Annotated in this window: 196 protein-coding genes, 1 tRNA gene, 1 rRNA gene, 2 pseudogenes and 2 riboswitches (1 of these 202 cut by a window edge); of the genes and pseudogenes, 135 read left to right on the top strand and 65 right to left on the bottom strand. The window is 46.1% G+C overall.

Going from position 1 to position 230686, the window contains the following annotated elements; genetic code table 11:
• The 12 genes from BVG16_RS18730 to BVG16_RS18675 all read left to right on the top strand — a co-directional run.
• Nucleotides 1-492, top strand: the 3' portion of a protein-coding gene (locus BVG16_RS18730; protein WP_078500485.1) for a class I SAM-dependent methyltransferase. The gene continues 327 nt to the left of window position 1, outside the view; 492 of the gene's 819 nt are visible here — the last part of the coding sequence; its start codon lies beyond the left edge, outside the window; it ends in the stop codon at nt 490-492.
• Nucleotides 493-614: 122 nt separating this feature from the next.
• Nucleotides 615-4121, top strand: a complete 3507-nt coding sequence (locus BVG16_RS18725) for a copper amine oxidase N-terminal domain-containing protein (RefSeq protein WP_233147091.1) — start codon at nt 615-617, stop codon at nt 4119-4121.
• Nucleotides 4122-4392: 271 nt separating this feature from the next.
• The gene (locus BVG16_RS18720) at nt 4393-5538 is read left to right on the top strand and encodes a GntR family transcriptional regulator (protein ID WP_233147090.1); all 1146 of its coding nucleotides are present in this window, start codon (nt 4393-4395) and stop codon (nt 5536-5538) included.
• A gap of 457 nt (nt 5539-5995) precedes the next feature.
• A complete protein-coding gene (locus BVG16_RS18715) occupies nt 5996-7402 on the top strand; it encodes an ABC transporter substrate-binding protein (protein WP_078500483.1) in 1407 nt (468 codons plus the stop codon).
• A 111-nt stretch (nt 7403-7513) separates the two neighbouring features.
• Nucleotides 7514-10465, top strand: coding sequence for an extracellular solute-binding protein (locus BVG16_RS18710; RefSeq protein WP_078500481.1), 2952 nt, complete (start codon nt 7514-7516; stop codon nt 10463-10465).
• Between the two features lie 10 nt (nt 10466-10475).
• Nucleotides 10476-11456: a carbohydrate ABC transporter permease gene (locus BVG16_RS18705; protein ID WP_233147089.1), complete on the top strand. Its 981-nt coding sequence runs from the start codon at nt 10476-10478 to the stop codon at nt 11454-11456.
• A 4-nt stretch (nt 11457-11460) separates the two neighbouring features.
• The gene (locus tag BVG16_RS18700) at nt 11461-12339 is read left to right on the top strand and encodes a carbohydrate ABC transporter permease (RefSeq protein ID WP_078500479.1); all 879 of its coding nucleotides are present in this window, start codon (nt 11461-11463) and stop codon (nt 12337-12339) included.
• Between the two features lie 15 nt (nt 12340-12354).
• On the top strand, nt 12355-14415 hold the full coding sequence (locus tag BVG16_RS18695; RefSeq protein WP_078500477.1) for a YIP1 family protein: 2061 nt from the start codon (nt 12355-12357) through the stop codon (nt 14413-14415).
• Nucleotides 14416-14451: 36 nt separating this feature from the next.
• Nucleotides 14452-17064 carry a DUF5696 domain-containing protein gene (locus tag BVG16_RS18690; protein ID WP_078500475.1) on the top strand — a complete coding sequence of 871 codons (2613 nt, stop codon included), beginning with the start codon at nt 14452-14454 and terminating at the stop codon, nt 17062-17064.
• Nucleotide 17065: 1 nt separating this feature from the next.
• Nucleotides 17066-17959 carry a carbohydrate ABC transporter permease gene (locus BVG16_RS18685; protein WP_078500473.1) on the top strand — a complete coding sequence of 298 codons (894 nt, stop codon included), beginning with the start codon at nt 17066-17068 and terminating at the stop codon, nt 17957-17959.
• 16 nt (nt 17960-17975) lie between these two features.
• On the top strand, nt 17976-18929 hold the full coding sequence (locus BVG16_RS18680; protein ID WP_078500471.1) for a carbohydrate ABC transporter permease: 954 nt from the start codon (nt 17976-17978) through the stop codon (nt 18927-18929).
• Between the two features lie 34 nt (nt 18930-18963).
• Nucleotides 18964-21753 carry an alpha-mannosidase gene (locus tag BVG16_RS18675; RefSeq protein ID WP_078500469.1) on the top strand — a complete coding sequence of 930 codons (2790 nt, stop codon included), beginning with the start codon at nt 18964-18966 and terminating at the stop codon, nt 21751-21753.
• A gap of 138 nt (nt 21754-21891) precedes the next feature.
• Here the strand turns inward: BVG16_RS18675 and BVG16_RS18670 are convergent, their stop codons facing one another.
• Nucleotides 21892-23016, bottom strand: coding sequence for a cytochrome P450 (locus BVG16_RS18670; protein ID WP_078500467.1), 1125 nt, complete (start codon nt 23014-23016; stop codon nt 21892-21894).
• Between the two features lie 66 nt (nt 23017-23082).
• Entirely contained in the window at nt 23083-23640 is a 558-nt protein-coding gene (locus tag BVG16_RS18665; protein ID WP_269845608.1) for a TetR/AcrR family transcriptional regulator, read from the bottom strand.
• A gap of 374 nt (nt 23641-24014) precedes the next feature.
• Between BVG16_RS18665 and BVG16_RS18660 the strand changes: the two genes are divergently transcribed.
• Nucleotides 24015-25124 (top strand): hemolysin family protein, encoded by a 1110-nt coding sequence (locus BVG16_RS18660; protein ID WP_078500464.1) that lies wholly within the window; start codon nt 24015-24017, stop codon nt 25122-25124.
• 250 nt (nt 25125-25374) lie between these two features.
• The gene (locus tag BVG16_RS18655) at nt 25375-26298 is read left to right on the top strand and encodes a DMT family transporter (protein ID WP_078500462.1); all 924 of its coding nucleotides are present in this window, start codon (nt 25375-25377) and stop codon (nt 26296-26298) included.
• A gap of 44 nt (nt 26299-26342) precedes the next feature.
• Here BVG16_RS18655 and BVG16_RS33740 read toward each other — a convergent pair whose 3' ends face one another.
• Nucleotides 26343-26465, bottom strand: coding sequence for a hypothetical protein (locus BVG16_RS33740; protein WP_269845606.1), 123 nt, complete (start codon nt 26463-26465; stop codon nt 26343-26345).
• A complete protein-coding gene (locus BVG16_RS18650; protein ID WP_078500460.1) occupies nt 26462-27271 on the bottom strand; it encodes a helix-turn-helix domain-containing protein in 810 nt (269 codons plus the stop codon). The genes BVG16_RS33740 and BVG16_RS18650 overlap by 4 nt, the downstream gene beginning before the upstream one ends.
• Before the next feature lie 130 nt (nt 27272-27401).
• On the opposite strand from BVG16_RS18650, the gene BVG16_RS18645 reads away from it, so the two are divergent.
• The 8 genes from BVG16_RS18645 (at nt 27402) to BVG16_RS18610 (ending at nt 40520) form a co-directional block, all read left to right on the top strand.
• On the top strand, nt 27402-27851 hold the full coding sequence (locus BVG16_RS18645; RefSeq protein ID WP_078500458.1) for an SRPBCC domain-containing protein: 450 nt from the start codon (nt 27402-27404) through the stop codon (nt 27849-27851).
• Between the two features lie 164 nt (nt 27852-28015).
• Nucleotides 28016-28453 carry an SRPBCC family protein gene (locus BVG16_RS18640; RefSeq protein ID WP_078500456.1) on the top strand — a complete coding sequence of 146 codons (438 nt, stop codon included), beginning with the start codon at nt 28016-28018 and terminating at the stop codon, nt 28451-28453.
• 651 nt (nt 28454-29104) lie between these two features.
• On the top strand, nt 29105-35089 hold the full coding sequence (locus BVG16_RS18635) for an S-layer homology domain-containing protein (protein ID WP_233147101.1): 5985 nt from the start codon (nt 29105-29107) through the stop codon (nt 35087-35089).
• Nucleotides 35090-35216: 127 nt separating this feature from the next.
• Entirely contained in the window at nt 35217-35915 is a 699-nt protein-coding gene (locus tag BVG16_RS18630; RefSeq protein WP_078500452.1) for a response regulator transcription factor, read from the top strand.
• Nucleotides 35912-37420: a HAMP domain-containing sensor histidine kinase gene (locus BVG16_RS18625; RefSeq protein ID WP_078500450.1), complete on the top strand. Its 1509-nt coding sequence runs from the start codon at nt 35912-35914 to the stop codon at nt 37418-37420. The genes BVG16_RS18630 and BVG16_RS18625 overlap by 4 nt, the downstream gene beginning before the upstream one ends.
• Nucleotides 37421-37498: 78 nt before the next feature.
• Nucleotides 37499-38590, top strand: coding sequence for a TolB family protein (locus tag BVG16_RS18620; RefSeq protein WP_078500448.1), 1092 nt, complete (start codon nt 37499-37501; stop codon nt 38588-38590).
• A 25-nt stretch (nt 38591-38615) separates the two neighbouring features.
• Nucleotides 38616-39611 carry a hypothetical protein gene (locus tag BVG16_RS18615; protein ID WP_078500445.1) on the top strand — a complete coding sequence of 332 codons (996 nt, stop codon included), beginning with the start codon at nt 38616-38618 and terminating at the stop codon, nt 39609-39611.
• A 120-nt stretch (nt 39612-39731) separates the two neighbouring features.
• The gene (locus BVG16_RS18610; protein ID WP_078500443.1) at nt 39732-40520 is read left to right on the top strand and encodes a protein-glutamine gamma-glutamyltransferase; all 789 of its coding nucleotides are present in this window, start codon (nt 39732-39734) and stop codon (nt 40518-40520) included.
• 150 nt (nt 40521-40670) lie between these two features.
• Here the strand turns inward: BVG16_RS18610 and BVG16_RS18605 are convergent, their stop codons facing one another.
• The 7 genes from BVG16_RS18605 to BVG16_RS18575 all read right to left on the bottom strand — a co-directional run bounded on the left by BVG16_RS18605 (nt 40671) and on the right by BVG16_RS18575 (nt 46092).
• Nucleotides 40671-41144, bottom strand: a complete 474-nt coding sequence (locus tag BVG16_RS18605) for a DinB family protein (protein ID WP_078500441.1) — start codon at nt 41142-41144, stop codon at nt 40671-40673.
• Between the two features lie 21 nt (nt 41145-41165).
• Nucleotides 41166-41666, bottom strand: coding sequence for a HugZ family pyridoxamine 5'-phosphate oxidase (locus BVG16_RS18600; RefSeq protein ID WP_078500438.1), 501 nt, complete (start codon nt 41664-41666; stop codon nt 41166-41168).
• Between the two features lie 14 nt (nt 41667-41680).
• A complete protein-coding gene (locus BVG16_RS18595; RefSeq protein WP_078500435.1) occupies nt 41681-42484 on the bottom strand; it encodes an ABC transporter ATP-binding protein in 804 nt (267 codons plus the stop codon).
• Between the two features lies 1 nt (nt 42485).
• Entirely contained in the window at nt 42486-43493 is a 1008-nt protein-coding gene (locus BVG16_RS18590) for a FecCD family ABC transporter permease (RefSeq protein ID WP_078500682.1), read from the bottom strand.
• A 5-nt stretch (nt 43494-43498) separates the two neighbouring features.
• Nucleotides 43499-44494 (bottom strand): ABC transporter substrate-binding protein, encoded by a 996-nt coding sequence (locus tag BVG16_RS18585; protein ID WP_078500432.1) that lies wholly within the window; start codon nt 44492-44494, stop codon nt 43499-43501.
• Nucleotides 44495-44720: 226 nt separating this feature from the next.
• On the bottom strand, nt 44721-45560 hold the full coding sequence (locus BVG16_RS18580; protein WP_078500430.1) for an SDR family oxidoreductase: 840 nt from the start codon (nt 45558-45560) through the stop codon (nt 44721-44723).
• A 121-nt stretch (nt 45561-45681) separates the two neighbouring features.
• Entirely contained in the window at nt 45682-46092 is a 411-nt protein-coding gene (locus BVG16_RS18575) for a MarR family winged helix-turn-helix transcriptional regulator (RefSeq protein WP_078500428.1), read from the bottom strand.
• 174 nt (nt 46093-46266) lie between these two features.
• Here BVG16_RS18575 and BVG16_RS18570 point away from each other — a divergent pair, with 174 nt between their 5' ends.
• Entirely contained in the window at nt 46267-46746 is a 480-nt protein-coding gene (locus BVG16_RS18570) for a hypothetical protein (protein ID WP_078500427.1), read from the top strand.
• 39 nt (nt 46747-46785) lie between these two features.
• Nucleotides 46786-47022, top strand: a complete 237-nt coding sequence (locus BVG16_RS18565) for a DUF6953 family protein (protein WP_078500425.1) — start codon at nt 46786-46788, stop codon at nt 47020-47022.
• Nucleotides 47023-47091: 69 nt separating this feature from the next.
• Here BVG16_RS18565 and BVG16_RS18560 read toward each other — a convergent pair whose 3' ends face one another.
• A complete protein-coding gene (locus tag BVG16_RS18560) occupies nt 47092-48435 on the bottom strand; it encodes an Nramp family divalent metal transporter (protein WP_078500424.1) in 1344 nt (447 codons plus the stop codon).
• A gap of 253 nt (nt 48436-48688) precedes the next feature.
• Entirely contained in the window at nt 48689-49918 is a 1230-nt protein-coding gene (locus BVG16_RS18555; protein WP_078500423.1) for an MFS transporter, read from the bottom strand.
• A 128-nt stretch (nt 49919-50046) separates the two neighbouring features.
• Here BVG16_RS18555 and BVG16_RS33735 point away from each other — a divergent pair, with 128 nt between their 5' ends.
• Complete coding sequence (locus BVG16_RS33735; protein WP_269845605.1) at nt 50047-50181, top strand: hypothetical protein; 135 nt, start codon at nt 50047-50049, stop codon at nt 50179-50181.
• A 74-nt stretch (nt 50182-50255) separates the two neighbouring features.
• Here the strand turns inward: BVG16_RS33735 and BVG16_RS18550 are convergent, their stop codons facing one another.
• On the bottom strand, nt 50256-50807 hold the full coding sequence (locus tag BVG16_RS18550) for a helix-turn-helix domain-containing protein (protein ID WP_078500422.1): 552 nt from the start codon (nt 50805-50807) through the stop codon (nt 50256-50258).
• A 161-nt stretch (nt 50808-50968) separates the two neighbouring features.
• Between BVG16_RS18550 and BVG16_RS18545 the strand changes: the two genes are divergently transcribed.
• The 6 genes from BVG16_RS18545 (at nt 50969) to BVG16_RS18520 (ending at nt 56569) form a co-directional block, all read left to right on the top strand.
• A complete protein-coding gene (locus tag BVG16_RS18545) occupies nt 50969-51643 on the top strand; it encodes an alpha/beta hydrolase (RefSeq protein WP_078500421.1) in 675 nt (224 codons plus the stop codon).
• Nucleotides 51643-52416: a DODA-type extradiol aromatic ring-opening family dioxygenase gene (locus BVG16_RS18540; RefSeq protein ID WP_078500681.1), complete on the top strand. Its 774-nt coding sequence runs from the start codon at nt 51643-51645 to the stop codon at nt 52414-52416. Before BVG16_RS18545 ends, BVG16_RS18540 begins: the two co-directional genes overlap by 1 nt.
• A 42-nt stretch (nt 52417-52458) precedes the next feature.
• Nucleotides 52459-53244, top strand: coding sequence for an SDR family oxidoreductase (locus BVG16_RS18535; RefSeq protein ID WP_078500420.1), 786 nt, complete (start codon nt 52459-52461; stop codon nt 53242-53244).
• A 315-nt stretch (nt 53245-53559) separates the two neighbouring features.
• The gene (locus tag BVG16_RS18530) at nt 53560-53772 is read left to right on the top strand and encodes a cold-shock protein (RefSeq protein ID WP_078500419.1); all 213 of its coding nucleotides are present in this window, start codon (nt 53560-53562) and stop codon (nt 53770-53772) included.
• A gap of 274 nt (nt 53773-54046) precedes the next feature.
• Entirely contained in the window at nt 54047-54919 is an 873-nt protein-coding gene (locus BVG16_RS18525; RefSeq protein ID WP_078500418.1) for an NAD-dependent epimerase/dehydratase family protein, read from the top strand.
• Between the two features lie 195 nt (nt 54920-55114).
• Nucleotides 55115-56569, top strand: coding sequence for a catalase (locus BVG16_RS18520; protein ID WP_198957499.1), 1455 nt, complete (start codon nt 55115-55117; stop codon nt 56567-56569).
• 266 nt (nt 56570-56835) lie between these two features.
• Here the strand turns inward: BVG16_RS18520 and BVG16_RS18510 are convergent, their stop codons facing one another.
• The 3 genes from BVG16_RS18510 to BVG16_RS18500 all read right to left on the bottom strand — a co-directional run bounded on the left by BVG16_RS18510 (nt 56836) and on the right by BVG16_RS18500 (nt 57872).
• Nucleotides 56836-57039, bottom strand: coding sequence for a cysteine-rich CWC family protein (locus BVG16_RS18510; RefSeq protein WP_078500415.1), 204 nt, complete (start codon nt 57037-57039; stop codon nt 56836-56838).
• Nucleotides 57040-57184: 145 nt separating this feature from the next.
• Nucleotides 57185-57370, bottom strand: a complete 186-nt coding sequence (locus BVG16_RS18505; protein ID WP_078500414.1) for a DUF2524 domain-containing protein — start codon at nt 57368-57370, stop codon at nt 57185-57187.
• Nucleotides 57371-57524: 154 nt separating this feature from the next.
• A complete protein-coding gene (locus BVG16_RS18500; RefSeq protein WP_078500413.1) occupies nt 57525-57872 on the bottom strand; it encodes a winged helix-turn-helix transcriptional regulator in 348 nt (115 codons plus the stop codon).
• Nucleotides 57873-58135: 263 nt separating this feature from the next.
• Nucleotides 58136-58291: riboswitch (cyclic di-AMP (ydaO/yuaA leader) on the top strand.
• Nucleotides 58292-58486: 195 nt separating this feature from the next.
• On the opposite strand from BVG16_RS18500, the gene BVG16_RS18495 reads away from it, so the two are divergent.
• Entirely contained in the window at nt 58487-60304 is a 1818-nt protein-coding gene (locus BVG16_RS18495) for an APC family permease (RefSeq protein ID WP_078500412.1), read from the top strand.
• Nucleotides 60305-60433: 129 nt separating this feature from the next.
• Nucleotides 60434-61087 carry a DsbA family oxidoreductase gene (locus BVG16_RS18490; RefSeq protein ID WP_078500411.1) on the top strand — a complete coding sequence of 218 codons (654 nt, stop codon included), beginning with the start codon at nt 60434-60436 and terminating at the stop codon, nt 61085-61087.
• A gap of 66 nt (nt 61088-61153) precedes the next feature.
• Here BVG16_RS18490 and BVG16_RS18485 read toward each other — a convergent pair whose 3' ends face one another.
• From BVG16_RS18485 to BVG16_RS18480, 3 genes are all read right to left on the bottom strand, one after another.
• Nucleotides 61154-61552 (bottom strand): hypothetical protein, encoded by a 399-nt coding sequence (locus BVG16_RS18485; RefSeq protein ID WP_078500410.1) that lies wholly within the window; start codon nt 61550-61552, stop codon nt 61154-61156.
• A gap of 151 nt (nt 61553-61703) precedes the next feature.
• The gene (locus BVG16_RS33730) at nt 61704-61832 is read right to left on the bottom strand and encodes a hypothetical protein (RefSeq protein ID WP_269845604.1); all 129 of its coding nucleotides are present in this window, start codon (nt 61830-61832) and stop codon (nt 61704-61706) included.
• A 132-nt stretch (nt 61833-61964) separates the two neighbouring features.
• Nucleotides 61965-62387, bottom strand: coding sequence for an organic hydroperoxide resistance protein (locus BVG16_RS18480; RefSeq protein ID WP_078500409.1), 423 nt, complete (start codon nt 62385-62387; stop codon nt 61965-61967).
• Nucleotides 62388-62709: 322 nt separating this feature from the next.
• Between BVG16_RS18480 and BVG16_RS18475 the strand changes: the two genes are divergently transcribed.
• Nucleotides 62710-62973, top strand: coding sequence for a hypothetical protein (locus tag BVG16_RS18475; protein ID WP_078500408.1), 264 nt, complete (start codon nt 62710-62712; stop codon nt 62971-62973).
• A 71-nt stretch (nt 62974-63044) separates the two neighbouring features.
• Here BVG16_RS18475 and BVG16_RS18470 read toward each other — a convergent pair whose 3' ends face one another.
• Nucleotides 63045-63863, bottom strand: a complete 819-nt coding sequence (locus BVG16_RS18470) for a hypothetical protein (protein ID WP_078500407.1) — start codon at nt 63861-63863, stop codon at nt 63045-63047.
• A 226-nt stretch (nt 63864-64089) separates the two neighbouring features.
• Between BVG16_RS18470 and BVG16_RS18465 the strand changes: the two genes are divergently transcribed.
• On the top strand, nt 64090-64662 hold the full coding sequence (locus tag BVG16_RS18465) for a nitroreductase family protein (RefSeq protein ID WP_078500406.1): 573 nt from the start codon (nt 64090-64092) through the stop codon (nt 64660-64662).
• Between the two features lie 93 nt (nt 64663-64755).
• Here the strand turns inward: BVG16_RS18465 and BVG16_RS18460 are convergent, their stop codons facing one another.
• The gene (locus BVG16_RS18460) at nt 64756-65193 is read right to left on the bottom strand and encodes a carboxymuconolactone decarboxylase family protein (protein ID WP_078500404.1); all 438 of its coding nucleotides are present in this window, start codon (nt 65191-65193) and stop codon (nt 64756-64758) included.
• 148 nt (nt 65194-65341) lie between these two features.
• Nucleotides 65342-66220 carry an RNA polymerase sigma factor SigJ gene (sigJ, locus tag BVG16_RS18455; protein ID WP_078500402.1) on the bottom strand — a complete coding sequence of 293 codons (879 nt, stop codon included), beginning with the start codon at nt 66218-66220 and terminating at the stop codon, nt 65342-65344.
• 116 nt (nt 66221-66336) lie between these two features.
• Between sigJ and BVG16_RS18450 the strand changes: the two genes are divergently transcribed.
• Nucleotides 66337-67377, top strand: a complete 1041-nt coding sequence (locus BVG16_RS18450; protein WP_078500400.1) for a S66 family peptidase — start codon at nt 66337-66339, stop codon at nt 67375-67377.
• An 84-nt stretch (nt 67378-67461) separates the two neighbouring features.
• Here BVG16_RS18450 and BVG16_RS18445 read toward each other — a convergent pair whose 3' ends face one another.
• From BVG16_RS18445 to BVG16_RS18425, 5 genes are all read right to left on the bottom strand, one after another.
• Complete coding sequence (locus BVG16_RS18445; protein ID WP_233147100.1) at nt 67462-68235, bottom strand: DUF262 domain-containing protein; 774 nt, start codon at nt 68233-68235, stop codon at nt 67462-67464.
• Between the two features lie 302 nt (nt 68236-68537).
• Nucleotides 68538-70187, bottom strand: coding sequence for a hypothetical protein (locus tag BVG16_RS18440; RefSeq protein WP_078500396.1), 1650 nt, complete (start codon nt 70185-70187; stop codon nt 68538-68540).
• A gap of 115 nt (nt 70188-70302) precedes the next feature.
• Nucleotides 70303-70758, bottom strand: a complete 456-nt coding sequence (locus tag BVG16_RS18435) for a MarR family winged helix-turn-helix transcriptional regulator (protein ID WP_332888796.1) — start codon at nt 70756-70758, stop codon at nt 70303-70305.
• Nucleotides 70759-70889: 131 nt separating this feature from the next.
• On the bottom strand, nt 70890-72302 hold the full coding sequence (locus BVG16_RS18430; protein WP_158081727.1) for a sensor histidine kinase: 1413 nt from the start codon (nt 72300-72302) through the stop codon (nt 70890-70892).
• Nucleotides 72292-72966, bottom strand: a complete 675-nt coding sequence (locus tag BVG16_RS18425; RefSeq protein WP_078500390.1) for a response regulator transcription factor — start codon at nt 72964-72966, stop codon at nt 72292-72294. The genes BVG16_RS18430 and BVG16_RS18425 overlap by 11 nt, the downstream gene beginning before the upstream one ends.
• Nucleotides 72967-73135: 169 nt before the next feature.
• Here BVG16_RS18425 and BVG16_RS18420 point away from each other — a divergent pair, with 169 nt between their 5' ends.
• The 8 genes from BVG16_RS18420 to BVG16_RS18390 all read left to right on the top strand — a co-directional run bounded on the left by BVG16_RS18420 (nt 73136) and on the right by BVG16_RS18390 (nt 80624).
• On the top strand, nt 73136-73570 hold the full coding sequence (locus BVG16_RS18420) for a hypothetical protein (RefSeq protein WP_078500388.1): 435 nt from the start codon (nt 73136-73138) through the stop codon (nt 73568-73570).
• Nucleotides 73571-73572: 2 nt separating this feature from the next.
• Entirely contained in the window at nt 73573-74238 is a 666-nt protein-coding gene (locus tag BVG16_RS18415) for a PspA/IM30 family protein (RefSeq protein ID WP_158081726.1), read from the top strand.
• 219 nt (nt 74239-74457) lie between these two features.
• Entirely contained in the window at nt 74458-75006 is a 549-nt protein-coding gene (locus tag BVG16_RS18410; RefSeq protein WP_078500384.1) for an SGNH/GDSL hydrolase family protein, read from the top strand.
• Between the two features lie 266 nt (nt 75007-75272).
• Complete coding sequence (locus BVG16_RS33865; RefSeq protein WP_332888795.1) at nt 75273-75518, top strand: hypothetical protein; 246 nt, start codon at nt 75273-75275, stop codon at nt 75516-75518.
• Nucleotides 75461-76378, top strand: a complete 918-nt coding sequence (locus tag BVG16_RS18405; RefSeq protein WP_332888794.1) for an AGE family epimerase/isomerase — start codon at nt 75461-75463, stop codon at nt 76376-76378. Before BVG16_RS33865 ends, BVG16_RS18405 begins: the two co-directional genes overlap by 58 nt.
• Complete coding sequence (locus BVG16_RS18400) at nt 76378-77565, top strand: glycoside hydrolase family 130 protein (RefSeq protein WP_078500382.1); 1188 nt, start codon at nt 76378-76380, stop codon at nt 77563-77565. The genes BVG16_RS18405 and BVG16_RS18400 overlap by 1 nt, the downstream gene beginning before the upstream one ends.
• A gap of 88 nt (nt 77566-77653) precedes the next feature.
• Nucleotides 77654-78685, top strand: coding sequence for a substrate-binding domain-containing protein (locus BVG16_RS18395; protein WP_078500380.1), 1032 nt, complete (start codon nt 77654-77656; stop codon nt 78683-78685).
• A gap of 250 nt (nt 78686-78935) precedes the next feature.
• Nucleotides 78936-80624 carry a methyl-accepting chemotaxis protein gene (locus BVG16_RS18390; RefSeq protein WP_078500378.1) on the top strand — a complete coding sequence of 563 codons (1689 nt, stop codon included), beginning with the start codon at nt 78936-78938 and terminating at the stop codon, nt 80622-80624.
• Between the two features lie 132 nt (nt 80625-80756).
• Here BVG16_RS18390 and ytaF read toward each other — a convergent pair whose 3' ends face one another.
• Nucleotides 80757-81392, bottom strand: a complete 636-nt coding sequence (gene ytaF / locus BVG16_RS18385) for a sporulation membrane protein YtaF (RefSeq protein ID WP_078500376.1) — start codon at nt 81390-81392, stop codon at nt 80757-80759.
• A 131-nt stretch (nt 81393-81523) separates the two neighbouring features.
• Between ytaF and BVG16_RS18380 the strand changes: the two genes are divergently transcribed.
• The 4 genes from BVG16_RS18380 (at nt 81524) to BVG16_RS18365 (ending at nt 85700) form a co-directional block, all read left to right on the top strand.
• Nucleotides 81524-82192 carry a DUF1232 domain-containing protein gene (locus tag BVG16_RS18380; protein WP_078500374.1) on the top strand — a complete coding sequence of 223 codons (669 nt, stop codon included), beginning with the start codon at nt 81524-81526 and terminating at the stop codon, nt 82190-82192.
• Between the two features lie 201 nt (nt 82193-82393).
• The gene (locus BVG16_RS18375; protein ID WP_233147085.1) at nt 82394-84085 is read left to right on the top strand and encodes a methyl-accepting chemotaxis protein; all 1692 of its coding nucleotides are present in this window, start codon (nt 82394-82396) and stop codon (nt 84083-84085) included.
• Nucleotides 84086-84242: 157 nt separating this feature from the next.
• Nucleotides 84243-85280 carry a lactonase family protein gene (locus tag BVG16_RS18370; RefSeq protein ID WP_158081725.1) on the top strand — a complete coding sequence of 346 codons (1038 nt, stop codon included), beginning with the start codon at nt 84243-84245 and terminating at the stop codon, nt 85278-85280.
• 81 nt (nt 85281-85361) lie between these two features.
• Nucleotides 85362-85700 carry a hypothetical protein gene (locus tag BVG16_RS18365; RefSeq protein ID WP_078500371.1) on the top strand — a complete coding sequence of 113 codons (339 nt, stop codon included), beginning with the start codon at nt 85362-85364 and terminating at the stop codon, nt 85698-85700.
• A gap of 204 nt (nt 85701-85904) precedes the next feature.
• On the opposite strand, the gene BVG16_RS18360 is transcribed toward BVG16_RS18365, so the two are convergent.
• Nucleotides 85905-86294 carry a VOC family protein gene (locus BVG16_RS18360; RefSeq protein ID WP_078500369.1) on the bottom strand — a complete coding sequence of 130 codons (390 nt, stop codon included), beginning with the start codon at nt 86292-86294 and terminating at the stop codon, nt 85905-85907.
• A 169-nt stretch (nt 86295-86463) separates the two neighbouring features.
• A pseudogene (locus BVG16_RS18355) lies at nt 86464-87484 on the bottom strand (NADH:flavin oxidoreductase/NADH oxidase).
• A 284-nt stretch (nt 87485-87768) separates the two neighbouring features.
• On the opposite strand from BVG16_RS18355, the gene BVG16_RS18350 reads away from it, so the two are divergent.
• From BVG16_RS18350 to BVG16_RS18340, 3 genes are all read left to right on the top strand, one after another.
• Entirely contained in the window at nt 87769-88557 is a 789-nt protein-coding gene (locus BVG16_RS18350) for a (2Fe-2S)-binding protein (protein ID WP_078500367.1), read from the top strand.
• Nucleotides 88558-88664: 107 nt separating this feature from the next.
• On the top strand, nt 88665-89726 hold the full coding sequence (locus BVG16_RS18345; RefSeq protein WP_078500365.1) for a nucleoid-associated protein: 1062 nt from the start codon (nt 88665-88667) through the stop codon (nt 89724-89726).
• A gap of 117 nt (nt 89727-89843) precedes the next feature.
• Complete coding sequence (locus tag BVG16_RS18340) at nt 89844-90476, top strand: nitroreductase family protein (protein ID WP_078500363.1); 633 nt, start codon at nt 89844-89846, stop codon at nt 90474-90476.
• A 76-nt stretch (nt 90477-90552) separates the two neighbouring features.
• Here BVG16_RS18340 and BVG16_RS18335 read toward each other — a convergent pair whose 3' ends face one another.
• A complete protein-coding gene (locus tag BVG16_RS18335; RefSeq protein WP_078500360.1) occupies nt 90553-90897 on the bottom strand; it encodes a DUF2249 domain-containing protein in 345 nt (114 codons plus the stop codon).
• Between the two features lie 20 nt (nt 90898-90917).
• A complete protein-coding gene (locus tag BVG16_RS18330; RefSeq protein ID WP_078500359.1) occupies nt 90918-91151 on the bottom strand; it encodes a DUF2249 domain-containing protein in 234 nt (77 codons plus the stop codon).
• A gap of 326 nt (nt 91152-91477) precedes the next feature.
• On the opposite strand from BVG16_RS18330, the gene BVG16_RS18325 reads away from it, so the two are divergent.
• The 9 genes from BVG16_RS18325 (at nt 91478) to BVG16_RS18285 (ending at nt 103040) form a co-directional block, all read left to right on the top strand.
• A complete protein-coding gene (locus BVG16_RS18325) occupies nt 91478-95152 on the top strand; it encodes a nitrate reductase subunit alpha (RefSeq protein WP_078500357.1) in 3675 nt (1224 codons plus the stop codon).
• The gene (narH, locus tag BVG16_RS18320) at nt 95142-96680 is read left to right on the top strand and encodes a nitrate reductase subunit beta (RefSeq protein ID WP_078500355.1); all 1539 of its coding nucleotides are present in this window, start codon (nt 95142-95144) and stop codon (nt 96678-96680) included. Before BVG16_RS18325 ends, narH begins: the two co-directional genes overlap by 11 nt.
• Nucleotides 96673-97248: a nitrate reductase molybdenum cofactor assembly chaperone gene (gene narJ, locus BVG16_RS18315; RefSeq protein ID WP_078500353.1), complete on the top strand. Its 576-nt coding sequence runs from the start codon at nt 96673-96675 to the stop codon at nt 97246-97248. Before narH ends, narJ begins: the two co-directional genes overlap by 8 nt.
• Complete coding sequence (narI, locus tag BVG16_RS18310; protein ID WP_078500351.1) at nt 97235-97924, top strand: respiratory nitrate reductase subunit gamma; 690 nt, start codon at nt 97235-97237, stop codon at nt 97922-97924. The genes narJ and narI overlap by 14 nt, the downstream gene beginning before the upstream one ends.
• A 53-nt stretch (nt 97925-97977) precedes the next feature.
• Complete coding sequence (locus tag BVG16_RS18305) at nt 97978-98442, top strand: GAF domain-containing protein (protein WP_078500349.1); 465 nt, start codon at nt 97978-97980, stop codon at nt 98440-98442.
• Nucleotides 98439-99518, top strand: a complete 1080-nt coding sequence (locus tag BVG16_RS18300; RefSeq protein WP_408635349.1) for a sensor histidine kinase — start codon at nt 98439-98441, stop codon at nt 99516-99518. The genes BVG16_RS18305 and BVG16_RS18300 overlap by 4 nt, the downstream gene beginning before the upstream one ends.
• Complete coding sequence (locus BVG16_RS18295) at nt 99515-100162, top strand: response regulator transcription factor (protein WP_078500347.1); 648 nt, start codon at nt 99515-99517, stop codon at nt 100160-100162. The genes BVG16_RS18300 and BVG16_RS18295 overlap by 4 nt, the downstream gene beginning before the upstream one ends.
• Nucleotides 100163-100289: 127 nt before the next feature.
• Nucleotides 100290-101783, top strand: a complete 1494-nt coding sequence (locus tag BVG16_RS18290) for a nitrate/nitrite transporter (protein ID WP_078500346.1) — start codon at nt 100290-100292, stop codon at nt 101781-101783.
• A 237-nt stretch (nt 101784-102020) separates the two neighbouring features.
• Nucleotides 102021-103040: a ThiF family adenylyltransferase gene (locus tag BVG16_RS18285; RefSeq protein WP_078500344.1), complete on the top strand. Its 1020-nt coding sequence runs from the start codon at nt 102021-102023 to the stop codon at nt 103038-103040.
• A gap of 38 nt (nt 103041-103078) precedes the next feature.
• On the opposite strand, the gene moaC is transcribed toward BVG16_RS18285, so the two are convergent.
• On the bottom strand, nt 103079-103573 hold the full coding sequence (moaC, locus tag BVG16_RS18280; RefSeq protein WP_078500342.1) for a cyclic pyranopterin monophosphate synthase MoaC: 495 nt from the start codon (nt 103571-103573) through the stop codon (nt 103079-103081).
• Between the two features lie 65 nt (nt 103574-103638).
• Between moaC and BVG16_RS18275 the strand changes: the two genes are divergently transcribed.
• From BVG16_RS18275 to BVG16_RS18245, 7 genes are read left to right on the top strand one after another with little or no spacing between them, the layout of a single operon-like run.
• The gene (locus BVG16_RS18275; RefSeq protein ID WP_078500340.1) at nt 103639-104895 is read left to right on the top strand and encodes a molybdopterin molybdotransferase MoeA; all 1257 of its coding nucleotides are present in this window, start codon (nt 103639-103641) and stop codon (nt 104893-104895) included.
• The gene (gene mobB / locus BVG16_RS18270) at nt 104883-105428 is read left to right on the top strand and encodes a molybdopterin-guanine dinucleotide biosynthesis protein B (protein WP_078500338.1); all 546 of its coding nucleotides are present in this window, start codon (nt 104883-104885) and stop codon (nt 105426-105428) included. Before BVG16_RS18275 ends, mobB begins: the two co-directional genes overlap by 13 nt.
• Nucleotides 105406-105852 (top strand): molybdenum cofactor biosynthesis protein MoaE, encoded by a 447-nt coding sequence (locus tag BVG16_RS18265; protein ID WP_078500336.1) that lies wholly within the window; start codon nt 105406-105408, stop codon nt 105850-105852. The genes mobB and BVG16_RS18265 overlap by 23 nt, the downstream gene beginning before the upstream one ends.
• The gene (gene moaD / locus BVG16_RS18260) at nt 105849-106082 is read left to right on the top strand and encodes a molybdopterin converting factor subunit 1 (RefSeq protein WP_078500334.1); all 234 of its coding nucleotides are present in this window, start codon (nt 105849-105851) and stop codon (nt 106080-106082) included. Before BVG16_RS18265 ends, moaD begins: the two co-directional genes overlap by 4 nt.
• Nucleotides 106083-106086: 4 nt before the next feature.
• Complete coding sequence (locus BVG16_RS18255) at nt 106087-106647, top strand: molybdenum cofactor guanylyltransferase (protein ID WP_078500332.1); 561 nt, start codon at nt 106087-106089, stop codon at nt 106645-106647.
• A 24-nt stretch (nt 106648-106671) separates the two neighbouring features.
• Entirely contained in the window at nt 106672-107688 is a 1017-nt protein-coding gene (gene moaA / locus BVG16_RS18250; protein ID WP_078500330.1) for a GTP 3',8-cyclase MoaA, read from the top strand.
• 15 nt (nt 107689-107703) lie between these two features.
• On the top strand, nt 107704-108429 hold the full coding sequence (locus BVG16_RS18245) for a YwiC-like family protein (protein WP_078500328.1): 726 nt from the start codon (nt 107704-107706) through the stop codon (nt 108427-108429).
• An 86-nt stretch (nt 108430-108515) separates the two neighbouring features.
• Here BVG16_RS18245 and BVG16_RS18240 read toward each other — a convergent pair whose 3' ends face one another.
• The gene (locus BVG16_RS18240) at nt 108516-109283 is read right to left on the bottom strand and encodes a tryptophan-rich sensory protein (protein ID WP_078500326.1); all 768 of its coding nucleotides are present in this window, start codon (nt 109281-109283) and stop codon (nt 108516-108518) included.
• Nucleotides 109284-109503: 220 nt separating this feature from the next.
• Between BVG16_RS18240 and BVG16_RS18235 the strand changes: the two genes are divergently transcribed.
• The 5 genes from BVG16_RS18235 to BVG16_RS18215 all read left to right on the top strand — a co-directional run bounded on the left by BVG16_RS18235 (nt 109504) and on the right by BVG16_RS18215 (nt 112551).
• Nucleotides 109504-110289, top strand: coding sequence for a DeoR/GlpR family DNA-binding transcription regulator (locus BVG16_RS18235; RefSeq protein WP_078500324.1), 786 nt, complete (start codon nt 109504-109506; stop codon nt 110287-110289).
• A 32-nt stretch (nt 110290-110321) separates the two neighbouring features.
• The gene (locus tag BVG16_RS18230; RefSeq protein ID WP_078500322.1) at nt 110322-110777 is read left to right on the top strand and encodes a phosphonate C-P lyase system protein PhnG; all 456 of its coding nucleotides are present in this window, start codon (nt 110322-110324) and stop codon (nt 110775-110777) included.
• The gene (locus BVG16_RS18225) at nt 110778-110963 is read left to right on the top strand and encodes a hypothetical protein (RefSeq protein WP_078500320.1); all 186 of its coding nucleotides are present in this window, start codon (nt 110778-110780) and stop codon (nt 110961-110963) included.
• 133 nt (nt 110964-111096) lie between these two features.
• Nucleotides 111097-112206: a putative 2-aminoethylphosphonate ABC transporter substrate-binding protein gene (locus BVG16_RS18220; protein WP_408635353.1), complete on the top strand. Its 1110-nt coding sequence runs from the start codon at nt 111097-111099 to the stop codon at nt 112204-112206.
• A gap of 132 nt (nt 112207-112338) precedes the next feature.
• Nucleotides 112339-112551: a DUF378 domain-containing protein gene (locus tag BVG16_RS18215; RefSeq protein WP_078500318.1), complete on the top strand. Its 213-nt coding sequence runs from the start codon at nt 112339-112341 to the stop codon at nt 112549-112551.
• A 77-nt stretch (nt 112552-112628) separates the two neighbouring features.
• On the opposite strand, the gene treR is transcribed toward BVG16_RS18215, so the two are convergent.
• The 3 genes from treR to treP all read right to left on the bottom strand — a co-directional run bounded on the left by treR (nt 112629) and on the right by treP (nt 116684).
• The gene (gene treR / locus BVG16_RS18210; RefSeq protein WP_078500316.1) at nt 112629-113333 is read right to left on the bottom strand and encodes a trehalose operon repressor; all 705 of its coding nucleotides are present in this window, start codon (nt 113331-113333) and stop codon (nt 112629-112631) included.
• Between the two features lie 180 nt (nt 113334-113513).
• A complete protein-coding gene (gene treC / locus BVG16_RS18205) occupies nt 113514-115202 on the bottom strand; it encodes an alpha,alpha-phosphotrehalase (protein ID WP_078500314.1) in 1689 nt (562 codons plus the stop codon).
• Between the two features lie 45 nt (nt 115203-115247).
• On the bottom strand, nt 115248-116684 hold the full coding sequence (gene treP / locus BVG16_RS18200; RefSeq protein ID WP_078500312.1) for a PTS system trehalose-specific EIIBC component: 1437 nt from the start codon (nt 116682-116684) through the stop codon (nt 115248-115250).
• A 209-nt stretch (nt 116685-116893) separates the two neighbouring features.
• On the opposite strand from treP, the gene BVG16_RS18195 reads away from it, so the two are divergent.
• Nucleotides 116894-116966 (top strand) — tRNA-Thr (locus tag BVG16_RS18195).
• Between the two features lie 736 nt (nt 116967-117702).
• On the opposite strand, the gene BVG16_RS18190 is transcribed toward BVG16_RS18195, so the two are convergent.
• Nucleotides 117703-118371, bottom strand: a complete 669-nt coding sequence (locus BVG16_RS18190; protein ID WP_078500310.1) for a PDDEXK family nuclease — start codon at nt 118369-118371, stop codon at nt 117703-117705.
• A gap of 834 nt (nt 118372-119205) precedes the next feature.
• Between BVG16_RS18190 and BVG16_RS18185 the strand changes: the two genes are divergently transcribed.
• From BVG16_RS18185 to BVG16_RS18160, 6 genes are all read left to right on the top strand, one after another.
• Nucleotides 119206-119583, top strand: a complete 378-nt coding sequence (locus BVG16_RS18185; protein ID WP_078500308.1) for a PH domain-containing protein — start codon at nt 119206-119208, stop codon at nt 119581-119583.
• Nucleotides 119584-119817: 234 nt separating this feature from the next.
• On the top strand, nt 119818-120177 hold the full coding sequence (locus BVG16_RS18180; protein WP_078500677.1) for a GntR family transcriptional regulator: 360 nt from the start codon (nt 119818-119820) through the stop codon (nt 120175-120177).
• A gap of 3 nt (nt 120178-120180) precedes the next feature.
• Nucleotides 120181-120882 (top strand): ABC transporter ATP-binding protein, encoded by a 702-nt coding sequence (locus tag BVG16_RS18175; RefSeq protein WP_078500305.1) that lies wholly within the window; start codon nt 120181-120183, stop codon nt 120880-120882.
• Between the two features lie 14 nt (nt 120883-120896).
• Nucleotides 120897-121655 (top strand): ABC transporter permease, encoded by a 759-nt coding sequence (locus BVG16_RS18170; RefSeq protein WP_078500304.1) that lies wholly within the window; start codon nt 120897-120899, stop codon nt 121653-121655.
• Between the two features lie 22 nt (nt 121656-121677).
• Nucleotides 121678-122604, top strand: coding sequence for an ABC transporter ATP-binding protein (locus tag BVG16_RS18165; RefSeq protein ID WP_078500303.1), 927 nt, complete (start codon nt 121678-121680; stop codon nt 122602-122604).
• Nucleotides 122605-122622: 18 nt separating this feature from the next.
• Entirely contained in the window at nt 122623-123777 is a 1155-nt protein-coding gene (locus tag BVG16_RS18160) for an ABC transporter permease (protein ID WP_078500302.1), read from the top strand.
• A gap of 120 nt (nt 123778-123897) precedes the next feature.
• Here the strand turns inward: BVG16_RS18160 and BVG16_RS18155 are convergent, their stop codons facing one another.
• Complete coding sequence (locus BVG16_RS18155) at nt 123898-124269, bottom strand: hypothetical protein (RefSeq protein ID WP_078500301.1); 372 nt, start codon at nt 124267-124269, stop codon at nt 123898-123900.
• A gap of 111 nt (nt 124270-124380) precedes the next feature.
• Here BVG16_RS18155 and BVG16_RS18150 point away from each other — a divergent pair, with 111 nt between their 5' ends.
• On the top strand, nt 124381-124869 hold the full coding sequence (locus tag BVG16_RS18150; protein ID WP_078500300.1) for a GAF domain-containing protein: 489 nt from the start codon (nt 124381-124383) through the stop codon (nt 124867-124869).
• Nucleotides 124870-124888: 19 nt separating this feature from the next.
• Here the strand turns inward: BVG16_RS18150 and msrA are convergent, their stop codons facing one another.
• Complete coding sequence (gene msrA, locus BVG16_RS18145; RefSeq protein ID WP_233147083.1) at nt 124889-125443, bottom strand: peptide-methionine (S)-S-oxide reductase MsrA; 555 nt, start codon at nt 125441-125443, stop codon at nt 124889-124891.
• Nucleotides 125444-125497: 54 nt separating this feature from the next.
• Nucleotides 125498-126379 carry a LysR family transcriptional regulator gene (locus BVG16_RS18140; protein ID WP_078500299.1) on the bottom strand — a complete coding sequence of 294 codons (882 nt, stop codon included), beginning with the start codon at nt 126377-126379 and terminating at the stop codon, nt 125498-125500.
• 1099 nt (nt 126380-127478) lie between these two features.
• Between BVG16_RS18140 and BVG16_RS18135 the strand changes: the two genes are divergently transcribed.
• On the top strand, nt 127479-128555 hold the full coding sequence (locus tag BVG16_RS18135) for a YeiH family protein (protein ID WP_078500298.1): 1077 nt from the start codon (nt 127479-127481) through the stop codon (nt 128553-128555).
• A gap of 206 nt (nt 128556-128761) precedes the next feature.
• Nucleotides 128762-128962 carry a cold-shock protein gene (locus BVG16_RS18130; protein ID WP_018758750.1) on the top strand — a complete coding sequence of 67 codons (201 nt, stop codon included), beginning with the start codon at nt 128762-128764 and terminating at the stop codon, nt 128960-128962.
• Nucleotides 128963-129114: 152 nt separating this feature from the next.
• Here BVG16_RS18130 and BVG16_RS18125 read toward each other — a convergent pair whose 3' ends face one another.
• Nucleotides 129115-130731, bottom strand: a complete 1617-nt coding sequence (locus BVG16_RS18125; protein WP_078500297.1) for a response regulator transcription factor — start codon at nt 130729-130731, stop codon at nt 129115-129117.
• Nucleotides 130728-132512, bottom strand: coding sequence for a cache domain-containing sensor histidine kinase (locus tag BVG16_RS18120; protein WP_078500296.1), 1785 nt, complete (start codon nt 132510-132512; stop codon nt 130728-130730). The genes BVG16_RS18125 and BVG16_RS18120 overlap by 4 nt, the downstream gene beginning before the upstream one ends.
• Nucleotides 132513-132654: 142 nt before the next feature.
• On the opposite strand from BVG16_RS18120, the gene BVG16_RS18115 reads away from it, so the two are divergent.
• The 12 genes from BVG16_RS18115 to BVG16_RS18055 all read left to right on the top strand — a co-directional run bounded on the left by BVG16_RS18115 (nt 132655) and on the right by BVG16_RS18055 (nt 147530).
• A complete protein-coding gene (locus BVG16_RS18115; protein ID WP_078500295.1) occupies nt 132655-133536 on the top strand; it encodes a carbohydrate ABC transporter permease in 882 nt (293 codons plus the stop codon).
• A complete protein-coding gene (locus BVG16_RS18110) occupies nt 133536-134372 on the top strand; it encodes a carbohydrate ABC transporter permease (RefSeq protein WP_078500294.1) in 837 nt (278 codons plus the stop codon). Before BVG16_RS18115 ends, BVG16_RS18110 begins: the two co-directional genes overlap by 1 nt.
• Nucleotides 134373-134499: 127 nt before the next feature.
• Entirely contained in the window at nt 134500-135798 is a 1299-nt protein-coding gene (locus BVG16_RS18105) for an ABC transporter substrate-binding protein (RefSeq protein WP_078500293.1), read from the top strand.
• Nucleotides 135799-135896: 98 nt separating this feature from the next.
• The gene (locus tag BVG16_RS18100) at nt 135897-138341 is read left to right on the top strand and encodes a glycoside hydrolase family 31 protein (protein ID WP_078500291.1); all 2445 of its coding nucleotides are present in this window, start codon (nt 135897-135899) and stop codon (nt 138339-138341) included.
• Nucleotides 138342-138442: 101 nt separating this feature from the next.
• Nucleotides 138443-139084: a pentapeptide repeat-containing protein gene (locus tag BVG16_RS18095; RefSeq protein WP_078500289.1), complete on the top strand. Its 642-nt coding sequence runs from the start codon at nt 138443-138445 to the stop codon at nt 139082-139084.
• A 193-nt stretch (nt 139085-139277) separates the two neighbouring features.
• On the top strand, nt 139278-139859 hold the full coding sequence (locus tag BVG16_RS18090; RefSeq protein ID WP_078500287.1) for an ArsR/SmtB family transcription factor: 582 nt from the start codon (nt 139278-139280) through the stop codon (nt 139857-139859).
• A gap of 24 nt (nt 139860-139883) precedes the next feature.
• Nucleotides 139884-141122: an MFS transporter gene (locus tag BVG16_RS18085; protein ID WP_078500286.1), complete on the top strand. Its 1239-nt coding sequence runs from the start codon at nt 139884-139886 to the stop codon at nt 141120-141122.
• Between the two features lie 80 nt (nt 141123-141202).
• On the top strand, nt 141203-141475 hold the full coding sequence (locus BVG16_RS18080) for a hypothetical protein (RefSeq protein ID WP_078500284.1): 273 nt from the start codon (nt 141203-141205) through the stop codon (nt 141473-141475).
• A 681-nt stretch (nt 141476-142156) separates the two neighbouring features.
• On the top strand, nt 142157-143212 hold the full coding sequence (locus BVG16_RS18070) for a DUF4198 domain-containing protein (protein ID WP_078500280.1): 1056 nt from the start codon (nt 142157-142159) through the stop codon (nt 143210-143212).
• A gap of 66 nt (nt 143213-143278) precedes the next feature.
• Complete coding sequence (locus BVG16_RS18065; protein ID WP_078500278.1) at nt 143279-145198, top strand: copper resistance CopC/CopD family protein; 1920 nt, start codon at nt 143279-143281, stop codon at nt 145196-145198.
• A 119-nt stretch (nt 145199-145317) separates the two neighbouring features.
• A complete protein-coding gene (locus tag BVG16_RS18060) occupies nt 145318-146214 on the top strand; it encodes a polysaccharide deacetylase family protein (RefSeq protein ID WP_078500276.1) in 897 nt (298 codons plus the stop codon).
• 14 nt (nt 146215-146228) lie between these two features.
• Nucleotides 146229-147530, top strand: coding sequence for an MFS transporter (locus tag BVG16_RS18055; protein ID WP_233147082.1), 1302 nt, complete (start codon nt 146229-146231; stop codon nt 147528-147530).
• Here BVG16_RS18055 and ilvA read toward each other — a convergent pair.
• Together ilvA and BVG16_RS18045 are read right to left on the bottom strand one after the other, a co-directional pair.
• Nucleotides 147510-148775 (bottom strand): threonine ammonia-lyase IlvA, encoded by a 1266-nt coding sequence (ilvA, locus tag BVG16_RS18050; RefSeq protein ID WP_078500273.1) that lies wholly within the window; start codon nt 148773-148775, stop codon nt 147510-147512. The two genes, BVG16_RS18055 and ilvA, sit on opposite strands and share 21 nt — an antisense overlap.
• Nucleotides 148776-148869: 94 nt before the next feature.
• Complete coding sequence (locus BVG16_RS18045) at nt 148870-150081, bottom strand: MFS transporter (protein ID WP_078500271.1); 1212 nt, start codon at nt 150079-150081, stop codon at nt 148870-148872.
• A gap of 201 nt (nt 150082-150282) precedes the next feature.
• Here BVG16_RS18045 and BVG16_RS18040 point away from each other — a divergent pair, with 201 nt between their 5' ends.
• Nucleotides 150283-151083 (top strand): M15 family metallopeptidase, encoded by an 801-nt coding sequence (locus BVG16_RS18040; protein WP_078500270.1) that lies wholly within the window; start codon nt 150283-150285, stop codon nt 151081-151083.
• A gap of 227 nt (nt 151084-151310) precedes the next feature.
• On the opposite strand, the gene BVG16_RS18035 is transcribed toward BVG16_RS18040, so the two are convergent.
• From BVG16_RS18035 to BVG16_RS18025, 3 genes are all read right to left on the bottom strand, one after another.
• A complete protein-coding gene (locus BVG16_RS18035) occupies nt 151311-152078 on the bottom strand; it encodes a GTP pyrophosphokinase (protein ID WP_078500269.1) in 768 nt (255 codons plus the stop codon).
• A 77-nt stretch (nt 152079-152155) separates the two neighbouring features.
• Complete coding sequence (locus BVG16_RS18030; protein WP_078500268.1) at nt 152156-154624, bottom strand: UvrD-helicase domain-containing protein; 2469 nt, start codon at nt 154622-154624, stop codon at nt 152156-152158.
• A 168-nt stretch (nt 154625-154792) separates the two neighbouring features.
• Nucleotides 154793-156223 (bottom strand): VanW family protein, encoded by a 1431-nt coding sequence (locus BVG16_RS18025; protein ID WP_078500267.1) that lies wholly within the window; start codon nt 156221-156223, stop codon nt 154793-154795.
• Between the two features lie 253 nt (nt 156224-156476).
• On the opposite strand from BVG16_RS18025, the gene ftsE reads away from it, so the two are divergent.
• The 5 genes from ftsE (at nt 156477) to BVG16_RS18000 (ending at nt 162204) form a co-directional block, all read left to right on the top strand.
• Nucleotides 156477-157163 (top strand): cell division ATP-binding protein FtsE, encoded by a 687-nt coding sequence (gene ftsE / locus BVG16_RS18020; protein ID WP_078500266.1) that lies wholly within the window; start codon nt 156477-156479, stop codon nt 157161-157163.
• Complete coding sequence (gene ftsX, locus BVG16_RS18015) at nt 157153-158070, top strand: permease-like cell division protein FtsX (protein ID WP_078500265.1); 918 nt, start codon at nt 157153-157155, stop codon at nt 158068-158070. Before ftsE ends, ftsX begins: the two co-directional genes overlap by 11 nt.
• Nucleotides 158071-158116: 46 nt before the next feature.
• Nucleotides 158117-159298, top strand: coding sequence for a murein hydrolase activator EnvC family protein (locus tag BVG16_RS18010; RefSeq protein ID WP_078500264.1), 1182 nt, complete (start codon nt 158117-158119; stop codon nt 159296-159298).
• 105 nt (nt 159299-159403) lie between these two features.
• Nucleotides 159404-160855 (top strand): S41 family peptidase, encoded by a 1452-nt coding sequence (locus BVG16_RS18005; RefSeq protein ID WP_078500263.1) that lies wholly within the window; start codon nt 159404-159406, stop codon nt 160853-160855.
• A gap of 74 nt (nt 160856-160929) precedes the next feature.
• On the top strand, nt 160930-162204 hold the full coding sequence (locus tag BVG16_RS18000; RefSeq protein WP_078500262.1) for a PDZ domain-containing protein: 1275 nt from the start codon (nt 160930-160932) through the stop codon (nt 162202-162204).
• On the opposite strand, the gene BVG16_RS17995 is transcribed toward BVG16_RS18000, so the two are convergent.
• A complete protein-coding gene (locus BVG16_RS17995; protein ID WP_078500261.1) occupies nt 162183-162608 on the bottom strand; it encodes a hypothetical protein in 426 nt (141 codons plus the stop codon). The genes BVG16_RS18000 and BVG16_RS17995 overlap by 22 nt on opposite strands.
• 138 nt (nt 162609-162746) lie before the next feature.
• Nucleotides 162747-162906, bottom strand: a riboswitch (cyclic di-AMP (ydaO/yuaA leader).
• A 248-nt stretch (nt 162907-163154) separates the two neighbouring features.
• On the opposite strand from BVG16_RS17995, the gene BVG16_RS17990 reads away from it, so the two are divergent.
• Entirely contained in the window at nt 163155-164711 is a 1557-nt protein-coding gene (locus BVG16_RS17990; RefSeq protein WP_078500260.1) for a copper amine oxidase N-terminal domain-containing protein, read from the top strand.
• 234 nt (nt 164712-164945) lie between these two features.
• Entirely contained in the window at nt 164946-165332 is a 387-nt protein-coding gene (locus tag BVG16_RS17985; RefSeq protein WP_078500258.1) for a DUF948 domain-containing protein, read from the top strand.
• Nucleotides 165333-165543: 211 nt separating this feature from the next.
• On the opposite strand, the gene BVG16_RS17980 is transcribed toward BVG16_RS17985, so the two are convergent.
• The 4 genes from BVG16_RS17980 to BVG16_RS17965 form a co-directional block, all read right to left on the bottom strand.
• Nucleotides 165544-166152 carry a TVP38/TMEM64 family protein gene (locus BVG16_RS17980; protein WP_078500256.1) on the bottom strand — a complete coding sequence of 203 codons (609 nt, stop codon included), beginning with the start codon at nt 166150-166152 and terminating at the stop codon, nt 165544-165546.
• A gap of 18 nt (nt 166153-166170) precedes the next feature.
• Entirely contained in the window at nt 166171-166743 is a 573-nt protein-coding gene (locus tag BVG16_RS17975) for a hypothetical protein (protein WP_233147081.1), read from the bottom strand.
• Nucleotides 166744-167024: 281 nt separating this feature from the next.
• Nucleotides 167025-167813 carry an OmpA/MotB family protein gene (locus tag BVG16_RS17970; protein ID WP_078500254.1) on the bottom strand — a complete coding sequence of 263 codons (789 nt, stop codon included), beginning with the start codon at nt 167811-167813 and terminating at the stop codon, nt 167025-167027.
• Nucleotides 167797-168603, bottom strand: a complete 807-nt coding sequence (locus BVG16_RS17965; RefSeq protein WP_078500252.1) for a flagellar motor protein — start codon at nt 168601-168603, stop codon at nt 167797-167799. The genes BVG16_RS17970 and BVG16_RS17965 overlap by 17 nt, the downstream gene beginning before the upstream one ends.
• 215 nt (nt 168604-168818) lie before the next feature.
• Between BVG16_RS17965 and uvrB the strand changes: the two genes are divergently transcribed.
• Both uvrB and uvrA read left to right on the top strand, forming a co-directional pair.
• A complete protein-coding gene (uvrB, locus tag BVG16_RS17960; RefSeq protein ID WP_078500250.1) occupies nt 168819-170813 on the top strand; it encodes an excinuclease ABC subunit UvrB in 1995 nt (664 codons plus the stop codon).
• Nucleotides 170814-170918: 105 nt separating this feature from the next.
• A complete protein-coding gene (gene uvrA / locus BVG16_RS17955) occupies nt 170919-173783 on the top strand; it encodes an excinuclease ABC subunit UvrA (RefSeq protein WP_078500248.1) in 2865 nt (954 codons plus the stop codon).
• Nucleotides 173784-174263: 480 nt separating this feature from the next.
• Here the strand turns inward: uvrA and BVG16_RS17945 are convergent, their stop codons facing one another.
• Nucleotides 174264-175877, bottom strand: a complete 1614-nt coding sequence (locus BVG16_RS17945) for a nitrite/sulfite reductase (RefSeq protein WP_078500244.1) — start codon at nt 175875-175877, stop codon at nt 174264-174266.
• A gap of 288 nt (nt 175878-176165) precedes the next feature.
• On the opposite strand from BVG16_RS17945, the gene BVG16_RS17940 reads away from it, so the two are divergent.
• On the top strand, nt 176166-176372 hold the full coding sequence (locus BVG16_RS17940) for a hypothetical protein (protein ID WP_078500242.1): 207 nt from the start codon (nt 176166-176168) through the stop codon (nt 176370-176372).
• Between the two features lie 215 nt (nt 176373-176587).
• Here BVG16_RS17940 and BVG16_RS17935 read toward each other — a convergent pair whose 3' ends face one another.
• From BVG16_RS17935 to BVG16_RS17920, 4 genes are all read right to left on the bottom strand, one after another.
• Nucleotides 176588-177052, bottom strand: a complete 465-nt coding sequence (locus BVG16_RS17935; RefSeq protein WP_078500240.1) for a RidA family protein — start codon at nt 177050-177052, stop codon at nt 176588-176590.
• Between the two features lie 35 nt (nt 177053-177087).
• A complete protein-coding gene (locus tag BVG16_RS17930) occupies nt 177088-178695 on the bottom strand; it encodes an N-acyl-D-amino-acid deacylase family protein (RefSeq protein ID WP_078500238.1) in 1608 nt (535 codons plus the stop codon).
• A gap of 134 nt (nt 178696-178829) precedes the next feature.
• Nucleotides 178830-179930: an alanine racemase gene (locus tag BVG16_RS17925; RefSeq protein WP_078500236.1), complete on the bottom strand. Its 1101-nt coding sequence runs from the start codon at nt 179928-179930 to the stop codon at nt 178830-178832.
• A gap of 12 nt (nt 179931-179942) precedes the next feature.
• On the bottom strand, nt 179943-180584 hold the full coding sequence (locus tag BVG16_RS17920) for a helix-turn-helix transcriptional regulator (protein ID WP_078500234.1): 642 nt from the start codon (nt 180582-180584) through the stop codon (nt 179943-179945).
• 258 nt (nt 180585-180842) lie between these two features.
• Here BVG16_RS17920 and BVG16_RS17915 point away from each other — a divergent pair, with 258 nt between their 5' ends.
• From BVG16_RS17915 to galU, 4 genes and pseudogenes are all read left to right on the top strand, one after another.
• Nucleotides 180843-181982 (top strand): S1C family serine protease, encoded by a 1140-nt coding sequence (locus BVG16_RS17915; protein WP_408635348.1) that lies wholly within the window; start codon nt 180843-180845, stop codon nt 181980-181982.
• Nucleotides 181983-182004: 22 nt separating this feature from the next.
• Nucleotides 182005-183906 carry a stalk domain-containing protein gene (locus BVG16_RS17910; RefSeq protein WP_078500230.1) on the top strand — a complete coding sequence of 634 codons (1902 nt, stop codon included), beginning with the start codon at nt 182005-182007 and terminating at the stop codon, nt 183904-183906.
• Nucleotides 183907-184247: 341 nt separating this feature from the next.
• Nucleotides 184248-186914: pseudogene (locus BVG16_RS34200) on the top strand (DUF3656 domain-containing U32 family peptidase); the annotation flags it as partial.
• 181 nt (nt 186915-187095) lie between these two features.
• The gene (gene galU / locus BVG16_RS17900) at nt 187096-187968 is read left to right on the top strand and encodes a UTP--glucose-1-phosphate uridylyltransferase GalU (protein WP_078500227.1); all 873 of its coding nucleotides are present in this window, start codon (nt 187096-187098) and stop codon (nt 187966-187968) included.
• Nucleotides 187969-188042: 74 nt separating this feature from the next.
• Here galU and BVG16_RS17895 read toward each other — a convergent pair whose 3' ends face one another.
• On the bottom strand, nt 188043-190505 hold the full coding sequence (locus tag BVG16_RS17895; protein WP_158081724.1) for an O-antigen ligase family protein: 2463 nt from the start codon (nt 190503-190505) through the stop codon (nt 188043-188045).
• Between the two features lie 598 nt (nt 190506-191103).
• Between BVG16_RS17895 and rfbA the strand changes: the two genes are divergently transcribed.
• From rfbA to BVG16_RS17780, 23 genes are all read left to right on the top strand, one after another.
• A complete protein-coding gene (gene rfbA, locus BVG16_RS17890; RefSeq protein ID WP_078500223.1) occupies nt 191104-191973 on the top strand; it encodes a glucose-1-phosphate thymidylyltransferase RfbA in 870 nt (289 codons plus the stop codon).
• Between the two features lie 86 nt (nt 191974-192059).
• Nucleotides 192060-192848 carry an ABC transporter permease gene (locus BVG16_RS17885; RefSeq protein WP_078500221.1) on the top strand — a complete coding sequence of 263 codons (789 nt, stop codon included), beginning with the start codon at nt 192060-192062 and terminating at the stop codon, nt 192846-192848.
• A 12-nt stretch (nt 192849-192860) separates the two neighbouring features.
• Nucleotides 192861-194204: an ABC transporter ATP-binding protein gene (locus tag BVG16_RS17880; RefSeq protein ID WP_078500219.1), complete on the top strand. Its 1344-nt coding sequence runs from the start codon at nt 192861-192863 to the stop codon at nt 194202-194204.
• 204 nt (nt 194205-194408) lie between these two features.
• A complete protein-coding gene (locus tag BVG16_RS17875; protein WP_078500217.1) occupies nt 194409-194798 on the top strand; it encodes a hypothetical protein in 390 nt (129 codons plus the stop codon).
• A 1-nt stretch (nt 194799) separates the two neighbouring features.
• On the top strand, nt 194800-196533 hold the full coding sequence (locus tag BVG16_RS17870; RefSeq protein ID WP_078500215.1) for a glycosyltransferase family 4 protein: 1734 nt from the start codon (nt 194800-194802) through the stop codon (nt 196531-196533).
• 6 nt (nt 196534-196539) lie between these two features.
• On the top strand, nt 196540-198738 hold the full coding sequence (locus tag BVG16_RS17865) for a glycosyltransferase (protein WP_078500213.1): 2199 nt from the start codon (nt 196540-196542) through the stop codon (nt 198736-198738).
• Nucleotides 198739-198913: 175 nt separating this feature from the next.
• Complete coding sequence (locus BVG16_RS17860) at nt 198914-199822, top strand: NAD-dependent epimerase/dehydratase family protein (protein ID WP_078500211.1); 909 nt, start codon at nt 198914-198916, stop codon at nt 199820-199822.
• 34 nt (nt 199823-199856) lie between these two features.
• Nucleotides 199857-200870, top strand: coding sequence for a UDP-glucose 4-epimerase GalE (galE, locus tag BVG16_RS17855; protein ID WP_078500209.1), 1014 nt, complete (start codon nt 199857-199859; stop codon nt 200868-200870).
• A 529-nt stretch (nt 200871-201399) separates the two neighbouring features.
• Complete coding sequence (rfbC, locus tag BVG16_RS17850) at nt 201400-201948, top strand: dTDP-4-dehydrorhamnose 3,5-epimerase (RefSeq protein WP_078500207.1); 549 nt, start codon at nt 201400-201402, stop codon at nt 201946-201948.
• A 13-nt stretch (nt 201949-201961) separates the two neighbouring features.
• Nucleotides 201962-202978 carry a dTDP-glucose 4,6-dehydratase gene (gene rfbB, locus BVG16_RS17845; protein ID WP_078500205.1) on the top strand — a complete coding sequence of 339 codons (1017 nt, stop codon included), beginning with the start codon at nt 201962-201964 and terminating at the stop codon, nt 202976-202978.
• A gap of 1 nt (nt 202979) precedes the next feature.
• The gene (rfbD, locus tag BVG16_RS17840; RefSeq protein ID WP_078500202.1) at nt 202980-203828 is read left to right on the top strand and encodes a dTDP-4-dehydrorhamnose reductase; all 849 of its coding nucleotides are present in this window, start codon (nt 202980-202982) and stop codon (nt 203826-203828) included.
• Nucleotides 203829-203838: 10 nt separating this feature from the next.
• A complete protein-coding gene (locus BVG16_RS17835; RefSeq protein ID WP_078500200.1) occupies nt 203839-204762 on the top strand; it encodes a glycosyltransferase family 2 protein in 924 nt (307 codons plus the stop codon).
• Between the two features lie 123 nt (nt 204763-204885).
• Nucleotides 204886-205752, top strand: coding sequence for a glycosyltransferase family 2 protein (locus BVG16_RS17830; RefSeq protein WP_078500198.1), 867 nt, complete (start codon nt 204886-204888; stop codon nt 205750-205752).
• Nucleotides 205753-205785: 33 nt separating this feature from the next.
• On the top strand, nt 205786-207195 hold the full coding sequence (locus BVG16_RS17825; RefSeq protein ID WP_078500196.1) for an undecaprenyl-phosphate glucose phosphotransferase: 1410 nt from the start codon (nt 205786-205788) through the stop codon (nt 207193-207195).
• A 313-nt stretch (nt 207196-207508) separates the two neighbouring features.
• Nucleotides 207509-208057 carry an ECF-type riboflavin transporter substrate-binding protein gene (locus tag BVG16_RS17820; protein ID WP_144027422.1) on the top strand — a complete coding sequence of 183 codons (549 nt, stop codon included), beginning with the start codon at nt 207509-207511 and terminating at the stop codon, nt 208055-208057.
• A 9-nt stretch (nt 208058-208066) separates the two neighbouring features.
• Nucleotides 208067-209764, top strand: coding sequence for an ABC transporter ATP-binding protein (locus tag BVG16_RS17815; RefSeq protein ID WP_078500192.1), 1698 nt, complete (start codon nt 208067-208069; stop codon nt 209762-209764).
• Entirely contained in the window at nt 209757-210584 is an 828-nt protein-coding gene (locus tag BVG16_RS17810) for an energy-coupling factor transporter transmembrane component T family protein (RefSeq protein ID WP_078500190.1), read from the top strand. The genes BVG16_RS17815 and BVG16_RS17810 overlap by 8 nt, the downstream gene beginning before the upstream one ends.
• A gap of 272 nt (nt 210585-210856) precedes the next feature.
• Entirely contained in the window at nt 210857-211543 is a 687-nt protein-coding gene (pcrB, locus tag BVG16_RS17805; RefSeq protein WP_078500672.1) for a heptaprenylglyceryl phosphate synthase, read from the top strand.
• Nucleotides 211544-211564: 21 nt separating this feature from the next.
• A complete protein-coding gene (pcrA, locus tag BVG16_RS17800; protein ID WP_078500188.1) occupies nt 211565-213928 on the top strand; it encodes a DNA helicase PcrA in 2364 nt (787 codons plus the stop codon).
• A gap of 45 nt (nt 213929-213973) precedes the next feature.
• Nucleotides 213974-215971, top strand: coding sequence for an NAD-dependent DNA ligase LigA (gene ligA, locus BVG16_RS17795; protein WP_078500670.1), 1998 nt, complete (start codon nt 213974-213976; stop codon nt 215969-215971).
• 247 nt (nt 215972-216218) lie between these two features.
• A complete protein-coding gene (locus BVG16_RS17790) occupies nt 216219-217631 on the top strand; it encodes an extracellular solute-binding protein (protein WP_078500187.1) in 1413 nt (470 codons plus the stop codon).
• Between the two features lie 76 nt (nt 217632-217707).
• Complete coding sequence (locus tag BVG16_RS17785; protein ID WP_078500185.1) at nt 217708-218595, top strand: carbohydrate ABC transporter permease; 888 nt, start codon at nt 217708-217710, stop codon at nt 218593-218595.
• The gene (locus tag BVG16_RS17780) at nt 218592-219419 is read left to right on the top strand and encodes a carbohydrate ABC transporter permease (RefSeq protein WP_078500183.1); all 828 of its coding nucleotides are present in this window, start codon (nt 218592-218594) and stop codon (nt 219417-219419) included. The genes BVG16_RS17785 and BVG16_RS17780 overlap by 4 nt, the downstream gene beginning before the upstream one ends.
• Before the next feature lie 146 nt (nt 219420-219565).
• Here BVG16_RS17780 and BVG16_RS17775 read toward each other — a convergent pair whose 3' ends face one another.
• From BVG16_RS17775 to BVG16_RS17755, 5 genes are all read right to left on the bottom strand, one after another.
• Nucleotides 219566-221314: an alpha-glycosidase gene (locus BVG16_RS17775; protein ID WP_078500181.1), complete on the bottom strand. Its 1749-nt coding sequence runs from the start codon at nt 221312-221314 to the stop codon at nt 219566-219568.
• A 13-nt stretch (nt 221315-221327) separates the two neighbouring features.
• Nucleotides 221328-222956, bottom strand: a complete 1629-nt coding sequence (locus tag BVG16_RS17770) for an alpha-amylase family glycosyl hydrolase (protein ID WP_078500668.1) — start codon at nt 222954-222956, stop codon at nt 221328-221330.
• Between the two features lie 22 nt (nt 222957-222978).
• Nucleotides 222979-223827, bottom strand: coding sequence for a sugar ABC transporter permease (locus BVG16_RS17765; protein ID WP_078500180.1), 849 nt, complete (start codon nt 223825-223827; stop codon nt 222979-222981).
• The gene (locus BVG16_RS17760) at nt 223824-225137 is read right to left on the bottom strand and encodes a carbohydrate ABC transporter permease (protein ID WP_078500178.1); all 1314 of its coding nucleotides are present in this window, start codon (nt 225135-225137) and stop codon (nt 223824-223826) included. The genes BVG16_RS17765 and BVG16_RS17760 overlap by 4 nt, the downstream gene beginning before the upstream one ends.
• Nucleotides 225138-225259: 122 nt before the next feature.
• Complete coding sequence (locus BVG16_RS17755) at nt 225260-226570, bottom strand: sugar ABC transporter substrate-binding protein (RefSeq protein ID WP_078500176.1); 1311 nt, start codon at nt 226568-226570, stop codon at nt 225260-225262.
• A 367-nt stretch (nt 226571-226937) separates the two neighbouring features.
• On the opposite strand from BVG16_RS17755, the gene BVG16_RS17750 reads away from it, so the two are divergent.
• The 3 genes from BVG16_RS17750 to BVG16_RS33165 all read left to right on the top strand — a co-directional run.
• Nucleotides 226938-227975: a LacI family DNA-binding transcriptional regulator gene (locus tag BVG16_RS17750; protein ID WP_078500174.1), complete on the top strand. Its 1038-nt coding sequence runs from the start codon at nt 226938-226940 to the stop codon at nt 227973-227975.
• A complete protein-coding gene (locus tag BVG16_RS17745) occupies nt 227975-229939 on the top strand; it encodes a glycoside hydrolase family 15 protein (RefSeq protein ID WP_078500172.1) in 1965 nt (654 codons plus the stop codon). The genes BVG16_RS17750 and BVG16_RS17745 overlap by 1 nt, the downstream gene beginning before the upstream one ends.
• A gap of 398 nt (nt 229940-230337) precedes the next feature.
• Nucleotides 230338-230686 (top strand): 16S ribosomal RNA (locus BVG16_RS33165); the annotation flags it as partial.

The raw sequence follows: 230686 nt of genomic DNA, 5'->3' as shown, positions 1-230686 counted from the left end.
ATCCCATATCTAGATGAAACGTTCGATATAGTCATTGCCAATCACATGCTTTACCACGTGAAGGATCGGAAGCAAGCTCTGTCTGAAATTAGACGCGTTTTAAAGCAAGATGGGACATTCTACGCAACGACAGTGGGGAGCAGTAACATGCTTGAAATGAAGCAATTGGTGACAGCATTTGATCCCAATTCCAGATATGAACAGGTATTAGAATCCATCACATCCAATTTCTCGCTAGACAATGGTGCGGAGCAATTGCACGCATGGTTCCAAGACGTACAATGTCAACGGTATGAGGACGCGCTCGTAGTTACTGATGCGGATGCTCTGGTGGAGTATGTATTATCATGCAATGGGTTGGAAACAGGTCAAATGGTCCTGGATCCGAGGCAAGTCGACTCTTTCAGAGACTACATTAACCATCACATGAAACAAGGCGGCGGCAAGATCGAAATTAGGAAAGATTCTGGAATTTTCATAAGTAGATCATAAATGGACACATTTTTTCAAAAATAATTCTAAACTCGAGAAACATTCCTAGGGTTTCCAGCGTCAAACTTTCTGTGGAATATATTACCCAATGAAGATGGATATTTACTTAGGAGGATGAAATTGTGAGAAAGTTATTATCAACAATGGTCGCAGCTGCTTTATTGTTTTCTGTTCCGTTAACAACAAATGTAAGTGCAGCAGCCGCGCCTATTCAAATTTATATTGATGGGGTTAGACTGCCGACAGACCAAGCTCCAGTCTCGGTAGGCGGGCGGACATTGCTTCCATTGCGGGCCATCTTTGAAGCATTGCAAGCAGATGTGAACTGGAACCCATCTACGAAGGTGGTTACGGCAACAAGAGACAATACCACCATCGTACTCAAAATGGGATCCAGAACAGCATCGATTAACGGGGTATCCTCGACATTGGATGTACCCGCACAAAGCATAAATAGCAGAACGATGATTCCTGTCCGCTTTGTCAGTGAAGCGATGGGCGAAGAAGTCGATTGGAATGCCGGATCGAAAAGTGTATTCATTAAGACTTCTTCCGGTAATCCTTCGGGGGGGGTCGCTGCGGTTTCTAACGTCTATACACGTGTTGTAGGACAGAACGGGGACGGACGGGATATCGAGGTATCTTTCCCGAAGGTAGCCAAAGAGTCTAGCGTGGATCATTACCGTGTGATGATTGTCAAAGCGGACAGAGCCAAATATTTTAATACTTCTTCGGCACAAGCGGTCTCATCGAATAATTATAAGACGGTTTACGGCATCGGAGGGGAACAAGTCGTTTCTTTATCTTCGCAATCGCGGGATACGGATGGCGATCTCATTCGTGCGAATCAAGCCTATGCAGCCTTTGTGCTTACCGTAGGAAAAGGATCCAATCAAGTGGCGCTGTCTAGTGCATCGTCCAACTTCACGTTAACGAGCACTACGTCAGTATCGGCGGCAACCAATGTGAAAGTTAGCGACATAAGTGATTACGGCGATGGGCGAGATATGTCTGTCAGCTTCACGAAGGCAGATAAGGATACGAATATTTCGAACTATCGAATCATGGTCGTGAAGACCAAAGATGCGAATAAATTTGATGTCGCTGCAGCCAACGCGGTGTCTACACAGTATTCTACCTTAGTGAATAAATCGGGAACGGTGATCACGACGACGCTGGGTTCATCTGCAAGAGATACGTCTGGGGAACTGATTAAGAACGGGGTATCTTACACGGCGTTTGTGCTATCGGTGAATAACAATTCCAGTGTCTATGCCAATAAATTATCAAGCGGTTCGTCCTCGATCACCTTAAATAATTATATTTCGGCTCCTGTGATTACGAACGTGGAAGACGTGAATGATTATAACGATGCACGCGATATCCAAGTCAGCTTCACAAAATCTTCGGATGAATCGAAAATTAGTTATTACCGTGTCTTCGTCGTCAAAGCGAAGGATGCCGGTAACTTTAATCTAACAGATGCGAATCAAGTGTCCTCCGGAAGATACTATGATGTCGGAAAAACAGGCTATAATATCGTAACGACATTGCCTTCCACCCTGAGAGATACGCAAGGGTCTTCTATTGGAAATGGAGTCGATTACCGTGTATTCGTGATGGCGGTACCTTATGATAAGAACACATATAGTTCGATGTTATCAAGTTCATCGCAGGCGATCACATTATCCAATAATGGCAGTATCCGTGCATCGAACGTATCGGCTAGTGACATCAATGATTATAACGACGGTCGGGACCTACGGGTGAATTTCAATCGAGCATCAGACGAATCCTATATTAGCCATTATCGTGTCATGGTTGTAAAAGCGACCAATGCTGATAAATTTAATGTAGCAACAGCGAACAATGTATCCAGCTCGAATTATACGTATGTAAGCAGAACGGGATCCAATATTAGCTTGACGTTAACGGCGGGTTCACGTGATACAGACGGCGATTACATTCGTAATGGCATTAACTACCGGGTGTTTGTATTATCTGTAGGTAGCAATTCATATACCAGCACAAATGCTTTGTCTACGGCTTCAAATATCATTCAGCTAACGAATAATGCTAGCATCAGTGCTGCAACGAACGTGGTGGCAAGTGATGTAAGTGATTATAACGACGGTCGGGACCTGCGGGTGAACTTCAATCGAGCGGCAGACGAATCCAATCTTGGCCATTATCGTGTGATGGTTGTGAAGGCGGCAAACGCCGATAGATTTAGCGTGGGCACTGCGAACAATATATCGAGCTCGAATTACACGTATGTAAGCAGAACGGGGTCCAATATTAGCTTGACATTAACGGCAGGTTTGCGTGATACAGATGGCGATTACATTCGCAATGACGTTAACTACCGGGTGTTTGTATTATCTGTGGGCACCAGTACGAATTCCAGCGCCAATGCCTTGTCTGCGGCATCGAGTATCATTAAGCTAACGAATAATGCTAGCATCAGTGCTGCAACGAACGTGGTGGCAAGTGATGTGAGTGACTTTAATGATGGTCGGGATCTGATGGTTGCATTCAACCGTTCCGACAGTGATTCCTATATAAGCCAGTACCGAATTATGGTTGTGAAGACAGCGGATGCAAGCCGATTCGATGAGACGAAAGCCAAAGCTGTATCCAGTTCAAACTATACGTCAGTTAGCAGAACCGGCAACAATATCAGCTGGACGCTTGCTTCGAATGCAAGAGATGTCGATGGGCAGGTCATTCGTAACGGAATAAGTTATCAAGTGTTTGTATTAGCCGTAGGTTCGGGCAGCTATGCGAATAGCTATGCGCTCTCCTCGCCTTCATCAGCGATTAGTTTATCCTCGAACGTTGCTGTCACGGGGGTTACCAACGTCGTTGCCAATGTGGTGAACAATACGGATATCGAAGTAGGCTTCACGAAGTCGTCCAATGAAAGTAACGTTGCGGAATATCGAATCATGGTGGTACCGGCCAATCGGACAGATGCATTCAACTTATCTGTTGCCAATGGTGTATCTAGCTATACAGGAGTAACAAAACGAGGTACGGATATTAGACAAATTGTACTCGGCTCAAGCCGTGATACCGATAACAATGTCATTGTAAAAGGAGCCAAATACCGTGTATTTGTCCTAACGGTAGCTGATGGCAGAACGACGACAACGAATGCTCTTTCTTCACCGTCTTCAGAATTCTCACTAGTAGAACCAGCTGTTTCAGCCCCAGCGGTCAATAATGTTAATGCCATTGTTGAAGCGGATGGTTCAAGCGTGAAAGTTAGCTTCGACCGCGTAGCGAATGAAGGCGATGTTGCATACTACGAGGTTATGGTTGTGCCTGTAAATGCTAGTCTGACGTTGGCGAACGCCAACGAAGTAGGTTCAGGCAACTATAAAGTCGTCAATACCGGAAGCAATTCAATCAACTTCTCGACTTCTGATATCGATGCCTTTGGTAATGCGCTTCAATTTGGCAGAGATTATAAGGTGTATGTCCTTTCCGTTGCGAACGGAAGAGTAGCGACGATCAATGGTCTATCAGCTCAATCCAGTTCCTTTAAGCTTGTAGAACCGGTGAAACAGCTGCCTGCTGCTGATGCACCGAAGGATCCTGTTCCTACAGAGAAGCCTTCTGCATAGAATTTTTATACGAAAGTACACGACGCTTACAGTCCGTTAGGGGCTGTAGGCGTTTTTCTTTTTATAGAGGCCTACCATGGAACAACGATGTATGATGAAGTCGTATAGGCAAGTCACTGTGGGGAGCTGACTTTTTCGACGATGGATGAAGGAATGTAGAAAGGAATGTCGAAATTAAGGGGTTGACTGAGGAAATTTCAAGAATTTGGTATACTTAATTTATTGTTCAAATTATTAGTAACGTAGCTTTTTTCGTTAAAGTGATGGATGAATGACTGGAAGTGATGATTTGGAATTGGAGAATAAACCGCTCTATATGAGAATTCTGGGTGACTTACAAGAGCAAATAAGAACTGGGCAGTATATGCCTGAGCAGCAGCTTCCTACGGAAGTGGAGCTTGCAGAGCAGTATGGGGTTAGTCGTATTACATCCAAACGCGCCTTGATCGAACTAGAAAGGGAGGGCCTTATTTACCGCAAACGTGGAAGTGGAAGTTATGTGAAGCAACCTGAAGATATACATCCGAAGGGTGAGGCAGGAGTTCAGTCCACGCAGCCGATCATCTCTATGATTTTGCCTTACATGGCCACGAGCGAGCTCGATTATATCAAGGGGGCACATGATTATCTGGACTCCAAGGGATACTATTTAAGCATACACAATAGCAACTGGAAGAAAGATAAAGAGCGAGAGATTCTGACCAAAGTCCCTAAAAGCGGCCCCAGCGGTATCATATTATATCCCATTAGCACGATCAGCAACATTGATGTGATCCATGCCGTCCATATGAACGATTATCCAATTGTGACCATTGACCAGTATTTTGATAGTTTACCGGTCAGTAGTGTCGTATCTGATAATTTCGATGGGGGATATATTGCGGCCAAGAGGTTGATCGAGTTAGGCCACGAACGGATTGCATACGTATCCAGCGTCGGTGTGGAATACCGCAGCTCGGTAAGGGACAGGTATATGGGTTATTGTAAAGCGTTGAAAGAACATCATATTCCCGTTGATACGGATATCATGGTGACGGATTTCTATGAAGAAGCCTATTCTTCGAATGCAACCGCATTTTACCGTGAGCTTCTTACAAAATTAATGGATATGGACGTGACTGCGCTTCAAATTGAACATGATCATCTTGCAGTAGACCTGCTCAAGAGCTGCATGGAGATGGGGATCCAAGTTCCGGAGCAGCTGTCGCTTACCGGGTTTGACGATCATGATGTAGCCAGACATGTCGAAATACCCGTGACATCTGTTGCGCAAGATTATTATACGATCGGTTATGAAGCAGCCAAAATTATTGTACACAGAATCGAACAGGGAGATCCGGAGCATCACAAAATCAAGGTGCCGGTTCGTTGGATTGAGCGTCAGTCCACGGGGCAGCGCCTTTACTCTATTACGTAAAACTGCAGAGAATACATGAATAAAAAGTAAACCTTCTCAGGGATGTTCATGACATCTTGTGAGAAGGTTTTTTTGTTTTGAAATGAATTGAGTATAACTAATGTGAATATTTTCAAAAAAAGATATATCTAATCTATTTACAAAGTTTGGGTATCTCACTATAATACAATTTATGGAAGGGGCTGGAGGGTCTAATGCTGTTGAAGATCTTTTCTCGATCAGGTGTATATCGTGGAAGAGTGAATACATAGATTGGGATAGATACGTAAACAGGGGAGGCGCGCATCTCGTTTCATCAACTAAATCGTTTATGTAAGCGCTTCAATTCGAGGGCTTAGTCCATACTCCACTTGATTCTTCGGGAGAGATCCCGTGCGTTGGGGAAGGAAAATCGATGTTGAAATGTCGGCAGAACGATTTTGTGCAAGTCAAATCTAATGGATCGTGGGGGATTTAGATGAAGGCGTTTAAACTCGTTTCGTGTGTCATCACGCTGATACTGATCATGGGTGTAATCGGATGTTCCAAGGGCACTGAGACCACTAGCCAGCCAACACAGCCAGTAGTACAGCAGGAAGACAAGGGAAAAGGCAATGACAATGCGAACACCCAGGAAGATCAGTCAGAGAAAAAAGTTGACTTGAACGGCCAGACCATCAAGATCGGTGTATGGTGGGATGACTCCGACCCTAGAACGGTAAAAGAAAAAGGACCTGCTGAGGAAGCGCAAATCAAATTGATCGAAGCAGCAGAAGCGAAATACAATTGCAAAATTGAATTCGTCAAATTCGGCGATTACGGCAAATATGTGGAGAACTTCACGGTGACCTCACTATCGGGAGAACCCTTCGCTGACATCGTGCGGTTAGAATTGTTCTGGGCATTCCCACAGCTGGTGAATAAAGAATTTATTCAACCGATTGACCAGTGGATTGATGCCTCCGATCCGAAATATATCGATTGGATGCGCGCAGGCGGCAGTTTCAAGGGCCACCAGTACGGTATGGTGGATTCCGCACCATCGCCATATGGTATTTTCTATAACAAAACGCTAGTGCAGAAGTTAGGTCTCGAAGATCCTTATGAGCTTCAACAAAAAGGGGAATGGACCTGGGATAAATTCCGTGAGTTCTCGAAAAAAGCAACACAGGATACGAACGGAGACGGTAAAACCGATGTGTGGGGCTTAGCGGGTGCATACGGTAAATTAAAAGCACTTACGGAGCAAATGGTATACACGAACAAAGGCGCTGTAGATAAAGATGAGAACGGCGACATCAAGTTCTCGTTGAATGGCCCGAATGCCGTGGAAGCACTGCAATATGTATCGGATTTATTCAATGTCGATAAGTCGATTCAACAGCCGATTCCAGACGATGCAAGCAAGGAATTTATCGCTGGCAAAGGTGTGATGTACGCAGGCTTCAGCTGGGAGTTAAGCAACTTCACCGATAACATGAAAGGTCAGGAACTGGGGTATGTCTTCTTCCCTAAGGGTCCAAAGGCTGATAAATACGTATCTTATACGCCATTCGGCAACATGTGGATGGTCTCCAAGTATTCGAAGAATGCAGAGACCGCGCTGCATATTATTGATGAAATTAGCTTGAATGAAGAAGGAAGAAAGCTGTCCGAAGAGTCCTGGCAGCAATCCTATCCAAATAAAGAATCCATGGATACGCGCAAACAAATGGCGAGCAGCATTGATTATATTTCCTATTACGCCATTCCGGATGGCGAGAAATTGTTCGAAGGAATCGTAAAAGACATTACGGAGGGCAAAGTATCTCCAGCAACGGCGATTGACAAGGTGAAGCCGCAATTCGAGGCGAATATCAAAAAATTGCTTGAAGAGAATAAGTAACATCCAAGTGTAAATAAATTCCGCTCTTGAAACGATGCCCCTAATCCCTGCCGGTTCGCTGGTTCCATGGTGATTAGGGGAATTGCTTAAGAGGAGGGGGAAACTTAACTTATGCGTCGATCTTACCCAAAAGTAGTGTTCATGCTCATGACATGTTTGGCTATCGTATGCTCATCATTTTGGTGGGTGGGGGGAGAGAGAAGTCAGACGGCACTTGCGGAAGAAAACAAGGCCGATATGACTTTCTTAACTTCCTTACTGGATACGAATAAGAAAGGGAGCTACGGCAGTTATGCGGCTCCATATAAACAAATGACACGTCCCCGCGTAGACACATTGATACCCGTTGAAGACTTCAGCAAGGCGGAGGGTATGAATGCTACCGTGCTTGATAACTACGAAGGAACAATCGGTAAATCGGTGCTGACTTCAGATTTAGGTTCCATCGAGTGGAAGTTCTCCGTCGAACAGGATGGCTTATACAACATTGCCATGCATTATTTTACGGTTAAAGGCCGGGATTCAGATATCGAGAGAGAGCTGCGGATCGATGGGAGAATTCCTTTTAACGAGGCGAGAAGCATCACATTTCAACGGGTCTGGAAGGATGAGCGTACCCAATTTGAGCGGGACCAACGCGATAACGATCTCGTTCCTATGCAAGTTGAGGTGCCGATGTGGCAAGACGTATTGTTGAAAGATGCGACGGGATATTATGAAGAGCCGTATCTATTCTATTTCTCCAAAGGGGAACACACACTGTCATTTACTTCGGTCAAGGAGCCGCTGGTCATTCACTCGATCACGCTGACGAATCCGCAAACAACGCCGTCGTATGAGACGATCGCGAGTACATATAAGCAGAAGGGATATCAACCTGCGAAGCAAATCATGATGAAAATTCAAGGGGAACATGCGCTGTATAAGTCATCCCCAACGCTACTCCCGTATAATGACCACTCCAGTCCGGCCGTTGAACCCTATCACGTCTCGAAGCTGCGTAACAACGCGATGGGAGGATGGGCTTGGCGGTTGCCAGGTCAATGGATTGAATGGGAGCTGGATATTCCTGAGGATGGGCTATATCAAATTGCCGTGAAAAACCACCAGAATTATCTGCGCGGTATGGCTGCCATGCGCACGCTGTATATTGACGGCCAATTGCCGTTTCAGGAAGCTCAGCATGTCCCTTTCCCGTATAATAGCGATTGGCAAATGACTGTGATCGGTTCAGATCAAGAGAATCCTTATTTATTCTACCTTACGAAGGGCAAGCATAAGGTCCGTTTTGAAGTTACGTTGGGCGATTTGGCGCCAATCTTAAATGCTGTTGAATCCAGTATTTTGGATTTGAATGCGATGTATCGCAAAATTATTAGCTTTACGGGGACGGTTCCGGACTCCTTCCGAGATTATCAACTCGAACAGCGAATTCCTGAAATGACCGAGGAGTTTCGGAAACAGAGCGACCTACTTAAGCGAATAGCGAAGACCCTTACGGGACCAGGTGGAAAAAACGATGACCGGACCGCGATGCTGAATACGCTAGCCCATCAGCTTGATGATATGGCAGATCGGCCAGAGACGGTGCCGAGTCGGGTCGATCAATTTAAGACGAATGTCGGCTCGTTAGGGGCCTGGCTTCTGTCCGTGAATGAACAACCGCTAGCTGTCGATTATTTAATCGTTAGTTCACCGCAAGCGGAATTGCCTCATCCTGAAGCGACGGGTTGGGAGAAAATAAAGTCGGGCACGATGTCCTTCTTCGCCTCCTTTTTCGAGAATTACGACGAGTTCGCAAGTGATGATGAGGGGGACAAGTCGGTAACGGTATGGATTACCTCTGCACGAGATCAAGCGCAAACCATCAAGAAATTGATTGATGACAACTTTACGCCTCAATCGGGGATCCCGATCAATATCAAACTTGTGTCGGCAGATATTCTATTACCGTCTACCGTTGCAGGTCAGGGGCCGGACGTAGCGCTTCAAGTAGGGAATGATTTACCTGTAAATTATGCGACTCGCAATGCGATGCAGGATTTAACGGTCTTCCCGGATTTCAATGAAGTGAAATCGCGGTTCAGCGACAGTTCCATGGTACCGCTCGCGTATAGTGGTGGGTATTATGCACTTCCGGAAACGCAAACATTTCCAGTTATGTTCTATCGCAAAGATGTTCTGGAAGATGAGCTGCACATGAAAGTACCGCAAACATGGGATGACGTCTACGAGATGCTGCCTTATTTGCAGAAGAATAACCTGGAGTTTGGGCTGCCGCAGAGAACGTTGAACACGTTCGGGAATGATACGGTCACGACGGACATTATTACCATGGCACCGAATCCTGCCTTGATGATGTTCCTATATCAGCATGATGGACAATTGTACCGAAATGACGGGATGAAAAGCGACCTCGATTCCGAGACAGCGATTAAACAATTCAAGCAGTGGACCGATTTCTACGTCAATTACAAAATTCCGATCGCCATGGATTTCGCCAACCGTTTCCGTACCGGGGAAATGCCGATCGGTATCGTAGATTACACGATGTACAACAAGCTTTCCGTCTTTGCGCCGGAGATCAAAGGTCTATGGGACTTCGCCCCCGTGCCTGGTACCAAAACAGCGGATGGAACCATACGCCGCGAAGTCGGCAGCGGTGGATCGGCGACGGTAATGTTTAAGAAGACGAAAAATAAAGATGCGGCATGGCAATTCATGAAATGGTGGACCAGTAAAGAAACACAAATCGCCTTCGGGCGTCAGATGGAGATTCGGATGGGTTCTTCTGCGAGGTTTCCGACAGCCAATCTGGAAGCGTTATCCGCGCTACCGTGGCCTTCTAAAGACTTCAGTATTCTGAAAGAACAGATGAAATGGGTCAAAGGAAACCCAGAGGTTCCCGGCGGCTATTTGACGGGGCGTAATATTGACAATGCCTTCCGTCGAGTCGTTGTACAGGGAGAAGATCCACGCGAAACGATGGAATATTACGTTCGATATATCAATGAAGAAATCACGATCAAGCGAAAAGAATTTAATCTTCCTTACGAGAAATGAGGGGGTCACCTTGAAGCAGCCTGTCATCCATCCAATCGTGCCTCCAAACGCAGGAGGGCCTGCAGCGAATACCCGACTACGAGCTTTGCGCAGCAGAATCGGTCGTTTATTTCGCGAAATGAGGAAACATAAGCACGCCTATGCCTTAATTACACCGTACTTTCTTATTTTTGGCACATTTACGGTGTTTCCGGTACTGATGTCGCTATGTCTTAGCTTTACAAGCTTCAATATGCTTGAACCCCCGAAATGGGTAGGGTGGAGCAATTATGCCCGATTGTTCGTTCAAGACGATGTCTTCTTAATCGCATTAAAAAATACGTTGTTATTCGCCTTGATTACGGGGCCAATCAGCTATATGGCCTGCTTTCTGTTCGCTTGGCTTATTAATGAATTACCGCCAAAGCTGCGGGCCTTGCTCACGTTAATCCTGTACGCGCCGTCGATTTCGGGTAATACGTATCTGATCTGGCAGACGCTGTTCGCAAGTGATTCCTATGGGTATGCCAACTCCTTTTTGATCAAATGGGGAGTTATCATGGAGCCGATTCAATGGCTGCAGGACCCGAGATTCGTGCTCGGGATCCTCATTCTCGTCCAGCTGTGGCTCAGCTTAGGGACATCGTTCCTCGCTTTTATCGCAGGCTTGCAGAACGTAGACCGCACGTTATATGAAGCTGGGGCGATCGACGGAATCCGCAATCGCTGGCAGGAGCTTTGGTTTATTACGCTGCCGGCGATGCGTCCGCAGTTGTTGTTCGGCGCCGTTATTCAAATCACGCTTGCATTTTCCGTGGCGGAGATTTCAATTTACATGATTGGATTCCCAAGTGTCGATTATGCTGCACATACCATCGTTACGCACTTGGTTGACTATGGTTCGATCCGTTATGAAATGGGTTATGCCTCAGCAATCGCAACGGTCTTGTTCACCATGATGCTCTGTACGAACCTCCTGACAAGGAAGCTGCTAGGAAAAGTGGGTGAATAATCGGATGAATTTAAATTTGAGATTGAAGTTATCCAAGCGGCTGAATCGCTCTTGGGCTGTGGATATCCTGCTATTTTTGCTGTTGGGAAGCGTCGCCTTCTTCATGGCGATTCCGCTGATATTCACCATCAGTAATGCATTCAAACCGATTGATGAAATTTTTGTCTTTCCGCCAAGAATGTTAGTTCGTCATCCGACACTGAAGAACTTTACGGATTTAATCAATATTTTCTCGGATTCGTGGGTTCCTTTTTCGCGATACGTGTTTAATACGTTCTTCATTGCCATTACCGGTACGGTGGGTCATGTCATTGTTGCTTCTGCGGCGGCGTATCCACTTGCAAAAATTAATTTTCCAGGCTCAAAAATGCTGTTTAATCTTGTTGTGATGTCGCTCATGTTCACGGCGTATGTCACGCAAGTACCGAATTATATGACCATCTCCTGGCTGAATCTTATCAATACGTATTGGGCGATTTTGCTGCCTTCCTTAGGGATGACGCTTGGATTGTATCTCATGAAGCAATTCATGGAACAAATACCGGATGCCTTGCTCGAAGCGGCCAAGATCGACGGTGCAAGCGAATATCGTATCTTCTGGACGATTGTCATGCCCATCGTGAAGCCAGCATGGCTGACGTTGATTATCTTTTCGCTTCAAAGTTTATGGACGAACGGTTCTGTAACAAGCCATAAGTATATTTACAGCGAGCAGTTAAAGACGGTCGACTATGTGTTTGGACAGATTGCGAGCGGGGGATTGGTGAGGACGGGGCCCGTGGCAGCTGTTACGCTGCTCATGATGATTGTGCCGATCACTGTATTCATCGTGACACAGAGCAATATTATCCAGACTATGTCCACATCCGGTCTGAAAGAGTAAACAGGGGGGAGCCGCTTGAAAAGAATACTTGCCATGTTGTTCGCCGTTGCGCTCTTAACCGGATTATCTACGCCAGCGCAAGCTGCACCGGAAGATACCTACAATTATAACTATTGGGGACAGACCGTTCCGGCGCCCAGCCCGTATGAAGAACAACGGGTGATGTACGGTCGGGATTGGGGAGTAAATGATCTGTTGTCCCCTCAGGATGTTTTTGCAGGAAATGACCGACGGATTTATATTGCGGATACCGGGAATGACCGTATTGTGGTGTTAAATGATGAGTTTCAAACCGTTAGGGTGATTACGGCTTTCGATCACAACGGAAGCAATGACAGCTTCAATAAGCCGGAAGGCGTGTTCTACAGCTCATATGATAAACATCTATATGTCGCGGATACCCAGAACAAGCGGATTGTGGAGTTGGACGGGGATGGGACCTTCGTGCGGGAAATTCGCGATCCGAAGTCGACCCTGCTGCGCCAAGGGTTCCAGTACATGCCAACCAAAGTGGTCGTCGACAAGGCGCAGCGGTTGTATGTGATTAGCCGCGGGTCTTACGAAGGAGTTATGGAGTTTGACGCTGCCGGACAATTCATTGGCTTTATTGGGACCAACCGCGTGAAATTCAGTCCGATTGATTTGTTCTGGAAGCGAATATCGACAAGATCGCAGCGTGAGCAGATGCAGCTATTCATTCCGCTCGAATTCAACAATATGGATATCGATCGCGACGGTTTCATTTACACCACGACCTCCGAAGAGAAATCCGATCAGCCGATCAAACGCTTGAACCCCTCAGGCCTTGATATTCTACGGGCGAAGGGTTACTTTGCGCCGAAGGGGGATATTCATACCCTCGATGTCGGCAGCGCGCCAGGCAGCTCGATCTTTATCGATGTTGTCTCGGACGAAGGCGGCATGTACAGTGCGCTGGATGCGAAGCGAGGACGGATATTCACCTATGATAAAGACGGCAACCTGCTGTATGTATTCGGCGGGTTAGGCAGTCAGCAAGGAAAATTCCGTACACCATCTGCGATTGCGATGCTAGATGATAAGCTGCTTGTGCTCGATAAAGACAATAATCGGCTGACTCTATTTCAGCCAACAATGTACGGCAGTCTCATTCGGGAGGCGGTGATCTCGCTATATAACGGGGAGACCGAGAAGTCTACCTCCGCCTGGCGCCAAGTCCTCCAGTTGAATGGCAATCTTGAAGTGGCATATATCGGGATCGGAAAATCCTCGCTGAAGAACGGCGATAATCGCGCGGCTATGAAATATTTTGAGCTGGGCAACAATCGAGATAACTACTCGGAAGCGTTCAAAAGGTATCGCAAGGAAATCGTATTCGAGCATTTCGGTTCGATTATGCTTACGATTGCCCTTATGATTGGGGGCTCGATCGCTGTCGTGAAGTTTGCTTCCCGCCGAAGAAAATCGCAGCATTATGTGGAGGTAGGGGCACTTAAAAGTCCTTTCTATACGATGGTCCATCCCTTTAATGGATTCTGGGAAATGAAGTACGAGAATAAAGGGAAGTTGAGAGTTGTAGCGATCCTTCTCGCATTACTTGTCTTATTCACCATTATCAAAAGGCAATATAGCGGTTTTGTCGTGAATTTCAATAACCCCCATGAGTTGAACAGCTTGAATGAACTGAAATTTATCATTATTCCTTTTATTTTGTGGTGTGTGGCGAACTGGTCTTTAACGACGCTAATGGACGGAGAAGGGAAATTCAAAGACATTGTGAAGGCTACAGGCTATGCTTTGATGCCGTTCGTCATCATTTATATACCGCAAACCTTGTACAGCAACATGATTACCGGAAGCGAGAGCGCGTTCTACTACTTGCTCGATGCAGTCGCTTTGATCTGGTTCATCTGGTTGCTATTCGTAGGCACGATGACGGTTCATCAATATTCGGCATCGAAAACAGTGGTCACGATGTTGTTAACCTTGGTCGTGATCGGGATTATGGTCTTCTTGGGCGTATTGTTCTTCAGTATGATGCAGCAGTTAGCTAATTTTATTACATCCATTTACCGCGAGCTCGCCTTCAGATTCTAGCTGCGCGCGGGTTGCATTCAAAAGGAGGGTAGAGGGATGAACATGTCCGGAAAATTGAAAATAGGGCTTGGCATCCTGAGCGCTGGACTCGTAGTCTGCGGTCTGATCGCGCTTGGCATGCCTCATGAATCCGTATCTATGGACCGCGCGGCGTACCTCACGGCGAAAGATAAGGACAACGGTATCGTTCATAATAATCCCGATAAAAGCGTGAAGACAGCTTCGGCAGCCGTTGGCGTTCGTTCCGGAGCAGGAGCAGTCACGACCAACTCAACAACAGAGCTAGAGGCGCTTCAGCATATGAAGCTTGTGGCTCAGAATGAAACATTGATGCTGTATATCCGTGAGGAAACGGTGGAGATCGCTGTTAAGGATAAGCGGGACGGTTATATCTGGTTCTCGAATCCGGCAGACCGTGAAGAGGACTCGCTTGCTTCTCCGCTGTATAAATCGGAGATGTCTTCCCAATTGCTTGTAGCTTATTACAACGAAAAAGGCCAGATCAATACGTTCAATAGTTACGATGACAGTGTTGCGAAGAAACAATTCCAGATCACGAGCACGGATCACGGCGCAAAAGTCGTCTACCAGTTCGGGAAAATCTCGAAATCCTTCGGCAATATTCCGAAAGCGATTAGTAAAGAGCGGTTCGAAGAGCGAATCCTGGGTCAATTGGACGCGGAAAAGCGGGATAATGTCCAGTATAAATATCGATTTGACGATCAGAAACAGGTGTACGAGGTACGCAAGCTGCAGGATTATGTGGCAGAGGAAATATCCGCGCAGCTGCTTGCGATTGGTTATACGGAAGAAGAGGCAGCAAAGGACAACGAAGCGAATGGCGTCATGGAAGCGGCAGAAGATAATGGCCCTCAATTCACGATTCCAATCGAATATGTCTTGGATGGCGAACATCTTGTCATCCAAGTTCAGGCTAAAGAGCTCCAATACGCGAAGTCATATCCCATTGCTACCTTACAGCTGCTCAAATATTTTGGCGCTGCGGGCAAAAATAAGCAAGGTTATATCTTTGTACCGGATGGGTCCGGCGCGCTCATTCATTTGAACAACAATAAAAAAAATACAGAAACCTATGATTTGCCCGTTTACGGGCCGGATGGTACTTATGATGTGAAAGAAAAAGTGCAGACGAACGAAGTGACCCGGCTGCCCGTGTTCGGCATTAAGCAGAACGATCATGCGATCATCGGGATCATTGAAGACGGGGATGCGCTCGCTAGCATTACGGGTGACGTTGGGGGAAGAAATGATTCCTATAATACGGTAGCCAGCAAATTTAGCCTCGTGGCGATGGATTTCTATACGTTAACATCCGGGACCAAAACGAGCTCTGTGCCGATGTTTCAGTCTGCGCCTTATCAGGGAGACTACCGTGTTCGGTATGCTTTTCTATCAGGTAATGCCTCGGATTATTCCGGTATGGCTAGAAAATATCAGGAATATGTAGTCCATAAATATAATTTGAAAAAACTGAAGGCGAGCAAGGATGCTCCTTTCATGCTGGAAGTAGAGGGTGCGATTCAGAAGCAGAAATCGTTCCTCGGCGTGCCCTATCAATCCATCGAGCCTTTGACTACGTTCGATGAGGCTCAGTCTATCCTACGAACGCTGAAAGAGAGAGGAATTCACAACATTGATCTACGCTATGTTGGCTGGTTCAATGACGGAATTCGACATACGTCCCCAGCTACGATTGGGTGGAACAGTGCATTGGGTGGAAAACGCGATTTTCAGAAGTTAACCGATTATGTTGCGAAGGAGAATATCGGATTTTATCCGGATGTTGCGTTTCAGGATAAATTCAAGGGTTCCTCAGGTTCGGCTACGTTCTTGGATGGACGGAAAGCTAAAGTCTATGAATATGATCCCGTCATGTACGTCAAGGATACAGCGAAGTTTTCGCATTATGTGTTGTCTCCTTATGTGCTGGAGCAGACGGTCAACGGCTTCGCATCCAAGTATGCCAAGTTAGGTGTGTCGGGCTTGTCCTTAAGAGATTTGGGCAATGAATTGAATTCGGATTTCAATGCGGATCATCCGGTTAACCGTCAGGAAGCATTGCAAATCGTCGAGAAGCAGGTCGGTACATTAAAGCAGCAGGTACCGAATTTGATGATCGACGGAGGGAATGTTTACAATCTCCCTTATGCCAATATGATTGTGAATGCGCCGATGCGCAGCAGCCGATTGAACTTAACTGACGAAGATATCCCATTCTACCAAATGGTTCTTCACGGGTATTTCGATATGGCAGGGGAGCCGCTAAATGTGCAGCGCTCGGTCGACTCGAAAGTACCGTTGCTTCGGGCGCTAGAGACAGGATCGAATCTTTTCTATCAATGGATTGCAGCAGATTCTTCGGTCGTGAAGGATTCTGAGTATAACACGCTCTATGGGCTCCATTACGAGGATTGGCTGGATCAAGCGGTGGATTACTATAAAGAAGCGAACCCCCTTATTCAAAGGATTAGACACCAGACGATCACGGGCCACCGTCAGCTCGCGAACCATGTCACTGAGACGACATTCGAAGATGGAACAACCATTGTGATTAACTATAACAACACGTCGGTAGAGGTAGACGGTCAGAAGATCGACGGGTTGAGCTATCGGGTAGGCGGTGAGTGACATGAGGAAAAAAAGTTTGTCGTTGGAGCAGAGAAAAGCGTGGTCTGGCGTCGTGTTTGCCTTACCTCTCATCATCGGAATGATCATGCTGTTTCTCCTGCCGCTAATTCAGTCGTTTCGCTTCAGCTTAAGCTCGATTCATATCGTGGAGAGCGGGTTCGCCACAGAGTATAAGGGATTCGCCAATTATATCAGCTTATTCACTTCCAATCCGGACTACCCGCGCAGCCTAACCGAGTCCGTCGTGAATATGATCGTTAACGTTCCGATTATTATTATTTTTAGCTTGTTCGTGGCTGTGCTGTTAAACCAAAAGTTTAGGGGGCGCTCCCTTGCGAGGGCCATCTTCTTCCTGCCAGTAATTCTGGCGTCCAGCGCGATTGCGAACCTGGATATTAGCAGCTTCGTTGGCGGCACGGCCTTAAGTGGCGGCGGGGAAGCGGGTGCGAATGTATTGCAGAGCTTTGAACTCAAGAAAATGATGCTGGAATCCGGCATGGGTCCGGGGATTGCCAATTATATTACAGGAGCGGTGGATCGTATCTATGAGATTATAAGCTCCTCAGGTGTTCAGATTCTGATCTTCCTGGCGGGGCTGCAATCAATTTCTCCGTCCTTGTATGAGGCTTCGCGAATTGAGGGCGCAACGGGCTACGAAATCTTCTGGAAAGTAACGTTTCCCATGATGACCCCGCTCGTTCTGACGAATCTCGTCTATTCCATTATTGATTCGTTCAGCAGCAACAAAATCAACACGCTCATTTCCCAAACGGCGTTCAAAACGTTCGATTTCGGCTTAAGCGCAGCCATGTCGTGGGTGTATTTTATCGTCGTAGCCTTCATCTTACTACTGTCTACAGCATTGATTTCGAGAAAAGTGTTCTATTACGACTGATAAGGAGGGACCGAATATGAAATTGCAGGCGGCTCGGATGAGCGAATGGATCGGAAGGAAAAGTCCGGCCGAGAAGGCGAAATTATGGACCTGGATTATAGTGCGCACCTTACTGATTCTAGGTTTTTGCTATATCATTCTATTCCCGCTCTTTCTGAGGTTGTCGGTTGCGTTCCGCAGTAAAGTTGATATTTACGATCCGACGGTGTTGTGGATTCCGCGGCATTTTACATTCGATAACTTGAAGATTGCGATTACGGCGACCAAATATGGATCGGCCCTGTTGAACACGTTCTTGATCTCATCGACAACGACGATAATTCAGCTGGTGGCTTGCGCATTAGCGGGGTATGCTTTTGCCAAATTGAAGTTTAAAGGAAGCGGTCTGTTATTCGGTTTGGTGATCTTCACCATTGTCGTACCGCCACAGACGATTATGATTCCTCTTTATTTGACATATCGGTATTTCGATCTATTCGGAGCGATCAAGTTATTTACAGGTAAAAGCAGTGTGAACCTCATTGACACGTTTTGGCCGTTTCTTATTTCTTCCGGAACGGCGATGGGACTCAAGAACGGGCTTTACATTTATATTTTCCGGCAGTTTTTCCGTGGGGTTCCTAAGGAACTGGAAGAGGCGTCCTTCGTGGACGGTGCAGGTATTTTCAAAACATTCTACCGTATTGTACTGCCAAATGCCGTACCTGCCATCGTAACGGTTCTGTTATTTTCCTTCGTGTGGCAGTGGAATGATAGTTATTATGTATCCTTGTTCTTGAGCAAGGTGAAGGTGCTGTCAACGCAGCTTACGGATATGGGCTCAGCTCTTGGTGTAGAACCGGATCCTGTCTATCAATCGATGCTGCTGAATACGGGTGTACTGCTGATGATGGCGCCGCTGATTATCTTATATTTGTTCGTTCAGCGTTATTTTGTAGAGAGTGTGGAACGTACGGGCTTGGTAGGTTAAGCGATGAATTCTACGTAGAATCGAGGGCAATGTTATGACACAGTCTAGAACGGTACATATTATTTCTCATACCCACTGGGATCGGGAATGGTATTTGCCTTATGAAAAGCATCATGTTCTGATGATCAAGCTGATGGACACGCTAATCGATACACTCGAGCGGGATGCTCACTATCGCAGCTTTCACCTAGACGGTCAGACGATTATATTAGACGATTATTTGCAAATTCGACCGGAGAAGAAGGAAAAGCTGGAGCGTTTCATTCGGGATGGTCGTATTCATATTGGACCTTGGTATGTATTGCAAGATGAATTTCTGACGAGCAGCGAAGCGAATGTGCGTAATTTGCTCATAGGACACCGTGATGCAAAAGCCTACGGCGTCATTTCGAAGCTGGGTTACTTCCCGGATTCCTTCGGTAACATGGGGCAAGCGCCCCAGCTGCTCCGTCAAGCGGGCATTGAACATGCCGTATTCGGACGCGGTGTGAAGCCGACCGGATTCAACAATGAAGTGTCGGATGTTAGCGCCTATGAATCTCCCTATTCCGAAATGTGGTGGGAGGCTCCAGACGGTTCTAAGGTACTCGGTATCTTGTTCGCGAATTGGTACAGTAACGGCAACGAAATCCCTGCTGAACCTTCGGCTGCAGCAGCCTATTGGACACGTAAGCTTGCGGATGCCTCGAAATACGCATCAACGCCGCATCTATTGTTCATGAACGGTTGTGATCATCAGCCCGTACAGACCAATTTAACGGAAGCCATCCGCGTCGCAGAGGAAATTTTCCCGGAGATTACGTTTGTCCATTCTAATTTCGATGACTATTTGAAGGAAGTGGAGTGTTCGATTCCCGGAGATCTGTCGGTGATTCGCGGTGAACTGCGAAGCCAGCATACAGACGGATGGTCTACGCTCGTCAATACCGCGTCATCGCGTGTATATATGAAGCAGAAGAATCAGCAGTGTCAGACTTATTTGGAGAAGGTGGCGGAACCGCTCGCGGCGATGGCTTATTTACACGGACAGGACTATCCTCACCATCTGTTCAATTATGCGTGGAAAACATTGATGCAGAATCATCCCCACGATAGCATATGCGGCTGCAGTGTTGATGAAGTGCATGCTGAAATGATGACTCGCTTTGCGAAGAGCAGACATGTGGCGGAGTCGATTGCAGAGGGAAGTCTTGCTGCCATTGCGGAGCTTGCAGATACTTCAACATTCGCGGAATATGATGCAGAAGCGGTCCCTTTTCTGGTGACGAATACGACCGGTTGGGAAAGGACTGGCGTTCTATCTGCAACCTTGGAAGTGAAGCGGATCTACTTCCGCAGCGGCATGGAATTCCAAGCGATGAAGCAGGAGGTCAAGCAGGGCTCCGTGGATGATTTCGTCTTGGTGGATGCGGAAGGACAATCCATTCCTTTCGTCATGGAAGATTTGGGGATTCAATTCGGGTATGATCTTCCGGACGATCAATTTAGACAGCCGTACTTCGCGCGAAGCATTCGCGTGACGTTCGAGGCTTCGCAAGTGCCGGCGCTGGGTTATCGAGCCTATGGGTTGGTGCGTCAGGAAGCTGCTGGCAGCAAGTTGCTTGGTGAGTCATTGATGGCAGGGCAGTACAAGATGGTGAATGAATTTCTTGCTGTCCAAGTGGAGCAGGACGGAACACTCACAGTAACCGAAAAATCTAGCGGGGCTGTATATAAGGAATTATGCAAGTACGAAGATACGGGAGATATCGGCAACGAGTATATGTATCGTCAAGCGTACGGAAGTACACCATTGACCACGAAAGGCACTCCGGCAATTATTCGTGTGCTAGAGGATACACTATGGCGAGCAAGTATTGAAATCGCACATGAAATCAGCATCCCTAGCTCCGCTGAAGAGTCTTTAGAGATGGAACAGAAGGAATTGGTTTGGTTCACAGGCCGTAAATCAGGTCGTTCCTGCGATCATCTCGTGATGCGTATTCAGACGAGGGTATCACTTGAAAGACATGGCAAAGGCATCGATATTGAATCTACCTTTCATAATCAGGCCAAAGATCATCGTTTGCGAATGCTATTCCCAACGGGGCTTGATGTCGCGACTCATTTCGCAGATTCCATCTTTGAAGTACCGGAACGGGGTAACACACCTGCAGATGAATGGAGAAATCCGAGCAACTGCCATCACCAGCAAGCATTTGTAACTGTGGCGGGAGCGGGACAAGGGCTTACGATTGCGAATCAAGGCTTGAATGAATATGAAATCATTCAGGGACATGGAACGAACACCATTGCAGTCACTTTGCTTCGTGCTGTGGGCGAGCTGGGGGACTGGGGATACTTTCCTACGCCGGAAGCACAGTGTATCGGCGAGCATACGGTAAAGCTTAGGATTATCCCGCATACAAAAGACGAGGGGGCAGAGGCAACAAGTCCATTGGCGGATGCTTATGATACAATCACGCAAGCATACCAGTTCCAGGTGCCTTGGATGATTCAGCAGACCGACCTGCATCAAGGCAATCTGCCGCTTTCGCATTCCTTCGCCATATGGGAAGGGAAGTCTCTTGCATTCTCCACGATGAAAGTAGCCGAGGAGATGGGCGATGTCGTCATGCGTTGGTATAACCTTTGTTCGGAGCGACAAGAATTAACGGTTGCGTATCCTCAATCCTGCAATAAGGCGTATCGAAGCGATATTTTGGAACGCCGGAACGAGCAGCTTTCCGCTAACGCGTCTCATCTATTGCAGGTCTTGATCAGACCCGCAGAGATCATGACACTTAGATTTGCACGTTCCAGTGAAGAAGAGGGATGTTTGTAAGGAAGCGGCTTAGAGTAATGGGAATTTCTGAGGGGTATTATGACCCCTCAACATTGATAATAAAGATGGCTACATATGATGAAGCATCCAGCTTTATCGAGAATATCTAAGGACACCGCAACAGTGTCCTTTTCTCATTCATTTTAATAGAATAGGCAGCTTTGTTAGCGAGAACATCATCGTACTATTCGCTCGCTCCAGAACATGGGAACGATCTCGCTGGAAGTGCGGGAAGCGATCGAGCAGGGCTTCGATGACAATTTTGGCTTCCATGCGTGCCAGTTGCGATCCAAGACAATAGTGGATGCCGCTGCCTAAGCCTAAGTGTGGGTTGGGATTGCGATGGATATTAAACATATCCGGGTGTTCGAAGACTTCATCATCATGGTTGGCAGATCCGATCCACATGTTCACGAACTGGCCGGCGAATAGCTGTTGCCCCCGAAGCTCGGTATCTTGTTTTACCGAACGGAACATGGACTGCACGGGAGAGCAATACCGGAATACTTCTTCAAGCGCGCTCGGGATGAGGGTACGATCAGCAATAAGTTGTTCTCGGACATCTGGCAGGCTATCGATGCAGAGCATCGCGGATGCGATTAAATTCGTTGTCGTCTCGTTCCCGGCGACGAGCAATAGAATACAGAAACCAATGATCTCAATGTCACTTAGTTGTTCCCCTTGAATATTGGCGTGAACCAGATTGCTAATCAGATCGTCTTGAGGTTCGCGACGACGCTCGTTCGCGATGACCGAGAAATATTCACTCATTTCCTTCTGGCATTGGATGTATTTGTCGTAATCGTTACTCACGAGGTCATCCGACCAGGATTTGAACCGTCCACGATCCGCCAAGGACACACCCAGCATCTCGGCGATGACGACAATCGGCAAGGGACTTGCAATACTTTCTAATGCATCAACGGCACCTTGGGCTTCCGCTTGATCGAATAGCGACTGCGTGACGGTTGAGATCTGCGGCGCTAATCCCTCGATCACACGTGGGGTGAAAGCTTGGGAGACAAGCATACGCAGCTGCCGATGTTTAGGCGGGTCTGTGCGAAGAACGCTTGAATCAATGGGTTCTTCTGCATTTTCTGACCCTTGTGAAGAGAAAATCTCATGACGCGTAAAGACGGTTTTGACATCTTCGTACTTGAATACATCCCATATATTCCGGTCTGAATTGAAGGTGACAGGGGATGTGTCACGCATGTTCCGAAACCAGGTTAGGGGAATAATCTCATTCGAATTCCAATCCATAGAAGCACCTTCGCTTTCTTTTTTTAACTGACTAGTCAGTCTAAATTAGTGGAAAAGAAAAGCTTGTTACGCATGTGTTGTAAACAAGCCTTTCGTGATCAGTGTAAACAAGAAATATTCCAAATCTTCCCGCGACATCTCATTCTTGTTGTTCAGATAATAGTTGCAGGAGCTTTGCAGCATGCCGACGATGCTGGTCGCCGCGATCATGCAATTCACGTCCCTAACATATCCGCCGCATTTGCTTTCCTCCAGAATATCTGCGAGAAAGTGCAGGTATTCTCGGCGAAGCTCTTTGATCTCCAGGAGAACCTCTTGTTCAATGCCATTCGATAATTCGTTAAAAATAATATGGGCAAAGTTTGTGGACTCCAGGAACATGTCGAGATTCAACCGAATGACACGCTGGATCGATTCTTCGAGCGTGAGCGGCATATCCAGAGCTTGGCATGTAGTATCCATAATCTCTTGCAGCCCTTGTTTGACAAGGGTTTTAAAGAGCTGTGCCTTGTTAGGAAAGTTATAGTAGAGGGTACCTTTGGCGACACACGCGCGAAGTGCAATCTCATCCATACTTGCCCGGTGATATCCGTGTTCTGAGAATACTTCAATGGCTGCGGTAATAATTTTATCTTTGCTTGACAGAGCTGTCCTCTCCTCATGGTTGCATGTTCAAAACTGACTAGTCAGTATAAACGGATCTTAGCATACCATAAAATGGATTGTCAAATTTTTCATTTTTAGTGTAGAGATATTTGTTTATCGGGGCATAACCCCCTATACTTATAAGGGTAAGGCATTTTTTTTCAAGCGAGGAGGTGGCGAAGGCGATGGACGATGAGCCGGGGGAAACGGGCGATAGGACCCAGGTATTATGTGTAATCCATAGTGTCAAAATCTATTGGAAAACAAGCTATCATGTACGAAATTGAATCTTTCATCTATTCCATGCAGTGATTTTAGAAATCAGATTGGATGACAATGGAGGATGATGGATCGTGTTTACCGAAATTTTGATATTGATATTACTCATTGTACTGAATGCTTTTTTTGCCGCGTCGGAGATTGCTCTTATTTCGTTGAATGACAACAAAATTAGAATGATGAGTGAAGCCGGCCATAAGAAAGCAAAACTTTTGCAGAGCCTTCTGAGCGAACCGAGCCGTTTCTTGGCTACTATACAAATTGGGATTACACTCGCGGGATTTATGGCAAGTGCCTTTGCTGCAGATCGTTTTGCGGGCAGCTTGGCGCAGTATTTTCGAACGATAGGTGTTCCATTACCTCATTCGGTATTAGCGACGCTATCGATGATTGTGATTACGATGATTCTTTCTTATTTCACCTTGGTATTAGGTGAGCTTGTGCCAAAACGTGTGGCGATGCAGAAATCAGAAGCCATTGCGATGATGGCCGTAACGCCGTTAACATGGTTATTAAAGCTATCCGCACCATTCGTCAAATTACTTACGGGTTCGACGAATCTTATCGTAAGGTCGCTGGGCATGGACCCTCATGATGATAAGGAACAAGTAACCGAAGAGGAAATTCGCATGATGGTGGATGTCGGTAAGGAGAATGGGTCTATTCAAGAAGACGAGAAAATGATGATTAACAATATCTTTGAACTCGATGATAAGCGGGTCATGGATATTATGACGCATCGAAGTTTTGTCGTAGGCATTCCGCGACATGCCTCGCTCCAAGAGGTGGCGAAGCGGGTGAACGAACATGAATATACGAAATTCCCCGTATATGACGGAGAAATCGATCATATCATCGGCATTATGCATGTTAGAGATATTATGAAGTATGTGGGGTCGGAGGCAGAAGATACATTCCGCATGGAGGATATCCTTCGAACGCCATTCTTTATTCCCAAGTCGAAGCGGCTTGACGATGTTTTGAAGGAAATGAAAGCGAGCAGAGTTCATTTCGCTGTCGTGTTGGATGAATATGGAGGTACGGCAGGGATTGTGACGATGGAGGACGTAATCGAGGAAATCGTTGGTCATATGTTAGATGAACAGGACGAGGACCAGCAGGTAGAGAAAATCGAACGTCCATTTGATGTTGCGAGCATGAACCAGCGCCCGGTGACGGGCTGATATATGATACATGGTGATTTTACAGGGGCAGAACGAGTTCTGTCCCTTTTAAAAAAACCCTTTGAAATTGTAAAAATGTATGATACTTATCGATGGTATGATTATTCGACATGATTATTAAGAGAATGTAGTATTACATGCACTCCTCAAGCTATAGACTAGGGGAGTGTTTCTTATATTCATGGATGTCTTTTAATGGTATAAATAGATTAAAACATTAACCACCCTGAAATGGAGAGATCACGCATCGATGGATAAAAAGTGGATGTATTACGTAGGGCTTGTGGTTGTCGCAATCATCTGGGGCGCTAATTTTGGGGTCTCGCGACAAGCGATGGAGACGTTTGATCCGATTTTGTTCAGTTTTTTACGATTTGGACTTGCGATTCCTTTCTTCTTCATCCTATTGAAGCTGACAGAAGGAAGTGTCGGCATTCCGGTCAAAGTGGCCCTGCAGCTGGCTGCGATTGGATTGCTAGGGATTACAACGCTAGAGATCGCGGTGATGTACTCGATTAAGTATACAACCCTAGCGAATGCATCCTTGCTGAACGTTGCACCTTGGCCGATTTTTGCTGCCTTATTCGGACCTTTATTTATGCGCGAAGGAATCTCCTCCCGACTTGTAGTAGGCGGCATGGCGGCGATGATTGGCGTGTGCTTCATTATTCTGGGCGGCGGAGAGGGATTGGATGTATCCTCGGACCATATGCTTGGGAATCTCCTGGCCTTTGGCGTGAGTTTCTTTGGAGCCATCTTCAATGTAGCGTGCATGCCTCTCATGAAGCGGTACTCGTCCTTACGTGTAAGTACATGGATGATCTTGTTCGGATCGATATTTATGTTCCCGCTTACAATTGGCTCCTGGAGCAAAGTGGATTGGGGCGGCTTAACAGGGGGTCATTATACGGCGATTGGTTATAATGTACTGATCTGCACTGTACTCGCCTTCGTCGTCTGGAATGCGAGCATGTTCAAAATAGGTGCCACCCGGGCTAATTTTTTTCGCTATGTCGTACCAGCCTCGGCGGTCACGGCGGGCTATATATTCTTCAATGAAGCCATATCCAGCTGGCAGCTCGCAGGTACGATCTTTATGGTTGCAGGGCTGATATGGATCAGCTTAGAGCGAAGACCGACGCAGCCTACGGTACCCATCGATCAAGTTTCATAGAACATGCAAATAGGACACGCGGGGCGTGTCCTATTTGCATGGGATTAGGCTGAAATATGCCCGCCGCCCTCCACATGAAGCACCGTTCCCGTAACGATGGTCTTGGCAATCGGGCAAGGTTCGCCAGGCGTACCTTTGTTGAGTTGAATGCGTTCTGTTGTGTTCATGGTTGTCGTGTGCCTTTCGTATACTCATCGGGCGTTTTGCCGATTATGGATTTGAAATCTTTGATAAAATGCGACTGGTCATAGTACCCCAAATCTAGCGATAATTGCAGCCAGTCTTGATTGGGATGGTGATCCATAGTTTCTGCGGCATTCTGAATCCGGTATAGCTTAATCACCCATTTGGGCGAGACGCCGACGTACTGGTCGAATAGACGTTGAAGTGTTCGTTTGTTCATGTCAAAATGCTCGCAGATCTGATCGACTTTCGTAATTTCTTTATCTTCTACTATACGTTCAATCATCCGCTGAATCATAGGAATCCGCCGATCTTGCGCTGGGAGCTTGGGTCGCATATATCGTTCTGCGATTTCCACCATGCTGCGTTCATCCGACTGGGTGAGGATGGATTCCTCCCAATGTTGTGCTTCAATATCGAAGACGCTGGCTATGCTCAATGGTTGCTCACGCAACGCTGACACGGGACGCTTGATAAAAGGGTAGAACCCGCCTGGCTTGAACTTCGCGCCGAAGACACAACCTTTATGTTGTAGGAAATAGGAATATTTCTGTGTAGCAGGTCCAAAAATAGCGGATCGCTGGTTCTCAATCACGAGATTGACGCAAGGATTAGGCACGACGTCTTGTAAGTAAGGTTCTTCATCGGTCAAATTCCAACTTACGATCCAGAAATGCTTCACGAAAAAGCCGATGTCGTCGGAAGGGGTATGGCGCGATAGCTGGAACTTCTTTTCTCCGCTTTGTAAATTTAAAACGCCCATGCTGGGCCGATGAAATCCTGAGCTCATAGCCTCACTCCCTCAGATCATGAAATGTCGCGTTTTTACAATACTTGGATGGACGTCCAAGCTATACTCATAGTAGCATAACCAGCGAGAATTGGTGAATCGGTCTAAAATAGAAAAGGAGTTGTCTTTCATGAATCTGAAGTATGAGTTTTATATTAATGCGGAGCCAGAAGCCGTGTGGCATGCCTTGGTGTCACCTGAGGGCACAAGAAACATATTTTACGGGTGTGTCCTAGAGTCAAGTTTCAAAGTGGGCGAACCTTTTGCTTACATAGGACCGGGCAATGATGGCGATCAGACCGTTCATGTGTACGGGACTATCGTGGGGTACGAAGAGAATAAGATGATGAGCTGCATCGAGCATCCGGGCCCTTCTTATTATCCTAACCATGAGGAACTGCAATCCCGTATGACATACACACTCGATAAAGTGGGTCAATGTACGAAGCTAACGTTGATTAATGATGAGTGGTCGGACAACCATCCTTCCATGAAGACCACAGAGAGTCACTGGTGGATGATATTGAGCAACATCAAAACCTATGTGGAAACTGGAAAAACGATGGATTTTGGAGTATAACGAAACCCTTGTCTATGAAAAGAGAGTCAGCCAGCGATGGCTGGCTTTTTGGCTTCTTAAACGAAGGAGGACACTGGGAATCGTTGTGGAATAATGGAATAAGAGAACCCGTAATAGGCAGGGGATAAGCATATGTATGGGGTGAAAAATGAGGAGGGATAGGTATGTCTGGGTTCGATCCGGAGCGCAAGCCTGTCGGGTTAACGGCTTCAGCAGGATATCAAGTGGGCGTGCGTCGAACGTTTGCGTTGTCCCGGGAACAAGTGTGGAGTGTGTTGACATCAGCCGCAGGAATGCAGCTATGGCTAGGTGATGTAGTGCCTTTCGATGTTCAGGCAGGTGCCTCGTTCGAATCTCGGGATGGCCTTCGTGGGACGTTACGAATCGTCAAGCCGTATGAGCAGATTCGCATGGCCTGGCAAAGACAGCATTGGAACAACCCGTCGACATTACAAATTCGTCTTATCGAAGGCGGTGCGAATAAGACCACGGTAAGCTTCCATCAAGAAAAACTTCAAGACCCTATAACGCGAGCGGAAATGAAAGAACATTGGGATGACACGTTATCCAAATTGTTGGAATTAGGGAGGAATATGCAGTGAATAAATTCAGTCATATCGATCTTCTTAGTGAATCCTATTGAATAGGCTGCGATCTTGAGACCCCATCGGGGTCTTTTTTGACATTCAAGAATGTATAACTTTTCGAGAGATTGCCGAAATCAAATTAGGGTGCAGGGAACAGAGCGAGAAATGAACGGACACAGGAGGCCTTAATTATGCCAAAAGCACTCAAAATGCAGGGCGAACGGACACAGCAGCTCTTATCATGCTAAACATAAGCTATACATTCAAGATTCGAATGGAATAAGGGCATCCGTGTCCGCAACAACGGCAAATCTATAAGCATAGCAGACAATAAGGTCTCTCATGTCCGTTATACACAAAGAGCTTAGGGCGTGTTCGATCCCACAGATATTATTACGCACCGCGATGGAATCCGGCCTTGAATAAGGTCGGGTTTTTCTGTATAAAGCTTCACCGCAATGACCTTTACAATAACGATACAAAATCTTAACATCCGCATGACACTCAACAAATATAACCTCCGTATCATGGGAGGTGTCGAAATATGACGATACAGGGAGGGGAGTCGCTTTTCCAGGGATCGCAGAAGGCTCTGGACGAGTGCATATGCACCAATGAGTATGGATTCGACATCATGCATATAAGGGGAGTGTACAAGTTTTGAAAATGATAGTGGCCTATAAACGATGGGTTTCGATGCTCATCATGAGTTGTTTGATGATTGGTTGTATGGTACCTGCGGGTTTAGCCGAGGGTGTAGGGATTCAGATTAACCATACGCCATCCGTGGCAAATGCCAATCAGGATTATGTGGTTCAAGCAAGCATCACGGGCGGTGTGCAGGGTGTAACGGCAGCGGTCTATTATTCCATAGATCAACAAGCGCAAGCGCCGCTTGCAATGGTTCCAATTGATGCAAGTACATATGAAGCTAAAATTCCAGGCGCCCGGCTTGCGGGTACGCAGTTGGATTATTATATCGAAGCCTCGGAAGGGGAGTCCCAACCGGTTCATTCGACGACATATAACGTTGCGATTCAGCCGCAACCTCCTGTTGAGGAGTCTAAAGAACTGGCATTGTTAATTACCGAATTGGTGCCAGACACGAAAAATGTGAACTCGGTAGATGGCTATGAATTTGTTGAGGTTTACAATAACACAGACGCAACGATTGATTTCAACAAATACCATTTCTTTTATAACGGAAAGGATACTTGGACAACAAAAGAGTCCAATATTCAAATACCAGCTCGTACACCTGTTGTATTTTGGATCCTGAATGGTTCGAACGAGAATCTTCAAATAAAAGATTTTATACAGAATTTCCAACCAGCCGCTGACCTTGTCGAAGGAACGAATCTCTTCCATGTCAATGGTGGCGGTGGTATGGCAAATACAGCTGCACGGAATTTGCAAATTCGCAGCAATGAAGATAAAAAAGTGATAAGCTCAGCTTCGTATGCAAAAGAACATGTAGCAGAGAATATGGGCATTTTCTATAAGCATCCAGAGGCAGGAAGCACAGATATGATTCTCTTGCCGACTTCAGGCAAGACTGCAGCTACTCCAGGAATCATATCAACGGATCAAGTGACCCCGCCGATTCCTGAGATTCAGCCCGAAATCCTGCACAACCCAGCTCAAGCTGTCGATGCGAAGGATTTAGAAATAACGGCGACCATCAAGGGTTTAGTCCCTGTGAACAATAAATGGCCGGATGTACAATTATTGTACAAAACGTCTTCCCAATCCAGATATGCGATTACGTTGATGACGAAGAAAAGCGGCGATGAGTTCAGCGGAACGATTCCGGCTGATGTATTGGTAGAGCCGAAGCTGGATTACAAAATTCGTGTAAAGGGCTCCGTTGAGAGCTATTCCGTGAACATTAACTTGCCCGCTTATGATGAGTCGAAGGTTCCGAAGCTTCTGGTGACGGAAATCGTTCCGAATACAACGAACGTAACAGGCACATCCAGCGATGCGTATGAATTCATCGAGGTATATAACAACACAGATCAACCGGTTAACTTCAAGAACTACAAAGTGTATTATCGTTATCCCGATAAAGGACCGTCCGCGGATGTGAAGTGGGCTTCCACGAAAGCAGATTTTATTTTGCCTGCGCAGCAGTCCGCTGTTTTCTGGATCATTAATGAGGCGAACAGTAAGCTGACCGCAGCCGATTTTAATACGTTCTATAAGACGAACTTAGTTCTGGATCAGAATCTATTTATAATCAAGAGCGATGGCATGGCGAACTCGGGATCGCGTGCGATTGTCGTGAAGACCAATACCGAAAAAGAAGTGTCAGCAGCCTATTACAATAACGGGATTGTCTATGACGGCGGCGAAGCTGGCGATGAAACGAAAGAAGATAAGGGCATTCAATATAAGTATCCTGTAAATGGCGGCAATACCATGATAAAGGTAAGTTCAGGTCTGAATGACCCTACTCCAGGAAAAGTCGATCCAGCCTTGGTTCCTGGAACGCCTATTCATGTAGTACCTGACACCGTGAGTCCTACGATTAAAGATGTGACAGGGGTTACGGAAGTGGATCAATCCAAAGGCTTGGACCTTCAAGCTTTTGCCGACGATGACAAGCAAGTGACATCTGTACAAGTCTTTATCCATTCGGATAAGCAGCAAGAATACGTTGGTCACAATCTGAAAGAGGATTACAACGATAAGCTCTATCATTACAAATTATCCTCCGCTGATTTGATCGGCAGAGATTATATCGAGTATTATTTCGTGGTATCCGATGGCACCAATGACACACAATCGGAACCCGTTCGCGTGAAGATCGTAGGGGGACCGGATCAGTCGCCGCTTCGTCTGAATGCGAAAGACGGAGACATCCTTCACGGCATGTTTACCTTGAAAGGCACAGCGCAGCAAGCAGGTCCAGATGCACTGCAATTGCGTGTGGATGGACAACCTGCACAGGATACCTTCGCAGCGCTAGAGAACGATGCGTACTTTGTGTTTGACGCGAATAATGTCGATTACTACTTTAAGAACGCTATAACCATGGGACCGCCCGAACAAAAGGAAAAGACGATTCTTTATACATTCATGGACCCTATCGAATCGTATACGACATTATCGTTTCCGATTGATGCGAGTCGCCTCAAGATAGGATCGGATAACGTGATCTATATTCGCGCAGGATCGAAGTCATCTCCGTTTGATGATCGCGTTGAAGAAAATAAAGATGATTTCGAGGTTAAAAATGTAAGACTGTTACTGGCTGACGGCACCGAAATATGGGATGCAAAATACGCAGAACGCGATAAAGAAATCAAGATGGGCGATAGTGCCGGCAAGCCGGAATGGATCGGGTTCCAATTTGACCTGAAACCAGAGTTGTTCAAATCCAAAGCCTATGCCTGGAATACGAAAGAAGCGGCAGACGGTGATCACCAAGTCGCAGTCAGCCATGGTTCGGAAGAAGTACTCTCGAAGGTAACTGTTGACAATACACCTCCATCGATAAAGGCAACGGTTGAAGAAGGTCAAGTCTACCGCGGTCAGTTTACAATAGATGCGGAGATAAAAGATGCAGGATCAGGCGTAGATCAGATCGAAGCGATGCTGGATGACCAGAAGATCGATTTGCCTTATGCGACTTCATCTGGCGTATTAACCGGAGGAGCACATGTGCTCAGCCTGAAGGCTGCCGATAAAGTCGGCAATGCGGCGTCCCAAGTGATTCACTTTGAGGTTCCGGTCGAAAATCCGAACAAGCCTGAGCTGATCGCTCCCACCCTTGGTCAGGAGAACGTAGGAATTAATCCAAATCTAACGGTCAAAGTTACAGACCCGACGCAAGATCCCATGAAGGTTTCCTTCTATAAAGGATTTAATTATGACGGGAATCGCGTGGATGGGTTCAATGGCTTCAAGAATGCCTCAGATACAGAGCCGCCAAAAGAGATGGTTCCACAGGGCGAACAGGCATTAACCGCCGAAGAGTATCAGAGCATCAGCGCGATTGACGGCAAATATTTGGTCAATGATTCGGTGGAGCAGTTCCCGTATCAGCGTTACGAAATTACGTTAGATCCATCGGTTCAAAAATCCGATCGTGTAGACATTGCATGGAAAGGGAACTCGCTGGAAGGTCGGAAAGTGAGCTTGTATGCTTGGAGTCCAACCGCTAAGAAATGGGAACAGCTGGACCATGCAATTGCTGGAACAGATGATTTTGAACTGAAGTCAACGGTAAAAGCCGGCGAATATTTCATGGAGCAAGCTGAACCGGTAAAGAAAACGATTCAAATCATGGTGCAGGATGAAATCGCCCCTTCTAAAAATAAGCCGGAGAAGGATGATCCGTACGACTTCTCTTTTGTTTGGATGTCGGATACGCAATATTACTCTCAGAGTTATCCTGAGATCTATCGGAAGAATGTAGCGTGGATTGCAGAGAACAAAGACAACATCAATCTAAAATATGTTATTCATACCGGCGATATTGTCGATAAGGATTATCAAGAGTATCAATGGCAAGAAGCAGATATGGATATGAAGGTATTGGAGGACGCAAATATTCCTTACGGCGTGCTCGCAGGCAACCATGATGTAGGGCACCAGAATAATGATTACACGAATTACTGGAGATTTTTCGGGGCCGACCGTTTTGAGAAGATGCCGACCTTCGCAGGTTCTTATGACAATAACCGAGGTCACTACGATCTCGTATCCGCGAACGGCAATGATTTCATTATCGTCTACATGGGCTGGGGCCTCGGTGACAAAGAAATCGATTGGATGAATGAGGTTGTCGCGAAATATCCAGAGCGTAAAGCTATTCTTGCGCTTCATGAATACATGTTGGTATCCAACAACCGTGCGCCGATTGCGGATAAAATTTTCGATAAAGTCGTGAAGCCGAACAAAAATGTTATCGCGGCGTTGTCCGGCCACTATCATGATGCACAATTGAAAGTTGACGCATTGGATGATGACGGCGACGGTATCCCTGACCGTAATGTTTATCAGATGCTAGCCGATTATCAGGGCGCAGAACAAGGCGGACTTGGCTATATTCGCTTAATGCAGTTCGATATGAAGAACAATAAATTGCACATGAAGACGTACTCGCCGTATTTAGACGATTACAACTATTATGATCCAGATCAATTCCCTGGTAAGGATGAATTCTCCCTTGACCTGGATTTGCAGCCGAAGACAAAACGCGTCGCAACCGACTATATTGGCGTAAAGGTCTATACGGATCAGTTAATTGGCCAGAATCAACAGGTGAAGAGCGGTGATCAGACGTCTGTGAGCTGGAAAGGTCTGAAATCAGATCGCTATTACCAGTGGTATACCAAGGCCGAAGATGACCATAGCGGAAGCGTATTGTCCGATATTTGGGGCTTCTATACGGGGGCATTCACGGAACCTGGGCGTCCAGATCCAGAGAACCCTACTCCACAGCCATCTACACCAGAACCAACGAAACCGGTCATTCCTACGGTTCCGACACCTGCCACGGATAAGGGAATCATTCAAGCCGAAGCGGGTACAGATGGATCGTATGCGATTGACCGTGCAACGTTAGAGCAAGCCGTGAAGGCTTCGGAGAACGGGAAGATTGAAATTCGCCTGAAGAATGCTTCAGATGCAGCGAAGCTCGTACTCGATGGACCTGCATTGCAGCAAGTAAAAGAACGCAAGCTGACGATTGAAGTGGTAGCTTCGGGCGTAACGGTTGCCTTGCCTGCAGCATCATTCCCAAGCAGCTTAACGGGTGCAGACAAAGTCATTCTGAATATCGATACGACCACCAACGCAGCGATTCAAACCGCTGTAAAGACTGTTCAACAAGGGAACAATGCGTATACAGCAACAGGCTTGGTATATACATTAAGCATGGTTACAATCAAGGACAACAAAGAAGCATCCATTCACCAATGGAATGGACCCGTTACAATCACCCGTACACTTACGGATGAACAGCGTAAGAATCTGGATGTCGAGTACGCGGGCGTTTATTACCTAGATGGCAACCAAGCGCAGTATATGGGGGGTAAGTTCGATGGTCGTACCGTTACGTTCACGACGGACCACTTCTCATCATTCGCAGTGTTCGAATATCACAAGCAATTTGCAGATGTAACGGGAACATGGGCGCAAGCGTTCATAGAGAAGTTAGCTGCGAAACATATCATTACCGGAACAGATGAGCACCACTATAGTCCAACGCAGCAGGTCACGCGAGCAGAGTTAGTGACGCTGGCGATTCGGGCATTAGGCTATGAGGCGGCGGCGAAGAGCACTGTATTTACAGATGTATCCGCCAATGCTTATTATGCAGGTTATGTTGCCCAAGCATCCGAGCTAGGGTTGATTCAAGGTCACGAAGGTAAATTCCGCCCGCAAGATCCTATCACGCGTGAGGAAGCCGCAGTGATTCTCTTGAAGATGATGGAGTCCATGAACAAAAAGGCATCAACATCGACCTCCGATACTGCGTTCACCGATATGAAGAGCGTATCCGATTGGGCGACAGATGCTGTGAATCACTTGAAATCCGTTGGCGTTATTAACGGCAAGGACGATAATCGCTTCGATCCACGAGGTGCAGTGACTCGTGCAGAGATTGCGAAGATGATTTATATGGTACAGCAGCAATAAGAACATAAGATAAGGAAGCAGGGTGGCTTAGGCCGCTCTGCTTTTTTTCATGGAAATCTTCATCATTTCTTGTTCAATTTCTTAATTATGGTTATAGTACCAGTAACCGATGATGGGAGGCGTAATCATGAACTATAAAGTCCTAGTGGCTGACGATGAGCAGACGATTGCATCCGCCATTGCCTATGCGCTGAAGCGGGAAGGGTATGAAGTTGAGCTTGCCTATGACGGCGAAGAAGCGCTGCGAAAAGTCACTTCTTTTCAGCCGCATGTGCTTGTGCTTGATGTCATGATGCCGAAGATGAGCGGGTTGGATGTATGCCGTAAATTAGAAGGGCGTAAAGATCTCAGTATCATGCTGCTCACCGTGAAGAATGACATTGTAGATAAAATTGTAGGCCTCGAATTAGGGGCTGATGATTATATGACGAAGCCGTTCGATGTCAGGGAGGTCGTCGCACGCGTCAAAGCTTTGTGCAGACGTATGGAGAAGAATGAATCCTCTCATGCATCCTCTGCCACCTTAAATGTGGATGGTCTTCTGATGTATGTAGAAGAACGCCATGTGATGCTAGAGGGGCAGCCCCTGAGTTTAACACCGAAAGAGTTCGATTTGTTGGCATTATTACTCATGAATTTAAAACGAGTATATACGCGGGAACAATTACTGGACCAGGTCTGGGGAATGGATTACGCCGGAGGAACACGCACTGTCGATATTCATATCCAACGTCTTCGTGCGAAGTTGGGGCCAGATTATCAACATATCCTACAAACCGTGTATGGCATCGGTTATCGTGCGGCCGGCACAGGTGAGAGGTCATGAGGGCAAGCTTAAAGTGGAAATTTTCCGGATTTCTTGCCGTACTGCTGGTATTCGTCGTCGCCATACTGAGCGGGTTGATTCTGCGAGGCATCTCGACCTATCAACGACAGCAGACCGAAGCTGCGATGGAGCAGCAGGCTGAGGCTGCATCCAATCGCATACACCAGCAATATGTGACCGGAACGAAGGTCGATCCAGCAACGTTCATGCGTCTGCGGGGATCGGAGCTTGCAAGAGAGCTCGGTGCCGTGAGCGGGATGCGTGTCATTCTCTATAATGCCCAAGGTGTCGAGGTAGGGGATTCGCTGGCTATGGCGGAGAAATCCAACGTACAAGATGCCCTTGCGTATGCGCTCCAGAACAAAATAGCCTATCTCACCGAAGGGGATATGTTAGAGTACCTATCGCCCATTCAGGAGCCAGGGGGGCAGCTTGGGGTAGTTCATTTTCAGACCTCGTTGAGCGCGCAACACGCCTTTTATCGTAATATGCTGCAGTTATGTTGGATCTCCGGGATTGTCGTGCTCGGGATCTCTTTTGTGCTGGGCTGGCTCTATATGAATCGCCAAGCGAATGCCATTCACCGCCTGAAGGGGGCAGCAGATCGTATTCGAGAGGGGCAATATTTAGCTGAACCGAGCTTGCATCGTCGGGATGAACTGGGGGAGCTCAGTCTCGGTATTTTTGAGATGAGTGACGCGATTCGGTCCAATATCTCCTCATTGCAGGATGAGCAAGGTAAATTGCGGATGGCCCTCGACAAACTGCAGCAGTTGGAACAACAGCAAAAGGCATTTATCCATAACATTAGCCACGAATTCAAAACCCCGTTGACATCGATCCGTGCATATTCCGATTTACTGCAAATGTATGGAGACGACCCTGCCTTAATTCAAGAAGCGCAGGCAGCCATCAGCAAGGAAGCAACCCGCCTGTACGAACTTGTGGAGCGGGTGCTTCAGCTGGCATTGCTTGAAAAGTACGCTTTTGAGCATCATCCCTCTGCCGTAGAAGTGAAGGAGCTGCTGAATGAGATATGCTCACGCATGAAGGGGAAAGCGGACCAGTTCGGCATTGTGATTGAACAGGAATTGGAACCGGCTTGGACCTGGGCAGACAGGGAGAATCTCACGCATATGTTCATCAACCTCGTGGATAATGCCATTAAATATAATGTGGAGAACGGTTCTGTAACGATCACGAATCGGATGGTACAGGACCAGGTGGAAATCGAGTTCAGAGATACCGGAATTGGCATTCCCGTCGATCGCAGAGACCAAATCTTTGAGCCGTTCTATACGGTGAACCAGGACCGCGCCCGGCAATCGGGCGGTAGCGGACTGGGTCTTGCACTTGTGAAGCAGCTAGCGGAGCAGCAGCGTGGAACGATTCGCGTGGAATCGCCGCTCGAGGGTCAAGGAACGATATTTATCGTAACGTTGCCGCTCGATATACATCCTCATCAAAGTTTACAAGTTGGAAACAAGTCGAAATCTTCTGGATAACTTTCTATCTTATACTCGGTTTAAGCTCTTCGAAAGGGGGAAACTGCACTGAAGCGGAAGAGACAGAACAGAATAACCATGACATCACTAGGCATTTTGCTGGCAGCAGCCTTGATGTTCACGACAACAGGGTGCAGTGGACAGACAGGACAACAGATCACGGTCAAGGAACCGCCCGTTCAAGAGAAGAGCGAAAATCTGGTACTGGAGGAAATCAAGCGCTTGGATGGGCTATACGGCATGGCATGGCTGTCGGACGAGGAAATCTTAACGACGTCAGCTCCGAAGTGGATGGAGGGTGAATTATCAACGCATGATGTGCAGACGGGAAAAGACCACCCCATAGGAATCGCGTCAGGTATGTGGGTCAACCTCTCACCAGACCGGAAATATGCTTACATTTATGAGAATAGTCGCGCGCAAGCTTCCTTTGTACGCATGGCCGATGGCAAAAGGGTACGTGTGCAAATGGGCGATGGGGACATTTCGATCTTGAATGGACAGGTGCAAGGAGCTTGGCTGGATAACCAAACCTATGTGATCGCCACGGTGCAGGGATTGTCACAAGCAACGTTGGACGGAAAAGTGACGCCCCTTGCGACTTTAGGTGAGCAGGAAACGGTCGTTAAGGTCTTGTCTGCTCCCTCTTCATCGAGCCAGAAATTAAACCGATTGTACTATCTGAATAATCATAAGCAATTGTATGTACTACCTATAAATTCAGGGACATCGGACAAATCAGAGAACGCCGCAAAGGCAACGCTCGTGCAAAGCCAGGTCGTAGATTTCACGCTTTCTCCTGAAGGTACGCAGGCAGCATTCGCAATAGAGACGAAAGAGAACGAGAATGCACTTGTAGTGACGAAGTTGGATCAGACAAAACAGGGTAAAGTGATCACAAGCGGACGGTTTGTCCGGCAGTTATCTTGGTCGCCAGATGGTTCGAAGCTCGCGTTCGCGTTGTTTAATTTGGAATGGGGGACAACGGGGCTTTATGTCATGAATACCTTGACAGGGTATATGACACCGGTATCTTATTATCCGAATTTACAAAGTGTTTTATGGTGGAGTCCGTCAGGGAAGCAATTGATGATGAGCCAAGAGAATCAGGAGATGAATCTGGATATGCCGAACAATAAGCTTTTATCCGAGATATATCGTTTGAAATGAGATAGATTGATGGAGGTATAGTGAAATGAACAAAATTCGAATCACGGTCGTATTGTCGCTATTGATGACGATGTTGATCGCGGGATGCGGGAATAGCAAGGAACTTACGGTACAAGAACCACCCAAACAAGAAGTGGTACAGGGGGATGAGACCAAGCCAAATCAGGGTGACCAAGGCAAAGAAATCGATAAGGAGTTTGAATTGTTAGCTTCACAGGCGAAGGAAGCGCGCGAAGTCATCGCATTCTTGGACTCGAATTTGCCTAAAGTCGATGTGACGACGGCAGATAAATTATTCGTGGCATTAGATTCCTTCTATGAGCGTTATCTTCCCAGCTTGAACGATAACTTCAATACCATGCTGGAGCAGCCGGGCACGGCCGAGAAGATGAATGAAGTCGGGTACCCGATCGATATTAATAACATTAAGAATGATGATACCTTAAAAAAATGGCTGCTAGACCAGACGGAAGCGCATTTTGCGCTGGATAACACGGAAGGAATGTTCTTCTGGAAGGTGGACTACGCAGCATTGCAGAAGAAATATGATCCCTATCTTTCCGAAGATTTGAAAAGTTACCTCGCCTTGCGGGCTGCGCAATCCGGGAAGCGATTCGTAGAAGATGCCTCACTCACCATTTCCAGAGAGGAGTTGGGGGAACGAATTCTTGCCGCGGAGCATTACTTGACGCAATACCCAATGGGATTGAAACGTGCGGAAGTAAAGGCCATGTATTCCGAATACATGCATCACTATATAACGAATTATCGGTATGATGCGATTGATGATAAGACAATGAAGCTGGTGCCTGCGGTGAAGAAAAGCTATGAGCAATTAGTGAAGCAGCATCCGAAGACCAAGACGGCCGAGCTGGTGCAGGAATATCTTAACCTCATTAATGAAAACAAGGATGTCATCTACAGCCCAGGGCAAGGGAATACGTTACAAGGTCCTTTGAAACCGAATATTTCGAAATTCTGGGAGAGCTTAGATGAGAAAATCAAGACGCTGCTTGCATAACATGATGTGAACTAGAAGACACCTCCGAAGGTGTCTTTTTTCTGACATGCACGAGACATCCCTCCGACACGTACAATAACCTAGCTAGGCACATAGATTTTTTCGTTAGGAGACATGCATGTGATTGAGATTTCAGGTAGTAATTTAGAAGATGTTCAGCAGTTGCCATTGTCTGCATTTGAGAAAGAGATCGTTAAGGCGAAAGATAAAAGCCCTTATACCTATTCATATGATTCCCTTGAGGCATTAAAGTTCGAATTAAATATGCGGAGTAACATACTGAATGCGGCTGTTGCGTTATTTGATAGTGGTGTACAATTCGCGCCATTTCAGAAATCGCGTTGTAATCAGAAATATTGGACGCGGACGCCCTCAGGAAATTTCCATATGAACAAGGGAGTGCTGCCAGCCGAAGCCATTCGAGATATCTATCAACAAGGACACCGCTATGCATTCGAGTGTTCCACGGCCATTATGATTGTGTTCGCGAAGGCGATTCTGGATTCGATCGGTGACGAAGCTTTCAATACGTATTTCAAGGATATGACGATCGGCGATTGGGGCGCCAACAATAAATTGCCGCTCGTACTGAACGAACATGGTGCTCAAGCGTATCCTGGGGATAGCGTATATTTCGAGAATCCGGATTTCGATCCAAGTATGCCTTTCTGGCAAGGGGAGAATGCGATTATGCTGGGCAAGGGGCTGTATTATGGACATGGAATTGGGATTAAATCCGCGAAGAACATTATCTCTGAGTTGAATGAAAAAAGAAAGGAAAACAGCACGACATCGGCTTTTTTATTGGAGTTGGTGCTTCACCCGAATTTTGAACAATTGCGGAGAATTGCAAATGGCGGGGACGGCGTCGTGGCCCGGATTGGAGCCCATACGTATATGTGTGTATAGTGCGTTATCGTGTGGGCGATCACAGCAAGAACATAGCGCAGTATACTCTCACGAGGAGTAAAGAATGGCCACCTCGTCAGCGTCGTACCATAGGAAAAGCAGCAACGGATGATCCAATGCTGCTTTCTTTTTGCGCGATGAAGTTATGATTTATGATTCCTGGACGGCTCTCTCCGCTGGCGCGCATTTGCGAATAAGTGAGATTTGGCCGGCATGCAATCCTGCATGGTAGAGCAATCTACCCAAGGCTTCACGCGGGGTAGACGTCCCGATCATGGTCTCGACAGGCTGATCCCATGCCTCTTCCGGGAGCGAGCGCATGGCTTCTGTGACATGGAGATCAGATGCCTCTAGCAAGCGCAATAAATCTGCCAGTTGATGAAATTGCCCCTCATCTTTCGCTCTTCCAGCGGTTAGATAGGTGACTGAGGCGGGGGCTTCCTTTTTGAAGAACCAATCTGCGAACATGTACTCGACCTCTGCGTTATGGCGGAGCATGAATCCAATCGTCGAAGTATCAGGGGATAAACGCAAGGTGAGCTCTTCTTCTTGCAAACCTTCCATCGTTTTACGGAAACGATCGCGAACCGCTCGCCAGACAGGCAGCACAGCTTCAAATGACATCGTCTTTTCTCCCTTTATAATTCAAGATTTCTTTTTATCTACGACAACGTGGCTGAATTGCTCTCCTGTGATGCTCACATCAAAGGCTTGACCGAACCCAATGACATAACGGCCTTGAACGGGCACGAGTTCAAATAAAGAAAAATCGAGGCCGCGCAGCATTTCCATCATCTTTTGACCATGCTGTTCATCAAATGCCGCGAAAATTCCTTCATGGCCTTCGTTCCCCAAATTCGTTGTTGTACATTTGAAGCGCGCGCGTTCGCGAGCGAACTTATTCGGCGTTAACGTCTCATCGGCAATTAGCATGACATGAACATAGCTGCTGTCTTCTACATATTTGTAATGGTCCGAAATTTGGCTGATATAGATGTAGAGTTTATCTCCAACATTGACATAGGGCGCATAACTGATAAACGGATCGCCGTTCTCGTCCAACGAGCTAATGGTGACGGTTTTCATTTTATGGACAAATTCATTGAATTTTTGCTTGGTTGCTTCCAAATCAATTGTTTTTTGCATGGGAATCCTCCTCGTTAATTGGCCATCCAAAGCTTGGATGCTTCAGCGCGGCTGCATACATGAATTCGCGGTTTCCCGCTTACTGGGGAATAGGCAACTTCGGCTTCGACGTGATAGATCTGACGAATGGTATCTGTCGTTAATACTTCCCGAGGTGTTCCGAACAATTCCTGTTTCCCTTTACGCAAGACACATATTTTATCACTATACTCACTCGCATGATTCAGATCATGCAATACCATAATGACCGTAACGCCAAGTTCTTGGTTAATGGTTCGTGTGAGTTCTAATACCTCTAGTTGGTGGGCGATGTCGAGAAAAGTTGTCGGCTCATCGAGTAACAACACTTTGGGACGCTGCGTCAACGCCATGGCAATCCATGCCCGCTGCGCTTCTCCTCCAGATAGTGCAGGCAGCTTGCGATGCCGAAGTTCCGATAGCCCTGTTTTTTCAATAGCCCAGTCGATGATTTCATAATCTTCAGGTGTGAGTCGTTGATACCATTTCTTATGCGGCATCCTCCCGTAGGAGACGAGCTCTTGCACGGTCATATCGGAAGGGGCCTGATTGGCTTGGCATAAAATACACATCATTTGGGAAATGGTCTTGGTATCCATTGCCCGCACATCTTGCCCTTCCAAGCATACTTTTCCCATATGACAAGGAATAAGACGTGACATGGCTTTGAGTACGGTGGATTTTCCCGAACCGTTAGGTCCAATAATGGAGATCATTTCGCCTTGTTGAACCGAGAGGGAGAAATTATTGACGACGGTCTTGCCGTCATATTGAATGTCGAGAGCTTGTGCTTCAAGCATCTTACATATCACCCTTTCGCATGAGATACAGGAAATACGGTCCTCCTACCATGGCCATGACAATGCCGGCGGGAATATCCAAAGGAGCGAATAGCGAACGCCCTGCGGTATCCGCTGCGAGCATCACGAGCGCTCCCATACCCAAGCTCATCGGTAGGAGCCGTTTATAATCGGAGCCCACGAGCATTCGTGCGATATGAGGGACGATTAATCCGACAAACCCCACGATACCCACAACAGATACTGTGATGGCAGCTAGAAATACGGCCGTAACGGATAAGACAACACGAATGCGGTTGACTTTCTCGCCGAGGTTCGCTGCCGCTTGTTCGCCGAGACGAAGGATATTGGCTTGACGAATACAGAACATGCTCGCGATCCAGCCTAGGATCGAATAGGGAAGAAGGAGCTTCACATCTCCAATCCCTTTGCCGGACAAACTCCCGTTCAACCATTGCAAGGCTGCAGGCAGCCGATCACTGTATAGAATCGATAGGAGACCAATGATCCCTCCGAATACCGCATTGACGGCAACGCCTGACAGAATAATACGGACGGGGGAAATGGACCCTTTCTTCCAAGCCAGGCTATAGACCATGATTGCCGCAATCGAACCGCCGATGATGGCAGCGAAGGGAATAGAAGACGTAAACTCGGGTAGTAACAGAATAATAACGAGCACGGTTACTGCGGATCCGCTAGAGACCCCTGTTAGACCTGGATCAGCTAACGGATTGTTCATGACGGCTTGCAATAATGCGCCGGATAAGGCCATATTTGCACCGACCAGTAAAGCTAAGGTCATCCGTGGGAATCGAAGGTCCCACAGAATCGTATCCGGGATCTCATTGCCTTTGCCAAGTAGGGCAGAGATGACTTCATTCGGCGGAAATCGTACGCTTCCTAATCCAAGCGATAGAATGGCTGCTAGGATCAGAAGAGCAAAGATAATGGCAATGAGAATCCAGCTTTTTCTATGACTTGTATCGACATTCAACGAGCTGCGCATGTTCATTATTGATACAGCACATCGGATAATTTCGTCAGTGCGTCAGGAGCCTTCTGTATGGAGGCGGAGCCGAATAACGAGTAATCTAACGCTTGCACTTTATGATTCTTATACGCATTCATTTTCTCCCATGCCCCATTCTTCTTCACTTCATCTTCGAATGCTTTGAGGCCTGCTTCAGGGTCACCATGCGATACAAGTAGAATGATGTCCGGATTCGCCGTGACCACTTGTTCCATATCTAGTGGAATATAGGATTCTGTTGATTTCAGTACAGATGAGACGACATTGGTCGCTTGAAGCTTCTTCGCTAAATCACCAACATACGTTGTTTCGTTCATGAGCATGAAGGATTCAGCGGAGCCGAATAAGAACAGCACTTTCGGAGCGGTCTTGCCTTCTGAAGCCGCAATGGCTTTCGATTCTTTTTGCTGCAGCTCAGTTAAGAATTTCTCTGCTTCCGCTTCTTTGCCGAAGACTTTGCCGAGGGCTTCTAACGTGAGTTTTAGATCATCGTAGGAATCTGTGGGCAGATATACGCGCGGGTTTTTGATGTTCCCCAATGTTTTTTCTAAGCTATCCTTGATGGAGGATGGGCCGATAACCACATCGGCTTGCACATTCACGATTTGTTCAGCATCCGGTTTCAACGCAGAGCCTACTCTTGTAACCTTGTCGAATTCAGCCGGCAGCGGATTCATAGATTCAGGAACGCCAACAGGCATAACCCCTAGAATACTGAGCATCTCGGACAACGTAACAGATACCGTGGCTACTTTTGCAGGCTGCTGCGCAGGGAAAAGTTTGACCAACTCATCTATTTTGGCAGGGTCGCCGAGGGACTGCGCATCGGGTGTTGTCGTAGCAGAAGCCTCTGGTGTTGTAGCCGTTTCTTTATTTTGTTCTACAGGTTGATCAGTCGATGCTGTAGATGTCGTATTGCTGCAGGCAGCAGATAAGATAAGGCAAGAAAGCGATAGAACGAGTAATAATTTTTTCATTGCAACCCCCTGATAATGATTATCATTATTAATTACATAGAAATTTATCATAGATCTTACCAATAAACAAGTGAAATATTTAAAATTTGATGAGATTAAAATGGAGGGGAGACTATATTCAGGATATACCGGTCAAACAGATTTCAGGAAAACGTAGTGAAGGCAAGGCTTGTTTCGTGGAAAAGGCATGAACCCAATCGGTTCATGCCCTTTTTAGTGAATCGTATTACATATTCAACTGTATTTTGCGTGTATTCTGGATGCCATCTAAGCCTGTTGGATCCGTTAGCGTTTTGTGCTGTGCGAAAGATTCCGCGCGTTCGGAGGTGCGAATTCGCAACGGTTTGATCGCCATCTGAACCAGTTCCAACATGACATCGGCGACCGATTCTGCCGTCTGAGGGACAGCATTACGCTCTAGGAAGGTTTGCGTATATCGATCAATAAGAGGTTTATATTCATCCTCTAGGATACCGCCGGTATGGTTAACATGTCCCATCACAGTATTATTGAAGTTGGTAGCGATGGCACCAGGCTCCAGCAGCGTAAGATCGATATTGAACAGAGGCTTATAGTACGTCGCCAGGCTTTCAATCAGACCTTCTACGGCAAATTTACTGGAGCAGTAAATTTCATTCATCGGTTGACCCACCAAGCCGCCTACGCTAGATGTCGCAACGATATGCGCATATCCCGTTTTTTTGAGTAATGGCAATGCAGTGCGGATCGTATGCATGACACCAAATACATTCGTATCAAATACACCTTGAATATCTTCGATACTCGCTTGTGTAAGGGCACGAAGATAGCCGAATCCAGCGTTGCAAAAGAGTACATCTAACCGCCCGTGGGCATGTTCAATTTCGTCCATGACGTGCTGCAATGTATCGGGTTTCGTGACGTCCATCTCCACAAAATGAAGGTTCGGCTCATTCGCATATTGGTTCTGATCCCGCTCGACATGTCGCGTCCCGGCATACACCGTCCATCCTTGGTGCGCAAATTTGAGTGCACTCGCTAGACCGATGCCTGATGAAGCACCTGTGATACAAATGATTTTATTCATGAACCGATCCACTCCTCTTGAGATAAATGTTAAATCATTAAACTGTTAATTAACTAAACAATATAACATGCGCCCGTTCTTGTCAAGCAACAAAAAAATCCCATCCCGCAAGGGGATGGAATTATACAGGTAACTTATCTAAGAGTTGTTTTAGTATAGCCAGTTCTTCTTCAGAATAATTCGTGAATAGCTTCTCGATCTCATGATGGTAATCGTCCAGGATTGCATCCACTAGTGTCGTGCCTTTCTCCGTTAATTCAATTTGAATGCTTCGGCGGCTCGTTGGATGCGGCTTGCGTAGGACAAGATGTTGTTGCTCTAACTTATCGAGAATTTGCGTGACAGCCCCCCGTGTGAGGCCGAATTCATCGGCAAGGTCAACAGCCATGGCATCGGGATTTTTACGAAGAAATTCTAAGGTGTACATCGTGATGGGCGTGATTTGGTAATTCGGAAGAATTTTGGTCAAATAGGAGGATAAAGTATTCTTGATTTGTCTTAGCTTGGATGTCACAAGTTGAGAATCTTTCATAAGCACCCCTTTAAAAAGTTTGACTTCTTATTAGTATACCATAATGCTGTCCTACTGGTTTAACGGGTACAGTTCAAGATATTGGGAAGCAGCCGGATCCTGGTATTTCAGAGTTCGCCCTTGTCTATGCTATAATGAACGTTATCAATTTCGTCACGTATGGAGGCTTACAATATGCTTAGTTTTGAAGAAAAGCTTGCGATTGCAGATTCGTTCCCTGAATTAGAGCGGAGGAATGTATCGCTCGGACGGGTGAATTACCATTATGAACAAAGTGCTTATGATAAGAAAACCGTTATTTATCATTTGCATCCGAACGGCAACGGTTATGTGTATGCAGGCCATATGAAACGCTATGACGCAGATGAGAAAGGGCTCGTGAACATTCGCCAGTTTACGGAAGAGCAATTTCGGACATTGATTGAACAGTCGATTGCTTCACTGACCGCGTCGAATACACCTCGGGTCGAGGAAGTAGAAGAGGTTCAAGAAGAACGGTGGTCGAATGCGCTGCAGCATACCCTGACATTACAGCTTGAGCCTGAAGATGGCATGTGGTACATCTATGCGGGCTTGGAGTTGGACTCTGCCTTTGATACGTATGAAGAAGCGGTCGAATATCTCGAAGAAGAAGGCTTCTCGCGTCAACGCTAACGTTGCATATGAAATCACGAAGTCAGGAGCGAATCCGTCATGGAAGTTACGGCACAAGAGGTTGCAGCATGGATGGTTAACGAAATCAAGTTTAAGGGTACGCTCCATCAAGAAGATGCGATACGTTATGTAAGAGAACATTTCGGCGAATCCTTTGTATTTGTAAATGAGAATGGAAATGCGTCACTGGAGAAAGAAGTGAAGAAAGCCTTTCGTAAGTTGCATGGCGGAAGGGTAGCTTGGGATCGGGACGGATTTTTCTGGGCGTGGACATAATCATGAAGAAGCTGACATCGGCGATGGCCGGTTGTCAGCTTTTTTTGATAAACCATGATATCGAATATATTATTGAAAGGTTGAGATAATTAACCAAATATTTAACCCCGTTAAAATAACGGTAGTAATCCAAGCAAGAATATTGACCCATAATCTGTTCTTAAATTCGCCCATCATTTGCTTATCACTGGTAAAAATGGTTAAAGGAATGATGGAAAAAGGCAATGCGATACTTAAGAATACTTGCGTATAAATTAATAGATGTTCTACTACTGATTCAGTACTCCCGAACACTAGTATGCATAGGACGACTGGAATAATGGCCAGTACGCGTGTAATCATTCGTCTAGCCCACATCGGCATTCTCATGTGGATAAAACCTTCCATGATAATTTGCCCGGTTAATGTTCCTGTAATCGTTGAATTTTGGCCGGATGCAAGCAAGGCGACTGCAAACAATACGCTCAATACAGGACTGGCAATAGCACCTACAATCGAATTATCGTTCAGTGCACGGTATAATTGCCCCAGCGTATCTAAAGAGCCACTATACCCAAAGAACAAGGCAGCACCTAAAATAAGCAATAAGCAATTAATAACAAAAGCGATGGATAACTGAATATTTGAATCAATCGTAGCAAATTTGACAGCTTCTTTTAGCGAATCACGTTCTTTACGATTATATTGGCGTGCCTGAACAATCGAGGAATGCAAATATAAATTATGCGGCATAACGGTGGCTCCTACAATTCCTAGCGCGATAAACAAAGCCCCGCCATTCGTAACGATCTCCGGTTTGGGAATAAGCCCACCGAACATTTGAGCTATGTTAGGTTGAGAAATAATAACTTCATAGAGAAAAACAACAAGAATCGTTGCAATCAAGGTGATGACGATGGCTTCAATTTTCCTAAAACCATAACGCGCTAAAATCAATAATAGAAATACATCCAGCACAGTAACGAATACACCGATGAGTAAGGGTAGATTAAACAATAAATTCAGTGCAACCGCACTACCAATAACTTCGGCAATATCTGTAGCCATAATTGCCAACTCTGTAATGATCCATAAGACAAAACCCCATTTTTTGCCTGCCTTCAGTCGCGTTGCTTGGGCCAAGTCCATTCCGGTCACAATTCCTAATTTCGCAGACATAGCTTGCAATAACATCGCAATAAGGCTGGAAATGAGAATAACGCTCATCAGCAGATAACCAAATTGCGCCCCCCCTGCAATGGATGTAACCCAGTTACCGGGATCCATATAACCTACTGCAACTAATGCTCCCGGTCCTGAATAGGCAAGCAGCTTTTTCCAGAAACCAGCGTTTTTAGGTATAGGCACCGTGTTATTGATTTCCGCTAGACTTAATCCGTTTTGTGTTTTGTGCATTAAATTTCCGATGTTCATATTCAACCTCCTTTTCCCATGGACAAAAAAGTTTCCCTTAACCAACTTTAAGTAATTTTACTCCTTTTTTGGAGGAAATCAAGATATAAATCATAAAAATATTTCAATCGGAATCTATTCATACATAAAGCCTCTAGAAGTCTGTCCAAAGGTAAAAATCAACCCTTTCAGGGGTCTTAAATGACATCATAGCAAAAAGCCCGACCCACTTGAGGTGGATCGAGCTCTATAGTTTGAGAAGATATTGTCAAGCCTATTGCGATGCAGGCAATTGGTCCGGATCGATCCCTTTGGTCTCACGACCAAAGAACAGAACGGCAAGAGCTCCAATCACGATGGCTATGAAAAAGATGATGAATATCGTCGCGATAGCCGTCTCTCGCGCTACCAGCATGCCGACGAGATAAGGTCCGATGACGCCCCCAATTCGTCCGAACGAAGCCGCAAGGCCAACGCCTGTCGAGCGAACCTCGGTCGGATATAACTCCGGCGTGTAAGCATACATGCCACCCCAAGCCCCGAGGTTGAAGAAAGACAGGCAAATCCCTGCGGCCATCAGCATTCCTTCGGTCTCTGCGGTCCCGAACCAAATGGCGCTGACCGCCGTAAAGAGCAGGTAGGTAACGAGCACGAACTTACGCCCGAATTTTTCGATGAAATAGGCTGCGGTGAAGTAACCGGGCAGCTGCGCTAGCGTAATAATCAACACATATTCGAAGCTTTTGACCAATGTGAACCCCTTCATGACCATGACGGTTGGCAGCCATAAGAACACGCCATAATACGAGAATACGACCGTGAACCATAGGATCCATAGCGTAATAGTTGCCTTGCGATGTTTGGCAGACCAGACGGATGCGATACGTTCTTTGAACGATAATTTACGCTGGCGTTGCTCGGTATAACGAGGTGGATCCGAAATGGCACGTCTTAAGTACAGGGCATACAATGCTGGAACGGCACTGATGACAAATGCCATTCTCCAGCCATAATCGGGAATGATAAAATATGCGATAAGGGCTGAAATGATCCAGCCAAATGCCCAGAAGCTTTCTAGCAGTACAACGGCTCTGCCGCGTTCCTTTACGGGCACGGATTCAGAGACCAGAGTCGAAGCAACGGGCAGTTCGCCGCCAAGACCAAATCCGGCGATAAACCGCAGAATACATAAAGCGACGAAGCTAGAAGCTAGCGCAGAGAATCCGCTTGCGGCCGAGAAGATGAGAAGGGTCCAGATGAGGACAGCACGACGGCCATAACGATCAGCAAGTGAACCCGCGACAGCAGCGCCAACCGCCATCCCGATTGAGTTAATGGCCGTAACGAGGCCGATTTGTTGTGCGCCAAGATGCCATTCTGCCGCCAAAGCAGCAACGATGAAGGAAATCAACCCCACATCCATGGCGTCAAAGAGCCAGCTTAGTCCTGCGCTAAAGAGCAGCTTTCTCTGCTTCGGTTCGCGCAGTAGCGTTAATTTGTTCATGTTCAAGTCTCCGTTTCAACTTAGAATGATTACTTGACATATTACCAAATATTACACCGGACATCCATGCTAATATTCAAGATTCTACGCGTAAAAGTGCATAGGATACGGCCTAGGAACGAAATAAGATGAATAAACCCGAACGATTAACGATTTTTCACATCGATAAGAGATCCTTTGATCCGGTAAAGGGTTGGAAGTCGAGGGTCTATGCCTATGATCTTGATAAGGTGTTGAAAATATACAGCGGGATAATGACATAAAAAACCGACAGTAGGACACATTACAGAACGTTCTGGATTGTGCTATGCTGTCGGTTTTTTATTGTTTTGCGGAGCTAGAATAATGTCAGCTCTTGATCCGTATCGGTATAGACAGAGATTAATAAGGTTCCCGGCTGCTCGCCTATATTGCGAACCGTATGCGGGATGCATGCATTCCAGCTAAAAGTATCGCCCTCATTCAATACCATGACATCTTCCCCTTGCTCGGCCTGAAACGTTCCTTGCATGACATAATGCACTTCTTCTCCTTCATGGGCGCGCGGCGTCTCACCCGTTGAAGTACCCGGAGGGAAATCGACAAGAATGACTCTCATGTTTTTGGTGGAACTTAAATGTTGGATTTGCAGACGATCGGGTCCCGCAGTCGATAAACTCCGCTCTTCTTTTCGGGTAACTTTCATCCGTTCTTCTTTTTTGAGCAATAAATAGGCTAATGGAACGTCTAACGCCGTTGAGATGTTTTCCAATGTCGCGATAGAGGGAGAGGTTTTATTGGTTTCCACCTGACTCATGAATCCCTGAGAAAGCCCTGTTTGCTCGCAAATTTGGGCTATCGTTATATTTTTACGTTTACGAACCGCTCGAATGGTCGTACCGATGTCCATGGGGGTCACCTCAAATGATATTTATAATATGGAACTTATTTTGATATTAACAATAATTCCATTGACGTGCTAGTATCGTAATGATAAATTACCTATATAAACATTAACTTAGTATTACTAATATATTTCGTCATCATTTAATCATAAAGGAGAGAAACATCATGACACCAGCGTACGAATATGACATTCACATACCTTCTCATATAGATCCCAATCGGACTTATCCGACTATCTTCACCCTGCATGGCAAGGGCTCTAATGAACGGAATATGTATGGCATTGTCGAGCCTTTATCGGAGCAGTTCATTATTGTGGGAATTCGAGGCAATCTCCGCTTAGGTGCGGGTCATCAATATTATGAATTGAAAAGCCTTGGGAACCCCGTTCGCGATTTGTTCGATAAGGCTGTGCAAGACCTTGAAGCCTTTATCGCTTATGCGACAGATAAATATCCGATTGATCCGGCAAAACGTTATCTGCTCGGGTTCAGCCAAGGCGCGATTCTGTCCATGTCTCTAGCACTTACGATGGGGGATCAGTTGAAAGGGATCGTTGCCTTGAACGGTTACGTACCGGATTTTGTAAAAACTGATTATATATTAAAGCCAGTGACGGATGTGTCTGTATTTATCAGTCACGGTGAATACGACTCAGTCTTTCCTATACAGATCGGCCATGATACGGCAGCCTACTTTCATGAACGGACGACACGTTTTTCGTTCAGAACATATCCTACAGACCATGGAGTAGCTGAAGAGAATCAAAGGGATGTTCTGCTATGGTTGGCGAAGGATGCAGGACTAACTTCGGGTCAGGATCAGGAGGAGATTTTATGATGATGCCATCATTTTTTGTTGCGCATGGTGCGCCTTCATTAGTGCTGGAGGAGCATGCTTATACGTCATTTTTGAAAAATCTGGCCTCAACGCTGCCAAGCAAACCTAAGGCGATCGTTATCTTCTCAGCCCATTGGGAGCAGTCCCAACAGACGATTAGCGCTGTAGATACGCACGGTACGATCTACGATTTTTCAGGTTTTCAAGAGGAACTCTACCAGATCACGTATCCGGCAAAAGGGGAACGCACGCTTAGCGAAACCATTAAAGCGTTGTTCGCATCCCACGGGATCGACAGTGTTCTCGATGAACAACGAGGGTTGGATCACGGTGCATGGGCGGTGCTCAAGCTGATCTATCCCGAAGCGGATATTCCCGTTGTGGCATTGTCCGTGAACCGTTACTTGTCCAATGAGCAGCAATATCAAATCGGGGCTGCACTTGCTTCGCTTCGTGAGCAGGGCGTTCTGATCGTGGGGAGCGGAGGGACGGTTCATAACTTGCGTCAGGTCAACTGGCGCACCCAAGAAGTGGACGATTGGGCGGAAGCCTTCGACCAGTGGATTCAGGAAAAGGTGGAGGCCTGGGATATCGAAGCGCTTATGAATTACAAGGATTTAGCGCCCTATGCGCAGGCTGCGGTACCGACGAATGAACATTTCATTCCACTGTTCCTTGCGATGGGTTCCGGCGATCTGCATCGGGAAGCTAAACTTCTGCATCGCAGTTATCAATATGGTAATCTTAGCTTAAGCTGTTGGCAGTTCAATTAAGATACTGCAATCTAACCCTATCGATATAGGAAGGTGAATGGAATGGAATTAGGACTTACAGGAAAATCGGTATTCGTCGCGGCAGCAAGCAAAGGATTAGGAAAGGCAAGTGCGCTCGAATTTGCCCGTGAAGGCGCGAAGGTTACCATTGCAAGCCGTAACTTAGATCAATTGAGTCAAGCTCGCGACGAAATATGGGCTGCAACGGGGCAAGAAGTAACCATGGTGCAAATGGACGTATTTCATCCGGAAGATATTCAGCGGGCCATTCAGACAGCCGTATCCGCGTACGGGGGCATCGACGTCCTTGTTGCGAATGCCGGAGGTCCGCCAAGCGGTCAATTCACCGATATGGCAGATGCCGATTGGGTGCGTGGTTTTGAACTATCGCTATTAAGCACGATTCGATTCATCCGCGAAGCGTTGCCTTATCTGAGAACATCAGGAGGCCGAATTGTGAACTTGACCTCGACGTCGATTAAGCAGCCTATTCAGGGATTAATCTTATCGAATGTTTTCCGTGCCGGTGTCCAAGCCCTGACGAAAAGTTTGGCTGCTGAGCTTGCACCGGATGGCATCCTAATCAATACAGTCGCACCGGGACGTATAGGTACGGAACGGATCACGGAGTTAGATACCGTGCGAGCTGCATCACTTGGAGTTACGCTCGAGGACATCCAACAGGCAGCGACTGCACAAATTCCGCTGGGTCGAACAGGAACTCCGGAGGAGTTTGCCCGGATGGTCGTATTCTACGGTTCTTTCGCCAATACCTATGTGACAGGGCAATCGTTACTTGTCGATGGGGGCATGGTTAGAGCGATTTAACAGATGAAATAAATGTTGAGTAATATATTCTGAAATTGGATATATTACCTGTTACAGACAGCTGACCAAGCAGAATTGTTGTGAATTCGAATGCAGGATTTAAGCTGTATTGGCATAATAAAAAAGCTAAAAAAGAGGAAACAATGATTGTTATTTTCATACAATAGAGGTATAATTAATATTACTGAATAACGATCTCAATTCACATATTGCATGGGTTATTTATGAATTATGAATAACCTCATGTTATATGTGAATTTTTATTTATTTAAATCTGAGACTGCCATTAAAAACTGGTGAGAAAGAGGGACGATCATGTACAATTCACGGAAAAAGCCACTGGAAGAAATTCCTGAGGAAATTACAGCGATTTGGTCTTGCACAAATGAAACGTGTAACGGATGGATGAGGGACAATTTTGCGTTTTCTTCTCAGCCGACATGCCCCCAATGTCAATCCGAAATGGTAAAAGGCGAGAAAAAACTTGCAGTACTCGTGAATACGAGTCCCAACCACGCAAAACAATAAGGTTTGAACGTCCATTGACAAACGGGATGAGGCCGAACGCCTTCATCTCGTTTTTGTTCTTGTTAGCATATGCCGTCGCAACCCGTAGGTGTGATACACAGGATTCAAGTTGAAGCATGCACGCGAGAAGTGTATGCTTTTTTTTGCGTGGTACGGCAGTTATCTTAAATTTTGGAGGTTCCGTGATCTAAATAGATGGTTGTAGATTATTCCTTTTCCGTTATACTGTCTTTGAGTACGACAAGAGCTATATATATGATGAGGAGGCATGAAGATGAGTCAACCGCGTATTATTGTTACGGGAGGAAGCGGTAAGGCCGGCAAGTGGATTTTGAAACATTTCGTGGATCAGGGTTATGAAGTCATTAATTTGGATATCAAAGCGCCGAGTGATCCCGTGTGTCGCACGATCATTGTGGATCTGAACGACTTGGGTCAAGTGCAGAATGCGATATCGCCCTTTAGCGGCGGGGAGCGCAAGGTACCCGTAGGTATCGTACATTTTGCTGCGATTCCTGAAGCCTATCTTTTCCCGAATGAAGTATGCTTCCGTAATAATGTGATGAGTACATATAACGTCCTAGAAGCTGCAGCTAACTTGGGTATTTCTAAAGTTGTTATCGCTTCCAGCGAATCTTCGTATGGCATTTGCTTCGCAACGGAATTCATAAATCCTCATTATGTGCCAATAGATGAAGACCATCCGCAATTACCTGAAGATAGCTATGGGCTCTCCAAAGTTGTAAATGAAGCGACAGCAGCTGCTTTTCATCGTCGAACAGGAATGCAGGTGGTTAGTTTTCGACTAGGAAATATTCTGGTTCCCGAGAGTTATGCTGCGATCCGGGCCAATTTCGACGATACGGAATCACGCAAACGTATCCTATGGTCTTATATTGATGCCAGAGATGTCGCAATGGCATGCCAACTTGCGATCGAAAAGGATGGTTTGGGTGCTGAGGTATTAAATCTGGCCGCGGATGATTCTTCTTCGGATCGCCCTACAAGCGAGCTTGTTGCCCGCCATCTTCCTGACGTCGAAGATATCCGAGTTCCATTAGAGGGAAGGATCTCGCTGCTCTCGAATGTTAGAGCCAAACGTATACTTGGTTGGGAAGCTAAATATCATATCTTGGAACAGGAATAATCGTTACATACGCCTAATACAATGAAAAGCGAGCACATCGTGCTTGCTTTTTCGCTGATGCGGACAGAAAATCCTATCATTATTTAGAATTATTATAAAATAGTATTGATTTTAATTATCACCTGCATATATACTGGTATCCATGGAATATAGTTTAGAATAATTCTAATTTATATATTTATGGGAGGCTTGACTATGACAAAATTAACTACGAATCAAGGCGTACCGATCGGTAACAATCAGAGTTCCAGAACAGCAGGGCAGAATGGTCCTGCATTGTTGGAAGATTATCAGCTCCTCGAGAAATTGGCACACTTTGATCGGGAACGCGTACCCGAACGCGTCGTGCATGCCCGCGGGGCAGGCGCCCATGGTGTATTCAAGGTAACGAACAGCATGAAACGGTACACGAAGGCAGCATTTCTACAACAAGAAGGGCAAGAGACGCCTGTATTCGTTCGGTTTTCGACAGTTATTCATGGTCAGCACTCACCAGAGACATTGCGCGATCCGCGTGGTTTTGCCGTGAAATTTTATACGGAAGAAGGCAATTATGATTTCGTGGGGAACAACCTGCCGGTATTCTTCATTCGCGATGCGATGAAATTCCCGGACATGGTTCACAGTCTGAAGCCGGATCCACGCACAAACATTCAAGATCCAGACCGCTATTGGGACTTTATGTCATTGACCCCGGAATCGACGAACATGATGGTTCATTTGTTCTCGGATGAGGGAATTCCAGCGAACTATCGCCAAATGCGAGGTTCCAGTGTGCACGCATTTAAGTGGATCAATGAACATGGCAATAAAGTATATATTAAGTATCGTTGGGTACCCAAACAAGGGGTCAAGAATTTAACGGCTGAAGAAGCTACCGCGATTCAGGCCGTAGATTTCAATCATGCAAGCCGCGACTTATATGACGCGATCGAACGCCAAGAATACCCGGAATGGGATCTTTATGTTCAAATCTTAGATCCTGCGGACTTGGATTCGTTCGATTTCAATCCGCTCGATGCAACAAAAGATTGGTTCGAGGAGGACATTCCATATCATTTGGTAGGTACGATGACATTGAATCGCAACCCTGAGAATGTATTTGCAGAGACGGAATCCGTAGGATTTAATCCAGGTGTGGTCGTGCCCGGCATCGAGCCGTCAGAGGATAAGTTGCTGCAAGGGCGTTTATTCTCTTATTCCGATACCCAACGTTACCGTATTGGACCGAACTATCAGCAATTGCCCATCAATTGTCCGTTCGCCAAAGTTAATAATAATCAACGCGACGGGGCGATGCCTGTCAAGCAACAGACAGATTCGATCAACTATGAGCCAAATCGTCACCAACACACTCCGCAGGTCGATCCTGCTTATGATGATTCACCTTATCCGGTGCAAGGAGAAGCACTTCGTAAAGTGATTGAGAAGAAAAATGATTTCGGTCAAGCGGGGCAAGTGTGGCGCAAATATTCGGCAGCCGAACAAGAAGCGTTTGTGAAAAATCTATCCGGAGATTTATCGTCCGTGACGGAACAGTCGAAGTTGTTAGCGATTTGCAATTTCTATCGTGCGGATGCCGATTTAGGGAAAAGGCTGGCTGAGCGTTTGAATGTGGATTTGACACCGTATTTACAGCATATCAAGTGAGTGAAAAGTGCAGCACAGGGCATCCGTGAGGATGCTCTGTTGTTGTGGACGGAGCCTCGAATTCTTGTCTCACTGCGGGTAAAAGTTGTCTTCCTCTTCCTCAAACATCTTGTTTCCCCCCTTTTTATTAGAAAAAACGGTGGACAGGGGAAAAAGCCAAAACTCGTCGTCAGACAAGCTTTTACCTCTACGTTCTCCAAGAAGAACTCCAGCTAGACAACAAAAGGCATCCCCAAGGGATGCCTTTGCTGCATAAGAAAGCATAATTATGATTCCTGTGCCTTGAAGTCTTCAACGCATTTACGGCAAATACAGGATTTCCCTCGTAACTCGGTCGGAATTTGCTCTCTCAATGCCATGGGCACCTTCGAATGAAAGCACCAGCAATCCCCACTCTCAGCCCCGCATTGATTGATCTCGCCGCATAAGGGGCAACGCCGCTCATCATGATGGTTCGTCTCGTTGCTCAAAGTTCCTAACGCCTCCTACATCGATTCTTTCTTTCATTATACCGGGCTTATGCAACATCGGGTAGCTCGGTATACCATCGGGAGAGGAGGGAGAAGACGAAAAAACCGACCGGAGGGTCGGCTTGGCATAGATATACACTGCAAATTAGTGAATGTCACATTTGGTTTGAATGAAGTGGATTTGGTTCTCGATTCGGTTTTTGAGTTCTGTCGCTTCAAGGGAATGTTCCGATCCGCCGTCGGATATCAACTTCTCTAGCTCTTGCTTCAACTGATGCAGATCAGCACCGGCATTGGCGCAATTATAATTACTTTCTAATTGATCAAGCACATGGACAACCTCCTTCAGTATGAACTTATGTTATACCATGAGCTATTGTGTCTATTCATGAACCTCGTTATGCATCCTCAACCTCGAATATGTGCAAAAAAAAGGAGCTGTCCATTCGGAAGAATGATCAGCTCCTCTTATATGTTGAAGACGCTCAGGCCTTCTCTTCTACAGTTTCGTTCGTAGTGGGGATTTGAATCCAATCGGAGGACCATTTGCTGATTTCCCCAAATATCGGCGCCAAAGCTAACCCCATCTCGGTTAAAGAATATTCGATCCGTACCGGTGTTTCGGGGTAAACTTCTCTATTTACAATGCCATCGCTTTCTAGCTCTTTTAACCGCTCGGATAGCAATCTTCCACTAATATTCGGCAAAGAATTTTCAATCTCACTAAATCGTCTAGGACCGGATAATAGCTGAAAAACAATAAAGGATACCCAACGTTTGCTTAAAATTTCGACGGCTTTCTCAAATCTGGGGCATAATGCTGGCTGATTCATTCTTATTCACCTCACTTTCTTTATTATAGCGTAATTTAGCAAGAAACACACGGGTAACAAACGGAAGGTTCAGAATAGCCAGATATGGCCAAATTGTCTTAAAACGAAGCAAATGCGTAAGAAAGTTAGATACGAGTCGCGTAGTGTAATTGTTATCGCTTACAAGTTCACTGTACCTCATAGAATGACTAATTTAAGCTTCGGATTTCCTTTACAGTCCCTAGCGTTCATAGTAAGATTCAATTCGTAATTAATATAGCATCATCCGATAAGCGCTGAATTCGACTACCGGAAACGGGGGAACCAGTAGAGCAAGGTCTTAACAGATCTTTCTCAGGGGTGAATCACTTGTATAAGTGTAGGGCTACTTTCGTGCCCGAATCCGTCAGCTAACCTCGTAAGCGTTCGAAAGAGGAAATTGTCGTAAGCTACTACGTCGATTTGGCGTGATTAAGCTGCGGGAAGGTCTTCCTTTCCTGCGGCTTTTTTATGTTCTTTTTTCCAAGAGTTGATGGGAATATGTACTTTCTCCGTATCTTGCGAAACAGGGCAACATGTAAATACGATCGAATTCGATAATTGGCTAAGGTGAATGAACAAAGGGGAAGTCAACAATGGTCAGTAAGGTAAAACGAGTCTTAATTGGACGTCCAATGAAAAGCGCGGAAATTGAAGGGGAAAAGCTCTCGAAGCTGAAGGCACTTGCCGTACTATCATCAGATGCATTGTCATCCGTTGCCTACGGTACTGAACAAATCTTGATTGTGCTTATGGCCGCGGGGTTCGCTGCCGTCTGGTACTCCATTCCGATCTCTGTTGCAGTGTTAGGGCTCTTGTTGATTTTGATTCTGTCGTATCGTCAGACGATCTATTCTTATCCAGCCGGCGGTGGGGCGTATGTGGTCGCAAAGGATAATCTAGGGGTATCCACAGGGCTTTTGGCGGGAGGATCGCTGCTCGTTGACTACATTCTGACTGTAGCCGTAAGTTCTTCCGCAGGAACAGATGCGATTACATCCGCATTTCCTTCGCTTCATGATCATCGGGTACTCATTGCATTGATCATGATCGTGTTCCTGACGTTAATGAATCTGCGGGGCGTTACAGAATCGGCTTCCGTATTAGCCATACCAATTTATCTATTTGTTGTTGCCATTTTCGTATTAATTATATCTGGTGTGATCAAATATTTAATGGGCGGTGCCCATGCAGCAATTCCTGAACTAGGTTCAACTGTCTCGAATATTAGTTTGTTCTTATTGCTAAAAGCCTTTAGCTCAGGTTGTTCCGCGCTTACAGGGGTCGAAGCCGTATCCAATGCGATACCAAACTTCAAGCAGCCGTCAGAAAAAAATGCTGCAGCAACGCTGGTTATGATGGGTGTTATTCTAGGCTGTATGTTCACTGGAATCAGCTTGCTCGCTTATTGGTATGGGATTATGCCAAGTGAGAAGGAGACCGTCGTATCGCAAATTGCCAATTCTGTGTTTGGCCGGGGAACGATTTATTATATGATTCAAGGAATTACAGCACTTATCTTATTCTTAGCCGCCAATACGGCTTACTCCGCATTTCCGTTACTTGCTTATATGTTAGCCAAAGATAAATTCATGCCAAGGATGTTCATGGCTCGCGGCGACCGACTAGGATTCTCGAATGGGATCATTAATCTGGGTGTTCTATCCGCTATATTGGTTATTGCATTCCATGGAAATACGGAAAATCTAATTCCGCTTTATGCGGTAGGCGTATTTATTCCCTTTACGTTGTCGCAACTGGGAATGATGATCCGTTGGATCAAGCTCAAACCAGCAGGGTGGGTAACCAAGTTAATTATTAATACCATAGGGATGTTAACGACACTAACGATTACCATGATTTTTATTATCACGAAGTTTAGCCATGTCTGGATGGTTTTTATCTTCCTGCCGATCGTGATCTTGACGTTCTACCAAATCCATAAGCATTATGAAAATACCGCTTGCGAATTGCGCATTAACCTGCAAGACGAGAAGCCGGAGACAAAGAGCAGTACCATTATTGTGCCGGTGGCTGGGGTGACACGCGTGGTCATGCACTCCTTAAGTTATGCTAAATCACTTACGGATAATGTGATTGCCGTCTATGTAGGGTTTGATGATGAAGATATTGAGCGGATGGAGAAGAAATGGGAAGAGTGGAACCCTGGGGTCCGATTGATCGTCCTTCGTTCAAGCTATCGGAGTATTACGCGTCCATTAATCAAGTTCATTGAGACCGTGGAGTGGAAGACACATGAAACCGATCATTTGACAATCCTGATTCCACAATTCATTACAAAGCACTGGTGGCAAAATATATTGCATAATCAGACGAGTCTAATGATTCGTGCTATCCTTTATGCTCGTAAAGATGTTGTTATTGCAACCGTGCCGTATCATTTCCAACGTTAACTTATAGGAGCTGCTCGCATGAATCGGGCAGCTCTTTCTTACATTTTAAGGACGAGGATTGACATGATATTCATTTGTAACTATAATAGTTACAGGTGAAGACAAATGTCTTCGAAGGAGGAATATAATATGACTGTAAAAGTGAAAGTATATTCGGATTTTGTATGTCCGTTCTGTTATTTAGCAAAAACACCGTTCGAAGAAGCGATTCAAGGCAAAGACGTAGAAATCGAATGGATGCCATTCGAATTGCGCCCAAGTCCTGCACCGCAGATTGACCCTTGGAATGAGCCGGATAAGCTGCAAGGCTGGAATTCCTACATTTCTCCGATGGCACAGAAGTGGGGTGTCGATATGAAGCTGCCGCATGTTTCGCCGCATCCCTATACAGGACTAGCATTCGAAGGTTTTCATTTCGCAAAAGAGCAAGGCAAAGGGAATGAATATGTCAGTCGAGTATTCGCCGCGTTCTATCAAGAGGAGCAGAACATTGGCGATGTTGAAGTATTAACGAAATTGGCTGGCGAGGTAGGCTTGGATGAGCCCGGATTCCGTGCAGCGCTTGAGAGCGGGAAGTATAAAGCAGCTCAGCAGGATGCATTGCAGCATGCCTACAGAGAAGCGAACATTACGGCTGTACCTACCTTTGTGATTGGCGGTCAGCGTATGCAAGGGGTTGCGGATCGTGCAGCCTTTGAGAAAGTGCTGGGTGAAGAGCTTCAGAAAGATAACTTCACGATCATCCCTGGTTTACAGTGCGATGTGGATGGCAATTGTTACTAATTACTGTTTTGGCGTCTGACAATGAAGAAGAGCTCGTCCCCGAGGGGGCGAGCTCTTGTTTGTTGTTTATTGAAGAAGCTGACCGTGCACACTCTGTGTAATCATTTCCGTCAGTTCGGAGACCTGCGCCTGATAATCTGACAGCGATAACGTACCACGCAGCAATCGTTCATCTAACTGGTGCTTAAGTTGGGATACTTGTAGATCAATGATATGCTGAACTTCTTTTTCATTATCGTTAGCAATTTCCGCCAAGGATTTGCCGCTATACAATGCATCGTAAATTTCCTCATCGTTCTCCACGCCTAGAGCTTGGAGGAAGTCATCGGGGTTTGTAGTCGTACCACCAGAGGTTAGATTGTCATAAGCACCTGCTGCTGCACTTGTTGGATGAGTCCAGACATTACCGCTGCAAGCGATTACAAATGCCATGAAGCTAACTATAATAAATTTTTTCGGGTCCATATATGATCCTCACTTTACATTTCTTTAGATTATTTAATAATTATAATACGAAACATTCTGGATTTGGTTTCAAAAAAGACGCAATTTAATTTAAATGGGGCGTTTGAATACAAGAAAACGCATAGATGTAGAGACATCTATGCGTTCGCCCTTACTTCTTGCGATTGGCCGTAATTTGCTGATCGGCATTGCCGTCTGCTAACTTATCCCCGAATTGATCTAACCGTGATGGCGACGCTGCGGGCCCTGTGTTCTTAGGCTTGCTGTTTCTTCCTGACATGATGATCACCTCCAACGCTTAGAGTAATCTTCCGACCCCGGATTCATACATGCTTCTGAAATGGGAATAGCCAAAGCGCTAATGCGCTAGAGCTATTCCCACGAAATCATTTTCCTGCACGTGGAATCTGAATTAGTCTACAATGTTCAGAATGACTTCGATGTTGCCTCTTGTCGCTTTGGAGTATGGGCATACTTGGTGAGCGGCTTCCACCAATTCCTTCACAACGGACGATTCAACGCCTGTAACGAGAATATCTAATACGACAGCTAATTTAAAGCCTTTATCGGTATCTTGTAGGATCGAAACATTCGCAGTCACTTCAGTGCCTGTGACATCGGTTATCTTCTTCGTACGAATAACCAAATTCAGAGCACTGTCAAAGCATGCCGCATAACCTGCTGCGAATAATTGCTCTGGATTGGTGCCTTCTCCACCAGGACCGCCTAGCGCTTTTGGCATTTTAATATTTAAATCCAACACTTGATCGGAAGAAATAATTCTTCCTGTACGTCCTCCAATGGCTTTTACGGTTGCTGTATATAATGCGCTCATTGTAATTCCTCTTTTCATTATTTTAGTTTTGTATAATTGTATTGTGTACAATTGAATTGTATATAATATGTTGATGAATGTCAACCAGAACGTAAAATAGGCTATTTCTCATGTTATAGATGAAGGAATCCTGATGGAATGGAACGGCATAGGATAGAATATGAATATTGTATGATCAATCTGTGTCTAAATATTGAAGGATTATATTGCCAATGTGACAGAATTGTGATTAAATAGACATACGGCAAACGCTTTCAATCCTTGGACGATACTCCAAGGGCAGGAGGAATCGGTTTTAGGATATTATGAGGGGGCCTATACGATGGGTACAAAAGTCTTGAATACGAAAACAACGGAAGTCTTAAAAGAAAAACGGAAACGGAATATGATCATCGCGATTTCATTTTTTACGTTCGCGTTGTTAGAAGGGTATATTGGTACCGTGCTAACCTCGACAAGTGGAACTGTAGCTCAAATCTCCATGTTGGGCGTTATGGGCGTGATGCTTGTTTTAGGGCTTGCATTTGAATTCCGTTCCATTTTTATTCATAAAGTCATTGAACGTCGAATGAAAGTAGAGCAATAGACAATACATTTTGATATTCATGAATAAGGGGGCAGTCTGTGCAGAAATTCTGCATAGACTGCCTCTTCAGGTTAGGTTGCTGAAAACTGGGATTTGGCTTTCGTGAGCACATTGGCTATTTTCTGTTCTAATGTATAGGTCTTCTGTTGATGGACGGTTATCTCTCTAATTATTGAGCTGAGTGAAGAGAGGGCATCTCCCGTACGTGTGGCATCGTTCTTCTTCATCGCATCGGTCAGGTTCTTCGAGGCCATTGAAATTTGCTTTTTCACCGAACTGATCATGGTCTTCTCGGCACGGATTTGTACTTTAATCGGTTCGATATCGGCGAGGATACCTCGGATCCTCTTGATGGTATCTGCGGTTTTCGTTTTGAATGTCTTCAAGGCGCGTTCTTTCGTCTGAATATCAAGCCGTGCCATTTGTAGCGCAGCTTTCATACTGTCCGCCTGAATTTGAAGCAAGGCGTTAAGCTCTTTACTCTTCAAGGGTTTGACGGCTTGTATACGTTGGTTCAACGCGGTATACGATGCGAATAAGGGCTTGTACTTCTCTTTGGTCTGGGTGACTTGCAGTTCTAACCGTGTTCGTTCAGACGCGCCGATCTGCTGGATTTGCTTACACAATTGGGAGAGGGCCTCTTCATTCTTTGTATGCAGTGTCAGGATTTGAGTATTCCATTGGTCCTCTTGACTTAAATTGGCGAGCAGCGTGCGATAGAAATCCTTGATTCGGTCTGCTTGCGCTTTGTCGGCGGCGGCAATCGTTTTGTCGAGGGAGGATTGCGCGGAGACGGATAGGGTGTACGATCCTGCCCAAGCGGCGTTCGGGACTGCGAGCATGAAGGCAAGGGTTAGGACCCCGATTACTGTGAAGCATATTTTTTTCATGATGAACTCCTTTCATGAATTACCCAGACATGCAAAAAAGCACCTGCGAGAATGGCTGAAATACAGCGATTCTCACGAGGTGCTTCCATCGCGAGTGTAGGGTAATTCCGTTATTTTCACCAAATATATCCTATTCTCGTCCAAGCGTCAAGTACCGTTCGTCAATTCGCAGATCTGTATGATAAAATCATCTAATACTTAACGATAAGGAAGGAGTAGATGAAATATGGATATACATACAGCCATTGCGACACGCCGCAGTATCGGTAAAGTCAAGTCAGACCCCGTATCCAGGGAAGATATTGAGAAGATGCTGGAGGCTGCGACTTGGGCGCCGAATCATCGGCATACGGAACCATGGAAGTTTTTTGTTATGGAGGGTGAAGGCCGCGGCGTGCTCGGGCGCGCATATGCAGATATAGCCTTGGATGGTGTCACAGGATTATCAACAGAAGAAGAGGCGCAGCAGCGCAGTACGCATGAGAAGAAGGCATTCCGTTCTCCTGTCATTATCGCGGTAGCCGTCACACCGTCCTCCGGGCCTCAAATTTCTGAGATCGAAGAATTCGCAGCAGCGCATGCCGCGGTACAGAATATGTTATTAACAGCCCATTCGCTTGGGCTAGGTGCGGTATGGCGGACAGGCGATCCCACGTATCATCCCAAAATGAGGGCAGCATTTCAACTAGAGGCGCGAGAACATCTCGTAGGGTTCGTCTATGTGGGTTATCCGGATATGGATACACCGAAGAGCAGTCGCGTGCCTTTCGCGCAAAAGACCGTCTGGTTGAACGCTTAAACCTTGGAATATTAGAAAAGAGCACCTATAAGAAGGCATGACATCCTTGCCGCTCTCATAGGTGCTTTTTGTTGTACGCGCTTAATTCAGGCTTTACTTGGGCATCATGCGTGTAGAAATAGCGATCCGGTTCCATGCATTGATCGTAATAATCGCCATGATGATATCCGCCAATTGCTTTGGTTCAAAGTAGCGTGCTGCTTCATCATACACGTCGTCAGGCACATGGCCTTCCGTTACGAGGGTAACGGACTCGGTTAGCGCTAGAACACTTCGTTCCTCCGGCGTGAAATAGGGTGTCTCCCGCCATGCAGGAAGCGTGTAGATGCGTTGTTCGGTCTCGCCGATCTTGCGTGCGTCTTTGGTATGCATATCGAGACAGAAGGCACAGCCGTTGATTTGGGATGCCCGAATTTTAATCAATTCCAGCAATTTCTTATCTAGCGTTGATGCTGCCACGTATTGTTCGAGACCGGACATCGCCCGGTACCCTTCCGGGTTGATTGCTGCCATTTGCATGCGTTGTTCCATATGAATTCCTCCAGTGTATTCTTTAGAGTAAGCGCTTGTTAGGCTTCTTATTCTTATAGACAACATAGGGGATGAGAATGTGACGTCATTCGGAGTCAGATGCGAAAATTGCGAAAAATTGTTATTCAGGTTTATATACGGATGTATTTTATACCTGCGATTGAAGAACATGTGTTAATTTATCGGGGTTCTTCATGAAATAAATATGCTGGGCTTTATGAAGCTGTGGATCGAATTGGAAGCATACGATTGTAAGTATTTGATCTTTCGTGACAATCCATGCGCCTTGCTGTCCATTGACAGATATAAGCTTCTTCGTTCCGGCATAGGAACCTTTGGCATAGATGCCTTCCAAGAAAGCCAGAATACGGGCTTTGCCATAAATCGGATTGATTGCAGCGCGTACGCGACCCCCGCCATCCGTAAGAAGAACGGCATTTTCCGTAATATGTTCGATAAAAGAGAGAAAATCCCCGGATTGCGTGGCCGCGATAAAGCTTGCTGATAACTGTTCTGCTAACTCGGCTTGTTCCTCTGCATGGGTAAGCTCCGGTTGCAGCTTTTGCTTCGTGCGACTGTAGATTTTGCGACAGCTCACCGTTGTTTTCTGAAGAATGTCGGCAATATCCTCATGGCTGTAGCCCAGCGTATCTTTGAGAATGAAAACGGCCCGTTCCAGTGGAGATAGCTGTTCCATCAAGACGAGAAGCGCATACGAGACGGATTCTCTCATTTCGAGCAGTTGGTCCGGGGTTTGATGAATATCGGTGACTTGGGGCTCTGGCAGCCAGGGTCCGACATAGAGCTCACGCCGTTTGCGTGCCGATTTCAGCAAATTGATGCATCGGTTGGTGACCGAACGAATCAAATAGCCTTTCTCGTTCTGTACATGCTCGCGTTGGGATTGAACAAACTCCAGGAATACATCGTGTACCACATCTTCGGACTCGGAGATGGAGCCGAGCATGCGATAGGCGATGGATTGAAGCATCGGTTGATACGTTGTATATAGTTGATCCAGATCCATAGGCTCTCCTTATTCAAAACGATATTATATGATGATTGTAGCATAGCTTTCAGCGAATCACATTTATGTTAAAATGGGCGTAATACATATCATTTACATGGAAATGGGGAGATTCGATGTCTAGACAAATCCAATATCCGAAGGCGCTACAACCGGGAGACGTTATAGGAATTACGGCTCCATCGAGCGGTGTTGAGCCATCATTGCACTCTATGCTTCACGAGGCAAGGCAGTCCATGGAACGGGCAGGATTCCACGTGGTTGAAGGGGAAACAATCTGGAAGAATTTCAAATGCGTGAGCGCTCCGCGCACGCAAAGAGCGGAGGAATTGCAGCAATTCCTTGTGCGGCCGGACATCCATGCGATCATCCCGCCATGGGGTGGGGAGTTCTTAATGGATATCTTGCCTTTACTCGATTGGGAGATGTTAAAGGAGCAGCAGCCTAAATGGGTGTTAGGATATTCGGATATCAGTACATTTACGTTGGTATACACTCTGCTTACCGGGCATGCTACGGCACACGGCCCCAATTATATCGATCTTCGGTCTAATCCGTTGGATGAGACATCGGCAAGATGGCTTGATGTGCTTCGCACGGAACCGCATCAAACCGTGGAACAACAAACTTCGACCTTTTATCAATCCGCCTGGAACTTCGACCTTCCTGGTCTGCAATTGGATACCCCCACGAAGTGGAAGATCCTTGGACAGGAGCAGAATCCTACGGCTGAAGCGAAGGTATCAGGGCGCCTTCTGGGTGGATGTCTGGATACCTTATCGATACTAGTCGGCACGCGTTATGCGCCTGTTGCTGAATTCTCGGAGAAGTATTGCCATGATTCGGGGATTTTGTGGTATTTAGAAAGCTGCGACTTCGATGCCGCGGGCATGTATCGAAGCCTATGGCAGATGAAAGAATGCGGTTGGTTCGAGCATGCGAAGGGCATCTTGTTCGGCAGACCGAACAATTATAGGGATACAGGGGATTTCGGAATGCAGGATGCATTACATGCCGTATTTGATGAGCTCGGCATCCCCGTCATCTATGATATCGACTGCGGCCATGTCCCTCCTCAGATGACCTTCGTGAATGGTGCTTATGCTGATGTATTCGCCGCAAGCGGGCACGGGCAAATGCGTATGAGCTTTATTTAGGAGATGACCACAGAACACAACAGCACCCTTGCCGCTGCCGGGCCGGGTGCTGTTTGTCCTGTGTATGAAGGCATATATTCCTTGCTATCTTGCTAGGGTATTTAGTTCTGCCTTTATGCGATCCAGATGCTCAGCATCCATCACTTTCCCAGATGTGTTCAGCATGATGAAGTAGCGCAGGATCTGTTCGCGTGTCAGGTCTTTCACTTCCGCGAAAATGATAGGATAGTTCATGAAGTGGTTCTGCTCGCGCGACGTTAAATCACTGAACTTCTTCCCTTTCCAAGCAAAGCGATCCTCGTAGAATTCCTTCAAGGCTAACAAACGTTGCTTGCCGTCTACAATCTCGTAGCCCATACCGGTCCGTACCCATGTCTTGGTATCGTGTTGGATCAGCGCAAATTTACCGATGTCCACGTTATTATAGATCGACTCAATAAGTTGAATCTTGTCCTGTTGTTCCCATACGTAATCACGTTGATAATCAGGGTCAAAGTTCACGCCGAAATTATAGACGCGATTCAGTAATTCGGATAGCATGCGATAGGCAAAACGTACGTTCATATCGGTATTGTTGATCAGGGTCTCCGGCGTTTCTTCGCGTGGTTTCCGGACATCCAGCCAACTGTAGTAATTTTTCACATGTTCATGGCGAATAGGGTTTCCGTAGTTCTTATCGATGTGCGTATAGTCAATGAGATAGATTTTGCCGTCATGTAATACCTCTGCAACGACAGCCTCTTGAAGATTGCCGACCCGAACGGGATCACCGGTTCGGAATAGGTAGGAAGGCTCGGACGTATGTTTAAGCTTTTCTTCAAGCTCGCTTAGCTTACGTTGTAATTGTTCGGGTTTCATGTTCAATGGAATGCACCTCTCCAAGTTGGAATTTGGTTCGCAGTTGTAAAGATTGTAACAGCCAACTAAAGGGAAAAGTTCAGGTAATTTATGACATGAATCACAAAAGCCCGTCGCACCGCGGAAAATTTAGTCGTGGAGGAGGGGCTCCGAAAGGGTAAATTATGCAATTTTCTTACGTTTCATCCAATGATATCCTGCAAAAAAACAAGATTCCACATGCGACAATACCAGCCATCAGTGTCATGTATTTCTGCACAAGAGGTCCCACTTCTTCCCATCCGGATACGATTTACTCCAGGTTACACGGAATACCGGCCGAACTCGATCGCTTCACCATTAATATATGGTTGACCTTGACCAGGCATGGCTGTGAGCTGAAGCGTATCCCCTTTCAGCGTACGATACTGTACTTGTAATACAGGTTCTGCGAGGAATGTCGGTAGATTGGCCCGCATAACCGCTGCGAACTGCTCTACGTTCTGGATATCCAACGCGACAGCTTCATGCGCGGCCATCACTTCCATCACCACGCCGTTATTTCGACCTTTGCTATGCAGGGTATAATGGTCCTCCGCTTCTTCACATTGGTAGGATTGCATGAATTGCACTGCCATATAGACGTTGCCGACTTGTCCGTACAGCGCTAATGGATCCTGAATCCATGTGCCCTGCGGCAGCACGCCAACGATCTCATCCTGTGATGCTTCGGGCGGAATCGGGTAAAGGGACATCACCGTATTTTTGTGAAATAACACGTTCTGGAATTCGCTCTGATGCCGTGGGTCGCCGTGCGAGTAACCTTCGCCCGGATGGAATACATAGGCTTGATTGATTCCCTTTTCATCCGATAAGGGGAAGGTGATATCCCATCGCTGCTGCTCATTATCGAATTCCACATGCCGTTCCCACATCCCGCCGACGGCATATTGCTCTGTAATGTAGGCATACGCATGAAGATGTTGCTCCTGCCCCGTCTCCAAGCGAGTAATTCGCTTCATCACTTCCGTAGGCTGGGAGCGATCGAGGGCGGTCACCCGTGCATCGACAGGCGCTTCATAGAACAAGAATCCCGCGAACTCTGTGCGAGGCAGGTTATCGGGTAATTTGAAATCCCCGTATTGAACGTAATCCAACAGGACATTCTCATCCTGTGGAATATCATGCTTCAATCCTCTTGCATGAGGGCCAACCCAAGTTCCTTTTAAATAGAATAATGACCGTTCACGCCATAAATAATCGAGCAGGGTTCCAAGATCCGCCCGGATATGGGTGTCTTGTTCGAGTTCCCATGCACTCGTATACGCTTGAACCCAATGCCAGAACCAAGGCAAGCTGCCGTACTCCCACATGCCGATCGTAAGCACGCGTTCCAACGTTAATTTCAGACTATTATAGCCGTCTTGAATCAGCTCGGTATCATGGAACTTACGGCCAAGAATCAATTTGGCTGCGGTAAATTTCGCTTCATGATGACCATAGCTTGCCATGGGTTGGCGATAGAAGTTGCCTTGGTATATATGTAGGAAAGCCGTCTCAAAAGCTGCATGTAACGCGGTGCTCATCTGCTTATGATATTGGGTGTCAAAGTAAATCATTAAGCTCCCCATGAGTTCAACAGGGAGATTATGCGGACGTGCTTCCACCGGGGTAGGGTGAAGGTTCAACGGCCAGTGCCCGTAGGTATCACTCGTCTCATCATGATCTTGCAATTGAAGCACAGCGAGGAGTACGTCGGTTGCAACCGCTTTCGCGCGGTCGCGATCTATAGAAACCTCCACATGAGGGTCTACAGCGGCTGCGAACAGATAGGCGGCATCGTAGAAGTTGTCTCGAATATCGTGGTGGAACCATAGCCCGCTGGGCAAAAGCGGTTGGTGATAGGCTCTCTCAGCAATTTGCGCAATGATCTCAAGCTGTCTTGCGTGATAGGCAGTCTTCGTGGATTTCATCGTGATTTCCTTCCCTTCTGTATGGCATGAAATGAATGGTCATAAGTAGCGTCAAAATAAAAGGGGCACAACACGCTGTCGCCGTCTTATGCCCCCTAAGGTTCTCATTCTCACGTTACTCGGATTTATTTACTCTGCGTCGTTCTTCCATGGTGCGGTTAAATCGAGCGAGACTCTCCCCGAATTGTCGGCATTCTTCTTCGTTCCAATCCTCTAACAGGCCGGCATAGAATGCCTCCCGAGCTTTGGCGAAAGCAAGGAGTTCCTGGCGTCCCAATTCGGTGATTTGCAGCAGCTTGACGCGGGCATCGTTCGGATCGGATAGCTTCTCGACGAATCCCTTGGTCTCTAAGGCTGCTGTCTGTCGGCTTGCTGTGGAGATATCTAGTAATAATGCGTCTGCTAAAGCTTTGATGGCGAGAGGTCCTTCATGTTCTAATTGCCGCAATAATAAATAGGTGGAGCGATCAAAATCGCTGTGGCTTAAATAAGCAATCCGAATCGCTTCCGCCCGGCGGCCAAAAATAGCAATTTCTCGTTCAATAGTGCTGAATAGGTTTTCCATCATCATTGACTCCATTCAACTCGCATTTTTCATCTTGTATTAAGCTTAATCTTGAAATATGCCGTATGCAAGTGTTTTCATAGATTGTCAAACATTCGTGCGATGTTCCTTCTCAGCCAACGAAACAAGCGATAGAACTAGGACCACGAACCTTCCCGCATGGGAATTCGTACGACGAACCGACTCCCCTGGTTGACCTTGCTCTCGACATGGATGGTTCCTCGATGGGCATCGACTATCCATTTGGCGATCGCTAGTCCTAGACCATGGCCGCCCAGTTCCTTGGAGCGCGATTTATCCTCCCGATAGAACCGGGTGAAGATCTGTTTATGATCCTCTGCTCGGATTCCGATTCCATTATCTTCAACTATGAATTGCAGGATGTGCATGGATTTGGCCCGTTCGACGGAAATCATGACCCTCACATCACCGCCATCCGGTGTGTATTTGATTGCATTGTCGATTAGAATGACAAGGAGCTGCTCCAGGCGGTCTGCATCTCCATACATCATCAGGGATGGGGGAGCTTGCAGAGTCAGTTGTATCTGCTTCGCGTCTGCTAAGGCTTGCAAGGATTGCAGGATGTGCTCTGCGTTCGCACGTAAATCGAGCGGTTCATTCGCAAGGAGCACTTCGCCGGAATCGGAGCGGGCCAAGGTCAACAGATCTCCCGCCAGCTTGGTCATTCGTTTGACTTCATTACGCATATTCGCAAGCACCCGCGCTGCAAAAGGATTCTGTGCCATGCCGTCCTCCAACTGCAACGTGTCAATAGACGAGAGCATAACGCTAAGCGGCGTTCTTAACTCATGTGAGGCATCCGCGACGAATTCCCTCTGACGCGTATAGGATTGCATAATGGGAATCATCGCACGCTTGGACATGATATGACTGAGGATGAGCGCGAGTGCAAAGAACAGCAACCCAAGCGTCATTAACGCGATCAGCGACCAGCGAAATAAGTTCCATTGAACGGATATATCTTTGCCGATATAGAGCGTGCCGGTGACGTCTTGACCTGAATAGAGCGTTCGCCCGGTCATCATGAGTGTTACCGTTTGCTCCTCCTTGGCTTCGCCTTTTCCCATATGCATGCCACCGTGCATGCTTGGCAGTTGCACCGTGGCATATCGGATCTCCTGCGCCCCCCTTGATGGTCGCCATTCAGATAAGGAGCTTAGAATTTGGGTACGGCTGCCTGATTGCATTTCATCCCCATACTGCAAGGAACCTTGCGAATCGACCCAATAATAGAAGTACTGATTCTGGCCCAGCGTAAAATATTCATCTTGTTTTTGGTGCATCATACTGTTCTTGCTTCCATTACGCATCAGAAGATCTTTCATATAAGCCATCTCATCATCGGCGAGATCGTGGAGCTGTCCTTTCGGATTGAGAATGAGGATGTTGTAGAGCAGTCCCAACACGATCGCGATAAATAAGGTCAAAAATAAGACGACTAAACCGCTGTATTGCAGCGTTAATCGGCGCTGCGTTCGGTCAAAAACCGTCGTTCCTCGAAACCTTGTCCACCATGTCTCAATTTTCAAGTTGATATCCCACCCCACGCACGCTTTGAATGATACCTTCGCCATCTGCGGTTTCGAGTTTTTTGCGTAACAACTTCACGGTCGCATCTATTGTCTTCATATGCACATCACTATCTAGTCCCCAGATGCGATCCATGATGATTTCCCGTGTTAGCACCATCCCTTTGTGCTGGGCTAGCAGATCAAGAAGCTGGAATTCTCTTGGCGAGAGTTGAATGTGTTGACCGTTCTTAAGAACCACACGTTTGGTTCGGTAGATCACATAATCGCGGATCTGGACCGTCTCTTCTTGGAGAGGCGCGAAATTTCGCCGAGTCAGTGCGCGCAGACGAGCAAGTAATTCATCAATTTCAAAAGGTTTGACCAAATAATCATCCGCCCCTGCATCCAAGCCATGAACACGGTCCTGCAAGGCATCTTTGGCCGTGAGTATTAGGATAGCTCCCATATAGTCTTCTTTGCGCAGCTGGCGGCACACATCGGTTCCATCGCGCTCAGGCATCATCCAATCTAGGATCAATGCGTCATAGCTTGAAGCTTGTGCATAATCGTAGGCAGCTTCGCCGTCGGTGACCCAATCAACGGTACATGCGGCCTTTTTCTTTAATAAATGAGAGATGAGTTCGCCGAGCAGTAAGTCATCTTCCGCGAGTAATATTTTCATGCAAGAGTAACCCCTTTGTATACAGCATTTCATGTTGAATAAGATATCACGCGAACATGAAAATAAGCTGAAGATTGTTTTCACTTGATTTTCACCAAAGCCTATTATAGTTATGGACATCGGGAGTGACATACTCCAAATGTAGTTGACAAAAGGAGGTGAAAGACTTATGAGAAGAAAACCAATGGCAATATGGAAATGGGTGGTAATGACAGGTTACTTCCTTTTCATTTTGATGGTTGGTGTACATGCCATGAACGGCTATGAATCCAACCGTCACCACGATCGAATGCATGGATATGCAGGCTATGAAACATCGATGGGTGGCATGAGAGGTCATATGACTAGCATTCAGGTGTTCCCATATGGTGGACAAGAGATGGAGGTAGAACATCATGGAGCGTTCATCGTACCGCTGCTGTTCATGCTTGGGTTGGGTCTGCTAATTGTGGGAGGTATTGGATTCTGGCTCTATCGAAGAATGAAGCGGAATACTGCCGTGATTGAACCGGTCACAACCTATATCGGCATGCATAACCCTCCTGTTCGGAACGGCGATGTGCTGGATGAATGGGAGAATCATATACGGAAAGAGGAGAAATAATTATGGGGATTTTTAAGCGCGTAAAACATATGGCAACGGCGGATACGAATCATTTTCTGGACAAAATGGAGAATCCAGTGAGTATGGTGAAGCAATATATACGAGATTTGGAGGAGCAAATGGGACAAGCTCAGCAAGCGCTCGCGCAGCAATATTGGAACGAGCGAAGATACGAAGCGCAAATCGAGGAGACAACAGCCTTAATCATGAAGCGCAGCCGGCAAGCTGAACTCGCTGTCGACCGGCAGGAAGATGCGATTGCAGAGCTTGCCATCGAAGAGAAGCTGCGCAATCAAGAGAAACTCGCCCTCTATAAAACACAGCATGAAGCAACGAAAAATCAAACGGCCGCCCTGCTCGAACAGATGAAACGTATGAATGAGAAGTATAACGAGCTTGTCTTGCAGAAACAGAACCTGCTCTCTCGGATCCGTGCGGCGCAAGCGATTCAAGCCTCAACTGCTGCATTACAACCTTATGACATGGACCGGGTTCATCACGGCTTAGCTCGTATTGAAGAGAAGGTATGGCAGGTCGAAGCCCAAGCTTATGCAGGGATCAAGGCTGGTGAAGTGTTGAACGCCGCGCCATCCTATGTGGAACAAGAGAAACGAGATGAGATTCAGAAGGAATTGGCCGCGTTAAAAGAAAAACGGGGAACTGTATAAACAACGGAGAAGGATACGGCAAGGTGAAAATGAAGATCAGACAAAAGAAGGATTGAGCAGAAGTGACTGCCCAATCCTTCTTCATGTTTGTCAGCAGATGGACATACAAATGAAGATATGTACAAAAGAAATGTACATACGCCTGTTCGGTTGTTGTAAAGTATGATACAAAGATTATACAGATAATCGTTAACTTAAATTAATGTATGAGGTGAGAAGATGAAAAAGGTATTATTATTGGGGGATTCCATCCGCATAGGATATCAACTTCATGTTGCCGATGAGCTGCGAGGCGCCGCTGAAGTGGTCGGACCAGAAGAGAATGGCCGGTTCTCGAAATATACGTTATGGGGCGTGAATCTCTGGCTGAAGGAGTTGGGGCAGCCGGATATTATTCATTGGAATACCGGGTTATGGGATCTGCATCATGAAGCACCGATGGTTGAGGCCCTAACCTCCTTGGACGAATACATCGAGACACTCACGCGCATTATTCAGGAGCTGAAGCGTACAGGAGCGCCCCTTATTTTTGCAACGACGACGCCGGTCCATCCGATGCAATCAGGACGCAGCAACGCAGAGATTGATCAATATAACCGGGCAGCCATTGCACTAATGCATCAACACCGGATAGAGGTCAATGATTTGAATGCTGTTGTGAAGGAGCGTGCGGAGAAGTACATTTGCGATGATTTGCTTCACCTGACAGAGGAGGGAAGTAAGGCTTGCGCACGTCAGGCAGCCGATTCGATTCGTAAATATCTATAACAGGAATGAGGACATCAACGGATAACGGTGATGTCCTTTTCCATGCCGGGAGGACGCGGAGCAGCGACAAATATCCAATTGTTGTTCAGACGAACTCTATATCAGGATACGAAATGAATATGCCATTGACAGCCGTCTTTGTAAGCGCGTAACATATATTCATTAAGTAAACGATAAACTAACAAGATGCAGGTGATCATGTGAATACGTTTAGATAAGAGGTTGAACAGGAACTTGTAGGGCATATTCTTCCTTTCTGGATGCGCATGCAAGACAAGGGGAATGGCGGATTCTATGGGCTCGTCGACTACAATCTACGCATACATAAGCAGGAAGAGAAGGGAAGCATCGCATTAAGCCGGTTCTTGTGGTCTTTCTCGGCAGCCTATCGGGTCACGAAGAATGAAGAGTTTTACAGGCCGCACACCATGCGTATCAATTTCTATCCACCAAGATGGTTGATCCTGAATTTGGCGGGATCTACTGGGCTGTCGACTACCAAGGGAATGTGACGGATTCCCGGAAACATGTGTATGCGCAAGCTTTTGCCATCTATGCGCTCAGTGAATATTACCGCGTAACGGCGAATGCAGACGCATTGAACCTTGCGAATCGCCTCTATCAGCTCATTGAGAAGATCGGGTTCTTCCCGGAGCGTAATGCTTACGGCGAAGAATTCAATCGGGAATGGCAAGAACAACCGAATGAACAGCTGAGTGAGAACGGCGTCATTGCAGACATTACGATGAACACGCATTTGCATGTGCTGGAGGCTTATACGAATCTGTACCGTGTGCAGCCATCGGAAGAACTTCGGGACCGTATGGTCAATCTTTTAACCATTTTCCACGAGAAGATTTACGATCCGACAACACACGTTTTGGGCGTTTTCTTCAATACATCGTGGGAAAGTCTCGTGGATCTAACCTCGTACGGACACGACATTGAAGCAAGCTGGCTATTGGATGAAGCGATTCATGTGCTGGGGCTCAAGAATGAAGCTTTTAACCAAATGGTGATGAACATTGCCTACAACATCGCACGGCACGCGGTACAACCGGATGGATCGCTCGCGAATGAGAAGGAGGGCGATCACCTAGATTTGACAAAGGTATGGTGGGTTCAGGTTGAAGCGATGGTCGGTTTTGTGAATGCTTTTAGACATACGAAAGATGAGATATTCCAAGAGCGCACGCTGGCGCTGTGGGCGTATACCAAGAAACATTTGATAGACCCGCGTGAGGGCGGCGAGTGGTATTGGTCGGCGGAACCCAATGGCGAACCAACGCAGCGCAATATCGGCGGTCCTTGGAAAGCGGCTTATCATAATTCAAGATTCTGTATGGAAATCATGGAAAGGGTGACGAAATAATGATCCACGAGAAGTATTATGAATTGCTGAAGGTGCAAGAGGAATTGCTGAGCCGTCCGAATAAGAAGAAGGAGTCATTCTATAACGGTGTATATGACCGCTATGAGAATCCGGTGTTAACGCGCCACCATGCGCCGCTGACTTGGAGATTTGACCTTAATCAAGAGACGAACCCTTTCTTCATGGAACGTCTGGGCATTAATGCGGCATTTAATGCCGGTGCAATTTACCTAGACGGCAAATACTATGTTGTTGCTCGTGTCGAAGGATTGGATCGCAAATCGTTCTTTGCGATTGCGGAGAGTGATAACGGGGTCGATAACTTCCGCTTCTGGGATTATCCGATCTCCTGGGTAAATGAGGATCAAGACGAGACGAACATCTATGATATGCGTCTTGTACAGCATGAGGATGGTTGGATTTACGGCATTTATTGCTCGGAGCGCAAAGACCCTGAAGCCCCAGCAAGTGATACATCCAGTGCCGTTGCGCAGGCAGGACTTGTGCGGACGAAGGACTTGAAGAACTGGGTGAAGCTTCTGAACATTCAGACGCCATCTCCGCAGCAGCGTAATGTCGTGCTACACCCCGAATGGGTTAATGGCCAATATGCGTTCTATACACGTCCGCAAGATGGATTTATTTCTACCGGATCTGGCGGCGGCGTAGCATTTGCGCTATGCCAAGATATTCTGAATCCGGTTATCGAGAAAGAAACGGTACTGCATGAGAAGAAATACCACACCGTATATGAAGTGAAGAACGGTCAAGGACCTGCACCGATCAAAACAGACAAAGGTTGGATTCACATTGCGCATGGCGTGCGGAATACGGCTGTAGGGCTGCGGTATGTCCTGTACACATTTGCGACAAGCTTAGAAGATCCGACTCAAGTCATTGCGAACCCTGGCGGACACTTCATTGCGCCTTATGATGAAGAACGCGTTGGGGATGTATCGAATGTTATTTTCAGCAACGGTGCGGTCGTGAATGAGAAGAATGAAGTATTCATCTATTACGCATCGAGCGACACGCGCCTGCATGTTGCGACTTCGACGATTGATCAGTTGGTAGACTATACATTCAACACGCCGGAAGATCCGTTCACGTCCTTGGCCTGCGTTGCGCAACGTTCCGAGCTGATCCAGAGAAACTTAGCATTGTTGAACGGCTCCGAAATCTCCTAGAAAATTAAATAAGTTCTATATTTTTACAAACACCAGTCCTCACATTCTATTCGATTTGCATTATAATAGGTAATGCAATTGTATATGAATGATACGGGGGCTGGTTTTTTTGAAGAGTAGAGAGATTACCATGCGAGACTTAGCAGAAAAACTAGGGGTCAGCACGGTAACGGTATCGAAGGCGCTGAATGATAAAGAAGGCGTAAGTGATGAGTTGAAGATAAAGATTAAACAGATGGCTGATGACATGGGATATCGCATTAATAATTTGGCGAAATCGATGAAAGAAGGTCGCTCCTATAATATTGGCGTGATCATCCCGCAGCGGTTCACGGGGGAGGTTCAATCTTTCTACCTTCGGTTCTATCAGGAAATTTCAACGGTTCTAGACCAGTTCCAATACTCTGGCATTCTCCACATTCTTAGCGAGGAAGATGAGGTACATGACGTTCTGCCGCGTATCTATTATGAGAAGAAGGTAGATGGCTTTATCTTACTGGGGCAGATTTATAAGAATTACGTCGAGGATATGATACAGACGGGGATTCCGATCATTTTCTTAGACTTTTATGATAACCACACTGATATCGATTCGGTCGTCATGGATAATTTCTATGGCGCCTACGAGCTGACGAATCACTTGGTAGATCAAGGACATCAAGAGATTGGTTTTATCGGCAATATCTTCTCGACAAGCAGCATTCAAGACCGTTACCTTGGATACTATAAAAGCTTGCTGGAAAACCGCCTGCAGCTGAATCCAGATTATATTATTCATGACCGGGACGACCGGGGGACCTTTATCGATATACACCTTCCAGAAAAGCTGCCGTCCGCCTTTGTATGCAATTGTGATCAAGTGGCATTTCGCCTGATTTCGCAATTGCGCAAATCGGGATATACGGTACCTGGCGATGTGTCGGTCGTCGGATTTGATAATGACATTTATTCGACAGTCGCGGATCCTCAGTTGACCACCTTGGAAGTCGATATGCATGAAATGTCGAAGGTTGCGGTGAAGAGCATCATTGCGAAGGTCCAGAATCATACCGTCAGTGTTGGGCGGGTTCAAATTAAAGGCAGAATCGTCTATCGTGATTCCGTTCATCTCCGGGGTTGAGATGTGCAAATAACCCGTGGTCAAATAAAACCTGTATTTTGTGCAACAAATGGCATGGGAAAAGATAAAAAGCAGTTCGATTCTTGAAAGGATCGGGCTGCTTTTTACTTGTTGTATAAGGGCTTGCGGTCGTTTAAGTGGATGTTAACATAGGGTGTTATATATTTCTGTATGGGGGTGATGATATTTCTGATAAATTGGTATAGAATGGGTCAATAACACTCTTATTGTTAAAAGGGGAGGCGAAAGAATGAGAGTTACTATACATAGAAAAATCGTGCTAAGCTTTCTTGTGGTTGCGATTTTGCTAGCAGTCTCGGGCGGTCTACTCTTTAGCAATTTAAACAAGATGGACGAGTCATATGGGAAGCTGTTAGAACAAGATACGCAAATTCTGTTGAATGTTGAGATGATTACGAAGGACACCGTTCAACAGACAAGCAGCGTACAGCAATATTTACTGACACGTGACTCGGCCAATATCGATCGGATGAAGCAAGCCAGTCAGGAGCAAATTCAGAGGTTATATCTCACGTTGGAGCTGGTCACGCGCGAGGAAGATAAGCAATCCTTGAATCAATTGATTGCCTTAAGTCGAGACTTCAACCTGAAGGCGGATAATATTATGACAGAGGCGGATTCCGATCTGGCATCGGCGGTGAAGAATGCAGCGGCGACGCTCATTCCCGTTGCTCAACAGATGGAATCCATCGCCGATCGCATTGTGAAGGACCAACAGCAGGTGCTGGATACCAGCTCGAACCAGAATTCATCGACCGTAAGCAGTCTGAAGACGGTAAGTATGATAGTTATTGGGTTCACGTTCGTTCTTGCGCTTGTTATAGGTTACTTCCTTGCCCGGTTTATTTGCAGGCCGTTAATTTTGATCTCTAAATCGGCGCAGCAAATCGCGGAAGGCAATCTAACCGAACAAGAGATTCGGATCAAGAATCGGGATGAGATCGGGGATTTAGCGGTCTCCTTTAACCAAATGCGCGATAATTTACGCCAGTTGATATCCGAAATTTATAAGAGTGCAGAGCATGTGGCGGCCTCCTCGCAGGAATTGGCAGCTGGCGCAGACCAGACAAGCCAGACAACGGAGCAGATCGCTGCCTCGATCCAACGCGTAGCCGAAGGAACTGACCAGCAAGTACAAGGCGTCGTTGATTGTGTGCAAGCTGTGAATGAAATGTCGATGGGCGTTCAGCATATTTCGGTGAATGCTCAACAAGTAGCAGACGCAGTGGTAGTCACATCGGAGAAGTCAGAAGAGGGGAATCAGGCCATACAATCCGCGATTCAACAGATGCAATCGATCCATATGACGATGGACGGGCTCTCGAAGATGATCGCGGAGTTAGGTGAACGATCGAAGCATATCGGCAAGATTGTGGATTTGATTACGAATATTGCGAAGCAGACGAATTTGCTAGCCCTGAATGCTTCCATTGAATCAGCTCGTGCGGGAGAACATGGCAAGGGTTTCGCGGTCGTGGCGAATGAAGTGCGGAATTTGGCGGAACAGTCTTCCCAATCCGCGAAGCAGATTGCAGAGATGGTCGCGGCGATTCAACAGGATACAAGAAGCACCGTTGTATCGGTGGAAACCGGGCGGAATGAAGTGGAGGAAGGCATACGCATTGTGAATCGGGCAGGGGAAGCCTTCGGTCACATTCAATCATCCATTGATCATGTGGCAGAAGAGATTCAGCTTGTATCTACGCGAATTCAGCACATGACGCAGAATGCGGCACAAGTCGTAGAATCCATCGAGACGATCTCAGAAATGACGGAACGCTCCGTTGCGGAGTCCCAGACGGTATCGGCAGCAACAGAGGAGCAGTTGGCTTCGATGGAAGAATTCGCATCTTTCGTCACTTCGTTATCGAAGATGGCTGAACAGTTGCAAGAGCAGACAACGAAGTTCCGCATTTAGCTCTTATACATAGTCAAAGGCACATCCGAGGCGATGTGCCTTTTTTACCACAACAGCGATTACGAATCTTCTGTCATAACGGACATCTGTGTATCGTAAAATGTAAAGACAAGTAATGTCGGAATGCCGGTGTTATAAGAGAGAATGATATGCAATGGCTAAAATGATAACACCGCTCAATACGGTACTGAATTGACCTAATGTCAGACGTCCGATTCGAATAGAAGCAACTTTTCGGCCTAGAGCAACGCCTGCCCACACCGTTATAAAACTGCCGATGGCAGCAGTGAGGGAGATGGCGAGCGGTGATAAGCCAAGTAGGCCCGCACTTAATCCACTGGTGACCGCATTAGCGGAAAGGGCAACCCCAAGAATCACTGCTTCACCCATTCCGATTTCTCCAGATTTGTCTCGATCGGCTATTTCAGGATTTTCTAATATTTCTTTGAAATTGGTTGCCGATGTTTCATTTCTGTCAACGTTAGAATCACGGTGTTTTTTATTACGAGGAAGGGCCAACAAAATAATCCGGATCCCGATAATAAACAACAGGAATGCGCCAACTAGGATAGGAAATATGCCGGGAAGTACTTTGGAAAGCCATTGGCCAAAAAGAATCCCTGCACCACTAAAGAGAAAACAAATGATAGCTATAATCAGGTTAGCAAGGAATCCGATTCGAATCCCCCGAATGCCATACGAAATGCCTACACCTAAATTATCAATACTCGACGAAACAGCAAAGCCAAGAATAATAAGCCACGGCATGATTGTTTCACTCCTCACTCATTTTACTGTCATTGTATTGGGCGTATTCAGAAAATGTGCAATCTACTCAATAAATTGTTGAGAATAGGTCAACACGTCATACCATTTTATGATGTAGGGAGTGAGACGAAATGACACATCGTAGCGAGGGATTGGAGCTTGGTGACACGATAAAGGCGCTGCTTAAAGCCCGTTCAATATCCATGCGTAAATTGGGTTCGCTTACCGGCATCGATACAGCCACCATCTCTCGAATCGTTAATGGCAAGCAGCAAGCCAAACCGAATCAACTGCAGCAATTTGCCGTGCATCTTAACGTACCGCTCGAGAGTTTGTTTCAGGCAGCGGGGTTTGATGTCGGAGCCCGGCGAGAGGATTGGCATACAGACATTCATGCATCGATTGACTCGATTCAAAAGGTACTTCTTTCTTCCAACCTGGTGGATCACCGTTTTACGATGGAACATATCAAAAAGGAATTAAGCAAATATGAGCAATATGCCTTAACTGAAGAAGGACGTAAAATCATTGTGGAGGGTTTTCACTCCAAGATCGATAGTGTCGACGGCGCGGGCCCTTTTATTGACCAATTAAGGGATTTGTATGCGTTGTTTTGCCAAGACGAAATTACGGTGAAGAAACGTGCAATCGTTGGGAGCGGGCTATTATATTTTATTCTGTCAACGGATTTAGTCCCCGACTATGTATTTCCATTTGGGTACCTGGACGACGCTATCGCAGTTCAACTTGTGCTGCATCGATTATCTAAATTTTCAGACATGAAGTCCGTTTCAGAATAAAAATATCACGGATCATGGGAAGCTTTCATTCACAAACACTTGTCGTTTTTTGTAGATTGCAGGTGTTTTTATATTTGTCATCAATTTGTCTAAATTTGTAGAATTTTGTAAACATAGTTCCTTGGACCTATTGGAACGACTATCCAAACGGGTGGTATAATTAGGCTTTGGATACATAGTTATTTTGGCGGAGGGAGAGACATGATGAAATTTAGCATTCGTATGAAAATGTTGACAGGTTTTCTGGCTGTTGCTGTTGTACTGATTATTTCAGGCAGTTTCTTATTTAACAGCCTAAGCAAAATGGATAAATCAAGTCAGGAACTGCTAGACCATAAGGTAGATATTCTACTAAATGCTTCGAATATTACCAAAATCGCAGTTCAACAATCCAGTGCGTTACGGGACTATTTGTTGACACAGACAGAGGAATCATTGAACCGTTTGAACCAGGCAAATCAGACCCAGTCCCAACAGTTGAAGGCGACAGCCCAGCTGGAACTTCGTGAGGAAGACAAGCAATCGATTACGAAATTACAGAACTTAAGCAAAGACTTCCAGACGAAAGCCGACAAGGTGGTATCTCTAGCGAAGACAGATCGCCAAGCATCGATTGAATTGGCATCCACGACGGTCATCCCGGTAGGTCGGGAAATGGAATATGAAGCCGAACGGATGGTTAAAGCACAACAGCAGCTGCTCAATGAAGGAAATAAAGCAAATTCGGATATGGCAGATCAATTGAAATTAATCAACCTGATTACAATCATTGCTACGTCCATCTTGGCTATGGTGATTGGATACTTTGTGTCCATTCTGATTGCGAAGCCGATCTTGCGCATTTCGAAATCCGCACAGCAAATCGCTGACGGGGACTTAACGGGCGCTAATATTGTGATTAAGAATAAGGATGAAGTCGGAGATCTGGCAGATTCCTTCAATCAAATGAAAAGCAATTTACAACGGTTGATTTCAGAGATCCAAGCAGGCGCAGAGCATGTCGCTTCTTCTTCCGAAGAGCTTGCAGCTGGCGCGGTGCAGACAAATCAAGCGACAGAGCAAATCTCGAGCTCGATTCAGAAAGTAGCTGAAGGCACGGAACATCAAGTGCAAAGTGTGATGGCATGCGTACAAGCTGTAAATGAAATGTCTGCTGGCGTGCAACAGATTGCCGTAAATGCACAGAACGTTACCGATGTGGTGATTGCGACTGCGGATCGTTCCTTAGAAGGGAACCATGCCATTCAATCTGCGGTTCAACAGATGCAATCGATTAACAACACCATGGAGGATCTGACACGTGTTATTACAGGTCTTGGGGAGCGTTCGAAAGATATCGGCAAGATTGTTGAGTTGATTACAGCTATTGCGAAACAGACGAACTTACTTGCACTAAATGCGGCGATTGAATCTGCACGTGCAGGTGAGCATGGGCGCGGCTTCGCTGTCGTTGCCAACGAAGTACGTAATTTGGCTGAGCAATCCTCTCAATCCGCGCAGCAGATTGCAGAGCTGATCACAACGATTCAGCAAGAAGCGAAAAGCTCCGTAATCTCCGTAGAGACGGGCAGAGCCGAAGTATCCGAGGGGATCCGGATCGTGAATCAAGCGGGCGAGACCTTCGAACATATTCATCGTTCCATTAATCACGTATCTGATGAAATTCAGAATGTGTCGGCCAGCGTGGAGCAAATGTCTGCGAATACCGAGCAGGTTGTCGCGGCAATTACGTCGATTTCCGAGACTTCTGAAGAAGCCGTGGCAGAATCGCAGACGGTATCGGCTGCGACGCAAGAACAATTGGCTTCGATGGCGGAAATTAGCTCAGCTGTGGACTCACTATCTACAATGGCAGAACAGTTACAAGGTCAAATCGGGAAGTTTAAAGTATAACCTTACATATCAAGCTTAGATCATGCCCTGCAGTCGAAACTTCGGCTTCAGGGCGTTTTTATCGATTACGGCGCGAGAATCTCGTTTTTTATAGTGAAACGGTTACCAAAAGGAAGTATGATGGGGGTATATGTCAATTCAAGTCAGGGAGGATTCTATGTCATATCTATTCGTTGGTTCATATGCACCCGCAGAGGCGGAAGGCATTCATTTGTATCAGTTTCAAGCAGAAGGGGACGGTCGCTTAGAACGGGTTAACGGTTATGCGGGCGTTGCAAATCCATCATTTCTAACCGTAGATGCTGCGCGTCGCCGATTATTTGCTGTGAGTGAAACCGCGAATGGGGCCGTTGTCTCTCTACGCTATGATGTAGAGACTGGAGCGATCGAAGAAGTGAACCGCCAGCTTACGCAAGGAGACGATCCTTGCCATTTGATTACAGACCCAACGGGCCAGTGGTTGTTGCTCGTGAATTATTCATCCGGTAACGTGAATGTATATCCAATTGCAGCAGATGGCTCATTGGGAACGCTGTCGGATCAGGTTCAGCATGCTGGACATAGCGTGAATCCGGATCGTCAAGAATCACCACATCCGCATTCCATACACAACATTCCGGGGACTTCTTTTTACCTTGTACCCGATTTAGGACTGGATCAGCTTGTTGTCTATGAGTTAGATGGCGAACATGGGAAATTGAATCAAGTCTCCGTAACGAACACGGCACCTGGCTCAGGACCTCGCCATGCGGCGTTCCACCCAAGCGAGCCCTACGTCTATGTAATTCATGAATTAACTTCCGAGGCAGAAGTATTCGAGATTAACCGGGCGGAAGGCACATTAACTTCGGTACAGAAGTTGACGACATTGCCAGCAGGACTTGAAGGCGATAGCTGGTGTGCTGAAATTGCAATGGCTGCTTCAGGAACCTATGTCTATGGTTCGAACCGTGGAGACGACAGCCTTGTGGTCTACAATCTAGAGACACCGAGCCAATTGCATCCCGTGGGCTGGAGTTCGACGAAAGGGAACTTCCCAAGACATTTCACCATTGTTCCGAATGAGCCGTATGTCTTGGCAGCCAATCAGAATTCAGACAATATGGTTGTTATGAAATTGAATGAGCAAGGAATCCCGGTAGCAACGGGACAAGAGGTTCAAATCACAAAACCCGTGTGCTTAAAATTTGGATAAAAAACGATATTGCAAAACCGGATATTCCGAGTATAATACTTGGTATAAACGTTCTGTTATGAGCAGAGGGGGATGCAGGCCATGATCCACAAACATCATAAATCTTTCACACAGACTTGGATTAATGATCATCTCGATCTCTATAATTATGCACAATCAATTAGTGATACGGAATGGCAAGAAGAGATTATTGCGAGCATGAGACGGCAGGATACGCTAGTCCAACAAGAGCTTCGTCGATCTGCACGGTTTGAACTATGGCGCAAATTCGATTCGATTAACCTGGATATGCTGGAATTATATCATCAACTCAAGACAAGTCAGGATGAGGAGCAAGTCGAGGAACTTCGGAAGAAAGTATGGAACCTTCGTCTTCAACGTCTTGAAGTCGTGAAGCAATTACATCAAGGGATGAAATAAAAAAAGCGAGAGCCTACAGGGGTCTGTTCAGCTATCACTCGATTTGGGAGATTCTAGTGCCGCATGCAGTCGACTGCTCTGCTTGAATTGTGATGCAACCAAGTTGTTGCCACAATTCCCCTTTAGAATACTATAGTATTTACGTAGAATCAAGAAAATCGCCTAATTCTCGCATGCAAGCATCGAGAGTTAGGCGATTTTGATTTATCGTTGGAAAAACTCGATCCATTCCCCTTCAGGGCCGGCAATGAAGAAATACCGGCAACCATTCGGCAATGTCGTAATTTCTTGATCGATGAACGTAGCGTCCGTCTGTCGAACGCGATGGAACTCGGCTTCAATATCAGGTACGGTGATGGCAAAATGATGGACTTTGCCTTCCGTTGGGAGATTATCATTATAGCCTTGAATAATTTCGATCTCGGTCTCATCGGAGCCGCCGAACCCGAGGAAAGCAAGCTGGAAAACACCGTTTGTATGCGTGATTCTTCCTTTCACTTCGAGACCTACAATTTCCGTATAGAAACGGATCGTCTGTGCAATATCTTTGACAATGACGCCGACATGGTCGACGCGTTTCTGCGTAGCTGTCATGTTGAAAACCTCCTTGTGTGCGTGTGCGAGTAATTTTATTATAGGTTAATAATTCCAATAAGTGAAGTCGGAATTGATATGAAAAAGCACACAAATCCCAAAAGAGATTTGTGTGCCTCATCATGATCTGAAAAAACACTGCTACAGGTAAAGATCAATTCATATCTCATTAATATCCTCGGATATAGGATTTCGGTACAACGGTGTCTTTCGATACGGCTTGAAGTGCGTGCAGCGCCCAGTAAGGATCGCGCAGCATTCCGCGGCCTACAGCCACCATGTCCGCATCGTTATTCGCGATCGTAGCCTCTGCGAGCTTCGCATCATCCAAGATGCCTACAGCGATGACCGGGACATGCAGCGCTTGCTTCACGGCTCGCGCCATCGGGACTTGGTAGCCCGGATAGTTGCCGGGTTTGCGAGCCATTTTCGTATAGGGACCGCCTTCACCGCCTGTTGAGATATCGAAGATATCAACGCCGGCTTCCTTGTAGCGCCGACACATGTCAATGCCATGTTCGATGTCATAGCCGTCTTCCATATATTCCAGTAAGGATATCCGGAATATCAGCGGCATATCTGCAGGCATGACTTGCTTCACGGCTTGAATTACTTCGATGCCGAACTTCGCAAGGTCTTGCCCGTATTCGTCTGTACGTTGGTTAATCGCCGGTGAGTGAAATTGGTGGATCAAATAACCGTGGGCACCATGAATTTCAATCGTATCAAACCCGGCTTCTACTGCCCGTCTCGCCGCATCTTGAAATTTAACGACCATTGCTTGGACTTCTTCGGTAGTTAACGCACGTGGCGTCTTGAAGCTCTCATCGACGGCTAGTGCAGATGAACTTACCGGGACCTCCGCATCGGTCGCTTTTCGCCCGGCATGTGCGATTTGAATACCGATCTTCGAACCGTGTCGATGGACTTCGTCCACGATACGACGATAAGCAGGGATATGGTCATCGGACCAGATCTGTGATACGGCCATCTGGCTCAACATCAGTCATCTCGACAATGATAAGTCCTGTACCGCCAACTGCACGGGATACATAATGCACATAATGCCATTCATTAGGAATGCCATCCTGCGCATCTACGGCGTACTGACACATCGGTGGCATCACGATTCTATTTTTAAGTGACAAGCTCTTTAAGGTGTAGGGAGTTGATAAATGATTCGTTGGCATGGTACTTCACTCCTTTTCTATGGTTCGAGGCCCCTATCTTTCATTATATACAATAGGCAAGGAGGAATAAAAGGCGATTGACAAGCTTCATTACAGGGGCGTATATCCCGGTGAGCGGAGGCAGCGTAATGCCTGCGATCTAAAGCTTCTATAATGGAAGACGATTCAATCGGGGGATTTCAAATTGACAGGTGAAGCGTAGATGATTATGATCAAATTATTGAGAGTAATTATCATTATCATTATAATTGAGCGTGAGGAATTGCGTTAAGGAGCGAATCTGAATGTTGAATATCCCCCTGACGATCTATGAAAAATATACGATTTACCAAGAACCGCAACTGGATACACTATACGAAATCGAGTTGTGGAAATTAGCAGAGAAAGAGGGCGCGCGTGAGTTCGCTGAGGCCTACGCTCCGCATATCAAAGCCTTATCGCTCGATGTCACAGCAACGTATTTTACGGCAAATTTCACGCGTGTCATTACCGCTTTTCATTATGCATTGTGGCATGATGGCCTGCATATCGATTTGACGCTGCGTAATCTGACGGTTCGAATCGTGAAGCATCCGAAAGGGTTTATCACGCTTAATTTCGGGCTGAAGAAGGTGCAGGGCGCGGAAGTATCCCTTACGGACCGGAAGCTGCAGATTATATCGATGCAGACGGCTTTTTACCGGGAGGAAGTTAGGCCTTTATTAGAATCGCTCGCTTCTGTTGTTGGGATTAGTGTTGGTATGCTGTGGGGTGTTATTCCGACGTATTTTCAATACTACCATGATCTATGGTTCGATGAGCCAATGAATGAACTACAACGCATGCAGCTCGCTTCAGATATGGAGGTTCTTCATCAATTGTCTCCTGTTGTATTTGGACGGGTCAAGAACCCAATGGTTGCGAAATTCCGTTATATGGAGAGTCCCTATGAACCTGGAGAGCAAATCCGGATGAAAAACACCTGCTGCCTTGCTTACAAAACAGAGGGCGGCGATTATTGCATCACATGCCCGCGCCTAAATGACACAGAGCGGACTAGACGCATCGAGGAATATAAAGCAAAACAAGCATAAATCATTCCACTTCTGCCACGGCAGGACGTTTTCGAGTATACTGAGAAAGTATGTTTTTGGGAGAGGTATCTCGTGAAACGTGATGTTAGGAAAAGAGGGGAATCGATTTGATTAATTTAACCAATGTTGAAATCCAAGATATCGTCATTCATCGGGTGGGGAATAAATCGAAGGACGAAGGCGTTGCCGTCGCGAAGGAATGTTTCGAGATCGATAACGACGAGCTTCGTGAGGCATTATTGAAATATTTTCTTGCTTCCTTCAAATTCGATGCCACGTATCGCTTCCATCATGAGGCAGACATCGCGTTGAATGAAGTGTACACCTATACGAATGCCATTTTTAAAGATAGTACGACGTTTTATGATCAATCTGTGCATATTCTGCGCCATTTGTACGAGCAATCATCACATCCGCAAATCAAGTCGGGCGAATTGTACGTAGTGCATTTTAACCATATTATATACGACAATTTCAGCGTGGATGCCGTTGGGATTTTCAAATCCGAGAACAAGGATGAGTACTTGAAAATCGATGAGCAAGAACCAACGGAATTCCAGCTTCAATATGAGCAGGGCGTCAATATCAAGAAATTAGACAAAGGATGCATTATTTTCAACTTCAATGCCAATGCGGGTTTCCATGTAAGTCTTGTCGACCTGTCGAATAAGGGACCGAGCAACGAGGCAGTCTATTGGAGAGACGATTTCTTGCAAGTCAAAGTGCTGGAGGACGAGCATTACATGACCGACCAGTACATTCGCATGTGCTCGGATTTCTACGATAACGTCGTCGCGACGACGAATGACCAATTCGAGAAGAAGGAAAAATTGGTGTTCCTAAACGAGACAATCCAACATTTTGCGAAGAACGAGCAGTTCGTCGAAGAGACGTTTTTTGAAGAAGTTATCCGTGATCCGGAGTACACGAATATGTTCAAGACGTACAAGGAAACGTACGAGGAAATGAATGAATTACCGCCGATGACGGATTTCAACATCTCTCAGAATGCGCTCAAAAAAGTAAAGCGTCAATTCAAGAACGATATTAAGCTCGACACGAATATCGAAATCAAGGTGAACAACGAGAGCTTTGATTACTTGGAAAAAGGTTATGATGAAGAGCGGAATATGTACTATTACAAAGTGTACTTCAACAATGAAGCATGATGTGACGGATAATAAGCTGCTATATTTTTGTTTGCACCTTCTGAAATCCTATTGTATAATGTGAAAACCGTGTTAATTATATCACAGTTAATTACAACTCACATCGGAGGTAACATAATGTCAAATACGACAACAACAGTAGATTTCATGCAAGTGGTGAACGATCGCCACGCCGTTAAGAAGTACGATTCATCCGTTAAAATTTCCAAAGCGGAGCTTACAGAACTGATCGAAACAGCAACCAAAGCGCCTTCCGCTTGGAACCTGCAGCATTGGAAATTCGTTGTTATCGACGACCAAGCACAAAAAGAAAAATTGCTTCCGATCGCGTACGGGCAACAACAAGTTGTTGAAGCTTCCGCGGTAATCGCCGTTCTTGGCGACTTAGAAGCGAACAAAAATGCAGAGACGATCTTCGGTGGAGCTGTACAAGCAGGTCAATTGCCGCAAGAGGTGAAAGACATGATTGTAGGTCAAATCGAAGGAGCTTATAAGAGCCCTCAAGTCGCACGCGACTCCGCTGTATTGAATGGTTCCTTGGCTGCTATGCAATTGATGCTTGCTGCCAAAGCTAAAGGCTATGATACGTGTGCGATGGGCGGATACGATGCTGTGAAATTCGCAGAAGCGTTCAAGGTGCCTAGCCGTTATATCCCGTTGATGTTAATCTCCGTAGGTAAAGCAGCTACGCCAGCACGCGCAAGCTTCCGTTTCCCTGCGGCAGATACGATTATATGGAATCAATTCTAATTATCCTTCATTAACGATAAACGAAAGAGGTCATGCTTACGCTAGCGCGCAACATGACCTCTTTTTTGCTGCTTATTTATTTGTGATGACCTCTGCATTCTTGGTTCTGAGATGTTGCGTTCGAGTCTGTGGTGTCGGATGCGTCAATAAGGGAAGTTAGCTCTTTGATCCACTGCTCATTCTTTTTATTAACGAATGTCGTCATCCAATGGTTATCGTCTACTCGCTCAGAAATACCCACGAGTCCTTTCAGCTTCAGCATGCCGATCAGCGGCGTAGGCCGGAGGGTAGCATGTAGAACAAAAACGTCATCCTCACCTAAGCTCTCCACTTGGTCCATAATCAATTGGAAAGGCTCCAATTTGTTACGAAGTTGGGGTCTAACGTCCAATTCCACGACGCGTGCGGATTCTCGATCCATACGAAACACCTCCCGCTTTATTATAATTTACAGATTCTTACTTGGAATGTGGTTGGACCTTGTTCGATATAGTCCCAAGTGAATTTTCCTGTATACAAGGCCTCGAATTGGTAGCGCAGCGGCACAGGATCGTGGTCATTCACAAGCAGCATGGCCTCGGTTGGTTTCAAGCTATTAAACGTATCGAAGATTACTTTATGTTTGAGCTGTGGCGGATATTTAGGCGCTTCAACGGTTGCAGCATATGGATTCATATTTCATTCCCCCAGTTTTGTAGGTTGACTTACGCCTTTCATTATAGGGCAGACGATTTGCTCGCCTTGTGTTTCCCCTCACATTTTCATAAATTATCCCTTTTATTTTCGTAAATAGAGGAAGTCCTTCATTATGTAAAATATAAACCCCTTTTATAGTAAACATGTTGTACAAAATGATTGATTTGAGGGAATTCCCCGGAGGATTTAGGAATTTTCCCTAATAGGAATACGTAGGATGCCACTTCATAATTAGTGTATAAGAATAGACAAATCATTGATTCCCGTCATATCTTTGTCATTCTGGAGAAGGAGTGGTTTGTCCAATGAAACCGAAGTTTGGACTGAGATTCTTTAAGCCTGCAGAAAGTTATTCGGGCAATTGGTCGATTCTCGAAGAAAAGGATCGTACATGGGAGAACATGTATCGCGGCCGTTGGTCGCACGATAAAGTGGTACGCACAACACATGGCGTCAATTGTACGGGGTCATGCAGTTGGAAAGTATTCGTAAAGAATGGAATTATTACATGGGAAAACCAACAAATCGATTATCCGTCATGCGGACCGGATATGCCAGAATTTGAACCGCGCGGATGTCCGCGCGGTGCTTCATTTTCGTGGTATGAGTACAGTCCGTTACGCGTGAAATATCCATATATGCGGGGCCGTCTATGGCGCATGTGGAAGCAGGCGTTGGCTGAGCATGCTGATCCTATTGCAGCGTGGGCAAGCATTGTCGAAGATCCTGAGAAATCAAGATCTTATAAGAAAGCGCGTGGTAAAGGCGGTCATGTACGCGTGTCGTGGGAGGCTGCCACCCAATTAATCTCTGCGCAGTTAATCTACACGATTCGTAAGTATGGACCGGATCGGATTGCTGGATTTACACCGATTCCCGCGATGTCGATGATCAGTTATGCGTCAGGTGCAAGGTTTATCTCCTTGTTGGGCGGCGAAATGCTGAGCTTCTATGATTGGTATGCGGATCTTCCGCCGGCTTCACCGCAAATTTGGGGGGAGCAGACAGACGTGCCGGAGTCGAGTGACTGGTACAATGCAGGCTACCTGATCATGTGGGGCTCGAATGTGCCGCTAACACGTACCCCTGATGCCCATTTTATGACGGAAGTCCGTTACAAGGGGACAAAAGTCGTGTCGGTCGCACCGGATTACGCGGAGAATGTGAAGTTCGCCGACAACTGGTTGGCACCGCATCCGGGGACGGATGCCGCGATTGCGCAAGCGATGACACATGTGATTCTGAGTGAATTCTATAACGAGCGTCAGGAACCGATGTTCCTGGATTATGCCAAACAATATACGGATATGCCATTCCTGATTCTCCTCGATGAGCATGAAGGAAGTTATAAAGCAGGTCGTTTCCTGCGTGCAAGCGATCTGGGAGATACCTCGCAGCATGCCGAGTGGAAACCGGTCATTCTCGATGAAATAACAAAGGAAATTACGATTCCGAATGGTACCATGGGTCAGCGGTGGGAGCAGGATAAGAAGTGGAACCTAATTCTGGAACGCGAGGACGGTACGAAGATCAACCCAGCGATGTCGGTGGAAGCTCTTGGTGCCGAATGGCAGGAGATGGTGTTCCCTTACTTCGATAATACAGGGAACGGCATCTTTAAGCGCCCTGTTCCAGCTCGGACCATTCAGTTGGCCGATGGCTCGGAGCGGTTAGCTGTTACGGTCTATGATTTGATGCTAAGTCAATACGGCGTACGCCGTATCAACAGTGACTTGGAAGCTCAAGGGTATGAGGATGCAACATCGCACTATACACCTGCATGGCAAGAATCCATTACAGGTGTGAAGCCATCCGTTGTTGTTCAAATTGCCCGTGAATTCGCGCAGAATTCATTGGATACGGGTGGACGCTCCATGATTATTATGGGAGCCGGGATTAACCATTGGTTCAATAGTGATACGATCTATCGTTCCATACTGAATTTGGTGATCTTAACGGCTTCGCAAGGGGTGAACGGTGGCGGTTGGGCCCATTATGTGGGACAAGAGAAATGCCGTCCGATCGAAGGATGGTCGACGGTTGCCTTTGCGAAGGATTGGCAAGGACCGGCACGTCTGCAGAATGCAACATCATTTTTCTATTTTGCAACCGATCAGTGGAAATATGAAGAGATGGGAACAGAATCGCTGAAATCGCCAACTGGCGGGGACATTCGTTACCAGCATCCAGCGGATTACAATGTGCTTGCTGCACGTCTCGGATGGTTGCCTTCGTATCCGCAGTTTAATAAGAGCAGCTTGGCGTTTGCAGAGGAAGCGGCACAAAAAGGCGCTACGGAGAACGCAGATATTATTCAGCATACACTCGATCAAATTAAATCGAATGAAACCAAGTTTGCGGTGGAAGATCCCGATGCACCTGAGAATTTCCCTCGCTCTTTATTCGTCTGGCGCTCAAACCTGATCTCGAGCTCCGCTAAGGGGCAAGAGTACTTCATGAAGCATCTGCTTGGCGCAGGGGACGGGTTATTATCTACACCGAACGAGGAAGAGAAGCCGGAAGAAATCACATGGCGCGAAGAGGTAGAAGGAAAGCTGGATCTCTTAGTTGCTCTTGACTTCCGGATGACGGCGACGCCGATGTATGCCGATGTCGTATTGCCGGCGGCGACTTGGTATGAGAAGACAGATTTGTCCTCCACAGATATGCATCCATTCGTGCATCCGTTCAACCCTGCGGTCGATCCGCTATGGGAATCCCGTTCAGACTGGGATATCTATCGGACGATTGCGAAGGACTTCTCTGACATGGCGAAGGACCATCTGCCAGGGGTGTATAAGGATCTGGTTATTTCTCCACTTGCGCATGATTCTGTGAATGAAATTGCGCAGCCTTATGGCGTAATTAAAGATTGGCGCAAAGGTGAAATCGAAGCTATTCCAGGGAAAACAATGCCGAACCTATCGATTGTCGAGCGAGATTATACGCAAATTTACGATAAATATGTCACGCTGGGTCCGAACCTTGCAAAAGGCAAAGTCGGGGCGCATGGCGTAAGCTTCTCAGTCGCTGAAGAGTATGAGGAACTTAAACGAATCAATGGTATGTATCGCGATGATACGATTAAGAATAGCTTGCCGAAGCTGCGTACAGCCCGTCATGCAGCGGATGCGATCTTGAATTTATCGTCCGCGACGAACGGCAAGGTGTCACAGCGTGCGTGGGAATCCGCTGAGCAAGATACAGGAGTTGAGCTGAAAGACATTTCAGCAGACCGTGCTGCGGAGAAGATCACCTTCCAGAGCATTACGGTTCAGCCTCGTGAAGTGATTCCAACGCCGGTGTTCAGCGGCTCGAATAAGATGGGCAGACGTTATTCACCGTTTACGACGAATATTGAACGTCTGGTGCCTTTCCGCACCTTGACAGGAAGACAACATTTCTATATTGATCATGAAATCTTCCTGCAATTTGGTGAGGCGCTGCCGGTCTATAAACCGACCCTGCCTCCGATGGTCTTCGGACCAAGAGATAAGAAAATCGTTGGCGGCCAAGATTCGCTTGTCCTCCGTTATCTAACGCCGCATGGCAAATGGAACATCCACAGTATGTATCAGGACAACCTGCACATGCTGACGTTATTCCGCGGCGGTCCGACGGTCTGGATCAATAATGAGGATGCCGCATCGCATCAGATTGAAGATAATGACTGGCTTGAAGTATATAACCGGAACGGTGTTGTCACAGCGCGTGCCGTTGTCAGCCATCGGATGCCGAAAGGCACGATGTTCATGTACCATGCGCAGGATAAGCATATTAATGTACCGGGATCGGAAATTACGCAGGATCGCGGCGGAAGCCACAATGCACCGACAAAAATTCATGTGAAACCAACGCAAATGGTAGGCGGTTATGCACAGCTAAGTTATGGATTTAACTATTACGGTCCGATTGGAAATCAGCGGGATGTCTATGTTGCCGTCCGCAAAATGAAGGAGGTTGAGTGGCTTGAAGATTAAAGCGCAAATTGCCATGGTGATGAATTTGGACAAATGTATCGGATGCCACACCTGCAGCGTGACGTGCAAGAGTACCTGGACGAACCGTTCAGGGGCCGAATACATTTGGTTCAATAACGTAGAGACGAAGCCAGGCATCGGATATCCGATGCGCTGGGAGGATCAAGAGAAGTACAAGGGCGGCTGGACGCTGAAGAACGGCAAGCTCGAATTAAAATCGGGGAACAAGCTATCCAAGATCGCGTTGGGTAAGATTTTCCATAACCCGGATATGCCTGAAATGAAAGATTATTATGAACCGTGGACCTATAATTATGAGCACTTGACCACTTCGGGAGAAAAGAAGCACCAGCCTGTCGCTCGCCCGAAATCAGTCATTACAGGGGATACGATGGACCTGAAGTGGGGACCAAACTGGGAGGATGATTTGGCAGGCGCGCATGTGACAGGTCCAAAGGATCCGAATATCGAGAAAATCGAAGAAGAAATTAAATTTAATTTTGAGCAAGCATTCATGATGTATCTGCCGCGTCTTTGCGAGCACTGTTTGAATCCAAGCTGTGTTGCTTCTTGTCCATCAGGCGCGATGTATAAGCGCGATGAGGACGGCATTGTCTTGGTCGACCAAGAGGCGTGCCGCGGCTGGCGTTTTTGCATGACAGGCTGCCCTTATAAGAAGGTATACTTCAACTGGCAGACGAACAAGGCGGAGAAATGTACGTTCTGCTTCCCGCGGATCGAAGCAGGACTGCCAACCGTCTGCTCGGAGACATGTACAGGACGTATTCGTTACCTCGGCGTGTTATTGTATGACGCGGATCGCGTACAGGAGGCTGCTTCTGCACCGGATGAGAAGGATCTGTATCAAGCCCAATGCGACTTGTTCCTAGATCCGAATGATCCTGCTGTCATTGCACAGGCACGGGCAGATGGTTTAACCGAAGAATGGATCGAGGCGGCTCAGAATTCGCCTGTGTATAAGCTTGCCATTGAATATAAGCTTGCATTCCCATTGCATCCCGAATACCGGACATTGCCAATGGTATGGTATGTACCGCCGCTTAGCCCGATCATGAACTATTTTGAAGGGAAGGATTCGATTCAGAACCCGGATATGATCTTCCCAGCTATCGAGGAAATGCGGATGCCGATTCAATACTTGGCGAACATGCTTACGGCGGGCGATCCGGAACCTGTGAAGGAATCCTTGCAACGGCTTGCCATGATGCGTTCTTATATGCGGTCTGTATCGACGGGCAAGCCTTTCGATGAACAGCGTCTCTCTCGTCTAGGATTAACGGCATATCAGACGGAACAAATTTACCGCTTGCTCGCGATCGCGAAATATGAGGATCGGTTCGTCATTCCAACGTCGCACAAGGAGAGTTATCTGGATACCTACCATGCGCAAGGCTCCGAAGGCTTTGGTCTTGATTGTGGAGGTTGCGGTACTGGAGGGCCTTCGACGAACAAGAGCGGTAAAGAGATCTATGAAGAAAACTTCTATGGGGGAATATGGCGTGATTAATCTCGAGAAGTTATATGAATATAAGCATGTATTTGGCTTTATGGCGCAGCAGTTAACTTACCCGGAGAAGCTTGATTTCCATCCGTCGGTAATCGACTCATTGCTGCAGCCAAGCGAGCCGGCCTTTGAACATATCCAGCAGTTCTGGAATGTGATGCACGAATATAGCATGGAGCAGCTAGAGGAGCTGTACGTACAGACCTTTGATTTTCAGAAGGATTCGACCTTGTATATGACATACTTCAAATTCGAGGACTCGAAGGAACGCGGGCAAATGCTTGCCAAGCTGAAAATTTTGTATCAAATGTTCGGATTGGATATGCCTGATCATGAATTATCGGATTACTTGCCGCTAATGTGCGAATTTATCTATGCTGCCGATTGGCAGGGATATCCGCAAGCGGAAAAGGATTTCGGCGTCTTGGTCAGCGTCATCGAAGACGGTACCTTCCATCTCCTGCAATCGCTAGAGAAGAGCAATAGTCCGTATTATCACTTAATCAAAGCCTTACGCGAAACGTTGAAAGTTTGTATCCGTCAGGAGGCGTCCAACCATGAACATGCTTGATCAATTCCTATGGGTGATTTTCCCTTATCTATGCATCATGGTATTTATCTTAGGCCACATCTATCGCTATCGCTACGATCAGTTCCATTGGACGGCCAAATCGAGTGAATTCATTGAGAAAAAACATCTGAGGCTAGGCAGCCTTATGTTCCATCTGGGGATCATGCCGGTGATCGCTGGCCATATCGCAGGCTTAGGGATTCCGAAGTCGTGGATGGAAGCGTTGGGTGTCAATGAACATATGTATCATTTCGGTGCGGTGTATATCGGCAGCTTATTCGGGTTCCTTACCTTAGGCGGGATGCTGCTGCTGACGGCTCGGAGATTAACGATCAAGAATGTACGCAAATTAAGCTCTGCCTCGGATATTATCGTAAATCTACTGCTGCTATTCATTGTTATCATGGGGCTGTTCAGCACGGTAGTTACGAATGTCGTCGAGCCCAGCTTCGATTATCGCTCGACGATCTCCATCTGGTTCCGCAACTTATTTATTCTGCGTCCCGATGCTGCTTTTATGATCCATGTACCCTTTTCATTCAAAATTCATATTGTAGCAGGCTTCCTTATTTTTGCATTGTGGCCGTTTACACGATTGGTTCACGTATGGAGCGTCCCGTTGAATTATATAGGCAGAAGTTATATTCTGTATAGAAAGAACCGTAAACAAGGATGATAGGAGAGAAAGCATCACCTGCTTTCTTGTCTATCTGCGAGGGAGTTATTGGGATGCATGATGAATCGAAATTTGACTATCAGCAAGAAATCGACGCCATTCGAAAGCGTTTTGATTTTGATTTGGTTTCCATCGCTCTTGTTCAACCGGCAGCAGACCAATTTGTACTTACGTGGCAATACGCCTCAGGTAATTTAAATGATCGCTATAAGCGGATTATATTACATTCAGGTAAAGGAATTGCTGGGATGGTGTTCAAAACAGGGAAGTCCGTCGTCATCAAGTCTATTCGTTCCGAGATCGATCCGAAAGATTTGTTCAAATACCCGATTATCGTTGCAGAGCAGCTTCAGAGTGTGGCTGCCGTCCCTTTGTGGAAAAATAGCCGTGTTGCAGGCGTGTTATCCGTTGCTTTTCGTGAAGAGAATCAATTAACGGAGGAACGGATTCAAGCCTTTCAACAAAGTATTGAACCGAAATTTGGTCCCTTTTTTACCAAGGAGATGGTAGAGCAGTGACGCAAATGAATGATGCCCATATGTCAGTTTTATTGAAAAACCTGTACATGAATAGTATGGAAGCTATTTTTTTTGTTGGTGAACAAGGGGAAGTGCTGGCGATGAACCCCGCAGCAGAACAGATCCTCGACATCGATGTCATCGAGCAGCTGCACCAGGGGACTCAAGTTTCGATTTGTCAGACTTGTGCGGGCTATACGAATGAAGAAGCGATGCTCTCTTGCTCGAATTGTTTCCTAGATCACAACGAAGGGGACTTCTCTTCCTTTCAGGTATATCTGAATACGCGCGGGCAGGGGATTATTCCTTATGCAGCCAGTTATCATACGATCGATCAGGAACGAGGGATTCGCGTCTTCATGCTGCTTAACTTAACCCGGCAATTTAAGACACAGGAAATGCTGTACCGAACCAATATGACGAAGTATGTGATCAAAGCGCAAGAGGATGAACGAAAGCGGATTTCGCGCGAATTGCATGATAGTGTCGCGCAAGAGTTACTTAGTTCGCTCGTTGACCTGCGAGTATTAAAGTATATGAATGTTGATGGCGTGGTCTTAGACAAGCTGCAGCAGACGGAAGCGTCTTTGACCCGATTATTGGATGACATTCGGCATTTAGCGGTGGAATTGCGTCCAGCTTCACTCGATGACCTAGGGTTAGAGGCGGCGTTTCGTTCTCATTTCAAATGGATTGCGCAGAATTACGGCTTGCTCGTGAGTTTCGATTCCGAACTGTCATCCGCACGATATAGCAATGAGATTGAAACCGTTGTCTATCGTGTATGCCAAGAAGCTGTATTGAATGCGCTGAAATATGCGAACACGGATGAAGTGCAGGTTAGGCTGCATGAGGAACAAGGGGATTTGCAACTCATCGTTCGCGATGAAGGTTGTGGATTTCAGCCGAATACAAGGGATCCCAAAGGGACGGGGTTAGGTCTATTCGGGATGAGAGAGCGGGCAGAGTTAGTTCACGGCCAACTATCGATTCGCTCAGAGGTGGGTGGTGGAACAACGATCCACCTGCGCATTCCCTTGTCGCCGACGAGATCCGAAGAGGGGGATGCGGAGTGAAAATTGTCATCGCGGATGATCACGCGGTGGTGCGAAGCGGGTTCTCCATGATCCTGAATTATCAGGAAGATATGGAGGTTGTCGCTACAGCTGCGGATGGGATAGAAGCTTTCCAGATGGTGGCTAAGCACCAGCCTGACGTTTTATTGATGGATTTAAGCATGCCTCCGGGGGAGAGCGGATTATTTGCAACCGGGAAGATTAGCAGTGAATTCCCTACGACGCGAATTCTCATCCTAACGATGTATGATGATGAGGAATATTTATTCCATGTACTGAAAAATGGAGCAGCGGGGTATATATTGAAGAATGCGCCTGATGAGGAATTATTGTCTGCGATCCGAACAGTTCATCAAGGCGGCACCTATATTCATTCCAAAATGGCGACATCGCTCGTGCGGGAATTCATCAAGAAGGATCAGGAAGCCGGCGAATCGGATCCCTTCAATTTATTAACCAAACGGGAGATTGAGATCCTGCCCTTAATTGCGAAGGGTTATGGGAATAAAGAAATTGCCGAGAAGCTGTTCATTTCCGTGAAGACGGTTGAAGTACACAAGGCCAAGATTATGGAGAAGCTGCATTTGAAGAGCCGACCGGAATTGGTGGAATACGCGCTCAAGAAGAAGCTGCTTGATTTCTAGAAAAATAATAGGGAATTCCTCCGAAGGATCAGGGGAATTCCCTATTATTTTTTTGCCCAGGATCCCTTTACAATAAGACTTGGGAATCAATACGTTGTCATTCACTCTACAAGGAATAGGTGATGTGATGATTAGAAAAATGCAGTTGCCGCTACAAACAGTCAACTTAACATTAGGTTTTATGGTATGGGTCATTATTTCGGCACTCATACCGTTTATTAAAGAGGATATTGCCCTATCGGCAAGTCAGCTGGCCATCGTGACGGCGGTACCGGTAGTTCTGGGTTCGATCCTACGAATTCCATTAGGGTATTATGCCAATGTCTTTGGGGCGCGCATCGTCTTCTTGGTTAGCTTCATTCTGCTGCTGTTCCCGGTGTTCTATATTAGTAAAGCTTCATCTTTCGCGGACTTAATTATTGGCGGGTTGTTTCTGGGGATTGGGGGCGCGGTGTTCTCTGTAGGTGTAACATCGCTGCCGAAGTATTTCCCGAAGGAAAGACATGGACTTATCAACGGTATCTACGGGATGGGAAATATGGGTACGGCCATTACGACGTTTACTGCACCTGTCATCGCGACACAAGTAGGCTGGTCGTTCACCGTGAAGCTTTATCTCGTATTGCTCGCAATTTTTGCGGTACTCAATTTATTCTTCGGAGACCGTCAAGAAGTGAAGGTCAGAACACCCATTATGGAAGAAATAAAGGCTATCTATAAGAACGATAAGCTTTGGTTATTCTCGCTATTTTATTTTATAACGTTCGGTTCGTTCGTTGCGTTTACGGTATATCTTCCGAATTTTCTAGTCTCGCATTTCGAGCTGGACAAAGTAGATGCAGGCATGCGCACGGCTGGGTTTATTGCGCTGGCTACCTTCATGCGACCGCTAGGCGGCTGGCTAGGTGACCGATTCAAGCCATTATTCTTGCTCATGGGGGTTTTCTCGGGACTTACGGCAGCTGCGATCCTTCTGGCGTTCTCCCCTTCGATTGGGCTGTATACGATAGGCTGTCTCACGATTGCGATCTGTGCAGGTTTAGGGAATGGCGTTATTTTCAAGCTTGTTCCTCAATATTTCAGTAAGCAGGCCGGGACAGTGAACGGCATTGTATCTATGATGGGCGGGTTAGGAGGATTTTTCCCTCCGTTGATGTTATCGATCATTTATTCCATTACAGGCCAGTACTCGATTGGATTTATGGCGTTGTCTCAAGTCGCGCTGGCCAGTCTGATTCTGGTGATCTGGTTGTATTATCAGGAGCGGCTTAAAGTATCGGATGAAGTGTTCCGTTCTACAGGCCAAGGGATTCTCGTAACCGATGCAAAAGGTGTGATTAAAGCGGTGAATCCGGCTTTTACGAAGCTAACAGGGTATGAGGAAAAAGAGGTTATCGATCACAAGCCGAGCATCCTCAAGTCGGGAAAGCAGCCTAAAGCTTTCTACGACCAGATGTGGGATATCATTAGGCAAACAGGTCAATGGCAAGGAGAGATTGTGAACCGCCGAAAAAGCGGTCAAGAATATCGGGAGCTTCTAACGATTAATGCCGTGAAAGACCAAACGGGGGAAGTCGTCCGCTATGTAGGTTCGTTCAGCGATATCACATCTCATAACTGATTAATTGGCGATAAACCTACCTTGCTTTCGAAGCGAGTTTTGCAAGCAAAACTTGTAGGTCGCTCATCTTCGAAAGGCCTTGATAGAGGTTTTCACATATATTAAAGAAGGGCATCCGGTCATTGGACTGGAAGCCCTTCTATTTTAGCCATGATAGAGAGTATAGATTACGATTGTGAAGACGACGATATAATAACCTGCATCTCGTCGCTACAGGTGAATAGGGGGGAAACAACATTGGATCAGCGATATTCACGACAAATCTTATTCAAGCCTATAGGCATCACAGGACAGAAGTGTTTGTCTGAGGCAAGCGTGGCGGTTATCGGCTGTGGAGCACTTGGAACGGCTTCTGCTGAGATGTTGGTCCGTGCAGGTGTGGGTACGATTCGCATCGCGGATCGTGATGTGGTTGAGCGATCGAACTTGCAAAGGCAGCAGTTGTTCACGGAAGCAGATGCCGAAGCGATGGTGCCGAAGGTCGTTGCTGCGGAGCGAAGATTGCATGCAATCCGCACCGATGCTGCGTTGTATACCTATTTCGAACATGTGGATGGCGTACTCATGGAGGAGCTGGCTGCGCAGGTGGACGTGATCATCGACGCAACGGATAACTTTGAGACCCGCCTGTTGATAAATGATGCCGCGCATAAGTATGGAATTCCGTGGATCTATGGGGCATGCGTCGGGAGTACAGGGACGATGTTTCCTTTTGTACCGGGTGAAGCGGCTTGCTTCCATTGCCTCATGCCTACACTGCCTAGGATGAATGAAACCTGTGATACGGCGGGGATTATTGCTCCCGCGGTGCAAGTTACGGCATCGCATCAATGTACAGAGGTATTGAAATGGCTGACGGGCAATCGAGAGGCCATGCGGAAGAAGGTGCTGCATTTCGACTTATGGAATCCAGCGCAATTGGAGACAGGAATTTCGCGACTTCGAGATCCGCATTGCGAAACATGCGGCATTCATCCAACCTTTCCGTCGCTCTCCATACAAGATACGAGGAGAGTTGCTGTCTTATGCGGAAGAGATGCGGTTCAGATCACAGCGGATCCCGACCGCTCCTTGAGCTTGGACGATGTAGAACAGTTGGCAGAAAAAATAGGAAACCCCTGCAAGCGCACACCCTATTCTGTAGAGATGTTTGCCGAGGGGCATCGCATGATCCTATTTCGTACAGGCCGGCTTCTCATCTACGGAATTTCGGATGCGACGGAAGGGATGAATTTGTTCCATAAGCTGTTCGGCTAAACCGAATTGGGTCGGCGGAGTGGTCTGATTACGATTATTTAGTCCTGTTGACGTGTGAAATCGCCATTTTTCCCGCCGGTTTTGTTCATCAGCATGGTGGGACCGATGATCATCTCTTTGCCAACAGCTTTGCACATATCATAGATCGTTAAGGCAGCGACGGATGCCGCCGTGAGGGCTTCCATTTCGACGCCGGTAAGGCCTTTTGTTTTGACTTCAGCTAATATCAATACTTCATAATGAGCCGTATTCGGATCGATGTTCCATTCAAATTGAATATTGATTCCCGTGAGAGCAAGCGGATGGCACATGGGGATGATGGAAGAGGTCTGCTTGGCAGCCATAATGCCGGCAACTTGCGCGACAGCGAATACGTCACCCTTTTTGTTCGACCCTTCTGAAATTTGTTGATATATACGTTCATTGACTAGAATCGAGGATTTCGCGATGGCTGTTCGTACGGTTTCTTGCTTCCCACTGACATCGACCATTTTCGCCCGACCTTGCTCGTTAAAGTGCGTTAATTCCGACATGTTCAACACCCTTTTACTCATAATGAACCATAGTATACCACAATATAGGTGAGGAGAAGATGTCTATGCTTGAAATGAGAAAACCGATTCCTGTATCCGATGCGATCGCCAAAGTGATTAACCATACATGCCAAAATACGACTGAATATATTCCGCTTAGCGAGTCCTATGGATATACGCTCGCGGAGCCCATCATCGCGCAGCAGGATGTTCCGCATTTCAATCGTTCGGCTTATGATGGGTTCGCGATTCGTTCTGCGGATTCCGTCGGCGCTACGGGGATGAACCGGATACCCTTCCGTGTCATAGATCATATCGGGGCGGGACATGTAGCCAAGGTGGCGCTTGCTGAAGGGGAGGCCGTACGCATCATGACCGGGGCTGCGATGCCGACGCATGCGGATGCGGTGGTCATGTTAGAGCAAGCGGTCGTGACTGAACAGGGATTTACCATCCGCAAGCCATTTGAACCTCATGAGAATGTCTCGCTTCAGGGGGAGGATGCCTGTCAGGGAGAAGAACTTATTCCTGCTGGAGGGTTCATTCACCCCGGGACGATTGCCCTCCTCGCGACCTTCGGGTATACGCAAGTACGTGTGACTAAGAAGCCGATTGTAGGAATTCTTGCTACGGGCACGGAATTGCTCGATACGTTCGATGATCTTGTCCCCGGCAAAATCCGAAATAGCAACGGACCCATGATTGCGGCACAGCTTGCACGGCTAGGGGTGGAGAGCCGTTCTTATGGTATGCTTGCTGATGATATGGATGCTTGTTACGAAACTGTGGTTCGGGCTTTGCGTGAGACGGATTGTCTGATCACGACAGGCGGAGTCTCGGTTGGTGATTATGATTATTTACCGACCATTTATGAGCGCTTGGGTGCAGAGGTTCTGTTCAATAAAGTCTCGATGCGTCCTGGAAGTGTTACGACCGCGGCGGTAGCGAACGGGCAGCTCTTATTCGGACTATCTGGCAATCCTTCGGCCTGTTTTACGGGATTTGAGCTCTTCGTACGTCCAGCTTTAAACAAGATGATGGGCAGCCAGAAGCTATATTTGCCCTATGAAAAGGCAGTTCTAACGGAGGACTTCAGCAAAGCGAACCCGTTCACGCGTTTTATTCGCGCCGTGTACCGGTCTACGCCGCAGGGAGCAACCGTCACGCCTGCAGGCTTCAATAAATCCAATGCGGTATCTTCGATTGCGCGGGGAAACGCGTTGATCGTTCTCCCGGGAGGTTCCGCAGGGTATGAAGCGGGGGATGAAGTGGATGTTCTCGTATTAGGGGTTGAGGAAGGCACCGCGGAATGGTTATTATGAACATATTACAAGTGGTAGGATTTAAAAATTGCGGCAAAACGACGCGGATCGAGAAGTGGGTTCGATTCCTATCCTCTCGAAACCTGAGCGTGTCTGTGATTAAGCATCATGGACATGGCGGGCCGCTATCCATGCCGTCAGCGGATACCGATAGTATGAAATTCCTGGCGCAAGGGTCTGTAAGTTCCATTGCCGTCAGCGATAATATGATACAGTTGCACATGCAGCCCGCACTGGAATTGCAATCATTGATTGCACTAGCTGAATTCGCGAAGCCGGATTTCCTTCTCATTGAGGGGTTTAAAGAGGCGTCGCAGGCTAAAGTGGTCATTGTACGTACAAAGGAAGAATGGGAGCTGTTACGGCACTTATCGCATATTGTACTTGTCTTGGCATATGCATATGCAGATGTAGATATCGATCAGAGCGGAGATGTTAAGGTCATGCGTGTGGACGACGACGCAGGCCTTCAGAATTGGATAGTAGACTATGTAGAAGGTGATCGATCGAATGAAGCCATACGAGATTGTTGAAGGGCCGTTGAATGTTCAGGCGATGATGGATTTTGTATTGCATCCGGGTGCAGGCGCTGTGACGACGTTCACGGGACATGTACGCGAGTGGACACAGGGTGTGAGAACGATGTACCTGGCCTATGAGGCCTATGTGCCGATGGCCGAGAAGAAGCTTGCGCAAATCGGGGCAGAGATTGAAGAGAGATGGCCGGGTTCACGGGTGGCGATCGCGCATCGCATCGGCGAACTTCAGATCTCGGATATTGCCGTCGTCATTGCCGTGTCATCACCGCATCGGAAGGCTGCTTATGAAGCCAATGAATATGCGATCGAACGGATCAAAGAAATGGTACCCATCTGGAAAAAGGAAATATGGGAAGATGGGGAAGAATGGATCGGCGAACAGAAGAAGAAGCCAGAGCAGGGGAGGAATGCGAAGTGATTCGTGTGTGTTATTTTGCCAGCTTGCGTGAGATTGCTGGGAAATCGGAAGAAACCATTGATCGTGAAGCCTGGACCGTTCAGGAGCTCTTGGATTGGGCGGAATCGACTTACCCCGCATTTCAGCATAAGACGATGTTCGTAGCGGTAAATGAAGAGTATGCGCGGCGGGAAGATCCCATTCGTGACGGAGATGTGATTGCGCTCATTCCTCCGGTAAGCGGCGGATAATGATATGGATACCGTAGGGATTGTTCTTGCAGGGGGCTTGTCCAGTCGCTTTGGATCGCCCAAGGCTTTTGCGCAAAAGGACGGCAGATTCTATTATGAGATCGCGCACCAGGCATTACGATCCGTTAGTACGCAGGTCGTGGTTGTAGGACGTCCCGAACATCGTGAACGATTTGATTCGAAGATGGATGTTATGATGGATTCCGAGGAGTTCATGGGATGCGGGCCGCTTGCTGGAATCTATTCGGCGATGATGGCTTATCCTGCGGAGCGGTATGTTATTTTGCCTTGTGACATGCCTTATATGACACCTGAAGTGATGGAATCGCTTGTGGAATGCGATACAGGCGATAATGATGTTGTGGCCGTTGAATTTGAAGGGGTTCAGCACCCGCTCGTTGCGGTATTCCACCCACGAATGCGGGATATTATTCGTCGTTCGTTGGAACAAGGGCAATATAGTGTTATGAAATTACTGGCACAAGTACATGTGCGCTGGATTCAAGGAAGCGATGTAACCGCGAATGCTCCCGATGTATTTCGGAATTTGAACACACCAGAATAGCTTGATGAGGGAGGAGGAGGATGTATGATCAACGAACCCATGCGTGATCAACTGCACAGGCCTATTCGTGACTTGCGGATTTCCGTTACGGATCGCTGCAATTTTCGATGCACGTATTGTATGCCGAAGGAAATTTTCGGTGACGACTACAGGTTCTTGCCGAAACATGAACTGTTGACCTTTGAAGAGATCCGTCGCGTGGCACGGCTATTTGCCTCTCTCGGCGTGAAGAAAATCCGGTTAACGGGCGGCGAGCCTTTATTGCGAGGTCAATTGCCGACATTGGTTGAGATGCTTTTGCAAGTTGAGGGAATTGAGGATATTGGATTGACGACCAATGGTCTGCTCCTGAAACAATATGCCCAGCCATTATATGATAAGGGTCTGCGGAGATTGAATATTAGCTTGGATGCCATGGATCCGGAACTCTTCGCGCTGATGAACGGACGCGGGATAACACCTGCTGTGATCTTAGAGAATATTGAGCATGTGAGAAAGATCGGCTTCCAAATTAAAGTGAACATGGTCGTACAAAAGGGTGTCAATGATCAAGAGATTCTCCCGATGGCTGCCTATTTCAAAGCGCAAGGGATCACCTTATGTTTCATTGAATTCATGGATGTGGGGAATGACAATGGCTGGAGCTTCAAGCGGGTCGTCACGAAGAAAGAGATCTATGAACGCCTCTCCGCTTCCTATGTCTTAGAACCTCTGGAGCAGCATTATTACGGGGAAGTTGCCAAGCGATACCGTTACAGCGACAGCGAATCCGAGGTCGGCTTCATTACTTCCGTATCGGAATCGTTCTGCTCCACGTGTACGCGTGCACGACTGTCATCCGAGGGGAAATTCTATACTTGTCTGTTCGCTTCGGAGGGATTTGACTTGCGGGAATGGATCCGCGGGGGTGCGACAGATGATGAGATCCTTGGGGCGATTCGCGGTGTATGGGAGCAGCGGAATGATCGTTATTCGGATGAACGTACGGAACATACCGAACGCGTCCGCAAAAAAATCAACATGTCCTATATCGGTGGGTGAAAGAGGTAGAGGTCTGTGAATAAGAAAGGGATTGTCATTCCCCATGAACATGGGGGTTGGGCGATGGTCAGCGTTCCGTTCTTCATCGGAATGATGTCCGGCAAGCCGCAGTGGATGCATATTTTTTTGTTTTTAGCATGGTTCTTTCTATATTTATCATCGTATCCGCTCCTTCAATCATTGAAGAAGAGGGCGGACCGCAGTCGTATGATTCAATGGGGCATCATCTATGGCGTGATTGCCGTCCTTTGTCTGATTCCCCCGCTCGTAAGCTTGCCGCAGCTGTTTTACTTTGCTCCGCTTCTGCTGGTACTCCTTGCCGTGAACATTTGGTTCGTGAAGCAAAAATCGGAGCGGGCTTTCTTGAATGACTTATGTGCCATTCTGATTTTTTCGCTCGGAGGCGCGGCCGCTTATTTGCTTGGTGAAGGAGGATGGGATCGCACGATGATCCTGGTCGTCGTGTTCAATCTCCTGTATTTCATGGGGACCGTGTTCTTCGTGAAGTCCGTGTTTCGAGAGCGCAAAAGCAAGCGTTGGGTCGCCTATGCTCAAGTCTATCATGTGATATTGCTGCTTATACCTTGGATACTTGGCAACCCTTGGATGGGATGTGTGTATCTTTTCGCAACGGTTCGGACATTTGCGCTGGCAGGGAAAGCCGTACGGCCCATGAAAGTAGGCATCATAGAAATCATAGGTGCAGTTCAATTTCTAATCCTTACCATTATTTTGATATAGAACTTATAACATATGATCCTTGTATATAGAACAAAAAGAAACGCTTCCCGTCCTTCATAGGACGCCGGAGGCGTTTCTTTTGCTCGTTATAGGACGGTCTGCCACCGCAATGCCCGTATGGATAGTTTCAACGCAAAACACCCTAGGAAGATGCCGGCTAACCAGGAAATAGTAGTGAGGACAGGTGAACTCTGTTGATTGACGCCGATGGCAATGAGTGTCCAGACGATGGTGAGGAGGTAGAAGGGATCTTCAAATTTGTGACCGATCCACCAAGCGAGGAGTATGAATGCCAAGAGAATGATGCCTGTCCATGCCACTTCAGACAACCCCCAGCGATTCCATTGGTGATTTATGAGGACAACGCTAACATTCACAATGGATGCGACTGTAATCCACCCCAAATAAATGCTGAATGGGACCGATACGAGCCAGAATGCCGCATCCCGAATCGGAGGCCTCGCAGATCGCGTTCGCGTATAGACGGCGAAGAGTGAGAGGAGCAAAGCGAACATGATGAAGACCGTAGCATCGATATATAAGTAATGCCAGAGCAGCAGCCACGCGATGTTCATGGCGCAGCTTACGATGAACCACCCACCGATGTCCCGTACCTCCGGCTTCGAGCGTACCGCAGGCAGCAGTTGGTAAATAACGAATAAAATAAGCAAGCCATAGATGAGTCCCCAAATCATGAAAGCATAGGATGCGGGTGTTATGCGTGTCGGATACATTGCTGAAATTTCCCCTGTTGTACGCCCGTTGATGGGCAGCCGCTCTGCTAGTCCATTCACAAGTAATACAAGCGCTAATGCCAAGGCATTTCCCCAAGCCAACAACCTGCTCTTCTGCACAACCGCTGCCTCCCTCAGTAACTTGTCTTTCTATCATTGTACGTTGCTTTTTCCACAATATGCGATTTTCGCAAACACACATAAATACAACAAAATATGCAGTGTTTACTTAATCTTCATGTGGATTTAACTTTGCACTGACATTTGTTCGTTACATTGAAATCAGCAAAGAGAATGAAGCAAATGATCAGGATGTATGGGACCAAAGGGGAGACTGCACATGTCGTTAAGCGCATTAGAACGTAAAGAGTTCATTGTGAAAAAAATCCATCTGGAAGGGAAGATTCGCAGTGATGAGCTGGTAGATGAACTGCAGGTGTCGTTCGAGACCATTCGGCGGACGCTGGAGGAGCTCGAGAAAGAAAACAAGTTGAAGCGTGTCTATGGCGGCGCGGTGAAGCTGACTCTAGATCGCATGGAGCCTGTATATCGGCAGAGGGAGCATTTATATGTCACGGAAAAAGAGAAGATAGGCCGTGCGGGCGCTGGTTTGGTGCAAGACAATGACGTCATTCTCATCGATGACGGCACGACGCCGTTACAGATGATTCATTATTTAACGAATACCAAGGGATTAACGGTGATTACGAATTCATTCCCGGCGGTGCATTGCCTGCAGGATTATAAGAATCGAGGCATGTTCGACGGAGATATCGTCGTGATTGGCGGGATGGTGAACTCGCATCAGGACCGTGTTTCGGGTGTGCTTGCGGAGCGGATGCTGGAAGGATTCCATGCCAACAAAGCTTTCATATCGATTGACGGCATCCAATTGAAAAAGGGAATTACCAGCTACGATGCCGACCGCGGTTCGTTAGTCCGTAAATTTATAGAACATGCAGAGCAGACGATCGTCATGACAGATCATTCGAAGATCGGCGCGGTGAAAATGTACAAAATTGCAGATGTGCGCGAAGTCGACATCATCATCAGTGACGTCGAAGTGCCTGAAGCCTGGGCTGATACGTTAGACCGGTGCGATACAACTTGGATGCATGCCAAATAACCCAGATAGAACCGAAAGGAGCGTAAACAAGAATGAGCGAGAAAATGAGTTCGAGAATGCAGGAATACACCGTCGTATTATCTGAACTGAAGATGGAAGATTTGATGCCGTGGGGGAACCATATCGTCCAATTAGGCCGTGTGGAGGAAGTCAATGAGCCAGCTTTGGGGCTTGTGATGATGCGCGCGCAGGAATCGGTTCAGCGTCATGTATTCAATGTGGGAGAACTGTTGATTTCGGAGTCTACGTTGGCCGTGGATGGCGTGGTTGGGTTCGGAATGGTCATGGGGAATGCCCTGGATAAAGCGCGAATCATTGCGATGATTGATGCCGTGCATCACAACGTGGAGTTGAAGTGGAACGATTTCCGGGAGCAATTCCGGATATGGATGGTTCAGAAGGAGAAAGAACTTCAGGAACGTCGGCAAGCCGAATTTGAATGGATTGCTCGGACGAAAGTCGGAGTCGCAACTATTCCCGTTCAATAAGTGGATGCATGTGAAGCAGCGGAGCAGAAGGCAGGTGCTATTGCCGAACAGTATGGTTCGGTGACGACCGGAGGCAGTGATTTTCATGGGTTTTACGGGGAGACGGAGCGGTTTACACTTGGCAGCAAGAACCCAGGAATGGACAGCGTGAGACAGCTTGCAGCACATGCGAAGGTAATTTTGTAATTTCTTCATATTCGCTTGATGTAGCTATGATAATCGATTGTTATAGTGATCTTGTCAGAAGGAAACTACGCAGAATGGCACATACATGAACGAATTTTATATGGGGAACGAGAAAGGGAGATTATGAATCATGGTGAGAAATTCATTCAAATGGGCAATGACATTAATGTTATGTATCGGATTGCTGGCAGGTTGTGCAAACGGTAAAAACTCAACTAGCGAAGTCGCGGCTGATGGAGACAAGGCGTCATCGGATACAACGGCATTGACGGATGTAGCGAAGGGATCGGGAGAACTGACGGTTTATACCGCGTTGGAAGATGATCAAATACAAGCCTACCTGACGTCGTACAAAGAACAATATCCAGACGTGAAACTGAACATTGTTCGTGATTCAACAGGAATCATTACCGCGAAATTAATCGCAGAGAAAGATAATCCGCAAGCAGATGTGATCTGGGGCTTAGCGGCAACGAGCTTGCTTGTCTTGGATCAAAAGGGAATGTTGGAAGGCTATGACCCGGCCGGCATTGAGAAGGTATCCCCAGAGTTCAAAGATACGGCAAGTCCGGCGAAATGGGTAGGGATCGACGCGTGGGAGACGGCTATCATCGCGAATACGGTGGAGTTGAAAAAACGCAATCTGCCTGTTCCGCAATCGTATGAAGATCTCATTAAACCGGAATACAAGGGGCTTCTTGTAATGCCGAATCCATCCTCTTCCGGTACAGGTTATTTGACAGTGAATGCATTTATGCAATTAATGGGTCCCGATAAAGCTTGGGGATACATGGACAAATTGAATGACAATATGTTGATGTATACACACTCGGGTTCCAAGCCAGCGAAAATGGCGGGTACAGGCGAAGCTGTCATCGGTCTATCTTTCGGTTATCGCGGCATTGAAGAGAAGAAAAAAGGCGCCCCTGTTGAAGTGGTGTTTCCAACTGAAGGATCTGGCTGGGATGTGGAAGCGAACGGACTTGTGAAGAAAGCCGATATTAAACCTGAAGCGAAAGCTTTCTTGGATTGGGCCATCAGTGATGCTCCAATGAAGGAATACAATAAGAACTATGCGATTCTTAGCGTGAAACAAGAGGGTGCGGCCATTCCAGAGGGTTACTCTCAAGATCCATTGAAACAATTAATCAAAAATGATCTGATCAAAGCGGCTTCGGAACGTGAAGCAACACTAGCGGAGTGGGATCAACGTTATGCAAGCAAATCGGAACCTAAAAGCTAATCTGTAATTGTTGATGGGCTCTCCTCTGGAGGGCTCTTGTTTATTTTGGCTATACATGTATAAAAGTTACCAGTCCGTGAAAACAATATATTTAACACAACCATTCTCTTATTATGAAAGGGCGTATCGCATATGCTTCGTCGTATTGCATTGGTGCTGGTTATTATTGGTGCGATTAACTGGTTACTTGTTGGGTTGTTTGAATGGGATCTAGTGACGGCGATATTTGGCGGGGATCATATCCGTCATTCCTCTTGGTTTAGCCGTATTATTTATATTTTAGTGGGTATTTCCGGTCTGGTGGCGATCCCGATATTGTTCGGCCGCAACGAAAGAGCAAGATAATCAATCCATCGACTCCCGTATCGATAAGAACATACTCAATCAAAGAGCCATGAGGGCAACCTCATGGCTCTTATTCGTTATCTTCGTGCCACGTCGGAGAAATAGAACTTGTCCAAGCGGTGACGAGATTCGGTATATTCAAATTGTCTGCCGTCATAGAGATGCGTGAAGTTTTTGACCACGACCACGTAATCAGTTCCGTTGAGGTCCAGATATTTAACATCATCCGCGGTGCAGGGTTGAACTTCAATGACACGTTGCGCATAGCTGATATGGAGCCCAAGTGTCTGTTCAATGTATTCGTAAATGGATGCGCCTGCGATCTCTGCCGTTAATCCCGGGATGAGCTCGGTAACGAAATGATTGATGTCCAGAATGACATTTTCGCCATCGACATGACGTACCCTTTTGATACAGTTGATTTGTGTTTTAGGTTTGATGCTCAGCAGCTTGGCCATTTCCTTACCAGATGGGAGGGTATGCATTTCAACCACACGGGTTTGGAATTTACGATTCAACCGTTTATTCTCTTCCGCAAAGCTGACGATACCGCCGAAGCGGAACTCGATATTTTTCTTGCGGAGTACAAAGACGCCCTTGCCATGAATCTTCTGGACATATCCACGTTCCTGCAGCAGATCAACTGCTTTCCTTACCGTTCCCCGACTCGTATCATAGGCTTCCATCAGCTCCGTCTCGGACGGGATTTTATAGCCTTCTTTCCATTTGCCCGCCTCGATGTTTTGGATAATCGCATCCATGATTTGTTCGTACTTCGACATCCGAAAAGAGCCTCCGTTCATCCGATTTCTATCGTGTCTTTATCGTACCATAAAAATAGGATGGGACGATAGGATCGGCAAAGAACCACTGATCACGAACAAACATCTTGTTCTCATGAAGCGGTTCTTTGGGATAATAAAAGCTTAGGGTATAAGCATGAGTATGAATATGAAAATGGACTATGTTCTACGAACGCACCGGAATACGATGGACTCATAAGGACGCAACACATACGCGGAATCGGTAGAGAGTTGAGTATCCTCATAGTTCGAGATCAGGACCTCGCTATCCGAGTTCATCAGGTCGTGATGAAGCAGGGGTTCAAGATGCCAGTCTAGTATGGCAGGTTCTTCGTAAAAATTATTGATGACGAGGAGCATGTCGTCATCCGTGGTGCGCGTATACGCCCAGACCTGCGGATGATGTTCGAACATCAGTGTATAACGGCCTTCTGTGATCACCGCTTCACGTTTGCGAAGCTCGATTAATTTCTTGTAGTGGTGCAGAATGGAGTCCGGATCTTGCAACGCCTGCTCGACATTGATGTCCTGAGCATTGGCCGGGATGCCAATCCACGGCGTTGCCTGTGAAAATCCGGCATGTTCCGTACGGTCCCATTGCATCGGTGTTCGGGAATTATCACGTGATTTCTGCCGAATGGCTCCCATCACGTCTTCTTCGGATGCGCCTGCTTGACGTTTGGCATGATAGATATTTAAGGTCTCGACATCCCGATAATCTTCAATGGATTGGAAACCGGGATTCGTCATGCCAATTTCTTCGCCTTGATAAATATAAGGCGTACCTTGCAGCAGGTGCAGGGCGGTTGCGAGCATTTTGGCGGATTGCTTGTGATATTGCCCTTCATGGCCGAACCGCGATACGATGCGCGGCTGATCGTGATTGCACCAGAAGAGGGCATTCCAACCTTGACCCTGCTGCATGCCGATTTGCCAGCTGGACATGATGTTCTTCAGCATCGCGAAGTCAAAAGGCGCCTGCGTCCACTTCTCGCCATTCGGATAATCGACCTTCAAATGATGGAAGCTGAAGGTCATGGATAACTCTTGGCGTACAGGATTGGAGTACAGGATGCAGTTATCGATGGAGGTTGATGACATCTCACCGACTGTAATCACGTCACGATTCGCGAATACTTCGCGGTTCATTTCTTGGATGAACTCGTGAACCCGAGGACCGTCCGTATAATGCTTGCGTCCATCCCCCGCCGTATCGTCAGGGAACGACGTATCTTTGGAGATCAGATTAATGACATCTAATCGGAACCCAGATACGCCCTTGTTTGCCCAGAAGCGCATCATTTCGTAGACATCCTGCCGCATCTGCTCATTTTCCCAGTTCAAATCGGCCTGGGTTTCATCGAATAAATGCAGGTAATATTGTCCGGTAGCGTTATCGTATTTCCAAGCGGAACCTCCGAATTTCGACTGCCAATTGTTCGGTTCGTTCTGCCATATATAATAATCGCGGTAACGACTGTTGCGGTTTTGTCGAGCTTCTTGGAACCAAGGATGATCAGTAGAGGAATGGTTCACCACGATATCCATCATGATGCCGATGCCTCGTTCCTTTGCTTCAGCTACCAGTTGATCGAAATCTTCCATGGTGCCGTAGCTTTCGTCAATGGTGTAGTAATTGCTGACGTCATATCCATTGTCCCGTTGCGGGGACGTATAAATCGGCGTAATCCACAGATAATCTACACCGAGAAAGGCGAGGTAATCGAGCTTTTCAATGATACCTTGGATATCACCCGTAGCGCGCTGATGCGCGCTGCGGAAGCTTTTCGGATAGATTTGATAAATAACGGATTTCTTCCAATCTTCATATAAGTTGTTGTTGTTCATCGATGCTTCACCTCTTTTTTTGCAAAAAATAGATACGGTTTTAGTTTACTCACGGTTGCCGAACTTTTTGGATTTGGAGAACAAGTACGTTAGTACGATAGGAACGACGATGGCGATGACCATCCCAATCAAGAAGGTTGGGATGAATTTCGGTATGATGGAGATAAATCCAGGCAATCCGCCGATCCCCACGCCTGCTGCAAGCACACCGCTTAATGTAATGAAGATCGCTGCGAGTGCAGACCCGATAATCGCTGCATAAAACGGGAATTTGTTCCGTAAGTTGACCCCGAACATTGCAGGCTCCGTGATTCCGAAATAAGCGGAGACAGCCGCTGTGGAGGCCATGCTTTTCTCGTTCTGCTGTTTCGTGATCCAGAACACCGCAAGTGCTGCGCTGCCTTGGGCAATGTTGGACAACGCAATCATTGGCCAAATGAAGGTGCCTCCGGTCTGCGCAATCAATTGCAGGTCAATGGCAATAAACATATGATGCATACCTGTGATCACAAGCGGTGCGTACAGAGCGCCGAAGATCACGGCACCGAGTGCTGGAGCTACGTCGAAGATAAAAACGATACCGTCTGTGATGTAATTCCCCAAGAGACGTGTAACAGGACCGATAATACCGAGCGCGAGTACGCCAGTCACAACAATGGATGTAATTGGAACAACCAGAAGCTGGATGGAGCTGTGCACTCTTTTGCGCAACCAAAGCTCGATTTTGCTTAAGACGAATGCGGCGACGAGAATCGGGAGGATTTGTCCTTGGTAACCGACCTTCTCGATCGAGAATAGCCCTAGAATGTCAAAGTAAGGGATGGATTGACCGCCGATCCCGGAAGCGGCTTGCCCGTAATTCCAGGCATTGAGCAAATCCGGATGGACGAGCATGAGCCCGAGTACGATACCGAGAATCTCGCTGCCGCCGAAGCGCTTCGTCGCGGACCAACCGACCAAGGCAGGCAGGAAGACGAAGGAGGTATTCGCCATCATGTTAATGAGCGCCCATAACCCGTCCAGATTCGGGTAGACTTCTAGTAATGTTTTGCCGGCATAGAATAAGTCCTTCGCTCCGATCAGATTGTTGAGTCCCATTAATAACCCGGCAGTAATGATAGCTGGAAGAATCGGCATGAATACGTCGGAGAAGATTTTGACGAGCTTCTGCATCGGGTTCAGCTTCTTCGATCCCGAGGTTTTGACATCGGCGATCGTTGCTTTCTCCATCTGCGTGAGCTCGATCATTTCGGCATAGACACGATCCACGTCAACGGGTCCGATGACAATTTGGAAGACCCCTGCGTTATGAAAAGCTCCTTTGACAAGTGGTACGTTCAATAATTGATCTGTATGGACTTGGGTTTCGTCCTTCAAGGCGATTCGTAGTCTGGTTACGCAATGTGCAGCTTGCTCAATGTTATCCTTGCCGCCTATATGTTCAAGAATTTGTATGGCTGTATCCCGGTAGTTCTTGCTCATGGGTAATGCCCCCTTTTGTCAGTAATTATGCAGTTGTTAGCGCTTACGGATAAAATATAACTTGTATATACGAGTTTGTCAATGCTTATATATACGAGTTGAAATGTGGAATTGGATGATTTACATCATTTTGCTAAAAGGTCGACTTATTGTTTGCCATTTACCTTCGGCTTATTTTTTGTTAAAATAGATGTATACAGCAGTCATATGCTGATGTAGCTCAGGTGGTAGAGCAACGCACTCGTAATGCGTAGGTCGGTGGTTCGAGTCCTCTCATCAGCACTCCAAAAAACGCAGTAATGGCGCGGTTTCCGGGTATTTCGGATTCCGCGCCATTTGCGTGAAAAGGGCAAACTTCTAACATTTTTCTACCCTTTACTCAAGCGAGGGGTAGGGGCTTGAGTTTGCAGCAGCAGTGAAAACCGAAGAGACCCTGGGTGTGGCGCAGCCCAATCGTGTACAACTCCTATTTACAGCTAAAACAAATGAACGCATTCACCACAAACGTGAACCCGATCTTTATTCACATGTTTTTCCTAACCTGTATTGTTCGAGGGAAGTGATGTCCGAGGCTGGTAGGAGGTATGATGTTATTGGTTGTGGCTTATTGATGAATGGCTAAAGATAAAGGCTAATAGTGCTAGTGGTGTTATTTGTTAAAGGTTCGATTCTGCCCCGGTGGCGCTATAGTGGACGAATCCAATGTAGGCAGACAAATTTGCTATTACTTGCCCTCTATATTGGAGTTTTCCACTATAGAACCCCGAAATGGCGCCGAATGAGCTCTTTATGCCCATAGTTAGTGGATAAATCCAATATAGCCCATGAATTTGAGTAATATTAGCTTTTATCCTGTAGAAATCCAGTATAGGTGGGGGGAGTAACTCTCACTAGGTGTTACTGCAGTTAGCGTTAGCTATCCTTCAACACTCAGAGATCGCTGCTAACACCATAACACCGAAAGTTCCGCGCAAATCGGAGATTGTACGCCGCCACAATAGGGAGTCGTTCATTTATGTTAGAGTATTTGGATTAACGAGCTTTCTTTTAGCTGGTAGTAGCGAATCGTGCTCCCCACGGAGATCGGCTCCAACCAGCCTTTTTTTATGGTCGATTGTAGTAGCTTCCGCACGGTGCGGTAATCTATGCCCCATGCATCGCATACATCTTTTGGACGTAAGGGGCTTCCAAGCTGCCAGGCAAGATGAAGTAATTCTTTCTCCATCTTAGTTGATCGATTTTCTGAGCTGTTTTGTAGTAGATAGGGAGCAATCGCGAGTTGAAGCAACATACGGCAGATTTCCGGACGTTGCTGCACATCATCGAAGGAGAAGTGGATCATCCGCCAGCCTAAACCCGTTAGAAAGGTATCCCGATTTAGCGCATAGCTGAATTTCTCACGATCCATGTCCTTCACGTGACTCTGAAAGCCGTCGCATTCGATGCCAAAACGTCCGAACGGGGTAATAAAGGCGAAATCGAGAAACTGAGATTTACGATTCCAATCATATATTTCGTATTCGGGATGCAGATGGTCAAAATTTCCGAACAAGGGCCACCATACGTGTTGGAGCAAAAGCTTTTCCGCATACTGGTGTCCGCGTAACAATCGACCTTTACGTTCGCCGTTTCGGCTTGCCAAATGTTTCTCAAGAAACGCCTGATGGGATGATTCGAATGAATTCAAGCGAGTCGCCTCCGATCTTGGATATATAAGCAAAAAAAAGAACGTCCAAAAGCCTTATGGCATTTGGACGTTCTTCGTCTAGGTATATTGTAACAGGCGAGTGATTGCGCGTCTATTCTTATTCGTTGGGATAGAGGTGGGACGATTGCGATTGCTAACTTGGAACTTTATAGGCCCTCACCCATCTATATTGGATATATCCACTAACTTTCGATAAATGATGCATGTAGATAGGGCTATAGTGGATAAATCCAACAAAAATGCACATTTACGCTCATATTAGTGGATTTACAGCGTTCTATCTTGGATTCGTCCAATATAGACGGTGAGTCGATGCCGAATGATCCACTTATCCTGTATAAATCCAATATAGCGTGGTGTGCGGTGGGTTACGTTCGTTTCCAATATAGCGCAGTGCCTGTATGGAGCAGTTCATGGCGTAGGTTTGCAGTTCGTTCGTTGTGGAGCGAGTGATACCGAGTGCTGAAAGTAGAATCGCATTCACCTATCCTGGAGCTATCCAAAAGACACGGTGTTCGGCGGGCTACAGTTCGTTTCCAGATGGATTAGCACCTCATCCCAACATTTTTTTATGTTATTTTAATGTTCAGATAACATCCCTTTAATGTTCGCGCGGTATATTTAATTCATCAAATCGCCCCCCTTTTAACATTTAACATAGATGATCACAAGCAAAAGCGGCTATAAGATCCCCCCTCAGGGTCTTACAGTCGCTTTTGCTATGATACGCGATAATTTTGATACATATCTGGACGAAGTGAGTGCGTAGATTACAAAGGAACCACCACCTCAAATCTTAAAGGAGATGTGTCGATGGGATTTTTAGACGGGTTAATGGGCAATGCTGCATCGGTAAGCGAAAAGGACGTACAGCAGGAGCTGCAGCCGATCTTATTCCAAGGAGAAACGGTCGATAAGGCATATAAGCTCATTCGAGATATGTTCGTATTCACGAACAAGCGCTTGATTCTGGTGGATAAACAAGGGGTAACGGGCAAAAAGGTGGAGTATCAATCGATTCCCTATAAGAGCATTTCACGGTTCAGTATTGAAACGGCAGGGACGTTCGATCTGGATGCGGAGCTAAAAATTTGGATCTCGAGTGCGGTTGAACCCACCATCACCAAACAATTCAAAAAAGACTCGAACGTGTATGAAGTACAGAGCTTACTCGCTGAAAAAGTATTGTAAATAACCGAGCGTATTCCTAACGATAATCTCATACAACTCACGAAATCCATGGCCCCGAGCCATGGTTTTTTTTATTTTATATCCAAAAAATTGAAAATAACTATTGCACTGAGTGTATTAAGTGATATAATACACTACATACGATAGAAAACATAAGCGCCGAGCTTTCTGCTTAGAGAATACAGAATAGAATAGATTGGAGGGAGACCCTTGGGTGGAATTGAAGCAGGTGGCATGGAATTTGATCTAGATTTAAGTAAACCGTTATATGAACAGGTGTTGCAACAAATACGAGGTTCGATTGCAAGAGGAGGAATTGCGTTGGGAGACAAAATACCATCTGTACGTGAGTTAGCTCAAACCTTAAAAATTAATCCAAATACAGTGATGCGTGCTTATCAGGAATTAGAGCGAGATGGCTTAACTGAAACGAGACGTGGGCAAGGAACATTCATTACGACGAATGACGAAGTCGTGCAGAACATTCGGTATAATTTAGCACGGGAAGCAACGAAGGAATTTTTAGAGAAAATGTACAGCATTGGATTCACAAAAACAGATATTCAACGATTTCTGGGAGAAGGGGACGAATAACAGATGACGACGGAGATTGCGATTACGGCAGAACATCTTACGAAACGATACGACAACCAGCGGGCATTACAGGATTTCTCCATTCAATTACCCGCGAATCGCGTGATTGGGGTGTTGGGTGCGAACGGGGCTGGCAAATCCACCTTGTTCCGTATGATTACAGGCATGGTACAGCCCGATCAAGGTCGGATCGATATATTCGGGAAGAAGCCGGGATGGGAGACAAATGCACTTATCTCTTACCTTCCTGACCGTGCACGGTGGTATAAGTTCCATACCGTTCAGCAGGCATTGGAGTGGGGAGACGGTTTGCTGCCTGGGTTCGATAAGAAGCGTGCCGAATCATTGCTGGAATTCATGAAGCTGGACCCCACGATGGGTGTTGAGGGGATGTCCCGAGGGCAAGAAGCTCGACTCATGCTGACCCTATGCATGTGCCGAGATGTACCGATGTTGATTCTCGATGAACCCTTCGCGGGTATTGATCTGATCTCGCGCGAACGAATCATCGGGGCATTGATAGACAACTTGAGTGAACGGCAGCAGACGGTGCTCGTAAGCACGCATGAAATTCAAGAAGCCGAAAGTCTTTTCGATTATGCAGTATTCATGGATGAAGGTCAGGCATTGCTGCACGGGGATGTTGAGATGTTGCGGGCAGAGCGGGGATCGATGGAGAGCATCTACCGCCATTTATATCAATAAGGGAGAGATAACCAATGAATCGCAATGCGTTGACATATTTAATCAAGCATGAATTTAAATTCCGCAGACGGAATTGTAGAAATCGGAAGTGGTATGGTATCTATGGGCTAGCAGTCGCGGCGTTGATCGCTTTCGCTTATAACTTCTTGCATGCCACGATCATCTTTCAGCCGACCACATTATTATTCGCGGTCTTCATCTTTCCGTATGCAGGCTTCATGCGAGCCATGATGACTGTGTCGAAGGAGTGGAAAGACGGAACGTACGGCTGGTGGCTGACACTTCCTTATTCGAGAGGAACATTGCTTCGGGCAAAATATATCGCAAGCGCAATGTGGATGGTCATTTACGGGTTAATCGCTCTAGCAATAACCGCGGTGGTCGGTATTCTTACCATGTGGATTCAAGCACCTTTGGAAGCAGACGCGATTTTTGAATTCCTTAAATTGATCGGGCTCGCCTATCTCTTCATGTACTCCATCATGCCGTTCATTATGGGATTCGGAATCTTCGGTTCCATCGTACGGTATTCAAAGTGGAAACCAGCTATGCCGCTCATCTGGGTGAGTTACGGTCTGTCTGCGAACTTATTGAGTTTTGTTCCTGCGCTTATGAGCGGCGAAGATAATTTCGATTATACGAATATGTATCAGATTACAGGGAATAGCATGACATGGTTGTGGCTCGCCGTAATGCTGATCTGTTCCCTTATCGTAGGTAACCTTATGGTATGGATCGCGTCGAATATCATGAAAAAACAATTAACGTTATAAATAATGAAGGAGGTTATAGAAAATGAGTACAGCGATTGAAGTTACAGGGCTAGAGAAAGCTTATGCTGGTAAGCCAGCGGTTAATCATATCCATTTTCAGGTGCAAAAAGGGAGCTGTTTCGGGCTTCTGGGACCGAACGGCGCGGGAAAATCCACGACAATGAAAATTTTGTCCTGCATTACGCAGGCAGATCGCGGTTCCGTTCAAGTGCTCGGGTATGATGTCGCGAAACAGGCGGAAGAGGTCAAGAAGTTCATTGGTTATGTTCCGCAAAACATCACGCTCTACGAAAAGCTGAGCGCGTACGATAATTTGGTTTTTTTCGGTGAATTATACGGTGTCAGAGGGAAAGCCTTGAAAGAACGCATTATGGAGGTTCTGCAACAAGTAGGCCTTGCAGATCGCGCCAATGATGCAGTAGGAACGTTCTCCGGTGGAATGATGCGTCGGATTAATATTGCAGCAGCGCTGCTGCATCGCCCGAAATTTATGATTCTCGATGAGCCGACAGTCGGGATTGACCCGCAATCTCGGAATCATATCTTTGAGCTTATTCGCACCCTGAAAGAAGAGGGGATGACGATCATATACTCGACGCACTATATGGAAGAAGTTGAAGCGTTATGCGATGATGTCGCCATTATCGATCATGGTGAGGTGGTTGCCAAGGGTGCGCTGAATGACATTCTTGCACAGTATGGTGGCAAGTCCGTCTATCTGGAGCTTGAGAGTGATATCGAGCCGAATTTGACGCTGATTGAAGGAAGTTCGGTGGCTCGCCATGGCCGGGGTTGGAAAATTGAAACGGATAACGTTTTAAAGACGATTAGCGAGGTCGCTGAGTTATGCCGGATGAAGGGATATAAACCGATTCAGTTAGAGGTTGTTCGTCCTTCACTCGAAATGGTCTTTCTACAATTGACGGGCACGTCGTTAAGAGATGCTTAAGGAGAAAGGGGAATAATCATGATTCGAACGATTGCACGTAAAGAAATCAAATTATTGTTGAAGGAAAAGGGTACTTTCTTCTGGTTACTCGGTATGCCGATCGTCTTCATTGTCATTTTCGCAACGGTGTTCAGCAGTGCGAGTTCTGCAGGCCTCACGCTGCAATATGTGGACCAAGATCAGAGTGCAGCCTCCCAGCAATTTTTACAGACGATCCAAGGCATTGACGGCTTCCACTTGAAACAAAACCCGGATTTGACGGTCGACGAACAGATCGATCAGATGAAGAACGGTAAATTATCCGCGCTGCTCGTATTTCCGAAAGGGTTCGCCGAAAGTCTGAAGTCCGGTACGAAACAAGCTGAAGTGGTACTGTATCACGATGGGATGAGCGGTTCCGAAGTCGCACCGATTCAGGCAGTATTGCAGAATATTGCGAATCAATATCAGGAGAAAAAGCTTGAAGGTGTATTGGCCGCTGCCGGAAAAAGCGATGCTGAGCTCAAGCAGGTCCTTACACCGCCGATCAAAGTAGCGGAGCAAAAGCAAGTGAGCGGAGGATCGGTAGATATGATTAGCCAGGTCGTGCCAGGCTACACGGTGATGTTCGCGTTCTTCGTCATCACGTCCATGGTCCGTCGCTTCATCAAAGACAAAGAATCAGGCATGACGGCACGCCTCAGCAGTACGCCGATGAAATCCATCAGTTATTTGATCGGGATGTGGATTCCATACTTGCTCGTGGTCGTGGTACAATGCAGCATTCTGCTGGCATTCGGACATTTTGTATACCATTTGAATCTGGGTGACTTGGCAGCGATTGGCACGTTGGTCTTTGGGATCGCAATTTGCGGTACCGGACTCGGTCTCATGATTTCTTTATTCGCCAAAAGTGAAAACCAAGGAATGGCTTTCACACAGTTAATTACCATGGGAGGTGCGGTGCTTGGAGGCTTATGGTTCCCTTCCGACATGATGCCGCCATTCCTACAGAACATCGGTAAGATGCTGCCGCAATATTGGGCGCAAAAAGGAATGCAGAATGTCATGGTTCATGGGGGGCACGTCCAAAATATATTGCCGAATATCGGGATGTTGGTGCTGATTGCGGTATTGGCTCTGGGCGTTGCAAGTCTCGGTTTCCGCCGATTTATGAAAACGGCTGTACACTAGGCGAGCTTACGGTCATAAACTTCAATTAGCCCCTTTGGTTTAATAGAAAATAGAAAGAAGAAGACCTTCAAATGGCCGCAAAATCACGCGGTTCTTGGAAGGTCTTCTTGTTGTCAGCAGCTAAATGAGCGCGATGGTAAGCAGTTCGAATAATACTAATGGTAAAATCACATTATTGTTGAAGAAGGGTTGCTGCTGCGGGTAGAACGCACCTCCAAAGGAGGGGCCATATGGATTATAAGGGGAAGGCTGCGGAAAAAATGCGCGATTGTGATCTGTGACTTGTAAGTATAAATGCCCGGCATCGACTTCTACGATGACGCCTTCAAAGCTGCGGCCATCAATGGTTTCAACGTGAACGGCGTGATTTCGGTATTGGTGGCACAGCGGCAGCAGCGTTTCCCGAACTTTGGTGATGTGGTCAGCTAATCCTTCATCTGCTTGGTACAAGCGATTCGAATTTCGCGTTTTGTTGGGAGTTATTTTTTTCATAGGTAAGCTTACGTACCTCCTTAACGATCTATTGGTATAGCATATGCAGGAGCCCAGATATTGTGTTAATCTGAATACAGAACGTCGATAGATGCAAGGAGGAAACATAGTATGTTCGAAAAAACGAGTGTGAGCGGAAACCCCGAGGTGGATTATCCGATGGCGATTCGCCAATTAACGGCGTTGTTAGAAGACGAGAGCAATACCATCGCGAATTTATCGAATGCTTCGGCATTGTTGAATGAATATATGGGGGATATCAACTGGGTTGGTTTCTACCTCTATGAAGAAGAAACGGACCAGCTTGTACTTGGTCCGTTCCAAGGATTACCTGCCTGCGTGCGTATCCCACTTGGGCGAGGCGTATGTGGAACCGCAGCGGCAGAGCGCAGAACGGTTCTTGTGGAAGATGTACATCAGTTCCCAGGGCATATTGCCTGTGATGCAGCTTCACGATCCGAGATCGTTATTCCTCTCATTCAAGGGGATCGATTGCTCGGCGTGCTCGATATCGATAGCCCGTTAGAGCGTCGATTTAATGAGGTAGATCGTCAATATCTCGAGCAGTTCGCCGCAGAGTTATTGCGCCACCTGAATTAATGGCCTGACAGAACGTCGATTACGATTTCCAATGTTGATCAATAAATTCATCCCGACCCGATTGAAGGCGATCTTCTTTATAGTGGTCGGGACTTTTTTTGTAATAATCCTGGTGATAGTCTTCTGCCGGATAGAAGGGTGCAGCCGGTAAAATCTCCGTCACAATCGGTTGATCTCCGAATCGTCCGCTAGCTGCTATAGCTGTACGGGAAGCTTCAGCTAACTCGCGTTGCTCCGCGGTATGATAGAATATCGCAGCGCGGTAGGAAGGACCGCGGTCCTGGAATTGTCCGCCGTCATCGGTCGGATCAATCTGCGGCCAATACAGCTCCAAAAGCTGTGCATATGAGAAGAGAGATGGATCATAGGTGATCTGTACGACTTCATAATGACCAGTGGTTTGCGTTTTGACCTCCTGATAGGTGGGGTGTTCTGTATGTCCCCCTGAATAGCCAGATACGACCTTCATAATGCCAGGCAGCTGATCGAAAGGCTTGACCATACACCAGAAGCATCCTCCTGCGAAGGTGGCAAGCTCGACTGGTGATGATGATGTATAGTTCATATCTTGCATGGGCTCATCCCGCCTTTCATACTTCATTCTCTTATATCCGTAGTGTACTTGCGATTAGGAGGTGCTTGCAAGATGCTTACGAAATACGTGCAAGGCAAGCATTTCATGCGGCTCGCGATCCTGGAGAATGGAGAGAGCACGCGTAAGTCTACCTCCCACCAGTCTAAGCTCCCGTAATTCCCCATTAGATAGTTCCTTCTGGACGACAAGTCGGCTAATCACGGCGAGACCGAGTCCTGAGATCACGGATTCCTTGACCCCTTGATTGCTGCTTAACATATAGGAACGCTTCACACGTAACCCATGATTCTCAAGAAATCGATCGCTATAAGCACGTGTACCTGATCCAGGTTCCCGATATACCCACGTCTGATCTTGCAATAAGTCCGACGTAACTTGCTGTATCCGCGTGAGTGGATGATCGGGCGGCGCGATGACGATCATCTCGTCCTCCTGCCAATACATCACATCCATGTCGGGTTGATGCACATCACCTTCTACCAGACCGAGGTCGAGGCGCTTCGAGCGAATTCCCTGTACAATTTCCTCCGTATTCGCGATGGTCACATGGACGTCAACCTGAGGATGTAAAAGTACGAAGCTGGCTAGTAGACGAGGAAGAACATATTCGCCTACCGTGAAGCTCGCTCCGATATTCAGCGTTCCTGTTACAACTTCATGCAGGAGCTGAATCTGTGTTCTGGCTTCCTCATAGAGAGAGAGAATCAGCTTTGCGCGTTGATAGAGAATGTGACCGGCTTCCGTCAATTTGACGTACTTCGGGGTACGGTGAAGCAACTTTGCTCCAAGTTCCTTTTCCAGATTCTGAATGTGCATGCTCACGCCGGGTTGGGAAATATGTAAAGCTTCTGCTGCCCGAGAGAAGTTGCTGTGCTCGATTACGGCAACGAAGATATGGAGTGAATCAGTGATCATGTTACATCCTCCATGATAGGTGTGATTGAGGTTCGTTTCCTATTATTTTACCACAATAGAATTTATAAAAGTTTCGACGTATTCGAAACTGGAAAATTCTATTTGGCGATAAAAACCACATCTAAACGCGGTCGCTCATCTTCGAATGGACTTCGGTAGAAGTTTTTCTCACTACACCAGAATTTATAAAAGTTTCGACGTATTCGAAACTGGAAAATTCTATTTGGCGATAAAAACCACATCTAAACGCGGTCGCTCATCTTCGAATGGACTTCGGTAGAAGTTTTTCTCACTACACCAGAATTTATAAAAGTTTCGACGTATCGAAACTGAAAAATTCTATTTGGCGATAAAAACTACCTTTTTAACGCGGTCGCACATCTTCGAATGTACTTCGGTAGAAGTTTCAATATTCTAGAATATATAGCTTTTCGAGAGATTGCCAAAATCAAATTAGGTTGCAGGGAACGGAGCGAGAATGAGCGGACACAGGAGACCTTAAAATGCCAAAAGCACTCAAAATGCAGGGCGAACGGACACAGCAGCTCTTATTATGCTAAACATAAGCTATATACCCATGATTCGAATGGAATAAGGGCATCTAGGTCCGAAAAAACGGCTAATCTATGAGCATAGCAAACAATAAGGTCCCTCATGTCCGTTATGCACAAAGAGCTTATTTTATTTGTCAAAATTTCGTATCTACGACAGCTGAAACGCAAAACACCTACCCATCTCTCCTTCCACCAACGTATAGGTTCACACAATAAAGAAACGTCGGGGGATCCCCTGGCGTTTTTCACACTTTACAGATGCAATACAAAAAAATAAACTGCCGCTCAAAATACAGGGATCAGGTTATTTCGTTAAGAATCAACATTCACTTGTCATAAATTTTACAGAGCTAGAGTCTCATTTATTGCAGATGGATCAAAACGGCCTTTAAACGCGGTCGCTCATCTTCGGAGACCGCGGGTAGAGGCTTTTCTCATCATAAGTTTTCCTTATTGTTGAGATAGCGATTCGGTATTTCACTTCCATGCCAAAACCTTCTAAGATGAGCTTAAGACAACAGGTGACGGAAGAAGGGGAACTCGTGATGTTATTAGAACGACTAAATCAACGAATGGATTATAAACATAAACTATCAAAAGGTTTTGCAATGGGATTGGGTATTACCTTGCTGATTGCAGGGGTGGCCTACGGGTTGGCGCAACTGCCGTTTTTAAGTATTATGGGCCAATTGATTTTAGCGATTTTACTCGGTTTCGCTTGGAAAATGACACTTGGGGTACCGGCTGCTGCCGAAGCAGGGATTTCTTTTTCGAGCAAAAAGCTGCTCCGCTATGGCATCATCATGTTAGGTATGAGATTGAATATTTTGGACATTATAAAAGCAGGACCTCGCGTGTTCCTCATTGCGGCATCGAGTGTCTTGTTCGGTATGATTGTCGTCTATTTCCTTTGTCGGGCATTCAAGTTAGATCCGATTATGAGCATTCTCACCGCTTGCGGCTCGTCCATCTGCGGTGCAGCAGCGGTGGTCGCGATATCCCCGCAAGTGAAAGCCGATGCTGATCGCACCGCGATGGCTGCTGCCGTGGTTGCTATATTAGGAACTATTTTCACCTTAGCTTATACGGTGTTATATCCTGTGCTGCACTTAGTTCCGCAAGGGTTCGGTGTTTTCTCCGGTGCAACGCTCCATGAAATTGCGCATGTTATTGCGGCTGCAGAGCCGATTGGTAAAGAAGCGTTAGATATGGCTTTGATTGTGAAGTTATCCCGTGTGGCCTTGCTTATTCCGGTAGCTATTGTCCTCGGATTATGGATACAGCGTGCGGAACGCCGTAAATTACGCGAGACAGAAGGCGGACATACGTCGGGGGATGAACAAGCAAGCGAGTTCCAATGGAAGAACCTTCCCATCCCGTGGTTTATTGTTGGATTTATTCTCATGAGCGGTGTGAATACGTTGGGGATCCTTCCAGCCCATGTAACCTCTTACATGATTGTCATTGCTTATCTATTGATTGCGATGGCGATGGCTGGGCTAGGATTGAATATAAATGTCGCAGTTTGTCGCAGATTTGGGCTTCGCGCCTTACTTGCAGGTGCTATCGGATCAGTGCTGCTGTCTGGTTTTGGTTATTTATTGGTGCTATGGTATGTTTGACTTTTAAAAAATATATGGTAAGATGAAAAAGTCATAACAAAATGACGAGTTGCTCCTTAAGATTTAAGATCTGAATTCACATATTCTAAAGGGTATTATTCAGTAATAGGTTCATACCTTTTCGAATATGTGAATTTTTATTTACACCCGTAAATATAGGAGTAGCATGTTAATTTAATGTTAATTATTTTGAGGAGGCTACACACATGCAACAAGGTACAGTTAAATGGTTCAACGCTGAGAAAGGATTTGGCTTCATCGAAGTTGAAGGCGGAAACGACGTATTCGTTCACTTCTCCGCAATTCAAGGCGATGGCTTCAAAACTCTTGAAGAAGGTCAAAAAGTTGAGTTCAACGTTGTTCAAGGCAACCGCGGACCACAAGCTGAGAACGTAACTAAACTGTAAGACGTAACCGTCTACATGAAGCGGTCCGAGCAATCGGCCGCTTACCGAAAGCAGCTCTTCCCCTTGCGGGATGAGCTGCTTTTTTTGCATTAGCAGGAAATTCGCTAGCAGGAAATTCACTATCAAGAAATGGTTAGATGCTCGTTTAAAGCTTATCCAAGCGTATGCTCCTTACGGAACTCCCCGGGATTGATACCCTCCAGCTTCTTAAATACCTTCGAGAAGTATTTCTCATCCTGATATCCCACCATTTCGGCAACTTGAGCGATACGCAGATGGGAATTATGCAGCAGCAGCTTGGCTTTCTCAATACGGAACCGGCTGAGATAATCGAGCAAGGTCACGCCATATTCCTGCTTAAATTTGCGAGCGATATATTCCCGGCTTAAGAAAAAGCGGGCCGCAACATCTTGCAGTGAAATTTCTTCTTGGTAATGCCGCTCAATGTATTTCGCGATATCATGGACGAAGAAGGAAGTTTCCTTGGAATGCTGCTGCGTCAATAGTTTGGAGGTGGCTGCCAAGCGGTTAACCAATTGGGTGCGATAAGGTTCGCAAGACAATAGACCTTCTTCATTCAGCGGAAGCGGAGAAGGGAGGTCCGGGTATACGTTATCCTGCTCTTTCCGTGTATTCCCGCCTGTTTCGCCTTCCAACCATTGGCTCTGCATCCAGTCCCATTCGTTATCCCACTGGATAAGCTGCTCTGGCGTGATCGTCTGCAACTGCTTGACTTCATCCAACCATCGCGTCGCCATATTCTCGATCTGTTCGCGATTGCCGCTTAACGCAGCTAATCGAAGCTGTTCTTCGAGGGAGCTAAGCCGCAGCGGGCGAGCCGATCCAGATGAATCCTCGGTATAGGTATGCAAATGCTTCGGATCGAGCACACTCCGTCGCCATACCGCTTGCGAAGCTTCTTGATACGCTTGTGTCAATTCAGCAGGGAAGGCTCGTCTCAGACTTACTCCGATATGCATACGCCGATGTAATGTCATGTAGATGCCTTCGTTGATATCGTCTAATAGGGGCGGTAAAGAGCCGCGCTCATCCCAGAAAAGGATAACCACCTCTCCGGGGCTGTTCAATTGACGGAACGCGACACCCTTCTGCTTCAGAAACTCATTGCATATGTTAATCAACGTGAAGAAGAGCAGATCCAGCTGGTTTTGGAATTTGGCCAGCAGCTTTCGGTCCAATTGCGCCACAGCAAGCACTGCAAGGGAGCAGTTGGCTGTGTTCGCAGGGAGTTTAAATTCATCTCGCAGCTGATTCAGAAGTTGGTCTAACCGACCTTGGCCCACGAGGAAATCCGTAAACAGCTTATCCCCGTAGTGAGGCTTCATTTCATTAACCTCAATGCTTTGCCGCGTAAATCGTTGACGTTCATGTTCTTCTTTGCGCCAGCAATCGACCGCTTTCCCCAGGGCTTCGTTCAACGCCGCTGCCTGGACAGGCTTCAAGATATAATCCATACCGCCATGGCGAACGGCATGCCGGACGAGCTCAAAGTCATCGTAGCCGCTGATGACCATGACCTTGATCTGGGGCGCATTCGTATACAGCCACGTTAATAATTCTGCGCCGTCTTTGCGGGGCATCCGCATATCCGTCATGACGATTTGAGGTGCTTGCGCTTGGATCACGGATACCGCAGCTTCTCCGTCAGATGCTTGCAATACTTCAGTAATGCCATACCGTTCCCAATCGGCGAGCATATCGATCGCATTACGCACATGTTTCTCATCATCCACAATTAAAACCTTCATGCTGTTTCACTCTCCCACGCGTAATCTAAGGTGATTCGTACGCCATGCGGCTCTACATTCTCGATGTACAACGTCGCTGTATCATCGGTGTATAACTTCAGTCGCGTTAGTACGTTGTACAAGCCGATCGAAGTACGCTCCTTGATTGGATCCTCATGCTCCTCAAGCTGGAACTTCAGTTCTTCTTGGAGCTGTACAAGCTCCTGTTCTTCAATGGAACTGCCGTTATTTTCGATGACAATGATAAGACGATTCGATTCGGTCAGCTGGGTACGAACACATAAGTGACCTGTGCCGAGATGAGGATCCATGCCGTGTTTGAAATAATTCTCGACCAAAGGCTGCAGCGTCATTTTGGGGATCGAAGCAGCTAGGCTCTCTGGTGCGATGTCCCACATAAAGTTGAATTGTTCGTCAAATCGTTCTTTTTGCAAGTCTAAATAAAGTTTAAGGTGGTTAACCTCTTCTTGCAACGTTACTAGCGCTTCGCCGCTTCGCATTTTGTAACGCATGATATCCGCTAACGAAGCGAGAAGGGAGTATACGCGCGGAACGTTATGCTGAAGCGCGACCGTTCCGATCGACTGTAACGTGTTATATAGAAAATGAGGATCAATTTGCGCTTGCAGGGCTTTAAGCTGATTCGTCTTATTCGCTAACTCCAGCTTATACTTCCGCAGGATCAGATTATTAATCGTATCCATCATTTGTCGGAGTCGCCGTGACAAGGTACCGATCTCATCGTTGCTGTTCACCTCGATATCCACGTCCAACTGTCCCGTCTGAATTTGATTCATATAACGGGCTAATTGCTTAATCGGTCTAGTAATTCGAAATGAAATATACAACGTGCCTAAGATGACGGCCAATAGAGCTAGCGCAGCGATAACTGCATTGATCCGAATCAATTCGGTTGATTTACGGTAAAGGACGTTATGAGGAATCTGTTTGACTAAGGTCCACTTGGCAAAAGGGACATCCAGTTTCTCATACACCTGCATCGCATTTTTTCCGTCAATAAACCCGTTCTTATCTGGTGTAATCCGGGGAGCGAGGTTCTTGTTATGCAGCGGCTTGCCAATCTCCTCAGGAATCCCACTATAAATGACAATATCGTTCTCGTCCAGCAGGTAGAACTGCTCATCCGTAGCATCATACAGTTGTTCACAGATGGCGGCAATCCCGTCTAACTTCACATCGATGGCCATGATCGCAAGCTGCGTAGTCGAAGGGATGCGAACGATGGGGCGGTAAAAGGTAAATACCATGCGATCCGTAGGATCGTTCGGTGAAGGCGGAAACCCGTAGCTGTGAACGAGATGCGGCGGCTCCGTCGCGGTATGGGATGTAACGTATTGACCAATGCTCTGGTAGGGGGCTTGTCTAATTTCTCTTCTCGGTATGCCATTCGCAATGAGCGTGGATTGATTCGTCATACGGGAATGCAGGTACACTTGTTGAATATCCGGCAGCAAGCCCTGCAGATTCTGCAGCGTGCTATACATTTCGGCCATCGCTTGGTAGTCATCCACTGATTTCGATAAGTTATTCAGAAAATGGGAATCGGAATACACCACGACTGAAGCGCGGTTGATGTTGTTCAGATAGTTTGCGAGATTGGTTTTCCCTTGAAAAATTAAGCGGGCATTCTCGCTTATGGATTGCTCTTTGATGGACTCTCTCGTGTGAACGAGTGTAATGACTAAGGAAAGCAGCAGCGGAATGGTTGTAACGATTAACATGAATTGGATGAGCCGTGTACGTATGCTATGAGACTTCATCAAGGTCACCCCTTTGGCGTGCTATGGATCGATCAGATCAATATCATACTCCTATCGGTTCACGATCGTCCGTTTTTTTGAATGAACATTTCTAGCATACTAATTATAAGCAAAAAATGAAATGTGCAAAGGGGAGATCGGGATGAATCGCAAAAAAACATCACAAATGGCCCAGCAGATCGTCTTCGTGGGACCTGCTATCCTATTTTTCATCCTTATTATCGTAGTTCCGTTCCTGCTTGGATTGTATTACTCATTCACGAATTGGAACGGGGTATCCGGCGAGGTGTCATGGGTCGGATTTGATAATTATAAACAAATTTTTATGCATGATAGTACTTTCCGAGATTCGTTCTGGTTCACGGCAAAATTCACCGTTCTAGGTGTTGTGCTTACGAATGTACTCGGTTTTTTCCTGGCTTACTTCTTGACGAAGCCGCTAAAGACCCGGAATTTCTTGCGGACGATATTCTTTATGCCGAACGTTATTGGTGGACTTTTGCTCGGATTTATCTGGCAGTTCATCTTCGTCAAAGGGTTCTCGGCGATCGGCAGTGCAACCGGCTTATCTTTCTTTAACTTGCCTTGGCTCGGTACAGAGAATACAGCGTTCTGGGCCATTATTATCGTCTTCGTATGGCAGACGGCAGGTTATCTGATGGTCATCTATATCTCGTCTTTGAATAATGTGCCCAAAGATATTCTGGAAGCTGCAGAAATTGACGGTGCGAGCAGATTACAAGTTCTGCGTACGATCATCATTCCGTTAATTATGCCAGCAGCAACCGTATGTCTGTTCCTCGCTATTTCGTGGTCTTTCAAAATGTTCGATCTGAACTTGTCCTTAACGAAAGGCGGACCATTCGGCTCTACAGAATCCGTGGCGATGAATATTTACAACGAAGCATTCTCCAAAAACCGTTACGGTCTAGGAACTGCGAAAGCCATTATCTTCTTCGTCATTGTTGCTGTCATTACAAGTCTTCAAGTGAAGTTTACGAAAAGCAAGGAGGTTGAAGCCTAATGGATGTCACCAAAAATTATCGCGCAGGCACGATTATCACCGAAGTGATTATGCTCTTGGTGGGCCTTCTCTTCTTGGTTCCGTTCTATTTCCTATTCGTGAACTCGGTAAAATCCTTCGGCGACCTGCTTACGAGTGCAGCCAGTCTACCGAAGTCAATCGAATGGGGCAACTACGCCCGTGCTTTTGAGATTACGAGATTCCCTGAGGCTTTTCTGAACTCGGCTGTCATTACGATTGCAAGTAATGTATTGTTGGTACTGATCAGTGCAATGGCTGCTTATAAAATGGTGCGACGGGATTCAAAGTTCAATCGCGTGTTATTCGTACTTTTCGTAGCGGCTATGGTTGTTCCTTTTCAATCGATCATGATCCCGCTTGTGAAGGTAACAAGCACGTTGGGGTTGATGAATAGTATTCCCGGGTTGATTGTATGCTATTTAGGCTTCGGGGTACCGATGTCGGTCTTCCTATTCCATGGCTTCGTGAAGTCGATTCCGCTTGAGATTGAAGAGGCAGCGACTGTAGACGGATCGAATGCTTATGGCGTGTTCTTCCGCGTTGTACTCCCGCTGATGAAGCCGATGCTTGTAACTGTATTTATATTGAATACACTTTGGATTTGGAATGACTATTTGCTGCCGTCTCTGATGCTGCAATCGCAGGATTTACGGACGATTCCGATTGCTACATTTGCGTTCTTCGGACAGTACACGAAGCAGTGGGACTTGGCGCTGCCAGCGCTTGTGATGGGCATATTGCCTGTCATCGTATTCTTCCTTTCCATGCAGAAATATATCATTGAGGGGATTACAGCTGGTGCGGTAAAGGGCTAAGTAGGTCACATCCGTCGACCTATTACATCAATATTCTACCTACAATCGCAATTCCAGACTGTCTACAATGAAGAAGTAAACGTTTTCAAGGTAAAATTCATAGAGCATTTAAAAGGGAGGCACCACCATGAAAAAATTCACTAAGCTTTCGCTCGTTATGCTGCTTGCATTATCCGTTGTTCTATCCGCTTGCGGCGCAAAATCTTCGGATAGCTCCAGCAGTGAATCGAAAGGCAGCGGCACAACGACAGGGACAAAAACGATAAAAATTTATCAATTTAAGGTTGAAATTGCTGAAGCCTTGAACCGCTTGAAAGGTGAATATGAGAAGTCCCACCCAGGCATTAAGCTGGATATTCAGACGGTAGGCGGCGGTGCAGATTATGGCGCAGGCTTGAAAGCGAAGTTTGCTTCGGGCGACGAACCGGATATTTTCAATAACGGCGGTTATAGCGAGTTGACTACGTGGCTCCCGAACTTAGAGGATTTATCGGATCAACCATGGGTGTCTGACGTGATTGATGTAGCGAAAGAGCCTATGACCAAAGACGGTAAAATTTACGGTCAACCGATGAACTTGGAAGGTTACGGCTTTGTATACAATAAAGATTTATTCGCGAAAGCAGGCATTACGGAAATCCCTACAACATTAACGCAGTTGGAAGATGCAGCGAAAAAATTACAAGCGATCGGGGTTACGCCATTTGCGAATGGATACCAAGAGCTATGGATTCTAGGTCTGCACAACTTCAACGTGGCATTTGCACATCAAAAAGATCCAGATGCCTTTATTAAAGGGCTGAATGATGGAACAGAGAAAATTCCTGGTAACCCGGTATTCCAAGAGTGGACGAAGTTGCTTGATCTGACATTGAAATACGGCAACAAAAATCCTTTAACGACAGACTATAACACCGAAATGACGATGTTTGCGAACGGTGAAGCGGCAATGACGCAGCAAGGGAACTGGACACAAGTACAAATTGACGGCATTAATAAGAACTTGAACGTTGGAATCCTACCTATGCCAATCAATGATAACGCAGAAGAAAACGGCAAATTGTTAATCGGCGTTCCGAATAACTGGGTTGTGAACAAGAACTCCGCTGTCAAAGAAGAAGCGAAAGAATTCTTAAATTGGCTTGCAACATCCGATATCGGTAAGCAGTACATGACCAAAGAATTCAAATTTATCCCTGCCTTCAAGAGCGTTAAAGCAACAACTGAAGATCTAGGTGATTTGGGTGCAGAAGTTGTGAAATACAGCCAAGAAGGCAAAGCATTAAGCTGGAACTTCATGAAATTCCCTGATGGCGGCATGAACGAGTTCGCCAATCAAATGCAAGCCTATATTGCAGGAAAATCAGATGCGAACCGCCTGCTCGAAGACTTGCAAAAAGCATGGGATAGCTTGAAAACGAAATAAAGATAAACCTGAAATGATGTAAAAGATAGAGCAAGGAAGAGGCGCATTCCGGTTCACGGAAGACGCCTCTTTTCATAACAACATGGGAGGGATTGGATATGGAAGGAAGCGCAGCGATACGTCCTGATAAATTCGGAGTAACCGATGTACAAGCATTATGGAAGACGGTAGGTGCATTTATCGGATTACAGCAAGATGGGGATGCTTATATTTGCCGGGGTGAAAAAGCAAACGCAGCCATCGTATTTCTCACGGACGACGTGGTCCGAATCAAATTGTTTCATGGCGATCAAGTAGATCTATCGACGACGGTAGCAGTGCTGCCGCAAGTAGGTTCGGTTCAAGTCATTACGGAAGAGAAGGATGACAGCTTGAGATTTCGCACCTCCGCTGTACAATTGGTGCTAGACAAGAGAACGTTCAGCTTCTCTCTTGAGGATCTAGCAGGCCGCGTGATTACGCGCCAGAATCAAGTAAGCTGGAACCCGCGCGGCGAAATTCAAGCGTCCTATGTGATGCCGGAAGACTCGCATTTCTATGGTCTTGGTGAGAAAACAAGCTTCTTGGATAAACGCGGCGAGCGTTACACGAACTGGAATACCGACGTGTATGCGCCGCATGTGCCCGAAATCGAGGCGCTCTACGAATCCATCCCGCTCTTAATTCATATGCTAGGGGAATACAGCTATGGATTATTCCTCGATAATCCGGGACGGACGGAATTCGATATGCGTACGCATGGAGAGGCATTTACGGTGGGCTGCGGAACAGGAGCTTACGATTTGTATTTTATTAACGGACCTCATTTGAAAGATGTGGTATCTCGATATACCGCGTTAACTGGACGGATCGAGCTTCCGCCGAAATGGGCCATTGGTTATCATCAATCCCGTTACAGCTATATGGATCAACAGGAAGTGCTTGAGCTTGCACGGACGTTCCGAGCGAAGCAAATTCCTTGCGACGTCATTTACCTAGATATTCATTACATGGATGAGTACCGCGTATTTACGTTCGATCCTGTGCGTTTCCCGGATCCGAAAGGCATGATGGAGGAACTGAAGTCGATGGGCATTCGCATTATTCCGATTGTCGACCCCGGTGTGAAGAAGGATGCGAAATATAGCGTGTATCAAGAAGGTGTTCGCGAGAACCACTTTGTCCGGAAGCTGGAAGGAGATATTTTCTTCGGTGAAGTATGGCCTGGGATTAGTGCATTTCCTGATTTTACGGAAGATCGCACATCTGCGTGGTGGGGCGGACTTCATCGTTACTATACCGAACTAGGCATCGAGGGCATCTGGAACGATATGAACGAGCCGGCCTTGTTCAATGAGAGCAAGACGATGGATCTGGATGCGATGCACGGGAATAATGGGAAGCCGTTAACACATGAGGAGCTGCACAATTTGTACGGCATGTTGATGTCCAAAGCGACATATGAGGGATTAACCGGTCAATTGGATGGGCATCGTCCATTCGTGCTGACTCGTGCAGGTTATGCAGGGATTCAACGGTATGCTGCTGTATGGACAGGCGACAATCGCAGCTTCTGGGAGCACATGGCACTGGCAATGCCGATGGTCATGAACATGGGCTTGTCGGGTATTCCTTTTGCTGGCCCGGATATCGGCGGATTCGCGCATCATGCTTCTGGTGAATTACTTGCCCGTTGGACACAAATGGGCGCATTCTTCCCTTATTGCCGGAATCACTCTGCGATGGGTACGGTACGTCAGGAGCCATGGTCCTTTGGCGAGAAGACTGAAGAAATTGTACGTGAATACATTGGATTGCGTTACCGGTTCATGCCGCATCTATATAACCTCTTCCAAGTCGCAGCGAAGCAAGGATTGCCGATCCTTCGTCCACTCGTGTTGGAATACCCGACGGATCCGAATGTGAGCAATCTTAGTGACCAGTTCTTGCTTGGGGAGGATCTGTTGATCGCTCCAGTCTACCGCCCGGATACGGACCATCGCGTCGTCTATTTACCGGCAGGTACATGGATCGATTATTGGACGGGCGAAGCGCATGAAGGCGGACGTCATATCCTTGCGCATGCACCGATTGAGATTATGCCGATGTATGTCAGAGCAGGAGGAATTCTTGCAGAAGGTACTTTGAAGCAAAGTGCGGATGACCCAGCTAATGATGCTGTAACGCTCCACATTTACGGGGCTGCTGCTTCAGCAGATTTCAAGGCATCGTATTCCTTGTACGAAGATGACGGTGTCAGCTTTGATTATCGTCAAGGCACATGCTCGGAGTTATCGTTGAACGTTGAAGGGAATGCAGATACCGTTCAATTAAGCTGGAGCTATGATCGTCAAGGGAAGTATCAACCTGCACGTGAACAGCTGCGCTTCACACTCCGTCAGCCGAGCTTCGTGCCGAGCGGCGTGAGTGGTCTCAACCATCGCTCGATCGATGAACTTATGGCTGGAGAAGCTGGCTGGGCGTGGGATGAGGCCTGCCAAGAGCTGCTCATTCAGGTCGCAGACCAAGCGGACGGCGGTAAGGTGAGTATTACCGTTGCATAAGTAAATAACTAGTGGTTTTGAACTGATCTCGGTACGATACCGGGATCAGTTTTTTTGGTATAATGGCTAGATTATCTATTCTACATATCGAGGTGAGTTCTATGGCAAAACAGAAAATCGATGCTCCCCGCGTTCCGCAAGGGCTGCCGGATCTGACGTTGGGAACGTGGCTGGAGTCTCAAGATGTCTATGAGCTGGGCGTAATTAGTGACTGTAAAGTAGCGGATCAAGAAGCCGCGAAATTGGTATTCGATCAAGTGATCTTCCGAAATGTGGTCTTCCAAAATGTGTCTCTCCAGAATATCGAGCTGACCGATATTATCTTTGAAAATTGTGATTTATCTAACGCAGACTTGAGTGATGCCATTATCCATCGAACGGAGTTCCGGAATTGCAAATTGATTGGTACGAATCTGAGCGGGGCGATGCTGCGCAATGTGAAGGTCGATCACTGCTTGGTCGATTATGCGAATTTTCGGTATATCAATATGAAGCAGGTGATACTAGCGGGCAGTTCCTTCGTGAGTGCTGATCTCTATAACACAACCTTGCAGCAGGTATACTTCAACGACTCCATTCTGGAGCAAGCTCAGCTATCCGGTACCAAATTAGCAGGTATCGATTTAAGCGGCTGTCAGTTCTTAACGATTTCTGCCGAAGCAGATGATCTCAAAGGTTGTATTATAGCGCCCGAGCAGGCCCCTGTATTTGCAGCTTTATTCGGACTTATAGTAAAGGACTAAATACGAAGATGATCACATGCATAGAACATGGAGCAACAGCACCGATGGCCGAGGCTAGGGTGCTGTTTTTTGTATTTCTGATTTGTGCAGGCCATCGCATATTGACAATCTGGAGGGTGAGTCGATATACTTTTATTGTTCGATCAGGAAAAGCTGATTGACCTAATTTTATTGATAATTTGAGGTGTTTTCTGTGGATGAAAATATTTACGAAATTACATCTTATGCGCAGGCGAAGGTGATCTCGAACAAGCTGCGGATGAAGATTCTTGCTATTTTTGACGATGAAAAGCCCCGTACCTCCAAGCAGCTCGCGGACGAATTAGGATTGCCTGCTTCGAAGACGCATTATCATGTTCGAGAGCTTGCCAAGGTGGGGCTGCTCGTTCAGACGGAGACGAAAGAAAAAGGCGGCATCATCGAGAAGTACTATTTGCCCATCGCAAAGGGCTTCCGTATTGCGCTCCAAGATGAGCCGCATCGGGAGGAAGGCGAGAAAAGCGGTAAGCATCTGGTTGTGAAATCGTTTTTGTCCGAATATCAGGAGGCGTTCCTTGAAGCCTTGGATGCAGTCGAAGATCGGAAGAAGCAGGGTCTTCCGGTAGAGCAGAAAAATCCGCTGATGCGTTCGAATTCCTTCTATTTGAGCAAAGAAAAGCAAGATCTGTTCTATCAAGAGCTGGAGCAGCTTTTGAATAAATGGGATCAATTAGGGGACCCTGCAGGGGATGATGTGCAGTATGTTCGATTTGTCATGACGGCCTTTGCCAAATAATCCGGAGTAGGGGAGCTGATAGGTATGCTTGATTTTTTAAAACGCAATCCTTTATTTCTCAGGTATTGGATGGGGACATGGTTCTCCGAATTAGGGGATTGGCTGCGGAACATGGCGGTCATGTATATCGTATTGGAGTTGTTCTCGGGCTCGGCGATGGCCTTATCGGCAACCATGTTCGCTGAATATGCACCCATCTTCCTGTTCGGTCCGATTATTGGGGTGATCGCGGATCGATGGCATCGGAAGCGGACGATTGCGGGCGCGAATCTGTTCCGTGCGATCATTATGGGCGTGTTTTTCGTCGCGGTGTGGTTCCAATTATTGTGGCTTATCTTTGCGGCAGCATTCTTGTCGGCGATAGGTACTTTATTCTTTCGTGCACCAGGCAGTTCTTTCATTATGCAGTTCGTGCTGGAAGAGGATCGCAAAACAGCGGCTAGCCTGCGCCAACTATCTTTAAGTGTCATGATCATGATGGGACCCTTGGTGGGTACGTCCATCTATATGTTTATTGGCGGGGCATGGACCTTCGCGATTACCACTTTGTTGTTCGTTGTGAGCGCTTGGTTGATCTACACCGTTAAGGTCATCGAATCCGAGGCCGATGTGAGCATAGAGAAAAAGCAGGGAATGCGTGCGGTCTGGGAGGAGCTCAAACAGGGGCTGCAATACTCCTTCCAACATCCGATCGTCCGCCCCATCCTGTTCGGTGCTGTTTTCGTCGGATTCGGAGGCGGTGTGATCCAAGTGCTAGAGGTATTCATCGTAACAGACTTCTTAGGGTTGCCGAAGACGATGGTGGCTGTACTCGCCTCTGCGCAAGGGGTAGGTATGTTGTGCAGCACGTTCCTCGTGCAGAAGCTGAAGATACGAACAGACCATTTCGTGTCTTGGGGGATGATGGTCATGGGGCTCGGGCTAAGCGCGATGGTTATTTATCCGCTCTTTATCGTGACGGCCGGCGGGCTGGTTATTTTTAGCCTCGGGCAGATTGCGCTAAATATCGGGATGGCAACTTTAATGCAGACGAAAGTGTCCTACGAATATCAGGGACGCGTCGGTATGACGTTCCAGACCGCCATGATGGGCTTTATGACCTTTGCGCTGCTAACGACAGGGTGGATCTATGAAGTTCTGCCGATTCAAGCACTTGTAGCTGGCGGGGGAATGATCGTGATTTTTGGCGGGTTCCTGTGTTATATGATGTTCCGTCGCGTATCGCCAACCTTACTGGGGAGCGGAATGAAAGTGGAAGCGTAAGGTCTTGAGGACGAAACACGATAAAAACCTTAATTGGAAATAAAGGGAAAATGGGTTATCCTTACATAGGAGGTGGCAACATGTTTCCCTGGGTTTATCTGTTCATTGTCATGTTATTCATTTCTTTTTACGCAGTTATTGCGATAGGAATCATCTTGCTTATCTACAAGCGCTCCAAAGAGCCCGAGCGTCGCAGTGCTCAGTTCTTAGCGTTGGTTCTCCTTCTGGCTCTTATCGTATATTTGGGTAACTGGATATCTACCGGTGGGGGTAAGATGAATACCATGATATTGCTCATGATTACGATCTTGATTATGGTATGTGTAAGACATTTGAAGACGAAAAGAAAATGATTCGGCACGAGATCCTACCACGTCATGGCTGGCACTTCAAAGGTGTTCGTTTTTTTGCATGGAAAATGCTGCAACCTCTCCGCCCTGAATTTCGTAAAAGATAATATGCAGCGGTAAGTATGAAACGAAGTCAGGTGATTCCGTGAAACAAAAGATCAAAAGAGGTGTCATTCAAATTTTCGTCTTTCTGGCTACGCTCAGAATTTTATTTTTGGTTCTGAACTGGGTTTTTGACGATGTCATCACGATAGGCCCCATTCTACAGATTACACAAATGGTATGCTCGGTCATGATTTTGTTGATCTCTTTGATTGTCACGAGCCTGCTAACCCGTGGATCGAAATCGATGCATTGAGTGAGGACGAAGGAAAGACAAACCTGCAGTGACATTTTTACTAGGCAATGGCACATTGTTCCGGTAATCTCATAACAAGAGCTATTCAGATTTCTATAATTCTGGGTGGCTCTTTTTTACTTGTAACCAAGGGCAATGCATTACGACCATTAGACGAAGAGCCTTACTCTTTCTTAGAAAGGGGTAGGCTCTTTTTGCGTGCAACTTGTCACAAGTTATTAACAATAATAGCCCGATTGGGTGATATTCGTCACAACTAGATCGATGTACGCTTGAATTAACACCTGTAATACATAAGTTCATTTCGAAATATGGGGGAATTCTAGTTGAAAAAGAAATTCGCAGCTTTAGCCATGTCGACCTTATTACTAGCCGCATTTGCAGTACCTGCATCAGCCCATGACGGTTGGTCACAGACGAATTCGCCTGTCGTCGCATCCGGGGAAGTTAGTTATGTGGACCTGATGTTAGGGAACCATTCCAACGAGCACGCAAGTTACCGGATTGCAGGAAAGTGGAGTACAGACACAACAAAAGTATATGTTACGACACCAGCTGGGAAGAAAGCGGACATTACATCCACGATTTTCTATACCGGTGAGGAAAAAGAAGACGCAAACGCAGGAATTAACAATGAGTTCGTAACCAAGTTCTCCTCGTCTGCACCAGGTGCCTATATTATTTCGGCAGAAGGGGATAGTATCTTCAAAAGCGCGGATGTTTCCAGCCGTACGCTGCGCAGTGCGAAATCGTTCGTCGCCATTGCGGATATTCCTTTGGCACAACGCGTGCAGAATTTAAAGGGGTTCAGCGCGCATGTGACGACGGATCGTGCCGAGCTAGTACCTCAATTCAATCCAGCCGCAATCACGCCGGACAAGCAAGTGCAAATTCAGTTATTATTAAAAGACAAACCTCTAGCCGATACGGAAGTGTCCGTTATTCGCCGCAGTACGTCCGAAGCGCAGAAGCTTAAGACCGACAGCAACGGGATGATTACGTTCCAGACTGGCGCAGCGGATTATTATTTGGTCCGGGCCAAACCATCGACCGATGAAAAAGTAGCAGGCCAATACGACAGCGTAAGTTATGAAGCGACGATGACGTTTATCGTGCAGAATGGAACGACGACGGTTTCAGGCAAAGCGAGCGGCGCTCCAACGGTTTATGTGAACGGTAAATCGGTTGACGCGAAAGGAATCACGGTGAATAATGGCGTTACCATGGTCGACGCTTCGTTCATTCGCGATCATGTTCAAGCCGATTTCGAAGGTACGGGACTTGTTGCCCTTCGTGCGTCAGCTGAGAAAGCAGAGGCACATGTGGAAGTTCTCAATGCTGTGGGTGAATTACGCGCGGCGGTACTTATATACACAAAATAAAAAATGCAGGAAGAGTCGTCGGGAAGATATGGCGGCTCTTTCCGCCATTTTTGAGGTGATAGCTAGATGACTAAAAAAATAAACTTTTGTTGGATGATCGGATTAATATTTGCGGTGTTGGCATTCCCGAATTTGATGTTCGCCCATGCCCAAATACAGCGTTCTACGCCAGCAGCGGAATCCGAATTAACGAACGCGCCGGCTTCGATCCAGATTACCTATACGGAGGGGATTAATGGAGACTTAAGCAATGCGAGTCTATCGACAGATGCCGGGGCAGCGGTAGCCGTGAAGCTATCGACGGACGGGGATAAGACCCTCGTCATCACGCCCAAAGCCGCGCTGAAGGATGGAATCTACAAAGTCAAATGGCAGGTTCTATCGGTGGATACCCATGTCACTGAGGGGTCCTTCCGATTCGCGGTAGGCGAGAAGCTGGAAGCGGTTCGTCCGCATGAGACGATCTCTCTCGACGGAGATGCGGGTTCTTCTGCGGTAGGAACGCCAGGGGCTGCATCGACATCCACGGGGACTGCGATACCGAAGGAAGGAGGCAAGAGAACGACAGCCAACTCCAATCAGGGGTCCTCGAAAACATCAAGTACCCCTTCTTCTTCGAGTTTCAACTCGAAGAAGGGGAATACTGCAGAGTCCAAGGAGTCCACCTCCGCGGCGGGAGGGAAGGAAGGAGTGAAGACGGATAAGAATACTTCGTCCGTCCCATCCCCTGCAAGCGCCGTCGATTCGTCGTCATTTACACCCAAAAGCAGTACTCCAATATCCACAACGAAGGATGCGTTGACGGCCCCGAAAAGCGTATCGGAGCGTGCAAATGCGACATCTGGTCTCGAGGGTGGGGATCAGAAGGATGGCGGGAAGGACAAGGATAAGACACGGCCAACCATGAAATCCGTTGCCGTTGCAACCTCATCTTCTGTTGCGGGGAAATCTACTTCTTCCGCGACAAAAATGGACCATGACATGAGCGGAATGGATATGGGTGACATGGACAAGGATCATATGGATCATATGCATCATGCGATGGGTTCCACGGGCCAAGCGATCGATTGGAACAAGTTCTTGCGTGTCATTGAAGTATTGCTGGTATCGGTCATAGGCGGACTGTGGTATTTTCGTTCTTTCCTGTGGGACCGTTCCTTGGGGCATCCTGTCTTACATCGCGTATTCGCGGTGGGAACAGATCGCGTCGTTTACCTTGCGGGATGTATCGTCCTAGTGTTAACGGGACTGGGGCATCTATTGCAAATCGGCATTCAATTGAATGCAAGTCAAAGCTTGGATGCTGCAGCATGGCATAACGCAGGGGTCTTGCTGCGTTCTACGGTGATTGGGACCGTAGCATGGGTACGTCCAATCCTGCTTCTTGTTCTATTCTGTATTACCTTCTTGAACGAGCGGTCTACAGGGTTGCGGCTAGGGCTGCAAGCAGCCATCTTATCCGGTCTTGCCCTCACCTTTGCATTCACAGGGCATTCATGGGCCACGGAGTCCATGCGTACGTTATCCATGCTGACGGACGTCCTGCATCTGGTCATGGCAGCCGTATGGCTGGGGGGACTTGCGGGCTTAAGTCTGGTTGCCTGGCGTTTACCGCAAGATTCAAGCAAGATCACGTCGGTTCAGCAGCTTCTACGGCGATTCTCGAATCTAGCCTTGCCGCTCGTAATAGCTGTGACCGTTACGGGACTTCTTCTCGCGATCCTGCGGATAGGATCATGGCAAGCCTTATTCCAGTCCGGTTACGGACAGACGCTCTTATGGAAAATAGGATTCTTCCTGCTTGCACTGGTATTGGCCGGCGTACAACGCCAAGTGGTCTTGCCGTACTTACAGCGTCAGCAGGATAAACCAGAAGCAAACATGCTCCGCGTATGGCAATGGAGTATACGATTGGAGTTGGCTATGGCCATCCTGGTATTTATTATCGCGGGGATCTTATCGACCACAGCACCACCAGCGCTATAAAAGACGTATTTCACAGCACCTCCGTGTTCAGGAGGTGCTGTTTCAGTTCAATTGGACGCATATTCTGGTCATGTTGTCTCATAAATTGAGCGTAGAGAGAGGAAGGAGGTTCGTCGAACATGTTAGCTGAGAAATTAGGGTATACCGCAGAAGATAAGTTATTAATCGTGAATGCTGATGATTTTGGCATGTGCCAGTCCGCGAATGCCGCCATTGAGAAGTTGCTGCTTGAAGGAGCTATTTCATCTGCAACCGTAATGGTGCCTTGCCCTTGGGCGAAGCAGGCGGCTGCATTCAGTCAAGCGAACCCGCAGTTGGATATCGGGATTCATCTCACGTTTACAAGTGAATGGGAGGGGTATAAGTGGGGAGCGGTTTCCCGGCAGCATCCCGTACCGTCATTGCTCGTGGGAGGGCTTTATTTTCCAGAGGATTGCAAGACGTTCGAAGTGCAGGCAGATCCGGAAGATGTACGCAAGGAAGTGTACGCTCAGATTGAGCAGGGCATTGCGCTAGGCATTACTCCCACGCATATCGATGTCCATATGGGGAGCCTGTATGGGCTGGCGACAGGTCGAGATTTCCTGGAGATTGTCATTGAAGCCTGCGCAAGATATCGCCTGCCGCTTCGCTTGCCAAGACGGATTGAAGAGGATGTCTACCCATCGGAAATCGTGCAAATGGCGAAAGCCCGGATCCAATTAGCCGATGAGTTGGGCGTATTCATGATCGATGATCTCGTCTCCTTGCCGTACGCTTATCTTGAAGGGGATACCTACATGAATGTCCGATTGCAAATGGCAGACATCCTGCGGAACCTTCGTCCAGGCGTATCCGAGATGATCATTCATCCAGCTTACGTCACCGATGAGCTCCAAGGCATTATGCCTCATGCCCAGAAACGCGGCATGGAAGCGAAGTTGTTCCGTGACGAGAAGATCAAGCAAGTGCTCGCACAGGAACATATTCATAGGATCACATGGAGGGACTTAATGATAGCCCAACGACAAAGCTAAAGGAGTGGTGTCTTGTGGCCAAACGTACGTTATCCCTATGGCAAACCCTGGCTTATAGCAGCGGCAATTTCCCCGTCAATCTGATCTCACAGATGTTCGCCACATATGCGGTTTTCTTCTATGTTGACCATCTCGGTGTACGACCTGGACTGATTAGCCTAGCGATGGTCTTCCATGGCATTGTAAGTGCTGTAACGAATCCGATTGTCGGGCATATATCGGATCGGACGAAATCCAGATGGGGTCGCCGTAAGCCATATATGATCGCGGCTATGCTTCCTGCGCTTATTGCCTTTACGCTGATCTGGATGCCGTTCGTTGAAGGAGAGAGCTTGTTCTGGTACTTTCTGATCACCGTGCTGCTCTACGATATTGCCGCAGTCGTGTTGATCCTGAACTGGACGGCCTTGTTCCCAGAGATGTTCATGACGCTGAAGGAACGGGCGACCGCTTCCTTCTGGCGGCAATTATTCGGGATTATCGGGATGATTGTAGGTGTCGCGATTCCTCCATTGCTCTATACTTCTGTGGGGTGGGCCAGCATGGGAATATCTTTCGGCGTGTTATCCATCGTCTTCTTCGTCATTGCTTGGTCGGGATCGGAAGAACGAGCAGAAGTCAACGGGGTGAAGTTCAACGTCACGCAAGCCATTCGGCATACCTTTGCCAATCAAGCCTTCGTTCGTTATGTGCTCGGCAGCTTCTGCGTGCAGTTCTGCTTCGCACTACTCCCAGCGGCCATCCCATTCTTCACGAAATATGTGCTGCGGGAAGCAGAGACGTTCAATACGGTCCTGCTCGGCACCATATTTATCATTGCGATCGTATTCATCTATCCGTGGAGCCGCGGGATTGCCAGATGGGGGACGCGTAACATTGCTTTATGGACGACAGGATTACTGGGAGCCGCATTGGTACCTTTCATGTGGGTCGGGCATTTGCCGGGGGCGATTGCAACGGTCGTTGCGCTCGGTGCCGTGTTAGCGGGGCTGATGGTGTTATTAGATGTGATGCTTGCCGAAGTCATCGATGAGGATGAACGTCGAACCGGAGAACGTCGGGAAGGGATGTATTACGGGATGAATGGGTTTATCGTGCGATGGGGCGTATCCCTTCAAGCGGTGGTGATGGGCGTGGTATTGGAACGGAGCGGGTATATGGCGGATGGGGCGAATCAGCCGGAGAGCGTAGAAGCGGGTATTCGCTGGATGTTAAGCGGCATTCCGATTCTAGCGCTTCTCATAGGACTGATTTTCTTTTATATCTATCCGTTGCGGAATAAGAACATTAATTCATCAAATCAACAAATTAAATAAGACCGGATCGTTGTTGACTTCGTTATAGCTGATCCCGCGTTTGGTCATTCGAGCGATTAACCCGTCATAATCTTCACGGTGTTTCAGCTCAATTCCCACGAGGGCAGGACCATTGTTCTTATCGTTCTTCTTCGTGTATTCGAAGCGCGTAATATCGTCGTTCGGCCCCAGCACCTCGTCAAGGAACTCGCGCAAAGCGCCGGCACGCTGCGGGAAATTGACGACAAAATAATGCTTCAATCCTTCAAAGATCAAGGAGCGCTCTTTTATTTCCTGCATACGGTCGATGTCATTGTTCCCGCCGCTAATGACGCAGACGACCGTCTTACCGCGAATTTGTTCCTGGTAATAATCCAACGCAGCAATAGGGAGTGCTCCAGCCGGTTCAACCACAATCGCATTTTCGTTATACAGATCCAGAATGGCTGTACAAGCCTTGCCTTCAGGAACGAGCACGATATCGTCCAGCAAATCCTTACACAAGCTGAAGGTCAAGTCCCCGACACGTTTTACGGCAGCGCCGTCTACGAATTTATCGATGTTCGTCAGCGGCACCACTTCATTGCGGTCGATGGATTCACGCATCGATGCCGCTCCAAGCGGTTCCACCCCGATGATATGCGTAGCCGGGCTAACGGCTTTGACATATGTCCCAACCCCCGCGGCTAACCCGCCACCGCCAATCGTTACGAATAAATAATCTGCAGGCGTATCGAGCTTCTCGAAAATTTCCATGCCGACGGTTCCGTTCCCCGCAATAATCTTCGGATCATCGAACGGATGAACAAAGCGCATGCCTTGCTCACGGCATGTCTTCATCGCGGCTTCATAAGCATCATCATAAGTATCACCTGTAAGGATGACTTCGACATAGTCGCCGCCAAATCGGTTGACTTGGGTGATCTTCTGGCGAGGGGTTGTACTCGGCATGAAGATTTTGCCCTTAATTTGAAGGGCGTTACAGGAGAAAGCGACGCCCTGTGCATGGTTTCCTGCGCTCGCACAAACAATACCTTGGGCAAGCTCGGATTCGGACAAGCTGCGAATCAGATTATAGGCGCCGCGAATTTTAAAGGACCGGACAATCTGAAGATCTTCACGTTTGATATAGACGTTGCAATCATATTTCTCCGATAATTTCACGTCATGCTGGAGCGGCGTTCGTGAAATAACATTTTTCAACATGTGGTGTGCCAAGATGATATCTTCCATCGATACCGGTTTGGCGATTGAATCGTTCTGCATCGTGAAGCCCTTCTTTCTTTAATGTCTAAGCGAGTAATTCTATACGTTTATTGTAAAGTGCGGACGACAGCTTTTCCAGTAACTTTCGATGGTCTCATGTGGAAGGATGTAACTTCTTATCGGATGGCAAGAACACGGTTAATAATCCGAGCAAGGGCAAGTAGGAAGTAATCTGCATAATGAAAGGAATGCCGGTCGAATCTGCAAGGTTCCCGAGAAAGGCCGTTCCGATGCCGCCTAGTCCGAAGGAAATCCCAAAAAAGATCCCGGAGACAAGGCCTACTTTGCCTGGTAGCAATTCATGGGCATAGACAACGATAATCGAGAAGGCTGAGGAAAGGATGAGTCCGACAATGACGAGCAGCGCAATCGATACCGCAAAATTCGCATACGGCAATGCGATAGAGAAAGGCGCTGTACCTAGAATCGAGAACCAGATAATATTCCGTCGCCCAAAACGGTCGGCTAACGCGCCGCCGATTAAAAGCCCTACAACATTGGAAATCAAAAATACGAATAACACAATCTGTGCCGTACTTAACGTGACGTGAAAGTGATCCATCAAATAGAACGAATAATAATTCGAAATCGCGGCTTGGTAGACATTCTTCGAGAACAATAGAAGCATTAGGATGAAGATGGCAAATGCCGTCGCATTCCGGGCCAAGGGATTCGCCTTCTGAACTTTAGGCGCTTTTTGGCGATCCATTTTCACATGCTGCAGGAATCGGGCGTACCATCTCGCCACGAAAAACTGAACGAATATGGCGAGGATTGCGACAAATGAGAACCAAATCGCTCCTCGTTGCCCCAGTCGAATGAAGACAAGGATCGTCATCAGCGGAGCCAGCGCTTGACCGATGTTGCCGCCAAATTGGAAGATGGATTGCGCTAATCCTTTACGCGTTCCGGCAGCCAAGTAAGCTACGCGAGACGATTCGGGATGGAAGATGGCGGATCCAATACCTATGAGTACGACCGCAAGCATGACCATAAGGAAATGATTCGCGTAAGCTACACTAACGATACCAGCCAACGTAAAAAATACGCCGATCGGAAGCAGGTAAGGCAGTGGCTTGCGGTCGGTATAGAGCCCAATCAAGGGCTGTAAGATGGAGGCGGTTCCGCTCAGCGCAAATCCGATTAAGCCGATTTGGGTGTAAGAAAGATGTAAAGATGATTTCAGAATGGGATAGATCGACGGGATGACCGCTTGTACGGTGTCGTTCAATAAATGTACGAAACACACCGCGAAGATGACCGAAAACACGGTCTGGCTGGCATAATTCACTTTGGGCTCTGACATGAGTCGGCTTTGGCTCCTTTTCTAGTCTTATGACATGTTTTTCCTGATTTTTGGTAATAGTCAGTATTGTAGGCGCGTTGCCGAGCGCTGTCAACGAATGATTCTATTTGGAACTGGAATGAAGCTTCAGATTGCCCTTCTTTTGCGACTATACTATACTTAATTCTACAAGGATCAGGTCACATGGTAAGGGAGAATCGGATGAAAAACGTCAAGAAACGTTATGTATTGTCACTTGCGATCATATTAATGATAAGTTTGTCGGCATGTAAAGGAAACGATATTGTGGGCACGGTGCAAGCGGACTCGGATACCAATGCAGAGCAGGGAGCAGGGGAAAAGGAACAGGCGACCATTGCCCAGCAATATGCGTTAAGCAAGACCATTCAACAGGATGGCGATAAAGAGGTGGTCACAAATCAGGATTCGGTTGCGGTGGTTGTGAACAAGCAGCGTGCGCTGCCGGATGGATATGAACCGTCTGATTTAGTGGAACCGAACGTGAAGTTCTCGTTCAACGAGAAGGTTGAGAAGCGTTTGATGCGCAAAGAAGCGGCAGAAGCATTGGAGAGTTTGTTCGCAGGCGCGAAGGATGATGGATATGACTTGTTCGCGGTGTCAGGTTACCGCTCATATAAACGCCAAGTTACTGTGTTCAATAGCAGCGTACAGCGCAACGGCAGAGAACATGCGGAGAAATTCAGCGCAGAACCAGGGAAAAGCGAACATCAGACAGGACTAGCGATGGACGTATCGAGTCAAAGCGCAAACTTTGGCTTAGAACAATCCTTCAGTCAGACAGACGAAGGGAAATGGCTCGCGGAGCATGCGGCGGATTATGGTTTTGTGATCCGATATCTGGAAGGGAAAGAGGATATTACTGGATATCTCTATGAGCCTTGGCATGTGCGTTATGTTGGAATCGAGACCGCGAAGGATATTGCGAGTCAAGGCGTAACGTTAGAAGAATACTTCGATGATACAGGTACGATTAAAGCATAAGCTAAGAAAGAAACGGCTCGAACGTTATTCTCTTTTGGAGAAGCGTTCGAGCCGTTGTTGCGTGTATAGGGTTTTGAACTAGCTGTTGCCTTGACCGCCGTTCTTGCGATCTTTCGTGCGGGTCGTTGTGTTCTTGCGTGCATGTCCTTGTTGTTTCGCCATGGAGATTCTCCCCCCTCTCTATAGGGTTAGTATGGAGAACCTCCACATTTCTATGCTATATTCCCTTACGACATATCTAGGAAAAGATCCCGCATCGTTAAGGGCTTATCTTCTTCTTTGTCTGTTGCAGCTGCGGCACTTGCTTCCGTCAGCGCAGGAACATCGTAGGATTGAACTTCTTTTCGCAAGGCGTACATTTTCTTATCCAGATCATCTGCGGCCAATGCTACGCGAGTTAATTCCTGAATGACATGCGGCGGCACTTCTTTATCGTATTTGTAATAGATAATATGCTCCATGCTCGCCCAGAAATCCATCGCCAGCGTGCGAAGCTGGATCTCGACAGAAATCCAGACGGTGTCTTCGTATAGGATCAGCGGCACCTGTACGATTACATGGAGGCTTTGGTAGCCGTTGGGCTTCGGATTCGCGATATAGTCTTTGATCTCGATAATCCGCAAATCATGGCGTGTCTTCAAATGCTCCAGAATCATATAGATGTCATTGACGAAGGCGCACACGATGCGCATGCCCGCAATATCGTAAATCTTGGTGATCGCGTTCTCGATGGATACGTCAAAGCCTTTGCGTTCCAATTTGTTGATGACGCTGTTCATTTCTTTGATCCGGGTTTTTGTATGTTCTATCGGACAATAGCCGTCGCGCATTTTCCATTCCGCTTCAATGACTTTCATCTTGGTATCGAGCTCTTGCAACGCAAGCTGATATAGCGTCGGAACCTGGTTCCATTGCTCGATCTTGCAGAGGAGGTGCTGCATGTTGCTGCAGCTTGCTAGTGCTTGGTTGTCTGAACGGGTGGGTAATAATGCCATCAGATGATGCTCCTTTCGCGTTCATACTCATCCTAAGTGTACTAGAAATTGCAGACGACTTCCACTTGGGCTGCATGCTAATCCCTGGCAGGTACGCTCCGTTCCCCGCGTTCCATCGGTTTGCCGCACAGCGGGCACGCCTTGCTCGCCGCGCTGTCCGCTGCCTCGCTTGGGCTGATGCGCATCCAAGCGGGGCAGCCCGCGTCCATGCACAGCCATGCATGGACGCGCCGCATCGCCGCACCGCTCGTGGCGGCGATGCGGGCCCCGCCCGCGCGCACAGCAATGGCGCGCGCGGGCGGGGCGGTTCGGCGCTGACGCTGTGCGTCGTCAGCGCCGAACGCGGCGGCAAAAAAGCGGGAGACATCCGCTTTTTTGCCGCGGTAGTGCGCAGGGGAGCTGATGTACAGCTCCTCCTGCGCACGGGTGACAGCGACGTACGCGAGACGTCGCTCCTCTTCGAGCGCGGCGTTCACTTTCGCCGCGCCAGCATCTTCACGGCCCGCGCCAGCAGCGGGCTTGGCTTCCACAGCTACACGACTGCTGCCCGATGTCGACTTCACGCCTGCAGCACCACGTTCACCTTCACTGCTGCGCTTCCGCATCCGGAGACTTCCGGATTTCTTCGGTTCTTGACCAATCTCCTCCATTTGATCCGCTTGCAGGGCTGAACTATGGGGGAGAATGCCTTCCGATGCGCCGATCACATAGACACAAGGGAACTCCAGCCCTTTGGAGCGATGGATGGTCATGAGCGTAATGGCATCGGCATTTTTATCGTGCATCAGTTCGGTCATTTCGGCGTGTTTGGCCGCCATCGTATCGACGAACGTTATGAATTCTTCGACCGTATCGAATCGTTTGGCGGCGGCTTCCAATTCGTCTAACGTTTCAGTCAAGGTCTCTTTATGTTGCGTCCATTTGTGCACATCATGCACTTCGACATATTTTTCATAGAATTGCCGGCGTATTTCTTGAATCGCGTAGATGGGCTTCATCGCCTTTAGCGATTTAATCAGACGAATCCGTTCTTTGATGGAATCCTTCTGATAGCTCTTCAGGTCAGGCCAATCTTGGAGGTGAATCAACGGATATTTTTTAGGTTTTTTCTTATCCTCCCGCAGAATGTACGCTGCTCCGTTTTCTCTTGGTATATATAAACCGGCTACGGCGCTCTCAATGGCCTGCATGTCCCTCGGATTCAGAGCAAGACGCAGATGATCCATGACGGGTTTGACCAGCCATTGATCATAGAAAAAAGATCCGGCACCGTACTGCACGAATGGCATTTCGCTCAGTACAAGCTGTTCGAACATGGCTCGGCTGCTGCTTGCGGTCCGATGCAGTATGGCAATGTCGCGGTAGTTCCAGTGTTCTGAGGTGACTTGTTGTTGGATGTGCCCAGCGATTTGCTCGGCTTCTTCATCTGTGCCGCCTGGCCGAATATATTGCGGCGTGAATTCATCCCCATCCCATGCTTGATGCTGTTCGCCGCTCACTTTCAGCGTCTTGGCTTTGCGCTCCACATTATGGACGATGACAGCATTGCCCAGCCCAACGATGTTGGCATTGGATCGATAGTTAATGTCGAGTGTAATGGTTTTCGTTTCTGGATATTCCAGATGGAAATTCAGAATGAATGTATGTTGTGCCCCGTTAAATGTATAAATCGTCTGATCATCATCACCGACGACCATTAAATTGCGATTTCCCGCCACGATCATGCGTAAAAGTACATATTGCAGATGGTTGGTATCTTGAAATTCATCTGCCATGACATAGTGGAACCTACGCTGCAGCGAGAGCAGGAGTGACTTGTTGCTTTGAAGCAGCTCATGGGCAAACACAAGGACATCATCAAAATCCATCTGATGCGTCTCTTTTTTCCATGCTTCATAACGCAGCATCGCTGCTTTCACATCACGCTCTTCGAAAGTATCCTCGGGGAGCTCGTCCAATGAGACGCATTTCATTTTATAGGAAGATAACAGCGCGAGCACCGTCTCGGGCTCGAAGGAGGCCTGTAATCCAAGCTCCCTTAGGATGCGTTTCATCATGATCTGCTGAATGCGCGACTCGCTTAACAAACGCTGCGTATACCCATGATGCTTCAAAATCATGAGAAAGAAGGCATGGAACGTTCGGGCTTGTACCTCACCAGCGGTACGCGGCGTCAGACCTGGGAGTCGCGCAATCCGGGATTTCATTTCCGCAGCGGCTTTACTCGTAAAAGTCACGAGCAGGATATTGCGCGGCGCCACTTTCCGTACGGTAATCAAATACCCCGTGCGGCTGACAAGCACGGAGGTTTTCCCAGAGCCGGCACCTGCAATGGTTAATAGCGGTCCATCCCCGTGACGGACCGCTTCGATTTGTGATTCATTTAACCGGATGCCTTGCCGTTCCAACGATCGGAAGTAAATGGCGTCGGTGGCTTCGCTTCCGACGGTCTCGACACTGGTAATCCCTTTCGTCCACGGTGCGCGGGGGATGGGGGCCTCCGCACGCGCCCCGAAGGGGCGGTCTTTCATGATCAGTTCTTTCATGCTGTATACCCTGCCTTTCTCACCGACAGCACCCTATAATTTGTGTTCATCCGATGATTATGTGAATTATAGAAGTGCTCGAAAACACGGACTTCATTATAACCCGAAGGAGGAAGTCTGGACTACCCTTTTTCGTGCGTGTCCATCATGTGGCAGCTAAAGAATGGATTATTGAACGACACCGTCTTCTAGAATCAGCTCCTCCGAATGATCTTTCTTGGTGTTATTCTGCGGTGCAAGCTCATCCGTGTTGTTGACGGCAACGAGCATAGGTTGAGGCTGGTATGTATCCCGGGAGATACGTTTCTTGTCGATGACCTGACCGTCCTTGGATTTAATTTGATACGTCTCAACGATGAAGCCTTGCTTGCCGTTGGACAAAACTTCTTGTGAGCCTGCAGGGAGACTATTGTTGATGACGTATTTGACGGCCGGTTCCAGCACTTTCACGGTATTGGACTCGATATCGTAGCGAATGTTCTTCTCCATCGTACCGAATAATTTAACGGTTAATTTCCGCTCTGCGACTTCTGTACGGATTAAGAGTGATTTCCCCGTTGTATTCTGAAAACGGAAATTGATATTCCCCTCTGAGAAGGTTGCATCCTGCCCGATCGGCAGATAGCTTACAGGCAGCGAGTGGTTGCGCCGCTCGACGATCTTGACGCCTGTTCGAAGAACGGCGTTGTATAAGGTGCTGGATACTTGGCAAATTCCGCCCCCAATGCCGGGGATCAGCTTCCCTTGGAAAATAACCGGCGCTTCGCGGAAGCCGTATTTTTTCTCGGTCTCCGCAATGATCTTGGCGTAATCGAATATATCGCCAGGTTTCAAAAGCGTATTATTCAGCGTATTGGCGGCGGCCGTCACATTGTAGGCGCGTCCTGTCGCGCTTGTCGTGAAGCTGGTGGTGAATTCGATGATTTTGCGATCAATGCCTTCGGCTTGTAACGACTCTAGGGTAATTCGAGCTTTTTTTTCGATCAAGGTGACGTTCATGTTCTGTGCGGCCCTCGGCTCATTCGAAAATTCATGCGGGATCAGCTTCTGGAAGCTTTGCTTCGTACGTTCCCAGTCGATACGATAGGCGGATTGATCCGGGATGTAGCTCACTTCATCCTTCGGACTGATGAGACGAACGGCATTGACGGAGACGCCAAGGTACTGCTTTTCCCAGGAAGCATTGAATTTCTGCTCCAGAGGTTTCGGATCCCACGTTACGTTTAAATCCCATTGCTTCGGCATGTTGTACCGGGTTTTGGCACGCTCCCACAGACTGCCCTCGGAGAGCTTCTTGATATCTTCAAAGAGTCCGGAATCCCGAAACGAGACGCCGAGCTGCTCGAATGTTGTCGACTCGGAAATCGCATGGGGGGCAGGGATATGCAATGTGATTTTCTCCCCTTGTAATTGTTCGACACGCTGCTTCCACTCTTGTTCGACTTGCGCGATGTTCATACCGCCGATGTCCCAATTCGCGATACGTATGCCATCTGGAATTGTTTTCTGCGAAACGTAAGTATAGACCCAACCCCATAAACCCGCACATACAAGCGCAATGAAGGCCACCACGATAAATAACATATGAATCCGTTTCATGTCTTAAGCTCACCTCGAATTTGTCTTTGAACAACTGTCTCTCATGTATATGCCGACAATCTGCGTATAAGCACGAGCTATCCAAATTCGAAAGACAAGCGAAGGGGTTGGCACCAGTACCCGCAAAATATGAAAAAATCGTAACTTTTTTGTAACAAATTGAGCAAATCTTGTTGGAAATCCTATCCGAATAGAGGATTTTTGGGTAACATGTCGAATATGTAAGGGCTAACTTTGTTCCGGGAGTGATATTGTGATTGAAATGCAGGATGTATGGAAGACGTATGCGGACGGAACACATGCCCTTAAGGGAATCTCAGTTCGTATCGATCGTAATGATTTCGTGTATATTGTAGGGCCGTCAGGTGCCGGTAAATCCACTTTTATGAAGCTTATTTATAGAGAAGAAGTTCCTACCAAAGGTCAGATTTCAGTGAATGGCTTTAACGTAGGAAGACTGAAGCAGCGCAAAATCCCTTATGTCCGCCGTAATATCGGCGTCGTATTTCAGGATTTTAGACTTTTGCCGAATATGACGGCATATGAGAATATCGCCTTTGCCATGGAAGCCATTGAGGCGCCAAGAAAGTTAATCAAACGCCGTGTCAATGAAGTGCTGGAGCTTGTTGGACTCAAATCCAAAGCGAACAGCCTGCCAGCGCAGTTATCTGGGGGAGAGCAGCAGCGGATTTCGATAGCGAGAGCGATCGTGAACAATCCCTCTGTCATCGTAGCAGATGAGCCGACAGGAAACTTGGATCCGGAAACCTCTTGGGGCATTATGAACCTGCTGGAGGAAATTAATTTCCGCGGGACGACGATTATCATGGCTACGCATAACAAGGATATTGTGAATACGATTCGCAAGCGCGTCATCGCGATCGAGAGCGGCAGTATTGTGCGTGACCAGATTCGAGGTGACTACGGCTATGACCTTTAGAACAATCATCCGTCATTTTCGAGAAGGGTTTAAGAATGTTTTGCGTAACGGCTGGATGTCCTTTGCATCCGTCAGTTCGATTGTTATTTCTTTATTTATTCTAGGCGTGTTCTTGTTATTGTCATTAAATATTAATGCCTTAGCAGGACAGGTGGAGAGCCAAGTGCAAATCCAAGTTTACCTAGAGCCGAACACTACCGTAGAGCAGCGGGACCAACTGAATACGCAGATCGGCAATATGCCGGAAGTCAGCAAGGTACAGGTGGTTACCAAAGAGGAAGGCATGAAGCTGTTCCGCGAGAATTTAGGGGATGACGGGAAGGAATTACTCTCCGGTTATACGGAGGATACGAACCCATTGCCTGATACGCTAGTTGTGGATGTGGTTGAACCGACCACCATTCCGGATGTGGCGAAGAAGATTGAAGCCTTGAAGCAGACGACGACCGATAAAGTCATTTCCAAGGTGAAGTACGGCGAAGGCACTGTAGAGAAGATGTTTAAAGTAACGAATACGATTCGTAACGGCGGTCTGATCGTGGTTGCAGGACTTGCGATCACGTCCATGTTCCTGATCTCCAATACGATTAAAGTGACGATATTCGCTCGCCGCCGTGAAATTAGCATCATGAAGCTTGTAGGAGCGACGAATCATTTCATACGATGGCCATTTTTTATTGAAGGCGCGGTCATCGGGTTGTTAGGTTCTGGGGTCACGATTGGTCTGCTGTTCGCAGGGTATGATCGACTTGTGAAGCTTACGCAAGTGGAATTAGGGTTGATGTTGATTAAGCTCGTACCGCTGCCAGAGATTTATTTGTCAGTAGGCGGTGTGATTCTGGGTCTTGGTGTCATGATCGGCGTGTGGGGAAGCACGGTTTCGATCCGTAAGTTTTTAAAGGTATAGCATCATTGGTGTAGGCGAACCTGAAAAAAATGGAGGGCGAGGGCTTTTGAAGAAGAAAGTATGGTTAATGGTGATGGTGTTAGGGCTTGTATTTACGGTAGCTCAACCAATGCAGACCCATGCGGTGTCGGAACTGGATAAGGTGAACCAAGAACTGAAGAAGCTGCAGCAAGCGATGAAGTCTGCGGAGAAGAAACAACGCCAGGCTCAAGCTACGATAAAAGAAGCGAAAGCAGATAAGGAACGGACAGCTGCTGAGATTAATGATATTATGGCTAAAATCAATAACGTGAATAAAGAAATGATGACGACGTCTCAACAAATCGATCAGACGGAAGACAAACTCCGTGATGCAGCAACGCAGCTGGAAGAAGCAACGCAACGTGTTGAATCACGCAGTCAACTGTTGGATGCTCGGTTGCGTCTCATGTATACGAACGGATTTGTATCCTATCTGGATGTATTGCTGGATTCCACAAGTTTCTCCGACTTCCTTGATCGCGTGGATATGCTGAAGTCTGTTGTAGGTCAAGATAAGGACATTCTTGCCGATAACAAGCGCGATAAGGCCCTTGTGATTGAGAAGAAAAAGCAAGTAGAGCAGGATCTTAAAGAAGTAAAGTTCCTCTACGTGAAGATGGATCAAACGAAGAAGGAATTGGACAGCAAGGAAAAGCAAAAAGAAGTCATGGTTGCCAGCTTGACGAAGCAGATTGAAGAGAGCGAAGAGATTAGCGAAGATCAAGAGAAGCAGTTGATGGCTTTCGCGAAGGAACGCGCTCGATTGATCGAGAAGCAAAAGAGCTTCAAATCGAAATATAAAGGCGGCAAGCTCGGGATGCCGTTGAAATCACCGTTCCGTCTTTCCTCTGGATTCGGACCGCGTGTCCATCCAGTAACAGGTGTTAAAGGCAAGATGCATACAGGACTCGATATGGCTGCACCAAAGGGAACGCCGATCTATGCGGCGGAAGCCGGTATTGTTATCGTAGCGCAATCGGTTAGCGGATACGGAAATTGTGTCATCATTAACCATGGTAATGGATTATGGACGTTGTACGGACATATTCGTGATGGCGGGATTAAGGTCGATAAGGGACAAGAAGTGAAGAAGGGCCAGAAAATTGCCGAAGTAGGAAGTACCGGTCAATCGACAGGAAACCACTTGCACTTTGAGGTTCGTGTGAACGAAGTTCCAAAAAATCCTGTTGGATATTTAAATTTATAATAAAGAGACAAATAAAAGGTACAAGCTTATCATATACTACCACGAGAATCTTGTTAAAAGATGGGACCGCTCATGGATTGAGCTGGTTATAAGGTGGTGATTCTTGTGAAATTTACAGGTCGGTCCGTTCTGGCGTTTATGTTGTTGACGATGTTCGCGACATGTCTCATTACACTTACGGTTGTTAACGCACCGATTGCAGTCAATGGACGACAGGATGTTAGCTCGACGAAATCGAGCTCAAAAGGGTTCACGAACGGTGAATTTAAGAAGCTCAATGCGACGTTGCAAATTATTGAGGATCAATTCTACAGTGAAGTGGATCGAGAGAAAGTGATTGACGGCGCCGTGAACGGAATGATGGATGCCCTCAAGGATCCTTACTCCGTCTATATGAACTCCGATTCCGCTAACCAATTAATGTCCAGCTTAGAAGGAACCTATTCCGGAATCGGTGCAGAAGTCACCTTAGAAGATAATCAGGTAATGGTTCTGGCGCCGATTAAGGACACGCCGGCAGATCGAGCAGGTATTCATCCGAAGGATGTGTTCGTCTCCATTAATGGAGAGAAGCTGGAAGGCTTGAAGCTGAACGAGGCGGTTGATAAAATCCGCGGACCCAAAGGGACCAAAGCCAAAATTAAAGTGAAGCGTGCTGGCGCAAGTGAGCTGTTAGACTTCGAGGTGGTACGCGCGGATATCAACGTGGAGACCGTGTATGGCCAAATGTTGGACAACCGGATCGGAAAAATTGAAGTTCGCCAATTCTCGATGAATACCGGTACACGATTCAATGAAGAGTTAAAGAAGCTGGAGCAAGGCGGCATGAAGGGTTTAATCATCGATGTTCGCAACAATCCTGGCGGATTTGTTCCTGTGGCAGAAGCGATCGCAGATAATTTCGTTCCTGCGGGCAAAGCCATCTACCAACAAGAACGCCGCGGGGAAAAGAAGATCCCCAAACTATCCAAAGGAAAAAACATCAAGAAATATCCGATCGTCGTACTTATGAATGAAGGCAGCGCCAGCGCATCGGAAATTCTGGCAGGTGCTCTGAAGGATCATCACTTAGCCAATCTCGTTGGTGTTACGACATTCGGTAAGGGAACGATGCAGATGACCTATCCCGAGCAATTGGGTGATGGAAGTATGCTGAAGATGACGATCGCCAAATGGCTAACGCCGAACGGGACTTGGATTCACAAGCTTGGTATCAAACCGGATATTGAAGCCAAGGAGCCCGATTACTACTTCGCATCTCGCCTATCGCAAAAAGAAGAGTTGAAGTATGACATGAATAGTGATGATGTGAAGAACGCACAGATTATGTTGAATGGACTTGAATATAAGACAGGCCGTAAGGATGGTTATTTCGATCGGGAAACCGAGAATGCCGTCAAAGCTTTCCAACACCATGAGAACTTGGCGGAAACCGGACGCGTCGATACGGCAACCGCGGCAAAGCTGGAAGGTGCGATCAAGAAACGTTTATTGAATCCCGCGTTCGATACGCAATTGAATAAGGCGATTGAGGTGCTGCGGCAGGAAATCCGCTAGTTCACGTCGAATAGAAGAAAGAGGGTTGGTAACCAACCTTCTTTTTTTCTTTTTTTGTTGAAGGAGGATACGAAATGGAGTTTGCTATGGAAATGTTGTGGCGAGTCGTGGATGCGATATTACATATGTTAATGCAGCCCTTTTTATATATTTCATTGATTCTGATCATTCTGCAGTATCGCCGTCAAGTGATGTTGGAGCGCAAGCTGTTCTCTGTCAAAATGCACGCCCTAGGGGATCAGATTATTCGTACCGTACTTGGCGGGTTATTAGCTGGGATTGGAGTTTCGATCGTTACGGTTTTTACGGGAATGACGTTGACCTTGGGGGCTATCGTTCTGATCTGGTGTGTATCGCTCGTATTGATGTTATTCCGGGTGAGATATTTATGTCTAGCTTATAGCGTAGGGGCGCTCGGAATCCTGCAGTTTGTCGTGAGTTGGTTCCCGAGCTGGTCGATGGATGGCTTTGCAGGATCCGTGTTAGTGACACTTCGAGAGTTAAACATCCCGGCGCTGTTGGCGTTGGTAGCGATTTTACATATGGCAGAAGCCCTCTTGATTCGATGGCAGGGAGCTAAATTTGCAAGCCCCTTATTTCTTGCAAGCAAACGAGGTAAATTAGTAGGCGGCTATCAAATGCAGAGCTATTGGCCGATTCCACTATTTTTAATGATTCCAACGCAAACAACGGGTACGATCTTGCCTTGGACACCCTTCTTCGGCGGTGATGCATGGGCGAACGGATGGATGCTCATGGCCTTTCCCGTTGTCATCGGGTTTAGTGAGATGACGCAATCTCGTCTTCCGAAGGATAAAGTACGTTGGAGCTCGAAATGGTTGTTCGCTTACAGCGTGATTCTCTTGGCATTTGCCATGATATCAGGCGTATGGAGTCCATTAACGCTTCTCACGGCGCTCGTGGGGATCGGTATGCATGAATGGATTCATTGGTACAGCACGAAGGAAGAAACCGAGCGAAGTCCGCTTTATGTTCACGATGAGCGCGGATTGTATGTGATGGCTGTGATCCCGAATACACCAGCAGCGGAGCTTGGGATTGAGCCGGGTGAAATCATTTATAAAGTGAATGGTACGAAAGTACATACGAAAGAAGAATTGCATCAAGCCTTGCGGATGAATCCGGCATTTTGTAAGTTGGAAGTGTTGAACTTATCAGGTGAGAGTAAATTTCTGCAGCGAGCGATATTCGCAGGCGAGCATCATCAGTTAGGTGTTGTGCTTGCGCCGGACCAAGATGCATCTTTCTATGTAGGGATGGGACCGACATCGATCTTCCAGATCGTAAGAATGAAGCTAGCAGGCGTTCAATCGAGAATGAAAATGTAATAGGCTTGGGATAAGTCTAGTAATTGTGACTCCGAATAGAGACATAGAGTTTCTTGTTCGATAAATGAATGGCGATCGTAGAATCGGCCGAGATCAAGAAGCGCCGCTTCGGCAAGTCGAGCTTTGTAGGGGTTCCAGGATGCATGGTTACCATGGAGATGTTGGATCGCTTGCTCGACGTTCAGACCGACAAATTGCTGAAAGGTTGCAGCCCATTTCACTAAATCCACAGGTGCGGTCGTGTCCAACCGACATTCCGCCCAGCCGATGTGATCGACGCTTGAAAGTTTTAAGATCATGCATGTAACATGGCTCGACGCTTCCATTTGGAATAATTCCATACGTGTTAAATGGGAAGTGTCTTGATCCAGACTGGAGACGGTACGGATAGGGTTCAGGCTCATGGGATACAACTCCTTACGATTTTAATAGACGAACGACACAAAAGAAGCCCGCGAAGTAGAGGAAACCTCTATTCGTGGGCTTCTTGCATACCGTAGCGATAGGATACGATACTCAATCGGCACGCGGTAAAGAAGCGAGACCTCTCTCAACAATCGCTTACGAGGTTAGCTGTCGGATTCGGGTTTGAGAGCGTACCCTACAGAAGGGATTCAACCTTCCGATTCACCCCAAGAAGCCAAGGCTTCCATCATGGTTCCCCCGTTTCTCATCATCATGAGAACTCAGCGAATAAATCAATGGCTGTATCATACGCTTTAACGAATCCGTTGTAAAATCTGGAATAAAGCCGATTATCCTCGAATTCAAACGTAACATCGGAAGTAAGCGTTTTAATCTGAAAGATTCGAGGAATCTTCATGATTATTCCAGTTAATGAGAGGATTTTCTGGAACAAATATAGTATATTTTTCACTGTACAAGAATGGGAAGGTTTGTAATAATGAAAAGATTAGTATAATTGTTAAATTGGGGAAGGGGATGCACACGTGAAGTTTATTAAGGGGAAACAATGGCTAGCTATCACACTTGTAGCAATGTTGCTCGTATTGGCAGGTTGTCAATCGATTGGGGGCCTAAATGTTGCGAAAGTCGTGGAAAATAGCCTTAAGGTTACGTCGGGTGAATCCAGCCAGACATTATCCGTTGAGTTGGTGCCGAGTGTAAATGCGGGATTAACGGATGAAGATAAAAAAATGATTAAGCTGATTAATTCCTTGAAGTTAGATATTGATCATGCTGTTACGCAAGATCTTAATCATGCTTCGGTACAAGGTAAAATTACATACAGCGACAAATCCATACCTTTCCAACTAGGGATGGATAACACCAACCTATCGCTCTGGATCGAAGGGATTAAGAAGCCTATCGCGATCTCACTTGAAGGAGAAGGATTGGACAGCGCAGTTACGGCTGAACTTCAAAAATCGCAAGACGGCATGAAAGCAGCAATTCAGAAGCTTGGAGCATACTTCGTGAAGCAAGCGCCTGTACCGAACACGGCCTCTGTATCCTCTGTTACGGAGAATGTGTATGGACAAAGCTTGAATCTTCAAAAGCTTCATTTAGAAATTAAAGGCGATGAAGTCGTAGGACTTGTGAAGACTTTATTGACGAACATTTCGAAAGACGATGAAGGATTACGTGAAATTGTTAAAGTTCTATATGAAGCGTTCTACCCGATCGTAGAGCAAGAAATGAGCGCGTTGTCTGAAGAAGGGCTTGAAGGAGACATCTTCGGTTCTGTTGCAAAAGATCAAGAAGTCGGTTCCCTCGTAATGTATAAAGCGATCAAACAAGGACTAGATGAAGTCTTGAAGCAATACGATGAACAATCCGCTGCCTTGTTAGCGGAAGATGAATACAAGCAAATCTTCAGCAAGGATACAAGCTTATCCTGGGATATCTTCGTGGATAGCGACAATCAAATTCGCAAACAAAACCTAGAATTGGGTATCGCGCTTCCAAAAGCGGCAGATCTTCCGATTTCAAAAATTATCGTTCGTTCGTCCACTCAAATGTGGAACATCAACAAGCCTGTGAAGGCAGATGTGATCGATACGGCTGCAGGTGTAGATCAAGTAGATATGTATGGGTTATCAGGTAAAGGATTCTTGTCTAAATTTGATAAGAAATCATCGGCGTACAGCATTCTAAGAAACGACCTGGGTGTGGGAGCAATCAATGTAACGATTTATCCTGAAGAGTCATATGGTTATGAAGATTACTTACCAGGTTGGTGGACATTAAACGGTACAGGTATGGTTCCGATCAATTATGTAGCAGATCAATTCGAAGCAGATGTGAAATGGGATCCAGCTACGAAGCAAATTACGGTGTATGATGAACTTAATGATATTACCGTTCAATTAAAAATTGGTTCCAAGACGGCGACTGTCAATGGCGTAGCCAAAACCATGGCACAACCCGTGATCGTTGACGACTATAACACTGCCAACGTGCCGCTTCGCTTCATGATTGAAGCATTAGGCGCAGGCATGACATGGGATCCAGAATATGCAGAGTTCTATGTCACTCGTGACTAATTGGTACATGTAACAAAGCAGCCCCGGAAGATCATGTTTGATCTTCCGGGGCTGCTTTTCTTTAGCCGAAAATCCAACCTTTTTATATCATCATCAATAGGAATGATTACCCGTGGGAAGTGAAAATGAAACAAATGCAGAGGTCATGTGATCTATACAGGAGACAAATGATTTAATTCCTTCAATAATGGGTTTAAAGATATATACATAATAATGGGAAAAGAGGTTTGCCTCATGATTATTGAAATTAGCGTGGCTGTCATGGCTGTGGCAGTTGTAGTTTTAGTCGTGTTTCTAGTTAAAACCTTATTATCTGCGAAGAAATCATTGGACAAGGTGACGGAGACATTAACCGATTTGGAAGCGAAAATGAAACAGATTGAACCGATGATGGATACGATTCAAATCACGGGTGAAGCGTTGCGCGAAGCGGCAGACGGGATGCAGCAGGTGTCAGCGACGCTGTTCCAACGGCGCAAGACCACGCGTCGAACGCGGCGTACTGCAGATGCCCATGCGGCATCTGCTGCATCGGATGCCTCAAATACATCGCAAGATACGTCACCCAAATGGATGAAGTGGGTGGATGTCGCTGCGGATGTATGGCAGCGATTAAGATAATTGAGAAGATGAATGTGTCCCGTATTCAGAAGCTAGCAGTGGAGCGATTGAAGCGTGTGATGGAGTGAGGAAGAGCTTAGTGGCTGCTGAGCTCTTCTTTTTTGTGTCTGGCATGAAGCAAGTTAAAAAAACGATCCCCCCACGTCAATGGAAGGATCGCTTCTGGTCTGTGAACATAGGACAAAGAATGTTTCGTTAGAGAGAAGGAGCATCAGTTAATTTGGAATCTCTTCTCGACCCGCTTGCCTCCGAGCCACAGAATAATTAAACCAACCACAAGCGCGATGATACGCCAAGGCTGGGATGCGAATCCTTGCCAATCATGACCGACAAAGGACATGAGGAAGATCATGACGCCTTTGCCCAGCATGATGGCAGATAAAAAAATGCCCAATGGCACACGACTCATGCCAGAAGCGATATTGATAAAGAAAGAAGGCGTAAATGGGAAGCAGTATAGAATGAAAAGTGGCGTAAAGCCCCGCTGCTCGACCCAATGAAAGAAATGCTCTGCCTTCGGATACTTGCGCGATAAGTAATCATTTAGACGTCCGCCGAATCGTCTCGCTAAGAGGAATAAGATGAGCGCGCCTAATACCGAGCCAATCCACGAATAGAGAAATCCAAGTCCGAGTCCGTATGCCGAAGCATTGCCTGCCGCAATGATGAACAATGGTAAGAAGGGCAGGAAAGCCTCTAAGAAAGGCAAAAGGATCCCAGGTAAGGGACCGAGTGCCGAATATTTTTCAAGTAAGGCTTCGATTTGCTGCATGTCCAGTTGAGATACGTAGTGATACGTGTGTTCCATCCATTGTGCCATAAGTTCCCCTTTCAAATTTTACGAGGTCAATGGATATGCGTATTGGTGACGAGCCCGCTCTCTCAGATCGCCTGAGTAGATTAATTCGAGGTTCTCACAATTTTGCAAATCCATGGGTGTAATTTGGGCGAGCGATTTATCCATCATGAGTTTCACGCCGTGCTTCTGCAGCATATACGCGACGAATTGCGTACAGAAGAAAGCATTTTTACGTTCGATGGAAATGTTTAATACAATGCCGAATAAGCCGAGAAGATTATATTTGTATTGGTGTTGATTCTGTTCCATATGCTGAATACGAGCGCGCAATAGCTCATAATTATCGTCACTCACGGTGCAGCTGTAGATGGCACAAGCGGTCGGTCTTGTTGCTTCCCGCACGAGATGCCCGAATACCTTCTCTTTAACAAAACCGCCGTTAAATGGATTGAATGAATTTTTACGCCCGAAGCTGTAAATCTCCTTCATCTCTTCATCTAATACGATAGACGCGTGATTAAGATTCGCTTTTGTATAAAGTCCGATGGCCCGGGAGAATAAAGTCCCTGTATCGGTAAGAAGAATATAGATTTTCCTGCTCACTTCCGTCACCAACCTGTCTCTTAATAATACTATTGTATATTAGACAGTACTGGCCCAAAACGTACTCCCGACGGGAATCTTCCTAGACTTACGACGGGGGAAAGGCAGGACTTGGTAGCAAAAGAGCAATCCTGCTCACAGATGATGTGTTTAGGATTGCTCTATGTTGTCTTTATTACCACATCAGAAAGTTTAAGTTTTTGGCATGCGAAAGCGACTTTCTGATTGGCGATAAAACCTACATGTAATCGCGGTCGCTCATTCTTCGAAATGCCTCGATAGAGGTTTTCTCATTGCTGTAATTTACGTAATACAATCATTTCCACACGTCGATTCTTCTGCCGATTCAGAGCGGAATCGTTCGGTGCGACGGGATGCGTATCCCCGTAACCTGCAATTTGGAATTTGTTCGCATCTAAATGCGCTTGGTCAATGAAATAGCGAAGGACGGACAAGGCTCGGGCTGCGGAGAGCTCCCAGTTATCTTTATAGGTTCCGCCGGGCTGGATGACTAAATCATCCGTATGACCTTCAATACTGATCGTCGTATCCAGCTGACTGAACAAGCTGCCTAATTTATTGAGCATAGGCTGGGATTTCTCTTTCAGCTCGGCTTTGCCGAGATCAAATAGGAATTGATCGCTTAAATGAATAGAGATCCCTTTCTCGGTATCAGTAATGGATACTTCAGAACTGAGCTGGTGGTCTTGGACATAGGTCTCAATGACGGATTTAAATTGCTGTAATTCCTGCTCTTGCTGTCTAAACTGCAGTTCCCGTTCGGTCATCGGCTGCTGCGTCGGGTTCGTTGCCGTGGGGTTTACGGGCAGATGGGGCAAGACAGACGCGTTCTGGCCCTCCGTAACTCCTTTCCCATCTTCAAGAACACCGTCTGCATGCCGAAAGGTCGTACGAAGATCTTGGGATAAGGAATCATATTTATCTGCATCAATCTGACTTACCGAGAACATAATGACAAAGAAGATCATTAATAGTGTAATAAGGTCGGCGTATGTAATCAGCCATCTTTCATGGCCCTTGGAGACGGGCTTGATGCGGCGTCTACTCTTGCGTCTCATGCTCGATCGCCTTCTTCTTGAGTTGTAATAGGGTGATAGACGGGTCCTCCACGAGAAGCATGGAATTTAACTTCCTACGAACGACATGCGGATGTTCTCCAGCTTGAATGGCCAATATACCTTGCATGATAAATTCCATATGCTGAAGTTCATCCTGGCTGCGCGTTTGAATTTTGGAGGCGATCGGCAAGTAAATGAGATTCGCGCTAACAACACCATAGAGTGTAGCGGTAAAAGCAATCGCAATGGATGCGCCTAAGGTGCTGGGATCGGTTAAATTGCCGAGCACATGAATGAGTCCCATGACCGTACCGATAATCCCCATCGTGGGAGCGTACCCGCCAGCGGACTCGAACATTTTGGCATGATTTTCGTGTTTCTGCTCCGCGACGTCCATCTCCAGCTCCAGAATTTGACGGATCAGCTGAGGGTCCGTGCCGTCGATAGTCATGAGAAGTCCTTCCCGCAAAAATTCGTTCGGATGCGCGGATACTCGTTTCTCAATAGCCAGCAAGCCATGACGGCGCGTAATGGACGCGAACTCTGTCAATTCATCCATGAGTTCATTCTGGTGGTATTCCGGCTTCGTAAACGCAAATTTCAGCGCTTGAGGGATGGTGCGCAATCGTGATAAGGGGAAGCTGATGATCACCGCGGCAAAAGTACCGCCGAATACAATAAGTGCTGCCGTTAGTTTGAGAAGACCGCCAAATTGACCGCCTTCTAATAAAAATCCGCCGATGAGGGCGGCGAGTCCAGCCAATAGGCCGAAGATCGTGGTCATATCCATGAACCGTAACAACTCCTGTAGTGGATTTTCAATTTGCAACCAGTTCGAGAAAAAGGTATAATAAACGGGAACAAATATTCCTATATATACTGGAATACACATCTAAGAGGTAACATCTTCCTAATGCATTTATCGGGAAGATTCAACATATAGTTTAGGGCCTGTTATGGATGCATGCAGGTAAATATTTTACACGGTGTGGGTGATGAAGTCCAATGAGCGATATTGTGGTAAGTTCAAAGCAATTCCAAATCGAATCCGAGTTTTCACCGCAAGGCGATCAACCGCAAGCGATTCTACAGTTAGTTGAAGGAGTTCAGCAAGGGAAAAAGATTCAGACGCTGCTCGGTGCAACAGGAACGGGGAAGACTTTTACGATTGCGCAGATGATTGCTCAAGTGAATCGGCCGACGTTAGTCATTGCACACAACAAGACGCTGGCAGCTCAGCTGTGCAGCGAGTTCAAAGAGTTCTTTCCGAATAATGCAGTCGAATATTTCGTCAGTTACTATGATTATTACCAACCGGAAGCCTATATCCCGTCCTCCGATACGTTCATCGAGAAGGACTCGAGTATCAATGAAGAAATTGACAAGCTTCGTCACTCCGCGACAGCGTCGTTGTTCGAACGTCGAGATGTCATTATCGTAGCGAGCGTATCCTGTATTTATGGTTTGGGATCGCCACTCGAGTATAAGAGTCTCGTGTTATCGCTTCGCGTCGGCATGGAGAAGCCGCGGAATCAGATCTTATCCAAGCTCGTGGATATTCAGTACCAACGGAATGATCTGAACTTCGTGCGGGGTACATTCCGTGTACGCGGGGATGTCGTTGAGATTTTCCCGGCGTCCAAGGGAGAGCATGCGGTACGGATTGAGCTGTTCGGGGATGAAATTGAACGGATTACAGAGATTGATGTATTAACGGGTGAATTGATCGGCGAACGCGATCATATCTCCATCTTCCCGGCGTCTCACTTCGTTACCCAAGAAGAGACGATGAAGGTCGCGCTCGTGAATATTGAACGGGAATTAGAGGAGCGGTTAGCCGTATTGAAGTCGAATGGCAAGCTGCTGGAAGCGCAGCGCTTGGAACAGCGGACGCGCTATGATATCGAAATGATGCAGGAAGTGGGCTTTTGTTCCGGGATCGAGAACTATTCCGGTCCATTGACGTTCCGTGAACCTGGCGCAACACCATACACGTTACTAGACTACTTCCCGGATGATTTCCTCATCGTAGCGGATGAGTCTCACGTTTCTTTGCCTCAAATCCGCGGGATGTATAACGGGGACCGTGCGCGGAAGACCGTCCTCGTGGAGCATGGATTCCGGCTGCCATCGGCGCTGGATAACCGTCCGCTGCAATTCGAAGAGTTCCAATCGAAGATAAATCAGCTGATTTGCGTGTCTGCTACACCTGGACCTTATGAGTTGGAGCGTTGTCCAGAGATGGTGGAACAGATTATTCGTCCAACGGGGCTTCTAGATCCGATAATAGAGATTCGTCCGACGAAAGGGCAAATTGATGATCTGATTGGAGAGATCCGAGATCGGATTGCGAAAGACGAACGTGTGCTTGTTACGACATTGACGAAGAAGATGTCCGAGGACTTAACGGATTACTTCAAGGAAATTGGCATTAAAGTACGTTACTTGCACTCCGATATCAAGACCTTGGAACGGATGTCGATTCTGCGGGATCTACGGTTAGGAACCTTCCACGTGCTTGTAGGGATTAACCTGCTGCGGGAAGGTCTTGACTTGCCGGAGGTATCCTTGGTTGCCATTCTGGATGCAGATAAAGAGGGCTTCCTCCGTGCGGAACGTTCCTTGATCCAGACGATTGGGCGCGCGGCGCGTAATGCTGAAGGGTATGTAATCATGTACGCGGATAAGATGACCGATTCGATGAACAAAGCGATCACGGAGACGAATCGTCGTCGTGAGATCCAAATTGCTTACAACGAGAAACATGGTATCACACCGCAGACCATTAAGAAAAAAGTGCGTGAGGTTATTGAGGCGACGAAGGTTGCTGAGCAGAAGAGCGATTATTTGACGGGTGCAGGCGAGAAGATGTCGAAGAAGGATCGCCATTCGATGATCGAACGTCTCGAGGCCGAGATGAAGGAAGCTGCGAAGAACCTACAGTTCGAGCGTGCAGCCGAGTTGCGTGATGCTTTGCTGGAATTGAAATCACAAGATTAAGCCAAGCGAATCTATAAGTCTATGACTAGGTGAGTTGGGCAATGCTATTCATATGAACAGGTGCGTATTTGTAAATCCCCACATTTGGGGGCAGGGGGTATAGTTGTGGCAAGCGAAAACATCGTCATCAAAGGCGCACGAGCGCATAATTTAAAAAATATTGATGTAACAATCCCGCGTGATCGTTTTGTAGTTCTTACCGGCTTGAGTGGTTCAGGTAAATCATCCCTGGCATTCGATACGATTTATGCCGAAGGTCAACGTAGATACGTGGAATCCTTATCTGCTTACGCTCGTCAATTTCTAGGACAAATGGAGAAGCCGGATGTCGATTCGATCGATGGCTTGTCTCCGGCGATCTCGATTGATCAGAAGACAACGAGCCGCAACCCTCGGTCAACGGTGGGTACGGTAACGGAGATTTACGATTATTTACGGTTGTTGTTCGCCCGCATTGGTCGACCGCATTGCCCAGAGCATGGGATTGAGATTACGTCTCAGACTGTAGAACAAATGGTAGACCGGATTATCCAATATCCGGAGCGGACTAAGCTTCAGATTCTAGCACCAATCGTGTCAGGTCGTAAGGGAGAACATACGAAGCTGCTTGCAGATATTCAGAAGCAAGGTTTTGTACGGGTCCGGGTCAATGGGGAAATTCGTGATTTAAGCGAAACCATCGAGCTGGAGAAGAATAAGAAACACAATATCGAAGTCGTGGTCGATCGGATTGTCGTGAAGGATGATGTACAGACCCGTCTCGCGGATTCGATCGAGACCGCCTTGAAGTTGTCTGGTGGTCAATTGCTTGTCGATATTATAGATAAAGAAGAGCTGATGTTCAGCTCGAACTTAGCTTGTCCCGTATGCGGCTTCAGTATTGATGAGCTGGCACCGCGGATGTTCTCATTCAACAGCCCATTCGGCGCTTGTCCGGATTGTGATGGATTAGGTGTGAAGATGATTGTCGATCCTGACTTGTTGGTGCCGAAGCCGGAGCTAACGATTGAAGATGGCGCATTTGAAGCGTGGGCAGGAAGTACGTCGAACTATTATCCGCAATTTCTGAAATCGGTGTGTGAGCATTATGGGATTCCAACCGATATTCCTGTCTCGGCTCTCGAGAAAGAACAAATGACGAAATTGCTACAAGGCACGGGCAAAGAAAAGATTCGCTTCAAATATGAGAATGATTTCGGGCACAAGAAGGAAGCGCTCGTACCGTTCGAAGGAATTATCAATAATTTAGAGCGTCGATATCGGGATACAGGGTCCGAAGGGATTCGTGAATATATCGAAGCTTATATGAGTGCGAAGCCTTGCGGTACTTGTAAAGGGGACCGGTTGAAGAAGGAGAGCTTAGCGGTAACGATCAATGACAAGAACATGGCGTATGTGACTTCGTTATCGATTGGTGAAGCGGATCAATTCTTCACAGGTTTGGATCTGACGGCGAAAGAACAGACAATTGCCCAATTAATCTTGAAAGAGATTAATGCTCGCTTAGGCTTCCTTGTTAATGTAGGTCTTCAGTATTTGACGCTTAGCCGTGCTGCAGGGACGTTGTCCGGCGGTGAAGCACAGCGGATTCGCCTTGCAACGCAGATCGGTTCTAGCTTGATGGGCGTTCTCTATATTCTGGACGAGCCTAGTATTGGTCTGCATCAACGTGATAATGATCGATTGATTCAGACGCTGGAGCATATGCGGGATTTAGGGAACACGTTAATCGTGGTGGAGCATGATGAAGATACCATGCTTGCTGCCGATTACATTATCGATATGGGACCGGGTGCGGGAATTCATGGCGGCGTCGTCTGTGCCGAGGGCACTCCTGAAGAAATTATGGCGAATGAGAATTCGTTAACGGGTCAGTATCTGAGTGGACGCAAGTTCATTCCGGTACCACTAGAACGTCGTAAAACGGATGATCGTTGGCTCGAGATCAAAGGGGCCAAGGAGAACAACCTGAAGAACGTGAACGTGAAGATTCCGTTGGGCGTATTTACGGCGGTAACAGGAGTGTCAGGTTCCGGGAAATCGACGTTGGTCAATGAGATTCTCTATAAGACGCTTGCCAGAGATTTGAATAAAGCGAAGGTGCGTCCAGGACAATATCGTGAAATGAAAGGGATCGAGCAAATCGAGCGCGTCATTGATATTGACCAATCGCCAATCGGACGGACACCGCGTTCGAATCTAGCCACGTATACCGGCGTATTCGACGACATTCGCGATGTCTTCGCCTCCACGAATGAAGCCAAGATTCGCGGCTATAAGAAAGGCCGCTTCAGCTTTAACGTGAAGGGCGGACGTTGTGAGGCTTGCCGAGGCGACGGAATCATTAAGATTGAGATGCACTTCTTGCCGGACGTCTATGTGCCTTGTGAAGTCTGCAAGGGCAAACGTTATAACCGTGAAACGTTGGAAGTGAAATATAAAGGCAGCAGCATTGCAGATGTACTAGGGATGACCGTGGAAGATGCTACGGAATTCTTCAAGAACATTCCGAAAATTCACCGTAAGCTGCAAACGCTGATGGATGTAGGTCTAGGCTATGTGAACATGGGTCAACCTGCTACAACCTTATCCGGTGGGGAAGCACAGCGCGTGAAGCTGGCTGCTGAATTGTACCGCCGGAGCACAGGGAAGATGATGTACATTCTGGATGAACCGACAACGGGATTGCATGTGGATGATATCGATCGACTCTTGACGGTGTTGCATCGTCTTGTAGATTCGGGGGAGACCGTTCTTGTGATCGAACATAATCTGGATGTCATCAAGACAGCAGACTATTTAATCGATTTAGGGCCAGAGGGAGGAAGCGGAGGCGGAACCATTATTGCAACCGGGACACCAGAGCATGTGGTGAAGAATGATACCTCTTATACGGGTCACTACCTCAAACCTATTCTAGAGCGCGACCGGATTCGTACGGAGCAACAACTTGAGACGGCATCGGTGTAACATAGATTAGCATGATCCTAGAGCACAATCTGATGAATTCAGATTGTGCTCTTTATTTTACCGCATAAGAAAGTATACTTTTTCGGCATCAGAAAACGACTTTCAAATTGGCAATAAAACCTACATCTAACATGGATATGAATACCGCATCAGCGATCGGTTAGGAAAAAAGAATTAGCAGACCGTACAAAGTAGAACAGAAGAGGGAATGGGTATGGGGTGGAAAAGCGAAAGCGTCCGCCTTTGAAATCGTGTTATTACCGCATAAATAAATTCAAACAACACGATTTCAACAGCGGTTGGAACCCCATACCCATCCCTCCCCCATGCTGGAAACGTATGGGTTTAAGCAAGGACCTGGCCATCGGCCAGGTTTTTCTCATGACCTTAATCATTAACGGCATAAAAAAAGAACGACCTGATGGGATTACCCCCAAAGTCAGGTCGCTAGTTATTGTGAAGTGTAAAGAGGAAAATGGATTAAGAAGCCAAAATTTCAGTTAGTTTTTCTTGGAATGCAGGTACACCCACACGATTTACGTATTGATGGAAGGTCTCACCTTCATTGCGATTTTCTTTGTAGAAATGGACGAGCTGGCTAAGGACAGGTCCTACATCATCGCCTTTGACGCGTCCTTTAAGCACTTGGTTAAACTTCGGTGCATGTGGATCCAGTGTACCGCCAACCGCGATATCGAACGCATCGATCATGCCATCCGGTGTTTTAACGAGTGCACCTTGGAGACCAATATCGGCAATATGCTTTTGACCGCAAGCATTCGGGCAACCAATGAAATGGATACGGATTTTCTCATCCAGTTCCACATGTTCATCCAAGTATTTCGCGACATCACGTGCGCGTTCTTTGGTCTCAACTACGGCAAGGTTACAGAACTCATTCCCTGTGCAGGAAACCGTACGGCTCATGAAATGCTCTGGGAAAGGCGTCAGCCGTTGTAAGACAGGTGCTTGTAAAGCTTCTTCGACCTTGTCATCGGGTACACCGCTGATCAAGATATTCTGCGACATCGTCGTACGAAGTTTACCTTCGCCGTATTGGTCAGCGACATCCGCCAGCTGATTCAATTCATCGGAATTGAGTCGTCCTACAGGAACATTCAGACCGATGTAGTTCAAACCATCACCTTTTTGTGGATGAACACCATCATAGTAAGCAGCTTGCCAGCCAACTAACTTATCCTCACCACGTGAAGGTAATTCACCAACAACTTCAATGAGTTTTTCTTTGAATTTCTCAGGACCCCAATCAGCCATAAGGAATTTCAGCCGCGCGTGATGGCGTTTCTCACGGTAACCATAATCACGGAAAATCGTCGTTACGCCAATGGCAACCTTCAAGGCTTCTTCCGGACGAACGAAGATATCCAGCTTTTGAGCCAAATGGGGTTTAGCAGATAATCCGCCGCCAACAAGGATATGGAATCCGATGACTTCTTCGCCGTCAATCACTTTGGTCGCCGGTACAAAAGCTAAGTCATTGATTTCAGCGTGTGCGTTATTATAGATGTTGCTTGAGATCGACATTTTGTATTTACGAGGCAAGTTGGAGAAATCACGGTTCATTAGGAAGTAATCATTGATTTGTTCGACCAAATCCACGGTATCCACCAACTCATCCGGATCAATTCCTGCAAGCGGGTTCCCGACGATCGTACGCGGGCAATCTCCGCATGCTTCATAAGAATAGAGACCTACGGCTTCTAATCGTTTGAAAATATCCGGCAGTGATTCGACAGTCAGCCAGTGGTATTGAATGGCTTGGCGCGTCGTGACATCGATCAATCCACGTCCGTACAATTGACCAATTTCAGCGATAGCACGGGCTTGTGTGGAAGTCAGGATACCACCATTGATGCGGATCCGCATCATGAAGAATCCATTCTTCGGTTTCTGTTGATAGACGCCCGCCCATTTGAAGCGGTCCATATCTTCAGGTGTTATCGAATCGTAGCCTTCCAGTGCATATTTCTCAATGATTGTGCGGATAACATCTAAGCCATCTTTTTCGAGCTTTACGAATTCGAACTTGTTCAGCTTGGACGGATCTGCCGTCCACACCGGTTCATATGCCATGTATAATCCCCCTAAGTTTAATTCCGATCAGACTAGTATGAAATATAGATTAAGAGTAACATATTTCCAGAAGAGCGTAAATCCATTTTACAATTTATGTCTATTAGAAATTGTTATAAATAGATAGATATTCCGTTATGATTGGTGTGATCTTATTCATTGCATTTTTTGAAGTGAAACGGTGACAAGTTTGTTAAAATTATAGATTTTTACTTGCATATCTTGGAAGTGAACGCTAACATAGATGAAGATAGGTAAAATGTGAGAATTTTTTGAGGGGGTCCCGTCATGTTGTTGGCAGAAGCGGCAGAAGCTGCAAAGAAGTTCGAACCGTTTGATATGATTATGGTTGTCGTTACGATTTTGCTCGTAGTGGCTCTTGTACGTTTGGTAAGTCAATCTGTGAAAAATAAATTTGCTATCGCATTTACAAGCGTAAGTCTAATTGTGTTCGTGCTTGCCGATGTAGCTATGATTAAGACGAGTTGGCTCTAAGTACGATACATACGAGGTAATGAAGGTTCAACTTTCATCATGAAGGGGCCCTCTGACGAATGTCAGGGGGTCTTTTGCGTGGAAAAGAGGGGAGAGAGCTATCTAGGTTCTCACTATATTCTTGGTGCTGAAAAGCGGCCCTTATAAATTTAAAAAGCTCCCCACCACCCAATCAGGGGATGAGAAGCTTGCGTTATAGCTAGCTAGCGTATGAATTAGTCGCGAACTTCGACAATGAGTTCAATTTCCACAGGCGTGTGGAATGGAAGATCACTTGTACCGATCGCAGAGCGCGCATGACGGCCGCTTTCGCCGAACACGTCAATGAGGAGGTTGGAAGCTCCGTTGATGACATAAGGTTGATCTGCAAATCCTGGAGCGCTGTTGACGAAAGCAAGCATTTTAACGACTTTCACGACGCGGTCCAAATCGCCTACATGTGCTTTTAGTGCGGCAAGACAATTGATGATCACTTGACGAGCTGCTTCTTGGCCTTGCTCGATCGTAAGATCTGTTCCAAGCTTGCCTTCATACATCAAGACGCCGTTGATACGGCAATCGTGACCGGATGTGTAGACAAGGTTTCCCGTTTGATTGGCGGGCAGGTAAGCGAACTTCGGTTCACCAACCTCGGGTAATGTAATTCCTAGTTTTTGTAAGCGAGCTTCAATTTTAGACATAAATATAGACCTCCATTAGGTATGATGGATTGATATTAATGATTACAGCATTGATGTTGAGCCGGAATAAAAGCACCTGGGCGAGCTTGCGTATGCTGCCCGTTCGCTAAGGTAATCTCGCCATTCACGATAACCTGTGAAATACCCGTTGGGTATTGGCGCGGATCTTGATAGGTAGCTGTATCGGAAATGGTATCTGGATCAAAGACGACAATATCGGCGATGTAACCAGGCACAATGAGTCCGCGTTTTCCTAATTTAAAGCGTTGTACTGGGAAGGATGTCATTTTGCGAACCGCTTGCTCAAGCGAAAGTGTTTTTTCCTCACGTACATATTTTGCGAAAATCCGTGGGAAAGAACCATACAGCCGCGGATGCGGTTTGCCTGTCTCACAATGCAAGCTGTCGGATGCAATTAACGATTTCTCGTAGCGTATCACTTCTTTGACATCGGTATCGGACATATGAAAGTAGACGATGGAGATTTTGCCGCCTTCTTCGATCAGCAGATCCATGACGCAATCTACCGGGTGTTGTCCGCGAAGTTCGCTAATTTCTTCGATATGCTTGCCTTCTAGGTGACGATTGGCTGCAGTCTGGACCGAGGAGATAATGACGCTGCTCCACCCGGTGGAGTAGACGAGGTTATCCCAATCCTTCTGTTCGCTGCCTAATTCTTCACGTACACGGCGCCGCATTTGCGGGTCCCGGAAGGCATCAAGCGTACACTCGATACCGCCTTCTAGCACCCAAGGAGGGAGGACGGTTGTCAGCATGGTCGACCCCGCATTGTAAGGATAAACATCAACGGTTACATCCATACCGCGCCCACGGGCCTCTTCCACAAGCTCTAATGCCTCGAGAATTTTCCCCCAGTTCGCCTTTCCTGCTGCTTTCAAGTGACTAATATGAAGGGAGACCCCCGTTTTCTCGGCAATCCAAATGACCTCTTTGATCGAAGGGATCAGATTGTTGCCTTCCCCGCGAATGTGGGTGGAGAAGAGACCATTGTATTGGGGCAGAACGCTGCACAACTCAGCAATTTCTTCCCGAGACGTATAGCTGCCAGGGGCATAGAGCAACCCGATGGAGAAGCCAATGGCTCCAGCTCGTAAACCCTCTTCAAGCAGTCCCTTCATCCGGTCCAGCTCTTCGCGCGTCGCAGGCCGATTGGCAAAACCCATCACTGCGATACGCAGAGCACCGTGGGCAACATACGTGGCGATATTTTCAGAGATGCTTGCTTTTGCGACGGTCTGCATGTATTGCTCTACCGTGTTCCATGGCCATTCCCAGCTGGTTTTGCCTAGAATAGGTTCGACGTAGGTCTGTAGCAGACTTGCGGTTTCCGGAAAAAAGGGAGCAGGCGCGAGGCCGCAGTTCCCGACGACTTCGGTCGTCACGCCTTGCTGCAACTTGATTTCACTGTTCGGGTAATCGAGAATCATCAAATCGGAATGACAATGGCCATCAATAAATCCCGGCGCGATCACTTGACCGTGCGCATCGATGGTGCGGTGAGCCTCCTGTGAGAGCTGTCCGACGGCGACGATAGCGCCTTGTTGAATGCCAACATCGCCAGCTAACCATGGGTTTCCTGTACCGTCTACAATTTTACCGTTCTTAATGATGAGGTCTAACATTCTCGCTGCACTCCTTTAATAGAGAAAGTTCGCTATATTGAAAAGCGGGCTCTTCGACTACGTACTCGTATTTATTACCACAATAGAATTTATAAAAATTTCGACGTATCGAAACTAAAAATTCTTCGTGGGACCTACTCTAATTTGCCTCGAGCTAGAACAGGCACAGCGATATATTGGTCTCCATCTTGCCAGATCACTTGATTGTGAAGATTGACGGTGCTGCAAATGTGGTTCGGTATAATTCGCAGTTGGTCACCCACCTGCCACGAACAGTCGGGTGCAACACGCAGCATGCCATGTTCTTCGCTTAAACGCTCCAGAATGGCATCGGGTGCTCCAATGACATGGCCGAATCCGATTAACCGCGCTGGCTCGCTGTTCGGCTGGACATCCGTTGCGAAAGTCTTGCTGCCGCCGTCGATGACGACGAGATCGGGACTTGGACGGCTGACAACGGTGACGAGTACGCTGCCCGCGCAATCCTCTATTGCGCATACGCCTAATGCGGCTTGCATCCGGTCCTGATAGACATAAGTGCCCGGACGGACCTCGGTTACACCTTTCACCTGCGCTGCAAATACGGCAGTAGGCGTAGAGCCGACGCTCACATCAGCAATGTTCAATCCTGCAGCACGCATTTCTTCCACTAGCTTCACCATCATTTCGCCTTCTTCACGACCTGCCTGTTCCAAGTCACGTGTCGGTCGACCGTCCAGGAGTGCGCCGCGGAAGGTGTATATGCCAGTGAGATGCAGTCCCGCTAGATTATGAATCTGTTGGGCCAACGCTACGGCATTCGTCATGGCAGCACCTGTACGGCGCAAGCCTGTATCGATCTCTAGCCGCGTCTCGAGCGTGACGCCTTGAGCAGTAGCTGTAGCGGCGAGAAGGCGTGCGCCTTCGAGGCTATCGACAGCTGTAATCAGGCGAATGGATTTGCTTAATGCAGCCGCACGTTCGATCTTCGATGCGGTAACGAGGGGATACGCGACAAAGATATCGCGGATCCCGCCCTCTGCCATCACTTCGGCTTCTGAAATTTTCGCGACCGTAATGCCTGATGCACCTGCTTGAAGCTGTTGATGGGCAACGGAAGGGAGCTTGTGTGTCTTCGCATGGGGGCGAAGCTTCGCATCCGTCGAGCTGATCGTCGCGGCCATCGTATTCACGTTGCGTTGTGTTTGCTGGGCATCGATGATGACACATGGTGTCTCAAGGAATGTTTTCGTCATGGGAGATCCCCCTTATTCAGCAGTTTTCGATTCTTCTAAATAGCTGTACAGCGTATACTTCGAAATGTTCAAATAGCTGCAAATCCGTTCGCCTGCTTTTTTGATCAGAAAAGCACCTTTCTTGTCGAGCAGTTGGATCAGACGGGTCTTATCTTCCTTGGACATCGCTGCTACCGGCTTGCCGATGTACTCCTGAGCTTCTTGAATGAGTTGATCCAGCAGGTCGGACACATTCGTAACGAAGCTTTCCTTCACTTCGGGCTGCAAACCGGAAGCGGTGAGAGATTGTAAGGTTTTCTCGGCGATCATGAGTTCTGTGATGTCATAATTGATGCAAATGGACCCGATAACAGTACCCTCGTTATTCCGCATATAGAGGGAAGTCGAGCGTAGGATCCGTCCGTCCTTGGTTTGCGTCACGTAATTAATCTTATTGCCGTCGTCGGATTGGCCGCGCAGCAGCTCTAGTCCTAAGTTCGTACCGGGATCACCGACTTTGCGTCCTGTGACATGACCGTTCTCGATCGCGACGATGGTGCTGTCATAAGGACGTGTTAAATCATGCAGCACGACCTCGCAGTTATCCCCAAATTGGGCGGCAATCCCGCGAACGAGGGAGGTTAGAAATTCAAATTCAACTTGCACGTTTTCCATCTCTCGTGAATCACTTCCGTTCCCTAATAATCTGGTTATGGCACAAATGATAGCATAGTTGGAGACGAAATCAAACAAAAAGTTTGTTCGACTAAAAAAAAGTTATATTTTCAATTATGAAGCCTATGTAAAGAGCATATTCCAACATGCATTCGCGTAGGATGAGAGAGGCTTAAAAAATTGAAACCACTGGAAATTTATGCTACATTGATAATGCTTTTAATTCATAGTTTCATAGAGTGGAGAAAAGGGGGATCGATGATGTCCAAGAACAGAAGTGGTAAGCGACAACGCAACCGCAACATCGTATGCAGCGCCGTGATGGCATTCGCTATGCTTGGGGGTACGACAGTAACCGCAGCACAGAGTCAGACTGCATCGTTAGATGCGAAGGTTATTGATGGACAAGTCTATGTCAAAGCAAGCAGTATGGTCAGCACGCTTGGCGGACAAGGGGCGTACGATGCCAAGAGTAAAACCTATCAATATACGAAAGAATCGATTCCTAGCATCGTCAAGAAGTTATCGCCTTCTGTAGTTGCGATTATCGGTAAAGTGAACGTGAACGGGAGCAGCAGCTCAGACCGCTATAATCTGGCGCATGGGACAGGCGTTGTCTATAAAGCAGACGGTTGGATCATTACGAACGCTCACGTGGTCAGCGAGCTGGCTAATGCCGTGGTTGTCACATCAGACGGGAAGTCATACAACATTGTGAAGCAGTATGTGGATGAAATTAGCGATATTGCGCTGATTCAGATCAATGCAAAGAAGCTAACGCCAGCGACCTTCGCGGCTTCGACTTCCACCTTGGAAGTGGGCGAGACGGTTGTTGCATTGGGAACGCCTATCTCGTTTGCTTTTCGCAACTCAGCTTCGATGGGGATAATTAGCGGCCTGAACCGCAGCGTCGATTCTATGTACAAGCTCATCCAGACCGATGCGGCGATCAATCCGGGGAACAGCGGCGGTCCGCTCGTGAATGTGAAGGGTGAGGTCGTAGGAATCAATTCGTTAAAATATTCAGCGATAGGCGTCGAAAATATGGGCTTTTCCATTCCTTCCGATACGGTTCAATATATTGTGAATCAATTGACGAAGTACGGGAAAGTGAAGCGGCCTTCGTTAGGTTTTGAGATCGAGGAGAGCTGGTCGGCGATTGTCGGACTTCCTACGAATGAACCGTTGACGGTGACCCGTGTGGATTCGGATGCAGCGGTGAAGGCGGGCATTAAAGTTGGTGATGTCTTGTACTCGGTGAATGGGCGCCAAGTGACAACAGAGCTGGATATTCATGAACTATTTAAAAGTATGATGCCTGGGCAGACCGTGAAGCTGATGATGCAATCCGGCGGCGATCTGGTGCAGCGATCCATCGCATTAACAGAAATGGACTAGAAGTGAAAGAGGGGAAGCTCTGGTGAGTAAAAAATTAGGCTTATGGTGGATCTGCTTGGCTCTGATGGTAACCATGATCGTACCGAGTGTTGCAGCAGCAGACGGGAACAACAGTGTGGAATTACGATTCAAGGTGGGCAGCGTGATAGCCTCCATTAATGGCCAACGAACTTCGATTGCGAAGCCTTATCGTGAGAAAGGTGCGACGATGGTTCCGTTGTCGTTGATCACAAAGGCATTTCATGTGGATTTTTCATTTGAAAACAATACAAAAATTACGTTAACCTCAACGGACCATACCATTCAATTTGTGATCGGCAGTACGAAAGCAACGGTGGATGGCCGGACGGTAGAGACGGGTGCTGCGCCAAAGCTGGTCGGCGGTGTGGTGATGGTTCCGCTTCGTGTGGTCACGGACACGCTGGGTGCTACCTTACGCGTAGAAGAGGATAAGACGATTGTCGTTACAGGTCGTGCGGATCAGACCGGGGCAGACGACGGGGGCAGCAATCCTAGCGGGATTAATAGTGATGCAGGTAAGACGATGATTGGGGATAGCTACAATGGCTGGTCCATGCGATACCCGACAGGCCTTGTGAAGCATTACCAGAGTGAAAATGATGGCTATATTACATTCACCGATGAAAAAGGAACCTATCTTCTCGCTGTCTATGTGGAGCCGCAGTCCGATGCGTTAACGAATGAGGATGTGCTATCGAAGCTTGCGGATAGTGCGGCACAAGATGGTAGTCTTGTTGTAGATAAGAAGATCGTGGATAGTGCAGCGATTCCTTACGTGCAGATCATTACCAAAGGCGAGGACGCCATCTTTAGTGCGATCCGAGGTTATTACGCGAATGACGCTTATTATGAACTCTATTATAGTGACGGTCTAGCGAAGAACTATAAGGATTTAGCGAAGCATAATGATTTGCTCAATTCATTCCGGCCTTCATTTGATTCTAAAAATGCAAAATTAAAGGATCTTTCGACGGTTGTAGGCGGTATGCGCAAAGCGGAAAATAAGGATTATGGAGTTACTGTTTCCGTTCCGGCGGAATGGAGTATAGACGCAGCGAACTTAATGTTTGTAGGCAGTGGTAGCACCCAATTGACCTTCGATATTTCTTCGGCGGCAGCTGGCCTGACGGCTGAACAGTGGGCGAACCAAATGGATCAATATTTCAAGGATGTCTTCCTCCCCGAGTATTGGAAACAGCTTGGCACATCGTCGATACAAGTAGATGGTCATGCTGGGGCGCTGAAAAAGTACCAGTATACGGTGGGGGATGAGTCATTCGTCCAATATGAGGTGTTCCTGATTGTAAATGGCTACAAATATCTCATTGAATTTGATGATGCAGCGAACAACCCGAATACGGAAACCTTGTTCCGTGATTTAATCAACAATGTGAAACTGAATAACAAGCAGCTCGTCGATAATTTTGGCTTTTTAGAGGACTATCGGGCGTATGTCGACCGGACGAAGCGTACCTTGAAAACGTCGAAGAAGAGCGGCATATCCATCTCTATTCCGGACTATTGGACACTTTCTACTGGGGATAGCAGTTCACTGGATAATGGTAAAATGCAGTATCAATTCCCTGGCGGATCGTTCGATCTAGCTGTCAACCCAAGTGAGGGAACGCTAGAGGACGAAGTGGCTTCCTACTTATATGTATATAATCAGCAGCAGGTCATCTATCATAATTATAAAGTGACTAGTCATGAGGCAACGACATTGGCAGGACAACCGGCACATAAGTTCATTTTGGATGGCAAAAACATTCACTATGAGCAAGTGGTGATGGTGAAGAACGGGAAGGTCTATTCGCTTCTATCAACGATGACGAATGCTAATCGTACAGATGTGAATGTAAAAGCCGTGCAGGATGCGGTTCAATCGTTCAAATTAACGAAGTAGATTGAAGTTTCGAAGTCTTACTTTTGCTAGGAATGGTTGATGTAGAATAAGGGACTTCAGAAGTAAAGGTAACTTCATAGCGTTGTTCGAGTACCGCAAGCATAGGGGGAAACCTGGTGTTTGCGGTTTTTTATCGTTGAAATGAGTTGGATCATTGGAATGGTGGTGCACGTCTTGAAAAATATGGCGATGAAAAGTTAGCTGTTAAACTTTCTCTAATATAGATTATTAGGGTGAAAGTTTGGTAAACTAGAGAGTAGGGCTTTTTTCGAATTTTAAATGATTCTTGCAACGAGTTCATTATAAGAATAGAGGGGTATTTTATCATGAGTCAGACAACGCTCACACGAGCGGATATTGAGTTGTTGGCACCGGCAGGCGATTGGGATTGCATGCGTGCAGCGGTAGCCAATGGCGCAGATGCTATTTTCTTCGGCGTAGAGAAATTTAATGCGCGTGCGCGGGCGAACAATTTTCAAATGGATGAATTGCCTGAGATTATGGCATTTTTGCATAGTTATGGTGTCAAAGGGTTCTTAACCTTTAATATTCTAGTGTTCGAGGATGAGCTGCCTGAGGCGAAGGTGCTGATTGATGCATGTATCGATGCGGGCGTGGACGCGGTGATCGTACAAGATTTGGGTCTTGTGAAAATGATCCGCGACATTTCCCCGGACTTCCCGATTCACGGATCGACGCAGATGACGATTACGTCGCCGGAAGCGGTCGAGTTCACGAAGCCATGGAGCATGGAACGTGTCGTATTAGGCCGTGAGAATAACTTGAAACAAATTAAAATGATCGGTGATCAAGCGAAGCTGCCGATGGAAGTATTCGTTCACGGCGCATTGTGCGTATCGTATTCGGGTCAATGTTTAACCTCCGAAATGTGGGGCGGACGCTCTGCGAACCGCGGGGAATGCGCGCAAGCCTGTCGTTTGCCGTATGATCTGATGGTGGATGGCGAGCAGAAGCCGATGGGTGACGTTGCGTACTTATTGTCGCCGAAAGACTTGGCAGCGATTGATATCGTGCCAGAGCTTATCGAAGCGGGCGTAACGTCGTTTAAGATCGAAGGACGTCTGAAAAGCCCTGAGTATGTTGCGAACGTGGTGAGCAAGTATCGGAAGGCGATTGATCAGTATTTTGCGGGAGATCGTACGGGACCGTCGAAGGAAGAAGTTCGTGAATTGCAGCAGAGCTTCTCACGTGGATTTACGCATGGCTTCTTGGATGGAACGAACAACAAGAAGTTGGTTGAGGGAACATTCCCGAAATCTCGTGGTGTATACCTTGGACGTGTGGAACAAATCTTGCGTGATGGCGTCGTATGTAAGATTGAAGCTCCTTTGAAGCGTGGGGACGGGATCGTATTCGATGCCGGGGATCCTACGAAGAAGGAAGAGGGCGGACGCGTCTATGACGTGCGTCGTAAAGGCGTGAAGCTCGAAGGCGAAGCTGAAGAAGGCTGGATTATCGATATTGTGCCAGGTCGGAATGACGTGAACCTGCAGAAGGTTCATGTAGGGGACCGGATTTGGAAAACAAGCGACCCGGCATTGGATAGACGTCTGCGTCAAACGTATGAAACCGAAAAGCCGTATAAAGTATTCCCGGTTCACGTGAAGGTGGAAGGTCGCGTAGGCGAGCCGCTGCGCACGTGGTGGACGGATGTGCAGAAAGGCGTCACCGTACAAGTGGAGTCGGAGCTCTTGCTCGAGGAAGCGAAGAAACGTCCGATGGACGCAACCTTGTTAGAAGAGCAGCTTGGCCGTCTGGGCGGTACGTTGTTCCAGTTGGAGCAGCTCGATGTGAACCTCGAAGGCGACGTCATCGTGCCGATGCGTGAACTGAACGCGTTGCGCCGTAATGCAGTTGAGCAGCTCGAAGGCGAACGTCCGAAACCACCGGTATACGTGAAGCGCACAGTTGAGGTGTACGCGGATGCGAAATCCCGTGGTGGACACGCTGCGGATGGTGGCGGCTTAACGAAGTCACGTGGTGGACAGGCGGCAGATAGTAGCGGCTCAGCGAAGTCGGAGCTTACCGTGTTGTGTCGTACCCTTGAACAAGTACAAGCGGCGGTCACCACGGAGGTTGGCATGATCTATGCCGACTTTGAGTTCATCAAGCAATTCCCGGCAGCCGTGGAAGCGGCCAGGAATGCAGGCAAGCAGATCGCGCTCGTTACACCGCGCATTCACATGCCGAACGAGAACGGCTACCATCGCAACATTCTGAAGCTGCAGCCGGATGCGGTTCTTGTGCGTAATACGGGCGCATTGTACTTCTACATGCGTGCGCGTGCGGAGTATGAAGCTTTCCGCAGCGGTGTGGCTGGAGCTGCTGGAGAGGGCGATACAGTGCTCGCGGGTACAGCGACTGGTCCGTCTAACCTATCGACAGGCAGTTTGGCAGAAACGTTCAAGTCCATGAAGGAATTCCCGCGTCTGATTGGGGACTTCTCCTTGAACATTGCCAATCATAAAGCAGCAGACTTATTCATCGATGCGGGTTGTGACCTCGTCACGCCATCGTATGATTTAAATATCCAACAAATGATGGATCTGCTTGAACGTGCAGATACCTCCAAGTTGGAAGTCGTTATCCATCAGCATTTGCCGATGTTCCATACCGAACATTGCGTGTACTGTACCTTCATGAGTGAAGGTACCAACTACACGAACTGCGGTCGTCCATGCGAAGACCATCGCGTGTCCTTGCAAGACCGTATCGGCATGTCCCACCCTGTGCGTGTGGATGAAGGTTGCCGTAACACGGTCTACAACGCGATCGAGCAGTCCGGTGCCGAGTACATCCAGAACTTCTTGGAGCTAGGCGTATCGAGCTACCGCGTCGAATTCTTAGAAGAGACGGCAGAGCAGGTGCATGAGGTTATTGATCTGTATGACCGTGCTTTGCATGGCGAGATCAGCGGTACGAAGGTATGGAAGACCCTCAAGGCGACGAACCAGTTGGGCGTAACGCGGGGGCAGTTGGTGAAGTAGGGGATCGTGAGAATATGAGGCCTTCGGGAGTAAGATGCCGGAGGTCTTTTTTTAAGTTGAGTACATGCTGGAAACTCTGCGCATTGGAATATTTTATAAACTTTAGGGATAGATACAAGGGGTGTTGTATAATAATGATATATCCTTATTTTATGAAACTAATCAAACCGGAGGTTCAAGCATGAAAATTCGCAAGGCGATCATCCCAGCGGCAGGACTGGGGACTCGATTTCTTCCTGCTACAAAAGCTATGCCCAAAGAAATGCTCCCCATTGTGGATACTCCGACCATACAATACATCGTAGAAGAAGCCGTAGCCTCAGGCATTGAAGATATTATTATTGTGACAGGTAAAGGGAAGCGGGCCATTGAAGACCATTTTGATAACTCATTTGAACTAGAGCATGCCCTTTTGGAAAAAGGGAAAATGGAGCTGCTTGGAGAGGTCCAGAAGTCCTCAACGATGGCAGACATCCATTATATCCGTCAAAAAGAACCCCGCGGACTTGGGCATGCTGTCTGGTGTGCCCGTAAGTTTATTGGAAATGAACCTTTTGCTGTCTTGCTTGGTGATGATATCGTACAGTCAGAAGAGCCTTGCCTGAAACAGATGATAGATGTATTTAATCAACACCACGCTTCTGTTGTAGGGGTAAAGCCTGTGCCGCAATCCGAGGTTTCACGTTACGGGATTGTCGATGGAGAAGCTATCGGCGAGCGTCTATTCAAAGCAAATGGCTTTGTGGAGAAGCCTGCTGCGGATCGATCACCTTCCAATTTAGCCATTATGGGGAGATATATTTTAACTCCTGCTATTTTCGATATACTCGATCAGCAAGATGTCGGTGCTGGCGGGGAAATTCAATTAACCGATGCCATTGCGCGATTAAACCAACAAGAGAAGGTGCTTGCGTATCACTTCCTTGGAAAGCGTCATGACGTCGGCGAGAAGTTCGGGTTTATTAAGACGACGATTGAATATGCTTTGCAGAAAGAGGAATTGCGTGAGGATTTGATGGGGTTTATGCGGGAGATTTTGGGGAGAGAACAGTAATAGTATGAAATGCTAAAACAACGCCTTGATGGGATTTGCATCCCAATTCAAGGCGTTGTTTGTGTAATGCGTAATTATAAATTTGTTAGGGTCTCAATGACTTGTTTTTCGCCCGGATCGATCGCAATTAATGCATCGTAAACGGCCTGATCTGTTGTACCTTGTTTCTGCAAGGCAGCTAAGTACCAACGAGCTAAATCACGGTTGATTACATCATTATAATCTTCCGTAATCGATGGTTTAAGGGTTTCAGCAGCTTTCGCGAAGTCACCCTTTTTAAAGTAAATCTGTCCCATATTTAGAGAGATTTTCGGTGTGATATCAAACGCACGCCCCTGCAACTGCTCTTTAGGCAACGATGCAATGACTTGTTTTTGGGCAATAATTTTATCATAGGCTGCAATGGCGGCATTGTAGTATTGATTCGATGAAAGGTCACCGCCTTGAGCGTTGCCAAATTCAGCATTTAGTTGAATGGCTGTATCATATAATGACATGTTCCACGGATAGTTTTGGAGCTGTTCTTCAATAAATTTTAGTTCCTCCACTTTATTATTACTGAGCTCATATTGTTTCATCTGAAAACTCATTAATATAAAGTTGTACGGTTCTTTAGCACGTGTCTTATCTAGTAAGCTTTGAGCTTCATCATAGAATTGCTGATCCTGATTTTGACTATACACCGACTGCAGAAGCTGAATCTTCAACTGCGCATACTCTGGATGATTCGTACGTAAGCTTAAAGCTTTATTAATAGGCGCAACAATTTCATTGAAATTGTTGCTAGATTGTGTCTGAACCATGTCGCGGGATTTTTTAAAGCTTGCATTCGCACTCAAAGAGGTTTGAGCAAAGATAAACATGAAGATTGAGAGCAAGGCAACGACCGCTGGGAACCCGAATTTGATAGCCTGATTATGTTTAAGCTTCGTTAATTCTTTAGTCTTCGTATTAGAGAGCATGGCACCAAGGCATAGGAATAATAAAATTCCGATATATACATAACTTACGTCAAAGTCGATGGCGCTATGAATGAGCAGTGCAATCGCAATAATGAAGTAATAAAAATGAGAATCACGATCTTTTTCATCACTTCTTATATAATCTCGCAAATATGAATAGAAGAATAGGACTAATAACGCTATGAATACAAGCAGACCAAAGATTCCGACCTCAACAAGATTTTGGAAGAAGAAACTGTGTGCCTGACGGCTTAAGTAAGGATTATGCTGATACTTTTCATACATGGAGTACCAAGCACCGCCACCAGCCCCGAATACTGGGTAGTCAGCAACAAGTTTTATGGCATCTTTATAAAATGTTGCACGTTCCAATACACTGTGTTGTTGAAAGTTAATATTTTCGAGACGGATCTTCACGTTCTCAGGGAGCAGGTTTTTCGCACTTGTTCCGATAAAGACAAACACCATAATGACTCCAAGGATAACTGCCGCAGAAGGCAGATACCATGAAGATCCTTTGCGTTGCCCAAATCCACTAAGTTTACGTTCGAGCCAAGGCCCAAGAAAATGTTGAACTGCTGTTGCAATGATCGCAAGAGCTAGGGAAACACCAAGCGTAAGCATCCAACCTTTTAAAGATTCAGAACCTACAAACTGTCCGTTTACCGATATACCAATTGCAGTAACTTTGTTCAGAATTGCCATCGATGCAATGAAAGCGAGAGCAATGTGAATGGTATACATGATTTGTCTGTATGGTTTTAAACAAAGTACGACGATTAAGAAGACAATCGGCAAAATCACGTAAGCTGCCCGAGATAACGTTAAGAAGAAGGAAAGAATAATTGGGACAAGCATGAACGTATGTAGCGCCGTGACATACCACTTCCGACTTCTTACCACCAAAAAAGTTCCTGCAAATAAAATAGCAATCAAGAATGATGCATATGTATTTGGATATTGGAAGAATGATGCAAGTCGCAGACCGTTCGAATCATTCCAGATCGCTTGTACATAAATCCCTGTTGCTGGATTAATAGGAATCAACCATCCGAGCAGCTTCGCAATGAATTTCCCGTTCCCAAACCAATGGAAGAGCCCGAAAAACACCGTGATGTAAGTCGATGTAACGAGTGTGATTCGAATGATATCATTACCATGCTTCTCCCGCGTAAAATACAAACCAACAATAAAGATGGCTGCAAACATCAGGTAAATGTACACCATATTTAAAGCTTGGTAGTGCGATGCCGCAGGAATAAGTGAAATGAGATAGGAGAGAGGTAAAGCTAGTATGAGTAAGGCAAACCCATCTTTGGTGTCATGAAACTTCCAATTTTTAAATAAATAGATTCCGAGCAGCAGCATAATTACAGCTACCCAACGCATGGCCTGATAGATTGGCCTCTCAAAAGTAAACTCTTGTCCATTAAACAAAGCGGCCCATAGTGGCGCCCAGAGCAGGAATAGTACAGTAATACCCATCAAGAGCCAGTAGAGGACAGATTGATCTCTAGGTACTATTATCGTACGATTACTGGGTGCTTTCTTTTTCCCGTAAGCAGGATTTGACATTTTTCTATAATCTCCTTTTCCGTTCCGAAATAACGACATCATTTTACCATATCTGTGGGGTGGAAGGGAAATGGCTATACTATAAGATCAAAAATTTATAAAGAGGCCTTTTTAATAATGGAGTGATAATATCCATAGATTTAAAAGAAGCAGTTACCCATTTGTAGCGAAATCAACGATCTCGACCATGCGGCTTAATAGATCAGTCTCTCAAAATCATGCATCTGTTCATAAAAAATTGCTAACAGTAGTAATCCACTTCGTAAGAATACCTTGGCTCCGAAGCCCCCAATTGTGTGGATTTCAGAAACAATTCCGTTGGCATAAGAATCAGGACATAATTTTAACATAAGTAGGGGAAAAGAATCGTTGCGCTATTGGATGCTCTGGATAACATTGCATTACTAATGTAGTATTGAATGTATGTGTGTGGTAAAAGAGTTAATATACATTATTTTTTTATATTCAAATATTATATACTAATGGAATAATTAATATATAATTTCGTTAAATAGTATTAGTTAGTATGAATTTGTATCAGAATGGTTAAATTCAAACCACTAACTTTTCAAAAAAGTAGATGATAGGAGAATGTCGTGTGAAAGGAATAATTTTAGCAGGTGGATCAGGTACTCGGCTCTACCCTATAACCAAAGCAACATCAAAACAAATGGTACCAATTTACGATAAGCCGATGATATATTATCCATTGTCAGTCCTCATGTTAGCTGGTATTCGAGAGGTGCTTATTATTTCTACCGATCGTGATTTACCGGGATTTAAAGAACTATTAGGTGATGGAAGTGAACTAGGTATGCGATTTGAATATACTGCACAATCTGCACCTAACGGTCTGGCGGAGGCGTTTATCATTGGAGAGCGATTTATAGGTGAAGATCGAGTTGCTATGGTACTTGGGGATAATATTTTTTGGGGACAAGGCTTTACTCAAAATCTTAAAGTAGCAGGTTCACTTAGAGAAGGAGCCTGTATATTTGGATACTACGTGCAAGATCCAAAAGCCTATGGTGTGGTCGAGTTTGATAATGAAGGGAATGTCATTTCTTTAGAAGAGAAACCAGAACAACCAAAGTCTAATTATGCGATCCCTGGGCTTTATTTTTACGATAATACAGTGGTTGCGAAGGCAAAAACTTTAAAGAAATCAGAGCGTGGAGAATTAGAAATTACTGATTTAAATCAGATGTACATGCAAGAAGAGAGCCTGAAGGTAACATTATTGGGGCGAGGAATGGCATGGTTAGATACTGGAACGCATGATTCGATGCTCGATGCTTGTAATTTTGTAGCAGCGGTGCAAAAGCGTCAAGGAACCTATATCGCATGTATTGAAGAAATTGCTTATCGCAATAGGTGGATAAATAATGAGAAGTTAACTAAGTTGGCACAGCCACTACTAAAATCAAACTATGGACAATATTTAATTGGGTTACTTCAAGAAATATAGGTAGTTAATATGAGGGGGTGTCAAAAACAGGCTAGGAAAAGAATCCTCTTATACTACGTTATTTCGCTAAAATTTAAGGAGGAACAATGAGGTTATTCAAAGAGTTATATCATAATAAAGGTACTATTTTTAGTTTTGCTAAGAATGATTTCAAGAATAGATATGCAGGATCCTATTTAGGAATCGCTTGGGCTTTTATCCAGCCATTAATGCAGATTTTAATTTTCTGGTTTGTATTTCAAGTAGGGTTTCGGACAACACCAGTAGAGGATGTACCTTATATTGTATGGTTTATATGTGGAATGATTCCATGGTTCTTTTTATCGGAAGCGATCATGGGTGGGACAATGAGTATTGTTGATTATACCTATATTGTTAAAAAAGTAGTGTTTAATATAAAAATCCTTCCTCTTATTAAAGTGTTAGTATCATCATTTGTTCATTTATTCTTTGTAGTTTTATTATTTGTTATTTGTGCGTTAGTAAATATGAGTTTTACTCTCCATGCTGTACAAATAATATATTACTCTATTTGTATATTTGTACTTGCTTTAGGACTATCATATTTGACGAGTTCACTAGTTCCATTTTCTAAAGATGTTGGACAAGTAGTAAGTATTGTATTGAATTTTGGATTTTGGCTGACACCAATTGTATGGAATCAAAATATACTTTCTCCTACGTTATTAACGATTTTTAAATTTAATCCAGCGTATTATATTGTACAAGGCTATCGAGATGCATTAGTATACAAGGTTTGGTTTTGGGAAAGACCACTAAGTACATTATATTTTTGGGTTGCAGTGATTATTATTTTCTTTTTGGGGAAATTTATATTTAAAAGACTGAAGCCACATTTTGCGGACGTATTATAAAGGGTGGAATGTATGGGAAATGAAATAATAAAGGTAAGTAATGTATCTAAATTGTATAAGATGTACAATCAGCCTACAGATCGTTTAAAGGAAGCACTGAACTTTCACAATAAAACCTATCATAAAGAGTTTCATGCACTTACTGATATTAGTTTTACAATCTCTAAAGGTGAAAATGTTGGTATTATTGGTAAAAATGGTTCTGGAAAATCCACATTATTGAAGATTATAACGGGAATTGTCCAACCTAATACGGGGAATGTTGAAGTATTTGGGCGAGTCTCAGCTATATTGGAGCTAGGCTCAGGTTTTAATCCTGAATATTCTGGGATTGAGAACATTTTTTCATACGGAATGATTATGGGGATTACAAGAAAAGAAATGGAATTGAAGCTAGATGAAATTATAGAATTTGCTGATTTAGGAGAATTCATTCATCAAGCTGTAAAAACATATTCGAGCGGTATGTATGCAAGACTAGCTTTTTCTGTTGCAATTAATATTAATCCCGATTTATTAATTGTTGATGAGGCATTATCTGTTGGTGACATGGGTTTTCAACATAAATGCATGAATAAAATGAAAGAATTGATAGATCAGGGAGTCACTGTTCTTTTTGTTAGCCATGATACTTTTGCTGTGAAAAGTCTGTGTAGCCGATGCATCTACCTTGAACAAGGAAATATAAAATCTGATGGAAGCTCAGTCGAAGTTACTGATTTATATTTGATGGATACGCGTAAAAAGATTTATACTGCTGAAGCGGGAGATATCAGCTCAATCAATCAAATGATTTCCACACGGATGGATCAAACCACAGACGACGAATTGGTTGAAGTTGAATCTGTTGGAAATGATGTGATTGTTGAAGATGAAGGGCATTCTAAGAACTATGAGCATATGCGTTATGGCACTGGAGATGTTCGTATCAGAAACGTGACTATGAAGAATGAACAAGGCGAAGAGTCGGATCATTTTAATTATGGAGAAATTATGAATATTGAGATTGAACTCCAATCCAATAAAGAAATAAAAAATCTAAATTGTTGTATTCGAATAAGGGATAAGAATGGAATCGACGTTACAGGAACAACAACATTTGAGGAAGATCTGAAATTCCCAGTAATAAAAAAAGGAGAGAAGATAATCGTATCATTTAAATCTCCTAATTTATTGAAACACGATATGGCTTTTAGTGTAGGCATATCAATTAATGACACTCGTAATATAGCGGACCAAGCAATTCTAGATCATATAGATTTGGCGTATACCTTTAAAAGTGTCTATAATCCCAAACGTCCTGTCTGGTATATGTATTACCAAAATTACGATATAAACTATACGATCATCAAATAATAATTTGTACCATAGAAAGATAGATTTTTAAGTGTTACTGCGATCCAGAGTCTTATTTTGTTTCTATAATATGTTTTTGGTGAAAAATAGATCTGAGGTGACTTCTATGTGGATAGGAAGGGTAAACATAGTGAGTGATTTTAATTTATGATCTATTGTAATGTAAAGTCGCATTAAATCATTGCTGAGGGGGCGAATAGAATTTTGAACGTAATGGTCAATGAAAGGGAAATCATCAAAGTAAGAGTAGGAGAAGATCAGAATAAGGGTTCAAATGGGAGCGAGGTTTGGATTTATCATATATCCTCAGATGAAATTACTGGTATTGATCTACATAAAATTAAAAAAGATAAGAAATGGTTAAGTCGAGCAGAGAAAATTTCTCCAATGGGTACTTGTCTAATCGCAAGTGAGGGCGGAGCTGAACTTGAATTTGAGATCATCGGGGAAGAGCTTCGTCTAAAGTGTTTATCGCATCCGTGGAGTGGGAATATTGAAATTATCAAAAATGGCACTGCGTTTTTAACCGTTGATTTGTATAGTAATAAACAAAAAGTCATTGATATTATTATCAATTTAAAGGAAGTAGATTAAAGTGAATATTTGTTTGGTTTCTCGAGAACTATATCCTTTTCAAAAAGCAGGTATTGGTGTATATATTCATAACTTATCGGAGTCGTTAGCTCTAAATGGTCATCATGTATTCATCATAACTTCAAAAGAGAACCAAACGGAATATGCTCTTTCAGAGAGGAAAGTCGAACCCTGTATAACTATTTTAGGGGTCGATATAAGCTTAGAATCACAATACTTAGAGTATAACTTTGCTTATTCTCTCAGTGTGTTTCATACACTGGATAGGTTAGTTGAGGAAGTTAATATTGACATTGTTGAGTTTGCAGATTACTTTGGAGAATCTTTTTTTTCAGTATTAAATAAAAAAGTAAAAGGTAATTTCAGCGATATCCCATTTGTGATGAAGTTACACACACCAACGTATGAATGTAATATCTTTAATCGATTAGAAGAACCTTCGAATATCATTACTCAACAAGAGGATTATACAATAAGACATATTGATTATATCTACGCCATTAGTGGTTTTCTGAAGAATGTTATTCAATACCGATTGAACAGATCGAATATTCAAGTTGTTTATAATATGATAAAAAATCCTCCAAAGACCGACTTTACAGCAGATACTAACTTAAAAGATTGTGGTAAGTATGTGTTATATGTAGGTCGTTTGGAAGAGAGAAAAGGTATAGATTTATTCGTAAAAGCAGCAGTTGAATATTTACAAAAAAACAGTACTGAAGTTAAGTTTATTATAGTTGGAAAAGATATAGCCAATCTTAGAAGTAATAGAATGGTAAAAGATGAATTGATGGAATTAATACCGAGTACTCTCCATTCGTTTTTTGAGTGGAAAAACCCTATACCACAAGAATATTTGATTGATTACTATAAGAAAGCTTTAGTTAGTATATTTCCATCAAGATTTGAAGGGTTTGGAAATGTATGTGTGGAAGCGATGGCCATGGGCTCTCCTGTAATTGTTAGTGATAATACAGCAATGATAGAAATAATTGAAGCTGGGAAATATGGGGTTTCTTTTAAAAATAATGATGAGTATGATTTGTATGAAAAGTTAGTGCAAGTTTTACAGGACGAGGATAAGCAAAAACGGTTAAGCCAACTGTCGAAAGAGAGAGCAGCTTTCTTTTCACCGTCAAATTTGTACCCTAAGCAAATTCAATATTACTCTGATGTAATTGAGCATTATAAAACATATAAGCAGCAGGATACAGAATCAATAGTAGAAGATGCATTACTTAGAAATATAGATAAAGTTCAAGTCTTTTATTCGGAAATTCAAAGATTGACCACATCGTGGGAGCAATTGGCTAAAAACAATCAAGAATATATAGATGAAATTAAAAAATTAGATCAAGAGTGTAAGAGGGTCCTCGGTGAATGGAAAGGCGGGGTTCACACCATTGAATTTCTTAATAGAGAAATAAAAAAAAGGGATTTTGAAAATAAACGTATACTAGATGAATGGCAGAAAGTTATTGAACAAAAAAACAACAGCATGCTTAAAATAGAAATGTTACTGCAGGATGGGCTCAATTCACAGCATGTTATTGCATTAAAAAATAAAGATATTGAAGGGCAGAACAGTAAAATTGCAAGCCTTCAATCACAATTGGAACAGATTTCATTGCAATTAGAGAGAAAAACGATAGAGTTAGATGAGGTTCATCAACAATTGCAAAGTAAGAAGTTCTTATTACGCAGATTACTGACAAGAATGAGAGGGAAATGATTAATAATGAAAATTTGGTATTTAACAAGTGAATATCCACCGGACTTTGGTGGTGGAATTTCTATGTATATAGAACAAGTAGCCGCAATGTTTGCACGACAAAAACATGAAGTAACGGTAATTGTTAGAGACCCGAAGGGAAATGCAATTGAGTATCCTGAGAAAAATCTTCGAGTAGTTCGTTTTCAACATATGCAAGGCCCTCAATATCAATACTTAGGATATTGGGCAGCCTTAGCATTTGAGTATGCAGAAGAGACATTAGACTTGATAGATAGAGACGAAGACTCACCAGATATAATTGAAGTTCAGGATTACAACGCTATTGGGTATTATTTATTACAAAAGAAATATTTAAAAGACCCACGGCTCGAAAACACTAAAATTGTAGTCCATTTGCATACGCCAACATTCGAGCTTGCGAGAATTAATCAATTACCAAGATACGAATTTCCAACATATTGGATCGGGCAAATGGAGAAATTCTGTATCAATGCTGCGGATGCAATAGTGACCCAAAGTGAATTTTTGAAAAGTAAAATTCAACCATACGCTCCGCATAAAGAAATTAATGTTATACCATTGCCTTACTCGATTCAAGATGATCCTGTATGGAAAGCAGAATGCTCTTATGGGACCGATATTCTGTATATGGGGCGAAGTGAATTTAGAAAAGGTGTTATTCAGTTAATTAAAGGAATGGAAAAATTATGGCTTCAGGGGCACCATTATACTTTAACTATGCTGGGTGGAGATACGTATTTTCATCCGAGAGGGACTATGCTGGGTGAGTGGTTAAAGAAAAAGTATGCTAGATGGGTTCAGGAAGGGAAACTTGTGTTTAAAGATACAGTCCCCCCCCAGCAGTTAAATAATGAATTAAAGAATGCTAGAGTTGCAGTCATTCCTTCATTATATGAAAACTATCCATATAATTGTATTATTGCTATGAGTACAGGAACTCCAGTTATTGTATCTCGTACAGGTGGACAAGCTGAGATGGTTGATGTCCATGGACGAAGTGGTTACATTTTCGATTGGGATCAGGATGATGACTTTGAGTCCAAGATGCTAGAACTTTTACAGAAAAATAATAATGAACTACAAGAACTCGGAGAAAAAGGATACGAACGAATTCGAAATTTATGCAATATAGATGAAAATTATCAAAAACGCTCGCAATTGTATGAAATAACATTACAACAGAAAAATAGTCAAAAGTACCCCACTAGCCAGTCAATACCTCGAAAATCGGAAATTACACAACGTATAAATAGTGAGAAAGATTTATTATCGATTGTGATTCCATATTATAATTTAGCTGATTACCTAATGGAAACATTAGAAAGTGCTTTGAATATCACATATAAATCTTATGAAATTGTTATTATTAACGATGGCTCGTCTGATCTTAAAGCTATAGAATTGCTAAATGATATACGGAAAAAGAATAACACGAAAATACGTATTATTGATATTGAAAATGGTGGACTTGCTAATGCTAGAAATGTGGGAGCGACACATGCTAAAGGAGAGTTTTTAGCTTTTCTAGATGCTGATGATATTATAAAGCCAGAGTTTTATGGAAAAGCAATTGACCTATTAAAAACTTATAATAATATTTCATTTGTGTATAGTTGGGTTGAGTTTTTTGGAGCAAGAACAGGGATATGGCCTACATTCAATACGGAATTTCCATATTTATTAGGTATGAATCAATTGACAGCATTTGTAGTGGTGCGAAGAGAAGATTTTATCAACTTTGGATGGAATCGTTCGATTATGGAATATGGCTTAGAAGATTTTGAAGGATGGGTAACCATGTGCGAAAATGGTTGTTCAGGAATAAGCATTCCGGAACCTTTAGTTCAATATCGAGTAAGACCAGAATCAATGTCGAGACAATTTAATCGTGACATGCTTATTTATTTGTTAGATACATTATCTTTACACCATCCAAAGTTATATCATGAACATGGGTTGGAAATATATAATTTACTTGTAGCCAATGGTCCAGGATATTTGTGGAATAACCCCACATTTGCACACCCACCTGTAGAATATCATGCTGGTCAGCAACAAGTCGGAGAAATTCAGAATGATAATGTTGTGAAATATGAATTGATGAGAGTAGCAAATTCAAGATGGGGTAATCGATTTATTAGAGCATTCTTCAAGCTAAAGTTGAATAGAATATTTAAGTAATATAACTAATAACTAATATAACTAATTCCCCCTGTATGGGGGAATTGCGTTTTTTACTCGTTCCAAGTCATAAGATCCTTTTTGGATAATGGAATGTCATTACCTTAATAATGGCTCTTTTTTTATGTATAGACATTTAGACGATTCGAATATTAAAAGCAAAGGTTGTGTTTCTGTGAATGTATTAGTATTAGGTGGGTCCGGATTTATAGGATCAAATTTATGTGAGACGCTTGTACAACTTGGGCATCATGTAAAGATTATGGATAGATCAATGAAAAAAACAGATTTTAATTTTACTCAGATTGAATTTATTGAAGCAGATTTTACTCAGATTGAAGATTTTAAACCAATTTTACAAGGAATTGATATTATATATCATTTAATTAGCACAACAGTACCTGCCACCTCTAATGTGAACAAAATATATGATATTTCATCAAATGTATGCTCAACAATTCAACTATTGGACGCTTGTGTACAGACAGGAGTGAAAAAAATTATTTTTCTATCGTCTGGAGGAACAATTTATGGCCAAACTGAAGTGAACTTGATTCCTGAAGAGCATCCAACGAACCCTATATGTTCTTATGGGATTCAAAAACTTACAATAGAAAAATATCTATACTATTATAACCATGAATATGGGCTTGATTATCATATTATTAGACTTGCCAACCCCTATGGGAAAGGGCAAATAGGGAAAAATGGGCAGGGAGTTATCCCAATTTTTATTCGTAAAATTATGAATAATGAAGAAATTCAAATTTGGGGAGATGGATCCACTACGAGAGATTATATTTATATTGATGATGCGACACAAGCATTATGTATGCTGTTAGAATATAAAGGTGATTGCAAATTATATAATTTAGGATCGGGGCAAGGGGTGTCATTATTAGATATTGTTAATTGTATTTCTGAGGTAGTAAATATACAGGCGAAAATTCGATTTATGGAAGCAAGAAGTATCGATGTAAAATCAAATGTGTTGGATATTTCAAAAATTACAAAAGAGCTTCATTGGGAACCACGGAAAAAATTAAAAGACGGTATATATCAAATGTATTTAGATATTAAGTAGGATTGAGTACAATTAATTAGATTGGAGTTTGAGTATGAGGATTTTAGTGACCGGTGGTACAGGTTATATTGGAAGTCATACTTGTGTGGAATTACTACAAGCTGGCTATGAAATAGTTGTCATTGATAATTATTCGAATTCTAAACCAGAAGTAATTGAAAAAATAAAAGAAATCACAAATAATGATTTTGTATTTTATGAGGGAGATGTAAGAAATAAAGATATACTCGAAAAGATATTTATAGAAAATTCTATTGATGGAGTAATACATTTCGCTGGTCTAAAAGCGGTTGGTGAGTCGGTTAGGATTCCATTGGATTACTACAGTAATAACATAGAGGGTTCACTTATACTATTAGAAGTAATGAGGGATTTTAATGTTAAAAAATTTGTTTTCAGTTCTTCCGCTACTGTTTATGGTGATCCTTATACAGTTCCAATCAAAGAAGAGTTTGCAACAAAAGCGTTGAATCCTTATGGAAACACAAAATTAATGTTGGAAAATATACTTAATGATCTATGTCTATCAGACAATAGCTGGAGTATTGCATTACTACGTTATTTTAATCCAACAGGAGCTCATAGTAGTTGTTTAATTGGTGAAAATCCAAATGGAGTGCCAAATAATTTGTTTCCTTATATAGCAAAAGTTGCGCTAGGGGAAATAGAATGTTTGAAAATTTATGGAAATGATTATGATACGAAAGATGGAACAGGTGTAAGAGATTATATTCACGTAGTAGATTTGAGTCAAGGCCATATAAAAGCTCTAGAAAAAGTTATCAATAGTACAGGCATTAATGCCTATAATTTAGGAACAGGTACTGGCTATAGTGTGTTAGATGTAGTGAATACTTTTGAGAAAGTTAGCGAAAGAAAAATACCATATCAAATTCATTCAAGGCGTTCAGGAGATATTGCGCAGTGTTATGCGGATACTAGAAAAGCAAAAGAAGAACTTGATTGGGTTGCCGAAAAGGGCATAGAAGAGATGTGTAGGGATTCGTGGAATTTTGTTCTGAAGAATATATTGGTTACTAAGTTCTAAATGATGATTTATTATTCTTCCAGATAGCAATAAGAGTATTTTGCACAATCATTATTTACCGTAATAGAACTGAATTATAAGTGAACTACTAATGATGGCTGTCAAGGCTTTGTTCAAGTAAGTTCTCGAGTGGATAATGTCTTCTAGTTACCTTATCCAATAAAAAGCTTGAACATAGTAGATCTAGTCTCAATTTGGTTGCGAATAGTCTTTTTATGAAGACGTCTAATGTTGAGAAAGGAATAAAGAAATATTCGTCGATCCACGTATAATACAATCTAGGTTAACCTGTTAGTTAACATAGGCACATAAGTCTATCAATGATTCAAATCAATTTTTCTGGAGTTTATTTCTCGATCCTTTAATGCAATAATAGCTGATTTTGGAGTTGATCCTGATTTTTAGTCCTATCCAAGTTATAATTGATCTTTATCATGTATAATAATGTGGTATGAGTAGTATAAGATTCGTAAAACAAGCTTCCCACAGAGGGACTTTTTATGAGGAAAGCCAAATATAGAGGTGGCATATGAACGTAATTGATACAAAACTTCAAGGTGTAAGAATAATAGAACCAGCTCTTCATGTGGATCACCGAGGGTTTTTTTTAGAAATATATAACACTAAAATATATCGAACATATAATATTGAATATCAGTTTGTGCAAGATAATCATTCTTTATCAAAAGAACAGGGCGTTATTCGTGGCTTACACTACCAGGTAAGTCCACATTCGCAGGCGAAACTAATTTATGTCCTTGCAGGTTCCATCTACGATGTGGTCGTAGATATCCGTAGAAACTCACAGACTTTTGGCCATTGGATCGGTGTTCATTTGAGTGCAGAAAACAAGCGTCAATTGCTTGTACCTCATGGCTTCGCCCATGGCTTCTGTACAACAGAGCCCAATACGGAAGTTCTCTATAAAGTAGATAAACTCTACTCCCCTGAACATGATCGGGGTATTCTATGGAATGATCCTGCGCTAGGTATTGATTGGCCAACGGATCAACCGATTCTATCAGATAAAGACACGAAACATCCGTTATTACGCGATGCAGACATCAATTTTGAGTGAGGGGGAGCCAGTGTTGAAGTTATTGGTTACAGGCGGTGCCGGGTTTATCGGAAGTAACTTTGTAATTTACATGGTGAATAAGTATCCAGAGTATCAGATTATCAATCTAGATGCTCTAACGTATGCAGGGAACTTAGAAAACTTGAAGAGTATTGAGAATCAACCGAATTATACTTTTGTAAAAGGCGATATCGCTGACGCTAAAAAAGTAGATGAGATATTTCAGCAAGGCGTTGATATTGTAGTTAACTTTGCAGCGGAATCCCATGTGGATCGCAGTATTTTGGATCCAGGCATTTTCGTACAAACGAATGTCATGGGTACCCAGGTATTGCTCGAGGCAGCGCGTAAATATAATGTACAGAAATATGTTCAAATCTCAACGGATGAAGTGTACGGAACACTTGGTGATACAGGCATGTTCTCGGAAACCACACCACTTGCACCGAACAGTCCATATTCGGCAAGTAAAACAGGTGGAGATCTGCTTGTTCGTGCATATCATGAGACTTATGGGATGAACGTAAATATTACACGCTGTTCGAACAACTATGGTCTTTATCATTTCCCAGAGAAATTAATCCCATTAATGATATCAAATGCTCTCAATGATAAGCAGCTTCCTGTATATGGAGACGGATTAAATGTCCGTGACTGGCTGTATGTTGAAGATCATTGCAGTGCGATCGATCTGGTCATTCATAACGGTAAAAGCGGTGAAGTATACAACGTTGGTGGTAACAATGAACGGACGAATATCCAAATTGTCGAGACGATTCTTGAAGCGCTAGATAAACCTAAATCACTGATTACTTACGTAGCAGATCGTCTGGGCCATGACCGCCGTTATGCTATTGATGCGACGAAGATTCGCACAGAATTGGGATGGCAACCGAAGTATCATTTTGAGTCGGGAATCAAGAAGACGATTCAATGGTATCTGGACAATAAAGACTGGTGGACGCGGATTCAATCAGGGGCTTATCAAGAATACTACGCCAAGCAATATGGCGAGCTCCTGGGTGAGTAGTATGAAGATCCTTGTTACGGGTGCAAATGGCCAGTTGGGTCAGGATGTTGTTCGTATTTTTACGGAAAAGGGACACGATGTGCTCGCCTGTTCCCGCCAGGATTTAGATATTACAAATCAACTGAAATGTGAGTCCATTATCCTTGCTTACCAACCTAATGCTATCATCCACTGCGCAGCCTACACAGCAGTAGATGCAGCGGAGTCGGATGAAGACGGGGCATATCTCGTAAATACAGTCGGTAGTCGTAATATTGCAGTAGCCGCTGAAAAGGTCGGAGCTAAAGTATGCTATATTAGCACGGATTACGTGTTTGATGGCAATTCAACAGTGGCTTACCGTGAATATGATAATACGGACCCGCAGACAGTTTACGGGAAATCAAAACGAGCAGGGGAACATCTTGTTCAAACCTTATCATCGAAATACTATATTGTTCGTACTTCTTGGGTATATGGGGCACACGGTAATAACTTTGTAAAAACAATGTTGAAACTGGGCGCAGAGAAGCCATCTCTCCAAGTAGTTCATGATCAAGTGGGATCACCAACGTATACAGTTGATTTAGCTTACTTTCTTGAGGAACTGATTCAGACGGAGTATTATGGTATCTATCATGCTTCGAATATAGATTCCTGTTCGTGGTATGAGTTCGCACAAGCAATATTCGAGGAGGCAGATTTAAAGCTTGAATTATTGCCGTGCACAACAGAACAATTTCCGCGTCCAGCTCCAAGACCAAGTAACTCTGTGATGGATCATCTATCTATCCGAACGAATGGTCTTCGTGATTTACGTCCGTGGAGAGAAGCATTGAAGGAATTCATTTCAGAATTTGCAACGAAATAAGGAGTTTCTTATGAGAACAGTTAGTGTTCATATTGTTACTTATAATAGCGCGAATGATATCATAGACTGCTTGGATGGCGTATTCAAGCAGTCTTACCCTATTCAACAAATCATTGTTGTAGATAATGCATCCCATGATAACATCCGGGAGGTGCTGCAACCGTACAATGACCGGGTACATATTATCTTTAACACGGAGAATCTTGGATTTGCTCCAGGCCATAACCAAGCCATGCGCATATCGCAAGCTGATTATTTTCTTGTTCTCAACCCAGATGTTACATTAGATCGTGAATATGTAGCGAGACTTGTAAATTCTAGCGAACAAAACCCTAAGATAGGGAGTGCAACAGGACGTCTATTACTAAAATCCAACCCACACATCATTGATAGTACAGGTCTTGTCATGAATCGCGCAAGAAGAGCATTCGACCGTGGTGCAGGAGAACCATCGGATCTCTGGAACGGTTCTGGAGAAGTATTCGGCGTATCTGGCGCTGCGGCACTCTATTCAAGAGATATGGTAGAAGATATCAGCATTGAAGGGCAATTTTATGATGAATCCTTTTTTGCTTATAAAGAGGATGTAGATGTTGCCTGGCGTGCACAAAATTACGGATGGATATCCTATTACAATGCGGATGCTATTGCATATCATGAGCGTGGTTGGAAAAAAGGTTCACGTAACCAACAGCCCTTATTCATTCGGCAATACTCTTATATTAATCGCTATAAAATGATATATAAAAATGATTCACGGAGAAATTTATTTCGCAATTTGATCCAGATCCTGCCTTTTGAAATAGCTAGTGTAGGTTATGCCTTATTACGAGATCCCAAGGTACTTCGATCGTGGGTAAGCTTTTATCGAGAACTACCTGCATTACGTCATAAAAAGAATATCATCCAAAACAAGACTAATTCCGACATCTAACAATTCCCCACTAAAGTCAATTCTTTATCAAGACTTTAACGGGTTAACACTGTTAAATACGGAATCTAGTCTTTTTCTATGCTATAATGGCAAGAGCAACTCTCGACAGATGGGAGAAAGGTAATGGACTTAAGTATTATTATCCTTAACTACAATACTCGACAATTAACGCTAGATTGCTTGCAATCTGTTTATTCTTCGATAACTAAATTTAGCTACGAAGTGATCATCATCGATAATCATTCCAAGGATGACTCGGTACAACACTTTCAACAACAGTATCCGATGGCCACTCTCATAGCGAATGAAGATAATGTAGGTTTCTCTCGGGCTAACAATCAAGGCATCCGAATCGCCCAAGGTCGATATATTTTATTATTGAATTCCGATACCATTGTGGAACCAGACACGTTAGATATTATGATACGGTTTATGGATGAACAACCAAACGTTGGAGCTTCCGGTTGCAAAGTGGTACTGCCTGACGGTTCACTCGACAAAGCCTGTCGTCGCGGCTTTCCTACGCCGTCGGCTTCGTTTTATTATGCTTTCGGATTTTCAAAGTTGTTCCCGAACAACCCACGGTTTAACCAATATCAACTAGGTTATCTAAGTTCAGACGAATCTTATCCCATTGACTGTCTCGTGGGCGCATTCATGCTCGTACGGCGTGAAGCCATCGATCAAGTCGGCATGTTAGACGAAGAGTTTTTCATGTATGGAGAAGACATCGACTGGTGTTACAGAATCAAAGAAGCAGGCTGGCAGATTTACTATTACGCGGAGACGAAGATCACGCATTACAAAGGTGCGAGCAGCCGTCGCAAGCCATACAAGATCATCTACGAATTCCACCGTGCCATGTACTTGTTCCACCGCAAGCATTACCGGAAAAAGTACGCGATCTTAACGAATGGATTGGTGTACATAGGGATATTTGTGAAATTTATGATGTCGCTCGTCAAAAATAAAATGCTGCGCAAGGGCTGACATCCTTGAACTTATTGAATTTGAGGTGAAACTATGCTGCGTAAGAACCAACGCTTTCTCACGCAACTTTATATCATAGCGGACTTTTTCGCGATCCAGATCATGTTCCTGATGGCCTACTGGATGAAATTTCAGAGTGGTTGGATGCAGCATGAATCGCCATTGCCGATCTCCCAATATTTCAAATGGAGTTTAGTGTATGGTGCCATCGCGGTGGTCATCGGTATGATGAGCAGCTTCTATTCGCCGAAGCGGAAGAAGCGGTTTATAGATGACCTTTTCCGTATTTTCCAGGTGCATGCGATCAGCTTGTTCGTGCTATTAAGTTTGCTTTTCTATTTCAAAGCTGTACACATCTCGCGTGAATACCTTGCGATATACATGGTGGGCAACGTAGTGGCCATTATGCTCTACCGTTTCGTCATCAAACGCATGCTCCAGCACTTCCGGGAAAAAGGCTACAACAAACAATTCGTGCTCATTCTCGGCGCTGGCTCACTTGGCAAGCGATTCTACAAGAACTTGCTGCAGCATCCCGAAATGGGATATGAGGTCCTCGGTTTCCTTGATGATCAGTGCGATGAAATCGATGAACAGTTCGGCAAGCGATATAAGCCTATTCTCGGTACACTGGATGACCTTGCGGCAACTATCGAACAGAAGCCCATCGACGAGGTCATTATTGCTTTGCCGCTGGAGGCGCATCATAAGTTCCCAACCATCATTAATGCCTGTGAAAAAGCGGGTGTAAGAACGCTCATTATTCCGGATTTCTTCGACTACTTGCCGGCGAGGCCGACATTTGATAACTTCGCGGGCATGCCGCTCATCAACGTGCGGGACATTCCGCTCGATCTGATGAGTAATCGTATTCTCAAGAGAGCCTTCGACATTGCCTTTGCACTCTTCGCGATCGTTCTGACGTCACCTGTCTTACTCATTGCGGCGCTTGGCATCAAGCTATCATCGCCAGGCCCGATTATTTTCAAGCAGGAACGGGTGGGGTTGAACCGCCGGAACTTTATGATGTTCAAGTTTCGATCTATGCGGGTACAGGCTCAAGGCTCATCGGATACGAAGTGGACGACGGAGAATGATCCGCGGAAGACGAAGTTCGGTTCGTTCCTTCGCAAAACAAGCCTAGATGAGCTGCCGCAATTTTTTAATGTACTGCTGGGTCATATGAGTATTGTAGGTCCGCGACCGGAACGTCCTTTTTTCGTGGATCAGTTTAAGGAAGAAATACCGAAATACATGGTTAAGCACCATGTTCGTCCCGGCATTACGGGATGGGCACAAAGTAATGGTCTGCGCGGGGATACATCGATCGAGGAACGCATTCGCTATGATATCTTTTATATTGAGAATTGGTCGATTCTCCTGGACGTGAAGATCATTTGGAAGACAGTCATTAACGGATTTATCAATAAAAACGCGTATTAACGCATCCCAAACTCCCGATACTAGAGAGATCTCAGTAAAGGGAGTTTTCTTATGCCAAATCACGATTCACAAGATTATGAGAGCAATCCTGGCCGAGGCTGGCTTATTGGCGGAGGGCTAGGATTCATCCTTTGGGTTCTTTTTATCTTTTTCATCCATTTAATATTTAAATAAATGCCAGTTATACAATTTTTAACCCCTCTAAACTCATAGGAATTATTTTGATATTTATATTGAAAGAACAGGACTTTTGATTTAGTATAAGCTTATTAATAGGTGAGAGGGGAAAATTGGTTCGATGAATCAAAAGTCTATTTTCAATTTCAGCACACTCGTTGTCGTGGCAATCGGGATTGGGGCAGCGTTGTATGGCTTTTTAGGATTTTTTGGTTTTACGGTTGGACCGCAAACATGGGTGAAGCCGGCCATTGCTTTCTTGACAATTTTTGGTGCTTTATTTGGTCCTATCGTAGGATTATTAATCGGCCTGATTGGTCATGTGATCACGGATTTAATCTCCGGCGGTATCGTATGGTGGGGTTGGGCGTTCGGATCCGCATTGATCGGTTTGTTCAGCGGTTTCGTATTTATGAACAAAGACTTTAATGTCAAAGCAGGTTCTTATGCGAAGAAACACATTTATCAAATATTAATTTACGGACTCATAGGTTGTATCGTGGGAATTGGAGAAGCGACACTCTTCGATATCTTCATAATGGGCGAGCCGGTAGATAAAATGGCCGTTCAATTCTGGGGGGCAGTACTTGCGAATATCGCGACTGTGACTGTTCTGGGATTGCCTATCGTCCTTGCGATCTTACGTGTGAATAAGAAAAGCTCGAACCTTACGATCGAGAAATAGGAGTACAGCATGATATCTTTTCATAACTTTAGCTTTCAATATCAGAAATTAACCGAGCCGACGTTGCGGAATATCAACTTAGATATCCGACCCGGCGAGAAAATATTAATTGCCGGCCCCAGCGGCTCAGGCAAATCGACATTAGCCCATTGTATCAATGGGCTGATTCCATTTACGTATGAAGGTAAGCTCGAAGGTACGATGACGCTTCATGGGGAGAGCACCACCGGGAAGAGCATATTCGAGATCAGTCAATCCGTAGGCACGATTCTACAGGATTTAGACGGTCAGTTCATCGGCTTGTCGGTCGGTGAGGATGTTGCGTTCTCGTTCGAAAATGACGGGGTACCGCGTGCACAGATGAAGCAAGAGGTTGAGCGTGCGCTAACGACGGTCAACATGTTGGATTATATCGATCAGAGTCCACATGATTTATCCGGCGGTCAAAAGCAGCGTGTATCTCTCGCAGGCATTTTATCTACGCAGGCCGACATCTTGCTCTTCGATGAACCGTTAGCGAATCTCGATCCTGCGAGCGGCAAGCAAGCGATGAAAATGATCGACGACATTCATCAGCAGACGAATAAGACGATTATTATTATCGAACATCGGATTGAGGACGTGTTGGAGCAGCTGATAGATCGGATTGTTGTCATGAGCGAGGGTGAGATTCAAGCGATCGGAACACCGGATGAGATTCTATCTTCAGACATCCTTCGGAAGCACGGATTGCGCGAACCACTCTATATTGAAGCGTTAAAATATGCAGGCTGCGAGCTTTCCGCTGCTGATGAGCTCACACAGTTACATCATATCAACGTTCCTAAGTTCGAAAATGCTCTAACTTCCTGGTATAACGCAGGAACCGCATCCACATCGTCACCAAGCAAACAGCCATTATTAGATGTACAAAATGTTCGTTTTTCCTATGATGGGGAGCATGAAGTCATTCGGGGTGTATCTTTTCAAGTGCAAACTGGAGAAATTGTGGCATTGCTTGGGAACAACGGTGCGGGCAAATCGACGTTAAGTCATTTGATTATGGGCATCGTGCGTCAATCCTCTGGCGAGATTCGCTTACAGGGTGAGGAAATTCGCAATTGGAGCATTCGTAAGCGCGGGGAGCAAATCGGTTATGTGATGCAGAACCCGAACCAGATGATTACGCAGCACATGATATGGGACGAAGTCGCACTGGGCTTAACGATACGTGGGGTCTCAAAAGAAACCATCGATGCGAAGGTCGAGCACATTCTTCGGATCTGCGGATTATATCCTTACCGTAATTGGCCGATTTCAGCGCTTAGCTACGGGCAGAAGAAGCGGGTAACCATTGCCGCGGTGCTTGCGATGGAGCCGAAGCTGATTATTTTGGACGAACCCACGGCAGGACAAGATTACAAGCATTATACGGAGTTTATGGAGTTTATCGCAGAGCTGGCGCGCACGGGGTTATCGTTTATTTTTATCACACATGATATGCATTTGGCGCTCGAATACACGGATTCCGCAGTTGTCATTTCCGGCGGGGAAGTGATCGCGAATGACAAGGTGGCTAGCGTACTTACGAATGCAGAAGTCATTGAACGGGCGAATTTAAAAGAGACTTCATTATCGGTGTTAGCACGAGTGATCGGACTTCCTTCTGCCGAAGGGTTTGTGCAGCATTTTATTAATTATGAAAAACAGGTGAAGCATCATGAGTAAGATGGGGACATTATATGCACCCGGCAATTCCATTTTTCATCGTATGGACGGCAGTGTGAAGATGCTTCTGTTCGCGGCATGGACGATTGCGACATTCCTATTTCTAGACTTGCGCGTATTTGTTGTGATGCTCTTGGTCGGTTTAGGACTCCTGTTATCCGCCAAAATACCATTTCGCAGGATCCGTGTTATTTTTTGGGTGATGATCGTCTTTAACGTATTTAATACAGCTTTTATTCTTCTTATTACACCGACCTACGGATCAGAGCTAACAGGAACAAGTACACCGGTACTGAATATCGGTTATAACACGATCAATTTGGAGACGTTGTTCTATGTACTGACACTGACAACCAAATACATTACGTTGCTGCCGATCAGTTTACTCTTTATTTTTACCACGCATCCCAGCCAGTTCGCGAGCAGCTTAAATCGCATTGGGATTCCTTATAAAATCGCCTATGCGGTGAACATCGCGTTTCGCTATATTCCGGACATTCAGTCGGAGTTCCGCAGTATTACGAATTCGATGCAAATGCGCGGCATTGGGTTTCGCAAAGGGGATGCCCCCTTCATCCAACGTGTCAAAAATGTGACGTCCATCGCCTTCCCGATGTTGTACTCCTCCCTTCAACGGATTGAGGTTGTATCGAATGCGATGGAGCTGCGCGGCTTTGGCAAGCATCGTCGCCGGACATGGTACCATATGGAGAAATATCAAGGGATCGATTATTTGGTTGGCACACTTAGTATTTTGTTGATCGCAGGTTCCATTTGGATGAAAGTAAGCGTGCTGAAGGGATTTTGGTATCCGTTATAGAAGAACTACAATGAAATAGAACGAAGAAATAGACCGCTGCCTTAGAAGGGTAAAGCGGTCTTTTTGTATGTTTTGAAAAGAATCTCGTCAGGATCACAGGTACGGCGTAAAATTCTTAATTTTTTTGAATAATTGGTTGAGAACATACATTCGCTTTGGTATCATTTAATAGTGCCTATTAAATTGACACAACCCTTTCAGTACCTTAGACTTATTCTGTTAGAGGTTAGGTTTCTATAACGGATGGAGGAACACCCGTGGGACAACAATTCATGCCGTGGAGGCACATGTTTAAGCTAGATCCAGAACGAACTATCAGCGATGAAGCGCTGGACAAGATCTGCATGTCCGGAACAGACGCAATCCTTGTCGGAGGTTCGACTGGCGTCACGTTCGATAATACTGTTGATTTATTGTCGCGAATTCGGCAATATGAAGTTCCTTGCGTATTGGAAGTATCCGATGAAGAGGCGGCTGTGCCGGGTTTTGATCATTATCTGATTCCGATGGTGTTGAATACGAAAAATTCAGATTGGCTTATTGGCCATCAGCAACGCGCGGTTCGCGAGTTCGGGAGCATGCTCCCTTGGGAGATGGTCTCCTCGGAAGGATATATCGTATTAAATGCGGATGCTACCGTTGCTAAACTAACGGAGGCGCTGACCGAGCTTGAAGCTTCGGATGTCATTGCCTATGCCCAAGTGGCGGATCGACTGATGCGATTGCCGATTGTGTACGTGGAATACAGCGGGACGTTTGGGGATATGGACTTAGTGCGTCAAGTTCGCAATAAGCTGCATCAAGCTCAGTTGTTCTATGGCGGGGGAATCACGAACCTAGAACAAGCGCGTCAAGCCGCAGCATCTGCAGACACTATTATTGTAGGTAACATTTTATATGATAACTTGGAGCAAGCCCTTCAGACCGTGGAAGCGGTCCGGGTGAATAATGAACGATAGATTGGGGAGGAGCATGATCTTATGCATGAATCCATTAATATACATGAAGCGGTAGCGCGATTAAATCCAGAGCAGCGTAAAGCGGTGGAAGCAACCGAAGGTCCACTGTTAATTATGGCTGGCGCGGGGAGTGGGAAGACACGTGTGCTTACGCACCGGATTGCCTATCTCATTGCAACGCGCAAAGCGCCGCCATGGAGCATTCTCGCGATCACATTTACGAATAAAGCAGCGCGCGAAATGCAAGAACGGGTATCGAAATTAGTCGGTCCGGACGGACGCGATATTTGGGTATCGACGTTTCACTCGATGTGCGTACGGATTTTGCGCAAAGATATCGAACGAATCGGTTTCACTTCGAATTTTTCCATTTTGGATTCGACAGACCAATTATCTGTCATTCGTAACTGTATGAAGGAAATGAATATCGATACGAAGAAACATGAACCGAAGGCGGTTCAAGCTGTGATGAGCACAGCGAAGAATGAACTCATTACGCCTCAGCAATATGAGCAGAAGATCGGAGATTATTTCGAAGGTATCGTGGCGAAAGTATACACCATGTATCAAAAAAGACTCCGTAGCAATAACGCGCTCGACTTCGATGATCTCATCATGACCACCATTCAACTGTTCAAGGAAGTGCCTGAAGTTCTTGATTTTTATCAGAAAAAATTCAAATACATCCATGTCGATGAGTATCAAGATACGAACCGTGCGCAATACATGCTCGTTCGTATGTTGGCAGACGCGCATCATAATGTGTGCGTTGTAGGGGATAGCGATCAGTCGATCTATCGCTGGCGCGGGGCCGACATTACGAACATTCTGAATTTCGAAGAGGATTATCCGAATGCAACGACTATTCTGTTGGAGCAGAACTATCGTTCCACAGCGAACATTCTGAATGCAGCGAATGAGGTCATCAAGAACAATACAGGACGTAAACCGAAGAAGCTGTGGACGGATCAAGGGGAAGGCTCCAAGATTACGCATTACCAAGCCGATTCAGAGCATGATGAAGGTTATTTCATTACACGTGAGATTCGAAAGAATTATGATCAGGGCAAGCAGTATCAGAATCATGCGATTCTATACCGTACGAATGCGCAATCCCGGGTCATCGAGGAAATTCTCATCAAATCGGAAATTCCTTATCAAATCGTGGGCGGTACGAAGTTCTATGACCGTAAAGAGATCAAAGATATTTTGGCCTACCTACGTCTAATCTCGAATCCTAGCGACGATATTAGTCTTAACCGCGTTATTAACGTGCCGAAGCGCGGAATCGGCGATACGACGCTTGCCAAGCTCGATACGGCTGCGATCAGACGCGATCAATCGATGTATCAAGCCATTGAGAATATGGATGATATCGATATCGCTGTTCGTACCAAAGGGACGCTGCGCGACTTCCGGGATATGATCGAGCAACTAAATCGGATGCAAGATTTCCTATCTGTCACCGAATTAACGGAGAAAGTGCTTGAAATGACGGAATACAAGCTGGAATTGCAGCGTGAAAACACGTTGGAATCCCGAGCGCGTATGGAGAATATTGATGAGTTCTTGTCGGTAACGCAAGAGTTCGAGAAGAATAATGAAGATAAATCACTCGTAGCCTTCTTAACAGACCTCGCTCTGATTGCCGATATCGACTCCTTAGGTGATGATGAGGAAGAGGAAGTGAAGGATGCGGTTGTACTAATGACAATGCATAGTGCGAAGGGTCTGGAGTTCCCGACGGTTTTCATTATTGGACTGGAAGAAGGGGTATTCCCTCACAGCCGAGCTTTTAACGATGATGAAGAATTAGAAGAAGAACGCCGTCTGGCCTATGTTGGAATTACACGTGCCGAGAAGCAATTGTTCTTAACGAGCGCACGGATGCGTACACTATTCGGTCGGACCACAAGCAATGCGCCTTCGCGGTTCTTGCGGGAAATCCCGGAAGATCTTCTGGATTCCAATGGTTCTTCCATGTCGCGCGACCGATTCGGACGGGATGTATCGACCTTTGGTTCTGGACTAGGAAGTCGTGGAGGCAACGGTTTTGGAAATCGAGGCGGTGCCAATACAGGCTTTGGCGGCGGATCATCCAGTGCAGGTGGGTTTGGTAACCGAGGTGGCGTGACCTCTTCCTCTGGACGTGTCACGGTGACCTCTTCGATGGATGCGGCGAAGCCGGCTGCTTCGGCAGCAGGCAGTGCGGGCGGCGCACAATCCTTCCAGACAGGGGATAAGGTCGCACACGGCAAATGGGGCACAGGTGTTATTGTGGCCGTCAAAGGAACAGGCAATGATATGGAGCTGCAAATCGCTTTTCCGGCACCAGTTGGCGTCAAACGTCTACTCGCTGGCTTTGCTCCAATTACGAAAGTATAAATGTAGGAACGATGTAGAAAGGTGGAAGATGTGAACGTGACGCGTATGGAGGAATTAATTGCGCAATTAAATCGGTATAACTATGAGTACTACACGCTAGACACTCCAACTGTGAGTGACAAAGAATACGACGTGCTCTACGATGAGCTTGTCCAATTGGAGCGGGAGTCGGGCGCGATTCTGCCAGGATCTCCAACGCAGCGTGTAGGAGGCGAGCTATTAAAGGGTTTCTCCGAACACCGCCATCTTGCACGTCTATGGAGCTTGGATAAAGCGCAGAGCGTTGACGATGTCCGTACCTGGAATCAGCGTGTTCTCAAGCTCGTGAATGACTACAATACCAAAAATCCGAACACACCTTTACCGCAGCCTTCCTATGTTCTAGAGTTGAAATATGACGGTCTGACTTTGAATCTGACCTATACCGACGGCAAGCTGGTGCAAGCATCTACGCGCGGAAGCGGGGAAGTCGGCGAGGGAATTCTGGCTCAGGTGAAGACCATTCGTTCCGTACCGCTCACCATTCCTTATCAAGAAGGAACGATTGAAGTACAGGGCGAAGGGATTATGAACCTCTCCGTATTGGCGAAGTACAATGAGACGGCTGTAGATCCGCTTAAGAATGCGCGAAATGCGGCAGCTGGCGCACTGCGGAACTTGAATCCGAAGGTTACAGCGGAACGTAAGCTGAATGCCTTCTTCTATAACGTTGGATATTCCGATACCATCGGATTCCAAAATCATCAGGAGATGGTTGATTTCTTACGAGCGAACCACTTCAAAGTTAATCCGTATATCACCTTCTTCGACTTCATCGAAGATACGATTGCTGAATTGAGTAATATCGTGGCGCAGCGTGATCAACTCGACTACCTCATTGATGGAGCGGTCATCAAAATTACGGATATGCGTACCCGTGAAGCGCTTGGCTACACGGACAAATTCCCGAGGTGGGCCGTTGCTTTTAAATTCGAAGCGGAAGAGACAACAACCGTGCTGGAATCCGTATCTTGGGAAGTGGGACGTACAGGGAAAATTACGCCGGTTGCCCGTGTTGAAGCGGTTGAATTGGCAGGTGTGACGGTACAGAACTGTACGTTGAATAATATCGGAGATATTGAACGCAAGAATCTTAAATATGCGCTAGGCTCGCGCGTGTTCATTCGCCGTTCGAATGATGTCATCCCAGAAATCTTGGGTAAAGCCACGGAAGACAACGATGGGGAAGAAATCGTCTTCCCAACCGCGTGCCCTGCTTGCGGATCTAGCTTAGAGCAGCGCGGCGCCCATCTGTTCTGTAATAACCGACTCGGCTGCAAACCTCAGCTCATCGGACGCATTACGCATTTCGCTTCCCGAGATGCAATGGATATTGAGTCCTTTAGCGTCATGACGGCAGAGCAATTATACGATGAAGTTGGTGTTCGGGACCCGGCAGATTTGTACAGTCTCACGTTCGATCAATTGATCGGTTTGGATCGCTTCGGCGAGAAGAAAGCGAACAAGTTGCTGGAAGCCTTAGAGAAAAGCAAAGCTTGCGATCTATCATCCTTCTTATTCGCGCTAGGAATTCCAAATACGGGGAAGACGACGACCAAAGCCTTGGCGGATCATTTCGGTAGCTTGGATAAGCTGATGGCAGCTACGGCGGACGAGTTAATTACCCTGCAGGATGTAGGGGCGATTGTGGCCGACAGCATTCTAACCTTTTTTGCGGACCCACGTATGCAAACGAGTATACGTACGATGATCGAGTTGGGAGTGTCCCCTACGGCGGCTGCGGTCACCAATGAACCGAAGCAAGAGACGATTTTCACTGGGAAAACGGTTGTTCTAACAGGAACTTTGCCGACGTTAAGCCGTGACGAAGCAGCGAAGAAGTTGGAAGCTGTTGGCGCTAAGGTGACAGGGAGCGTGTCGAAGAAGACGGACTTTGTCATCGCGGGTGAAAGTGCCGGCAGTAAGTTAACCAAAGCGCAGCAGCTCGGCATTCGAATTATTGACAGTGAAGAAGAACTTCTCCAAATGCTTGGGGAAGCGTAGAACATACACAACAGAAGCCTTTGAGGGATAGAGTTCTCTCTCAGGCTTCTTTTTATAGAAATGAAGAACAAGCTGGTAGACCCATGGTCTATCAGCTTTTTTGCGAAATAGTAGAAATTTCGCCCTCACAATTGAAAAATATCCATGCTATTTTGGGCCGAACTGTAATATCTATGTATAGAAAAAAAGTTAGTCAGCCTTAAAGAAAGTTTTTAGCATGACTATTATTAATTGGGAGGTTGTACAGATGAAAAAAAGAAGAAGCCTTTCCCTGATGCTTGCGTCCGTGCTTGTGCTCGCCTTAGCATTGTCCGCATGCGGAGGCAGCAAGACAGCAACAGAGGAGAAGAAGCCAGAGACGAAGACCAATGTAGAGACGAAGACGCCAACGACTGAAGAGAAGAAGGACCCAGCCCCAACTCCAGCTCCAGAACCGCCTAAGGTTGAAGACTTCAAAGTTATTCTCCGGCATATTAATGTGCGCGATACAGCGAAGAAAACATTAGAACAGCTGCAAAATGTTGCGAAGAAGACGGAAGCGGAAGTACCTGGGTTGAAATTTGAACTTGATGGCGTCGAGGATACGGTTAACCGGAACGTAAAACTCAAAGCCGAGATGCAAGCAGGCACGCAGCCACCTGTTTTTAGCCTCTTCGGGGGAGACGATACGAAGAACTATTCGAAGGCAGGGCGCCTTTTGGCACTGAATGATATATTGAGCGAGCTGGGCATTGCCGATTCCTTCTTCAGTCTTCGGGAATTTACGATTGATGGGAAAGTTTACGGTCTTCCTGAATCCGGATTCATCGAGGGCTTCTTCTACAATAAGAAATTATTCGAGGATGCAGGAGTGCAGGTGCCTAAGACATGGGATGAGTTCCTTGCTGTATGTGAAGCGTTGAAGGCGAAAGGGATCACGCCGATTGCACTGGGTGCAGGCGCGGGAGACGGTTGGGCTGCGAACATGCTGCTGAACTCGTTGTTCGTTGGTCTGGGTGGACCTGAGATCCAAGAGGGCTTTGCCACAGGAAAGACGAAATGGACGGATGCACCGGTCGTCGATGCCATGAAGCGCCTCAAAGAGTTGAAGGATAAGGGCTACATTGACAAGAACGTATTGGGCTTGAAATATGCGCAAGGCCAAGCGAATTTCTATACAGGTAAAGCAGCAATGCTTTTCGATGGCAGTTGGGCGATTAACGCAATCATCGGCGATACCTCAACAATCAAAGACGCAGCAGGTTACTTCCGCTTCCCGGATGTCGGTGGTCCTGGCGACGGATACATTAACGGCGGTTGGTCTTCAGGGTATGGCTTCTCGGCCACGGCGAACGAGAATGAAATGAAAGCCATCAAAGCTTTTATTAAGAACTACTTCAATGTGGAGCAGCAGAAGCTTGCTTTGGTCGAAACAAGCCGCATCCCTGCGATGAAAGGTGTCAGCGATGTGCAAGGAGCGAGCGAGATTGTTAAATCGGTGGGCGAAGCCCAAGGAACGGCGAAGAGCGCATTCCCTGCATTCGATTCACTCGTATCGACAAAAGTGAAAGTGACGCTCGAGACGACGGTTCAAGAATTGTTAGGCGGCAAAGTTACACCGGAGAAAGCAGCTGAGAAGGTGCAAAAAGCACAAGACGCAGATAACGCTGCAGCGAAATAAGGATGAAGTAAGCGAATCGGGAGAGCGTTTCCTAAAGAACCCTCCCGATTCAGCCTTATGAGACAGGTGATTTGATATGAACAAAATATTCCGTAATCATTTCGCGTTTTTCCTCTTCGTCGTTCCCGCCTTAGTGATGTACGCGACATTTTATATTCTTCCGTTGTTGAATTCCTTACAGTATTCCGTTACAAGCTGGAATGGAATCAATGAGCCGGTCTATAACGGCTTTGATAATTTTGCTAAAGCGCTTAGCGACGAGCAGTTTTGGATTGCCCTCAAAAATAATATTTATTTTGTCTTGTTTTCCGTATTCATTCAAGTGCCGGTTATCGTGATTATTTCGATTCTTGTGAGCGGTGTACGTCGGTTGCTGGAGTTCTATAAGGTGACCGTGTATTTGCCGAGCATTCTATCGACAGCGGCGGTCGCCGTCATATGGCAATTTGTCTATCAGCCGGATGCCGGTTTGATGAATCAAATTTTGAAGGTGTTGGGATTGGAATCGCTCACGAGGTTATGGCTGGGAGACCCTGATACCTCAATGCTTGCGATACTGGTGACCAATGCATGGCAGTGGACAGGGTTCTATATCGTATTGGTGCTCGCAGCGATCTTCGCGGTCCCAAGAGAGATTTTGGAGGCGGGAACGATGGATGGAGCGGTGGGATGGCGCAAAGCATGGCTTTTGACCATTCCGCTTATTCGGCCGGTAATTATTGTGGTCATGCTGCTCTCCATTACAGGAGCGATGAAGGCATTGGATATTGTCCTCATTATGACGAACGGGGGTCCATTTGGAAGCTCCGAGGTTATGGCGACATACATGTACAAACAAGCCTACTCCTATAGCGACTTTGGGTATGCCAATGCAATCTCGATCATCATCTGCGTCTTTACGGCGATCATCTCGCTTATTTTCCACTTGCTCACCAGAAGAAGGAAGGGAGCGGATGAGGTATGAGTTATCGTGCGAGAGGCATCGTCCCCCATGTCGTTTTAATTATTTATGTGATTGTCGTATTGTACCCGTTGTTTTTTGTCGTGAATGCCTCCTTAAAGAACAACTCCGAGATTACTACTAACCCATGGGGCTTCCCACACGAATTTTATTTTGAAAATTATACGAATGCGCTATCCAACTCGTTGTTTGGTAGATATTTTTTTAACAGCTTATATATTAGTATCACGGCGACGGTAGCGACCCTACTATTGTCCACGGCCATCGCATTTGCAATTACGCGCATGAAATTTCCGACTTATGGGAAATGGGTCTATGGATTCTTACTCATCTCGTTGTTGATTCCGCCAGCATCTTTGTTGATCCCTTTGTATATTATGGTTAAGGATATAGGTCTCTACAATACACCGCTGGCACTCATCATTCCCTATACTGCCTTTGGTATTCCGCTAACCGTATTTGTCATTGCTGCCTTTCTGAAATCCATTCCAAGGGAGCTGGAAGAAGCGGGCGTTGTTGATGGTCTATCGATTTATGGCATTCTCGGCAAAATCGTCATTCCGCTGACGATGCCGACGCTTGTAACGGTGTTTATATTAAACTTCATTAATCATTGGAACGAGTTCATCCTGGCGAACCTATTTCTCTCTACCCAACAGTTACGAACGCTTCCCGTTGCGATTGTCGCTTTTGCAGATCAATTCAATATGAACTACGGGGCGCTTACGGCCTCCATTACGATCAGCATCGTACCGGTGATCATCATTTATGCGATTTTGCAGAAAAAGATCATTGAGGGTGTTGCGGCAGGCAGTATCAAAGGGTAGATGCAGCACAAGGCAAACAGAGCTGCTACCGTAATAGAGAAATCTACAAAGGGTAGATGCGATATATAACAAAAAGAGCTATTACCCGTCGTAGAGAGATCTACAAGAGGGATAGCTCTTTTGCATTCAAGTTTTTATAGATAATATTACGATTCCAGCTTTCGCAATACCAAGGCACCAAAGGCAGGCAGCGAAAATTTCATCTTTTTGCCGGTTGAGAGGATCCGAGCGTCGCCGATTTCATCGACCCATTCGCCCGCAGGGAGGGCAAGCTGAATGACGCGCTCTTTCTTCTTCACATTCATCATGATCATAAAGTGTGATTCGTCGTCTTGGCGTTCATACGCGATCCGCGTATCGTCTTCCTTCGCATACAGGAACTTGAAGCTTCCCGTGCGAAGGGCGGAGTAACGATGCCGCAGTGCAATGGTACGCTGATAGAACCCTAGTAAATCCAGATCATATTCCGAGTCATCCCACGGCATACATTTTCGGCAATCGGGATCATGAGAGCCTGACAGTCCGATCTCGTCCCCGTAATAGATACAAGGTGCGCCTAAGAAAGTGAGCTGGAAGAGCGCGGCCAGCTTCATTTTCTGAACATCGCCTTTACATAAGGTCAACAATCGTTCGGTATCATGGCTATCGAGCAAATTGAACGTAACTTCATTAGCCTGGTGCGGATAACGGAATAACTGACCGTACATCTTCCCGGCAAACTGAGCGCCGTCGTTTTTGCCGTTCACGAAGAAATCCAGTACCGCTCCCGTGAAAGGGTAGTTCATAAGCGCATCGAATTGGTCGCCTTGCAACCACATCATGCCTTCGTGGAATAACTCCCCTAGAATATAAGCTTCCGGATTAACCGATTTTACGACCTTACGGAACTCCCGCCAGAATTGATGGTCTACCTCATTCGCCACGTCTAGCCGCCAGCCGTCAATGCCGACTTCTTCGATCCAATACCTTGCGACATCCAGTAGGTAAGCCTTCACCGCTGGATTTTCCGTATTCAATTTCGGCATTTTCGGTTCAAAAGCGAACGTCTCATACGTAGGTACTCCGTCCACAACACGCAGCGGATATTCCCGGACATAGAACCAGTCGGCATAAGGGGAGTCGGCTCCTTTTTCCATCACATCGACGAAGGGAGCGAAGGTACGCCCGCTATGATTAAATACCGCATCGAGCAGCACGCGAATACCTCGCGCATGGCAGGCCTTCACAAGCTCTTTCAGCGTGTCATTCGTTCCAAAATGCGGATCTACTTTCATGTAGTCTTGGGTATCGTATTTGTGATTAGTCGTCGCCTCGAACACAGGGGTGAAGTAAATCGCATTCACACCTAATTTTTCGATATAATCCAAATGGTTGATCACACCTTGCAAATCGCCGCCGAAAAAGTTGGAAGGGGTAGGTTTCCCGCCCCAAGGCTCAACCCCTTCAGGATCATTCGCTGGATCGCCATTCGCGAACCGTTCGGGAAAGATCTGATAGAATACTGCATCCTTGACCCAGGCAGGCGGTGTAAAGACATCCGCAGGATTTAAGAACGGAAATTCAAAATTGCCAAGATGCTGGTTCGGTGCTTCCTTGCCAAGTGTACGCTCGGTAAGCCATATCGTCTCTTCGCCGGCATGCAGCTTAAATCCATAACTAAGTCGACGATAGGGAGGCTCTACTTCGACATGCCAGTAATCGAATAGTTCATCATGTCCGACAACGCTCATTTCCTTCGTACACATCTGGTCCCAAGGCAAATATTTATCTCCGTATACGACTTCTGCACGTTCAACGTCCCGACGTTTTGTGCGAATTCTTAAATGAATGGTTTGATTGTCATAGGCATAGGCCCAGTTCTGCTTCGGGCGGTGGTAGATTGCTTCTAGTAACATGGTATCGGTCTCCTTACTTCAGTATAACGCTGCTATACGGCGGCAGCTCCAACGTTGTGCCTCGCAAGGAGGCTTCGTATTTGTTTGTTAAGGCTAGCTTCGTGAAAGTTGCATCGGGTAACGTAACGGTCTGTACGTCCTTGGACAGATTATGCACGACAAGTACTTTCTCTTGCGATGTGACACGCTGATAGGCCAAGAGACTCGAATTGTCTAGTTTATAAGAGGCGATATCACCGTTATGCAGCGCAGGCAGGTCATTTCTCCACGTAATCAGTTGTTTGTAATGCTGAAGTAGAGAATTCGGATCTTGCAGTTGCTTAGATACCGCAATATTCGTGTCTTTGTTATAGAAAAATGGCTCCCAGGTGGTCTGACCCGCATCTTTTTCATCGGACCACAGCATAGGCTCGCGAATTCGCTCATCAGGCTTCATTCCCGTCATGCCGATCTCTTCCCCATAGTAGATAAAGGGATTACCCGGTAAAGTTAGAAGGATGGCAGCAGCCATTTTCGCATGATACATGTTATCGGCCAGATCAGACATCACCCGATTCTGGTCATGGTTCGTCAAGAACGATGCATCGATAAACTTTCCTTTTGAAGAAGTATTGTAGAATCCATAAATCCGTTCGAGATTAAAAGCGATGTCCGTTGCCTGCTCTGATCGTACCGTGGACAGGATCGTCTTGGATAGATCGAAGTTGAAGCAAGAATCTAAGGCTTGATCTAGGAACGGCCCGATTTTGGCGGTTGAATCCCACACCTCGCCTACGAGATAAGCGTTCGGATTCACTTCGTTGATTCCTTGACGGAACGCTTGCCACCACGCTTGATTTTTCTTCATCGTTTCTTTGTTTGATGCATCCGATTTGAAGTCTTCATAGATATGTTTGGCAGCATCCAGACGGAAGCCGTCTACCCCTTGCTTCAACCAGAACTGTCCAATCTTGATCATCTCTTGGCGAACCTCAGGGTTATCCATATTTAGATCAGGCATCCCTTCCCAGAATATCCCGAGATAGTTGTCGCTGCCGGAAGGGTGCCATGGATTTGAACCCGTAGCCCCGTCAGACGCAAGAGTTTCACCGGGTTTGGACCAAGTATACCAGTCGCGATAGGGACTATTCTTATCTGCTGCCGCATCTTTGAACCATGGATGCTGATTGCTAGAGTGATTGATCACGAGATCCATGATGACTTTAATGCCTCGCTTGTGTGCCTCTTGAAGCAAGTTCGTGTAATCCTGCATCGTTCCATACTGCGGGTTAATGCCATAGTAGTCGGTTACATCATAACCGTGATAGCTAGGAGAGGGATTGATCGGCATCAACCATATCCCGCCTATGCCGAGGTCCTTCAGATAATCTAGCTTGGCAGTTACACCGTTCAAATCGCCAATCCCGTCTCCGTTCGAGTCGTAGAAGCTGCGCACAAAAATTTCATAATACACCGTTGAAGGCTGTTCATGTATTTCAGCAGCGACGGTCTTCACTGGCATCGTAGCAGCGGGTGGAGCCGGTTTCGCGGATTCTGAAGGCGAACTGGATTCGGCATCCTGTGGAGAACAACCGGACAACAAGGTTAGTGCTAGTATAAAACACAAGATTCCCGAACGAAATGAACGTCTTCTCCTCATCATGATCTTCAACTCCATCACGGGTTTATCCCTTATTTGCGCCTGACGTTAACCCTTCAACCAAGAAACGTTGGGTAAAGGCGAACAAGATCGTGATCGGGATGGCAACGAGAACCGCACCGGCCGCGAAGAGCGTGAAGGCTGTACTAGAGTAAGAATCGACCAGATCGAACAGTCCAACGGCTAGGGTCCATTGATCCCGTGAACGAAGGATTAATCGAGCAAAGATAAAGTCCATCCATGCCCCTGTAAAGGTGGTTAACGAAATATAAGTAATGATCGGTCTAGATAATGGCAGAATGATTTTATAGAAGACATCCCAATGGTTCGCACCGTCGATCCGTGCGGCTTCTTCCAAGCTTTTCGGAATGGTATCGAAGAATCCTTTGGCTACGAAGAGTCCAAGTGCGGCACCTGCGGAATAGACGATAATGAGTGCCCAAGGCGTATCCAATAGATTCAATTGCACTAGAAATACATAGATCGCGATCATGCTCATGAAGCCTGGGAACATCCCGAGAACCAGTACTGTCGATAAGAGGGATTTACGTCCTCTGAAGCGGAAGCGGGATACGGCGTAGGCCGTTAACAATTGAATCATTGTTCCCAGAACCATACTCATTGTCGCGATTTTCAACGTATTCCAATACCATCTGACATAGGGAACTTGCTTCCCCGCGATATTTTCAGGATGGAATAGATCCGAATAATGTTTGATTGTAAATTGCTTCGGTACGAATGTATCACTGAACAAGGAATCTCCCACTTTAAAAGAAGACATGATCGTCCATAATGCAGGGTAGATGCATGCGATTCCCATTAAAACTAACAAGGCATAGCTGAAGAATAAGCGTAATGAATTTTTCGTTTTCATTGGATCATGTCCTCCTCACGGTAAGATCTTGACCTTGTGTAACTAAAGATGGATACCGAGGCGATGATCAAGAAGATAAGAATACCCACGGCGGACGCGATGTTATACTTGTTGTTTTCAAGCGTCAGTTTGTATAACCATGTCACGAGCAAGTCTGTTTTCCCTGCCATGTTATAGTCGATGGATGAAGGACCGCCTTTGGTTAAAAGGAAGATCACGTTAAAGTTATTGATGTTCCCCGCAAATTGCGTAATCAGAATCGGTGCGGTCGAGAAGAGCACGAATGGCATGGTGATATGGCGGAATTTAACCCAAGGCGTCGCGCCATCGACATCTGCTGCTTCATAGAGATCCTTCGGAATCGCGGTTAGAATCCCCATGACAAGCACCATAGAGACCGGAATACCGATCCACATATTGACGACAACGACAGATACTTTGGCCCAGAATGGGTCACTCAACCATGGAAGCCCTTCGAGACCAAAGAATCGGAAATATTGGTTAACCGGGCCAAACTTATCATTCAACATGTTACGCATGACTAAGAGTGAGACGAATTGAGGAATGGCATAAGGGATGATGAAGAGGGTTCTCCAAAGCCCTTTAAATTTAATGCCTTTTTGGTTAATGAGCAGAGCAACCAAGATTCCGCCAAAATAACACGTAATTGTTGCGAGAATGGCCCAGATAATGGTCCAGGTTAGAACGCCGAAGAAGGTGTTGCTCCAGACGTTAAGTGTAAATAAATCCGTAAATGTCTTTAAGCCGATCCAGTCGACTAAGTTCTTAGGCGGGATATGCTCAGGTGCGGAGTAGTTCGTAAAGGCCATAAATATCATGAACAAAATCGGCATGATCGTGAAAAAAAGAACGCCGAGAATAGGAATACCGAGAAGCACCCAAGGGAAGTTTTTGCTCATGCCTTGGGAGATGGAAGCAGCAAAGTTTTTCACGGGAATGCCCTGATCGCGAAGACGTCCGTTAGCAATAGCGTCCCGAATATTCATGACGTATAAGAAAAGATAGAGAAGTACGACCATCATCGATAATAAACCGTAAATCATCATGAAGATGGAATGATCGCCGGGAACGTTCTTATAAATTTTGCCGACCTTAACCAGGTGTTGCCCTTGTTCGCCCAAAGTAAAAAAACCGTAAATATGCTTGCTTAGAACCGTAAGGATATAGGTGAGGCCTGTGATATGAGCAGTAAGGAATAGCACGCCTTTGATATATTGACGATTGTACAGTTGTCCCAATCCCATACTTAACACAGACAACCAACCGGCTGTTCTAGCATATCGATTCAATGTGATCAATCCCTTCTATGAGCAATGTCACCCGCCGAGGAACGGCGGGTGATAGATAGACCGATATGAGGTAATGCGTTATATAAGTTCATCGTGCTGTTTTGATTTACTGTGTTTCGGTCTTATTTGCTGGAAGCAATGCTGTCTTTCATCTTTTTGACCATATCATCGAGTGCTACTTTTGGATCTACGCCATCATTCCAAATCGAAGTGAATGTCGCTTCATGGACGCCCCAGAATGCATTCATTTCTTGAATTTTAGGCATTGGCGTGGAGTTCCCAAATTGTTTCAAGAACACAGATGCGAACGGATCATTTTTGATTTTTTCATTTTCAGCTGCCTTCGTGTTGGATGGTAGGTTTCCAAGCAACTCAAAATCTTTGATTTGGAACTCTTCAGACGTAATCAAGTGTGCGAATAACTTAGCGGCGTTCGGATACTTGCTGTTTGCGTTGACTAAGAATGCTTTTACGCCAGAGAACGGTTGCATTTGTTTGCCGTTAGGAAGTGTAGGGTATTCCATCACGCCAAGGTTTTTCACAGCTTCTTTCAAGGAAATTGTGTCCCAAGGTCCGCTGACGTTCATAGCTAGTTTACCTTCAGTGAATAAGCTTTTCTTGATATCGGAAGTTACGTCTGCTGTCTTAAGCGGGAGAACATCTTTTTTCAAGGATTGGAAGAACTTCATGGATTCAATAGCGCCATCTGTATTTAAGCCGATATCTGTTGGGTCGGAGCCGTCTTTACCGAATACATAAGCTCCATATCCGCCAAGGAAACCGAAGTTCCAATAACCGTTACCGTTTTCCCACATGTACGTATACTTTTGTTTGCCGGGGTCGTTAAAGGTTTTGGCGAAGTTGATGACTTCATCCCAAGTTTTAAGCGGTTGTGGTACAAGATCTTTATTGTAGAAGACAGCCGTTGTTTCTACAGAGTTCGGATATCCGTACAAGATACCATCGATCGTTAGCGCGTCAATCGCCTTTGGGGTGTTATTAGCTTTGGTTTCCTCTTCGTGAAAATCGTTCGGGAGGATAATACCTGCTTGCACGGCACTGCCGATACGGTCATGGACAGCCAAGAATACGTCAGCACCTACGCCTGCAGGACCATCTGTCGTCATGCGCTCAATGGATTTATCCGGGCCAACTTCTTGGAACTCCACATCGATGCCATACTTTTCTTTAAAAGCTTTGATCGCTTCGTCCACAAGGACTTTTTCCGTTCCGCTGCTCCATACGACTAATTTGGCGCCTGGTTCAGGTGTGAGTTCGTCTTGTGCGGCAGCATCGCCTTCCCCTTGCGTTGCTGTTTCTGTCGGCTTCGATTCTGGGTTCGTGCTCGTTGATGTCTCGCTGGACTTTCCGCCACAAGCGGCTAATGCGAGCACCATCGTGAGCGTCAAAATAAGAAGTAGCATTTTTTTCATGGTAAGTACCCCTCCAATTGGTATGATACATAGCGTTTTTCTGGGAAAAGCATATTGTGCAAACGTTTGTACAACAGATGAAAAAAAACAGCGATTCAGTTCGTTGCACGAAATTTGAAAACGCTTTTATACGCATATCATACACAACGACCTTCAGTTGGTAAACCGTTTGCACAACCCGTTTTCATTGGGAAAATAGCCTTTTATCTCCAATTTACTTTGAATATCTTGGAATATCTAATTAAATCTAATTTTTTACAATATTTATTTACAGGAAAAAATTTGCAGGTTGCGCATTTACATGCACCATAATTTGCGCTAACATTATGCATATATTGATTCAAACGATTGCACAGTGGAGGGTATTATGGCAGTTACTATCAAAGATGTTGCCAAGAAGGCAGGCGTATCGCCGTCAACGGTATCCCGTGTTTTGTCCAATCATCCCAGAATAAGCAAAGAGACGTCGATAAAAGTAAAGAACATAATGAATGAGCTGGGGTATCATTCGAATATGATGGCGCGCAGCCTTGTCTCGAACAAAACCTATACGCTGGGAATGATTCTCCCAAGGCCTGCCGAAGAGTTATTCCAGAATCATTTTTTTGCCGAGAATATTCGCGGGATCACGACGCAAGCTGCACGCAACGGATATGATGTGCTGATGACGGCGGGCGCTAACGACAGTGATGAAATGGAAGCGATTACGCGATTGGTGTTGGGGCGCAGGGTGGATGGCATTATCCTACTGCAATCACGCAAACATGATCCCATCATTACATTTCTAAGAGAGCATGACTTTCCGTTCGTTCTTATAGGTCGATACGAAGAAGATCCGAATGTGCTGTGCGTAGACAATGACAATATTCAGGCAGCATTTGATGCGACGAGTCATCTAATTTCGCAAGGCCATACAAGAATCGGATTTGTTAGCGGTCCGCCGTCACTTTCGGTATCCCAAGACCGATTGGAAGGATATAGACAGGCACTAGCGGAACATCAATTGCAAATGAAATCGGAATGGATCGTGGAAGGAGAGTTTCTGCAAGAAAGCGGCTATCGAGCGATGTCGTTTTTTATGAGTCTGCCGGAGCGTCCCACAGCGTTAGTGATTATTGATGATGTCGTATCTTTTGGCGTAATGCGCGGTTTAACCGAATTGGGATACAGTGTGCCGGAAGATTTAAGTATCATAGGGTTTAACAATATCTCATTAACGGAATTATCGACTCCTCCGCTATCGAGTATTGATATCGGAATCTACCAGTTGGGCTATATGGCTTCACAAATGCTGATTAAACGGATTCAGGGGGAGACGCAGCCACAACCAAGAACTATCGTACCGCATCGGTTGATGATTCGGGAGTCGTCCCTGCATTATAAAGCGAAACGGAGTGGAGTGTAATGACGATCGATATGGAGAAAAAGCCGTACCTCGTGGATGCGGTCATTGGAAATTCTCGATTTCTAGGTTCAATGACGCAAACCGGACGTTTGGTACGCCTATGGTGGCCGAACGTTGATTTTCCGCAGCATGTAGACACCATTCGCAGTGGAATTCGAATGAATGGGGCAACAACAAGCTGGTTCGATAGTACAGAAGAAGGATGGCAGCATGAAGCGGCGTATCTTCCGCGAACGAATATTTTTCACGTCAGTGCGAAATCAGATGAATTGCCCATAGAGGTAGAGACATCTTCGTTCGCCGTGCCTGGAGAAGATATTGTAGCGTTTCGCTATCAATTTATGAATCGTAGTGATCGACCGGTATCGTTTCAATTTGTCTATTATTCATCGATGTCCGTGACGGAAAGTCCTTATTACCATACAACCGAGTTTGATGTGGAACACGATGCACTGGTTCATTTCCGCCATCGTTATTTTTTTATGGCTTCAAGTGCAAACGTGTGCACAAAATATCAGGCTGCGCAAGCATGGGACAATGCTGTCCGTGGTTCATTAGATGGCAGTCGGATTCAAATGGCACCGGATGGAGCGATGGAGTGGGCCTTTGAAGATATTCAGCCGGGTGCGACGGTATCCCTACCTGTATATATTACGGCAGGACACAACTTGGAAGATGCTCAAGCTGCAATGACTACGGCGAAGAGCCGTACTGTTGAAGAATGGTTGGATGAGACAACAGCATATTGGGATGGATTTTTGAATTCTGCGAATCCTTCTCCAATTAAAGAGAGTCGTATTGCTCAATTATATGAGCGCTCTTTGCTTACGATGAAGCTTATGGCAGATGAACAAACGGGAAGTATCATTGCTGCACCTGAGTTTGATGAGAACTTTTCACGTTGCGGCGGATATGCTTATTGTTGGGGAAGGGATGCAGCTTTCATTACGACGGCGCTTGATCGTGCTGGATTAACGAATCTTTCGGATCGTTTCTATGAATGGACGTTAACGGCGCAGGATGCGAACGGAGCGTGGCAGCAACGGCATTATCATGATGGTACACTGGCTCCATCTTGGGGAATTCAATTGGATGAGGGAGCTTCGATTCTGTGGGGAATGTATCAGCATTACCTCGTGCTAAAAAATGAAGAACAATCCCAATTCCTTCATCAGGTGTGGAATGCTGTCGAAGCGGGTGCGAACTATCTTGTTCAGATGATGGATAAGGAAACAGGTTTACCGCGTGCAAGTCGCGATTTATGGGAAGAACGGGGAGCTCAGCATACTTATACGGCAGCTGCTGTGTATGCAGGTTTACATGCGGCAGCATCATTCGCGGATGTATCAGATCGACCGAATTTGGCGAGCATATGGCGATCCGCTTCTGAGCAAATAGCAGATGCTATTCTTCACAGTTGTTGGAACGAATCTAACCAGGTATTCTATCGGGGCTTAAAATTAGAAGTTACTGAGTCTACTTATATAGAAGCACAACAACAAGGGTATGCAACTTCCAAGACAAGCCGCGAGAAAGGCTATCCTGTCTATATGCTGGAACAGGACCGGGTTGTCGACGTTAGCTTGTTGGGAATCTCGGTACCCTTTGCGGTAATCCCAGCATCGCATGAATACGCCGTAAAAACTGCGGATACGATTGAGCGATTACTGACTTCGCCAGTGGTGGGCGGAATTAAACGATACGAAGATGACAACTACATTGGGGGTAACCCGTGGATTCTGACGACACTATGGTTGGCACAATATCGAATCCAGAATGGACAAATAGATGAAGCTAAAGCTTTGTTGCATTGGGTAATCGATCACCAGACAGCGACGGGCTTATTGCCGGAACAAGTGGACCGGGAAACCGGTAAGACGGCATGGGTTGTCCCTTTGACCTGGTCGCATGCGATGTTTATTCTAGCCGTGCATATGCTGGCAGAAGCAGGAGAACATATATAGAAGAACATATATAGAGGATTCTTATATAGAAGAAAAGCACAGCGAACTGCTAAATACCTTCTTATGAATAGTTAAGCATCAAAGCCTAATGCATGAATAATGCTGTGGGTTTTGGTGCTTTTAAATTTTTTTTAATTTAGGGGTTGTAATTTCTTGTCGAATTATGTTATATTATTTCTTGTCGCTTCGGACAACAGAATTTTGAAAGAAAATAAAAAATAATGTTGACGAGCCTCGAAAGATGTGTTATTATGAAATTCCTGTTCGACATAACGTGAGCAACACAAACGAATATCGAATAGATAAGTTCTTTGAAAACTAAACAAATGGATCGCGTTAATTTTTAAATAAAGAACATTTATGTTCTTGTCAGTTTCAAAATGAGCAAGTCAAACACTTTAATGGAGAGTTTGATCCTGGCTCAGGACGAACGCTGGCGGCGTGCCTAATACATGCAAGTCGAGCGGAGTTATTCCTTCGGGGATAACTTAGCGGCGGACGGGTGAGTAACACGTAGGCAACCTGCCTGTAAGACTGGGATAACTACCGGAAACGGTAGCTAAGACCGGATACACGATTTGATCGCATGATCGAATTGGGAAAAGCGGAGCAATCTGCTACTTACAGATGGGCCTGCGGCGCATTAGCTAGTTGGTGGGGTAACGGCTCACCAAGGCGACGATGCGTAGCCGACCTGAGAGGGTGAACGGCCACACTGGGAHGCTNDGRYANAGTATHNATSSGYAS

It is taken from the genome of Paenibacillus selenitireducens, from assembly GCF_002021565.1.
Taxonomy (GTDB): domain Bacteria; phylum Bacillota; class Bacilli; order Paenibacillales; family Paenibacillaceae; genus Paenibacillus_K; species Paenibacillus_K selenitireducens.
The sequence above is the reverse complement of the archived record's forward strand: the minus strand, read 5'-3'. Positions and strand labels throughout refer to the sequence as shown.

What these genes read in the sequence shown, in the direction of transcription:
- BVG16_RS18720 (WP_233147090.1), top strand. Translation starts at nt 4,393, where the DNA reads ATGACTGGAAGTGATGATTTGGAATTGGAGAATAAACCGCTCTATATG.
- BVG16_RS18715 (WP_078500483.1), top strand. Translation starts at nt 5,996, where the DNA reads ATGAAGGCGTTTAAACTCGTTTCGTGTGTCATCACGCTGATACTGATC.
- BVG16_RS18710 (WP_078500481.1), top strand. Translation starts at nt 7,514, where the DNA reads ATGCGTCGATCTTACCCAAAAGTAGTGTTCATGCTCATGACATGTTTG.
- BVG16_RS18700 (WP_078500479.1), top strand. Translation starts at nt 11,461, where the DNA reads ATGAATTTAAATTTGAGATTGAAGTTATCCAAGCGGCTGAATCGCTCT.
- BVG16_RS18690 (WP_078500475.1), top strand. Translation starts at nt 14,452, where the DNA reads ATGAACATGTCCGGAAAATTGAAAATAGGGCTTGGCATCCTGAGCGCT.
- BVG16_RS18685 (WP_078500473.1), top strand. Translation starts at nt 17,066, where the DNA reads ATGAGGAAAAAAAGTTTGTCGTTGGAGCAGAGAAAAGCGTGGTCTGGC.
- BVG16_RS18680 (WP_078500471.1), top strand. Translation starts at nt 17,976, where the DNA reads ATGAAATTGCAGGCGGCTCGGATGAGCGAATGGATCGGAAGGAAAAGT.
- BVG16_RS18675 (WP_078500469.1), top strand. Translation starts at nt 18,964, where the DNA reads ATGACACAGTCTAGAACGGTACATATTATTTCTCATACCCACTGGGAT.
- BVG16_RS18670 (WP_078500467.1), bottom strand. Translation starts at nt 23,016, where the DNA reads ATGGATTGGAATTCGAATGAGATTATTCCCCTAACCTGGTTTCGGAAC.
- BVG16_RS18655 (WP_078500462.1), top strand. Translation starts at nt 25,375, where the DNA reads ATGGATAAAAAGTGGATGTATTACGTAGGGCTTGTGGTTGTCGCAATC.
- BVG16_RS33740 (WP_269845606.1), bottom strand. Translation starts at nt 26,465, where the DNA reads ATGAACACAACAGAACGCATTCAACTCAACAAAGGTACGCCTGGCGAA.
- BVG16_RS18650 (WP_078500460.1), bottom strand. Translation starts at nt 27,271, where the DNA reads ATGAGCTCAGGATTTCATCGGCCCAGCATGGGCGTTTTAAATTTACAA.
- BVG16_RS18645 (WP_078500458.1), top strand. Translation starts at nt 27,402, where the DNA reads ATGAATCTGAAGTATGAGTTTTATATTAATGCGGAGCCAGAAGCCGTG.
- BVG16_RS18640 (WP_078500456.1), top strand. Translation starts at nt 28,016, where the DNA reads ATGTCTGGGTTCGATCCGGAGCGCAAGCCTGTCGGGTTAACGGCTTCA.
- BVG16_RS18635 (WP_233147101.1), top strand. Translation starts at nt 29,105, where the DNA reads ATGATAGTGGCCTATAAACGATGGGTTTCGATGCTCATCATGAGTTGT.
- BVG16_RS18630 (WP_078500452.1), top strand. Translation starts at nt 35,217, where the DNA reads ATGAACTATAAAGTCCTAGTGGCTGACGATGAGCAGACGATTGCATCC.
- BVG16_RS18625 (WP_078500450.1), top strand. Translation starts at nt 35,912, where the DNA reads ATGAGGGCAAGCTTAAAGTGGAAATTTTCCGGATTTCTTGCCGTACTG.
- BVG16_RS18620 (WP_078500448.1), top strand. Translation starts at nt 37,499, where the DNA reads ATGACATCACTAGGCATTTTGCTGGCAGCAGCCTTGATGTTCACGACA.
- BVG16_RS18615 (WP_078500445.1), top strand. Translation starts at nt 38,616, where the DNA reads ATGAACAAAATTCGAATCACGGTCGTATTGTCGCTATTGATGACGATG.
- BVG16_RS18605 (WP_078500441.1), bottom strand. Translation starts at nt 41,144, where the DNA reads ATGTCATTTGAAGCTGTGCTGCCTGTCTGGCGAGCGGTTCGCGATCGT.
- BVG16_RS18600 (WP_078500438.1), bottom strand. Translation starts at nt 41,666, where the DNA reads ATGCAAAAAACAATTGATTTGGAAGCAACCAAGCAAAAATTCAATGAA.
- BVG16_RS18595 (WP_078500435.1), bottom strand. Translation starts at nt 42,484, where the DNA reads ATGCTTGAAGCACAAGCTCTCGACATTCAATATGACGGCAAGACCGTC.
- BVG16_RS18590 (WP_078500682.1), bottom strand. Translation starts at nt 43,493, where the DNA reads ATGCGCAGCTCGTTGAATGTCGATACAAGTCATAGAAAAAGCTGGATT.
- BVG16_RS18585 (WP_078500432.1), bottom strand. Translation starts at nt 44,494, where the DNA reads ATGAAAAAATTATTACTCGTTCTATCGCTTTCTTGCCTTATCTTATCT.
- BVG16_RS18580 (WP_078500430.1), bottom strand. Translation starts at nt 45,560, where the DNA reads ATGAATAAAATCATTTGTATCACAGGTGCTTCATCAGGCATCGGTCTA.
- BVG16_RS18575 (WP_078500428.1), bottom strand. Translation starts at nt 46,092, where the DNA reads ATGAAAGATTCTCAACTTGTGACATCCAAGCTAAGACAAATCAAGAAT.
- BVG16_RS18570 (WP_078500427.1), top strand. Translation starts at nt 46,267, where the DNA reads ATGCTTAGTTTTGAAGAAAAGCTTGCGATTGCAGATTCGTTCCCTGAA.
- BVG16_RS18565 (WP_078500425.1), top strand. Translation starts at nt 46,786, where the DNA reads ATGGAAGTTACGGCACAAGAGGTTGCAGCATGGATGGTTAACGAAATC.
- BVG16_RS18560 (WP_078500424.1), bottom strand. Translation starts at nt 48,435, where the DNA reads ATGAACATCGGAAATTTAATGCACAAAACACAAAACGGATTAAGTCTA.
- BVG16_RS18555 (WP_078500423.1), bottom strand. Translation starts at nt 49,918, where the DNA reads ATGAACAAATTAACGCTACTGCGCGAACCGAAGCAGAGAAAGCTGCTC.
- BVG16_RS33735 (WP_269845605.1), top strand. Translation starts at nt 50,047, where the DNA reads ATGAATAAACCCGAACGATTAACGATTTTTCACATCGATAAGAGATCC.
- BVG16_RS18550 (WP_078500422.1), bottom strand. Translation starts at nt 50,807, where the DNA reads ATGGACATCGGTACGACCATTCGAGCGGTTCGTAAACGTAAAAATATA.
- BVG16_RS18545 (WP_078500421.1), top strand. Translation starts at nt 50,969, where the DNA reads ATGACACCAGCGTACGAATATGACATTCACATACCTTCTCATATAGAT.
- BVG16_RS18540 (WP_078500681.1), top strand. Translation starts at nt 51,643, where the DNA reads ATGATGCCATCATTTTTTGTTGCGCATGGTGCGCCTTCATTAGTGCTG.
- BVG16_RS18535 (WP_078500420.1), top strand. Translation starts at nt 52,459, where the DNA reads ATGGAATTAGGACTTACAGGAAAATCGGTATTCGTCGCGGCAGCAAGC.
- BVG16_RS18530 (WP_078500419.1), top strand. Translation starts at nt 53,560, where the DNA reads ATGTACAATTCACGGAAAAAGCCACTGGAAGAAATTCCTGAGGAAATT.
- BVG16_RS18525 (WP_078500418.1), top strand. Translation starts at nt 54,047, where the DNA reads ATGAGTCAACCGCGTATTATTGTTACGGGAGGAAGCGGTAAGGCCGGC.
- BVG16_RS18520 (WP_198957499.1), top strand. Translation starts at nt 55,115, where the DNA reads ATGACAAAATTAACTACGAATCAAGGCGTACCGATCGGTAACAATCAG.
- BVG16_RS18500 (WP_078500413.1), bottom strand. Translation starts at nt 57,872, where the DNA reads ATGAATCAGCCAGCATTATGCCCCAGATTTGAGAAAGCCGTCGAAATT.
- BVG16_RS18495 (WP_078500412.1), top strand. Translation starts at nt 58,487, where the DNA reads ATGGTCAGTAAGGTAAAACGAGTCTTAATTGGACGTCCAATGAAAAGC.
- BVG16_RS18490 (WP_078500411.1), top strand. Translation starts at nt 60,434, where the DNA reads ATGACTGTAAAAGTGAAAGTATATTCGGATTTTGTATGTCCGTTCTGT.
- BVG16_RS18485 (WP_078500410.1), bottom strand. Translation starts at nt 61,552, where the DNA reads ATGGACCCGAAAAAATTTATTATAGTTAGCTTCATGGCATTTGTAATC.
- BVG16_RS33730 (WP_269845604.1), bottom strand. Translation starts at nt 61,832, where the DNA reads ATGTCAGGAAGAAACAGCAAGCCTAAGAACACAGGGCCCGCAGCGTCG.
- BVG16_RS18480 (WP_078500409.1), bottom strand. Translation starts at nt 62,387, where the DNA reads ATGAGCGCATTATATACAGCAACCGTAAAAGCCATTGGAGGACGTACA.
- BVG16_RS18475 (WP_078500408.1), top strand. Translation starts at nt 62,710, where the DNA reads ATGGGTACAAAAGTCTTGAATACGAAAACAACGGAAGTCTTAAAAGAA.
- BVG16_RS18470 (WP_078500407.1), bottom strand. Translation starts at nt 63,863, where the DNA reads ATGAAAAAAATATGCTTCACAGTAATCGGGGTCCTAACCCTTGCCTTC.
- BVG16_RS18465 (WP_078500406.1), top strand. Translation starts at nt 64,090, where the DNA reads ATGGATATACATACAGCCATTGCGACACGCCGCAGTATCGGTAAAGTC.
- BVG16_RS18460 (WP_078500404.1), bottom strand. Translation starts at nt 65,193, where the DNA reads ATGGAACAACGCATGCAAATGGCAGCAATCAACCCGGAAGGGTACCGG.
- sigJ (WP_078500402.1), bottom strand. Translation starts at nt 66,220, where the DNA reads ATGGATCTGGATCAACTATATACAACGTATCAACCGATGCTTCAATCC.
- BVG16_RS18450 (WP_078500400.1), top strand. Translation starts at nt 66,337, where the DNA reads ATGTCTAGACAAATCCAATATCCGAAGGCGCTACAACCGGGAGACGTT.
- BVG16_RS18445 (WP_233147100.1), bottom strand. Translation starts at nt 68,235, where the DNA reads ATGAAACCCGAACAATTACAACGTAAGCTAAGCGAGCTTGAAGAAAAG.
- BVG16_RS18440 (WP_078500396.1), bottom strand. Translation starts at nt 70,187, where the DNA reads ATGAAATCCACGAAGACTGCCTATCACGCAAGACAGCTTGAGATCATT.
- BVG16_RS18435 (WP_332888796.1), bottom strand. Translation starts at nt 70,758, where the DNA reads ATGATGATGGAAAACCTATTCAGCACTATTGAACGAGAAATTGCTATT.
- BVG16_RS18425 (WP_078500390.1), bottom strand. Translation starts at nt 72,966, where the DNA reads ATGAAAATATTACTCGCGGAAGATGACTTACTGCTCGGCGAACTCATC.
- BVG16_RS18420 (WP_078500388.1), top strand. Translation starts at nt 73,136, where the DNA reads ATGAGAAGAAAACCAATGGCAATATGGAAATGGGTGGTAATGACAGGT.
- BVG16_RS18415 (WP_158081726.1), top strand. Translation starts at nt 73,573, where the DNA reads ATGGGGATTTTTAAGCGCGTAAAACATATGGCAACGGCGGATACGAAT.
- BVG16_RS18410 (WP_078500384.1), top strand. Translation starts at nt 74,458, where the DNA reads ATGAAAAAGGTATTATTATTGGGGGATTCCATCCGCATAGGATATCAA.
- BVG16_RS33865 (WP_332888795.1), top strand. Translation starts at nt 75,273, where the DNA reads ATGCAAGACAAGGGGAATGGCGGATTCTATGGGCTCGTCGACTACAAT.
- BVG16_RS18405 (WP_332888794.1), top strand. Translation starts at nt 75,461, where the DNA reads ATGGTTGATCCTGAATTTGGCGGGATCTACTGGGCTGTCGACTACCAA.
- BVG16_RS18400 (WP_078500382.1), top strand. Translation starts at nt 76,378, where the DNA reads ATGATCCACGAGAAGTATTATGAATTGCTGAAGGTGCAAGAGGAATTG.
- BVG16_RS18395 (WP_078500380.1), top strand. Translation starts at nt 77,654, where the DNA reads ATGATACGGGGGCTGGTTTTTTTGAAGAGTAGAGAGATTACCATGCGA.
- BVG16_RS18390 (WP_078500378.1), top strand. Translation starts at nt 78,936, where the DNA reads ATGAGAGTTACTATACATAGAAAAATCGTGCTAAGCTTTCTTGTGGTT.
- ytaF (WP_078500376.1), bottom strand. Translation starts at nt 81,392, where the DNA reads ATGCCGTGGCTTATTATTCTTGGCTTTGCTGTTTCGTCGAGTATTGAT.
- BVG16_RS18380 (WP_078500374.1), top strand. Translation starts at nt 81,524, where the DNA reads ATGACACATCGTAGCGAGGGATTGGAGCTTGGTGACACGATAAAGGCG.
- BVG16_RS18375 (WP_233147085.1), top strand. Translation starts at nt 82,394, where the DNA reads ATGATGAAATTTAGCATTCGTATGAAAATGTTGACAGGTTTTCTGGCT.
- BVG16_RS18370 (WP_158081725.1), top strand. Translation starts at nt 84,243, where the DNA reads ATGTCATATCTATTCGTTGGTTCATATGCACCCGCAGAGGCGGAAGGC.
- BVG16_RS18365 (WP_078500371.1), top strand. Translation starts at nt 85,362, where the DNA reads ATGATCCACAAACATCATAAATCTTTCACACAGACTTGGATTAATGAT.
- BVG16_RS18360 (WP_078500369.1), bottom strand. Translation starts at nt 86,294, where the DNA reads ATGACAGCTACGCAGAAACGCGTCGACCATGTCGGCGTCATTGTCAAA.
- BVG16_RS18350 (WP_078500367.1), top strand. Translation starts at nt 87,769, where the DNA reads ATGTTGAATATCCCCCTGACGATCTATGAAAAATATACGATTTACCAA.
- BVG16_RS18340 (WP_078500363.1), top strand. Translation starts at nt 89,844, where the DNA reads ATGTCAAATACGACAACAACAGTAGATTTCATGCAAGTGGTGAACGAT.
- BVG16_RS18335 (WP_078500360.1), bottom strand. Translation starts at nt 90,897, where the DNA reads ATGGATCGAGAATCCGCACGCGTCGTGGAATTGGACGTTAGACCCCAA.
- BVG16_RS18330 (WP_078500359.1), bottom strand. Translation starts at nt 91,151, where the DNA reads ATGAATCCATATGCTGCAACCGTTGAAGCGCCTAAATATCCGCCACAG.
- BVG16_RS18325 (WP_078500357.1), top strand. Translation starts at nt 91,478, where the DNA reads ATGAAACCGAAGTTTGGACTGAGATTCTTTAAGCCTGCAGAAAGTTAT.
- narI (WP_078500351.1), top strand. Translation starts at nt 97,235, where the DNA reads ATGAACATGCTTGATCAATTCCTATGGGTGATTTTCCCTTATCTATGC.
- BVG16_RS18305 (WP_078500349.1), top strand. Translation starts at nt 97,978, where the DNA reads ATGCATGATGAATCGAAATTTGACTATCAGCAAGAAATCGACGCCATT.
- BVG16_RS18290 (WP_078500346.1), top strand. Translation starts at nt 100,290, where the DNA reads ATGATTAGAAAAATGCAGTTGCCGCTACAAACAGTCAACTTAACATTA.
- moaC (WP_078500342.1), bottom strand. Translation starts at nt 103,573, where the DNA reads ATGTCGGAATTAACGCACTTTAACGAGCAAGGTCGGGCGAAAATGGTC.
- BVG16_RS18275 (WP_078500340.1), top strand. Translation starts at nt 103,639, where the DNA reads ATGCTTGAAATGAGAAAACCGATTCCTGTATCCGATGCGATCGCCAAA.
- mobB (WP_078500338.1), top strand. Translation starts at nt 104,883, where the DNA reads ATGGTTATTATGAACATATTACAAGTGGTAGGATTTAAAAATTGCGGC.
- BVG16_RS18265 (WP_078500336.1), top strand. Translation starts at nt 105,406, where the DNA reads ATGAAGCCATACGAGATTGTTGAAGGGCCGTTGAATGTTCAGGCGATG.
- BVG16_RS18255 (WP_078500332.1), top strand. Translation starts at nt 106,087, where the DNA reads ATGGATACCGTAGGGATTGTTCTTGCAGGGGGCTTGTCCAGTCGCTTT.
- moaA (WP_078500330.1), top strand. Translation starts at nt 106,672, where the DNA reads ATGATCAACGAACCCATGCGTGATCAACTGCACAGGCCTATTCGTGAC.
- BVG16_RS18235 (WP_078500324.1), top strand. Translation starts at nt 109,504, where the DNA reads ATGTCGTTAAGCGCATTAGAACGTAAAGAGTTCATTGTGAAAAAAATC.
- BVG16_RS18230 (WP_078500322.1), top strand. Translation starts at nt 110,322, where the DNA reads ATGAGCGAGAAAATGAGTTCGAGAATGCAGGAATACACCGTCGTATTA.
- BVG16_RS18215 (WP_078500318.1), top strand. Translation starts at nt 112,339, where the DNA reads ATGCTTCGTCGTATTGCATTGGTGCTGGTTATTATTGGTGCGATTAAC.
- treR (WP_078500316.1), bottom strand. Translation starts at nt 113,333, where the DNA reads ATGTCGAAGTACGAACAAATCATGGATGCGATTATCCAAAACATCGAG.
- treC (WP_078500314.1), bottom strand. Translation starts at nt 115,202, where the DNA reads ATGAACAACAACAACTTATATGAAGATTGGAAGAAATCCGTTATTTAT.
- treP (WP_078500312.1), bottom strand. Translation starts at nt 116,684, where the DNA reads ATGAGCAAGAACTACCGGGATACAGCCATACAAATTCTTGAACATATA.
- BVG16_RS18185 (WP_078500308.1), top strand. Translation starts at nt 119,206, where the DNA reads ATGGGATTTTTAGACGGGTTAATGGGCAATGCTGCATCGGTAAGCGAA.
- BVG16_RS18180 (WP_078500677.1), top strand. Translation starts at nt 119,818, where the DNA reads ATGGAATTTGATCTAGATTTAAGTAAACCGTTATATGAACAGGTGTTG.
- BVG16_RS18175 (WP_078500305.1), top strand. Translation starts at nt 120,181, where the DNA reads ATGACGACGGAGATTGCGATTACGGCAGAACATCTTACGAAACGATAC.
- BVG16_RS18170 (WP_078500304.1), top strand. Translation starts at nt 120,897, where the DNA reads ATGAATCGCAATGCGTTGACATATTTAATCAAGCATGAATTTAAATTC.
- BVG16_RS18165 (WP_078500303.1), top strand. Translation starts at nt 121,678, where the DNA reads ATGAGTACAGCGATTGAAGTTACAGGGCTAGAGAAAGCTTATGCTGGT.
- BVG16_RS18160 (WP_078500302.1), top strand. Translation starts at nt 122,623, where the DNA reads ATGATTCGAACGATTGCACGTAAAGAAATCAAATTATTGTTGAAGGAA.
- BVG16_RS18155 (WP_078500301.1), bottom strand. Translation starts at nt 124,269, where the DNA reads ATGAAAAAAATAACTCCCAACAAAACGCGAAATTCGAATCGCTTGTAC.
- BVG16_RS18150 (WP_078500300.1), top strand. Translation starts at nt 124,381, where the DNA reads ATGTTCGAAAAAACGAGTGTGAGCGGAAACCCCGAGGTGGATTATCCG.
- msrA (WP_233147083.1), bottom strand. Translation starts at nt 125,443, where the DNA reads ATGCAAGATATGAACTATACATCATCATCACCAGTCGAGCTTGCCACC.
- BVG16_RS18140 (WP_078500299.1), bottom strand. Translation starts at nt 126,379, where the DNA reads ATGATCACTGATTCACTCCATATCTTCGTTGCCGTAATCGAGCACAGC.
- BVG16_RS18135 (WP_078500298.1), top strand. Translation starts at nt 127,479, where the DNA reads ATGTTATTAGAACGACTAAATCAACGAATGGATTATAAACATAAACTA.
- BVG16_RS18130 (WP_018758750.1), top strand. Translation starts at nt 128,762, where the DNA reads ATGCAACAAGGTACAGTTAAATGGTTCAACGCTGAGAAAGGATTTGGC.
- BVG16_RS18125 (WP_078500297.1), bottom strand. Translation starts at nt 130,731, where the DNA reads ATGAAGGTTTTAATTGTGGATGATGAGAAACATGTGCGTAATGCGATC.
- BVG16_RS18120 (WP_078500296.1), bottom strand. Translation starts at nt 132,512, where the DNA reads ATGAAGTCTCATAGCATACGTACACGGCTCATCCAATTCATGTTAATC.
- BVG16_RS18115 (WP_078500295.1), top strand. Translation starts at nt 132,655, where the DNA reads ATGAATCGCAAAAAAACATCACAAATGGCCCAGCAGATCGTCTTCGTG.
- BVG16_RS18110 (WP_078500294.1), top strand. Translation starts at nt 133,536, where the DNA reads ATGGATGTCACCAAAAATTATCGCGCAGGCACGATTATCACCGAAGTG.
- BVG16_RS18105 (WP_078500293.1), top strand. Translation starts at nt 134,500, where the DNA reads ATGAAAAAATTCACTAAGCTTTCGCTCGTTATGCTGCTTGCATTATCC.
- BVG16_RS18100 (WP_078500291.1), top strand. Translation starts at nt 135,897, where the DNA reads ATGGAAGGAAGCGCAGCGATACGTCCTGATAAATTCGGAGTAACCGAT.
- BVG16_RS18095 (WP_078500289.1), top strand. Translation starts at nt 138,443, where the DNA reads ATGGCAAAACAGAAAATCGATGCTCCCCGCGTTCCGCAAGGGCTGCCG.
- BVG16_RS18085 (WP_078500286.1), top strand. Translation starts at nt 139,884, where the DNA reads ATGCTTGATTTTTTAAAACGCAATCCTTTATTTCTCAGGTATTGGATG.
- BVG16_RS18080 (WP_078500284.1), top strand. Translation starts at nt 141,203, where the DNA reads ATGTTTCCCTGGGTTTATCTGTTCATTGTCATGTTATTCATTTCTTTT.
- BVG16_RS18065 (WP_078500278.1), top strand. Translation starts at nt 143,279, where the DNA reads ATGACTAAAAAAATAAACTTTTGTTGGATGATCGGATTAATATTTGCG.
- BVG16_RS18060 (WP_078500276.1), top strand. Translation starts at nt 145,318, where the DNA reads ATGTTAGCTGAGAAATTAGGGTATACCGCAGAAGATAAGTTATTAATC.
- ilvA (WP_078500273.1), bottom strand. Translation starts at nt 148,775, where the DNA reads ATGCAGAACGATTCAATCGCCAAACCGGTATCGATGGAAGATATCATC.
- BVG16_RS18045 (WP_078500271.1), bottom strand. Translation starts at nt 150,081, where the DNA reads ATGTCAGAGCCCAAAGTGAATTATGCCAGCCAGACCGTGTTTTCGGTC.
- BVG16_RS18040 (WP_078500270.1), top strand. Translation starts at nt 150,283, where the DNA reads ATGAAAAACGTCAAGAAACGTTATGTATTGTCACTTGCGATCATATTA.
- BVG16_RS18035 (WP_078500269.1), bottom strand. Translation starts at nt 152,078, where the DNA reads ATGGCATTATTACCCACCCGTTCAGACAACCAAGCACTAGCAAGCTGC.
- BVG16_RS18030 (WP_078500268.1), bottom strand. Translation starts at nt 154,624, where the DNA reads ATGAAAGAACTGATCATGAAAGACCGCCCCTTCGGGGCGCGTGCGGAG.
- BVG16_RS18025 (WP_078500267.1), bottom strand. Translation starts at nt 156,223, where the DNA reads ATGAAACGGATTCATATGTTATTTATCGTGGTGGCCTTCATTGCGCTT.
- ftsX (WP_078500265.1), top strand. Translation starts at nt 157,153, where the DNA reads ATGACCTTTAGAACAATCATCCGTCATTTTCGAGAAGGGTTTAAGAAT.
- BVG16_RS18000 (WP_078500262.1), top strand. Translation starts at nt 160,930, where the DNA reads ATGGAGTTTGCTATGGAAATGTTGTGGCGAGTCGTGGATGCGATATTA.
- BVG16_RS17995 (WP_078500261.1), bottom strand. Translation starts at nt 162,608, where the DNA reads ATGAGCCTGAACCCTATCCGTACCGTCTCCAGTCTGGATCAAGACACT.
- BVG16_RS17985 (WP_078500258.1), top strand. Translation starts at nt 164,946, where the DNA reads ATGATTATTGAAATTAGCGTGGCTGTCATGGCTGTGGCAGTTGTAGTT.
- BVG16_RS17980 (WP_078500256.1), bottom strand. Translation starts at nt 166,152, where the DNA reads ATGGCACAATGGATGGAACACACGTATCACTACGTATCTCAACTGGAC.
- BVG16_RS17970 (WP_078500254.1), bottom strand. Translation starts at nt 167,813, where the DNA reads ATGAGACGCAAGAGTAGACGCCGCATCAAGCCCGTCTCCAAGGGCCAT.
- BVG16_RS17965 (WP_078500252.1), bottom strand. Translation starts at nt 168,603, where the DNA reads ATGGATATGACCACGATCTTCGGCCTATTGGCTGGACTCGCCGCCCTC.
- uvrB (WP_078500250.1), top strand. Translation starts at nt 168,819, where the DNA reads ATGAGCGATATTGTGGTAAGTTCAAAGCAATTCCAAATCGAATCCGAG.
- BVG16_RS17945 (WP_078500244.1), bottom strand. Translation starts at nt 175,877, where the DNA reads ATGGCATATGAACCGGTGTGGACGGCAGATCCGTCCAAGCTGAACAAG.
- BVG16_RS17940 (WP_078500242.1), top strand. Translation starts at nt 176,166, where the DNA reads ATGTTGTTGGCAGAAGCGGCAGAAGCTGCAAAGAAGTTCGAACCGTTT.
- BVG16_RS17935 (WP_078500240.1), bottom strand. Translation starts at nt 177,052, where the DNA reads ATGTCTAAAATTGAAGCTCGCTTACAAAAACTAGGAATTACATTACCC.
- BVG16_RS17930 (WP_078500238.1), bottom strand. Translation starts at nt 178,695, where the DNA reads ATGTTAGACCTCATCATTAAGAACGGTAAAATTGTAGACGGTACAGGA.
- BVG16_RS17925 (WP_078500236.1), bottom strand. Translation starts at nt 179,930, where the DNA reads ATGACGAAAACATTCCTTGAGACACCATGTGTCATCATCGATGCCCAG.
- BVG16_RS17920 (WP_078500234.1), bottom strand. Translation starts at nt 180,584, where the DNA reads ATGGAAAACGTGCAAGTTGAATTTGAATTTCTAACCTCCCTCGTTCGC.
- BVG16_RS17915 (WP_408635348.1), top strand. Translation starts at nt 180,843, where the DNA reads ATGATGTCCAAGAACAGAAGTGGTAAGCGACAACGCAACCGCAACATC.
- galU (WP_078500227.1), top strand. Translation starts at nt 187,096, where the DNA reads ATGAAAATTCGCAAGGCGATCATCCCAGCGGCAGGACTGGGGACTCGA.
- BVG16_RS17895 (WP_158081724.1), bottom strand. Translation starts at nt 190,505, where the DNA reads ATGTCAAATCCTGCTTACGGGAAAAAGAAAGCACCCAGTAATCGTACG.
- BVG16_RS17885 (WP_078500221.1), top strand. Translation starts at nt 192,060, where the DNA reads ATGAGGTTATTCAAAGAGTTATATCATAATAAAGGTACTATTTTTAGT.
- BVG16_RS17880 (WP_078500219.1), top strand. Translation starts at nt 192,861, where the DNA reads ATGGGAAATGAAATAATAAAGGTAAGTAATGTATCTAAATTGTATAAG.
- BVG16_RS17865 (WP_078500213.1), top strand. Translation starts at nt 196,540, where the DNA reads ATGAAAATTTGGTATTTAACAAGTGAATATCCACCGGACTTTGGTGGT.
- galE (WP_078500209.1), top strand. Translation starts at nt 199,857, where the DNA reads ATGAGGATTTTAGTGACCGGTGGTACAGGTTATATTGGAAGTCATACT.
- rfbC (WP_078500207.1), top strand. Translation starts at nt 201,400, where the DNA reads ATGAACGTAATTGATACAAAACTTCAAGGTGTAAGAATAATAGAACCA.
- rfbD (WP_078500202.1), top strand. Translation starts at nt 202,980, where the DNA reads ATGAAGATCCTTGTTACGGGTGCAAATGGCCAGTTGGGTCAGGATGTT.
- BVG16_RS17835 (WP_078500200.1), top strand. Translation starts at nt 203,839, where the DNA reads ATGAGAACAGTTAGTGTTCATATTGTTACTTATAATAGCGCGAATGAT.
- BVG16_RS17830 (WP_078500198.1), top strand. Translation starts at nt 204,886, where the DNA reads ATGGACTTAAGTATTATTATCCTTAACTACAATACTCGACAATTAACG.
- BVG16_RS17825 (WP_078500196.1), top strand. Translation starts at nt 205,786, where the DNA reads ATGCTGCGTAAGAACCAACGCTTTCTCACGCAACTTTATATCATAGCG.
- BVG16_RS17815 (WP_078500192.1), top strand. Translation starts at nt 208,067, where the DNA reads ATGATATCTTTTCATAACTTTAGCTTTCAATATCAGAAATTAACCGAG.
- BVG16_RS17810 (WP_078500190.1), top strand. Translation starts at nt 209,757, where the DNA reads ATGAGTAAGATGGGGACATTATATGCACCCGGCAATTCCATTTTTCAT.
- pcrB (WP_078500672.1), top strand. Translation starts at nt 210,857, where the DNA reads ATGCCGTGGAGGCACATGTTTAAGCTAGATCCAGAACGAACTATCAGC.
- pcrA (WP_078500188.1), top strand. Translation starts at nt 211,565, where the DNA reads ATGCATGAATCCATTAATATACATGAAGCGGTAGCGCGATTAAATCCA.
- ligA (WP_078500670.1), top strand. Translation starts at nt 213,974, where the DNA reads ATGGAGGAATTAATTGCGCAATTAAATCGGTATAACTATGAGTACTAC.
- BVG16_RS17790 (WP_078500187.1), top strand. Translation starts at nt 216,219, where the DNA reads ATGAAAAAAAGAAGAAGCCTTTCCCTGATGCTTGCGTCCGTGCTTGTG.
- BVG16_RS17785 (WP_078500185.1), top strand. Translation starts at nt 217,708, where the DNA reads ATGAACAAAATATTCCGTAATCATTTCGCGTTTTTCCTCTTCGTCGTT.
- BVG16_RS17780 (WP_078500183.1), top strand. Translation starts at nt 218,592, where the DNA reads ATGAGTTATCGTGCGAGAGGCATCGTCCCCCATGTCGTTTTAATTATT.
- BVG16_RS17775 (WP_078500181.1), bottom strand. Translation starts at nt 221,314, where the DNA reads ATGTTACTAGAAGCAATCTACCACCGCCCGAAGCAGAACTGGGCCTAT.
- BVG16_RS17770 (WP_078500668.1), bottom strand. Translation starts at nt 222,956, where the DNA reads ATGATGAGGAGAAGACGTTCATTTCGTTCGGGAATCTTGTGTTTTATA.
- BVG16_RS17765 (WP_078500180.1), bottom strand. Translation starts at nt 223,827, where the DNA reads ATGAAAACGAAAAATTCATTACGCTTATTCTTCAGCTATGCCTTGTTA.
- BVG16_RS17755 (WP_078500176.1), bottom strand. Translation starts at nt 226,570, where the DNA reads ATGAAAAAAATGCTACTTCTTATTTTGACGCTCACGATGGTGCTCGCA.
- BVG16_RS17750 (WP_078500174.1), top strand. Translation starts at nt 226,938, where the DNA reads ATGGCAGTTACTATCAAAGATGTTGCCAAGAAGGCAGGCGTATCGCCG.
- BVG16_RS17745 (WP_078500172.1), top strand. Translation starts at nt 227,975, where the DNA reads ATGACGATCGATATGGAGAAAAAGCCGTACCTCGTGGATGCGGTCATT.